General features: G+C 74.0%; 209 protein-coding genes, 6 tRNA genes, 2 pseudogenes and 1 riboswitch (2 of these 218 cut by a window edge). Of the genes and pseudogenes, 94 read left to right on the top strand and 123 right to left on the bottom strand.

The features are described from left to right. The 6 genes from ACQFYA_RS03945 to ACQFYA_RS03920 all read right to left on the bottom strand — a co-directional run. A protein-coding gene (locus ACQFYA_RS03945; RefSeq protein WP_499121713.1) for a DUF2971 domain-containing protein crosses the window boundary here: on the bottom strand, positions 1-672 show its 5' portion. 753 nt of this gene lie to the left of the window's left edge; 672 of the gene's 1,425 nt are visible here — the first part of the coding sequence; the start codon lies at positions 670-672; its stop codon lies off the left edge, out of view. A 127-nt stretch (positions 673-799) separates the two neighbouring features. Then, the gene (locus ACQFYA_RS03940) at positions 800-1,402 is read right to left on the bottom strand and encodes a metallophosphoesterase (protein ID WP_499121712.1); all 603 of its coding nucleotides are present in this window, start codon (positions 1,400-1,402) and stop codon (positions 800-802) included. After that, complete coding sequence (locus ACQFYA_RS03935; protein ID WP_499121710.1) at positions 1,399-2,124, bottom strand: nucleotidyltransferase domain-containing protein; 726 nt, start codon at positions 2,122-2,124, stop codon at positions 1,399-1,401. Before ACQFYA_RS03935 ends, ACQFYA_RS03940 begins: the two co-directional genes overlap by 4 nt. A gap of 109 nt (positions 2,125-2,233) precedes the next feature. Then, positions 2,234-3,613, bottom strand: coding sequence for a tetratricopeptide repeat protein (locus ACQFYA_RS03930; RefSeq protein WP_499121708.1), 1,380 nt, complete (start codon positions 3,611-3,613; stop codon positions 2,234-2,236). Between the two features lie 345 nt (positions 3,614-3,958). Next, positions 3,959-4,618 carry an HAD family hydrolase gene (locus ACQFYA_RS03925; protein WP_499121707.1) on the bottom strand — a complete coding sequence of 220 codons (660 nt, stop codon included), beginning with the start codon at positions 4,616-4,618 and terminating at the stop codon, positions 3,959-3,961. Further along, positions 4,615-5,460 carry a GntR family transcriptional regulator gene (locus ACQFYA_RS03920; protein WP_499121706.1) on the bottom strand — a complete coding sequence of 282 codons (846 nt, stop codon included), beginning with the start codon at positions 5,458-5,460 and terminating at the stop codon, positions 4,615-4,617. The genes ACQFYA_RS03925 and ACQFYA_RS03920 overlap by 4 nt, the downstream gene beginning before the upstream one ends. A 137-nt stretch (positions 5,461-5,597) precedes the next feature. Between ACQFYA_RS03920 and ACQFYA_RS03915 the strand changes: the two genes are divergently transcribed. From ACQFYA_RS03915 to ACQFYA_RS03890, 6 genes are read left to right on the top strand one after another with little or no spacing between them, the layout of a single operon-like run. Next, positions 5,598-6,044 (top strand): plasmid replication, integration and excision activator, encoded by a 447-nt coding sequence (locus ACQFYA_RS03915; RefSeq protein ID WP_499121704.1) that lies wholly within the window; start codon positions 5,598-5,600, stop codon positions 6,042-6,044. Continuing rightward, the gene (locus ACQFYA_RS03910; protein ID WP_499121703.1) at positions 6,044-6,412 is read left to right on the top strand and encodes a hypothetical protein; all 369 of its coding nucleotides are present in this window, start codon (positions 6,044-6,046) and stop codon (positions 6,410-6,412) included. The genes ACQFYA_RS03915 and ACQFYA_RS03910 overlap by 1 nt, the downstream gene beginning before the upstream one ends. Next, positions 6,412-7,914 carry an FtsK/SpoIIIE domain-containing protein gene (locus ACQFYA_RS03905; protein ID WP_499127421.1) on the top strand — a complete coding sequence of 501 codons (1,503 nt, stop codon included), beginning with the start codon at positions 6,412-6,414 and terminating at the stop codon, positions 7,912-7,914. Before ACQFYA_RS03910 ends, ACQFYA_RS03905 begins: the two co-directional genes overlap by 1 nt. Further along, complete coding sequence (locus ACQFYA_RS03900) at positions 7,914-9,446, top strand: replication initiator (protein ID WP_499121702.1); 1,533 nt, start codon at positions 7,914-7,916, stop codon at positions 9,444-9,446. The genes ACQFYA_RS03905 and ACQFYA_RS03900 overlap by 1 nt, the downstream gene beginning before the upstream one ends. A gap of 43 nt (positions 9,447-9,489) precedes the next feature. Next, positions 9,490-9,663, top strand: coding sequence for a helix-turn-helix transcriptional regulator (locus ACQFYA_RS03895; RefSeq protein ID WP_499121700.1), 174 nt, complete (start codon positions 9,490-9,492; stop codon positions 9,661-9,663). After that, on the top strand, positions 9,660-10,769 hold the full coding sequence (locus ACQFYA_RS03890; protein WP_499121698.1) for a tyrosine-type recombinase/integrase: 1,110 nt from the start codon (positions 9,660-9,662) through the stop codon (positions 10,767-10,769). Before ACQFYA_RS03895 ends, ACQFYA_RS03890 begins: the two co-directional genes overlap by 4 nt. A 60-nt stretch (positions 10,770-10,829) precedes the next feature. Here ACQFYA_RS03890 and ACQFYA_RS03885 read toward each other — a convergent pair. Then, positions 10,830-10,905 (bottom strand) — tRNA-Thr (locus tag ACQFYA_RS03885). A 201-nt stretch (positions 10,906-11,106) separates the two neighbouring features. On the opposite strand from ACQFYA_RS03885, the gene ACQFYA_RS03880 reads away from it, so the two are divergent. After that, a complete protein-coding gene (locus tag ACQFYA_RS03880) occupies positions 11,107-12,003 on the top strand; it encodes a PrsW family glutamic-type intramembrane protease (protein WP_499121697.1) in 897 nt (298 codons plus the stop codon). Positions 12,004-12,090: 87 nt separating this feature from the next. Here the strand turns inward: ACQFYA_RS03880 and ACQFYA_RS03875 are convergent, their stop codons facing one another. The 5 genes from ACQFYA_RS03875 to tmk all read right to left on the bottom strand — a co-directional run bounded on the left by ACQFYA_RS03875 (position 12,091) and on the right by tmk (position 17,927). After that, positions 12,091-13,686 (bottom strand): alpha/beta hydrolase, encoded by a 1,596-nt coding sequence (locus tag ACQFYA_RS03875; protein ID WP_499121696.1) that lies wholly within the window; start codon positions 13,684-13,686, stop codon positions 12,091-12,093. Positions 13,687-13,727: 41 nt separating this feature from the next. Further along, positions 13,728-14,291, bottom strand: coding sequence for a hypothetical protein (locus ACQFYA_RS03870; protein WP_499121695.1), 564 nt, complete (start codon positions 14,289-14,291; stop codon positions 13,728-13,730). Next, positions 14,288-15,973: an enoyl-CoA hydratase-related protein gene (locus tag ACQFYA_RS03865; protein ID WP_499121694.1), complete on the bottom strand. Its 1,686-nt coding sequence runs from the start codon at positions 15,971-15,973 to the stop codon at positions 14,288-14,290. The genes ACQFYA_RS03870 and ACQFYA_RS03865 overlap by 4 nt, the downstream gene beginning before the upstream one ends. A gap of 110 nt (positions 15,974-16,083) precedes the next feature. Further along, positions 16,084-17,235, bottom strand: a complete 1,152-nt coding sequence (locus ACQFYA_RS03860) for a DNA polymerase III subunit delta' (RefSeq protein WP_499121692.1) — start codon at positions 17,233-17,235, stop codon at positions 16,084-16,086. Continuing rightward, the gene (gene tmk, locus ACQFYA_RS03855; protein WP_499121691.1) at positions 17,232-17,927 is read right to left on the bottom strand and encodes a dTMP kinase; all 696 of its coding nucleotides are present in this window, start codon (positions 17,925-17,927) and stop codon (positions 17,232-17,234) included. The genes ACQFYA_RS03860 and tmk overlap by 4 nt, the downstream gene beginning before the upstream one ends. Before the next feature lie 104 nt (positions 17,928-18,031). Between tmk and ACQFYA_RS03850 the strand changes: the two genes are divergently transcribed. Continuing rightward, positions 18,032-18,430, top strand: coding sequence for a pyridoxamine 5'-phosphate oxidase family protein (locus ACQFYA_RS03850; RefSeq protein ID WP_499121690.1), 399 nt, complete (start codon positions 18,032-18,034; stop codon positions 18,428-18,430). A gap of 49 nt (positions 18,431-18,479) precedes the next feature. Here the strand turns inward: ACQFYA_RS03850 and ACQFYA_RS03845 are convergent, their stop codons facing one another. Continuing rightward, positions 18,480-19,544 carry a Gfo/Idh/MocA family protein gene (locus tag ACQFYA_RS03845; protein ID WP_499121689.1) on the bottom strand — a complete coding sequence of 355 codons (1,065 nt, stop codon included), beginning with the start codon at positions 19,542-19,544 and terminating at the stop codon, positions 18,480-18,482. A 4-nt stretch (positions 19,545-19,548) separates the two neighbouring features. Continuing rightward, positions 19,549-20,037 carry a MarR family winged helix-turn-helix transcriptional regulator gene (locus ACQFYA_RS03840; RefSeq protein WP_499121687.1) on the bottom strand — a complete coding sequence of 163 codons (489 nt, stop codon included), beginning with the start codon at positions 20,035-20,037 and terminating at the stop codon, positions 19,549-19,551. A 76-nt stretch (positions 20,038-20,113) separates the two neighbouring features. On the opposite strand from ACQFYA_RS03840, the gene ACQFYA_RS03835 reads away from it, so the two are divergent. Next, on the top strand, positions 20,114-20,329 hold the full coding sequence (locus tag ACQFYA_RS03835; RefSeq protein ID WP_499121685.1) for a hypothetical protein: 216 nt from the start codon (positions 20,114-20,116) through the stop codon (positions 20,327-20,329). Positions 20,330-20,412: 83 nt separating this feature from the next. On the opposite strand, the gene topA is transcribed toward ACQFYA_RS03835, so the two are convergent. Both topA and ACQFYA_RS03825 read right to left on the bottom strand, forming a co-directional pair. Then, positions 20,413-23,163: a type I DNA topoisomerase gene (gene topA / locus ACQFYA_RS03830; protein ID WP_499121684.1), complete on the bottom strand. Its 2,751-nt coding sequence runs from the start codon at positions 23,161-23,163 to the stop codon at positions 20,413-20,415. 113 nt (positions 23,164-23,276) lie between these two features. After that, positions 23,277-24,260 carry a phosphatase PAP2 family protein gene (locus tag ACQFYA_RS03825; RefSeq protein WP_499121682.1) on the bottom strand — a complete coding sequence of 328 codons (984 nt, stop codon included), beginning with the start codon at positions 24,258-24,260 and terminating at the stop codon, positions 23,277-23,279. Positions 24,261-24,598: 338 nt separating this feature from the next. On the opposite strand from ACQFYA_RS03825, the gene ACQFYA_RS03820 reads away from it, so the two are divergent. Beyond that, entirely contained in the window at positions 24,599-25,246 is a 648-nt protein-coding gene (locus ACQFYA_RS03820; RefSeq protein WP_499121681.1) for a TetR/AcrR family transcriptional regulator, read from the top strand. A 174-nt stretch (positions 25,247-25,420) separates the two neighbouring features. On the opposite strand, the gene ACQFYA_RS03815 is transcribed toward ACQFYA_RS03820, so the two are convergent. Continuing rightward, a complete protein-coding gene (locus ACQFYA_RS03815; protein WP_499121680.1) occupies positions 25,421-26,563 on the bottom strand; it encodes a S1 family peptidase in 1,143 nt (380 codons plus the stop codon). Positions 26,564-26,690: 127 nt separating this feature from the next. Between ACQFYA_RS03815 and ACQFYA_RS03810 the strand changes: the two genes are divergently transcribed. Beyond that, a complete protein-coding gene (locus tag ACQFYA_RS03810; protein WP_499121678.1) occupies positions 26,691-28,115 on the top strand; it encodes a TrkH family potassium uptake protein in 1,425 nt (474 codons plus the stop codon). A 117-nt stretch (positions 28,116-28,232) separates the two neighbouring features. Here the strand turns inward: ACQFYA_RS03810 and ACQFYA_RS03805 are convergent, their stop codons facing one another. From ACQFYA_RS03805 to ACQFYA_RS03790, 4 genes are all read right to left on the bottom strand, one after another. Continuing rightward, positions 28,233-28,769: a hypothetical protein gene (locus ACQFYA_RS03805; protein ID WP_499121677.1), complete on the bottom strand. Its 537-nt coding sequence runs from the start codon at positions 28,767-28,769 to the stop codon at positions 28,233-28,235. A gap of 73 nt (positions 28,770-28,842) precedes the next feature. Next, a complete protein-coding gene (locus tag ACQFYA_RS03800) occupies positions 28,843-30,453 on the bottom strand; it encodes a DUF7059 domain-containing protein (RefSeq protein WP_499121676.1) in 1,611 nt (536 codons plus the stop codon). After that, positions 30,450-31,034 (bottom strand): hypothetical protein, encoded by a 585-nt coding sequence (locus tag ACQFYA_RS03795; RefSeq protein WP_499121674.1) that lies wholly within the window; start codon positions 31,032-31,034, stop codon positions 30,450-30,452. Before ACQFYA_RS03795 ends, ACQFYA_RS03800 begins: the two co-directional genes overlap by 4 nt. A 62-nt stretch (positions 31,035-31,096) precedes the next feature. Next, positions 31,097-31,663 (bottom strand): hypothetical protein, encoded by a 567-nt coding sequence (locus tag ACQFYA_RS03790; protein ID WP_499121673.1) that lies wholly within the window; start codon positions 31,661-31,663, stop codon positions 31,097-31,099. Positions 31,664-31,762: 99 nt separating this feature from the next. Here ACQFYA_RS03790 and ACQFYA_RS03785 point away from each other — a divergent pair, with 99 nt between their 5' ends. Further along, the gene (locus ACQFYA_RS03785) at positions 31,763-32,305 is read left to right on the top strand and encodes a DinB family protein (RefSeq protein WP_499121671.1); all 543 of its coding nucleotides are present in this window, start codon (positions 31,763-31,765) and stop codon (positions 32,303-32,305) included. 93 nt (positions 32,306-32,398) lie between these two features. Next, the gene (locus ACQFYA_RS03780; RefSeq protein WP_499121669.1) at positions 32,399-33,265 is read left to right on the top strand and encodes a hypothetical protein; all 867 of its coding nucleotides are present in this window, start codon (positions 32,399-32,401) and stop codon (positions 33,263-33,265) included. Between the two features lie 9 nt (positions 33,266-33,274). Here the strand turns inward: ACQFYA_RS03780 and ACQFYA_RS03775 are convergent, their stop codons facing one another. Together ACQFYA_RS03775 and ACQFYA_RS03770 are read right to left on the bottom strand one after the other, a co-directional pair. Then, positions 33,275-35,944, bottom strand: a complete 2,670-nt coding sequence (locus tag ACQFYA_RS03775; RefSeq protein ID WP_499121668.1) for a M14 family zinc carboxypeptidase — start codon at positions 35,942-35,944, stop codon at positions 33,275-33,277. A gap of 143 nt (positions 35,945-36,087) precedes the next feature. Continuing rightward, positions 36,088-36,465, bottom strand: a complete 378-nt coding sequence (locus ACQFYA_RS03770) for an MmcQ/YjbR family DNA-binding protein (RefSeq protein WP_499121667.1) — start codon at positions 36,463-36,465, stop codon at positions 36,088-36,090. An 80-nt stretch (positions 36,466-36,545) separates the two neighbouring features. Between ACQFYA_RS03770 and ACQFYA_RS03765 the strand changes: the two genes are divergently transcribed. Next, positions 36,546-37,124 (top strand): DinB family protein, encoded by a 579-nt coding sequence (locus tag ACQFYA_RS03765; protein WP_499121665.1) that lies wholly within the window; start codon positions 36,546-36,548, stop codon positions 37,122-37,124. 108 nt (positions 37,125-37,232) lie between these two features. Here ACQFYA_RS03765 and ACQFYA_RS03760 read toward each other — a convergent pair whose 3' ends face one another. Continuing rightward, complete coding sequence (locus tag ACQFYA_RS03760) at positions 37,233-39,521, bottom strand: sodium-translocating pyrophosphatase (protein WP_499121664.1); 2,289 nt, start codon at positions 39,519-39,521, stop codon at positions 37,233-37,235. A gap of 211 nt (positions 39,522-39,732) precedes the next feature. Here ACQFYA_RS03760 and ACQFYA_RS03755 point away from each other — a divergent pair, with 211 nt between their 5' ends. The 3 genes from ACQFYA_RS03755 to ACQFYA_RS03745 are packed head-to-tail and all read left to right on the top strand — an operon-like array spanning position 39,733 to position 43,158. After that, positions 39,733-40,344, top strand: coding sequence for an RNA polymerase sigma factor (locus tag ACQFYA_RS03755; protein ID WP_499121663.1), 612 nt, complete (start codon positions 39,733-39,735; stop codon positions 40,342-40,344). After that, positions 40,341-41,804, top strand: a complete 1,464-nt coding sequence (locus ACQFYA_RS03750; RefSeq protein ID WP_499121661.1) for a hypothetical protein — start codon at positions 40,341-40,343, stop codon at positions 41,802-41,804. Before ACQFYA_RS03755 ends, ACQFYA_RS03750 begins: the two co-directional genes overlap by 4 nt. A 58-nt stretch (positions 41,805-41,862) precedes the next feature. Then, complete coding sequence (locus tag ACQFYA_RS03745; RefSeq protein ID WP_499121660.1) at positions 41,863-43,158, top strand: M18 family aminopeptidase; 1,296 nt, start codon at positions 41,863-41,865, stop codon at positions 43,156-43,158. A 72-nt stretch (positions 43,159-43,230) separates the two neighbouring features. Here the strand turns inward: ACQFYA_RS03745 and ACQFYA_RS03740 are convergent, their stop codons facing one another. Beyond that, on the bottom strand, positions 43,231-44,025 hold the full coding sequence (locus tag ACQFYA_RS03740; RefSeq protein WP_499121659.1) for a transglycosylase family protein: 795 nt from the start codon (positions 44,023-44,025) through the stop codon (positions 43,231-43,233). 226 nt (positions 44,026-44,251) lie between these two features. Between ACQFYA_RS03740 and ACQFYA_RS03735 the strand changes: the two genes are divergently transcribed. Beyond that, complete coding sequence (locus tag ACQFYA_RS03735) at positions 44,252-46,798, top strand: DEAD/DEAH box helicase (RefSeq protein ID WP_499121658.1); 2,547 nt, start codon at positions 44,252-44,254, stop codon at positions 46,796-46,798. Then, a complete protein-coding gene (locus ACQFYA_RS03730) occupies positions 46,795-47,664 on the top strand; it encodes an HpcH/HpaI aldolase/citrate lyase family protein (protein ID WP_499121656.1) in 870 nt (289 codons plus the stop codon). Before ACQFYA_RS03735 ends, ACQFYA_RS03730 begins: the two co-directional genes overlap by 4 nt. Positions 47,665-47,705: 41 nt before the next feature. Here ACQFYA_RS03730 and ACQFYA_RS03725 read toward each other — a convergent pair whose 3' ends face one another. The 9 genes from ACQFYA_RS03725 to ACQFYA_RS03685 all read right to left on the bottom strand — a co-directional run bounded on the left by ACQFYA_RS03725 (position 47,706) and on the right by ACQFYA_RS03685 (position 54,286). Continuing rightward, positions 47,706-48,146: an Rv3654c family TadE-like protein gene (locus ACQFYA_RS03725; RefSeq protein ID WP_499121655.1), complete on the bottom strand. Its 441-nt coding sequence runs from the start codon at positions 48,144-48,146 to the stop codon at positions 47,706-47,708. Then, positions 48,143-48,559 (bottom strand): TadE family type IV pilus minor pilin, encoded by a 417-nt coding sequence (locus ACQFYA_RS03720; protein WP_499121654.1) that lies wholly within the window; start codon positions 48,557-48,559, stop codon positions 48,143-48,145. Before ACQFYA_RS03720 ends, ACQFYA_RS03725 begins: the two co-directional genes overlap by 4 nt. Beyond that, entirely contained in the window at positions 48,559-48,822 is a 264-nt protein-coding gene (locus ACQFYA_RS03715; protein WP_499121653.1) for a DUF4244 domain-containing protein, read from the bottom strand. Before ACQFYA_RS03715 ends, ACQFYA_RS03720 begins: the two co-directional genes overlap by 1 nt. A 110-nt stretch (positions 48,823-48,932) precedes the next feature. Next, positions 48,933-49,562, bottom strand: a complete 630-nt coding sequence (locus ACQFYA_RS03710; RefSeq protein ID WP_499121652.1) for a type II secretion system F family protein — start codon at positions 49,560-49,562, stop codon at positions 48,933-48,935. Continuing rightward, positions 49,559-50,227 carry a hypothetical protein gene (locus ACQFYA_RS03705; RefSeq protein ID WP_499121651.1) on the bottom strand — a complete coding sequence of 223 codons (669 nt, stop codon included), beginning with the start codon at positions 50,225-50,227 and terminating at the stop codon, positions 49,559-49,561. The genes ACQFYA_RS03710 and ACQFYA_RS03705 overlap by 4 nt, the downstream gene beginning before the upstream one ends. Then, positions 50,224-51,366, bottom strand: coding sequence for a TadA family conjugal transfer-associated ATPase (locus ACQFYA_RS03700; protein ID WP_499127418.1), 1,143 nt, complete (start codon positions 51,364-51,366; stop codon positions 50,224-50,226). The genes ACQFYA_RS03705 and ACQFYA_RS03700 overlap by 4 nt, the downstream gene beginning before the upstream one ends. A gap of 77 nt (positions 51,367-51,443) precedes the next feature. Further along, entirely contained in the window at positions 51,444-52,271 is an 828-nt protein-coding gene (locus ACQFYA_RS03695; RefSeq protein ID WP_499121650.1) for a P-loop NTPase, read from the bottom strand. Between the two features lie 90 nt (positions 52,272-52,361). Then, positions 52,362-53,666 carry an MFS transporter gene (locus ACQFYA_RS03690; protein WP_499121649.1) on the bottom strand — a complete coding sequence of 435 codons (1,305 nt, stop codon included), beginning with the start codon at positions 53,664-53,666 and terminating at the stop codon, positions 52,362-52,364. Beyond that, positions 53,663-54,286, bottom strand: a complete 624-nt coding sequence (locus tag ACQFYA_RS03685) for a winged helix-turn-helix domain-containing protein (RefSeq protein ID WP_499121648.1) — start codon at positions 54,284-54,286, stop codon at positions 53,663-53,665. Before ACQFYA_RS03685 ends, ACQFYA_RS03690 begins: the two co-directional genes overlap by 4 nt. Before the next feature lie 93 nt (positions 54,287-54,379). Between ACQFYA_RS03685 and ACQFYA_RS03680 the strand changes: the two genes are divergently transcribed. Next, on the top strand, positions 54,380-55,231 hold the full coding sequence (locus ACQFYA_RS03680; RefSeq protein WP_499121646.1) for an HAD family hydrolase: 852 nt from the start codon (positions 54,380-54,382) through the stop codon (positions 55,229-55,231). 221 nt (positions 55,232-55,452) lie between these two features. On the opposite strand, the gene ACQFYA_RS03675 is transcribed toward ACQFYA_RS03680, so the two are convergent. Next, positions 55,453-56,022: a GNAT family N-acetyltransferase gene (locus tag ACQFYA_RS03675; RefSeq protein ID WP_499121645.1), complete on the bottom strand. Its 570-nt coding sequence runs from the start codon at positions 56,020-56,022 to the stop codon at positions 55,453-55,455. On the opposite strand from ACQFYA_RS03675, the gene ACQFYA_RS03670 reads away from it, so the two are divergent. From ACQFYA_RS03670 to ACQFYA_RS03650, 5 genes are all read left to right on the top strand, one after another. Next, positions 56,021-56,143 (top strand): hypothetical protein, encoded by a 123-nt coding sequence (locus tag ACQFYA_RS03670; protein ID WP_499121643.1) that lies wholly within the window; start codon positions 56,021-56,023, stop codon positions 56,141-56,143. The genes ACQFYA_RS03675 and ACQFYA_RS03670 overlap by 2 nt on opposite strands. Positions 56,144-56,268: 125 nt before the next feature. After that, entirely contained in the window at positions 56,269-58,284 is a 2,016-nt protein-coding gene (gene acs / locus ACQFYA_RS03665) for an acetate--CoA ligase (RefSeq protein WP_499121642.1), read from the top strand. A gap of 164 nt (positions 58,285-58,448) precedes the next feature. Continuing rightward, entirely contained in the window at positions 58,449-59,414 is a 966-nt protein-coding gene (gene mshD / locus ACQFYA_RS03660) for a mycothiol synthase (protein WP_499121640.1), read from the top strand. A 103-nt stretch (positions 59,415-59,517) separates the two neighbouring features. Beyond that, positions 59,518-61,899 carry an RNA degradosome polyphosphate kinase gene (locus ACQFYA_RS03655; RefSeq protein WP_499121639.1) on the top strand — a complete coding sequence of 794 codons (2,382 nt, stop codon included), beginning with the start codon at positions 59,518-59,520 and terminating at the stop codon, positions 61,897-61,899. 68 nt (positions 61,900-61,967) lie between these two features. Next, on the top strand, positions 61,968-62,939 hold the full coding sequence (locus ACQFYA_RS03650) for an NUDIX hydrolase (RefSeq protein ID WP_499121638.1): 972 nt from the start codon (positions 61,968-61,970) through the stop codon (positions 62,937-62,939). 30 nt (positions 62,940-62,969) lie between these two features. On the opposite strand, the gene ACQFYA_RS03645 is transcribed toward ACQFYA_RS03650, so the two are convergent. The 3 genes from ACQFYA_RS03645 to ACQFYA_RS03635 all read right to left on the bottom strand — a co-directional run bounded on the left by ACQFYA_RS03645 (position 62,970) and on the right by ACQFYA_RS03635 (position 65,471). Continuing rightward, positions 62,970-63,974 carry an inorganic phosphate transporter gene (locus ACQFYA_RS03645; protein WP_499121637.1) on the bottom strand — a complete coding sequence of 335 codons (1,005 nt, stop codon included), beginning with the start codon at positions 63,972-63,974 and terminating at the stop codon, positions 62,970-62,972. A 2-nt stretch (positions 63,975-63,976) separates the two neighbouring features. Further along, the gene (locus ACQFYA_RS03640; protein WP_499121636.1) at positions 63,977-64,597 is read right to left on the bottom strand and encodes a DUF47 domain-containing protein; all 621 of its coding nucleotides are present in this window, start codon (positions 64,595-64,597) and stop codon (positions 63,977-63,979) included. Between the two features lie 274 nt (positions 64,598-64,871). Further along, on the bottom strand, positions 64,872-65,471 hold the full coding sequence (locus tag ACQFYA_RS03635) for a hypothetical protein (RefSeq protein WP_499127416.1): 600 nt from the start codon (positions 65,469-65,471) through the stop codon (positions 64,872-64,874). A gap of 171 nt (positions 65,472-65,642) precedes the next feature. On the opposite strand from ACQFYA_RS03635, the gene ACQFYA_RS03630 reads away from it, so the two are divergent. The 4 genes from ACQFYA_RS03630 (at position 65,643) to ACQFYA_RS03615 (ending at position 69,975) form a co-directional block, all read left to right on the top strand. Then, entirely contained in the window at positions 65,643-67,082 is a 1,440-nt protein-coding gene (locus tag ACQFYA_RS03630; RefSeq protein ID WP_499121634.1) for a sugar porter family MFS transporter, read from the top strand. 195 nt (positions 67,083-67,277) lie between these two features. After that, positions 67,278-67,754: a MarR family winged helix-turn-helix transcriptional regulator gene (locus ACQFYA_RS03625; RefSeq protein ID WP_499121633.1), complete on the top strand. Its 477-nt coding sequence runs from the start codon at positions 67,278-67,280 to the stop codon at positions 67,752-67,754. Then, positions 67,751-69,376 (top strand): MDR family MFS transporter, encoded by a 1,626-nt coding sequence (locus tag ACQFYA_RS03620; RefSeq protein ID WP_499121632.1) that lies wholly within the window; start codon positions 67,751-67,753, stop codon positions 69,374-69,376. Before ACQFYA_RS03625 ends, ACQFYA_RS03620 begins: the two co-directional genes overlap by 4 nt. A gap of 113 nt (positions 69,377-69,489) precedes the next feature. Further along, on the top strand, positions 69,490-69,975 hold the full coding sequence (locus ACQFYA_RS03615; protein ID WP_499121631.1) for a MarR family winged helix-turn-helix transcriptional regulator: 486 nt from the start codon (positions 69,490-69,492) through the stop codon (positions 69,973-69,975). Positions 69,976-70,056: 81 nt separating this feature from the next. Here ACQFYA_RS03615 and ACQFYA_RS03610 read toward each other — a convergent pair whose 3' ends face one another. From ACQFYA_RS03610 to ACQFYA_RS03600, 3 genes are all read right to left on the bottom strand, one after another. Beyond that, on the bottom strand, positions 70,057-70,797 hold the full coding sequence (locus tag ACQFYA_RS03610) for a tyrosine-protein phosphatase (RefSeq protein WP_499121629.1): 741 nt from the start codon (positions 70,795-70,797) through the stop codon (positions 70,057-70,059). A 19-nt stretch (positions 70,798-70,816) separates the two neighbouring features. Further along, positions 70,817-71,221 (bottom strand): peptide-methionine (R)-S-oxide reductase MsrB, encoded by a 405-nt coding sequence (gene msrB / locus ACQFYA_RS03605; RefSeq protein WP_499121628.1) that lies wholly within the window; start codon positions 71,219-71,221, stop codon positions 70,817-70,819. Between the two features lie 63 nt (positions 71,222-71,284). Next, a complete protein-coding gene (locus tag ACQFYA_RS03600) occupies positions 71,285-72,745 on the bottom strand; it encodes a DEAD/DEAH box helicase (protein ID WP_499121627.1) in 1,461 nt (486 codons plus the stop codon). Between the two features lie 239 nt (positions 72,746-72,984). Between ACQFYA_RS03600 and ACQFYA_RS03595 the strand changes: the two genes are divergently transcribed. Beyond that, positions 72,985-73,737, top strand: coding sequence for a M50 family metallopeptidase (locus ACQFYA_RS03595; protein WP_499121625.1), 753 nt, complete (start codon positions 72,985-72,987; stop codon positions 73,735-73,737). 14 nt (positions 73,738-73,751) lie between these two features. Here the strand turns inward: ACQFYA_RS03595 and ACQFYA_RS03590 are convergent, their stop codons facing one another. Beyond that, positions 73,752-74,579, bottom strand: a complete 828-nt coding sequence (locus ACQFYA_RS03590) for a DUF1206 domain-containing protein (protein ID WP_499121624.1) — start codon at positions 74,577-74,579, stop codon at positions 73,752-73,754. A 188-nt stretch (positions 74,580-74,767) separates the two neighbouring features. Continuing rightward, entirely contained in the window at positions 74,768-75,052 is a 285-nt protein-coding gene (locus tag ACQFYA_RS03585; RefSeq protein WP_499121623.1) for a Fe-S cluster assembly protein HesB, read from the bottom strand. Positions 75,053-75,300: 248 nt separating this feature from the next. On the opposite strand from ACQFYA_RS03585, the gene ACQFYA_RS03580 reads away from it, so the two are divergent. Beyond that, a tRNA-Lys gene (locus ACQFYA_RS03580) sits at positions 75,301-75,373 on the top strand. A 52-nt stretch (positions 75,374-75,425) separates the two neighbouring features. Here the strand turns inward: ACQFYA_RS03580 and ACQFYA_RS03575 are convergent. Further along, positions 75,426-76,574 carry a DUF4241 domain-containing protein gene (locus ACQFYA_RS03575; RefSeq protein WP_499121622.1) on the bottom strand — a complete coding sequence of 383 codons (1,149 nt, stop codon included), beginning with the start codon at positions 76,572-76,574 and terminating at the stop codon, positions 75,426-75,428. A gap of 196 nt (positions 76,575-76,770) precedes the next feature. Further along, positions 76,771-77,214 carry a hypothetical protein gene (locus ACQFYA_RS03570; RefSeq protein WP_499121621.1) on the bottom strand — a complete coding sequence of 148 codons (444 nt, stop codon included), beginning with the start codon at positions 77,212-77,214 and terminating at the stop codon, positions 76,771-76,773. 775 nt (positions 77,215-77,989) lie between these two features. Here ACQFYA_RS03570 and ACQFYA_RS03565 point away from each other — a divergent pair. Further along, positions 77,990-78,724 carry a glycerophosphodiester phosphodiesterase gene (locus ACQFYA_RS03565; RefSeq protein WP_499127414.1) on the top strand — a complete coding sequence of 245 codons (735 nt, stop codon included), beginning with the start codon at positions 77,990-77,992 and terminating at the stop codon, positions 78,722-78,724. Between the two features lie 18 nt (positions 78,725-78,742). On the opposite strand, the gene ACQFYA_RS03560 is transcribed toward ACQFYA_RS03565, so the two are convergent. Continuing rightward, a complete protein-coding gene (locus ACQFYA_RS03560; protein WP_499121620.1) occupies positions 78,743-79,318 on the bottom strand; it encodes an antibiotic biosynthesis monooxygenase in 576 nt (191 codons plus the stop codon). A 284-nt stretch (positions 79,319-79,602) separates the two neighbouring features. Between ACQFYA_RS03560 and ACQFYA_RS03555 the strand changes: the two genes are divergently transcribed. Next, complete coding sequence (locus ACQFYA_RS03555) at positions 79,603-80,787, top strand: M15 family metallopeptidase (protein WP_499121619.1); 1,185 nt, start codon at positions 79,603-79,605, stop codon at positions 80,785-80,787. A gap of 69 nt (positions 80,788-80,856) precedes the next feature. Here the strand turns inward: ACQFYA_RS03555 and ACQFYA_RS03550 are convergent, their stop codons facing one another. Beyond that, positions 80,857-81,219 carry a metallopeptidase family protein gene (locus ACQFYA_RS03550; RefSeq protein ID WP_499121618.1) on the bottom strand — a complete coding sequence of 121 codons (363 nt, stop codon included), beginning with the start codon at positions 81,217-81,219 and terminating at the stop codon, positions 80,857-80,859. A gap of 58 nt (positions 81,220-81,277) precedes the next feature. Between ACQFYA_RS03550 and ACQFYA_RS03545 the strand changes: the two genes are divergently transcribed. The 5 genes from ACQFYA_RS03545 (at position 81,278) to ACQFYA_RS03525 (ending at position 82,588) form a co-directional block, all read left to right on the top strand. Then, positions 81,278-81,350: transfer RNA gene (locus tag ACQFYA_RS03545), tRNA-Glu, on the top strand. Between the two features lie 148 nt (positions 81,351-81,498). Beyond that, positions 81,499-81,572, top strand: a tRNA-Asp gene (locus tag ACQFYA_RS03540). A 50-nt stretch (positions 81,573-81,622) separates the two neighbouring features. Further along, positions 81,623-81,695 (top strand) — tRNA-Phe (locus tag ACQFYA_RS03535). A 162-nt stretch (positions 81,696-81,857) separates the two neighbouring features. Next, positions 81,858-82,274 carry a phage holin family protein gene (locus tag ACQFYA_RS03530; protein WP_499121617.1) on the top strand — a complete coding sequence of 139 codons (417 nt, stop codon included), beginning with the start codon at positions 81,858-81,860 and terminating at the stop codon, positions 82,272-82,274. Next, the gene (locus ACQFYA_RS03525) at positions 82,271-82,588 is read left to right on the top strand and encodes a DUF3618 domain-containing protein (protein ID WP_499121616.1); all 318 of its coding nucleotides are present in this window, start codon (positions 82,271-82,273) and stop codon (positions 82,586-82,588) included. The genes ACQFYA_RS03530 and ACQFYA_RS03525 overlap by 4 nt, the downstream gene beginning before the upstream one ends. A gap of 20 nt (positions 82,589-82,608) precedes the next feature. On the opposite strand, the gene ACQFYA_RS03520 is transcribed toward ACQFYA_RS03525, so the two are convergent. Beyond that, complete coding sequence (locus ACQFYA_RS03520; RefSeq protein ID WP_416342820.1) at positions 82,609-82,818, bottom strand: BldC family transcriptional regulator; 210 nt, start codon at positions 82,816-82,818, stop codon at positions 82,609-82,611. Positions 82,819-83,216: 398 nt separating this feature from the next. Between ACQFYA_RS03520 and ACQFYA_RS03515 the strand changes: the two genes are divergently transcribed. After that, positions 83,217-83,420 (top strand): DUF3073 domain-containing protein, encoded by a 204-nt coding sequence (locus ACQFYA_RS03515; protein ID WP_499121615.1) that lies wholly within the window; start codon positions 83,217-83,219, stop codon positions 83,418-83,420. Between the two features lie 123 nt (positions 83,421-83,543). Here the strand turns inward: ACQFYA_RS03515 and purM are convergent, their stop codons facing one another. The 11 genes from purM to ACQFYA_RS03460 form a co-directional block, all read right to left on the bottom strand. After that, positions 83,544-84,650: a phosphoribosylformylglycinamidine cyclo-ligase gene (purM, locus tag ACQFYA_RS03510; RefSeq protein WP_499121614.1), complete on the bottom strand. Its 1,107-nt coding sequence runs from the start codon at positions 84,648-84,650 to the stop codon at positions 83,544-83,546. Positions 84,651-84,739: 89 nt separating this feature from the next. Beyond that, positions 84,740-86,287 carry an amidophosphoribosyltransferase gene (gene purF, locus ACQFYA_RS03505; protein WP_499121612.1) on the bottom strand — a complete coding sequence of 516 codons (1,548 nt, stop codon included), beginning with the start codon at positions 86,285-86,287 and terminating at the stop codon, positions 84,740-84,742. Between the two features lie 34 nt (positions 86,288-86,321). Then, the gene (locus tag ACQFYA_RS03500) at positions 86,322-86,762 is read right to left on the bottom strand and encodes a hypothetical protein (protein ID WP_499121611.1); all 441 of its coding nucleotides are present in this window, start codon (positions 86,760-86,762) and stop codon (positions 86,322-86,324) included. Between the two features lie 97 nt (positions 86,763-86,859). Then, positions 86,860-89,670: an ExeM/NucH family extracellular endonuclease gene (locus ACQFYA_RS03495; protein ID WP_499121610.1), complete on the bottom strand. Its 2,811-nt coding sequence runs from the start codon at positions 89,668-89,670 to the stop codon at positions 86,860-86,862. A 276-nt stretch (positions 89,671-89,946) separates the two neighbouring features. Beyond that, a complete protein-coding gene (locus ACQFYA_RS03490) occupies positions 89,947-90,321 on the bottom strand; it encodes a sterol carrier family protein (RefSeq protein ID WP_499121609.1) in 375 nt (124 codons plus the stop codon). A 236-nt stretch (positions 90,322-90,557) separates the two neighbouring features. Then, positions 90,558-91,382 (bottom strand): ATP-binding cassette domain-containing protein, encoded by an 825-nt coding sequence (locus ACQFYA_RS03485; RefSeq protein WP_499121608.1) that lies wholly within the window; start codon positions 91,380-91,382, stop codon positions 90,558-90,560. Further along, positions 91,379-92,296: an ABC transporter ATP-binding protein gene (locus ACQFYA_RS03480; RefSeq protein WP_499121607.1), complete on the bottom strand. Its 918-nt coding sequence runs from the start codon at positions 92,294-92,296 to the stop codon at positions 91,379-91,381. The genes ACQFYA_RS03485 and ACQFYA_RS03480 overlap by 4 nt, the downstream gene beginning before the upstream one ends. After that, positions 92,293-93,297 carry an ABC transporter permease gene (locus ACQFYA_RS03475; RefSeq protein ID WP_499121605.1) on the bottom strand — a complete coding sequence of 335 codons (1,005 nt, stop codon included), beginning with the start codon at positions 93,295-93,297 and terminating at the stop codon, positions 92,293-92,295. The genes ACQFYA_RS03480 and ACQFYA_RS03475 overlap by 4 nt, the downstream gene beginning before the upstream one ends. Then, the gene (locus tag ACQFYA_RS03470; RefSeq protein ID WP_499121604.1) at positions 93,290-94,282 is read right to left on the bottom strand and encodes an ABC transporter permease; all 993 of its coding nucleotides are present in this window, start codon (positions 94,280-94,282) and stop codon (positions 93,290-93,292) included. Before ACQFYA_RS03470 ends, ACQFYA_RS03475 begins: the two co-directional genes overlap by 8 nt. 158 nt (positions 94,283-94,440) lie before the next feature. After that, a complete protein-coding gene (locus tag ACQFYA_RS03465; RefSeq protein ID WP_499121602.1) occupies positions 94,441-96,186 on the bottom strand; it encodes an ABC transporter substrate-binding protein in 1,746 nt (581 codons plus the stop codon). A gap of 316 nt (positions 96,187-96,502) precedes the next feature. After that, positions 96,503-98,002: an RNB domain-containing ribonuclease gene (locus ACQFYA_RS03460; RefSeq protein ID WP_499121601.1), complete on the bottom strand. Its 1,500-nt coding sequence runs from the start codon at positions 98,000-98,002 to the stop codon at positions 96,503-96,505. A gap of 157 nt (positions 98,003-98,159) precedes the next feature. Between ACQFYA_RS03460 and ACQFYA_RS03455 the strand changes: the two genes are divergently transcribed. Then, positions 98,160-100,391: an NADP-dependent isocitrate dehydrogenase gene (locus ACQFYA_RS03455; RefSeq protein ID WP_499121600.1), complete on the top strand. Its 2,232-nt coding sequence runs from the start codon at positions 98,160-98,162 to the stop codon at positions 100,389-100,391. A gap of 134 nt (positions 100,392-100,525) precedes the next feature. Here ACQFYA_RS03455 and ACQFYA_RS03450 read toward each other — a convergent pair whose 3' ends face one another. After that, positions 100,526-100,921 carry a hypothetical protein gene (locus ACQFYA_RS03450; RefSeq protein ID WP_499121599.1) on the bottom strand — a complete coding sequence of 132 codons (396 nt, stop codon included), beginning with the start codon at positions 100,919-100,921 and terminating at the stop codon, positions 100,526-100,528. Between the two features lie 66 nt (positions 100,922-100,987). Between ACQFYA_RS03450 and ACQFYA_RS03445 the strand changes: the two genes are divergently transcribed. Together ACQFYA_RS03445 and ACQFYA_RS03440 are read left to right on the top strand one after the other, a co-directional pair. Continuing rightward, the gene (locus ACQFYA_RS03445) at positions 100,988-101,923 is read left to right on the top strand and encodes a CE1 family esterase (protein WP_499121598.1); all 936 of its coding nucleotides are present in this window, start codon (positions 100,988-100,990) and stop codon (positions 101,921-101,923) included. Between the two features lie 202 nt (positions 101,924-102,125). Further along, a complete protein-coding gene (locus ACQFYA_RS03440; RefSeq protein ID WP_499121597.1) occupies positions 102,126-102,611 on the top strand; it encodes a Dps family protein in 486 nt (161 codons plus the stop codon). Between the two features lie 28 nt (positions 102,612-102,639). Here the strand turns inward: ACQFYA_RS03440 and ACQFYA_RS03435 are convergent, their stop codons facing one another. From ACQFYA_RS03435 to purL, 3 genes are all read right to left on the bottom strand, one after another. Beyond that, on the bottom strand, positions 102,640-102,918 hold the full coding sequence (locus ACQFYA_RS03435; protein WP_499121596.1) for a DUF6191 domain-containing protein: 279 nt from the start codon (positions 102,916-102,918) through the stop codon (positions 102,640-102,642). Between the two features lie 22 nt (positions 102,919-102,940). Continuing rightward, complete coding sequence (gene gdhA / locus ACQFYA_RS03430; protein ID WP_499121595.1) at positions 102,941-104,278, bottom strand: NADP-specific glutamate dehydrogenase; 1,338 nt, start codon at positions 104,276-104,278, stop codon at positions 102,941-102,943. A 194-nt stretch (positions 104,279-104,472) separates the two neighbouring features. Next, entirely contained in the window at positions 104,473-106,824 is a 2,352-nt protein-coding gene (purL, locus tag ACQFYA_RS03425) for a phosphoribosylformylglycinamidine synthase subunit PurL (RefSeq protein ID WP_499121593.1), read from the bottom strand. 182 nt (positions 106,825-107,006) lie between these two features. Between purL and ACQFYA_RS03420 the strand changes: the two genes are divergently transcribed. Then, positions 107,007-107,399, top strand: coding sequence for a DUF2568 domain-containing protein (locus tag ACQFYA_RS03420; RefSeq protein ID WP_499121591.1), 393 nt, complete (start codon positions 107,007-107,009; stop codon positions 107,397-107,399). A gap of 31 nt (positions 107,400-107,430) precedes the next feature. Continuing rightward, positions 107,431-107,949 (top strand): putative immunity protein, encoded by a 519-nt coding sequence (locus tag ACQFYA_RS03415; protein ID WP_499121589.1) that lies wholly within the window; start codon positions 107,431-107,433, stop codon positions 107,947-107,949. 17 nt (positions 107,950-107,966) lie between these two features. Here the strand turns inward: ACQFYA_RS03415 and ACQFYA_RS03410 are convergent, their stop codons facing one another. From ACQFYA_RS03410 to ACQFYA_RS03395, 4 genes are all read right to left on the bottom strand, one after another. After that, a complete protein-coding gene (locus ACQFYA_RS03410) occupies positions 107,967-108,902 on the bottom strand; it encodes a carbohydrate ABC transporter permease (RefSeq protein ID WP_499121587.1) in 936 nt (311 codons plus the stop codon). Position 108,903: 1 nt separating this feature from the next. Then, entirely contained in the window at positions 108,904-109,860 is a 957-nt protein-coding gene (locus ACQFYA_RS03405; RefSeq protein WP_499121586.1) for a carbohydrate ABC transporter permease, read from the bottom strand. Next, positions 109,857-111,182, bottom strand: coding sequence for an ABC transporter substrate-binding protein (locus ACQFYA_RS03400; RefSeq protein ID WP_499121584.1), 1,326 nt, complete (start codon positions 111,180-111,182; stop codon positions 109,857-109,859). Before ACQFYA_RS03400 ends, ACQFYA_RS03405 begins: the two co-directional genes overlap by 4 nt. A gap of 113 nt (positions 111,183-111,295) precedes the next feature. Then, a complete protein-coding gene (locus ACQFYA_RS03395; RefSeq protein WP_499121583.1) occupies positions 111,296-113,218 on the bottom strand; it encodes a glycoside hydrolase family 127 protein in 1,923 nt (640 codons plus the stop codon). Positions 113,219-113,376: 158 nt separating this feature from the next. Here ACQFYA_RS03395 and ACQFYA_RS03390 point away from each other — a divergent pair, with 158 nt between their 5' ends. Then, positions 113,377-114,399: a LacI family DNA-binding transcriptional regulator gene (locus ACQFYA_RS03390; protein ID WP_499121581.1), complete on the top strand. Its 1,023-nt coding sequence runs from the start codon at positions 113,377-113,379 to the stop codon at positions 114,397-114,399. A gap of 9 nt (positions 114,400-114,408) precedes the next feature. Here ACQFYA_RS03390 and ACQFYA_RS03385 read toward each other — a convergent pair whose 3' ends face one another. Then, positions 114,409-114,942, bottom strand: coding sequence for a hypothetical protein (locus ACQFYA_RS03385; protein WP_499121579.1), 534 nt, complete (start codon positions 114,940-114,942; stop codon positions 114,409-114,411). 267 nt (positions 114,943-115,209) lie between these two features. On the opposite strand from ACQFYA_RS03385, the gene ACQFYA_RS03380 reads away from it, so the two are divergent. Both ACQFYA_RS03380 and ACQFYA_RS03375 read left to right on the top strand, forming a co-directional pair. Beyond that, positions 115,210-115,722, top strand: coding sequence for a hypothetical protein (locus ACQFYA_RS03380; RefSeq protein ID WP_499121577.1), 513 nt, complete (start codon positions 115,210-115,212; stop codon positions 115,720-115,722). 98 nt (positions 115,723-115,820) lie between these two features. Continuing rightward, positions 115,821-116,153: a hypothetical protein gene (locus ACQFYA_RS03375; RefSeq protein ID WP_499121576.1), complete on the top strand. Its 333-nt coding sequence runs from the start codon at positions 115,821-115,823 to the stop codon at positions 116,151-116,153. A gap of 118 nt (positions 116,154-116,271) precedes the next feature. Here the strand turns inward: ACQFYA_RS03375 and ACQFYA_RS03370 are convergent, their stop codons facing one another. Next, positions 116,272-118,392, bottom strand: coding sequence for an acyl-CoA dehydrogenase family protein (locus tag ACQFYA_RS03370; protein ID WP_499121575.1), 2,121 nt, complete (start codon positions 118,390-118,392; stop codon positions 116,272-116,274). After that, complete coding sequence (locus ACQFYA_RS03365) at positions 118,389-119,105, bottom strand: TetR/AcrR family transcriptional regulator (protein WP_499121573.1); 717 nt, start codon at positions 119,103-119,105, stop codon at positions 118,389-118,391. The genes ACQFYA_RS03370 and ACQFYA_RS03365 overlap by 4 nt, the downstream gene beginning before the upstream one ends. An 88-nt stretch (positions 119,106-119,193) precedes the next feature. Here ACQFYA_RS03365 and ACQFYA_RS03360 point away from each other — a divergent pair, with 88 nt between their 5' ends. From ACQFYA_RS03360 to ACQFYA_RS03345, 4 genes are all read left to right on the top strand, one after another. Next, the gene (locus ACQFYA_RS03360; RefSeq protein WP_499121572.1) at positions 119,194-120,579 is read left to right on the top strand and encodes an acetyl-CoA C-acetyltransferase; all 1,386 of its coding nucleotides are present in this window, start codon (positions 119,194-119,196) and stop codon (positions 120,577-120,579) included. A gap of 11 nt (positions 120,580-120,590) precedes the next feature. Next, positions 120,591-121,934, top strand: a complete 1,344-nt coding sequence (locus tag ACQFYA_RS03355; protein WP_499121571.1) for a 3-oxoacyl-ACP reductase — start codon at positions 120,591-120,593, stop codon at positions 121,932-121,934. After that, positions 121,931-122,956: a MaoC family dehydratase gene (locus tag ACQFYA_RS03350; RefSeq protein ID WP_499121570.1), complete on the top strand. Its 1,026-nt coding sequence runs from the start codon at positions 121,931-121,933 to the stop codon at positions 122,954-122,956. The genes ACQFYA_RS03355 and ACQFYA_RS03350 overlap by 4 nt, the downstream gene beginning before the upstream one ends. A 119-nt stretch (positions 122,957-123,075) precedes the next feature. After that, positions 123,076-123,996, top strand: coding sequence for an LLM class flavin-dependent oxidoreductase (locus ACQFYA_RS03345; RefSeq protein WP_499121569.1), 921 nt, complete (start codon positions 123,076-123,078; stop codon positions 123,994-123,996). Positions 123,997-124,009: 13 nt separating this feature from the next. On the opposite strand, the gene ACQFYA_RS03340 is transcribed toward ACQFYA_RS03345, so the two are convergent. From ACQFYA_RS03340 to ACQFYA_RS03300, 9 genes are all read right to left on the bottom strand, one after another. After that, complete coding sequence (locus ACQFYA_RS03340) at positions 124,010-126,136, bottom strand: CocE/NonD family hydrolase (RefSeq protein WP_499121568.1); 2,127 nt, start codon at positions 126,134-126,136, stop codon at positions 124,010-124,012. Positions 126,137-126,164: 28 nt separating this feature from the next. Beyond that, positions 126,165-127,667 (bottom strand): peptide MFS transporter, encoded by a 1,503-nt coding sequence (locus ACQFYA_RS03335; RefSeq protein WP_499121566.1) that lies wholly within the window; start codon positions 127,665-127,667, stop codon positions 126,165-126,167. 132 nt (positions 127,668-127,799) lie between these two features. Beyond that, on the bottom strand, positions 127,800-128,387 hold the full coding sequence (locus ACQFYA_RS03330) for a GNAT family N-acetyltransferase (protein WP_499121565.1): 588 nt from the start codon (positions 128,385-128,387) through the stop codon (positions 127,800-127,802). Positions 128,388-128,488: 101 nt separating this feature from the next. Then, positions 128,489-130,513: an NHL repeat-containing protein gene (locus ACQFYA_RS03325; RefSeq protein WP_499121564.1), complete on the bottom strand. Its 2,025-nt coding sequence runs from the start codon at positions 130,511-130,513 to the stop codon at positions 128,489-128,491. Positions 130,514-130,570: 57 nt separating this feature from the next. Continuing rightward, complete coding sequence (locus ACQFYA_RS03320) at positions 130,571-131,575, bottom strand: hydroxyacid dehydrogenase (RefSeq protein WP_499121563.1); 1,005 nt, start codon at positions 131,573-131,575, stop codon at positions 130,571-130,573. Continuing rightward, the gene (locus ACQFYA_RS03315; RefSeq protein ID WP_499121562.1) at positions 131,572-132,492 is read right to left on the bottom strand and encodes a carbohydrate ABC transporter permease; all 921 of its coding nucleotides are present in this window, start codon (positions 132,490-132,492) and stop codon (positions 131,572-131,574) included. Before ACQFYA_RS03315 ends, ACQFYA_RS03320 begins: the two co-directional genes overlap by 4 nt. Next, positions 132,489-133,421, bottom strand: a complete 933-nt coding sequence (locus tag ACQFYA_RS03310) for a carbohydrate ABC transporter permease (protein ID WP_499121560.1) — start codon at positions 133,419-133,421, stop codon at positions 132,489-132,491. Before ACQFYA_RS03310 ends, ACQFYA_RS03315 begins: the two co-directional genes overlap by 4 nt. A 59-nt stretch (positions 133,422-133,480) precedes the next feature. Then, positions 133,481-134,773 (bottom strand): ABC transporter substrate-binding protein, encoded by a 1,293-nt coding sequence (locus ACQFYA_RS03305; protein WP_499121558.1) that lies wholly within the window; start codon positions 134,771-134,773, stop codon positions 133,481-133,483. 97 nt (positions 134,774-134,870) lie between these two features. After that, complete coding sequence (locus tag ACQFYA_RS03300; RefSeq protein WP_499121557.1) at positions 134,871-135,962, bottom strand: LacI family DNA-binding transcriptional regulator; 1,092 nt, start codon at positions 135,960-135,962, stop codon at positions 134,871-134,873. Between the two features lie 146 nt (positions 135,963-136,108). Between ACQFYA_RS03300 and ACQFYA_RS03295 the strand changes: the two genes are divergently transcribed. Beyond that, entirely contained in the window at positions 136,109-137,584 is a 1,476-nt protein-coding gene (locus tag ACQFYA_RS03295; protein WP_499121556.1) for an amidase, read from the top strand. 98 nt (positions 137,585-137,682) lie between these two features. Then, positions 137,683-137,856, top strand: coding sequence for a CsbD family protein (locus tag ACQFYA_RS03290; protein WP_499121555.1), 174 nt, complete (start codon positions 137,683-137,685; stop codon positions 137,854-137,856). An 85-nt stretch (positions 137,857-137,941) separates the two neighbouring features. Here ACQFYA_RS03290 and ACQFYA_RS03285 read toward each other — a convergent pair whose 3' ends face one another. Together ACQFYA_RS03285 and ACQFYA_RS03280 are read right to left on the bottom strand one after the other, a co-directional pair. After that, the gene (locus tag ACQFYA_RS03285; RefSeq protein WP_499121553.1) at positions 137,942-139,381 is read right to left on the bottom strand and encodes an aminotransferase class V-fold PLP-dependent enzyme; all 1,440 of its coding nucleotides are present in this window, start codon (positions 139,379-139,381) and stop codon (positions 137,942-137,944) included. Between the two features lie 34 nt (positions 139,382-139,415). After that, positions 139,416-139,532, bottom strand: a riboswitch (SAM riboswitch). 363 nt (positions 139,533-139,895) lie between these two features. After that, positions 139,896-140,072 (bottom strand): hypothetical protein, encoded by a 177-nt coding sequence (locus ACQFYA_RS03280; RefSeq protein ID WP_499121551.1) that lies wholly within the window; start codon positions 140,070-140,072, stop codon positions 139,896-139,898. Positions 140,073-140,344: 272 nt separating this feature from the next. Between ACQFYA_RS03280 and ACQFYA_RS03275 the strand changes: the two genes are divergently transcribed. The 5 genes from ACQFYA_RS03275 (at position 140,345) to ACQFYA_RS03255 (ending at position 143,625) form a co-directional block, all read left to right on the top strand. Then, complete coding sequence (locus ACQFYA_RS03275) at positions 140,345-140,818, top strand: rhodanese-like domain-containing protein (RefSeq protein WP_499121549.1); 474 nt, start codon at positions 140,345-140,347, stop codon at positions 140,816-140,818. A gap of 53 nt (positions 140,819-140,871) precedes the next feature. Beyond that, on the top strand, positions 140,872-142,098 hold the full coding sequence (locus tag ACQFYA_RS03270; RefSeq protein WP_499127411.1) for an O-succinylhomoserine sulfhydrylase: 1,227 nt from the start codon (positions 140,872-140,874) through the stop codon (positions 142,096-142,098). A gap of 53 nt (positions 142,099-142,151) precedes the next feature. Then, positions 142,152-142,424 (top strand): type II toxin-antitoxin system Phd/YefM family antitoxin, encoded by a 273-nt coding sequence (locus tag ACQFYA_RS03265; RefSeq protein ID WP_499121548.1) that lies wholly within the window; start codon positions 142,152-142,154, stop codon positions 142,422-142,424. Further along, entirely contained in the window at positions 142,421-142,813 is a 393-nt protein-coding gene (locus ACQFYA_RS03260) for a PIN domain-containing protein (RefSeq protein WP_499121546.1), read from the top strand. The genes ACQFYA_RS03265 and ACQFYA_RS03260 overlap by 4 nt, the downstream gene beginning before the upstream one ends. Positions 142,814-142,896: 83 nt before the next feature. After that, positions 142,897-143,625, top strand: coding sequence for a class I SAM-dependent methyltransferase (locus tag ACQFYA_RS03255; RefSeq protein WP_499121545.1), 729 nt, complete (start codon positions 142,897-142,899; stop codon positions 143,623-143,625). A gap of 7 nt (positions 143,626-143,632) precedes the next feature. On the opposite strand, the gene ACQFYA_RS03250 is transcribed toward ACQFYA_RS03255, so the two are convergent. Further along, entirely contained in the window at positions 143,633-144,649 is a 1,017-nt protein-coding gene (locus ACQFYA_RS03250) for an NADP-dependent oxidoreductase (protein ID WP_499121544.1), read from the bottom strand. A 46-nt stretch (positions 144,650-144,695) separates the two neighbouring features. Next, complete coding sequence (locus tag ACQFYA_RS03245; RefSeq protein ID WP_499121543.1) at positions 144,696-145,082, bottom strand: DUF1304 domain-containing protein; 387 nt, start codon at positions 145,080-145,082, stop codon at positions 144,696-144,698. 99 nt (positions 145,083-145,181) lie between these two features. On the opposite strand from ACQFYA_RS03245, the gene ACQFYA_RS03240 reads away from it, so the two are divergent. Both ACQFYA_RS03240 and ACQFYA_RS03235 read left to right on the top strand, forming a co-directional pair. Further along, a complete protein-coding gene (locus ACQFYA_RS03240; protein WP_499121542.1) occupies positions 145,182-145,766 on the top strand; it encodes a TetR/AcrR family transcriptional regulator in 585 nt (194 codons plus the stop codon). 9 nt (positions 145,767-145,775) lie between these two features. Then, positions 145,776-146,231, top strand: a complete 456-nt coding sequence (locus ACQFYA_RS03235; RefSeq protein WP_499121541.1) for a hypothetical protein — start codon at positions 145,776-145,778, stop codon at positions 146,229-146,231. Positions 146,232-146,244: 13 nt separating this feature from the next. Here the strand turns inward: ACQFYA_RS03235 and ACQFYA_RS03230 are convergent, their stop codons facing one another. The 6 genes from ACQFYA_RS03230 to ACQFYA_RS03205 form a co-directional block, all read right to left on the bottom strand. Further along, positions 146,245-146,904 (bottom strand): response regulator transcription factor, encoded by a 660-nt coding sequence (locus tag ACQFYA_RS03230; RefSeq protein WP_499121540.1) that lies wholly within the window; start codon positions 146,902-146,904, stop codon positions 146,245-146,247. Continuing rightward, complete coding sequence (locus tag ACQFYA_RS03225; RefSeq protein WP_499121538.1) at positions 146,901-148,223, bottom strand: sensor histidine kinase; 1,323 nt, start codon at positions 148,221-148,223, stop codon at positions 146,901-146,903. The genes ACQFYA_RS03230 and ACQFYA_RS03225 overlap by 4 nt, the downstream gene beginning before the upstream one ends. Positions 148,224-148,333: 110 nt before the next feature. Further along, a complete protein-coding gene (locus ACQFYA_RS03220) occupies positions 148,334-149,257 on the bottom strand; it encodes a hypothetical protein (RefSeq protein WP_499121537.1) in 924 nt (307 codons plus the stop codon). Further along, entirely contained in the window at positions 149,257-149,970 is a 714-nt protein-coding gene (locus ACQFYA_RS03215) for an ABC transporter ATP-binding protein (protein ID WP_499121535.1), read from the bottom strand. Before ACQFYA_RS03215 ends, ACQFYA_RS03220 begins: the two co-directional genes overlap by 1 nt. Positions 149,971-150,138: 168 nt before the next feature. Beyond that, entirely contained in the window at positions 150,139-150,846 is a 708-nt protein-coding gene (locus ACQFYA_RS03210; protein WP_499121534.1) for a hypothetical protein, read from the bottom strand. 58 nt (positions 150,847-150,904) lie between these two features. Further along, positions 150,905-151,621: a helix-turn-helix domain-containing protein gene (locus ACQFYA_RS03205; protein ID WP_499121533.1), complete on the bottom strand. Its 717-nt coding sequence runs from the start codon at positions 151,619-151,621 to the stop codon at positions 150,905-150,907. 86 nt (positions 151,622-151,707) lie between these two features. Here ACQFYA_RS03205 and recC point away from each other — a divergent pair, with 86 nt between their 5' ends. From recC to ACQFYA_RS03170, 7 genes are all read left to right on the top strand, one after another. Continuing rightward, on the top strand, positions 151,708-155,166 hold the full coding sequence (recC, locus tag ACQFYA_RS03200; protein ID WP_499121531.1) for an exodeoxyribonuclease V subunit gamma: 3,459 nt from the start codon (positions 151,708-151,710) through the stop codon (positions 155,164-155,166). Continuing rightward, positions 155,163-158,702, top strand: coding sequence for a UvrD-helicase domain-containing protein (locus ACQFYA_RS03195; protein ID WP_499121530.1), 3,540 nt, complete (start codon positions 155,163-155,165; stop codon positions 158,700-158,702). The genes recC and ACQFYA_RS03195 overlap by 4 nt, the downstream gene beginning before the upstream one ends. Continuing rightward, positions 158,699-160,732, top strand: coding sequence for an exodeoxyribonuclease V subunit alpha (recD, locus tag ACQFYA_RS03190; RefSeq protein ID WP_499121529.1), 2,034 nt, complete (start codon positions 158,699-158,701; stop codon positions 160,730-160,732). The genes ACQFYA_RS03195 and recD overlap by 4 nt, the downstream gene beginning before the upstream one ends. Positions 160,733-160,855: 123 nt before the next feature. After that, positions 160,856-161,929, top strand: coding sequence for an LLM class flavin-dependent oxidoreductase (locus ACQFYA_RS03185; RefSeq protein WP_499121527.1), 1,074 nt, complete (start codon positions 160,856-160,858; stop codon positions 161,927-161,929). Positions 161,930-162,033: 104 nt separating this feature from the next. Further along, positions 162,034-162,792 (top strand): MBL fold metallo-hydrolase, encoded by a 759-nt coding sequence (locus tag ACQFYA_RS03180; RefSeq protein ID WP_499121526.1) that lies wholly within the window; start codon positions 162,034-162,036, stop codon positions 162,790-162,792. 104 nt (positions 162,793-162,896) lie between these two features. Further along, positions 162,897-163,808, top strand: a complete 912-nt coding sequence (locus ACQFYA_RS03175) for an LLM class flavin-dependent oxidoreductase (protein ID WP_499121524.1) — start codon at positions 162,897-162,899, stop codon at positions 163,806-163,808. Between the two features lie 58 nt (positions 163,809-163,866). Continuing rightward, on the top strand, positions 163,867-164,253 hold the full coding sequence (locus ACQFYA_RS03170) for a GNAT family N-acetyltransferase (RefSeq protein ID WP_499121523.1): 387 nt from the start codon (positions 163,867-163,869) through the stop codon (positions 164,251-164,253). Between the two features lie 64 nt (positions 164,254-164,317). Here the strand turns inward: ACQFYA_RS03170 and ACQFYA_RS03165 are convergent, their stop codons facing one another. From ACQFYA_RS03165 to purS, 3 genes are read right to left on the bottom strand one after another with little or no spacing between them, the layout of a single operon-like run. Continuing rightward, positions 164,318-164,842: a GNAT family N-acetyltransferase gene (locus tag ACQFYA_RS03165; protein ID WP_499121522.1), complete on the bottom strand. Its 525-nt coding sequence runs from the start codon at positions 164,840-164,842 to the stop codon at positions 164,318-164,320. Further along, complete coding sequence (gene purQ, locus ACQFYA_RS03160) at positions 164,839-165,558, bottom strand: phosphoribosylformylglycinamidine synthase subunit PurQ (RefSeq protein WP_499121520.1); 720 nt, start codon at positions 165,556-165,558, stop codon at positions 164,839-164,841. The genes ACQFYA_RS03165 and purQ overlap by 4 nt, the downstream gene beginning before the upstream one ends. Beyond that, positions 165,558-165,845 carry a phosphoribosylformylglycinamidine synthase subunit PurS gene (gene purS, locus ACQFYA_RS03155; protein WP_380325477.1) on the bottom strand — a complete coding sequence of 96 codons (288 nt, stop codon included), beginning with the start codon at positions 165,843-165,845 and terminating at the stop codon, positions 165,558-165,560. Before purS ends, purQ begins: the two co-directional genes overlap by 1 nt. A gap of 234 nt (positions 165,846-166,079) precedes the next feature. Between purS and ACQFYA_RS03150 the strand changes: the two genes are divergently transcribed. The 3 genes from ACQFYA_RS03150 (at position 166,080) to ACQFYA_RS03140 (ending at position 171,211) form a co-directional block, all read left to right on the top strand. Beyond that, positions 166,080-166,931: a DUF4190 domain-containing protein gene (locus ACQFYA_RS03150; RefSeq protein WP_499121519.1), complete on the top strand. Its 852-nt coding sequence runs from the start codon at positions 166,080-166,082 to the stop codon at positions 166,929-166,931. A gap of 190 nt (positions 166,932-167,121) precedes the next feature. Continuing rightward, positions 167,122-170,835, top strand: coding sequence for a S8 family serine peptidase (locus ACQFYA_RS03145; RefSeq protein ID WP_499121518.1), 3,714 nt, complete (start codon positions 167,122-167,124; stop codon positions 170,833-170,835). Next, positions 170,771-171,211 (top strand): hypothetical protein, encoded by a 441-nt coding sequence (locus ACQFYA_RS03140; protein WP_499121516.1) that lies wholly within the window; start codon positions 170,771-170,773, stop codon positions 171,209-171,211. The genes ACQFYA_RS03145 and ACQFYA_RS03140 overlap by 65 nt, the downstream gene beginning before the upstream one ends. Before the next feature lie 45 nt (positions 171,212-171,256). Here ACQFYA_RS03140 and ACQFYA_RS03135 read toward each other — a convergent pair whose 3' ends face one another. Together ACQFYA_RS03135 and ACQFYA_RS03130 are read right to left on the bottom strand one after the other, a co-directional pair. Further along, a complete protein-coding gene (locus tag ACQFYA_RS03135) occupies positions 171,257-171,781 on the bottom strand; it encodes a helix-turn-helix transcriptional regulator (RefSeq protein WP_499121515.1) in 525 nt (174 codons plus the stop codon). A 495-nt stretch (positions 171,782-172,276) separates the two neighbouring features. Continuing rightward, the gene (locus ACQFYA_RS03130; RefSeq protein WP_499121514.1) at positions 172,277-173,248 is read right to left on the bottom strand and encodes a phosphoribosylaminoimidazolesuccinocarboxamide synthase; all 972 of its coding nucleotides are present in this window, start codon (positions 173,246-173,248) and stop codon (positions 172,277-172,279) included. 103 nt (positions 173,249-173,351) lie between these two features. Here ACQFYA_RS03130 and ACQFYA_RS03125 point away from each other — a divergent pair, with 103 nt between their 5' ends. The 3 genes from ACQFYA_RS03125 (at position 173,352) to ACQFYA_RS03115 (ending at position 175,408) form a co-directional block, all read left to right on the top strand. Next, positions 173,352-173,780 carry a MerR family transcriptional regulator gene (locus ACQFYA_RS03125; protein WP_499121512.1) on the top strand — a complete coding sequence of 143 codons (429 nt, stop codon included), beginning with the start codon at positions 173,352-173,354 and terminating at the stop codon, positions 173,778-173,780. Continuing rightward, positions 173,777-174,196: a carboxymuconolactone decarboxylase family protein gene (locus ACQFYA_RS03120; protein ID WP_499121511.1), complete on the top strand. Its 420-nt coding sequence runs from the start codon at positions 173,777-173,779 to the stop codon at positions 174,194-174,196. Before ACQFYA_RS03125 ends, ACQFYA_RS03120 begins: the two co-directional genes overlap by 4 nt. A 405-nt stretch (positions 174,197-174,601) precedes the next feature. Then, positions 174,602-175,408, top strand: a complete 807-nt coding sequence (locus ACQFYA_RS03115; RefSeq protein ID WP_499121510.1) for a tyrosine-protein phosphatase — start codon at positions 174,602-174,604, stop codon at positions 175,406-175,408. 85 nt (positions 175,409-175,493) lie between these two features. Here the strand turns inward: ACQFYA_RS03115 and purD are convergent. The 5 genes and pseudogenes from purD to ACQFYA_RS03090 form a co-directional block, all read right to left on the bottom strand. After that, a pseudogene (gene purD / locus ACQFYA_RS03110) lies at positions 175,494-176,797 on the bottom strand (phosphoribosylamine--glycine ligase). Further along, the gene (locus ACQFYA_RS03105; RefSeq protein WP_499121509.1) at positions 176,794-177,192 is read right to left on the bottom strand and encodes a hypothetical protein; all 399 of its coding nucleotides are present in this window, start codon (positions 177,190-177,192) and stop codon (positions 176,794-176,796) included. Before ACQFYA_RS03105 ends, purD begins: the two are co-directional and overlap by 4 nt. Positions 177,193-177,346: 154 nt before the next feature. Further along, the gene (locus ACQFYA_RS03100; protein ID WP_499121508.1) at positions 177,347-178,075 is read right to left on the bottom strand and encodes a transporter substrate-binding domain-containing protein; all 729 of its coding nucleotides are present in this window, start codon (positions 178,073-178,075) and stop codon (positions 177,347-177,349) included. 1 nt (position 178,076) lies between these two features. Continuing rightward, the gene (locus ACQFYA_RS03095) at positions 178,077-179,369 is read right to left on the bottom strand and encodes an adenylosuccinate synthase (protein ID WP_499121506.1); all 1,293 of its coding nucleotides are present in this window, start codon (positions 179,367-179,369) and stop codon (positions 178,077-178,079) included. A gap of 148 nt (positions 179,370-179,517) precedes the next feature. Next, entirely contained in the window at positions 179,518-179,880 is a 363-nt protein-coding gene (locus tag ACQFYA_RS03090) for an STAS domain-containing protein (protein WP_499121505.1), read from the bottom strand. Between the two features lie 77 nt (positions 179,881-179,957). Between ACQFYA_RS03090 and ACQFYA_RS03085 the strand changes: the two genes are divergently transcribed. Then, positions 179,958-180,407 (top strand): DUF3151 domain-containing protein, encoded by a 450-nt coding sequence (locus tag ACQFYA_RS03085; protein WP_499121503.1) that lies wholly within the window; start codon positions 179,958-179,960, stop codon positions 180,405-180,407. 194 nt (positions 180,408-180,601) lie between these two features. On the opposite strand, the gene ACQFYA_RS03080 is transcribed toward ACQFYA_RS03085, so the two are convergent. The 3 genes and pseudogenes from ACQFYA_RS03080 to ACQFYA_RS03070 all read right to left on the bottom strand — a co-directional run bounded on the left by ACQFYA_RS03080 (position 180,602) and on the right by ACQFYA_RS03070 (position 182,682). Then, positions 180,602-180,766, bottom strand: coding sequence for an ATP-binding protein (locus ACQFYA_RS03080; RefSeq protein WP_499127638.1), 165 nt, complete (start codon positions 180,764-180,766; stop codon positions 180,602-180,604). A gap of 308 nt (positions 180,767-181,074) precedes the next feature. After that, positions 181,075-181,682: pseudogene (locus ACQFYA_RS03075) on the bottom strand (PP2C family protein-serine/threonine phosphatase); the annotation flags it as partial. A 412-nt stretch (positions 181,683-182,094) separates the two neighbouring features. After that, on the bottom strand, positions 182,095-182,682 hold the full coding sequence (locus tag ACQFYA_RS03070; RefSeq protein WP_499121502.1) for a PAS domain-containing protein: 588 nt from the start codon (positions 182,680-182,682) through the stop codon (positions 182,095-182,097). Between the two features lie 221 nt (positions 182,683-182,903). Between ACQFYA_RS03070 and ACQFYA_RS03065 the strand changes: the two genes are divergently transcribed. Continuing rightward, complete coding sequence (locus tag ACQFYA_RS03065) at positions 182,904-183,323, top strand: STAS domain-containing protein (protein ID WP_499121501.1); 420 nt, start codon at positions 182,904-182,906, stop codon at positions 183,321-183,323. A 105-nt stretch (positions 183,324-183,428) separates the two neighbouring features. Here the strand turns inward: ACQFYA_RS03065 and fbaA are convergent, their stop codons facing one another. After that, the gene (gene fbaA, locus ACQFYA_RS03060; protein ID WP_499121499.1) at positions 183,429-184,448 is read right to left on the bottom strand and encodes a class II fructose-bisphosphate aldolase; all 1,020 of its coding nucleotides are present in this window, start codon (positions 184,446-184,448) and stop codon (positions 183,429-183,431) included. 106 nt (positions 184,449-184,554) lie between these two features. Then, entirely contained in the window at positions 184,555-185,289 is a 735-nt protein-coding gene (locus ACQFYA_RS03055; protein WP_499121498.1) for a TrmH family RNA methyltransferase, read from the bottom strand. Between the two features lie 89 nt (positions 185,290-185,378). On the opposite strand from ACQFYA_RS03055, the gene ACQFYA_RS03050 reads away from it, so the two are divergent. Both ACQFYA_RS03050 and ACQFYA_RS03045 read left to right on the top strand, forming a co-directional pair. Further along, positions 185,379-186,119 carry an HAD-IIA family hydrolase gene (locus tag ACQFYA_RS03050; RefSeq protein WP_499127409.1) on the top strand — a complete coding sequence of 247 codons (741 nt, stop codon included), beginning with the start codon at positions 185,379-185,381 and terminating at the stop codon, positions 186,117-186,119. Further along, on the top strand, positions 186,112-186,396 hold the full coding sequence (locus ACQFYA_RS03045; protein ID WP_499121497.1) for a hypothetical protein: 285 nt from the start codon (positions 186,112-186,114) through the stop codon (positions 186,394-186,396). The genes ACQFYA_RS03050 and ACQFYA_RS03045 overlap by 8 nt, the downstream gene beginning before the upstream one ends. Positions 186,397-186,419: 23 nt before the next feature. On the opposite strand, the gene pyrE is transcribed toward ACQFYA_RS03045, so the two are convergent. The 4 genes from pyrE to ACQFYA_RS03025 form a co-directional block, all read right to left on the bottom strand. Next, complete coding sequence (gene pyrE / locus ACQFYA_RS03040) at positions 186,420-187,007, bottom strand: orotate phosphoribosyltransferase (RefSeq protein ID WP_499121495.1); 588 nt, start codon at positions 187,005-187,007, stop codon at positions 186,420-186,422. Between the two features lie 56 nt (positions 187,008-187,063). Further along, positions 187,064-187,837 (bottom strand): SDR family NAD(P)-dependent oxidoreductase, encoded by a 774-nt coding sequence (locus ACQFYA_RS03035; protein WP_499121494.1) that lies wholly within the window; start codon positions 187,835-187,837, stop codon positions 187,064-187,066. A gap of 197 nt (positions 187,838-188,034) precedes the next feature. After that, complete coding sequence (locus ACQFYA_RS03030; RefSeq protein WP_499121493.1) at positions 188,035-188,220, bottom strand: hypothetical protein; 186 nt, start codon at positions 188,218-188,220, stop codon at positions 188,035-188,037. Further along, positions 188,217-189,056 carry a hypothetical protein gene (locus tag ACQFYA_RS03025; protein WP_499121492.1) on the bottom strand — a complete coding sequence of 280 codons (840 nt, stop codon included), beginning with the start codon at positions 189,054-189,056 and terminating at the stop codon, positions 188,217-188,219. Before ACQFYA_RS03025 ends, ACQFYA_RS03030 begins: the two co-directional genes overlap by 4 nt. Before the next feature lie 235 nt (positions 189,057-189,291). On the opposite strand from ACQFYA_RS03025, the gene ACQFYA_RS03020 reads away from it, so the two are divergent. The 3 genes from ACQFYA_RS03020 (at position 189,292) to ACQFYA_RS03010 (ending at position 192,165) form a co-directional block, all read left to right on the top strand. Beyond that, complete coding sequence (locus tag ACQFYA_RS03020; RefSeq protein WP_499121490.1) at positions 189,292-190,164, top strand: exodeoxyribonuclease III; 873 nt, start codon at positions 189,292-189,294, stop codon at positions 190,162-190,164. Positions 190,165-190,184: 20 nt separating this feature from the next. Continuing rightward, positions 190,185-190,886, top strand: a complete 702-nt coding sequence (locus ACQFYA_RS03015) for a septum formation family protein (RefSeq protein WP_499121488.1) — start codon at positions 190,185-190,187, stop codon at positions 190,884-190,886. A gap of 430 nt (positions 190,887-191,316) precedes the next feature. Beyond that, positions 191,317-192,165: a C40 family peptidase gene (locus tag ACQFYA_RS03010; protein WP_499121486.1), complete on the top strand. Its 849-nt coding sequence runs from the start codon at positions 191,317-191,319 to the stop codon at positions 192,163-192,165. 34 nt (positions 192,166-192,199) lie between these two features. Here the strand turns inward: ACQFYA_RS03010 and clpB are convergent, their stop codons facing one another. After that, a complete protein-coding gene (gene clpB, locus ACQFYA_RS03005) occupies positions 192,200-194,839 on the bottom strand; it encodes an ATP-dependent chaperone ClpB (RefSeq protein ID WP_499121484.1) in 2,640 nt (879 codons plus the stop codon). A 148-nt stretch (positions 194,840-194,987) separates the two neighbouring features. On the opposite strand from clpB, the gene ACQFYA_RS03000 reads away from it, so the two are divergent. From ACQFYA_RS03000 to ACQFYA_RS02985, 4 genes are all read left to right on the top strand, one after another. Further along, complete coding sequence (locus tag ACQFYA_RS03000) at positions 194,988-196,106, top strand: LppM family (lipo)protein (RefSeq protein WP_499121482.1); 1,119 nt, start codon at positions 194,988-194,990, stop codon at positions 196,104-196,106. Between the two features lie 10 nt (positions 196,107-196,116). Continuing rightward, positions 196,117-197,121 carry an alpha/beta hydrolase gene (locus ACQFYA_RS02995; protein ID WP_499121481.1) on the top strand — a complete coding sequence of 335 codons (1,005 nt, stop codon included), beginning with the start codon at positions 196,117-196,119 and terminating at the stop codon, positions 197,119-197,121. A 96-nt stretch (positions 197,122-197,217) separates the two neighbouring features. After that, complete coding sequence (locus ACQFYA_RS02990; RefSeq protein ID WP_499121480.1) at positions 197,218-198,858, top strand: AlkA N-terminal domain-containing protein; 1,641 nt, start codon at positions 197,218-197,220, stop codon at positions 198,856-198,858. A gap of 69 nt (positions 198,859-198,927) precedes the next feature. Continuing rightward, complete coding sequence (locus ACQFYA_RS02985; protein WP_499121479.1) at positions 198,928-199,473, top strand: methylated-DNA--[protein]-cysteine S-methyltransferase; 546 nt, start codon at positions 198,928-198,930, stop codon at positions 199,471-199,473. Positions 199,474-199,645: 172 nt separating this feature from the next. On the opposite strand, the gene ACQFYA_RS02980 is transcribed toward ACQFYA_RS02985, so the two are convergent. From ACQFYA_RS02980 to dcd, 9 genes are all read right to left on the bottom strand, one after another. After that, a complete protein-coding gene (locus ACQFYA_RS02980) occupies positions 199,646-200,698 on the bottom strand; it encodes a cation diffusion facilitator family transporter (RefSeq protein WP_499121478.1) in 1,053 nt (350 codons plus the stop codon). Between the two features lie 23 nt (positions 200,699-200,721). Next, positions 200,722-201,078, bottom strand: a complete 357-nt coding sequence (gene mnhG, locus ACQFYA_RS02975; RefSeq protein WP_499121477.1) for a monovalent cation/H(+) antiporter subunit G — start codon at positions 201,076-201,078, stop codon at positions 200,722-200,724. Then, a complete protein-coding gene (locus ACQFYA_RS02970) occupies positions 201,075-201,464 on the bottom strand; it encodes an MrpF/PhaF family protein (RefSeq protein WP_499121476.1) in 390 nt (129 codons plus the stop codon). Before ACQFYA_RS02970 ends, mnhG begins: the two co-directional genes overlap by 4 nt. Then, entirely contained in the window at positions 201,461-202,069 is a 609-nt protein-coding gene (locus ACQFYA_RS02965) for a Na+/H+ antiporter subunit E (RefSeq protein ID WP_499121475.1), read from the bottom strand. The genes ACQFYA_RS02970 and ACQFYA_RS02965 overlap by 4 nt, the downstream gene beginning before the upstream one ends. Then, the gene (locus tag ACQFYA_RS02960) at positions 202,066-203,664 is read right to left on the bottom strand and encodes a Na+/H+ antiporter subunit D (RefSeq protein WP_499121474.1); all 1,599 of its coding nucleotides are present in this window, start codon (positions 203,662-203,664) and stop codon (positions 202,066-202,068) included. The genes ACQFYA_RS02965 and ACQFYA_RS02960 overlap by 4 nt, the downstream gene beginning before the upstream one ends. Then, positions 203,661-204,197, bottom strand: coding sequence for a Na(+)/H(+) antiporter subunit C (locus ACQFYA_RS02955; RefSeq protein WP_499121473.1), 537 nt, complete (start codon positions 204,195-204,197; stop codon positions 203,661-203,663). Before ACQFYA_RS02955 ends, ACQFYA_RS02960 begins: the two co-directional genes overlap by 4 nt. Continuing rightward, positions 204,194-207,199, bottom strand: coding sequence for a Na+/H+ antiporter subunit A (locus tag ACQFYA_RS02950; RefSeq protein ID WP_499121472.1), 3,006 nt, complete (start codon positions 207,197-207,199; stop codon positions 204,194-204,196). The genes ACQFYA_RS02955 and ACQFYA_RS02950 overlap by 4 nt, the downstream gene beginning before the upstream one ends. Positions 207,200-207,337: 138 nt before the next feature. Beyond that, positions 207,338-208,456, bottom strand: coding sequence for a hypothetical protein (locus ACQFYA_RS02945; protein WP_499121470.1), 1,119 nt, complete (start codon positions 208,454-208,456; stop codon positions 207,338-207,340). A 140-nt stretch (positions 208,457-208,596) separates the two neighbouring features. Continuing rightward, positions 208,597-209,172 carry a dCTP deaminase gene (dcd, locus tag ACQFYA_RS02940; RefSeq protein ID WP_499121468.1) on the bottom strand — a complete coding sequence of 192 codons (576 nt, stop codon included), beginning with the start codon at positions 209,170-209,172 and terminating at the stop codon, positions 208,597-208,599. A gap of 563 nt (positions 209,173-209,735) precedes the next feature. Between dcd and ACQFYA_RS02935 the strand changes: the two genes are divergently transcribed. The 7 genes from ACQFYA_RS02935 to ACQFYA_RS02905 all read left to right on the top strand — a co-directional run bounded on the left by ACQFYA_RS02935 (position 209,736) and on the right by ACQFYA_RS02905 (position 214,718). Next, positions 209,736-209,939 carry a cold-shock protein gene (locus tag ACQFYA_RS02935; RefSeq protein WP_430568289.1) on the top strand — a complete coding sequence of 68 codons (204 nt, stop codon included), beginning with the start codon at positions 209,736-209,738 and terminating at the stop codon, positions 209,937-209,939. A 127-nt stretch (positions 209,940-210,066) separates the two neighbouring features. Next, a tRNA-Gly gene (locus tag ACQFYA_RS02930) sits at positions 210,067-210,140 on the top strand. Positions 210,141-210,212: 72 nt separating this feature from the next. Then, positions 210,213-211,229, top strand: coding sequence for a glycosyltransferase family 2 protein (locus tag ACQFYA_RS02925; RefSeq protein ID WP_499121467.1), 1,017 nt, complete (start codon positions 210,213-210,215; stop codon positions 211,227-211,229). Then, positions 211,219-212,172, top strand: coding sequence for an NAD-dependent epimerase/dehydratase family protein (locus tag ACQFYA_RS02920; RefSeq protein ID WP_499121465.1), 954 nt, complete (start codon positions 211,219-211,221; stop codon positions 212,170-212,172). The genes ACQFYA_RS02925 and ACQFYA_RS02920 overlap by 11 nt, the downstream gene beginning before the upstream one ends. Before the next feature lie 8 nt (positions 212,173-212,180). Beyond that, complete coding sequence (locus ACQFYA_RS02915; RefSeq protein WP_499121464.1) at positions 212,181-212,702, top strand: hypothetical protein; 522 nt, start codon at positions 212,181-212,183, stop codon at positions 212,700-212,702. Then, the gene (locus ACQFYA_RS02910; protein WP_499121463.1) at positions 212,699-214,177 is read left to right on the top strand and encodes a hypothetical protein; all 1,479 of its coding nucleotides are present in this window, start codon (positions 212,699-212,701) and stop codon (positions 214,175-214,177) included. The genes ACQFYA_RS02915 and ACQFYA_RS02910 overlap by 4 nt, the downstream gene beginning before the upstream one ends. Positions 214,178-214,193: 16 nt before the next feature. Then, positions 214,194-214,718: a GtrA family protein gene (locus ACQFYA_RS02905; protein ID WP_499121462.1), complete on the top strand. Its 525-nt coding sequence runs from the start codon at positions 214,194-214,196 to the stop codon at positions 214,716-214,718. Here ACQFYA_RS02905 and ACQFYA_RS02900 read toward each other — a convergent pair. After that, positions 214,680-215,417: a class I SAM-dependent methyltransferase gene (locus ACQFYA_RS02900; RefSeq protein WP_499121460.1), complete on the bottom strand. Its 738-nt coding sequence runs from the start codon at positions 215,415-215,417 to the stop codon at positions 214,680-214,682. The genes ACQFYA_RS02905 and ACQFYA_RS02900 overlap by 39 nt on opposite strands. Positions 215,418-215,577: 160 nt before the next feature. On the opposite strand from ACQFYA_RS02900, the gene ACQFYA_RS02895 reads away from it, so the two are divergent. Next, positions 215,578-216,552, top strand: a complete 975-nt coding sequence (locus ACQFYA_RS02895) for an MBL fold metallo-hydrolase (RefSeq protein ID WP_499121459.1) — start codon at positions 215,578-215,580, stop codon at positions 216,550-216,552. Here the strand turns inward: ACQFYA_RS02895 and ACQFYA_RS02890 are convergent. Next, on the bottom strand, positions 216,525-217,499 hold the full coding sequence (locus tag ACQFYA_RS02890; protein ID WP_499121457.1) for a serine hydrolase: 975 nt from the start codon (positions 217,497-217,499) through the stop codon (positions 216,525-216,527). The two genes, ACQFYA_RS02895 and ACQFYA_RS02890, sit on opposite strands and share 28 nt — an antisense overlap. Beyond that, positions 217,496-218,380: a LysR family transcriptional regulator gene (locus ACQFYA_RS02885; RefSeq protein WP_499121456.1), complete on the bottom strand. Its 885-nt coding sequence runs from the start codon at positions 218,378-218,380 to the stop codon at positions 217,496-217,498. Before ACQFYA_RS02885 ends, ACQFYA_RS02890 begins: the two co-directional genes overlap by 4 nt. Positions 218,381-218,471: 91 nt before the next feature. Here ACQFYA_RS02885 and ACQFYA_RS02880 point away from each other — a divergent pair, with 91 nt between their 5' ends. Both ACQFYA_RS02880 and ACQFYA_RS02875 read left to right on the top strand, forming a co-directional pair. After that, complete coding sequence (locus ACQFYA_RS02880; RefSeq protein ID WP_499121454.1) at positions 218,472-218,942, top strand: nitroreductase family deazaflavin-dependent oxidoreductase; 471 nt, start codon at positions 218,472-218,474, stop codon at positions 218,940-218,942. Between the two features lie 135 nt (positions 218,943-219,077). Next, entirely contained in the window at positions 219,078-220,499 is a 1,422-nt protein-coding gene (locus tag ACQFYA_RS02875; RefSeq protein WP_499121452.1) for a hypothetical protein, read from the top strand. A gap of 44 nt (positions 220,500-220,543) precedes the next feature. Here the strand turns inward: ACQFYA_RS02875 and ACQFYA_RS02870 are convergent, their stop codons facing one another. Beyond that, a complete protein-coding gene (locus ACQFYA_RS02870; protein WP_499121451.1) occupies positions 220,544-221,599 on the bottom strand; it encodes a pirin family protein in 1,056 nt (351 codons plus the stop codon). Between the two features lie 845 nt (positions 221,600-222,444). Further along, positions 222,445-222,641 carry the final stretch of a hypothetical protein gene (locus ACQFYA_RS02865; protein ID WP_499121450.1) on the bottom strand. Its footprint extends 802 nt past the window's final position, so the window shows 197 of its 999 coding nt (coding positions 803-999); the start codon falls outside the window, past its right edge; it ends in the stop codon at positions 222,445-222,447.

Raw genomic sequence — 222,641 nt, 5'->3', positions numbered from 1 at the left:
TACTCTTCGAAGCGACCGATTTAGTGGCACATATATAGGCTCGCCGCAAGAGTTGAGCGCTATGGCGCGAAATTCGTTCTCATAGGACCAGCATTTGTCCTTTTGAAAGAAGGCTCCGATCGAATTATGTACAGCATGCGAGAACATGCGGTCCAATGAGGGCGCATGCGCTCCCCGCACCGGCAAGTTGGGGACCCCAATCCGGTTGTCGTCGGAGCCCACATATACAATATCCCCGACGATGGAAATCGCCGAGTCCGCCGTAGCACTCGCGAAATCTTCGATAAACAAGTCCCTGTCAATCTCCAGGCAGACGCCCGCGTGCCGATCGGCAAAATGAGCCCACATTGCGGCGTGCGCCCATCCTCGATCCCCCTCGTGATCCCACTGTCGTGCGGGAAACAAAGGCTCGTAGCTGTTCGCAAAACAAAGGATATGAGCATTGTCGCGAATCATGCTGCGGAAGGCATCATGGTTATCCATCCAACCTTCGATCGCTTCGTCAGCGATCGCACCCGTGAATCCCAGATTGATGGACAGTTTCTCGCGCGGGTCGATCGATCTTACGATGCTCGACAGCCGAAGTCGCCCATAGGGCAGTATCAAATTCAGGAAGGTCGCAGCAGAAGTATAGTGATAGATAGAGCCGTCGAACCTCTTCCCAACCTTCACTTCAACTCCCATTCACCTCGTGGCCAATATCTTTTACCTGAATAGGGACGGACTCACCCGAGCCGGGGCCAGGCTTCCGGGAATGAACTCCCCCGAACGCACAAGCACGCGCCCCGGACGAGACATATCAGGTGATCATCTCGCCCGCATCGTCAACCTGAATATACCGTCGCGAAGGCCAGAGAAACGCAGTCAGCCGCCCATTCGGCGATCCGCAGCCGGTGTCCACTTCCGCCGACGTGCTGGACACTCGGGGAACATCTCCGACGTTGACGTGGGCCGATACTCGGAAGCGGGAATCGGCGCCACCAGGCTTATGAGCCGCGACAACTTGCTTGCTTGCATAAACGGCCGGCATTTCCGCCAGGAAGCGAACGTGCTCAGTCGGAACTGAGGCCCGCAAATCTGCATAGACATCAGCACTTACGGGCCCACCTACATAAGCCCGCACCGTCGGAGCACCCGACATACGTAACAGCGGTCTAACGTCACCGGTGTCCATACAATCGAGAAAGGCTGACTCGTGGTTCCCGCGCAGCGGAATTAGTCTTGCCGCACCCTCGAAACGCAATAAGTACTCAATTACAGCTGGGCCGTCTGGCCCTTTGTTGATATAGTCTCCGAGTAGAACAACAGAGGCGAGCTCAAGCTCTTCGAGACTCTCCATCAATGATCTGAGTGCCGTTAGGTTGCCGTGAACGTCGCCCACGAACGCTGTCTCATCTTTCATAGAAGCACCTTGCTAACCTCAGTGTAGTCTGATTCAGAATTTGATCCACCCAAAGCTAAGAGGGCCATCGCCACGAGTTCGTTACTCGAACCCCACTCGTTTACAATTAAGGCTTCAAGAGAGCCATGAGGATTTGCCGGTATAGGGCCCAGAATATCGGCAAGTTTCGAACAGCATTCTTCAAGTTCTGAACGTGAAGCCTCACCAATCGGTCGAGACGCAAGGAGTGACTCCAGGGCCGGATCACCATGCCGCTCGGCGATCTCGCGCACCGAGAAACAGGGAGCGCCCTCGGCGATTGCCTGGGCATAGAGGCAGCTACGGAGCAGATACCTCGCCTCCCGAAGTAGGCCGGGTAGATACTTCGGGAGGTCCCGATCTAGTGACCCGAGAACTTGAGAGAAGTACAGGGCGCGACGCATCAAGCGCGCGGCGTCCACATTGCCCATCCCACCAACGCATGCGGCAAGAGTGCCTGCCGGATCCCACAGAATATGCGCGTCACGCGCGAGATGCGCGCCGAAAAGAGAGGCAATACCAGTCCTCAATTGGTCCTCAGTGTAGAAACTCAATGCGACTTCGCCGTCATGGATCGTCGGCCGCGCCGTCTGAACCAGAGCCAGGAGATCGAGGTCCGATCCAGGGACGTGATCGCCCCGCGCGCGGCTTCCGTAAATAAGCAAGCCGTCGATGTCCTCGGACAGAGTCGCTACCGCACGCATGGTCGTCGGCTCTGGGACGCCAAGGGACCGAAGTCTTTCAGTTACCACTCTCAGCAATTTCGGAATCCAATCGTGAGTGTATGAGTAGGCGATGCACGGTGCCCTATGGTCACTTGTCGCGCGCCGACAGAACGGTTAGGACTTCGGGCGGGTCCGCGACGCCCATTTCTTCATTCATTGCCAGGCTCTTGCGTGCATGCGCCTTCGACTCTTCGTCAAATCCGCCTCTGGCGAGAGCCTGCGACAGCAGGTTCTCAGCCATCGCCGATCCATAGTCGTTTCCAAACTGTGCGTTCAAAGCGGCAGACTTTCGAGCCCACCCAATCGAGGATTGCGCATCGTCCTCGCGGATCGACATCTGGGCCTGGAGAAGATACACGTTGGCATGAAGGGCGCTTGGGGGCAACGGTCGAATTTGTTCCAAAGCAGTCCGGGCATGCTCGGCGGCGCTTTGCATTTCACCCCTCGCGACATCATTTCGCGCCAGGTTCACATGCGACTGCGCGACCCCCTGACGATCGCCCACCGACGTTCGAATTTCGAGTGCTTCAAGGAAGCGCTCGTTAGCTTCGTCAAGTTCATTCAACTTCTGATGCGACAAGCCAAGATCGTCCAGAATTCTGCACCGAACGCGTCGCGTATAGTCGTCGTCCCGGTAGAGAAGTTCTAGGGCCTGCGCTCGACGCTGTTTCGCTTCAAAATACTTCTTTTCACGATGGAGGAGGTAAGCCTCAAAAGCGTACGCTTCAGCGATAGACGGCGTATTTAGGTCCACGGCACTGGTCGTGAGTTCAATAACTGCGCTTTGTGCCAACTCGCGCGCGTCTTTAATTCGTCCTTGACGAGCCAGGATCCTTCCGTAGGCGATCTTCTCTGGCGGCCCACCTTTCCGGACCGCTTCCTGCATCGCCTCTGCGCCAAGTTCTGCATGACCATACTCGAAGAGCATCTCACCACGGCGCCGCAATCGGTCTGCGCCGAGAATGTCACGACCGGACCGTGGTACAAGGTCAATACTTCTCGGTTCCTTACGCGTCCGAGCCGCCCACCCTCGAAGTCGTTCGATGAGCTTCGTTCGAAAATCTCGAAGGTCAGAGACGCTCTCGTAGAAGAGCGCATTCTTTACTTGGACCTGACGTTTAAGTTCCTCAACCTCGCTGCTCGGGTCGTCCGCATCGATAAATGCGAGCCAAACGTCGCGCATGGGGTGCGCGTCCCGCCCAAGGCCCAACAGTGCCGTGAACAACTCCTCCTCAGTACCCGACGTAAATCCAACCGGGCCGCCAGGGTTGCTCCCCCAGTTCTTCTTGAAGATGCAGATGAGGAAGTCGGAACCGTCGATCAACTCGTTGATTGCTTCTTGTGGTCTCTGGGCCGTTCCTCGCACAATGTCCCACCCGACCAGTTCAAATTGTGGGTCGGTCTCGGCTGTAAGTTCTGCATTGACTAGGTCCACACAGTTGCGCGCGGTGACGCGCTCATCAGGCACGTCACCAGGCGACGCTATAAACACCCGGAGCTTAGACGGTGGGTTCACGACGCCAGACTACCGCGACGCCACCCGCTGCCGCATGGGTGCCGCGGCGCGCCGCGTAATGGACCTGCCGAAGGCGGTGCCGTAGCGGGACGGCAGGAGACCCGCGTGTGAAGAGGCTTGCCGATTGATACCTCAGGCCGGTCACTCGTGATGCGTTGGAGCTGATCCAGCGTCGCGTGGCGAGGGCTCGTTGTGAGTGTCGCACTGCCGAACCGAGGACCGCTCGGACACCTCTGGAATTTGTTACCCTGCCAGTTCGAGGTTTTGTGCGCCACCGATCTGACCTTGGCTATTCACTCAGTGGAGATTGCTAATCTCCTTCGTGGTCGCGTCGGCTAGCGCGCGGGCAAGTTCTTGACCGCGGCGAGGGTTCTTTGCGAAGCCGAGCGATCGGACACCCGCGGCGTGCGCAACTTCTACATCGGTCACCGAGTCACCGATAAGCACGACATCGGCGGGCTCGGCTTGAGCGATCCGGAGAGCCTGGTTGACCATGTAGGTGTTGGGTTTCATGAGTTCCGGTTGCTGCGCAGTGCGCCCGACGATGTCTCGGATGAGCCGCGTGAGATCGAAACGATCGAGGTAGGTCCGTACCGCGCTGGCCGCGTTGTTCGTGACGATGACGACGGGCACACCAGCGCGGTCGAGTGCCGCGATCAGCTCGTGTGCGCCCGCGGTTGGCTGCGACGTTCGGGCGGCTTCGACCTCTGCCTCGATGCATACGGCCTCGACGTCCGTCAACGCGTCGGGGGCGTGGGTGCCGGTCCAGCGGATGACCGCGAGGTGGTCGGAGGTGTCGCGAAGCTCCTCCGGGTCGATGCCGTGGCGGGCGAGTGCTCCGCGTGCTGCATCAGCGGCCTGCTTGTTGAGCGGGGCGGGCATCAGTGGCGTGACAGGTCCGTCGAAGTCGAGCAGGACGGCACGTGCGGACCAGAGCAGGGTTCGGGCGTCAGTCACTTGGTGTCCTCAACGGCGATGGTGTTCCAGACGCTGTCGAACCAGGCGCGGGTCTCGACGACGAACTGTGTGTCGACAGCCTCGATGTCGCCGTCGTCGGTCCAGTGGAACAGCACGGTGTCCTTGCCCATCGGGTCGTAGATGGACACCTGGCGGCCCGAGGTCCGCACGTCGTGCTTGACGACCGGGTAGTAGCCGAAGAAGGCGTCGGCACCGTTGATGACGTACGCCTTGAACATCGGGGCGGCGGCGAACCGTCGGGTCTCGACCGTGGCGTCGGGGACCAGGCCGAGGTCTGCGAGCTCCTGCACGGCATCGGTGACGCCACCGATGTAGCGGGTGCTCAGGTCGGCCATGCGAGACCGAGCAGCGGCGGAGTCGCGCTCGATGCCGTCGACGGACACGGGCAGCGCGAGGGGCTGGGTCATGTCGGAGACCAGGATGCGGATGCGGATCGACTTCGGTGTGAGCCGGCCCGCGCGGATCTTGTCGAGGGGTTCGGCGATCGCGCCATGCAGGGTCTCGGCGGTATAGCCGAGGAAGTCGATGCTGACCTCGTCGGCATCGAACGCCTTCTCGATGTGCGGCCGCAGGCCGACGGGCTTCTCTGTACGTTCGCGCGCGAAGACGCCGCTTCCCTGGCGGGAGACGACGAGCGATTCGTCCTTGAGGACGCGCAGCGCCTGCTGGATCGTCATCCGCGAGACGCCGTAGCGCTCAGCCAGCTCGTTCTGACTGGGCAGCTTGTCCCCCGGCTCGATCCTGCGCGTGAGGATCGCAGCGCGGAGCGCCGTCGCCACCTGGAGGTAGGGCGGTCGCGGGTCGTCCGGGTCGAGACTCATGCGTTCACCCTAGGCGCCTTGTCCAACCAAGTCAGCCAACATGGCTGGGTCGTTGACATGACTAGCCAAGCCGTGCATCCTGAGTGAGTCAGATCACATGACTAGGCAACCTAGTCACGAGATGCAGGGAGCTAGACATGGCAATCGCCAAGCGTTTCCCCGTCGCTCACGCGATGGTCTTCCCGAACGGGGCGTTCCTGCGCGGTTTCGTCGAGCCGGTCGCGGATTTCCAGGCCGAGCAGCGCCCGGACGGGTCGCGCCCGCAGCAGCGGGACAAGGAGACCGGGCTGCCGCTGTGGCAGTGCACGGTCATCGACGCCGATGACGACGCGAACCGCAAGGACATCGGTGTGAGCGTGAAGTTCGCGGCCGAGGTGCAGCCGGTGCCGCCGAAGAACACCTCTTCCCTGCCGTGGACGCCGGTGGAGTTCACCGGTCTGACGGCGCTGCCGTGGATCGACGACAACGGCAATCGGCCGCGCATCGCCTGGTCCCTGCGAGCAACCGGGATCGTCGCTCCCGGGCAGGGCCGGACGGACGCGAAGCCGCCGGAGTCCAAGCCCGAGTCCAAGGCGGCGGCCTGATGTCCGCGCCCGTCAGCGGCGGGCTCGCTCCTGCGGAGTTGCTACAAGTCGCTGGGGACCTGATCGAGTGGGTCGGCGGCCGGGTGGCCTACCTCGCGCTCGGGCGCACGACCGTGAGCGTCCATGTCGACTGCCAGGCGGATGCCGAGCACCTGGCCCGGCTGCTGTCGCTGGGCGAGGTGACGGACTACCCGCCCGAGGAGCATGCCCGCGGGTTCACGGTGTGGTCTTCGATGCCGGGGGTCGAGCCGCGGTTCGCGGTGCACTACGGGGGCGACCTGGTCTGTCCGGTGCGCGCGTTCCCGCCGACCGAGCCGTGGTGGCACGACCTCGAGGCCGGGTTCGACGACGGGGTGGAGGCGGCGTGATGGACGCGCTCGGCACGGCGTGGGCCGTCATCCGGACGGTCGCCGGGGCGGTGTGGCACCTGGTGTGGTGGACGCTGCGGTCCTGGCGGCTGCTGCTGGCCTGCGTCGTGCTGGGCAACGTCCTGCTCATCCTCGACCACGAGGTGGCCGGCCAGACAGTGCTCTGGTGCGTCCCCGCGTTCTCGACGCTGCGCGCGGTCTGGTCCGCGGTCCACCCGCTGACCTACGAGACCGTGCTCGGCGGACCGATCCGCCGTCGCGGATGGCGTCGCCATCTGCGCAAGCACTGGCCGAAGATCGCCGACCGCTGCGGCCTGACCCTCACGACCGACGACGCCCGCGTCATCCCCCGCCTGCGACGGGTCCGCACGGACGGCAACGCCCTCACCTTCCAGGTCCGGGCCCGGGTCGGGCACACCGTGGACGACCTCACGAACGCTGCCGAGGCCATCGCGACCTCGATGGGTGCCGAGGCCGTCGAGACTCGCCGACTCGGCGCCGGCTGGCTCGAGCTCTCACTGACGATGCGCGAGCTGCTGCACGTGCCGACCCTGCCCACCATCCCCGAGACCATCGAGACCAGTGCGGTCATCCTCGGGCGCACCGCGGACGGGTCACCGTGGCGCCTGAACCTGGCGGCCCGGCACACCCTCGTCGTCGGGCGTTCCGGCTCGGGTAAGGGGTCGATCTTCTGGGGCATCGCCGGGAACCTCGCCCCGGCCGCTCACGCCGGGATGGCGCGGCTATGGGGTGTCGACCTCAAGGGTGGTGTCGAGGTCGCGGTCGGGTCTCCGATGTTCTCTCGCGTCGCGATGAACGAGGCCGACGCGGTCCGGCTCCTGCGGGACCTGCACCGCGTGATCGTCGACCGGCAGAGCGTCATGCGTGGCCTGTCGCGCACGTTCACCCCGACGCCGGGCGACCCGGTGCACGTGCTGATGATCGACGAGCTCGCCGTCCTGACCGCGTACGCGTCCAAGGACGTCGTGAACGAGGCCGCCAACCTGTTGAAGCTGATCCTGACCCAGGGGCGCGCGTTCGGGGTCATGGTCGTGGCGTTCGTGCAGGACCCGCGCAAGGAGACCGTGGGCATGCGCGATCTGTTTACGCAGACCATCGCGCTGCGCCTCGCGTCGGCCTCGGAGACGCGCATGGTGCTCGGAGACGGCATGGCCACCCTCGCGCCGGCCCACCACGTCCCGGCCACGATGCCGGGCGCCGGCTACTTGGTCGGGGACGACGGCCAAGTGGAGCGGGTGCGGGCGGACTACTGGGCCGATGACTTCATCCGGATGGTCGCCGCCACCTTCCCCGCGCCGCCTGCGCCGCCGCTGCCCACGGAAGCCGAAACGGACTCACCTGTGGGCGATGCCGTCCCCGCTGAGGCTCCGGGCGAGACCGTCGAGACGGCGCCGCGTCCCCGTCCGCGCACGCCGCGAAAGCGCAGCCCTCGTAAGACGACCACCGCCGCGTCCACCGAGCCGGGTGCCGAGGTCGCCTGATGGACACGGCCACGGCGACGGAAGAGGGCTTCTGGGGGCACTCCCCCGAGGTTCCCCTCGACCTGGCCGACCTGACCGGCGCGCAAGCCGCGGGCATCCTTGGACGGCTGGCCGATCGGTCGATGCCCGCCCTGTCCGAGACCGTGGCGCGGGTCGGCAACTGCTCGCACCCCGTGCGGCTGGTCGGACGTTCCGACACTGTCGATACGCGCACCGGGGAGATCGTCGAGACGTTCCGGTCCGCCGACCAGCCGCTCGGGATGCTCTACAAGCCGTGTGGCAACCGGCGCGAGGACGTCTGCCCGGCCTGCTCGCGCATCTACGCCCGCGACACCTTCGAGCTCATCTCCACCGGCACCCGCGGCGGCAAGGGCGTCCCCGACACGGTGGCGGCGAACCCGCTGCTGTTCGTCACCCTCACCGCGCCCTCGTTCGGGCCGGTGCACTCGGTGCGCGACGGCAAGCAACCCTGCCGACCCCGCGCCGGGACGACCGTCTGCGAGCACGGCAGGCGGCTCACCTGCTGGGCCCGCCACGATCCCGCCGACGCCGAGGTCGGTGCGCCGCTGTGCCCGGACTGCTACGACACCGACACGGCGGCGGTGTGGCAGTGGTTCGCGCCCGAGCTGTGGCGGCGTTTCACGATCACCCTGCGTCGCCATCTCGCCGCCGCGCTCGACGTCACCGCTTCCGCGCTGCGGGACCACCTGCGCCTCGAATACGCCAAGGTCGCCGAGTTCCAGGCCCGCGGCCTCGTGCACTTCCATGCGCTGATCCGCCTCGACGGCCCTGACGGCCCCGGCACCCCGTCACCGATCCCCGGCGCCGCACTGGCCGACGTCGTCCGCGACGCCGCGGCCGCCGTGCACTACACCGCCGACCCGGTCGACTCCGGCGACGTGACCCGGCTGCTGCGGTTCGGGGCACAGACAGACGTGCGCGTCGTGCGGGAGTCCAGCGTCACGGACCGGGCGGTGACTGCCGAGCAGGTCGCCGGCTACCTGGCGAAGTACTCCACCAAGGCGGCCGGCCTCGACCCCGCTCGCCCGCGCCCGCACCTGGCCGCGCTGACCGCGGCATGCCGCGACCTGGCCGCCCGAGCGCTGGTCGGCTGCGACTTCGGCTGCGGCGAGCGAGCAACGAACCGGCATCCGGCGCTGTGTGGGGACTGCCAAGCCAGCCCGTACGCGCTGCTCGGGCACTGGGCCCCGATGCTCGGCTTCCGCGGGCACTTCTCCACCAAGTCCCGCCGCTACTCCGTCACCCTCGGCGCGCTGCGCCGCGCCCGCCGCCGCTTCCAACGCCTCACCGCCGACGCCCGGCGCAACGGGCAGCCGCTCGACACCCGCGACCTCGAAGCCCGGCTCATGGCCGACGACGAGGCCGAGACCACCCTCGTCGTCGGCTCCTGGACCTACGAAGGCACCGGCTGGCCCCGCGCGGGCGACAAGGCGCTGGCCGATGCCGCCGCGTCCCGCGCCCGCGAGTATGCGAGGTGGCGAGCAGACCAGCGCACCGACCGCCCGGCGTGACAGCGCCCGGCCACACACGCAAGAGACCACGTGGGGAGGAACCATGGACGAGTACCTGACGACCGAGGAAGTGGCGACGTGGCTCAAGGTCGCGCCGTCGACGGTATGCCGGTGGCGGCTGGCCGGGAAGGGGCCGCGGGTCACGTGGCTCTCGCCGTCGCTGCCGCGGTACCGGAAGGCCGATCTGCTGGCCTGGCTGCAGAGGTCGGCGGCATGACGGTCCGCAAGACGCCGGGCGGCCGGTTCCGGGCCCAGCTCAAGAGCGGTCGCGAGTTCGTCACGTCGCGGACGTTCGGCACCAAGCGCGAGGCCGATGCCTGGCTTCGTCGGGAGCGTGCCGCGCTGGACGGCGGGTACGACCCGCGCGCGGGAAAGGAGCGCACGAACCTGGTGCTGAAACGCTGGCTCGCGGTCCGGGAGCGGACGGTGGCGCCGACGACGTACTACGCCGACAAGAACATGGTCCGGATCATGCCGACGAGCATGCGGAACGTGCACCTGTCGGCCATCACCGAGCGGGAGGTGGCGCGGTCGTTCGAGCTGCTGCTGTCCCAGGGCCTCGCGGAGTCGTCGGTGGTGCGCTTCCGCGCGAGCCTGTCGGCGTTCTACGCCTGGTGCCTGCGCGAGAAGCTGGTGAGCAGCAACCCGGTGATCGGCGTCCGGGTCCCGAAGGGGTCGGCCGAGGTCGACGAGATGGATCCGTTCACCGAGGACGAGCTCGAAGCGGCGTACCTGGTCTGGAAGGCCAAGGACCCACGGATCGCAGACGTCCTGCTGGTGATGGGGTGGACGGGCCTGCGCTGGGGCGAGATGCGCGCCATGCAAGTCTCGTCGTTCCTCGAGGTGCCGACGCCGGCGCTGATGGTGCGGCGCAACCAGCCCGAGCGGTACGCGGTGAAGTCGACCAAGGGCCGGCGCACGCGTCGGGTGCCGGTGGCGAACCGGGTGCTGCCCATCGTCCGCGAGTTCGCGGCGGGCAAGTCGTCGCGCGACCTGCTGTTCACGACGTCGGGCGGCGCGCAGTTCTGGCGGACCCAGACGCTGCGGGCCCTCGACTGGTCGGTCAAGGACGCGGCGGGCCAGGACGTCGGGACCGGTCGGGGGCGGCGTCTGCACGATCTTCGGCACACCGCGGCGTGCCTGTGGCTGGCGCGTGGCGTGGACCCGGGGACGGTCCAGGCGTGGTGCGGGCACGAGTCGATCGCGACCACGAACCTCTACGTCCACTTCCTGGGGACGGGGGCCGATCGGGCCGGCCTGGAGAGGCTGAATCAGGGCCCGGGGAGCGCGGGGGGTGCGCAAGATGGCCAAAGGGGTGCCTGAGACGCAGAAAACCCCCGCCGACTCCGGACTGTTCGTCCAGGTCAGCAGGGGTTTCCTTGCTGGAGCCGCCTATCGGAATCGAACCGATGACCTATTCATTACGAGTGAATCGCTCTACCGACTGAGCTAAGGCGGCGGGCCGTCACCCGGCGTGCTGCCGGATCAACGAGCGCGCCCACAGTACCTGACGTGCGGGGCGGTCTCCAAAACCGGCGCCGGCCGCCCGGTGCCGCTTCCGCGCGACAGCGCGCCCCGACCTGCCCATACTCGTGCAAAGCACCCCGCGGCCCGGCGCGCACCTGCGCCAGGACCCTGCCGAACCGCCTGGAGGACGACGATGCACCCCACCCCCGCGCCGCAGGTCACGACCGTGCCGACCGGTCGAGGCTGGTGGTGGAAGACGCTGGTCCTCGGCGTCCTGCTGTGGGCCGTGACGGCGGCGGTGACGTTCGGCACGCAGAACTCGAACCTCATCCCGACGGTCATCCTGCTCGGCAGCTTCCTCGTGCCGTTCAGCGTGGTGCTGTTCGTCGTCGAGAAGGCGCACGGCTCGATCGACATCCTGCTACTGCTCGGGGCGTTCTTCTTCGGCGGCATCTTCGGCGTGCTGGGCGCGTCGATCCTGGAGTCGCACCTCTCGCCGTCGCTGTGGATCTACGTGGGCGTCGGCGCGATCGAGGAGCTCGTCAAGATCGTCGTGTTCCTCGTGGTCGGGGCGCGGGTCGCCGAGAAGACGGGGCTCAAGGGCGCGCTGCTCGGCGCGACCGTCGGCGCCGGGTTCGCCGCGTTCGAGTCCGCGGGCTACGCGTTCAACGCGAGCCTCACCCGCCTGGGCCAGATCGACCTGAACGCCCTGCTGCAGACGGAGGCCGTGCGCGGCCTGCTCACCCCCGTCGGGCACGTGCTGTGGACGGCCATCCTGGGCGCAGCGATCTTCGGCGCCGCGTCGGCGGCCGGGAAGTACCGGTTCACCGGCGGCGTGCTGCTCGCCTACCTGGCCGTCGTCGCCCTGCACGCGGCGTGGGACTCCATGGGCTTCATCTCCGCCTACCTGGCGATCAAGCTCACCGGCGGCGTGCACTACGAGCTCGCCTACGGGCAGCTGCTGCCGGTCGCCTCCGACAACGCCTCCACCTGGTCCACGGTGTTCTACGTGCTCGGGCTCGCCGTCATCTCCGTGCTGGGCGTGCTCGCCCTGCGGCACTGGTCCCGGGCGCGGCGCATCGCTGGGTGAGGACGACGCTGGTCTCGACAGGCTCGACCGGCGACGTTGGTCTCGACAGGCTCGACCGGCGACGTTGGTCTCGACCGGCGACGCCGATCAGCAGGTCGTGCCCGCCTTCGGCACGTCCCCGTCCACGAGGTAGGACTCGACGGCGTCCGCCACGCACGCGCGCGACGGGGAGTACGCGGTGTGCCCCTCGCCCTGGTAGGTGAGGAGCACCCCGGAGTCGAGCGTCTTCGCCAGGCCCTGCGCCCACACGTACGGGGTGGCCGGGTCGTTGGTGGTGCCGACGACGACGATGGGCGGCGCGCCCTTCGCGTGCAGGTCGAACTCCTTCTCGGCCACCGGGGCCGGCCAGTCGGTGCACGACGTGCCCCCGTAGGCGAAGAACGTGCCGACCGTGGGGGCCGCCTTCTCGATCTCCGCCGCCTCGGCGCGCATCTCGCCGAGGTCGGAGGTGCCGCGGTCGTCGAGGCACCCGATGGCGCGGAAGGCCTCGGTGGAGTTGGTCGAGAAGCTGCCGTCCGCGTTCCGGTCGTTGTAGGTGTCGGCGAGGTAGAGCAGCGTGTCGCCCGTCCCACTGTTGATCGCCTCGTCCAGGGCCTGCGTGAGCACCGGCCAGTTCGCCTGGTTGTACAGCGTGATGGCGATGCCGTAGAAGGCGAGGTTCCGGGTGACGGGCCGGTCGGTGTCCGAGGTCGGGATCGGCCGCTCGTACGCCGAGTCCAGGAGGGCGCGGATCTGCTTCATCCCGGCGTCCACCGACCCGGTGAGCGGGCAGCCGCCGCCGGCCTGGCAATCCGCCACGTACGCGCGCAGGGCGTTCTCGAAGCCGACGGCCTGCCCCTTCGAGATCTCGTCGGCCGACAGGCTCGTGTCGATGGCGCCGTCGAGCACCAGGCGGCCCGCCCGCTCCGGGAAGAGCCCCGCGTAGGTGGCGCCGAGCTGGGTGCCGTAGGAGAAGCCCAGGTAGTTCAGCTGGTCGTCGCCCAGCACGGCGCGCAGCATGTCCATGTCCCGCGCGGCGCTCTGCGTGTCGACCTCGCCGACCAGGTCGCCGGAGTTCTCCGCGCAGGCCTCGCCCATGGCCCGCGCCTCGGCGGCCATCGCCTCGACGCCCTCGTCGGTGCTGGTGTCGAAGTCCTTGGCCAGCGACTCGTCCTTGCGGGCGTCGTCGAAGCACTTCACGGCCGTGGAGTCCTGCACGCCGCGCGGGTCGAACCCGACGATGTCGAACGCGTCGTGCAGCCGCTTGCCGAAGACCGGGTCCGCCCCCGTGGCGTCGCTGCGCACGAAGTCGACCCCGGACGCCCCCGGGCCGCCCGGGTTCACCAGCAGCGACCCCTCGGGGTCCTTGCCGTCGGCGGGGTTGCGGACCAGCGCCAGCTCGATGCTGCCCGCGTCCGGGTCCTGCCACGACATCGGCGCGGACGCCGTCGCGCACTCGAAGCCGTCCTTGCAGTCCTTCCACTCGAGCGCCTGCCCGTAGTACTCCCCGAAGCCCTCGGGCGCCTGCTCGGCCGCCGGCCCCGTGGTGGCCCCCACGGGCGACTGCTCCTTGTCGGGGGCGGTGCACCCGGCGAGCAGCAGGGCGCCGGCGACGAGCGTGGCGGCGATGCCGTGGGCGGTGCCGAGCGGCGAGCGGCGGGAGGTCGTGCGGCGGGCGGTCGGGCGGCGCTCGTCGGAATTCACCCGCCCAACCTACCGTCGCCGGACCGGGGCCCTCGACGCCGTCAGCCGGCGGCGGTGACCCAGCCCACCGGGCCGGTCTCGCCGGCGGCGGCGCGAGGCGCCACCTCGACCGTGCCGAGGTCGCCGAGGCGCACCGTCACGGGCGCGCCGGCGTCGGCGTCCGACGGGACGGCGACCGCGCTGGTCGTCGGGGTGTAGTCCATGGTGCACGGGCCCGGGTCGGGCTCGACCATGCCGACGTCCAGCGCCTCCTGGCCGTCGGCCCACCCCGCCTCGGCCTCGGCGAGGCGGGGGCAGGTGCTCGACCCGTACGTCACGACGAGCAGCACGCCGGGCGTGGGCGACCAGGCCGCCCCCGCCGGGCTGTCGAACGTGCCCTCCGCGCCCTCGGGCAGCCCGCGCACGTGCTCGCCCGGGGCCGGGGCGCCGGTCACCTCGCCCGACGGCGAGGGCGAGGCGGACGGTGACGCGGGCGGCGTCGACGGGCCCGACGACGCGCCACCGGACGGCTCGCCGGACGCGCACGCGGTCACCAGCAGCGCGAGGGATCCCGCGACGCCCGCCAGCACGAGGCCGCGGAGCGCGCGGAACGCCGGGGTCGTCATCCGGCGACCGTCTCGCGGACGTCCGCGAACCGCAACCGCTCCGGCGTCACCTGCGGCGCGGCCTTGCGCAGGAAGTCGCGGCGCTTGGCCGCGAACCCGCGCCGGTCGTCGAAGAGGTCGCGCGCCATCTCCGCCAGCTCGATGGTCCGGTAGTACGACAGCGGGCGGCGCGGTGCCCGCACGCGGGCGGCGGCGAGCGCCTCCGCCCGGCCCTCCGGCGTCGTCAGCTCCGCGGCCCGGTCGGCCAGCCAGGCGGCGAACCGCTCCGGGTCGCGCGGCCCGACGCCGTCCACGAGGCCCACCGTGGCCGCCTCCGCGACGGACACCGGCAGCTTGTCGCTCAGCAGCCGGTCGGCGTCGATCTCCCCGAGCCGGGCCGCGACCGTCCACGTGTGCAGCTCGGAGCCGAAGATGCCCATGTCGTAGTAGGGGTTGAGCACCACGCCGTCGCGCGCGAGGACGACGTCGGCGCACAGCCCGGCCATCACGCCGCCCGCGCCGGCGTTCGCGGTGAACGCGGCCACGGTGAGCTGGTCGGCGGACGCGATCGCCTCGCACAGGTCGTCGATGGCCCGGATGTTGGCCCACGCCTCGGCCGCCGGGTCGGGCGACGCCTCGATCGCGCCGAGGTGGATGCCGTTCGAGAACGCGTGCTCGGTGCCGCGCACCACGAGCACCGTCGTGTCCTCCGTCAGGGCCCTCTCGACGGCGGTCGTGAGCCGGCGGCACTGCTCCGTGTGCATCGCGCCGCTGTACGACCGGAACGTCAGGTAGCCGACGTCGCCGACCCGCTCGTAGGCCGACTCCGCGAGCGCGGCGGGCGCCGGGTGGAACGCGACGCCCGAGACGTCGAGCACCCATGCGGCGGGCAGCTTGGTGCCGCGCTTCTCGGCGAGGGTCGCGGCGTAGCCCACCCACAGGGTGCCGTCGCCGGTCGCCAGGGCCACGGCGTCGTCGTCCCGGCCCACCACGGTGCCGGGCGCGGCGTCGGGGTCGATCACCTCCGCGGTCGCGACGGCGTCGAACAGGCACACCCGCTCGCCCCGCACCGTCGCGGGGGCGCCGGGCGCGCCGTCGGCCGCGGCGACCGTGCGCGCCAGCTCCGCGGCGGGGCGCGCGAGGTCGAGCTCGAAGGCGGCCCGGCGCAGCAGCGGCAGCTCGCCCGTGCCCGGCACCTCGTGCACCAGCTGGTCGGCCGGCACCGGCGGCTCGCCCGCGGCGACCTTGCGCAGCACCTCCTCGACGCACGCCAGCGCGGCGTCCGCGACGAGCCCGTTGTACAGGGCGCTCTTGGCGACCGGCGGCGTCGGCAGCGCGAACGTCGACGTCGCCCACACGGGGCCGGCGTCCATCTCCTCCACCGTGGACAGGGCCGTGACGCCCCACCGCTCGCGGCCGTCGAGGATCGCGTGGTCCAGCGACGACGGGCCGCGGTCCCCGACCGGGCCGGGGTGCACGACGACGGTGGTCCAGCGCCGCCACACGTCCTCGGGCACGCGGTGCTTGAGGAAGGGAGCCAGGACGAGGTCCGGACCGATCTCCTCGACGCGGGCCGTCAGGTCCTCCGGGGTCGCGAAGGTGGGCGCCAGCTCCACGCCGACGTCGTGCCCCCGGTCCGCCAGATGGCCCCACACGCGCTGCGTGAGCCCGTTGAACGCCGAGACGAGCAGCAGGATCCTCATGCCAACCCCCAGTCAGGTCACGGGGGCCACCGTGGCCCCCGCCGCGGAACACCTCACCGCATGAAGGGGTGATCAGGCAACTGTCGTCCCGGATACCTCGCGCCTCGGGCTCAGCCCTGCGGGCGCAGCGCGACCGTCATGGCCTCCAGCGCCAGCAGCGGCGCCACGTTGCCCTCGAGCCGCTCGCGCGCGGTGCCGATCGCGTCCATCCGGCGGATCGTCTGCTCCGGCGTCGAGTCGGCGGCGAGCGCCCGCACGGTCCCGTCGTGCTCGGCGTTCACCAGGTCCACCGTCGCCCCGAGCTGCACCACGAGCACGTCCCGGTACAGGGACAGCAGGTCCACCATCGACCGGTCGAGGACGTCGCGCTGGCGCCGCGTCGCGCGACGCTTCTGGTCGTCCTCGAGCTGCTTGAGCTGCGAGCGCAGGCGCGGCGGCAGCGTGTCGCCGTCCTGCACGCCGAGCGCGCGCAGCAGCTCCGCCTTCTCGACGGCGTCCCGCTCCGCGGTGGCCGCGACGGCCTCGGCCTTGGCCACGTCCACCAGCTCCCCGGCGGCGAGCACGGCATCGCCCACGCCCCGGATGCGGCGCGCGACCTCGAGCACCGCGTCGCGGCGCTCGCGCGCGTCGGTGTCGCGGGCGAGGCGGCGCGCCAGCCCGACGTGCGACTGGGCGGCCCGGGCCGCGACGAGGGCGACGTCCGGGTCGATCCCGTCGCGGCGCACGAGCAGGTCGGCGACGTCCCGGGCGGGCGGCACCCGCAGCACGACGCCGCGGCAGCGCGAGCGGATGGTGGGCAGCACGTCCTGCGCGCTCGGGGCGCACAGCACCCACACCGTGTGCGGCGGGGGCTCCTCGATGGCCTTGAGCAGCACGTTCGTGGTGCGCTCGGCCATCCGGTCGGCGTCCTCGACGACGATCACCCGGAAGCGGCCCGACGACGGCGTGCGCGCGGCCGTCATGATGAGGTCGCGCACCTCGTCGATGGTGATGACCACCTTGTCCGTGGCGACGACGGTGAGGTCGGGGTGGGTGCCGGCCAGCGTGGTCGTGCAGGCGTGACACCGCCCGCAGCCGCCGGTCTCGCCGTCGGAGCCGGTGCACTGCAGCGCGGCCGCGAAGGCGCGCGCCGCGACCGAGCGGCCGGAGCCGGGCGGACCGGTGAGCAGCCAGGCGTGCGTCATCGCGGCCGGGTGGGTCGCGGCGCGCCGCAGCAGCGCCACCGCGTCCGGCTGGCCGACGACGTCGTCCCACACGCTCATGCGCGCCCCTCCCCGTCCGGAGTCCGAGCCTGTCGGAACCTGGTCTCGACAGGCTCGACCAGCGCGGGCGTGAGGTCCAGGCGGGCCGCCAGGTCGACCCGCACCTGGGCCTGCACGTCGTCCAGCGGCGCGGACGCGTCCACGACCATCCAGCGGACGGGGTCGGCGGCGGCGCGGCGCAGGAACGTCTCGCGGGTGCGGCGGTGGAACTCGTCCCCGGCCCGCTCGAGCCGGTCCGGCGCGCCGGACAGGCGGGCGGCGCCGACGACGGGGTCGAGGTCGAGGAGCACGGTGACGTCCGGCATGAGGTCGCCCGTGGCCCACCGGGACAGGCTCTCGACCTCCTCCTCGGAGAGCTCGCGGCCACCGGCCTGGTAGGCCACCGAGGAGTCGATGTAGCGGTCCGTGACCACCACCGCGCCGCGCACGAGCGCCGGCCGCACGACCGTCGCGACGTGGTGGGCGCGGTCCGCGGCGTACAGCAGCGCCTCGGTGCGCGGGTCCATGTCGCCGCCGTGCAGCACCTCCCGGCGCAGGGTGGCGCCCAGGTCGGTGCCGCCCGGCTCGCGCGTCACGACGACCTCGCGGCCGGTGACCTCGCGCAGCCACTCCCCGAGCAGGCGCACGTGCGTGGACTTGCCGACGCCGTCGCCGCCCTCGAACGAGACGAAGTACCCGGGTGTGCTGCTCACTCCGGACACCCTAGCCGTGACCACCCCCACGCTCCCCCGGCGGGCGGCCCCGCCCGGGCGGCGTCACGATGGGAGGGACACCGCACGTCACCCCTGGAGGTCGCATGCCCACCGCGCCGGTCACCCTGCTCACCGAGGACGCCTCCTGGGAGTTCCTCCGCACCCGGTCGGTCGGGCGCCTGGCGACCGCCGTCGGCGGCGAGGCGGAGATCTTCCCGGTGAGCTTCGCCGTCGGCGACGGCGTCCTGTACTTCCGCACCCGGCCCGGCACCAAGCTCGTGGAGCTCACGGTGAACTCGCGCGTCGCGTTCGAGGCCGACGAGTGGGGCGAGACCGTCGCGACGAGCGTGGTGATGAAGGGCACCGCCCGCATCCTCGAGACGGACGCCGAGCTGGCCGCCGCCCGCGCCACCGGCCTCGTGAGCTTCCAGGACGACGACAAGGACGTGTGGGTCAGCATCACGCCCACCGAGCTCAGCGGCCGGCGGCTCGAGCGCGACTGAACCTGTCGGGACCAGGTTTCGACAGGCTCAACCGGCGGTTTCGACAGGCTCAACCAGCGGCGGGGTACACGACCCCCGCCTGGCGGCGCACCTCGTCGAGGGTGTCCATGACCTCGAGCGTGCCGTCCCACGACATGCGCGGGCTCTGGGTCTCCCCCGCCGCGACCCGGCGCGCGACCTCGGCGGCCTGGTACTGCTTGCCCTCGCCGCGGAACCCGTCGTAGGCCCAGGTGGCGCCGTCGTGCCGCTCGACGGTGAACGACGTCGGGGCGTAGAACGTGCGGGCCACCTCGATGCGGCCCTCGGTGCCGGAGATCACGGCCGTGTTGGCGGTGCGAGCCCAGAGCGTCGTCGACAGCGTGGCCTGGACGCCCTCCGGGTACGCGAGCACCATGCCGATCTGCCCGTCCACGCCCGTCTCGGTGAGGGCGCCGACGGCGGTGACCGACGCGGGCGCGCCGAGCAGGTCGTGCGCGAAGGAGACCGGGTAGACGCCGAGGTCCAGCAGCGCGCCGCCCGCCAGGCCGGGGGCGTACAGCCGGTGCTCGGGGTCGAAGGGGAACTGCTGGCCGTGGTCGGCGACGACGCTGACCACGCGGCCGATCTCGCCGCGCGCGAGCACGCCGCGCAGCGCCGCCACGTGCGGCAGGAAGCGCGTCCACATCGCCTCCATGACGAAGACGCCGGCGTCGCGGGCGGCGTCGAGCACCTCGCGGGCCTGCGCGGCGTCCTGGGTGAACGCCTTCTCGACGAGCACGTGCTTGCCGGCGCGGACCGCGAGCAGCGCGTGCTCGTGGTGGTGGGAGTGCGGCGTCGCGACGTACACGACGTCGACCTCCGGGTCGGAGACCAGCGCGGCGTAGTCGCCGTGCGACCGCGCGCCGGGCGCGTGCGCCGCGGCGAACGCCTCGGCCTTGGCCACGTCGCGCGACCCGACGGCCACGACGCTCGAGGCCGTGTGCTCCCGGACGCCGTCCGAGAACGAGCCGGCGATGTTGCCGGCGCCCAGCACGCCCCAGCGCACGGCGGGCGCGGTCCGCGGGTCGGGCACCGTGCCCAGGAGGTCGTCGGTGGTGAGTCCGGGCGCGTACGAGGCGGGCGTGACGTCGGTCATGACCTCACCGTAGTGGGGCGGGCTCCTCGGCGGTCGGCGCGCCCGGGGCGAGCGCGGCCGCGACCACCCGGTCGGCGACGTCGCGCACCCGCTCGAGCTCGGCGAGGCTCAGGCCGCTCGCCGCGACCACCGCGGCGGGCACCTTCTCCGCCTCGGCCCGCAGGGCGCGGCCGGCGTCGGTGAGGTGCAGCTCGACGACGCGCGCGTCGCCGCTGCCGCGCCGGCGCTCGAGCATGCCCTGCCGCTCCAGCCGCTTGAGCAGCGGCGACAGCGTGCCCGGGTCGAGCAGCAGGCGGGCGGACAGGCCCGTGACCGTCGTGGTGGCGCCGGCCCGGTCGTCCTGCCACAGGCCGAGCATCACGAGGTACTGCGGGTGCGTGAGGCCCAGCGGCTCGAGGATCGGGCGGTAGATCGACACCATCGCGCGGGCGGCCGCCGAGAGCGAGAAGCACACCTGGGCCTCGAGGCGCAGGGGGTCGGCGGGCAGGTCCATGCGCCCAGCCTACGATTCCCGGATATGGTTGGCGCACCAATAGTTGGCCCACCAAGGATTGCAGCGAGGAGTTCCCATGGCACGGCGCGCGCGACGCGAGGACGACGACCGGACCTGGGGGATGAAGGCCACCGAGTTCTTCCTGCCCTTCTTCGGGCCGGCCTCGATCCGGAAGACCCCGCCGATCCCCCCGACGGCGGAGGACATCGCCCGGGACGCCCAGCTGCGGCACACGCTGCAACGCGTCACCCGCGCCGACGGGCACGTGTACCTCGTGGAGCGCGACACCTGACGCCCCCGAACGCTGGTTGAGCCTGTCGAAATCGGGTTTCGGCAGGCTCAACCAGCGGTTCGACAGGCTCAACCGACGGCGGGCTACTTCTTGGTGGCCGTCTTCCGGGTGGTCGTCTTCTTGGCGGGCGCCTTGGCCGTCGTGGTGCGGCGCTTCTTCGCCGGGCCGGCCGCGCGCTTCTCGGCGAGCAGCTCGATCGCGCGCTCCGGCGTGATGCTCTCCGGCGTGACGTCGCGCGGCAGGGTCCGGTTCGTCTCGCCGTCGGTCACGTACGCGCCGAAGCGGCCGTCCTTGACGACGATCGGCTTGCCGCTGGTCGGGTCGTCGCCCAGCTCGCGCAGCGGCGGGGTGGCGGCGCGGGCGCCGCGCCCCCGCTTGGGCTCCGCGTAGATCTTCAGCGCCTCGTCCAGCGTGATCGTGAAGAGCTGCTCCTCCGACGCGATCGTGCGCGAGTCCGTGCCCTTCTTGAGGTACGGCCCGTAGCGCCCGTTCTGCGCGGTGATCTCGTCGCCCGACTCCGGGTCGGTGCCCACGACGCGCGGCAGCGACAGCAGCTTCAGCGCGTCGTCCAGGGTCACCGTCTCCAGCGACATGTCCTTGAACAGCGACGCCGTGCGCGGCTTCGGCTGCGCGGCCTTCGCCCTCTTCTGCGCCGCCGCCGACAGGCTCGTGTCGATCTCCGGCAGGTCCAGCACCTCGGTGACGAACGGCCCGTAACGGCCCGACTTCGCGATGATCGGGTGGCCCGACTCCGGGTCGGTGCCGAGCTGCTTGCCGTCGTCGGCGCCCGCGGCCAGCAGCTCGCGCGCCATGGCCACGGTGAGCTCGTCGGGGGCGACGTCCTCCGGGATCGACGCGCGCGGCGGGTTCTGCCCCTCCGCCACCTCGGCGCCCAGGTCCTCGACGTACGGGCCGTACCGGCCGACGCGCACCCGGATGCCCTCGCCGATCTCCACCGAGTTGATCGCCACGGGGTCGATCTCGCCCAGGTTCTCGACCAGCGCGTGCAGGCCCCAGCCGGTGCTCTCGCCCGAGCCGTCGCCGAAGTAGAACCGCGTCAGCCAGGCCACGCGGTCCCGGCTGCCCGACGCGATCTGGTCGAGGTCGGCCTCCATCTCGGCCGTGAAGTCGTAGTCCACCAGCCAGCGGAAGTGCTCCTCGAGCAGCCGCACGACGGCGAACGCCAGCCACGTCGGCACCATCGCCTGGCCCTTGGTGCGCACGTAGCCGCGGTCCTGGATGGTCGAGATGGTCGCCGCGTACGTGGACGGGCGGCCGATGCCGAGCTCCTCCAGGGCCTTGACCAGCGACGCCTCCGTGTACCGGGCCGGCGGCGAGGTCGAGTGCCCGTCGGCCACGAGGTCGTCGCCGCGCAGCGGGTCGTCCTCCGCCATGCGCGGCAGGCGCGCCTCCTTCGCGGAGGCGTCCGCGCCCTCCGCGACGTCCGTCCCCTCCTCGTACGCGGCGAGGAAGCCGCGGAAGGTGATGACCGTGCCGGACGCCGAGAAGACGGCGTCGCGGCCCGCGAGCTCGCCCGCCGCGCCGGCCAGCGCGGCCACGACGCGCACCGACGCCGTCGAGCCCTTGGCGTCGGCCATCTGCGAGGCGACGGTGCGCTTCCAGATCAGCTCGTACAGCTTGAACTGGTCGCCGGAGATCTCGCGCGCGACCTGCGCGGGGGTGCGGAACGAGTCGCCGGCGGGGCGGATCGCCTCGTGCGCCTCCTGCGCGCCCTTGTTCTTCGGGGCGTACAGCCGGGGCGCGCCCGGCACGTACTCGGGGCCGTACAGCTCGGCCGCCTGGCGCCGGGCCGCGTCCGTCGCCTCCGAGGACAGCGACGGCGAGTCGGTCCGCATGTACGTGATGTAGCCGTTCTCGTACAGCGCCTGCGCGGTGCGCATCGTCTGCCGCGAGCTCATGCGGAGCTTGCGGCTCGCCTCCTGCTGCAGCGTCGAGGTGGTGAACGGCGCCGCGGGCTTGCGCGAGTACGGCTTGGTCTCGAGCGAGCGGACCGTGAACGACGCGTCCGCCAGGCCGGCGACGACGGCGTTCGCCGACGCCTCGTCGAGCTGCACCACCCCGGTGCGCACCTTGAGGCGGCCGCGGTCGTCGAAGTCGCGGCCCGCGGCCACGCGGTCCGCGCCGAGGCCGGTGAGGCGGGCGCGGAACGCCTGCCCGGCGTCGTCGCCCGTCGTCGGGGCGAACTGCCCCGTCACGTCCCAGTAGTCCGCGGAGACGAACGCCATCCGCTCGCGCTCGCGCTCCACGACGAGCCGCGTCGCGACGGACTGCACGCGGCCCGCGGACAGGCCCTGGCGCACCTTGCGCCACAGCACCGGCGACACCTCGTAGCCGTAGAGGCGGTCGAGGATGCGGCGGGTCTCCTGCGCGTCGACGAGGTCGGTGTCGAGCTCGCGGGTGTTCTCCAGGGCCCGCAGGATCGCCTCGCGGGTGATCTCGTGGAACACCATCCGCTTGACCGGCACCTTGGGCTTGAGCTCCTGGATGAGGTGCCAGGCGATGGCCTCGCCCTCGCGGTCCTCATCGGTGGCGAGGAAGAGCTCGTCGGCCTCCTTGAGCGCCTTCTTCAGCTCGCGGACCTTCTGCTTCTTGTCCGCGTGCACCTCGTAGTAGGGGTCGAACCCGTTGTCGACGTCCACGGCGAACTTGCCGTACGGGCCCTTCTTCATGTCCGCGGGCAGGTCACGCGGCTGCGGCAGGTCGCGGATGTGCCCGACGCTCGCCTCGACCTCGAAGTCGTCTCCGAGGTAGCCCTGGATCTTGCGAGCCTTGGTGGGCGACTCGACGATCACGAGCTTGCGTGGCTGGGGCATCCGTTCCTGCTTTCCCTGTTGCTGCGGCGGTGCTGGCAGTGGCCGGCCGACCGGTCATGTCACGGTACGACATCCGCTCGTCACTTCCCCGACACGGGCCGTCGGGCGGCACTCTACCGAGGGGCGAGGCGAGGCTGCGCGGTGAGCTGCCGCAGCACGAGCAGGACGGCGAACACCGCGCCCGTCACCGCGAGCACCCCGACCGCCCCCGCCGCGTACGCGGTGAGGTCCGGCGACAGCGGCACCGGGTCGCCCTGCGTGACGAGCCCGACGAGCGTGGCGCCGGAGGCGAGGCCGCCGGCCAGCGACGCGAGCAGCAGCAGCCCCGCGACGACGTACGACCCCGGTGCCGCGTACGACGCGCCCGGCTTGCGCAGCACGTCCGTGGACGACGCCGGCGTGAACGCGCACACCGCGGCACCCCACGCGAGGACGACGAGCAGCGCGGCGACGACGTCCGACGGGCGGTGCCACTGCCCCACCAGCGTCGAGACCCCGGTCGCGCCGGTGTAGGCGGCGCCGAGCAGCGCGACCACGGGTCGCCAGGCGCGCGGCGTGACGAGCAGCAGCGCCACCGACACCGACGCGGCCACCGTCGTGTGCCCGCTGGGGAGCGTGTTGGGTCCCGTCCAGCCGGCGAGCAGCTCGGGCCGGTCGAGGACCCAGTGCTTGAGCACCTGGGTGGTGACGTTGGCGCCGCCCACGAGCACGGCGACCTGCAGGGCGAGCACCCAGCGCCGTCGTGCCGCGGCGACCAGCACCGCCACGCCCACGCCCGCGACGACGAACGCCACGGACACGACGTCGAGCACCGGCTCCGCGACCTGCCACAGCCGGCCCTGGCCGTGCGTCGCGCCGAGGAACGCCAGCTCGTCCACCCGCTGGCCGGCCGCCGTCCCGACGAAGAACCGCCAGGTCAGCCAGACCCCGACCGCGGCGAGCAGCGCCGCGACCGCCGCGACGACGCGCGGCGCCGTGCGGACCTGCGGGGTGGGCCGCTCCCCGCGCCAGGCGCCGACCGGCAGGATCGGCGCGCCGACGCCCGACGTCCCCTGCGACGGGGTCGGCGGTGGCAGCGGGCGCGTCTCGGTGAGCACGGGATCACGCTACCGACTCGGTGTGGTGGAAACGTACGCGGACCGTGGGGACCTCTCCCCGCTCCCGCACACCTGTCGGCCCGCTCCGACCTGCCTTCCAGCACGCGGCGCTCGACCGACGCGAGCCACACCTCGCGGCGGATCCGCTCGTCCACGCGGGCGGCCTTCTCCTCGATGCTCAGGTCGGCGCCCAGCGCGTCGATCGTCGAGCCCGACGCCTCGTGCCCGGCAGGGGCTCCGCCCGGAGCCGAGACGCGCGCGACGGCGTCGGCCGAGCCAGTGGAGTACTGGCTGCTGACGAGAACTTGTGCAGACGAAGGTCAAAGTACGGTGACGCCATGGCAGACGGCAGCCCCCCGCGACGGACCCGCCCCTCGAAGGCCGAGCGGCGCGAGGAGATCCTCGGCGCGGCCACCCGCGTCTTCGGCTCGAAGGGCTACCACGCGGGGTCGCTGGTGGACGTCGCCGAGCAGGTGGGGATCACGCACGCCGGCGTGCTGCACCACTTCGGCAGCAAGGACAAGCTGCTCTGGGCGGTGCTCGAGTACCGCGACCGGGTGGACGTCGAGCACATCGAGGGGCAGCACATCCCCGGCGGGCTCGACCTGTTCCGGCACCTCATGACCACGGCGCGGATGAACGCCGAGCGGCGCGGCATCGTGCAGGCCTACGCGGTCCTCACGGGCGAGTCCGTGACCGACGGCCACCCCGCCGCCACGTGGGTCACCGAGCGCTTCGCGGTGCTGCGCCAGGAGATCGCCACGGCCCTGCGGCAGGTGGCGCAGGAGCGCGGCGTCGAGCTCGACGACCGTCGCGCCCGCCGCGCCGCGAGCGCCGTCATCGGCGTCATGGACGGCCTCCAGGTGCAGTGGCTGCTCGGCCCCGACGCCGTCGACCTCGCCGAGGACACCGCGTTCGCGATCGAGGCCGTCCTCGCCGCCGCGCTCGCGGGCCCGGACGCCCCGCGCACCGTCCCCGCGAGGTAGTTCAAGAGCCCGCGAGGTAGTTCAGAATTCCGCGAGGTAGTTCGAAAAACCGCGAGGTAGTTCGAGTCTCGGCGAGGTAGTTCACCTCCGCCCCAGGTGAACTACCTCGCCGTTTTTCGAACTACCTCGCGGAATTCTGAACTACCTCGCGGGGAGCTGGACTACCTCGCGGGGTCAGCCGGTCACCAGGGTGAGGCCGTAGGCGTCGAGGATCTCGCCCACCGGCTGGAAGTACGTGGTGCCGCCGGACGTGCAGTCCCCCGACCCGCCGGACGTGACACCCTGCGCCTGGTCGCCCGCGAGCAGCGAACCGCCGGAGTCGCCCGGCTCCGCGCACACGTCGGTCTGGATCAGCCCGTCGACCGTGCCCTCGGCGTACGAGACGGACACGCCGAGCGCCTCGACCGTGCCGCAGTGCCAGCCGGACGTGGACCCGGAGCGGCACAGCTGGGCGCCCACCGGCGCGGGGGTGGCGCCCGCCACCGCGACCTGGCCGCCGGACCAGTCGTTCACGGCGCCGACCGGTGTGCTGCCGACGCCCACCTGGACGTACGCGTAGTCGTCGCCCGGGAAGCTCGACCCCGCGAACGCGCCCGTCGGCGTCGACGTCGCGTCCCCCGCAGAGCCGCAGTGGCCCGCGGTCACGAAGCCGCCGGTCACGGCGAACCCGACCGAGCACCGCGCGGCCCGGTTGATGAGGTACGCGTTGCCGCCGACCACGTCGTCGAGCACGCGCGGGCGCTGGGCCGTCGTCTCGACGGTGACGGCGGCGCTCGGCACGTCCGCGTCGTCCAGCACGTCGGACAGCCCGCCCCTCGTCGCGGCGGCCGACCTGGCCAGCGTCTCCACCACCAGGGTGTTGTCGCGGACGTCCACGCGCCAGCCGGTGACGCCGCGCCCGGCGGAGTCGCCCAGGTCGGCGGCCCACCCCTCCAGCTGGTCCAGCGAGTAGCGGGCGTCGACCGCCCGGGCGCCCGCGGCGCGCACCGCGGCGGCGCCGGCGCCACCCGCGGTGGCCACGAACAGGCGGTCGCGCTCGGGGTCGAGCCAGGCGCCGGCGAAATCGTCGCCGAGCGCGTCCCGCAGCCGCTCCTGCGCCGCCGCGGCGTCGTCCTGGAAGTCGAGGCGCTGCACGGCGCGGTCGTGCGGCACGCCGAGGTCGTCCTGCAGGGCCTGCAGGAGGCCGGCCGGATATCGGTCCGCGCCCGCCACGTCGTCGTCGGGGGACGGGCCCGCGGCCTGCGCCGTCGCCGCGGTCGCCGCGAGGGTGAGCCCGGTGGCCGTGGCGGCCAGCGTCCTGAAGGTCGTGCGTCTCATCGGAGCTTTCCTTCCGTCAGGGGCCGGACGGTTGCCCGACGCACGTCACGCTACGAGGGTGACCATCGCACGGCCAGGGCGCGTCCAGGACACGGAAGAGCCGTCCCGGGTGCCACACTGGGCGTTCGTGCCCCCGCTCCCGTGGACCCGGCCCCGTCGCCCGCCGGTGACCGCCCCCGCCTCGACCGTCGGCCTCCGGCGCCGCCCGGCCCAGGTGGTCACCCTCGCGTTCCTCGCGACCATCGCCGCGGGCACGGCCCTGCTGAGCCTGCCCGTCAGCGCGACGGGCCGGAACGCCAGCTTCGTCGAGGCCCTGTTCACCGCCACGTCCGCCACATGCGTGACGGGCCTGGCCGTGGTGGACACCGAGACGTTCTGGACGCCGTTCGGGCAGGTCGTGATCCTGCTCCTCATCCAGGTGGGCGGGTTCGGAGTCATGACCCTCGCCTCGCTGCTCGGCCTGCTGCTCACCCGGCGCCTCGGGCTGGGCACCCGCCTGGTGGCCACGGAGTCCACGCGCTCGGTCGGCCTGGGCGACGTGCGCCGCGTGCTGCTCGGGGTGCTGCGCTTCACCGTGGTCACCGAGCTGGTCGTGGCCGTGCTGCTGACCGCCCGCCTCGCGACCGCCTACGACGAGTCCCTCGGCCACGCCGCATGGTCCGGGCTGTTCCACGCGGTCTCGGCGTTCAACAACGCCGGGTTCTCGATCTACAGCCAGAGCCTGGTGCCGTTCGTCGCCGACCCGTGGGTCTGCCTCCCGATCTGCGCCGCGATCATCGTGGGCGGGATCGGGTTTCCCGTGCTGCTGGAGCTGTGGCGGCTGCACCGCACGCGCCGCACCGAGGGCGGCCCCAGCGACCTGCGGCGGCTCTCGCGGTGGAGCGTGCACACGCGCCTCACCGTGCTGCTCACCGCCGTGCTGCTGGCGGTGGGCACCGTGTTCTTCCTCGCCGCCGAGTGGCGCAACCCCGGTACCTTCGGCCCGCTCGACCCGCCGGCCAAGGTGCTGGCGGCGTTCACGCAGGCCGTCATGCCCCGCACCGCCGGCTTCAACTCCGTGGACGTCTCGCAGCTCAACAACGGCACGTGGTTCTTCACCGACATGCTCATGTTCGTGGGCGCCGGGTCCGGCGGCACCGCCGGCGGCATCAAGGTCACCACGTTCGCGGTGCTCGCCGTCGCCATCTGGGCCGAGCTGCGCGGCGACCCCGACGCCACCGTCTTCGACCGGAGGCTGACGCCCGGCACCCAGCGCCAGGCCCTCACCGTGGCGCTCGTCGGCGTCGCCGCCGTCGTGCTGCCCACCCTGGCGATCACCCTCTCCACCAGCCTGTTCACCCTCGACCAGGTGCTGTACGAGGTGGTCTCCGCCTTCAGCACGACCGGCCTGTCCACCGGCATCACCGCGGACATGCAGCCCTGGCACCAGCTCGTGCTCGTCGCGCTGATGTTCCTGGGCAGGCTCGGCCCCATCACGCTCGGCACAGGCCTCGCGATGCGCGACCGGCAGCGGCGGTACCGGCGGCCCGAGGCCGCGGTCGTCATCGGCTGACGGCCCGCCCGGGCGAGCCGGCGACACCGCCGGACCGGACGCAGCGAGCCCCGCCGAGCGGGGCTCGGCGGGGCTCGACGGTGCTCGACGTCAGGGCTCGACGTCAGGTCGGTCGGGTCAGCAGTGGGTGCCGGCGTAGGTGCCGACGGCCTGGGCGGCGTCCTGGAACTCCTGGCCGGTCATCGCGGTCATGGCGTCGTTGATCTTGGTCATCGCGTCGGCGTCGGTGGGGTTCTCGACCGCCGTGCTGAGACCGTCCGTCGCGGTGCGGAAGGACGTCGTGAGGGTCTCCCAGTCGTCCGCGATCTCGGCCGGCGGCTCGCTGACGCCCTCGAGCGTGGTGGTGAGCTCCTCGAGCGTGTCGAGGGTGGGCTGCAGGTCGGACGGGTCGACGTCGCTCATCGCGGACGACGCGTCGGTGAGGGCCTGCACGGCGCCGCAGACGTCGTCGCCCGCCGCCTCGTCGGCCGGCGACTCCTCGGCCGGGGTCTCCTCGGCGGGAGTCTCGTCGGCCGTCTGCTCCTCGGCAGCGGTGCCCGCGTCCGTCGAGCCGGCGTCGGGGTCGCCCGAGCCGCTGCACGCGGCCAGGCCCAGGGCGATCAGGGCGCTCGCGGCCACGGCGGTGGCACGGGTCATGGTCTGTCGGTTGCGCATGGGGACCATGGTGACGGACCCGCGTCGCACACGCTCCCCCGCCCCACGGGGAGACCTCCCCGTGTGGCGGGCGTCACGCCGGGCGCAGGAACCCGTCGCGCACCAGCCCGCGCACGGCGGGCAGCAGCTCGGCGCCCAGGTCGTCCGCCGGGACGTCGAGCAACGCGCCCAGCGCCCCGACGATCTGCCCGACCGCCAGCTCGCCGTCGCACACCCCGACGAACGCCGCGAGCCCGGTCGAGGCGTGCACGCCGCGGCCCAGCCCGTCGCCCTGCCGGATCACGACGACGTTCGGGTCCGCCTGGCCGGGGGTGTGGAACCGCTCCTCGCTGACGTCGTCGGCCACCACGAGGTGCGCGTCCGCCAGCGCTGCGTCGTCGCGCGCCTCGAGCCAGTCGTGCGCCGCCAGCGACGCCGCCAGGTGCGCGCCCAGCGGCTGGTGCACGGTGCCCGTGTGCTCCTCGAGCCTCCGCAGCGTCGAGCGCGCGCCGTCGGACGGGCGGCGCAGCGTGACGACGCCGAAGCCGACCCCCTCCACGTCGCGGGAGGCGAAGTCGTCGAGCCACGCCCCGTACGCCGCGGCCCAGGCGGCGGGCTCCCGCTCCCTCGTGGTGCCGCCGTCGCGGATCCAGGTCTCGGCGTACTCGGCCGGGTCGAGCACCTCGCGCTGGATCACCCAGCCGTCGAGGCCGGACGCGTCGAGCCACGCGCCCACCCGCTCCGTCCACGGCTCCCCGCGGCGGTGCTCCCAGTTGCCGAGCAGCTGCGCGACGCCGCCCGGGGCGAGCACCTGCGCGACGTCGCGCACCAGGTCGCGCACGAGGTCGTCGCCCGACCGCCCGCCGTCGCGGTACTCGTAGTCCCCCAGCGCCTGCGCGACGGCCGCGCCGGCCGCCCCCGAGTGCGGGGTGATGACGAACGGCGGGTTCGACACCACGAGGTCGAAGCAGTCGTCGGCCACCGGCTCGAGCATCGAGCCCTGCCGCAGCTCGACGTCGACGCGCCGGTCCGAGGGCGGCGCGTTGAGGGCGAGGTTGAACCGCGCGAACCCGAGGGCGCGGCGCGACAGGTCCGTGCCCACCACCCGGCGGGCGTGCCGGGCCGCGTGCAGCGCCTGGATGCCGCAACCGGTGCCGAGGTCGAGCACGCGGTCCACCGGCGTGCGCACCGTGACCTGCGCCAGCGTCGCGGACGCGCCGCCCGCGCCCAGCACGTGGTCCGGCGCGAGGCGGCCGCCCGTGGCCAGCTCCGAGAGGTCGCTCGACAGCCACCACGACGCCTCGCCCCCGGCGTCGACCGCCGCGTACGGGCGCAGGTCGACAACGGCGCGCACCGCGTCGTCGGCGCCCTCGCCCGCGGCGTCCACCAGCCCCAGACGGTGGGCGCCGGAGGTGCCGAGCCCCGGCAGCGCGCGGTCCAGGTCCGACCGCGGGACGGTGTCGCCGAGCAGGAACAGGCGGGCGAGCGCCGCCCGCGGCTCGTGCGCCGGCGCCGCCTCGGCGAGCGCCCGCCGGGCGGGCACGGTCTGCTCGCGGTGCAGCGCGGCGGACGCCACGTCGCCCAGCGCCTCGCCCACCCCGTCCACCGTGTACCCGGCGGAGTCGAGGCCGGCGCGCAGGGCGTCGACGAGCGGCGCCGCGCCTCCCGCGGCCCCGGGGACGGGGGTGGACGCGACGGTCGTCATCGGCCCGAGCAGGACGTCGAGAGGAACCCGGTGATGTCCTTGGCGGCCGTGGTCGCCTCCGCCGTGTCGTCCGCGGTGATCGCGTCCGACATCGCGGAGCTCACGGCGTTCGCGTCGTCCTCGTCGACGTCGTCGAACGCGCTCACCGCGCTGCCCAGGTAGTCGGACATGGTGCCCCAGGCGGTCGCGATGTCGGCGGGCGGCTCCGCCTCCGCCATCGCGTGGTCCGCGGTGCGGAAGCTCTGCACCAGCGCGCGCGGGTGCTCGGGGCTGAGGTCGACGAGCGCACGGTTGGTCGACGACCAGGCCACCTGCAGCTCGGCGCACTGCTCCGCGTCCGCGGCGGGCTTCTCGGCGTCGCCCGAGCCCGCGCTCGGGGACGGGGTGGCCGCCTTCGACCGGGACGGCTGGCCCTCGACGCCCATGCTCAGGTCGCCCGGGACGGACACCGCGGGCGCGGGCTCCGCCACGGGCTCCGCGCCGTCGCCGCCCTGGCCGCACCCGGCGAGCCCGGCCCCCGCGACGAGCATCCCCACGACGACGACCGGGAGCTGGCGGGACAGGAGGCGGGCTCGGCGCATCCCCCTATGGTGAACCACCGCTCGCGCGCGTGGAAATCCGCGCCGCGCGCCGCGCGCCCGGCTCAGCCCGCGGGCGGGTCGGAGGACTCGGCGTCGGTGCCGTCGTCGGAGGCGCCGCAGCCGTCCTTGAGGAACGTCGTGATCCGATTCGAGGCCTGCGTCATCGCGGAGGTGTCCAGGTCGGCCAGGGTCTCGGCCACCGTCGACGCCGTGTCGGCCTCGTCGGCGTCCTCGATCTCGTCGGCGACCGTGCCGACGTACGACCCCACCGTCTGCCAGTCCTCCGCGACGGCCGCCGGCGGGTGCACCTCGGCGAGCGCGTCGCGCGCCCCGACGAACCCGCGGCGCAGCGTGGCCGGGTCGTCCACCGACATCCCGAGCTGCAGCGTCGCGGACCGCGACCACGCGGCCTGCACCACCGTGCACGGGTCGGCGGGCCCTACGGTGCCGTCCCCCTCGGCGGTCGCGTCCGACCCGGCGCCGAGGCCGGAGGCGAACCCGGCGCCGAGGCCGGTCAGCAGCGCGACCGCCCCGGCGGCGGCCAGCGTCGAACGACGACGCCACGCCCCCGGCACCGGGCCCATCACGCCGCGGCGCCGCGCAGGAGCTCGTGTCCGGCTGGCCCTCATGCTCGCGAAGGCTACCGGCAGCGCCTGTGCGGCCGGAACGTCGCCGCAGGTGGGCCGGGGCCGCTTGACCCGCGGCGGGCGTTCGGACAGATTACGCGCGTGACCTCTACCACGCCCGGCCTGTGGGTGCATCCCGAGAACGACCCTCGAGCGACGGGCGTCGACCCGGTCGGCGAGAAGGAGACCCTCTGGGAGTACCTCTGTCGGTACCGCATGACGCTCGTCATGAAGTGCGAGGGGCTCGACCCGTCCCAGCTGGCGCGCCGCTCCGTGCCGCCGTCCACGCTGTCGCTGCTCGGGCTGGTGCGGCACCTCGCGAACGTCGAGCACCACTGGTTCCGACGGGTGCTGCAGGGCAGCGCCGACCGCGGCCCGTTCGAGCTGCCCGGCTACCCCGACGTGGACTTCGACGGCGCCCTGCCCGACCACACGTGCGTGGCCGAGGCCTGGGACGCCTGGCACCGGTCCGTCGAGGCGGCCGACGACTGGTTCGCCGGCGAGGACATGAACCGCGAGGTGCCGTACGACGGCGGCACCGTCGAGGCGCGGGACGTGCTGCTGCACGTGCTCGAGGAGTACGCACGCCACATGGGGCACGTGGACCTGCTGCGCGAGTGCGTCGACGGTCGCACCGGCCTCTGACCGCCAGGGCGTCGGCCCCGTCGCCCGGTGAGCCGCCCGATGAGCAGCCCGGTGAGCCGCAAGGCGGCCGCGACGACGCGTAGCGTGCCCACCATGCGGAGCTTCCTCAGCGGCGTGCTGGTCCTCCTCGCCGTCGTCGCGGCGGTGGTCACGATGCCCGCCCGGTACGCGGAGGGCACGCTGCTCGACACGGACGCCTACGTGCGGGCGACGGCGCCGCTCGCCGCGGAGATCACCACCCAGGACGCGGTCGCCGAGGCGCTCACCGACACGGTGACGAGCCAGGTCGACTCGGGTCTGCTCGCCGCCGCGGTGCGTCCCCTGGTCGGGGAGGCGGCCGACGCCTTCGTCCGCTCGGACTCGTTCGCCCCCGTGTGGGCGGAGGCGAACCGCCAGGGGCACGCCGCCGCGGTGGACGTGCTGCGCGACGAGAGCGACACGGTGGACGCGGCCGACGGCGTGGTGACGCTGCCGCTCGACCCGTTCCTGGAGGGGATCGGGCAGTCGCTGCGCGACCGGGGCGTGCCCGTCCCGGAGGGCTTCGCGACGACGGGGCAGACGATCGTGCTCTACGCGTCGGACGACCTGTCGACCGCACAGACGGCGGTCGGGCTGGTCGACCGGTGGACGCCGTGGGCGCTGCCGGTCACCGTCGTCCTCGCCGCGCTGGCCGTCGTCGTCGCGCGGCCCGGGCGCCGACTGTGGACCGCCGCCGTCGTCGGCGGCCTGGTCGCGGCGGCGATGCTCCTGCTCCTGCTGCTGCTCCCGGAGGCCGTGCAGGCGGGCTTCGCCGGGCTCGACGTCGGGGCGTCGGGGCGGCAGGTGCTGGACGACGCCGTCGACGCCCTGCTCGTGCCGCTGCGCACCCAGCTCTGGTGGGCGTTCGGCGTCTGCGCCGCGGTGGGGGTCGGTGCCGCGGTCGCCGGGGTGGTGGTGCGGCGGCGCCGCACCACCACCTGACCGACGGGGTCAGTCGCCGGAGGTCGCCCAGAAGAGGGCCTGCGCGGCCTGGCCGAGCCCGCCCTTGGGGTGGGTGCGGAAGAACACCGCCGTGCCGAAGACGACGGCGCGCGCCCCCGACTCCGTCTCGCCGGAGACGACGGACGCCTGCCCCGCGGACGCGGCCGGCCCGTCCGCCCCCGAGCCCGTGGGGACCCAGTGCCCGGCGAGGAAGGGCTGCTCGGCGTCGTAGGTCTGCTCCACCGTGGTGCCCTCCCCGAGGCCGGTGAACCACGTCGCCGGGTAGACGAACGCGTGGTCCTGCTCGTGCGGCGCGAGGATCGAGCCGTCCGGGGTGGTGACGTCGACGATGCCGTTGCCGGAGCGGTTGCCGGTCACCGCCTCGCCCTCGACCAGCCCGTACGTCTCCGCCACGGCGAACGCCGCGGCGGTGCGACCGACGACGGACCCGCCGTCGTCCACCCAGTCCTGCACCGCCGACCGGCCCGCGCTGCCGGCGGGCAGGGTCAGCGCCGAGCCGACCCACAGCACGTCGGCGTCCTCGAGCCCCGTCGTCCCCGTCGCCGCGCCCGCCTCGATGCCGGCCGCCGTCACGCGGACCAGGTCGTCGAAGCCCAGCTCGGTCAGGGACAGCAGGTCGTCCTGGTTGCCGGCGTACGCGACCGTGAGGTCGTCCAGCTCGGGGGCGTCGCGCAGCTCACGCAGGTCGCGCCAGGTGGCCGTCTCGAACGGGACGTCGTGCTCCTTCGCCACGTCGCGCGCCGCCCGCAGGCCCTTCGGCCCGACGACGGCGCGGCCGTCGTCCAGCCACCACACGGGGGCGTCCGCCTCGAGCAGCGCGTTGAGCGCCCGGTAGTCCTCGACGCCGGCGACGTCGAACGCGACGTACGCGGCGAGGCGCGGGACCCCGCCGTCGGACGGCTCGCCGCGCAGCGGCTTCACCGCCCCGACCGGCCGGTCGGTGGTCGACCCGACCTTCTCGACCGTCGCGCCCCACAGCGACGACAGGCTCCACGCGGAGATGTCGTACATCGACGGGACCTTGGCGGAGATGTCGGTGCCGAGGTCGAGGAGCGCGTTCGCCAGACCGCGCAGCGGCTGGTGCAGGTCGACGACGAACGAGCCCTTCGGGTAGGTGGTGCCGTCCACGCGGGTGCTGCGAGTCAGCGTGCCGACCTCGACGCCGTGGAACAGGAGCTGGTCCACCAGCGCCTCGGCGTCCGCGGCCGACCGCTGCCCGTCGCCGACGGGGATCACGTAGGCGCGCGGCAGGTCTACCGGGTCCTGGTCGTCGACCACGTCCCAGTGCTGCTTCCACTCGTCGGGCCCCGGCACGGCGGCGACGTCGTCGACGGTCAGCGCGTCCTTCGCCTCCCCCGCCACCCCGCGCCGGAACGACTCGACCTGGTCGGCCAGCATCGCGTCGTCATGCCCGGCCAGGTAGTCGATCATCGAGGTCATGGTCCGCTTCGCCACCGCCGTGTTGATCACGGCGTCCTCGGGCGTCGTCGTCGGGCCGGTGCGGCCCTTCGGCAGCTCGACGGTGCTCGTCGTGGCGCCGTGGAACGCCGCGTACTGCGCGGTGAAGACCGGCGGGTAGTCGTCCCAGCCGGACGGGGTGTCGCGGTAGGGGATCTTGATGAAGCCGGTGTTCTCGTCGACGGCGTCGTCCGTGGCCGGGTCGTAGTACGTGTTCCCGGGGATCTCGGCCGCGACCACGTCGTCCTCCACCTGCCGCGCGATCGCGTAGCCGTGCGGGATGAACAGGTCGTACTCGTAGTTCTGCCCGTGCGGCGGGCCGCACGGCTCCACCTGCAGCACCCCGGTGTAGCCGTGGAAGTCCGCCGCGTAGAGCGGCTGCAGCGCCTGCGCGGTCGAGACGAACGACCGCGACTCCGGCGTCGCCCCGGTGATCATGTCGCGGTTGGCGTCGAGGCTCAGGCTCGTGGCCCGCTGCCCGATCGTGCGGCCGTCGGGGTTCAGCGTCAGCGAGAAGTAGAACCGGTGGTCCTCGAGGAGCGCGGCGGTGGCCCGGTCGTCGGAGGTCGCCAGGTCCTCGACGACCTGCATCGCGGCGTCCGTGCCCTCCCACTCGTTGCCGTGGATGTTCGCGCTGATCCACAGCGGCGTCTTGTAGTCCCGCGCGAGCCGACGGTCGCGGGCGGCGTCGCCGGGATCCGTGCGGATCTCGTCCCGCCACGCCGTCTGCTGCGCCGTCTCCCGGCGGGACTCCGGCGCGGTGACGGTCACGAGGTACAGGTCGCGGCCGGCCGTGGAGCGCCCCACGACCTGCGTCGAGACGCGGTCGCTCGACGCCATGAGCGCCGTCAGCCGCGGGGCGATCTCGTCGTAGCCGATGGTGCCGTTGAGGTCGGTGGCGTCGTCGTCGGCCGGCGGGTACACGGTCAGGTCGGGCTGGAACGGGTACGCGCGGGGCATGTCGATCGCGCCGCTCGTGCCGCTCGTGTTGTTCGTGCCGTTCGCCGTACCGCTGCCGGGCCCGGACCGCTGCGCGGTGCGCGCCAGCTCGGCGAACGACGTGGCGCCCACCGCCCCGGCGTCCCGCTCGGGGCCGCGTCCCGGCCGGTCGCGGCGGTCGTCGGCGGTGGCCGTGGCGGTGAGGGTCGTCGCCACGAGGGTGGCGGTGGCGAGCACCGCGACGGTGCGTGGGAGCTTCATGGATCTCCTTCTCCTCGTCGTCGGCGTGGACTCCGTCGTCCCGCCCGGGGCCCGGCGTCGACGCGCCGCCCCGGCCCCAGCATGGCGTGCGGCGACCCGCTCGGCACGGCCGGAAACACGACGTTCACAGGGCGACGGCGGGCTCACGACCCGCCGGGTGCGCCGTCGAGCCGCGCGACGAGGCGCGCGGGCGCGACCTGCCGGTACGCGTCCGCGACGATCCGCCCCATCTCGTCCCAGTCGACGTCGAGGTCGAGGCGGACGCCCAGCCACCCGCGCACGCCGACGTACGGCGGCCGGAAGAACCGCTCCGGCTCGCGCTCGACCTGCTCCTCGAGCACCCCGGGACCCGCGGCGCACCACACGGCCAGCGGTCCCCCGTGGTGGTGGTCGGAGTACATGACGAACGACCGCCCCGCGAACCAGGTGGGCTCGCCGTGGCTCAGCCGTTCGGTGGCCTCGGGCAGCGCGAGGCACAGCGCGCGCACGCGCTCCAGCGGGTCGACGTCGTCGTCGGGCACGTCGTGACGCTAGCCCACGGCCACCGGGCCCGCCTCAAATCATCTTGTCCCCGCGCCGCGCGCGGGGTCGGATGTCCGTCATGACAGACCCCGTGACCACATCCGAGGCCCGGCGGTTCCCCGACCTGTGGGTGGACCCCGACCAGGACCCCCGTCAACAGTGGGCAGACCCGGTCGGCGAGCTGCAGACCCACTGGTCCTACCTGCGGTCCTACCGCGCCACCATCGCGATGAAGTGCGAGGGGCTCGACGCCGAGCAGATGGCGCGCCGCTCCGTGCCGCCGTCCACCCTGTCCCTGCTGGGGTTGGTGCGGCACCTGGCGAAGGTGGAGCACTCCTGGTCCCGGCGGGTGCTGCAGGGCCAGATGGACCTGCCGAAGCTCTACGTCGCCGACGGCGGCCCGGACTGGGACTTCGACGGCGCCGTCGCGGACCCGGAGGTCGTCGCGGAGGCGTGGACCACCTGGCGGCGCGAGACCGCGGCCGCCGACGCCTGGCTCGCGACGCAGACGGACGCGGACATGGGGCGCGACGTGCCGTTCGACGGCACCAGCTCGACCGTGCGCGACATCCTCGAGCACCTCGTCGAGGAGTACGCGCGCCACGCCGGGCACGCGGACCTGCTGCGCGAGTGCATCGACGGCCGCACCGGCCAGTAAGCCCTCGCCGAGAGAGAGAACCCCGAGTCGCGAGATAGAGAAGCTCGGACAGGACCGCACGCGGGTGCGGTCCTGTCCGAGCTTCTCTATCTCGCGACTCGGGGTTCTCTATCTCGCGGGGACGCTCGCGGTCTCGTCGGCCTGCTCGCGGTCGACGCGGGCGGCCCGCAGGCGGGACATGATGACCGCCCCGAAGGCGACCGCCGCCGCGGCGACCGCGATGGAGATCCGCAGCGCCTGGTTCGCGTCGGCAGGCACGCTCAGCATCACCACGGCGGGCGCGATGAGCACGGACACCAGGTTCATCACCTTGATGAGCGGGTTGATCGCCGGGCCGGCGGTGTCCTTGAACGGGTCGCCCACGGTGTCGCCGATGACGGTGGCCGCGTGCGCGTCGGACCCCTTGCCGCCGAAGGCGCCGTCCTCGACGATCTTCTTCGCGTTGTCCCACGCGCCGCCGGAGTTGGCGAGGAACACGGCCATCAGCACGCCGGCGCCGATCGCGCCGGCGAGGAAGCCCGCGAGCGGGCCGACGCCGAGGCCGAAGCCGACGGCGATGGGCGCGAACGCCGCGAGCAGGCCGGGGGTGGCGAGCTCGCGCAGGGAGTCGCGGGTGCAGATGTCGACGACCTTGCCGTACTCGGGACGCTCGTCGAAGGTCATGATGCCGGGGTGCTCGCGGAACTGGCGGCGCACCTCGAAGACGATCGCGCCGGCGGCGCGGGTCACGGCGTCGATCGCGAGACCGGAGAACAGGAACACCGTCGCGGCGCCGAGGATGACGCCCACGAGGGTGACGGGCGAGATGATCTCGAAGCTGAGCATCGCGGGCACCAGGCCGGCGCCGATCTCCTGGACCTCGCCCACGGCGCCCGCCACGGCGTCCGCGTAGGAGCCGAAGAGCGCGGTGGCCGCGAGCACGGCCGTCGCGATCGCGATGCCCTTGGTGATGGCCTTGGTGGTGTTCCCGACCGCGTCCAGGTCGGTGAGGATCTGCGCGGCCTCCTCGTCGACCTCGCCCGACATCTCCGCGATGCCCTGGGCGTTGTCGCTCACCGGCCCGAAGGTGTCCATCGCGACGATCACGCCCACGGTGGTGAGCAGGCCGCAGCCGGCCAGGGCCACGAGGAACAGCGAGAGCCAGATCGATCCGCCCGCGAGCAGGAAGACCCCGCAGATCGCGGCGGCGATCACGCCCGCCGTGTACACGGCGGACTCGAAGCCCACGCCGATGCCGGACAGCACCACGGTGGCCGCGCCGGTGCGCGACGTGGCCGCGACGTGCAGCGTCGGCTTCGACGTCGTGCCCGTGAAGTACCCCGTGATCCACAGGATGATGCCCGCGAGGACGACCCCGATGACGACGGCGAGCGAGGCGACGACCCGCGGGTCGGAGGTGACGTCGCCGAGTTCGGCGGTGCCGGACAGCTCGGAGAACGACGACGGCAGGTAGACGAACGCGGCGACGGCGGCCAGCAGCGCACCGACGACGGCGGAGATGTAGAAGCCGCGGTTGATCGCGGCGAGACCGTTCTCGTTGCCCCGCACCCGGGTCACGAGCACGCCGAGCAGCGCGACGAACGCGCCGATCGCCGTGACGATCAGCGGGAAGACGAGACCCTGCTCCCCCATCACGGCCTTGCCGAGGATGAGCGCCGCGACGAGCGTGACGGCGTACGACTCGAAGAGGTCGGCGGCCATGCCGGCGCAGTCGCCGACGTTGTCGCCCACGTTGTCGGCGATGGTGGCGGCGTTGCGCGGGTCGTCCTCCGGGATGCCCTGCTCGACCTTGCCCACCAGGTCGGCGCCGACGTCGGCGGCCTTGGTGAAGATGCCGCCGCCCACGCGCATGAACATGGCGAGCAGCGCCGCGCCGAAGCCGAAGCCCTCCAGCACGGCGGGCGCGTCGGTCCGGTAGACGAGGACGACGAGGGCGGCCCCCAGGAGGCCCAGCCCCACCACGGACATGCCCACCACGCCGCCGGTGCGGAACGCGATCCGCGCGCCTTGGGCGCGCCCGTCGGGTCGCGTCGCGGCCGCCGCCACGCGGACGTTGGCCCGCACGGCGAGCCACATGCCGAGGTAGCCGATCGCGGCGGAGAACCCGGCGCCGACGAGGAACGCGATCGACCGCCCGACCCGCACCCCGCCGTCCCCCGGCAGGAGGAACAGGAGCGCGAAGACCACGACCGCGAAGAGCGCGAGGGTGCGGAACTGCCGGCTGAGATAGGCCGAGGCGCCCTCCTGCACGCCCTGGGCGATCTCCTGCATGCCCGGGGTGCCCTCGGGGGCGGCGAGCACCTGTCTGCGCAGGGCGCCCGCGCACACCAGGGCGGCCAGTCCGATCACCCCGATCACGGCGACGATCACGACGCTGCTGGACCCGAACGTGAGCATCCGTCCTCCTTGACGCGCTTCCCTCGACCCGGCGGGGACGGCGGTGACCGCCCGTCGGTAAGGTCCCGCCATCGCCGTTGACGGCGGGATGCCCGGGAGTCTACCCATATGTGACGGCCGTCACGAACCACGGGGAGATCGGCCCCGTCCCGACCCAACGGTTCGTCCCTCCCGACCGTCTGAGTGGGTGAGGACGGCACGGGAGGGGACCATGAGTCGCTGGGAGGACGAGCTCGCGGAGCTCGCACGGGCACGAGGACGTGCCCTGGTGGGTTACGCGTACGTGCTGTGCGGGGACCAGCGGCTCGCGGAGGACCTGGTGCAGGACGCGCTGGTCAAGGTGTTCGCGCGGCTGCGCCGCGGCGGCACGGACCGGCCGGGCGTGCACCCGCTGGACGGCGGCGGGACGAGCGAGGCGTACGTGCGGCGCGCGATCCTCACGCTCTTCCTCGACGAGCACCGGCGGAGGAAGAGGTGGGCCGCGGCGCGTCCCCTCGTCGCGACCGCCGACCGGGTCCGCGGCGCGGCGTCCGGGGCGACGGCGCGGGCGGACGTCGCGGCGGCGCTCGGGCGCCTCGCCCCCCGCGAGCGGGCGTGCGTCGTGCTGCGCTACCTCGAGGACCTCACCGTGCCGCAGGTGGCCGAGCAGCTCGGCCTCGCGCAGGGCACGGTCAAGCGCTACCTGGCGGACGCCACGGCGACGCTGCGCGACGTGCTGCACGTCCCCGACGACGGGGCCGCCGCGCCGCGCGCGACCACCCCGACGGGGGTCACCGGAGCGGCGACGGGCCGCACGACGGCGGAGCGGAGGGCCGCACGATGAGCACCCACGACGGTCGCAACCACGCGCGGGACGGCTGGACGGACGCCCGCACCGACGAGACGCTGCGCCGCGAGCTGGACGCGCTGGCGGGGCTCGGCGCCGCGTCCTCCGGGCTGGACGACGGAGCGCTGGGGTCGGTGCGACGCCGCGTCCGGCGACGGCGCACGGTCAAGCAGGCCGGGATCGGCGCGACGACGCTCGCCGTCGCCGCCGGGCTGGTGCTGGGCGGCGCCGCGCTGATGCCCGACGCCCCGCAGCCGCTGCCCGGGCCGGCGAACAGCCCGACACCGACCCCGACGAGCTCGCCGTCGCCGTCCTCGCCGGCCGCGGGCTCCCGCGCGGTCGACGTCATCCAGCCCGGGCACCAGCCCGGCTGGCTCGAGGGGACGGAGCTCAGGTGCGGCATGCCGGCGGACGACGTGCCCACCCCCGGCAGCCCGGCCGCCGGGGGCGGGCAGGGCATCACGATCGGCGCCGTCGGAGATGACCCGCACCTCGGCGGCCCCGCCTCGGACGACGCCCCGGCGACGCTGCGCCTGGCCACCCGCACCGTCGTGGGCGAGAACCCGCCCGACGACGCCGTGCTCATCGGCCCCAGCCTGTTGTGGGAGCAGTACGGCACGGTGGTCGACCTCGGCATCGACATGACGGAGGACCCGGTCGAGGTGCGCCCGGGGGACCTGGACCGGACCGCCGAGGACTCCACGCTCACGACCTGCGCCCCGGACGGCGTGGCCGAGGGCACGACCGCCTACGCGACCTCCCTCCCCGACGGCGAGTACCGCGTCGCGACGTTCGAGGTCGTGTGGTCGAAGGACTTCACCGAGCACGCCCTGGTCGTCGGGCCGTGGCGGCACGTCCGGCTGGACCAGGACGGGGCGACGCTCCTCTCCCCGGGCTCGGAAGCCGGTGCGTCGGGCGACGGCGCATGCTCCGCGGCCGGGCTCGATCTTCCCGACCACGACTGGACCGAGCTGCCCGGCCCCGTGCACGACACCGCGAGGACGATGCTCGACGCCGCTCTGGCGTGCGACGACGAGGCGCTCATCGCGCTCGCCGAGGCGTCGGACCGGATCGACGAGAACTGGGGCGGGAAGTCCCCGCGGGAGCTCTTCGAGCTGCCTGCCGCCGAGGAGGACGAGGACGTGTACGCGATCCTCGCGCGGCTGCTGTCCGGCACGCGCCCCTGCACGATGTACGGCGGCCAGGGCCTCGGGGGCGGCACGGACGAGGGCGTCGGTTGGTGGGCGTACGGCTGGCCCCTCATGGGCCCCGGGGGGTGCCCGGCGACCGCCGACGACTGGCAGGCCGCGGTCGACGCCGGCGCCGTCACGGCCCACGAGGCGCAGGTGATGCAGGAGCCGGACTCGGACGGCTACGAGGGGTGGCGGTTCGTCATCAGCGACACGGGCGCGTGGCAGCAGCTCGTCGACGGCTACGAGGGGCCGCCGCGCGGGTGACCGTCGAGCCGGGGCCTCCCACGCGGGATGCCGGGACCCGCGTGGCAGGATGACGGCCATGCCCGACGTCGTTCCCGCAGCCGCCCGCGCCCACACCGAGGACCTCGGCGCCTTCGTGACCGCCTCGCCGTCCTCGTTCCACGCCGCCGAGGAGGTGGCGCGCCGCGCGGAGGCGGCCGGGTTCGCCCGCCTCGAGGAGACCGCCGCGTGGGACGTCGTGCCCGGGGGGCGCTACGTCGTCGTCCGCGACGGCTCGGCGATCGCGTTCGCGGTGCCGCCGTCGGCCGGGCCGACCACGCCGTTCACGATCCTGGGGACGCACACCGACTCGACGGGGTTCAAGCTCAAGCCGAGGCCCACGACCGGGCGCGACGGCTGGGTGCAGGCGGGCGTCGAGGTGTACGGCGGGCCGCTGCTCAACTCCTGGCTCGACCGCGAGGTGGAGCTCGCCGGGCGGCTGGTGACGTCCGACGGCGTGGAGCACCTGGTGCGCACCGGCCCGATCGCGCGCATCCCGCAGCTCGCCATCCACCTGGACCGCTCGGCCAACGACGGCCTCACGCTCGACAAGCAGCGGCACACCCAGCCCGTCGTCGGGCTCGGCGACGTGTCGCAGGCCGACGTGCTGGCCGAGCTCGCCGCCGCCGCAGGCGACGGCGTCCCCGCCGCGCAGGTGCTCGGCTACGACGTCGTGCTCGCCGAGACGCAGGCGCCGCGCGCGTTCGGCATCGGCGCCGCGCTGTGGGCGTCGCCCCGCCTGGACAACCAGCTCTCGACGCACGCGGCGATCACGGCGCTGCTCGGCGTCGCGCCCGAGGACCTCGCCGGGATCGGCGTCGTGGCGGCGTTCGACCACGAGGAGATCGGGTCGGGTTCGCGCTCGGGTGCCGCGGGGCCGTTCCTGGAGGACGTGCTGCGGCGGGTCTCCGCCGGCCTGGGCGCGTCGGAGGACGAGCGGGCGCGCGCCTTCGCGGCGTCGCTGTGCGTCTCGTCCGACGTCGGGCACGCGGTGCACCCGAACTACCCGGAGCGGCACGACCCGGCCAACCACCCGCACGCGGGCGAGGGGCCGATCCTCAAGATCAACGCGAACCAGCGCTATGCGACGGACGCGCACGGGGCCGCGCGCTGGCAGGCCGCGTGCGCGGCGGCCGGGGTGCCGAGCCAGGAGTTCGTCTCGAACAACACGGTGCCCTGCGGGTCCACCACCGGCCCGATCACCGCCACCCGCCTCGGCATCCGCGTGGTCGACGTCGGCGCCGCGATCCTGTCGATGCACTCCGCGCGGGAGCTCACCGCGGTCGTCGACCCCTGGTACCTCTCGCGGGCCATGCAGGCCGTCCTCGCCGGCTGACGAAGCTCGCCGGTCGAGCCCGTCGACGCTGCTGCCCGGGTCTCGACAGGCTCGACAGGCTCGACAGGCGGTTCAGCGCAGGCCGAGCTTGCGGGTGCAGTGCGGCCACTGCCCCCAGCCGGCACGGTCCTGCAGGATCTGCGCCCGCTTGGTCTGCTCCGCCGCGCTGTGGCGGTGCGGCAGGCCCTTGCCGCCGACGGCCCGCCACGTGCGGCCCGTGAACTGGTACATCCCGTAGAACCCGTTGCCGGTGTTGGTCCGCGGGTTGCCGCCCGACTCGCAGCGCGCGAGCTTGCCCCACACGTTGCGCGTCGTGATGCGGCTGGTCGAGATCCAGCCGGTCTTCCCGCCGGGCACGCGCACCTTGACGCGGTTGGAGTCGCGCCCGGTGGTCCGCGCCAGCACCGTCGTCCTGGTGCCCAGGTGGACCCTCTTGACGACCTTCGAGCCCGAGCCGATGTCCTTGGTGAGCGCGACCCGCTTGGTGGTGTACCGCGTGCCGGAGACGTCCTTCAGCTTGACCGGGGTGACGGCGTTCTTGGACACCCACCCGGTCGTGCCGGCAGGGGTGCGGACCTTGAGGCGGTACGTGCCGCGGGCGAGGACGCGCAACCGGGTGCCGTCGTCGGGGCGGGCGACCTTGCGGGACCTGCTGGACTGCGTCTTGGTCATCGGCGCCTTGTTCCACTTGACCCAGCGGACGCCGCCGCTCGAGGCGGCGGTGCGCACGGGCGCTGACGCGACGGCGGTGGAGGTGGCTCCGGCGGCGGGGGCTGCGGTGGCCGCGGCGGGCACCACCATGGCGGAGGTGACGAGCGCGCCGGCGACTGCGGCCACGACGGAGCGACGGGCGGTGGATCGAGGCATGCGTACCAGGGAACGATGTCACGATCGGATAACAAAGCCAGATCGAGGATGCTCACACGTTCTTCACCGAAACGGGGTGCCATTCCGGTTCAAAATCCGATACGGCACCCGTTTGCCACGGATGTCCTCTTGGCGGACATGCCCGACCTGTTCCCGCCTCCTCGACGTCCGCTGCCGCGCCACGGGGCCCGACGGGACGCGCGGCGGGCGGTGCGAGACTGTCGCCGTGCCCGCCGCCCCCGCCTCCGCACCCGAGCAGCACCCGCTGCTGGACGTGCTGACCGCGCACGGCGCACGGGCCGACCGCCTCACCCACGTGCGCACGTTCCCCGCCCGGGCGGGAGCCACCGCGGACTGGCCCGGCTGGGCCGACCCGACGGTGGTCGACGGCTACCGCGCCCTCGGCGTCGAGCGGCCGTGGGCGCACCAGGTCGCCGCCGCCGACGCCGCGTGGCACGGGCGGCACGTGGCGCTGGCGACGTCGACCGGCTCGGGCAAGTCGCTCGCGTTCTGGCTGCCCGCGCTCACGGCCGTGCGGGGGCCCGAGCCCGCCACCGTGCTGTACCTGTCCCCCACGAAGGCGCTGGCGGCCGACCAGCTCGCGGGGCTCGAGCGGCTGGTCGCGGCGATGCCCGGCGGCGCCCCGCGCCCGCGGGTGGCGACCTGCGACGGCGACACCCCGACCGACGAGCGCCGGTGGGTGACCGAGCACGCCGACGTCGTGCTCACCAACCCCGACTTCCTGCACTTCTCCCTGCTGCCCGGCCACCGCCGCTGGGCGCGCCTGCTGCGGGGGCTGCGGTACGTGGTCGTGGACGAGGGGCACGCGTACCGGGGCGTCTTCGGCGCCCACGTGTCGCTGGTGCTGCGGCGGCTCACCCGGCTGGCCGCCCACTACCGCCCGTCCGACCGGCTCGCGCCGTCGGGCACCCCCGCGAGCCCGGCCGCGGGCACCGGGCCCGTGTTCGTGGTGGCCAGCGCGACGACGGCGGAGCCGGCCGCGAGCACCGCGCGGCTGGTGGGGGTGGCGCCCGAGGAGGTCGAGGAGGTCACGGAGGACGCCTCGCCCGCGGGCCGCCGCACGTTCGCGCTGTGGCAGCCGCCGGAGGTGGCCGGCTTCGAGCGCTCGCGCGCCGTCGCGGGCGAGGCGCCGTCGCACGACGACGACCCGTGGGCCCTGCCCGACCCGCTCGACGCGACGCACACCGAGCAGGAGGGGGAGGCGGTGCTCACGACGCGCGGGGCCGCTGCCCACCCCCGCCGGTCGGCGACCGCCGAGACGGCGGACCTGCTGGCCGACCTCACCGCGCACGGCGCCCGCACGCTCGCGTTCACGCGGTCGCGGCGGGGTGCCGAGTCGGTGGCGCAGCAGACGCGCGACCACCTGCGACCGGTCGCGGCCGAGCTGGGCGCGCGCGTGGCGAGCTATCGCGGCGGCTACCTGCCGGAGGAGCGCCGGGACCTGGAGCAGGCGCTGCGCACGGGCGAGCTCCGCGCCCTGGCCACCACGAACGCGCTCGAGCTCGGCGTCGACATCTCCGGGCTGGACGCCGTGCTCGTGGCCGGCTGGCCCGGCACCCGGGTGTCCCTCTGGCAGCAGGCCGGCCGCGCGGGCCGGGCCGGGGCGGAGGGCCTGGTCGCGTTCGTCGCCCGCGAGGACCCCCTCGACACCTACCTCGTGACCCACCCGGAGGCGGTCTTCGACGCCGGCCTCGAGGCCACCGTCTTCGACCCCGCCAACCCGCACGTGCTCGCCCCGCAGCTCTGCGCCGCGGCGCAGGAGGTGCCGCTGCGCGCCGAGGACCTCGCGGCCTTCGGCGACCCGCGCGCCGTGCGCGAGGTGCTCGACGTCCTGGTCGCGCGCGGCGCCCTGCGACGGCGGCCGTCGGGCTGGTACTGGACCCACGCGCAGCCCGCGTCGGGCATGGCGGACCTGCGCGGCACCGGCGGGCGCCCCGTGCGGGTGGTCGAGGCGACGACGGGCCGGCTGCTCGGCACGGTGGACGCCGGGTCGGCCGACGGGCAGGTGCACGACGGCGCGGTGTACGTGCACCAGGGCGCGACGTTCGTCGTGGACCACCTGGACCTCGCCGATCACGTGGCGCTCGTGGTGCGCAAGGACGTGGAGCACGGCACCTGGTCGCGCGAGGTGATGGAGATCGCGATCGACGAGGCGGGGCACCGCCCCGTCGAGGAGCGCGCGTGGGGCCCGGTGCGCTGGGGGCTCGGCCCGGTGGAGGTCACGAGCCAGGTGGTGAGCTTCCAGCGCCGCCGCCTGCCCGACATGCAGGTGCTCGGCACGGAGCCGCTCGACCTGCCGTCGCGGACGCTCGCCACGACCGCCGTCTGGTGGTCCGTGCCGGACTTCGTGCTGCGGGCGGCGGGCGTCTCCCCGGAGGAGACGCCGGGCGCCCTGCACGCGGCGGAGCACGCGTCGATCGGGCTGCTGCCGCTGCTCGCGACCTGCGACCGCTGGGACCTGGGCGGGGTGTCCACCGAGGTGCACCCCGACACCGGCGAGGCCACCGTCTTCGTGTACGACGCGTACCCCGGCGGCGCCGGCTTCGCCGAGCGCGGGTACGAGCTGGGCGCCCGCTGGCTGCGGGCGACCCGCGACGCCATCGCCTCCTGCACGTGCGCGGACGGCTGCCCGGCGTGCGTCCAGTCGCCCAAGTGCGGCAGCGACAACGCGCCCCTCGACAAGTCCGCGGCCGTGCGCTTGTTGGATGCCGTGCTGAGCCACGCGCCGGCGGAACCTACCATCGTGAGGTGACTATCGAGATCGACCTCGCCGAACGACGCCGTTCCCGCGAGGACACGCGCGTCGACCCCGCCAACTCCCGCTCGTGGCTGCTCCTGTCGGCGCTGCGCGACGACACCTTCGACGCCGCCCAGCTCTCCCGCGCCGACCAGGTGATCCTCGACTGCGAGGACGCGGTCGACGACAGCCGCAAGGACGAGGCGCGCCAGAAGGTGCTCGACTGGTTCGCCCAGGGCGGCCGCGCCTGGGTGCGGATCAACGAGCGCGGGTCGCAGGCCTGGGCCGACGACGTCCGTGCCCTGTGGGACTCCCAGGGCCTGTGCGGCGTCATGCTCGCCAAGACCGAGTCGCCCGACCAGGTGATCGACACCGCCCAGCGCCTCGGCGGCAGCGTGCCGGTGATCCCGCTGGTCGAGTCCGCGCTGGGCATCGAGGACGCCGTGAGCATCGCGCGCGCCCCGGGGGCGTTCCGCCTGGCGTTCGGGTCCGGCGACTACCGTCGTGACACGGGCACCGCCAACGAGTCGCTCGCGATGGCGTACCCGCGCTCGCGCCTCGTCACCGCGAGCCGCATCGGCGGGCTCCCCGGCCCGATCGACGGCCCCACCGTCGGCACCAGCCACGCGCTGCTGCGCGAGCAGTCCGCCGACGGCGTGTCCCTCGGCCTCACCGGCAAGCTCTGCCTGGACCTCGAGACGCCGGCCGTGATCAACGAGTCCTTCAGCCCGTCCAGCGCGGACGTCGCGTGGGCCGTCGACTTCCTCGCCGACTTCGAGGCCTCCGGCTCCGTGATCCGCGACGGCTCCGACAAGCCTCGCCTGGCCCGCGCCCGCAAGATCAGCGAGCGCGCCGCGCTGTTCCACGTCAACCCCTCCTGACGGAACACCTCCGCGGGCACCGGGCCCGGCCGGGCCGCGCCTCACGGGCCCGGCTCCGGCCCGGCGTCCGGATCGACGTCCGGATCGACGTCCGGGCCGACGTCCTGCCGGGGCCCGGCCCGCGCCCCGGCGGTCGCGTCGCCGAGCCACCCCGCCCACGGCCCCACGTCCGGGCCGAGGGCGGCCCGCGAGGCCCGCACGCCGACGGCGCCGCCACCCTCCGGGACGCACGTCACCACCTCGGCGCCGTTGCGGCGCACCGCCTCGGCCGCCGTCGCGCAGGGGTCGGCGCCCTGCCGCCACGCGGTGGCGCCGGCGAGGGCGCCGAGGTCCGCCGCGGCCTGCGCCGAGCCCCGCGCACGTTGAGCGGACCCCAGCGCGCCGACGGCGAGCGCGAGCAGCACGACCACCGCGGCCAGCGCCAGCACGACGACGGTCCCGGCGCCGCGTTCCCCGGCCCCGCCGGAGGCGCTCTCAGTCACGGCTCGACCCACGCGGTCGCGTCCCCCGACGCCCGCAAGGGCGCGCCGGAGAACCATCCGCCCACGACCGGCCGCGTGACCGTCACGCGCACCCAGGTGTCGTCGCGGGTGACGCTCACCTCGGCGTCGTCGCCGCCGACCTGCGCGACGGCCTGCCGAGCCGCCGCGTCGTCCTCCCCGATCGCGTACATGCGTGCGCCGGCCCGGGCCGCGTCCAGGGCACGCATCTGTGCCGTGGACGCGGCCGCGAGGCTGAGCACCGCGACCAGCAGGAGCACCACCACGGGCAGCCCGACCGCCAGCTCGGCCGTGACCGCGCCGCGCTGGCCGTCGACCCGACGCCCGTCCGACCGCCTCCCCGCCGGCCGGGGCCGGCCGGCGAGCGCGGTCCTGCGGTTGCGGTGCCCAGCCATCAGACCGACAGCGCCGAGCTGATGATGTTCTCCAGCAGCCCTCGCACGGTGTCGCTCTTCAGCACCGCGATGAGCAGGCCGGCGAACCCGACCGCCGCCACCGTGGCGACGGCGTACTCCGCGGTCGCGAGCCCGGCCTCGGGGTCCGGCCGGTCCGGCCGGCACGGCGCGCCCGGTGTGCGGTCCTCGCCCTCGCCGACTGCTCCCACACGGACGGCGTTCGCGCCGCCCGCGGCCTCGTGTCCCTCGATGTCGTTCCTCATGTCTCCTCCGTGTTCCCTGGGGTGACCGGCGTCGGCCGGTCGTGACGCGCCCTCCCGGTCGGGCGGGCGCGGGTGACCCGGGTGATCCCCGGGCCGTCGTGGGCCGGGGGTCACCCGGACAGCAGGTCGACACCGAGCGCGAGCAGCACCGGCACCAGGCCGACCAGCACGAACGCCGGCAGGAAGCAGGCACCGAGCGGCAGCACCAGGCGTACGGCCAGCCGGGCCGCGGCCGTGCTGGCTGCGGACCGGCGTGCACGCAGCAGCTCCTCCCCCGCCGCTCGCAGCGCGCCGGACGGGGACGCGCCGTCGGTCCACGCCCCGCGCAGCGACCGGTGCACCGGCCCGAGCCGGTCGGGCGCGCGGCGCCACGCGCCGTCCCAGTCCGCGCCGAGGCGCAGGGCGTCTGCCGCGGCGCGCAGGGCAGCGCCGTCGGCGGACACCCCGACGGCCGGGCCTGCGGCCGAGTCCACGGCAGCGCCCGTCGCCTCCAGCGCGCGCGGCACGCCGGCGCCAGCCCGCAGCGCCGCGCCCACCAGCTCGAGCATCACAGGCACGTCCACCGGGTCGCCGCCCGGCCCCCCGGTGGGAGCCATCGGGCGACGGTCGCTCGCGAGGAGCGAAGCCCGCCGGCCGGCAACCGCTCGCGCCGACCACCACGGCAGGACCCCGAGCAGCGCCGCCGCACCGACCACCCACGCGGCGGCGGCAGGCGTCACGACGCCGATCGCCGCGCTCATGCCGCCTCCGTCCCCGCCGTGCGCGCCGCCGCGACGAGCCGGCCGGTCCACGCCCGTCCGGCCGCGAGCAGCAGCAGCCCGAGGCAGACCGCGGCCGTGCCCGCGCCGCCGTCGAGCGCGGTCCCGAGCGGGTCCGCGCCCAGCAGCCAGCCGAGCAGCGCGCCGAGCAGCGGGAGCCACATCAGCACCCGGGCCGTGGCGCGCGGCCCGGCCAGGGACGCCTCACGCTCCGCGCGTGCCTCGGCCTCGGCGACCAGCGCGCCGGACACCGCGTCGAGCACCGCCGCGAGCGGCGCCCCCACGTCGCCCGCCAGCGCCGCCGCCGCGACCACCGACCTGGCGTGCCCGACGCCCCCGACCACCGGGGCGAGCGCGGCGACGTCCGGCACCCCGGTGGGATCCACCGGCACCCCGAGGGCCCGCGACCACGCGGCCGCGGGGGGCGCACCCGCGCGCAGCAGGGCGACGACCTGCGCGACGGCCACCCGCACCGCCTCCGACCCGCCGGCGGCCTCTCGCCCCCGGCCCGTGAGCCGGACCGTGCCGATCCGCCGCCGCACGACGCCCCCACGCACGAGGGCGGCCGCGCTCCGCCCGCCCCGGCCCAGCGCCACCCAGACGCCGAGCGCCACCCACCCACCAGCGACCCACGCATCGCCCGTCACGACGCCCACCGCCCGACCAGCTCGTCCCACGCGCCGTCGGGCCGGGCCTCGGCCCCCGGCTCCCAGGCGGCGGCGCGGCGGACGGTGAGCCGCCCGTCGCGTCCCCGGTCGACCAGCCCGATCTCCGCGAGGTGGCGCCGCCCGCCCCGGCGCCGCAGGTGCAGCACGACGTCCAGGGCGGCCGCGGCCTGCGCGGCCACGGCGTCGCGCGGCATCCCGGCGAGGGCGGCGAGCGCCTCGAGCCGCGCGGGCACGTGCTCGACCGCGTTGGCGTGCACGGTGGCCATCCCGCCGTCGTGCCCGGTGTTCATCGCGAGCAGCAGCTCCCGCACCTCGGCCCCGCGGCACTCGCCGACCACGATCCGGTCGGGCCGCATCCGCAGCGCCCCGCGCACCAGGTCGGTGAGCGTCACCTCGCCGACCCCCTCGACGTTGGGGCGCCGCGCGGCGAGCGACACCACGTGCCCGTGCTGCGGCGCGAGCTCGCGCGCCTCCTCGACCACGAGCACGCGCTCGTCGGGCGGCACGAGGGAGAGCAGGGCGGCGAGCAGCGTGGTCTTCCCGGTGCCGGTGCCACCGGTGACCAGCAGGTTCGCCCGCCCGGCCACCAGTCCGTGCAGCACGCCCTCCCACGGCCCGGGCAGGCCGCCGCCGGCCGCCAGGGTCGCGACGGAGTGCGTCGCCTGGCGCAGCACCCGCAGCGCGATCACCGCGCCCACGGCCGCGACGGGCTCGACCACCGCGTGCAGGCGGGTGCCGTCGGGCATGCGGGCGTCGACCGTCGGCGCGGCGTCGTCCAGGCGCTGCCCGGCGACGGCGGCCATCCGCACGGCGAGCGCGCGCACGGCGTCGGGGGTCCCGAGGTCGAGGTCCGTGCGCTGCAGCCCGTCGCCGCGGTCGACCCACACGTCGTGCGGGCCGTTGACGAGCACGTCGGTGACGTCCGGCGCGTCCAGGAGCCGCTGCAGCGGGCCCGCGCCGGTGAGCTCGGCCCGTGCCGCGCGGGCGAGGTCGGTCAGCGCGTCCGACCCGAAGACGCGCCCGGTGGCGCGCAGCGCGTCGCGCACGGTGGCGTCGTCCAGCGCCGTCCCGGCGGCTCCCACCCGGGCGCGCACGTCGTCCAGGAGCGCCGGGTCCACCAGGCCCCGATCCACCAGGCCCCGGTCCACCAGGCCCCGATCCGCCAGGCCCCGGCGCACCGCCGCCGGCCCGGCCGTCACGACGCACCCGCCAGCGCGCCGAGGAGCGTGGCCACGGCGCGTCCGAGCGGTGAGCGCCGTCCGACGGCCGGCCCGTCGCCCCGGTCCACGGCGGCCGCCAGCCGCGGGTCCCACCGGGGCGCCGCCCGCACCCGCAGCCCGAGAGCGTCCTCGAGCGCCACCGCGTCGATGCGGCCCGGGGCCGGCCGGCGGGCGACGAGCCACGGCTCCGGCACGCCCAGGTCGGCCAGGTCGGCACGCGCGGCGAGCGCCCCCGCGACCCCGCGCGCGGTGCACGGGGTCACCAGCAGCACCACGTCCGCCGCGGCGACGAGCATGCGCGCGGCCGCCGTCCAGGAGCCGGGGCGGGGCAGGTCGAGAACCACCGTCTCGCCGCCGCGCAGCAGGCCCGTGCACACGTCGACGACCACGGCGTCGTCGGGCCGCGCGGGCCGCAGGCGGGCGCCGGAGAGCACCGGGACGGAGCGCCAGCGCGGCAGCGCGGCGACCAGGCCGACCCCGTCGACGTCGCCGCGGGCGGCGACGAGCTCGGGCCACCGCGCGCCGGGCTCGTCCTCGATGCCGAGCAGCACGTCGGCGCCGGGCCCGGGGAGGTCGAGGTCGACGAGCACACCGCCCTCGCCCGACCGGCGCAGCCCGTGCGCGAGCGCCGCCGCGAGCGTGCTGACCCCGGCCCCGCCGCACGCGCCGACGACGGCGACCGTCCGACGCGTGCGGCCGGGCGCCCGCGGCGCACGGCCGGCGGGGAGCCAGGGGGCGGAGCCGTCGTCGGCCGAGAGGACCGCCGCCGGGCGGGTCAGGGTGCGGGTGGGTGCGTCGTCCATGCGCCCAGGCTGGGCCGCCGGGCCGGGCCGCCGCGGCCGCCGGTCGCGATCTGTGGACGGCCGTCCCCTGGGGGCGGCGTCCGGGCGGCGTCAGGCCGCGGCCGCGTCCTCGACGGCCTCGACGGCCTGCCGCGACCGCTGCCGCTCGGCGCGCAGCGCCGGAAGGAAGCAGAGGACGCCGAGCACGCTGAACCCCCCGCCGAGCATCATCGCGAGCGGCGTGGACCAGACCTGCGCCACCCAGCCCAGCGCCGGGGACGCGGCGGCGTACGCCGCGAACGCCATCATCGATGCCATGGACAGCACCGTGGAGCGGTTCTCCCGGCTGGCCTCGCGATGGAGCAGCGCGTTGTAGCCCGGCCCGGAGCTGCCGTGCAGGCCGTAGGTGACGAGGTAGGCGACCACCAGCATCACGGGGCCGCCGGCGAGGCCCATCCACACGGCGCCGAGGCCGTTGAGGACGCGGGCCGCCATCGCCGTGCGGGCCACCCCGAACCGCCGGGAGGTGACGCCGCACAGCGCAGCCCCGAGGGCGAACGCCCCCCACCCGATCGACGCCACCGGTCCCATGACCGCCCCCGCCTGTGCCTCCCCGCCGAGCAGCTCGGCCAGGCGCACGGGCTGCAGGGACTCGAAGACCACCATCGCCGTCGAGGTGAAGAGCTCGACGAGGAGCAGCCCGCGCAGCACCCGGTTGTCCCTGGCGAGCCGCAGACCGGAGGCGATCGCCGCCGGCGCCTGGCGCGCCGAGCTCGCGACCGAGCGCAGCGCCACCTCCCACCGGCGCCCGGCCCGCGTCCCGACGGGTGCGACCACCCGTTCGCGGGCCTCGCGCACCATGACGACGACCATCACGAGGTGCACGACGGCGAGCACGCAGTAGGTGGCGTACGGGAGCGCCAGAGCCGACCACGCCGGGAACGGGTGCCACCAGACGAGCCCGCCGGAGACGAGGGCACCGAGCGCGATCGACGCGCCGAGCACGGTGCCCTGGTGCGCCAGGGTGCGGTCGACGTCGGCCCCCGGGTGCTCGGCGTGCACGGCGTCGACGAACCACGCCTCGAGCGGGCCGGAGTCGAGCGCACGGAACATCCCCATGAGCGCGGCCGCGAGCGCGAACGACCAGACCTCCTGCGCCAGCAGGAACGTCGTGGCCGCCAGTACCTGCACGACGGCCGAGGCGACCAGCATCGGGCGCCGCCCGACGGCGTCGGCGGTGCCTCCGGTCGGGAGCTCGAGCGCGAACACCACGAGCCCGGTGACCGTCGCGAGGGTGAGTGTCTGCCCCACCGTGAGGCCTCGCTCGATCGGGATCAGGGTGGTCACCGTCACGACCAGCCCGACGGGGAACCACCGGGTCACGGTGAGCAGGAGGAAGACCTTCTGCGGGCTCATGACCCGTCCTCGTCCCCGGTGTCGTCCGCGGCACCGGGGACGTCGTCGGCGTCGAGGGGGAACGAGAACCGGAACAGGTGCAGGCGCCGCGCCCGGGGGTCGCCGGTGCCGATGCGCAGGTACTTGTTGACGACGGCCTCGAGCTCGTCCTCCATCGCCTTCGCCTGCTCGGGCGTGACCTCCACCCAGGTGTCGGTCATCCCGGAGACGTCCTTCCACTCCCTCGGCCAGCTCCCCTCGACGTCGAGCCAGTGGGAGTAGTTGACGTCGAACTGCCGGTGGTAGTCGCGCACCAGCCAGCCGAGCGCCGTCTGCGCGTCCTCGTCCCCGCCGAAGTCCGGGTCGCTCCACCCGTGGCTCTCGGTGGCGGCCTGCCAGAGGCGCTCCTTGCCGCGCCCGTCGCCCGTGTCCCGCACGAGGCCGACCGACTCCATCTTGCGCAGGTGATAGCTGGTGGCGCCGGTGTTGGTGGACAGCTCGGCCGCGAGCGCCGTGGCCGACGCCGGGCCGGTGCGGCGCAGCGCGCCGAGCAACCGCGAGCGCAGCGGGTGCGCGAGCACCTTGGCGGCGTCGGCGGTGAGCTCGAGGTGGGTGTACGGGCGCTCCGGCGTCGGGTCCATGCGTGCACAGTAACTCTGCACAACTCTTGTGCACAAGAGTTGTGCACGAATACCCGATCCATCCGACGCCCCCGCCCGGCTAGGCTCTGGCCCGTGACCGACCAGGGACGGGGTCCGGATCGAGGCCCGCGCGAGACGTCACCGCCCGTGGCGGCGACCCCGCGGGCGCGCGCGGCCGCGTTCTTCGACCTGGACAAGACGATCATCGCCACGAGCTCGTCGGCGGCCTTCTCCAAGCCGTTCTACGCCGGCGGCCTCATCACGCGCGGCGACGTCCTGCGCAGCGCGTACGCGCACCTCCTCTTCTACGCCGGCAACGCCGACGCCGACCAGACGGAGCGGATGCGCAAGCACCTGTCCGAGCTCGCCACCGGCTGGGAGGTGAGCAAGGTGCAGCAGATCGTCGCCGAGACGGTGCACGAGCTCATCGACCCCTACGTCTACGCCGAGGCCGTCGACCTCATCGCCGAGCACCACGAGCTCGGGCACGACGTCGTCATCGTGTCCGCGTCCGGGACGGAGCTCGTCGAGCCGATCGCCACCGTGCTCGGCGCCGACCACGTCATCGCGACGCGGATGGCGGTCGAGGAAGGGCGCTACACCGGGGACATCGAGTTCTACGCGTACGGCGAGCAGAAGGCGGAGGCCGTGCTGCGGCTCGCCGCCGAGCGCGGGTACGACCTCGACCGCAGCTACGCCTACTCCGACTCCGTCACCGACGCGCCGATGCTGCGCGCCGTCGGGCACGGCTTCGCCGTCAACCCCGACAAGACGTTGCGCCGCGTCGCCGCGGAGAGCGGCTGGGGCGTGCTCACCTTCTCCCGCCCCGTGGCCCTGCGCTCCGCCCTCCGGCCGCCCGCCGTGGCCCTCGCGGCGGGGGGCGTCGCGGCCGCCGGGATCGCCGCCTGGCTGCTCCGCCGCTGGTGGACGAGGCGCCGCGCCTGACCGCTTGCGCTCCTCGACCGGGTGACGTTCCATGGAAGGACGACAGCCGGACGCAGGACCCACGCACAGGAAGTCCACGGTTGAGGACCCACTCGGCGGGAACGACCCCGCTCAGTGATCGGATTCGCGCCTGCTACCCGCGTCCGGGCTGGCGAGCACGGCGCTCGGCCGACATTTCGCCGGGCGCCGTCCTCGTGCCCGCCACGCCCTCGGACCACCCCTCAGGTCGCGCGCCACTGCTCCGCGAGGATGCCGTAGGTGTAGCCGTCGACCCAGCCCAGCTCGGCGTGCCACGAGTCCTGGACGCCGTGCTGCTCGCGCCGCATGCCGAGCTTCTCCATGACGCGCCACGACGCCGTGTTGGCGGCGAAGCACCCCGCGGTGACCCGGTGCAGCCCCAGGCCGGTGAACGCGACGTCGAGGAGCGCGCCCGCGACGGCGGTCGCGAACCCGCGGCCCGCGTACGCCGGGTCGATCAGGTAGCCGAGCGAGCCCTCGGCGCCACGCCAGACGTCGCCCTGGTGCTGCCCCATCGCGTCCTGCACCCACAGCGATCCCGTGCCGACGACGACGCCGTCCAGGTCGGCGACGACCGAGTGGTCGGCCGGGTCGTCCGCCCGCGCGTGCCACGACTCGTGGAACGTGCCCGGGTCCACCTCCGTGCGCAGCAGCCACCGTGTGACGTCGGGATGGTTGCGCCAGGTCAGCACCTGGTCCAGGTCCTCGCCCGTCGGCGGGCGGAGGACCAGCGGGCCGGCCTGCTGCGGCCAGGTCACGGGCGGTGTCGTCATGCCCGACGTCTACCAGCCCCTGTCCACCGTGACCCAGGGCTTTTTCGTCCGCACCGCGCGCGCCGCCCGCGCCGCCGGGCCGGTTTTGCGAGGAGTGCCGCCGAACCGCGGGACGGCGTGACCCCGGTCACGCGCGAGGTCTAGACTCCCGACGGCGGGCCCCGCGGGGTCTCGTCGTCCCCCGGGCGCGACGCCTCGCGTCCCGACGGGGGCCGCACCAGCGACGATGCGCAACCGGAGGTAAGCGTGCCAGAGAACGAGACCACCGCCCCCAGCCTCGAGAACCTGCTGCACGAGACGCGAGCGTTCCCGCCCAGCTCAGCGTTCGCGGCGCAGGCGAACGCGCAGGCGTCCCTGTACGAGGAGGCGACGGCCGACCGGCTCGGGTTCTGGGCCGCGCAGGCGCGGGAGCTCGTCAGCTGGTCCACGCCCTTCACCCAGACGCTCGACTGGTCCGAGGCGCCCGTCGCGAAGTGGTTCGCCGACGGGAAGCTCAACGCCGCGTACAACGCGGTGGACCGGCACGTCGAGGCGGGGCTCGGCGACCGGGTCGCCCTCCACTTCGAGGGCGAGCCCGGCGACACCCGCACCGTCACCTACGCGGACCTGCAGCGCGAGGTCTCCCGCGCCGCGAACGCGCTCACGGCGCTCGGCGTCACGAAGGGCGACCGCGTCGTGATCTACCTGCCGATGCTCGTGGAGTCGGTCGTCGCGATGCTCGCCTGCGCCCGCATCGGCGCGCCGCACTCGGTCGTCTTCGGCGGCTTCTCCGCCGACGCGCTGCGCAGCCGCATCGCCGACGCCGAGGCGAAGCTCGTCATCACGGCCGACGGCGGCTACCGCCGCGGCGCGCCGTCCGCGCTCAAGCCCGCCGTCGACGAGGCGATCGCCCCCAAGGACGGCGAGCCCGCGACCACCGTCCAGCACGTGCTCGTCGTGCGCCGCACCGAGCAGGACGTGGAGTGGACCGAGGGCCGGGACGTCTGGTGGCACGACGCCCTCGCGGACGCCGACACGTTCCACGAGCCCGTCGCGGTGGACGCCGAGCACCCGCTGTTCATCCTGTACACGTCGGGCACCACGGGGAAGCCGAAGGGCATCCTGCACACCACCGGCGGCTACCTCACCCAGGCCGCGTACACGCACAAGAACGTCTTCGACCTCAAGGCCGAGTCCGACGTGTACTGGTGCACCGCCGACATCGGCTGGGTCACCGGGCACACGTACGTCGTGTACGGGCCGCTGACCAACGGCGCCACCCAGGTGCTGTACGAGGGCACCCCCGACACCCCGCACCGCGGCCGCTGGTGGGAGCTGGTCGAGAAGTACCAGGTCTCGATCCTCTACACCGCGCCCACCGCCATCCGCACCTGCATGAAGTGGGGCGAGGACATCCCCGCGGGCTTCGACCTGTCGAGCCTGCGCGTGCTCGGCTCCGTGGGCGAGCCCATCAACCCCGAGGCGTGGATGTGGTACCGCCGCGTCATCGGCGGCGACACCGCGCCCATCGTCGACACCTGGTGGCAGACCGAGACCGGCGCCATCATGATCAGCCCGCTGCCCGGCGTCACCGCCACCAAGCCCGGCTCGGCGCAGGTGGCACTGCCCGGCATCGTGGCCGACGTCGTGGACGACGAGGCGCACTCGGTCCCCGACGGCGGCGGCGGGTACCTGGTGCTCTCCGAGCCGTGGCCGTCCATGCTGCGCGGCATCTGGGGCGACCTCCAGCGCTTCAAGGACACCTACTGGTCGCGGTTCCAGGACCTGTACTTCGCCGGCGACGGCGCCAAGAAGGACGAGGACGGCGACATCTGGCTGCTGGGCCGCGTGGACGACGTCATGAACGTCTCCGGCCACCGGCTGTCCACGACGGAGATCGAGTCCGCGCTCGTCTCGCACGACGTCGTGGCCGAGGCCGCCGTCGTCGGCGCCAACGACGAGACCACCGGCCAGGCGGTCGTCGCGTTCGTCATCCTGCGGGGCGAGCACGCCGACCGCGGCGCGACCCCCGAGGGCGCCGCCGAGGTGCAGGAGGAGCTGCGCGCGCACGTCGCCAAGGAGATCGGCCCGATCGCCAAGCCGCGCCGCATCCTCGTCGTGCCGGAGCTGCCCAAGACGCGGTCCGGCAAGATCATGCGCCGCCTGCTGCGCGACGTCGCCGAGAACCGGACGGTGGGCGACGCGACCACGCTCGCCGACTCGTCGGTGATGGACCTCATCTCCGCGGGCCTGGCCTCGAACAAGCCCGGCAGCGAGGACTGACGGGGCCGCTCGTCCCGCACCGCCGAGGGCGGCCGCCTCCACCCGGGGGCGGCCGCCCTCGGCCTGTCGCCCGGCCGCGCGGTAGTTCGAACCGCCGCGAGGTAGTTCGAACCCCCGCGAGGTAGTTCGAAGGTCCGCGAGATAGTTCGGGCGAGAATGGGGCCGTGGCCACCTCGTACCCCCTGACCTTCGGACCCCTCGACGACTCCGCCCAGGAGGCCGTGCGCGCGCTCGCCGCCGCGGCGGCGGAGCACGACGGCGTCGCGCCGCTGTCGGAGCAGCCCCTGCTGCGCCTCGGCGCCGACACCGACTGGCTGACGCACGTCCTCGCGCACGACGCCGCCGGCACGACGGTCGGCTACGCGCAGGTGGACCGCGGCGGCGACGACGCGAGCGCGGAGCTCGTGGTGCACCCGGAGCACCGCCGGCACGGCGTGGGGAGCCTGCTGCTCCGCACGGTAGAGCGCGACGCGCGGCTGCCGATGTTCTCGGGCGCGCCGGGTCAGCGCGGCAAGGCGCTGCGGGTGTGGGCGCACGGCGACCTGCCCGCCGCCCGCGAGCTCGCCGCCGCGCGCGGCTACGAGGTCGCGCGGGAGCTCCTGGTGCTGGCGCGGCCGCTGGGGCCGGACGACGCGGAGCGCGACCTGCCGGACCTGCCCGGCCTCGCCCTGCGCACGGTGCGGCCGGGTGCCGACGACGAGGCGTGGGTGCGGCTGAACGCGCGGGCGTTCGCCGGCCACCCCGAGCAGGGCCGGCTCACGACCGACGACCTGCGCGACCGGCAGCGGGAGCCCTGGTTCGACGCCGAGGGCTTCTTCCTGGTCGAGCCCGCCGGCGACGGGGCGGACGGCGAGCCGCTCGGGTACCTGTGGACGAAGGTCGAGCCGGGCCAGGACGACGGCGCGCGCGAGGGTGAGATCTACGCCGTCGGGGTCTCGCCCGACGCGCAGGGCCACGGCCTGGGCCGGGCGCTCACCGCGGTCGCGCTGCGCCACCTGGCGCGCGTCGGCTGCGACCGTGCGGTGCTGTACGTGGACGGCGACAACGCGGCCGCGCTGGCCACGTACGCGGGCGCGGGCTTCGAGCGGGCGGCGGCGGACGTGCAGTACGCGCGGCCGGCGGGTTCGTAGCCCGGGGCACGCGGCTCGTCGCGGCGGGCGTTCGACAGGCCCACGGCAGGCCAGGTGTCCACCGCGCACCTTCGTCACCCGTCGTTCACCCAACGGTGCCACGATGGGGGGCATGACAGCGTCGCGCCCCCGATCGCCCCGGCCCCGCGACGGTCGCGGCCGGTTCTCCCCCGCCGCACCGGACGCGGCCGTCGCCGCGGCCGAGGTGACGGACAGCCGTCCACGGTCCACCGCCGTCGCGCCGTCGCGCCCTCTGGACCCGCAGCTCGCGGCCCACATCGCGGAGCACATCGCGGAGGAGCCGGGCGACGGCGAGGCCGCCGCGCCGGTCGAGCTCGAGCCGCTGCCCGACGACCGGTTCGCGGAGCGCGAGCTCAGCTGGCTGGCCTTCAACGAGCGCGTGCTGGAGCTCGCCGAGGACACCACGATGCCGCTGCTGGAGCGGGCGCGGTTCCTCGCCATCTTCGCGTCCAACCTGGACGAGTTCTTCATGGTGCGGGTGGCGGGACTGAAGCGCCGCATCGCCACGGGCATCGCGGTCACGACGGCCTCGGGCATGAGCCCGCGGCAGGTGCTGGCGGCGATCGGCGAGGGCGCGCACCGCCTCATGACGCGGCACGCGGAGGTGTTCCGGGGGGACGTGCAGCCGGCGCTCGACGCCGAGGGCATCACGATCGTGCACTGGGACGAGCTCGAGGTGCGCGAGCAGGAGCGGCTGCACAAGTTCTTCCGCAAGCAGATCTTCCCCGTGCTGACGCCGCTGGCGGTGGACCCGGCGCACCCGTTCCCGTACATCTCGGGGCTGTCCCTCAACCTGGCGGTCGTCGTCGCGAACCCGCTGACGGGCAAGGAGCACTTCGCCCGCGTCAAGGTGCCGCCGCTGCTGCCGCGCTTCATCGCGGTGGACGACCGAGGCCGCCCGTCCGCGCCCACGCCCACGCAGGGCGGTGGCACCCAGCGGGCGTTCGTGCCCCTGGAGGAGGTCATCGCTCAGCACCTCGACCACCTGTTCCCGGGCATGGAGGTGCGGGAGAGCCACACGTTCCGCGTCACGCGCAACGAGGACGTCGAGGTCGAGGAGGACGACGCCGAGAACCTCCTGCAGGCGATGGAGAAGGAGCTGCTGCGCCGCCGCTTCGGCCCTCCGGTGCGGCTCGAGCTCGCGCACGGCATCTCCCCGCGCATCCGGGACCTGCTGGTCCGCGAGCTCGGGGTGGCCGAGGAGGAGGTGTACGAGCTGCCGGCCCCGCTCGACCTCATCGGGCTGAACGTCATCGCGGACATCGAGCGCTCCTCGCTGCACTACCCGCCGTTCGTCCCGACCACGCACCGTCAGCTCGCGGAGGTGGAGTCCGCCACCGCCCGCGACGTGTTCGGCGCGATCCGGGAGCGCGACGTCCTGCTGCACCACCCGTACGACTCGTTCTCCACCTCGGTCCAGACGTTCCTCGAGCAGGCCGCGGCCGACCCCGCGGTGCTGGCGATCAAGCAGACGCTGTACCGCACGTCGGGCGACTCGCCCATCGTCGACGCGCTCATCGACGCGGCGGAGGCCGGCAAGCAGGTGCTCGCGCTCGTCGAGATCAAGGCGCGCTTCGACGAGCAGGCCAACATCTCCTGGGCGCGCAAGCTCGAGGAGGCGGGCGTGCACGTGGTGTACGGGATCGTCGGCCTCAAGACCCACAGCAAGCTCTCGCTCGTCGTGCGCCAGGAGTCGGACGGGCTGCGCCGCTACTGCCACATCGGCACCGGCAACTACCACCCGAAGACGGCACGCCTGTACACCGACCACGGGCTGCTGACCTGCGACCGCGACGTCGGCCAGGACCTCACGCGCCTGTTCAACCAGCTCTCCGGCTACGCCCCGCAGTCGCGGTTCCACCGCCTGCTGGTGGCGCCGCGCACGGTGCGCTCGGGCCTGATCGAGCGGATCGAGCGCGAGGCCGACGCGGCCCGGGCCGGCCACGAGGCGTGGGTGCGCATCAAGGTGAACTCGGCGGTGGACGAGGCCACGATCGACGCGCTCTACCGCGCCTCGCAGGCGGGGGTGCGCGTGGACCTCGTGGTGCGCGGCATCTGCGCGCTGCGCCCGGGCGTGCCGGGGCTGAGCGAGAACATCCGCGTCCGCTCCATCCTCGGCCGCTTCCTGGAGCACTCCCGGATCTTCGCGTTCGCCAACGCGGCGGGCCCCGCCATCGGCGAGGGCCCGGAGACGGGGCCCGAGGTCTACATCGGCTCCGCGGACCTCATGCACCGCAACCTGGACCGCCGCGTCGAGGCGCTCGTGCGGATCTCCGACGAGGGCCAGGTCGCGGAGCTGCTCGAGCTCATGGACCGCTCGATGTCGGACCGCACGTCCACCTGGCACCTGCAGCCCGACGACACGTGGGTGCGGCACGGCGTCGGCCCCGAGGGCGAGCCGCTGGAGGACCTGCAGGCCAGCCTCGTCGACCGGCACCGCCGCCGGCCCGAGCGAGCTCGGTGAGGGCGCAGGTGCGACTGGCGGCAGGCGCGACGGCGGCTCCCCTCGTGGACAGGCTGGGCGCGACGTCCATGGAGCACGCCCCGGTGATCGAGTCGGCGGGCTGCCTCGTGTGGCGCGAGCGCGAGGGGCGCCTGCAGGTGCAGCTGGTGCACCGTCCCCGCTACGACGACTGGTCGTGGCCCAAGGGCAAGCTCCAGCCGGGCGAGGCGCTGAGCTCCGCGGCGGCCCGCGAGACCGCGGAGGAGACCGGCAAGCCCGTCGTCCTCGGCGTCCCGTTGCCAGGCCTGCAGTACCTCACCCCCGAGGGCCGCGTGAAGCGGGTGCACTACTGGGCGGCACGACGTGCGTCGCGCACCGACGACGCGTCCGCGCTGGCGGCGCGGTTCCCCGTGCAGCCGCCCTCGAGCGACGAGGTGGACAAGAAGGCGTGGCTCGACGTCGACGACGCGGCGCCGCGGCTGACCCGGGCGGCCGACCGCGGCCCGCTCGACGCGCTCGTCGAGGCGCACGAACAGGGCAGGCTCGCGACCCACGCCGTCGTCATCGTGCGGCACGGGAAGGCCGTGACCCGGGGCGCCTGGCACGGCGGGGAGCAGGACCGCCCCCTGACCCCGACGGGCCACGCCCAGGGCGCGGCGCTCGTGCCGGCCCTCGCGGCGTACGGGGTGACGTCGGTGCTGTCGAGCCGCTGGGAGCGGTGCGCGGCGACGATCGAGCCCTACGTGCGGGCGTCGCGGGCGCGTCCGGAGCTCAGCGACCAGCTCGGCGAGGCGGAGCACGAGCGCTCCCCCTCCCGGGTCGCGGCCACCGTGCGCGACCTGCTCGTGTCGGGGCGGTCGTCGGTGCTGTGCACCCACCGGCCGGTGCTCCCGACCGTGCTGGACGTGCTGGGCCAGCACTCCCGCCGCGCCGTCGCGAACGTGCTGCCCTCGCGCGACCCGTTCCTCGAGCCCGGCGACATGCTCGTCGCCCACGTCGCCGCCACCGGCAAGGGGCCGCGCGTCGTCGCCGTCGAGAAGGTCACCCCGCCCGTCTACTGACCGGCCGGGACCGGGACCCGCTGGAGCGGGTCAGGTGAATACCGGGTGCAGCAGCCAGGTCGCCAGGGCGGCCACGAGCGCGGCCGCGGGCATGGTCAGCACCCAGGCGATCCCGATGTTCTTGGCCACGCCCCAGCGCACGGCCGACAGCCGCCGGGTGGCACCGACGCCCATGATCGCGGACGTGATGGTGTGCGTCGTCGAGACGGGGGCGTGCAGCACGAAGGCGTTGGCGTACAGCACCAGCGCGGACACGGACTCGGCGACGAAGCCGCGCGCCGGGTCGAGCTCGATGATGCGGCGGCCCAGCGTGCGCATGATCCGCCAGCCGCCGGACGCGGTGCCGAGGGAGATCGCGCCGGCCGCGGCGAGCTTGACCCACAGCGGGATGCCGGCGTCCGGGTCGGCCCAGCCGACCGTCAGGAGCGCCATGAAGATGACGCCCATCGTCTTCTGCGCGTCCTGCAGGCCGTGCCCCAGGGCCATCGCGGCGGCGGACGCCGTCTGGGCCAGGCGGAACCGGCGGGTCACCCGCGACGGGGAGGCGTTCCGGAAGATCCACAGCACGCCGACCATCACGACGTACGCGCCGACGAAGCCGATGGCCGGGGAGAAGATCATCGGCAGCACGACCTTGTCGATGATCGACTGGCCGTAGATGGGCAGCCCCGCCGCGAGCCCGGCGCCCACGAGCCCGCCGATGAGCGAGTGCGTGGAGGACGACGGCAGCCCGAACCACCACGTGATGAGGTTCCACACGATGGCGCCGACCAGCGCGCACACGACCACTGTGAGGGCGGTGTGGTTGGACGCGTCCTGCAGGTCCACGATCGACGTCGCGATGGTCTCGGCCACCTCGGTGCCGAGCAGCGCGCCGACGAAGTTCATCACGGCCGCCATCAGCAGCGCGATGCGGGGCGTGAGCGCCCGCGTCGAGACCGACGTGGCGATCGCGTTGGCCGCGTCGTGGAAGCCGTTGGTGTAGTCGAAGCCGAGCGCGAGCGCGACAACGAGAACGACCAGCGCCACCTCCACGGTCAGGACTCCTTGAGGGCGATGGTCTCGACCATGTTCGCGACCCGCTCGAAGGCGTCGGCGCCTTCCTCGAGCATGTCGACGATCTCCTTGAGCTTCATGAGCAGGATCGGGTCGGTGAGCTCGTCGAAGAGCTGCGCGATGAGCTCGCGGTGCAGCTTGTCGCCCTGGTTCTCCAGGCGGTTGATCTCGACCCAGTAGTCGGAGAGCTGGTCCATCGAGCGCAGGCGGGGCATGGCCTCCGCGGTGAGCTCGGCGCAGCGCTGCAGCACCTGCACCTGCTCCGACACCCCCAGGGGCAGCTCGTCGACCTTGTACAGGACGATGAGGTCCCCGGCCTCCTCCATGGCGTCCATGCAGTCGTCGAGGGCGGAGGCCAGGCCGTAGATGTCGTCCCGGTCGAACGGGGTGACGAACGTCTGGTTGAGGCGCCGCATGATCGAGTGCGTGGCGTCGTCGGCGACGTGCTCCGCCTCCGAGAGCCGGCGAGCGATCCCGTCCCTCTCCTGCCGTGACGCCCCGAGCAGCTCGGCCAGGAGCGAGGCCCCGGTCACGTTGTGCTTCGCGAGCGTCGCCAGCATGTCGAAGTAGGTCGTGTCGCGCGGTGTCAGGCGCAGGCGCACGTGTGGCTCCTGGGTGTCGAGGTCGCTGAGACGTTACTCAGACTAGAGGTGGCCATCATGGCGCGACCAGTTGAACATGCGCTGAACGATCACATGCTCGGACTGGGATCTGCCCTGGTGGTGAGCGACGCCGGACCGGGAGCGCCTCTCGGCGCGTGGCCGCTCGTAGCGGCTGAAGATGGAGCCCGGGGCTACCGCGGCCCGACGTCGCCCGAACATCGTAAGCCCGTGGGTCCGTGGGCTCCGAACATGCAGGTCAGCGGGCGTGGATCGGTCAGTCGAGCGTCCCCGAGCGCCAGCTCCCCGCGGCCCGCTCCAGCTCCTCGGCCGTGCGCACGAGGTCGGCCGCGCCGCGGGTCATGCGGGTGGCGCCGTCGGGATCGGCCACCTCGCGCGCGTCGGCGTCGAAGGCGGCCCCCGTCGCGAGGATCCGGCAGAACGACGCGGCCCGCTCGAGCGCCACGGCCAGGTCCCCCGCGTAGACGCCGGACAGGACGTCGTCGACGAGCGCCCGCAGGTCCTCGGGCCCGGGCGGGCGCGGCACGCCGGCCACGGCCTCGTGCACGGGCGCCGCGTCCACGCCGAGGCGGTAGCGCAGCCCCACCGTGCGGGGGTCGCGCCGCACCCACTCGCGCAGCACGTACAGCCGCCACAGGGCGCCGGGCAGCGAGGCGGGCGCGGCGTCGGACCACAGCGCGGCGACGACGTCGAGCCCTTCCCGCTCGACGAGGCGCACGAGCCGGTCCACGACGTCAGGGTCCTCGGCCGCCCGCGCCCGGTGCACGACGGCGCGCGCTGTGGTGTGCGCCACCTCGTCGCGCAGGGCGGGGTCGAGGGCGCCGGGGATCTGCTCCGCGGTCTGGGGGTCGAGCATGGCGGGCCGGCGAGGCCGGCGCGGCTCCGGGATGTCGCTCACGGGTACAGTCTCCCGCGGTCCGCGTCCGGGCAGGCACCCGACGGGGCCCCGCCCCTCGTGACCCGCGCTCCCCGAGCCGAGACACGATCGCGGACCTAGCATCGAAGCAATCCCGGACTTAGGAGACTCATGTCCACCCCCACAGCAGGTCAGGCGGGCGCCCACAACGCCCACCGGAAGGCCACGGCACTCGCGATCGCCGCGGCGGTCGGAGGGTTCCTCTTCGGTTTCGACTCGTCGGTCATCAACGGCGCCGTCGACGCGATCGAGGGGCAGTTCGACCTCAACTCCACCGTGACGGGCCTCGTGGTCGCGATCGCCCTGCTCGGCTGCGCGCTCGGCGCATGGTCCGGCGGCAAGCTGGCCGACCGGTGGGGCCGTACGCACGTGATGGTGCTCGGCGCCGTCCTCTTCTTCGTCTCGTCGATCCTGTCGGCGATCGCGTGGAGCGCCTGGGACCTCGCCCTCTGGCGCTTCATGGCGGGCGTCGGCATCGGCATCGCGTCGGTCATCGCCCCCGCCTACATCGCGGAGATCGCGCCGGCCGTCATGCGCGGCCGGCTGGGGTCCCTGCAGCAGCTCGCGATCACGGTCGGTATCTTTGCGGCCCTGCTGTCCGACCAGGTCCTGGCGACCGCCGCCGGCGGAGCGGCGAACGAGCTCTGGTTCGGCTGGGCGGCCTGGCGCTGGATGTTCCTCGTCGCCGTGGTCCCCGCGGCGGTGTACGGGATCCTCGCGCTACGCATGCCGGAGTCGCCGCGCTACCTCGTCACCAAGGGGCGCGACGAGGACGCCCGGAAGGTGCTGTCGTCGGTGCTCGGCCCCGACGAGGACGTGCACGAGCGCGTCTCCGAGATCCACCGGTCGATCGCCGTCGACGAGAAGAACGCCGAGCTGGGCAGCCTCAAGGGCGACCGGTTCGGCCTCAAGCCCATCGTGTGGGTCGGCATCGTCATGGCGATCTTCCAGCAGTTCGTCGGGATCAACGTGATCTTCTACTACTCGACGACGCTGTGGCAGGCCGTGGGCTTCGACGAGTCGCAGGCGTTCCTGGTCTCGACGATCACGTCGGTGACCAACGTGGCGGTGACCTTCATCGCGATCGCGCTCATCGACAAGGTGGGCCGACGCCCGCTGCTCCTCATCGGCTCCGCCGGGATGGCCGTGACCCTGGGGCTCATGGCGATCGCGTTCACGCAGGCCACCGGGAGCGGTGACAGCCTCAGCATCGCCGCCCCGTGGAGCGGCGTCGCGCTGGTGTCGGCCAACGCCTTCGTCGTCTTCTTCGGCGCCACCTGGGGCCCGCTCATGTGGGTGCTGCTGGGCGAGATGTTCCCCAACCGCATCCGCGCCGCGGCGCTCGGTGTGGGCGCGGCCGCGAACTGGATCGCGAACTTCGCGATCACGCTGACGTTCCCGCCGATGCTGGACACGTTCGGCCCCGCGATCCCCTACCTGATGTACGCGATCTTCGCGGTGCTCTCGTTCTTCTTCGTGCTGGGCAAGATCCCCGAGACGAAGGGCGTCGAGCTCGAGGACATGGCGGGCGAGGCGTACAAGCGCGCCTGACGGCACCCCTCCCGCCCCACGACGGCCCGCGACGTCCCCGACGTCGCGGGCCGTCGTCATGTCCGCGACCAGGACACTTGCTTGCTGCAAGCACCGGGCGTATGTTTGCTCTCTGCAATCAGTCGGCCCGCTCCGGGTCGCACCGCTCCGGCCGTCCCGGCCCCGAGCACCCCCTCTTCCTGCAAAGGCCCTGCCATGCCCGCACCCCGCACCGAGGCCCGTGAGCTCGTGGAGACGCTCGAGGAGCTCTCCCGCGCCCAGCGCGAGGCCGCCATGCGCGTCGCGCGCGACCTGGACCTCCCGCGCGCCGGGCTCGGCGCCCTGCACATGCTCACGCGGTGCGGGCGCGTGCAGCTCACGGACGTCGCCGCCAAGCTCCGCGTCGACGTGTCCGTCGCGAGCCGCCAGGTCAGCGCCCTCGTCGACGCCGGCCTCGTGCGACGCACGGTGGACGACGACGACCGGCGCGCCCGGACGCTCGAGCTGACGGACGACGGCCGCGAGTTCGCGGAGGCGTCCTTCCGCCGCATCGACGACCTCGTCTCCGAGGCCTTCGCCGACTGGTCGGACGAGGACCTCGCCGACGCCACCTCCCGGATCCGCAGCGTCGCGGCCGCACTCACCTCCACCCACGACCGCGCCACGGCGCCAGAGGAGATCCCCGCCCGATGAGTCAGTCCCCCAGTCCGGCACCCCTGGCGCCGGCGCTCCCCGCCACGGCGGCCCCGGCGATGAACCGCCGCGAGGTGCTCGAGGCCCTCTCGGGCATCCTCCTCGGCGTCTTCGTCTCGCTGCTGGCCACCACCATCGTCTCGACCTCGCTGCCCAGGATCGTCAGCGAGCTCGGCGGCTCCCAGCACTCGTACACCTGGGTCGTCACGGCCATGCTGCTGACGATGACGATCTCGACCCCGCTGTGGGGCAAGCTCGCCGACCTGACGAACCGCAAGGTCCTCATGCAGGTCGCCCTCGCCATCACGGTGATCTCCGCCGCCGCGGCCGGCCTCTCGCAGAGCATCGAGATGCTCATCGGCTTCCGCGCCCTGCAGGGCATCGGCGCCGGCGGCCTCACCGCCCTCGCGACCGTGCTGATGGCCGACATCATCAGCCCCCGCGAGCGCGGCAAGTACATGGGCCTCATGGGCGGCGTCATGGCCGTCGCGCAGATCGGTGGCCCGCTGCTCGGTGGCGTCCTCACCGACTCGATCGGCTGGCGCTGGACCTTCTTCGTCGGCGTCCCGTTCGCGATCGCCGCGTTCATCGTGCTGCAGAAGACCCTGCACCTGCCCGCCATGGCGAAGCGCGTCGTGAAGATCGACTACGCGGGCGCCGTGCTCATCGCCGTCGCCGTCGCGCTGCTGCTGCTGTGGGTCACCTTCGCGGGTGACCAGTTCGCGTGGGCCTCGTGGCAGACCGCCGCGATGGTCGGCGGCGCCGTCCTGGCCCTGGTGGCCGTCGGCTTCGTCGAGCGCGCCGCCGCCGAGCCGATCATCCCGCTGCACCTGTTCAAGAACCGCACCTTCGTGCTCGCGGTCATCGGCTCCGCCTCGGTGGGCGTCGCGATGTTCGGCACCGCCGTGTTCCTCAGCCAGTACTTCCAGCTGGCCCGGGGCAAGACGCCGACCGAGTCCGGCCTGCTCACCATCCCGATGGTCGTCGGCACGATGCTCGCCGGCGTCGTCCTCGGCCGCATCATCTCGAACACCGGACGGTACAAGGCGATCATGGTGGGCGGCGCCGTCGTGCTGTCCGCCTCGCTGTTCGGCCTGTCCACCATCGAGGTGGACACGAGCTTCGTCCTCATCTCCGTGTACCTGTTCGGCCTGGGCATCTCCGTGGGCGCCCTGATGCAGAACCTCGTGCTCGCCACGCAGAACACGCTGGACGTGCACGAGATGGGCTCCGGCACCTCCGGCGTCGCGTTCTTCCGCTCGCTGGGCGGCGCGATCGGCGTCTCGGCCCTCGGCGCGGTCATGGCCGCCCAGGTCAAGTCGGACCTCGTCTCCGGCCTCGCCAAGCTCGGCGTCCCCGCGGACGCCCTCGGATCCGGGACGGGCGCCGTGCCCGACCTGTCGGCGGTGCCCGGCCCCGTGGCCGAGGTCATCGCGTCGGCCTACTCGGACGGCATCACGACGATCTTCCTGTACGCCGTGCCGATGGCCGTGATCTCGCTCATCGCCGTGCTGTTCATGAAGGAGATCCCGCTGGGCCACCGGTCCGGCATCGAGCAGGTGCTCGACGAGGAGAAGAGCGCCGAGCCGACCGTCTCCGCGCCCGTCTCCGAGCGGGCCTGACACCTGCGGAACACCCGGACGGGGCCGATTTCACCCGCTCAGGCCCCGTCCGGGCGCAACTTCCCCCGCTGACGGCACTCCCGTTTGCCCCGGCGAAGCCTCATGATGGGCGCATGCACGACGCAGCCGCTCAGCCCTTGCCCGACCCGGCCACCGACCCGTTCGGGGCTCTCGAACGCGAGATCCGGGTCCTGATCCGTCGCGCCCAGTCGTCGGCGGCGCAGACCGCCCGCCGGGTGCATCCCGAGCTCGAGGCGTCGGCGTACCCGATCCTCGCGCACATCGACTCCCACCCGGGGATCCGCGGCTCCGACCTCGCCGCCCACTTCGGCGTCGGGCGGGCCACCGTGTCCCGCCAGCTGAGCCGGCTGGTGGCTCTGGGCCTCGTGCACCGCGAGGTGGACCCGGAGGACACGCGCGGCCAGCGGATCACGCTGACCGCCGACGGCGCCCAGCGGTTCGCCCGCGCGCGCGACCGCCGCATCGACATGTACAAGGACGCGTTCGGCGAGTGGGACGAGGCCGACGTCTCCCAGCTCGCGACGCTGCTGCACCGCTACTCCGAGGACTTCGTGCGGTGGCGGGACGCGCGCTCCTGACCAGCGTCGCCGGTCGAGCCTGTCGCCGGTCGAGCCTGTCGAGACCTCGTCCCGACAGGCTCGACGCATGTTCCGGGCCGGTCAGTCGGCGAGGAGGCGGGATCGCAGGGCGTCGAGCGTCCCGGCGTCCCCGCCGTGCGCGAGGAACCAGCCCCGCGCCCCGCCGTCGTCCTCGGCGAACCGGTCCAGCACCGTCTCGATCGCCCACCCGGGCGCCGTCACGAGCTCCGGGGGCAGCCTCGCCAGGAGGTGCGCGTCCGGCACGGCGAGGTTCGCGGTGACCGCGGCGCGCGCCAGCACCTGCGCCATGTGCGGGCCCGTCCGCTCGTAGTCCGCGACGATCGCCTCCCGCTCCACCCCCAGCAGGGCCAGCACGAGGGCGACGGTGACGCCCGTGCGGTCCTTGCCGGCGGTGCAGTGCACGAGGACGGGGGCGGCGTCGGTCGCGATCAGCCGCACCGCCTCGACCAGGTGCCCCGCGCCCGGCTCGTCGAGCATCTGCAGGTAGAGGTCGCCCAGGCCGGGGATCGCGGCGGGCGCGCCCGCCCCCTCCATCGCCGTGCCGCCCAGCACGGGCAGCGGCACCACCTGCGCGACGGGCGCCAGGGGGTGGGACTCGCCGCTCTCGCCCGGGTCGCGCAGGTCGAGCACCATGCGGGGCGGCCAGGCGACGCCGTCCGGGTCCCGGTCGCCGGAGCGGGGGGCGTCGGAGCGCAGCAACGCCCCGGGCCTGAGGCCCGGGGCGGCCGTCGCGACGTCGCGCAGGTTGACGAGGTGGTCGGGCACGTGGTCCGACGTGCGGTCGGACGTGAGGTCGGTCACGTGCCCGACCCTAGCCGCGTCAGCCCTCCGCGGGCTCGAACGTGAGGCTGAGCGAGTTCATGCAGAACCGGTCGCCGGTGGGCGTCTGGGGCGCGTCGTCGAAGACGTGCCCCAGGTGCGACCCGCAGCGCGCGCAGCGCACCTCGGTGCGGACCATGCCGTGCGTCCTGTCCTCGAGCAGCTCCACGCTGTCGCCGGCCAGCGGCGTGTAGAACGACGGCCAGCCGCAGTGCGAGTCGAACTTGGTCTCGCTGCGGAACAGCTCGTGGCTGCAGGCGCGACAGCGGTAGACGCCGACGCGCTTCTCGTCGAGCAGCTCGCCGGTCCAGGGTCGTTCGGTGCCCGCCTGCCGCAGCACCGTGAACTCCTGCGGGGAGAGCTCCACCTGCCACTGCTCGTCGGACTTGGTGACTTCGTACGTCATCTGACACCTCCGTCGTGCACAACCCGGTCGGGGCCGTGGCTGTTCCGGCCGTCGTCGAGCGGCTCAGGCCGCGGGCGAGCCGCCCTGGCCCCGACCGCGACCGCCACGGCGGCGGCGACGGCGCGCCGGGGCGGAGCCGTCCGCGCGGACGGCCTGCGGTGCGCTCCCGCCGGACGCCGCCGGACGGGCCTGGGTGCGCTGGCCCTGGCCACCGCCCTGCGGGCGACCGCCCTGGCCGCCCTGCGAGCGTCCGCCCTGCGACCGGCCGCCCTGGGGCTGGCCGGAGCCCTTGCGGCGCTGCGGCGCCTGAGCCACCGGGGCCGGGGGCGCGACGTAGGCGGCGACCTCGCCCACCAGCGCGGAGACGGTCGCGTCGCCCGGAGCCACCGGCTGCGGGCGGGCGTCGATCTTCGCCTTGCGGGTGAGGTCGCGGACGTCGCCGCGCTGCTCGGGGAGCATCACGGTGACGACGTCGCCGCCGGAGCCGGCGCGGGCCGTGCGGCCCGAGCGGTGCAGGTACGCCTTGTGCTCGGCGGGCGGGTCCACGTGCACCACGAGCTCGACGTCGTCCACGTGGATGCCGCGCGCCGCGATGTCGGTGGCGACCAGCACCTTGACGTCCCCGGAGGAGAACGCGGCGAGGTTCCGCTCGCGCGCGCCCTGCCCGAGGTTGCCGTGCAGGTCGACGGCGGGCACGCCCGCGCCGGTGAGCTGCTTGGCGAGCTTCTTGGCCTGGTGCTTGGTGCGCGTGAACAGCACGCGGCGGCCGGTCCCGGAGGCGAGCGCGTGCACCACGTCCTTCTTCGCGTCCGCGTCGGCGACCGCGAGGATGTGGTGGGTCATCTGCGGCGGCGGGGCCGCGGCCTCGTCGACCGAGTGCGTGACCGGGTTCTTGAGGTACCGCTTGACGAGGACGTCGACGCCGTTGTCCAGCGTGGCGGAGAACAGCAGGCGCTGCCCCTCGCGCGGCGTGCGGTCCATGATCCGCTTCACGCCGGGCAGGAAGCCGAGGTCGGCCATGTGGTCGGCCTCGTCGAGCACGGTGATCTCGACCTCGTCGAGCGAGAGGTGCTTCTGGCCGAGCAGGTCCTCGAGCCGGCCGGGGCAGGCGATGAGGACGTCGACGCCGGCGTTGAGGGCCGTCACCTGGCGCGACTGGGCGACGCCGCCGAAGACGGTCGTCGTGACGAGACCGAGGGTCTTCGCCAGCGGCTCCATGGTCGCGTTGATCTGGTTGGCGAGCTCGCGCGTCGGGCAGAGCACGAGGGCGCGCGGGCGGCCGGGGCGGCGGCGCGGGCGGCCGGCGGCCGCGGCCTGCGCGGCGGACGTCGCGAGGCGCGTCACGACGGGCAGCGAGAACGCGAGGGTCTTGCCCGAACCGGTGCGGCCGCGGCCGAGCACGTCGGTGCCGGCGAGGGTGTCGTTCAGCGACGCCGTCTGGATGGGGAACGGGGTGGTGATGCCCTGGTCCGTCAGCTCACGGACGACAGGGGCGGGCAGGCCGAAGTCGGCAAAGGTAGTCAAGAAAGAGGGCCTCTCGGGCTGGGACGTCGGAGACGTCGATGGTCGGGGTCCGCCGCACGTAATCCGGGGGGATCTCCACGACGCGGGGCGCGCGGACGCGCAGCCACCTCCAGCATTGTCGCACGTCCGGGGGCGTCACCCCAGGGTCTCGGACGCGGCGTACGTCACCCGGGCCACGTGCCGGGGCGAGCGCGGGGCGGGCGCGCGCGTCCGGCCCGTCCCCAGGTGGTCGTGGTGGAATGACCGCCGTGGACGACTTCCTCACGACCGCCGGCGACGTGCTGACGCAGATCTGGACGGCCGCCACCACGCCCGTGCCGCCTCCGGCACAGCCGGTGGTGCTGGCCGCGGGCCTCGCCGCGCTCGCCGTCGTGCTCGTGACCCCGGTGTGGCGGGTCGCGCGGCACGTCGTGACGATCGCGCACGAGGGCGCGCACGCCGTCGCCGCCATGCTCACAGGCCGACGGCTGGACGGGATCCGGCTCCACTCGGACACGTCGGGGCTCACGGTCTCCGCCGGGCGCCCCCGGGGCTTCGGCATGATCGTCACCGCGTTCGCCGGCTACGTGGGCCCGGGCCTCACGGGCCTGGGCGCCGCCTGGCTGCTGCGGCACGGCTACGCCGTCGGCCTGCTGTGGCTGCTGGTGCTGCTGCTCGCCCTGCTGCTGCTCAAGATCCGCAACTGGTTCGGCCTGTGGTCCATTCTCGTGAGCGGTGCCGGGCTCGTCGCGGTCTCCTGGTGGCTGGACCCCGCGGCGCAGTCCGCCGTCGCGTACGCCGTGACCTGGTTCCTGCTGATCGGGTCGGTGCGGCCGGTGCTCGAGCTCCAGGCGCAGCGCGCCCGCGGCCGCGCGCGGCGGTCGGACGCCGACCAGCTCGCGGCGCTGACCCGCACCGCCGGCATCCTGTGGGTGGTGGTCTTCCTGCTCGTCACGGTCGGCTGCCTGCTGCTCGGCGCGACCTGGATCGTGGGGCCGGTCGTCCCCGCCTGAGCGCGGGCCGCCGGTCAGAGCCGCGCGTACCGCGCCCGGGCGAACGAGTACACGCCGTACGCGGCGATGCCGATCCCGACCACCACGAGCAGCACGGCGCCGTACGGCTGGTCGCGGATGGTCCGCAGGGCGTCGTCGAGGCCACCCGCCTTCTCGGGGTCCGACGTCCAGGCCGCGGCGACGAACAGCCCGCCGAGCACGCCGAGCGCGACGCCCTTGGCGGCGTACCCCACCTGGCCGGAGCGGACGACGGCCTGGCCGACTGCGCCGCCACCCGTGCCGCGGAGGTCCTCGAGGAACGTCTTGCGCCATCCCTTGACGACGTGGAAGACGCCGACGCCGACGATGACGAGCCCCACCGCCGCGACGAGCCACCGCCCGGCCGGGGCCGCCATGAGGTCGGCCGTGAGCCCCTCCTCCTTGCTGTCCCCGCCGCCGGAGCCGCCCTGGGCGTAGCGGGCGGCGGTGGCGGCGAGCACGGCGTAGAGGACGGCCTTCGCGCCGGCCTTGCCGCGCGACGCCGCCTGCTTGGCGGTGTCCGACCCGGGCACGCCGAGGATCGCCTCGGCGAGCTGCCACAGGGCCAGCGCCCCGAAGCCGACGGTGACGGACCACAGCAGGACGGCGCCCCCGGGGGTGCTCGCCAGCTGCTGGAACACGCCGGCCTGGTCGGCGCCCCCCGCGGGCGCGGAGCCGAAGGCCAGCCGGACGGCGAGGTATCCCAGGAGCAGGTGCACCACGCCGGACGCTGCATAGCCCGACCGGGCGAGCATCTGGAGCGCTTTGCTGCGGCGGGCGTTCCGGGCGGCGCGCCCGGCGGAACGGGCGGGGGTGGACGACACAGAAGACCTCCAGGGGCTGCGGACGGCGGGCGGCGCGACGACCGTGTCGCCGTCGACCCCTGGAGCGCGGCGCCCCGGGGCTCTTGAGTATGGCGGACCGAGGCGGGCCCCGGAGACGAACGACGGCCGGCCGTGGGACGGATCCCACGACCGGCCGTCGATGACGCCGGGAGCCTCCTGCTGCGCGCTCAGTCCTGCGGCGTGAGCACGAAGCCCGGCCCCTGGGCGGCCGGGTCGGTGTCGAGCGTCAGGGTCTCGAGCGCGGGCGCTGCCTCCGCCTCGACGAAGACATGCGTGGCGCCGCCCTCGTCGACCACCTGGTCGTCGGGCTGGGGCGCGGGGACGAGCGCGAGCTCGAAGTTGCCGGGCTGGCCGGCGGACTGCGCGATCCGCAGCCCACCCTCGTCGGGCACCCCGGCCTGCTGGGCGAGATCCTCGACTGCGGTACGGGCGGTGTCGGTCACGGTGAGCATGGACGCTCCTCTCGTCGGTCCTTGCGAACCCCTCCACCGAAACAGCATGAGGGGTCCGGGCGCAACGCTGAGACGCGATCGGGACGAGATCTCCCGGTGGGTGAGACCTCAGGTGACAGCCCGACCACGGCACGGATAGGTTGCCCCCCGTGACCGGATCGTGACTTCTCGGCGGTCCGAGGCGCGGTCCCCACGCTCCCGCGTACGCTGTCCCGCAGCCGACGACCAGCCCTCGGGCGGCCGGCGGCGGGCCTCTAGCTCAACTGGCAGAGCAGCGGACTTTTAATCCGCGGGTTCAGGGTTCGAGCCCCTGGGGGCCCACTCCTTCGCAGGTCGGACCGCGTGCGGATGGACACCGCGACGGGTGGCCGGATCACGGGCCCGCGGTGAACTCGTCGGGGCCCTCGAGGACGAGCATGTCCGCGACGACGGCGACGACGTCTCCGTCGTCGCCCCGGCCGACCCAGACCGGGTAGCCGCCGTCGCCATCACCGCTCGGGAACAGGATCATGGCGTCGTCACCGACGCTCGCGCTGAGGTCCAGGCGCGCGGCGGCGGCGTCGAGGGCCGCCCCGGCCAGGGAGTCCACGGCCGCGGCGTCGGCGAAGGACGCAGTGCCGGAGTCGACGCCGAAGTCGTCGTACTCGCCGTCGCCGAGCTCGACAAGCTCCTGCCCCTCGCGTCGCGCCATCTCCCACGTCACAGCGGGTTCCTGGCCGACGGTGAGCCGCGCGCCGACCACCGTCTCGCCGGTGTCGTGACGGGCCGCCACGGCGAGCGTGACCGGATAGGTGCCGGGCGGGACCGGGACCTCGATCGTCAGCTCGGCAGCGGCGTCCGGGGGGTAGGTCGGGTCCATGACCTTGAGCCGACCCGACGGAACCTTGACCCGTCCCGCCTCGTGCACCCTGATGGTTGCTTCGCCGGCGCCGGTGCGGACCCGCGCACCCGGGTCGAACATCCGGTCGATGTCACCCGGAGCGAGCGGACCGGGCGGAGTCCACGGTGCGCCGTGGACGACCGGAACACCGGGATCCTGCCGGCCGGGCACGATCGGAGCCGCCAGCCCGACGAGGTCCAGCACGTCGTCCCAGCGCCCGGGCTCGGGCAGGCCCGTCGCCGGACGCACGGCCCGGCCCGCCTGCTGCAGGCTGCCGCCGTCGGCTCGCTCGCTCTCGTCCCAGCACGTCCCGTCCGGACCGTAGGTGATCACGCGGCGTGCGACCTGATCGCTCGGGGACCACGCTTCGTGCTCGCGAAGCGCCAGACCGTCGTCGATCGCCCGCAGGTCGAGGCGCACGCTCGACCGGCCCTCGTCGTCCAGGGCGAGCAGCTCGAGACGGCGCGCCGACCACGCCGTGCGGATCACGACCCCGGGGTCGGCGCCGTCGTGCAGAACCGCGACGTACGGATCTCCCGCCGCGTCGCGCTCTCGGGCGGCCGCCGGCGTGATCGGTTCCACGAGGCCCGAGTCCCAGCCGAGGCCGTAGCTGACCTCCCACGACTCCGGCGGCGAGCCCACGTCCGGCGGGTCGGGGCACCGCCCTCCTGGCGGTGGGTCCGGCGGGCCGAACCCGTACGGCGATCCGAGGGGACTCCCGCCCACCGGCAGGGCCACCGCGACGGCCGCGACGGCCGCGAGCGCGACACAGCCGACCAGATACCAGGAAGTACGGCGCACGGGCGCAACCTACCGGCACTCGGGGACGCGGCTGCCGTCATGGTTCCCGAGGTGTGAGGGCGTCGGACCACCACTCGACGTACCGGCCTCGCTCTCGCGCGTCGGCGCTGAACGCGGGCCCGGCGTGTTCACGGAACGGCAACCAGTACGCCGGCGAGCTGACCAGGAAGTCGGTCACCCGAAGGCTGACCGCCTCCTGGAGGTAGGACCTGCCTGAATCGACCGCCGCCTCGAGGACGCGTGCCACCCGAGCGAGCAGGTCGGCATTCCTGGGCGCGCTCTTCAATGCCGGTTCGAGCACGCCGTCGACAAGGACGATCGACGCGTATGAGTAGGACCCCACGCGACCGTTCTGAGGCATCCCGAGATCCGCGGCGAGCTCGAACTCGTCGCGCTCGAGCTCTTTCATCAGGTCTCGGGCCTCGGGCAGCTGGTTCCAGATCAGCCCTCGAAAGAACTCGTCGTCGTCGACGTCTCTCATCCGCACGTCCTTGTCACCCCATCCCGGAACCCTCCGCAGACCTCGCCACCTACGCCTGGTCGCGTGACTCCATCCAGTAGACCGTGTCGGCGACGAGGAGGTCCAGGTGGACTCCCAGGCGCACCGCCGCGACGGATGGCAAAGGTGACCGGGTGCCTGACGCACTCACGTTTCTGCCCCGCATGGCTGACCACCGGTCCGATGCCTGATCCCTGGGGTACGTTCCCTGGCTGTGCATCCTCGGACGTACTGGCGTGACCTGGGCATCTACGCCAAGGGGGCTCTCGCCTGAGTCGAGCCATCCGGCGTACGTGGCCGTCGCCCCCGAGTCGTTCTACTCGGCGACAAGCGAGGACGCTTCGGCAACCACAACGGCCACGACATCCTGGGGGTTCTCGAGAACTGCACGTCACACCGGCGGTGCGGCGTGCAGGGTGGCAAGCCGTCACCGGCTGCAGAGGTCACCGACGTCGTGCGGGTTCTGTCGCGAGCACCGTCAACGAGCTGAGGTGTGCGTCTGTCGGTCGAGTCCACGTTCAGCGCTGCCGCGACGGCGACCCGGTCCTGGCGTCGAACGGGAGCGCCCTGCAGGGACGACGACAGCCGGCCACCTCGGCATACCATCGACACAGGCCAGTCCAGCAACCCGCACACGCGACACGCGGCCGATCCGGCACGGTTCTCCGCGAGTTGCGGGTCCGATCCCCACGGTGCCCACCCGTCACCGTCGCCCCGAAGGACCTCAGCCCCCCCCCCCCCCCCGGCCCCCGCCGTCATCGCCCACCGCGGCGCCTCCGCCGACGCGCCGCAGAACACCCTCTCCGCCTTCGACGCCGCGGCCCGCGCGGGAGCGCGGATGATCGAGATCGACGTGCACCTCAGCGCCGACGGCGTCCCGATGGTGATCCACGACGGCACGGTGGACGCCACGACCGACGGCACGGGCGAGGTCCGCGGGTTCACCCGGGCCGGGCTGCAGTCGCTCGACGCGGGCGGCTGGTTCGCGCCGGAGTTCGCCGGCCAACGCATCCCGACCCTGGCCGAGGTGCTCGAGCTCGTCGCGACGCGCCCGGGCCTCGACGTGCTGTGCGAGTACAAGGGCCGGTGGACCGCCGACGACGTCGCCGTGACGATGCAGGTGGTGGCAGAGGCCGGCCTTGAGGACCGGCTGATGGTGCAGGGGTTCGACCCCGTCACCGTCGCCGCGCTGCGCGACGTCGCCCCGCAGGTGCCGCGATCCCTGCTGGTCGAGCACCCGCGCGACGACCTGGCCGAGCTCCTCGGCGAGCTCGGCGCCGCCGCCGTCAGCCCGGGCGCCGCCCTGATCGCCGACGACCCGGCGCTCGTGCCTGCCGCCCATGCCGCCGGCCTGCAGGTGTTCGGGTGGACTGCCAACGACGAGCCCGCCTGGGAGCTCCTGCGGGATGCCGGCGTGGACGGCATCATCACCGACCACCCGGCGCGGCTGCGGGAGTGGCTCGACGGGGCGCCCGTACCGTCCGCCCGCTGAGGCTGCCGCCGGCCCGGCTCAGCGTCGCGGCGCGTGCAGCCAGCCGGACAGCCGGCCGGTCACCCAGGGCAGCACCCAGAACGACATGATCGGCGTGAGCACCAGGGTCGTGGCGAGCACCCGCGGCACCACGTGCAGATCGCCGAACGACGGCACGAGCCACCCGACCAGCGCCGTGAAGGCCAGGTTCACGGGGAAGAAGCCGAGCCAGATGGCCACCGACTGCTTCCAGCGGGGCGGTGCCGCGAGCAGGGGCGGTCCGGCCGGCTCGTCCTGCCGCAGCGGGGCGTCGAACCAGCCCTCGATGCCGGTGCGCTTCTCCACGCGCCGCTCCTCGACGAGCCCCTCGCCGGCCGCGAGCCACCGGCGGCGCTCCTCCGAGCCCTCCCAGGCATCGAGCCGCGCGGCGTCGGCGAACCGGTAGAGCATGATCCAGTCGGCGGCGCCCTCGGCGGCGCGGATCCAGCCGGAGCCGAGGAAGCCGTCCCAGCGGTTCGCGAGGCGGACGCCGGACTGCACCCAGGCGGTCACCTCGGGGACGCGGTCCTGGCTGACGACACGGTGGACCGCGACGGTCACGGGTGCGGAGCTCATCCGAGCATCCTGAGGCGCGGCGGGCGGGCACGTCGAGGCGGCGGGCGGCGCGGGACGGCCCGTCCCAGCATCCGGATCCGGGCCGACGGCGGCCGGCCGATCGCCCCGGGATGTCCCGTCCTTCACATCTCGTCCCCGCGCCCCGCACGGGATTCGTGTCGTCTGGTTCCCTCGTCGGCCCGGAGCACCCGTCGGGACGGTTGAAGATGGAAGGAGCTCCCGACCGGTGTGAGCTCCCGACAGGTTCGAGCTCCCGAACTCCCGACCCCCGAGGACCTTCCCACGTGACCGAGCACGCCTCTGCGCCCCTGCCCCGGCGCCGCGACATCCACCACCCCGACCGCACCCCGCGCCCCGCCCGCGCCGCCCAGCCCCGGCCGCGGCGCCGCGCCGCGCGCGCCGGCGTCCCCGTGGCGCTCACCGTGATGGCACTGACGACCGGCGTGGCGACCGGGCTCACCCAGGCCTCCGGGGAGCCCGCCGCCGCGGCGGCGACCACACCCGAGGCGAGCTCCGTGGGCGCGATCGGCACCGGCGCCTTCGGCGCGACGGACGCGACCACGGCCGCGACCGCGATCGCGCGCCCCGCCCTCGCCGGTGCGGCGTCCGCGACGGCGGGCGCCGTCGGCTCGAGCGACTCCTCCGCGGCCGCCGACAAGACGACCACGAAGGACGCGGCCTCCGCGCCGTCCGGCGACGAGGCGCTCTCGGCCGCGCAGGCGGTCCTCGCCCGCGCCGACCAGGTGGCGTCCGAGTCGCGGGCGGTCCCGCGCGACCAGCGCCGGTCCGTGGCGAAGAGCGCGGCGACGCTGCGCGACCTCGTCGCCGACCGGACCGGCACGGAGGCGGCGTCCCGCTCCGCCGAGCGCACCTCCCTGGACGTGCGTGCCACGGATGCGGCGGACATCGCCAAGGCCACGGACTCGCTCACCGCGGTGCTCGACACGACGAAGACCAGCGCGGTCAGCATCGAGCCCGCCCCCGCGACGCCTGCCGAGATCCTCAGCACCCAGGCCGCGAAGGCCCGCAAGGCGGCGGCTGCGCTCAAGCAGCACGCCGACGACACCGAGGGCTACGAGAACGGGCGCATCCCCTCCGCGGACCTCGCCGAGCTGTCGTTCGCGAAGGGCGAGACGCTCCGCGCCGACGCGGCCGAGCAGCTCGAACGGCTCGACGCCGCGTACCGGGCCCGCTTCGGCACGCACCTGGAGGTCCGCGACTCCTACCGCTCCTACGAGTCGCAGGTGTCCGTCAAGGCGAGCCGCGGCTACTTCGCCGCCGTGCCGGGGTACTCGGACCACGGCTGGGGCATCGCCGTCGACCTCAACGACGGGGTGGAGGAGTACGGCAGCGCCCAGCACCAGTGGCTCGTCGAGAACGCCGGGAAGTTCGGCTGGCACAACCCCGACTGGGCCCAGGCCGACGGCCGCAAGCCCGAGGCATGGCACTGGGAGTACAGCCCGCTCTGAGCGGCACGCGCCGCACCGCACGACGACGCCCGGGACCGATCGGTCCCGGGCGTCGTCGTCTCGTCACACCTAAGCCCAGCCGAGGTCGTGCAGCCGCTCGTCGTCGATGCCGAAGTGGTGGGCGATCTCGTGCACCACAGTGATCGCGACCTCCTCGACCACGTCCTCACGCGTGTCGCAAATCGCGAGGGTCGGGTTGCGGTAGACGGTGATCCGGTCCGGCAGCGACCCGGCGGCCCAGTGCAGGTCGCGCTCCGTGAGCGGCACGCCCTCGTACAGCCCGAGGAGCTCGGGGTCGTCCGCGGGGGCGTCGTCCTCCACGAGCACGACGACGTTGTCCATCATCGCGGCCAGGTCGGCCGGCACCTCGTCGAGGCCGTCACGGACCGCGTCCTCGAACTCCTCGCGCGTCATCTCCACCACGGGTCCCATCCTCGCCCACCCGCGGGCGCCGGCCGTCTGCGACGCCTGGGTATGCTTGCCCGGTCCAGCCCCCATCGTCTAGCGGCCTAGGACCCCGCCCTTTCACGGCGGTAGCACGGGTTCGAATCCCGTTGGGGGTACGTCCGCGGGGTGTCGGCGACGTCCGACGGCCCGCGAAACGGGGCGTTCTTGCTGGTCAGGATCCGATTTCAAGATCCCGGCGAGCATGGGGTACGCTTCTTCTCGGCTCGAAACGAGCTTCCAGGTGCGGAGACTTCTCCTCACCATGGCCCTGTAGCGCAGTTGGTTAGCGCGCCGCCCTGTCACGGCGGAGGTCGCGGGTTCAAGTCCCGTCAGGGTCGCGCATGATGCGCCCGGTTCGTCGGCAACGGCGCCCGGGCGTTCGTGTCACGGCTCTGTAGCTCAGTTGGTAGAGCGTTCGACTGAAAATCGAAAGGTCACCGGATCGACGCCGGTCGGAGCCACAGCAGAGACCCCCGCGCCCCAGGCGCGGGGGTTTCGTCGTTCCAGGGCGTGCCGCGCGCGACCCGACCCGCCTTCGTGCACCGTAGGAATTGCCTGGACCAGCAGGGACGGGTTGAGTGGGACCCCACGGACGATCACATCTCGCAGGATCGGAGCAGCCGATGACGGACTGGGACGACGGACGCACGCCGCCCGCCGAGCAGCCACCCTCCATGGGTCGGCTCGTGGAGCAGCTGTCGGAACAGGCCACGCGGCTCGTGCGCGCGGAGGTCGCGCTCGCCAAGGCCGAGATCACGGAGAAGGCGAAGCGGTCCGGCATCGGGGTCGGGCTGATCGGCTTCGCCCTCGTCGTCGTGCTGTACGCGGTGGGCGTGCTCATCTGGGCCGGGATCACCGGGCTCGCGGAGGCGTGGCCCCTGTGGCTCTCGGCGCTGGTCGTGGGCGTGGCTCTGCTGCTGGTGGCGGGCGTCGCGGCGGCGATCGCCGTCGGTCAGCTCAAGAAGGCGGCCCGCCGGCCCGAGACGATCGACCGGGTCAAGGAAGACGTCGAGACGCTGAAGAAGGGGGTCCGCCGGTGACCGAGCCCACGACGCCCCAGGACCGCGTCCCGCCCCCCACCGCGCGGGAGCTGCAGGACGAGGTGACCCGTACCCGCGCCGAGCTGACCGAGACCCTCGACCAGCTCGCGACGCGACTGTCGCCGTCCTACCAGGCGAACCAGCTCGCGAGGGCGACGAAGCAGGCGGCGAGCGACGCCGGCGCGTTCGTCACGGGCGGCGGCCTGCCCGACGGCCAGCCCCGACGCAAGCGCAACGCGCAGGTGCTGCTCGGTGCGGCCGCAGCGGGCCTGGCGCTCGTCGTGATCGTCGTCGTCCGCGCCCGGCGCCGCTGAGGGCTCCCGCCCGGACACCGCTACTTGTTGTCCGGCGTCGCCTCCTCGGAGGCGGCGCCGAGCAGCGCGCGCACCTCCGACTCCTTGTAACGACGGTGCCCCCCGAGGGTGCGGATCGACGAGAGCTTCCCCGCCTTGGCCCAGCGGGTCACGGTCTTCGGATCGACGCGGAACAGACTGGCCACCTCGGCAGGCGTCAGCAGAACCTCGGAGTCTCCGTGGAGCGACATCCCCTGCACCTCCTGGTGCGTGACCGGCCCGGGCGGCGCCCGGTGTGCTACACGGTCTCGCTCATCCATTGTGGGCAGAAAGCGGGATTGAGGCGACTTGGGAGCCGGATGAAATCGTCCGGATCGTACGGGCATGGCCCGAGACGTGCCGTGCGTCCCGTTCTGACTGGCTCCGGGCCCGGCACGGACCGTCACGCGCACCTTTCGGTCTCGTGACCTGAGACACCATCGCACGGACGTCACCCCCTCCGACGTCGATCGATGCGACCGGCACGCGCCGCGGAGTGGAGGGAATGGCACGCGAGCATGTACCGTTGGGATCTGAACAGACTACTAACGCACGGGGCCGCCGTCTGGGACGTCGCCTGCCCCGCTCCTACGTTGAGGGGGTCTCAGCCATGGGCCGCGGCCGTCAGAAGGCAAAGCAGACTAAGGTCGCTCGCGAGCTGAAGTACTACAGCCCCGAGACGAACTACCACGCGCTCGAGCAAGAGCTCAAGGGCAGCGAGGGCAGTCGAACCGATGTCGCCACGGAGGATCGTTTCTCCGCCGACGACGAGGAGTACGACAACCGATACAACACCTGGGGCGACGAGCGTTGAGTCGCCGGTGCAGCGTCCCGTCCTGAACCACGGGATCCTGCACCGCGTGCGAAGGGCCGGACGGCAGCAGCCGTCCGGCCCTTCGTCCGTGCGGGGGAGAATCCCCTCCCCCGCGACGCCCTGTCAGCGGTAGTCGCCGACCATCCGCACCGCGCCACCGTGCACGCCCTTGGTCCCGGCGACCAGGTCCTCGGCCGGGGCGGCGGGGTCCAGGTCCGCCACGGAGCCCAGCACCCAGGCGGGCACCCCGCGGGCGGCCAGCGTCGCCAGCGCGGCGTCCACGCCCTCGGCGCCGACGACCGCCACCATGCCGACGCCCAGGTTGAGGGTGTTCTCAAGGTCGCCCCGCGGCACCGAGCCGAGGTCGCGGACCGTCCGGAAGACGGCCGGCACCTCCCACGAACCGCGGTCCACGGTGGCGACGGTGCCGGCGGGGAGCACGCGCGCGAGGTTCGCCGCGAGGCCGCCGCCCGTCACGTGGGTGACCGCGTGCACCTGCGCGGCCGGGTCCTGCGCGAGGGCGAGCACGTCGCGCGCGTACACGCGGGTCGGCTCCAGCAGCTCCTCGCCCAGGGTGCGGCCGAACTCCTCGACGTGGCGGTCCAGCGCCCAGCCCGCGTGCCGCACGACCGCGCGCACCAGCGAGTAGCCGTTGGAGTGCAGGCCGCTGGAGCCCATGGCCACCAGCACGTCGCCGGCGCGCACGCGCTCCGGGCCGAGCACGGCGTCGGCCTCGACGATGCCCGTCGCGGCGCCCGCGACGTCGTACTCGTGCGGCTCCAGGAGTCCCGGGTGCTCGGCCGTCTCGCCGCCGACGAGGGCCGTGCCGGCCACCTCGCAGGCCTGGGCGATGCCGCGCACGATGTCGGCGACGCGCTCCGGGACCACCTTGCCCGTGGCGATGTAGTCGGTCATGAACAGCGGCTCGGCGCCGACCACGACGATGTCGTCGACGACCATGCCGACGAGGTCGAAGCCGATCGTGTCGTGCTTGTCGAGCGCCTGCGCGATCGCGACCTTGGTGCCGACGCCGTCCGTCGAGGTCGCGAGCAGCGGCTGGCGGTACTCGCGGATCGCGGAGAGGTCGAAGAGCCCGGCGAACCCGCCCACCCCGCCGAGGACGGCGGGGCCGTGCGTGCGGCGCACCGCGTCCTTCATCAGTTCGACGGCCTTGTCGCCGGCCTCGGTGTCGACGCCGGCCGCGGCATAGGTCAGGGGTTCGTTCGTCACTGTGGCTCCCAGGCCGGTGGTTGAGCTTGTCGAAACCACCATCGGTCGTCGGACGGCGGCTTCGACAGGCTCGGCCACCGGGGATCTGGTCAGGGGTGGTCGAGTGCGTTCGACGCGCCGGCACCGACGGTCACCTGGCGGAGCCCGTCCTCGGGGGCGCCGAGCGGCAGCTCCGCCTGCTCCAGGAGGTGCTTGCCGAGCTGGTCGGCGGTCGGCAGCTCGATCGGGTACTTGCCCGTGAAGCAGGCCGCGCACAGCTGGGAGGACGGCTGCTCCGTGGCGGCGATCATGCCCTCGACGGAGATGTAGCCGAGCGAGTCCGCACCGAGGGACTGGCCGATCTCCGCCGGGCTCAGCCCGTTCGCGATGAGCTCGGCGCGCGACGCGAAGTCGATGCCGTAGAAGCACGGCCACTTGACCGGCGGGGACGAGATGCGCACGTGCACCTCGGCCGCCCCCGCCTCGCGGAGCATGCGGATCAGCGCCCGCTGCGTGTTCCCGCGCACGATCGAGTCGTCGACGACGACGAGGCGCTTGCCGCGGATGACCTCGCGGAGCGGGTTGAGCTTGAGCCGGATGCCGAGCTGGCGCAGCGTGTCGGACGGCTGGATGAACGTGCGGCCCACGTAGGCGTTCTTGGTGAGGCCCTGGCCGAACGGGATGCCCGACTCGGCGGCATAGCCGACGGCGGCCGGCGTGCCGGACTCCGGCGTCGGGATGACGAGGTCCGCGTCGACCGGGTGCTCGCGGGCGAGCGTGCGGCCCATCTCGACGCGCGACGCGTGCACGGAGCGGCCGTTGATCGTGTTGTCCGGGCGGGCGAGGTACACGTACTCGAAGACGCAGCCCGCACGCTCCGGCTCGGCGAACTTGTCCGAGCGCAGCCCGTCGGCGTCGATCGTGATGAGCTCGCCCGGCTCGACGTCGCGGACGTACGACGCGCCGACGATGTCGAGAGCCGGCGTCTCGGAGGCGACCACCCAGCCGCGCTGCAGGCGGCCCAGGACCAGCGGGCGCACGCCCTGCGGGTCGCGCGCGGCGTAGAGCGTGCCCTCGTCCATGAAGACGAGCGAGAACGCCCCGCGCAGCTGCGGCAGCACCTCGAGCGCCGTCTGCGCGAGCGTGTGGTCGGCGTCCCCGGCGAGCAGGGCCGTGATGAGCGCGGTGTCGGTGGTGTTGCCGCGCGCGAGCTCGCCGCGGCGCTGCGCGCCGTAGCGCTCGGCCACGAGGTTCACGAGCTCAGCGGAGTTGGTGAGGTTGCCGTTGTGCCCGAGGGCGACGGTGCCGCCCGCGGTCGCGCCGAGCGTGGGCTGGGCGTTCTCCCAGGTCACGCCACCGGTGGTGGAGTACCGGCAGTGGCCGACGGCGAGGTGGCCGGTGAGGGCGTCGAGCGCCGTCTCGTCGAAGACCTGGGACACGAGGCCCATGTCCTTGTAGACGAGGATCTGCTCGCCGTTGCTGGTGGCGATGCCGGCGGACTCCTGTCCGCGGTGCTGCAGGGCGTAGAGACCGAAGTAGGCGAGCTTGGCGACCTCCTCGCCGGGGGCCCAGACCCCGAAGACGCCGCAGGCGTCCTGGGGTCCCTTCTCGCCGGGCATGAGGTCGTGGGTCAGGCGGCCGTCAGGGCGCAAGGGCATGCCTCAAGTATCACACAGCGGCCCTGGCGGACCGTCAGCGGCGACGGAGGCTGCGCCGGTCGGCGATCACGGCGAGCAGGCCCGCGACGCCCAGGCCCAGCGCGATCCCGCCGAGCACCGTGACCGACACGTAGACGCCCGGCTTCATCAGGGTCTCCGCCGAACCGGAGACGTCGATGAGCCACGTCGAGAAGATCAGGCCGACGACGGCGCCGACCAGCGCGCCCACCCAGAGGAAGACGGTGACCTTGGGGGCGCGGCGGACCCGGTCGGGGTCGACCAGCAGCGCGACCTCCTGCGGCTCCTCCGAGGCCGGGGCGTCGCCCTCCGGCGTGCTGTCGGTCTCGGCGCCCGCCGCCGGGGCGGCGTCGGCGTCCGGCGCGGCGTCGGCGGGGACGCGGTCGGCCTCGTGGGGCGCCTGCTCGGGCGTCGCCGGGCGGTCGTCCGCGGGGCCGTCGGGGGTGGAGCTGCTCACCCCACGAGCCTAAGCCACCCCGTCCGGGCCGGAGACACCGCCGGTCGAGCCTGTCGGGACCACGCCGCGGCGGTCCGGACAGGCTCGGCCCGGCACGTCAGGCGGCGCCCAGGTCCCGCCACGGACCCCACGGCGTCGCGCCGGGCTCGTCGTGCCGGGAGTACCAGCGCGCCTCCCAGCGGTGACCGTCGTGCACGACCACGTCCCCCTTGCCGTACACCCAGGTGCCGGTCCAGGCGGGGAAGGTCCCCGCGGACGTGACGACGGGCGCCCCGACCTCGGCCCACGGCCCGTAGGCCGACGCCCCGGGCCGGTCGCCGCGCGACCACCAGAGCGCCTCGAACAGGCCGCCCTCGAAGGCGACCCGGTCGCCCTTCGTGTAGGTGGCGCTCGCCGTCCACGCGGGGGCCGTCGGCGCGAGGTCGAGACCGACGAGCAGCGGGTCGTGGTCGGACGACCGGAACGGCGTCTCGTCGTACAGGATCGTGGCGTTGTAGTTGTACCGGCTGTACTCGTTCGCCACCGGCTCGTACGCGTTGACGTTCCAGATGTCGGTGCCGGTCACCCGGTCGACGAGGCCCGGCGACGCGAGCGCGTGGTCGAGCGAGCCGACCGCGCCGTCGAACGCGTAGCTGTACTCGCCGGTGGTGGGGCCCAGGTCGGTGTACCCCGCGTCGGTCAGGACCACCACCGGGTCCTCCTGCTCGTACGAGTTGAGGTCGCCGAGCAGCAGCACGGCGTCGGTGCCCGCGTCCTCCGCCACGTCGTCGGCGAAGCCGACCAGCGCGGTCGCCTGCCGCACGCGGGACTCGTTGGACGCGCCCTGGCCGTCGCCGGTGTCCGCGTCGCCGGGCCACGGGCCGGCCGACCCCTTGGACTTGAAGTGGTTGGTGATCACCACCACGTCGTCCCCCGGGTCGGCCGCCACCCCGCCGGCCGGCTGGAACACCTGCGCGAGCGGCTGGCGCGCGTTGCCGAACGCCTCCGGGTCGTCGAGGATCCGCGACTCCCCCACCGGCTCGGCCGCGGCCGTCCGGTAGACGAACGCGGTGCGGATCACGTCCTCGCCGGCCGGCAGCGTGCCGGGCGACGCGACGTACGCCCACGTGCCCGCGCCGTCGTGCGCGTTCAGCGCGTCCACGAGGTCGGAGAGCGCCTGGTCGCGGTCCTTGCCGAACGCCGCGGAGTTCTCGATCTCCTCGAGCCCGACGACGTCGGCCCCGAGGGCGGAGATCGCCGCGACGATCTTGGTCGCCTGGCGCTCCAGGTCCTCGGCCTCGGCCGCGCCGCGGGCGTCGCAGCCGTCGCGGACGGTGACCGGGTCGCCGGCGCGGTCGGTGTAGTACCGGCAGCCGGTGAGCTGGTCGCCGGTGGTGGTGAAGTAGTTGAGCACGTTGAACGTGCCCACCTGCAGCGTGCCGCCCACGTCCTGCGGCGACGCCTCACGCGTGTCCTCGAACGTGGCGGGCTGCACGTCCTGGGCGACGTCCGGCGTGAGCCGGTGCTGCGGCTGCAGCCCCCAGGCGTCGTAGCGGTGGTCGAGGACGACGGGCCGCGTGAACGTGACGGCCGCGCCGACCCGGACCGGGTCGCCGCCGGTCAGCCACGGCAGCGGCTGGGACGAGTTCGCGGCCGACCCGTAGTTCGTCGACGCGCCGTCGTCCAGCAGCACGGCGCGGGCCGCGTTGTCCTCGGCCTGCTCCTTCGCCTCGGGCGACCCCGGGCGGCCGACCGACGTCGGCTGGACCAGCGGGGAACCGCCGGCCGCCAGCCCGATCGTGCCGTAGAAGTTCGTGTCGTAGTTGTCCGTGACGGTGAAGTCGCCCTGCGGGGCCAGGAGCATGCCCTCCAGCGCCTCCCGGTCGGCGTCGGTCCCGGGCCACGCCGTGGCCAGCGGCTCGACCGCGCCGGGCTCGTCGAGCGGGTTCCAGGCGTCGGCGGTGACCTCCGTCAGGCCCTCGTGCTCCCTGACCTCGCCCGTGACCTCGACGTGGTCGCCGACCTCGAGCTCGGCCGCCGCGGCGCGGGAGTAGACGAAGACGGCGTCGGAGGCGCCCGGCGTCGCGTCGTCGGCGGGGTCGCCGCCGGTGCCGGCCGTCTGCAGGTAGAGCCCGTCGAAACCGCCGGTGGGGAAGGTGGCGGTGACCACGCCCGTGGTCGTCACCGCCTTCCCGACCAGCGGCGAGGACGCGCCGGTGCCCTGGATCTCCGCGATCGTCGCGTCCTCGGCCGGGCCCGGGTCCGTGCCCGGGTCGGTGCCGCTCGCCGTCGGCGTGGGCGTCCCCGTGGCGAAGTCCGCGGCGTTGTCAGCGGTGTGGGCGTGGTCCCGGCGCGCGACCGACGTCGGGTTCGTCGTGGCGGGGGCGGGGCCGGAGCCGGCCCAGGCGTTGGCCGTGGGGCCCCAGCCGACGAGGTCGACGACGTCCTCGGCCTGGGCGCAGTCGGCGCCGGCGCAGGAGAGCCGGCCCGTCGAGCGGACCAGCGCGACCTTGGCGCCCGTGCCGGACATCGCGATCGTGCCCGTGACGTCGGGGGCGGGCAGCGCGGGCAGCGCGGTGTTCGCGCCGAGCGCCTCGCCGACGAGGAACGACCCGCCCGCGGGGACCTCGCCGGACAGGTTCGTCTGCGCCCCGTTGGCCCAGGCCCCGGTCGCCGACGCGTACTGCACCGACCAGCCGTCGAGCGACACCGGCTGGTCCGTCGGGTTGTACAGCTCGACGAAGTCCTGGTTCAACGCGGCGCCGCTGTTGCCGCCGCCGCCGTACACCTCGTCGATGACGATGGGGGCGTCGGGCGACACGGCGGCCGACGCCGGAGCCGCAAGGGCGGCGCCGACGGGGAGGACGAGCGCGGCCGCGGTGGCGGCCGCGAGCGGTCCTCGTGGGCGGGCGGGACGGGTGCGGGTCACGGTGGCTCCTTCGCGGCGGGACGTACGGGTGGCGTCACCTCAGCAGACCCGTGTGAACCACGGTTGAACCCCAGGTCACCGGACGTCGTCGTCCGCTGGCCGGCGCGCGACTGCCCGGTGCCGCCGAACGTAGCGGACCGAGCCGACGGCCGCTATCGCACGCCGCACGAACGACCTCGCGCGCTCCCGGGCCACCTCTGGACTACCTCGGCGCGACCCGAACTACCTCGCGGGACTTCGAACTACCTCGGCGAGATCTGGACTACCTCGGCGCGGTCAGGGGCGAGGGCGGGCGGCCTGCAGCGGCAGCAGCGCGGACAGGTCGGCGCGCTCGCCGGAGGCGCTCACCCGCCCGGACGCCAGGGCCTCGTCCCAGCCCAGGCGCCCCGTGGCGAGGCCGAGCCAGGTCTCCACGTCGGTCTCCACCACGTTGGGCGGCGTCCCCCGCGTGTGCCGCGGGCCGGCCACGGCCTGCACCGCCCCGGCGGGCGGCACCCGCACCTCCACGGAGTTCCCCGGCGCGACGTCGGCCAGCTCTTCCAGCGTGAACCGCACCGCGGTGGTCGTCACCGGCCGGGCGGTGTCCCCGCCCAGCCACGCGGCCACGGCGGCGCGCCCCGCCGCAGGGTCGGTCCGTCGTCGAGCAGGCACGGCAGCACCTTAAGCCCCACCGCCACCAGGCCGGTGCCCGTGGTCTCGACACGCTCGACCGACAGAACGAGCGGCTTCCGACGAGGCGCGCAAGACGACGGCCGGGCGCGGGTCGGCGGCCTCTTCGCGCGGACGTATCCCTCCCGAAGTGGAGGGCGCCCTGGCGCCCGTGAACGCGTCCGCGCAAAGAGGCCGCCGACCCGCGCGACCGCTACCGCAAACCGAAGAAGCAGGACCTACGAAGCGAGCTCCGCCCGGACCTCCTCGCGCAGCACCCCGTGACGAGACGGCTCGGGAGCGGCGGCCAGCAGCGTCTTCGTGTAGTCGTGCTGCGGGTTCAGGATGACCTCGTCGGACGGCCCCCGCTCCACGATGTCGCCCCGGTACATGACGATGATCTCGTCACTGAAGTGCCGCGCGGTGGCGAGGTCGTGGGTGATGTACAGGACGCCGAGGTTCTCCTCGCGCTGCAGCCGGGCCAGCAGGTTGAGCACCCCGAGCCGGATGGACACGTCGAGCATGGACACGGGCTCGTCGGCGACGAGGAACCGCGCGCCGGGGGCCAGCGCCCGGGCGATGGCGACGCGCTGCCGCTGCCCGCCGGACATCTCGTGGGGCCGCTTGGCCGCGTACACCTCGGCCGGGGTGAGGTTCACCCGCTCGAGCAGCGCGTGCACGGCCCCTTCCATCGCATCACCGGCCGCGATGCCGTGGATCTTCAGCGGGCGCTCCAGGTGGTGCGCCACCGTGTGGTACGGGTTGAGCGACGCGAACGGGTCCTGGAAGACCATCTGCACCTGGTGCCGGTAGCCCGCCAGCGCGCGGCCGCGGCGGCCGATCGGGGCGCCGTCGAGCAGGATCTCGCCCGACGTCGGGGTCTCGAGCTGGGAGATCGTCCTCGCGACGGTGGACTTGCCGGACCCGGACTCGCCGACGAGGGCGATGGTCCGGCCGGGCTCCAGCGTGAACGACACGTCGTTCACGGCGCGCAGGGTGCTGCTGTGCAGACCGCTGCGGACCTTGAACTCCTTGACGAGGTTGCGGACCTCGAGGCTGCTCATGACGCCTCCCCTGCGACGTCCTGGGAGACGCCGGTGCGGACGAACGAGCCACGGTCGCCCGTGAGGCTCGGGAACGAGTTCAGCAGCTGCCGGGTGTACGGGTGCTGGGCCCGCGCGTAGATCGACTCGGACGTGTCGAGCTCGACGATCTCGCCGGCGCGCATGACGGCGATGCGGTCGCTGATCTCGAGCAGCAGCGGCAGGTCGTGGGTGATGAAGACGACGGCGAAGTTGAACCGCTCCCGCAGCCGCATGATCTCGCGCAGGATGCCGCGCTGGACGACGACGTCGAGCGCCGTCGTGGGCTCGTCCATGATCATGACCTGCGGGTTGAGCGCCATCGCCATGGCGATCATCACGCGCTGGCGCATGCCGCCGGAGAGCTCGTGCGCGAAGCTGTCGAGGCGCCCGGGGTCGACCCCGACGAGCTCGAGCAGCTCGGCCGACCGCGCGGCGCGCTCCTGCTTGCCCATCTGCGGCCGGTGGGTGGTCAGGACGTCGCCGAGCTGCTTGCGCACACTGATCACCGGGTTGAGCGAGTTCATCGCCCCCTGGAACACCATGGACACCTTGTCCCAGCGGAACGCCCGCAGCGAGTCGCCGGTGAGGCCGACGACGTCGATGTCGGTGCCGTTCGCGTCGTGGAACGTCACCTCGCCGGAGCGGAGGATCGCCGGCGGCTTGAGCAGCCGGTTGAGCCCGTACGCGAGGGTCGTCTTGCCGCAGCCGGACTCGCCGGCGAGGCCGAGGATCTCGCCGCGGTGCAGGGTGAGGGACACGTCGTGCACGGCGCGGACGGGCGGGTCCACCTCGTACTCGATGCTCACGTGCGAGGCGGTGAGGACGGGCTCGAGCCCGCCGACGTGCTCGGCGTGCGTCGCGGAGGACAGCGGGCCGGTGGTGGTGGCCGTCATGCGTCGACCCTCTCCTTGTGGACGGCGGGCTGGGCCGCCGCGCCGCGACCGAGCTTGTCCTTGCCGGACCGGCGTGCCTCGCGGACGCGCTTGGCGGCCGCGGGCGCGAGGCGCAGCTTCGGGTTGACGATCTCGTCGATGGCGAAGTTGATCAGGGAGAGCCCGGTGCCGAAGAGGGCGATCATCAGGCCCGGCGGCACGAACCACCACCAGGCCCCGCGGGTCAGCGCCCCGCCGCCCTGCGCCTCGTTGAGCATCGTGCCCCAGGTGATCGCGCCGTTCGGGCCGAGGCCGAGGTAGGACAGGCCCGCCTCGCCGAGGATCGAGAGGACGATCGCGAAGAGGAACTGCGCCGCGAGCAGGGGCAGCAGGTTCGGCAGCACCTCGACGAGGATGATGCGCGGCGTCCTCTCGCCGGCCACGCGGGCCGCGGAGACGTAGTCGCGCACGCGCAGCGACCGGGCCTGGGACCGCAGCACGACGGCCGCCCCCGCCCAGCCGGTGATCCCGAGGATCAGCGCGACGAGCATGGTGCTGCGCACCTGGAGGTAGCTGGCGATGACGATCATCAGCGGCAGGCCGGGGATGACGATCATGATGTTGGTGACCAGCGACAGGACCTCGTCGGTCCAGCCCCGCATGTACCCGGCGACGACGCCGAACAGCAGCGCCAGCACGATCGCGATGAGGCCAGCGGTGACGCCGATGACGAGCGAGCCACGGGCGCCCTCGGCGAGCTGGGCGAGGACGTCGTAGCCGAGCCCGGTGGTGCCGAGCCAGTGGCCGGGCTGCGGGGGCAGCATCGCGTCGTTGCCGGAGCTGCGCGGGTCCTGCGTGACCCACGGCCCGACGATCGCGAAGAGGAGGATCGCGCCGACCAGGACCAGGCCGGCGATCAGCTTCCCCGACCTCGAGGGCAGCATCTGCCGGACGCCCGAGCGGACAGGCTTCGACGGGGCCGTCTCCGGCGCCTTCTGCGGTGCGGTCTGCAGGTCAGTCATGGTGCCGCGTCCTCGGGTCGATGAAGCCGTAGATGAGGTCCATGAGGAACAGCGCCGCCAGGACCGCGAGGGTGATCACGAGGAACACGCCCTGCATCAGGGCGTAGTCGTTGTTGCGCACCGCGGTGATCATGAGCTTGCCGACGCCGGGGTACGTGAAGACCTGCTCCATGACGAGGGAGCCGGCGACGACGAACCCGAGGGACACCCCGAAGCCCGCCACGGAGGGCAGGGACGCGTTGCGCACCGCGTAGGTCATGAAGACGCGGCGCGGGCGCAGCCCCTTGGCCTCGGCCGTCGTGACGTAGTCCTCCGACAGCGTCGAGACCATCATGTTGCGCATCCCGAGCAGCCAGCCGCCCACGGACGAGATCACGATCGTCACGGCCGGGAGGAACGCGTGGTAGATCACGGAGCCGACGAAGGCCCAGCTCCACTCGGGGCCGTTGAAGTGGAAGACGTCGTAGGCGCCGATGATCGGGAACCACTGGAGGCTCACGGCGAACACGAAGATGAGCACGAGGGCCACCCAGAAGTAGGGCAGCGACTGCAGCATCGTGGTGCTGGGGACGAGGCTGTCCACCCACGTGCCGCGCTTCCAGCCGGCGAAGGCGCCGAGCCCGATGCCGAGCACGAACGAGATGACCGTGGCGGTGCCGACGAGGCCGAGGGTCCACGGCAGGGCGTCACCGATGAGCTGGGTGACCGGCGCCGGGAAGTTCGTGACGGACACCCCCAGGTCGCCGCGCAGCAGGTTGCCCCAGTAGGTGACGTACTGCTCCCACAGGGTCTGGTCCTCGGCGGCCCCGAGCAGGAGCCGGATGCTGTTCTCCGTGCCCGCCGGGATGCCGCCGGCGCGCTGCAGCTTGGCCATGAGGATGGAGAACGGGTCGCCCGGCAGCAGGCGCGGGATGAGGAAGTTGAGCGAGATCGCCGCCCAGAGCGTGATCGCGTAGAAGGCGATCCGCCTCAGGTAGAACTTCATGGGGTCGGGCCGCCCTTCGGTGTCCGGGGCATGCGGCTCCTCCTCGAGTCGTGGTGCTGGTCGCGCGCGGCGCGGGCCTCGCGGGTGCGAGCGCGTGTGCGTCGGGACGGGCGACCGGCGGGCCGTGGGGCCCGCCGGTCACCCGTCGCTACGGCGTGCTACTCGGCGCCGCCGAGCTTGCCGAGGATGACGCCCGAGGACGGGCCCTGCCACGACGGCGGGAACATGTACATGTCCTCCTCCGTCGGCCAGCCCGTGAACTTCGTCGTGTTGTAGAAGGTCTGCGTCCCGTTCACCACGATCGGGATGTACGGCAGGTCCTCGACGATGTGCTCCTGGACGGTGGCGTAGGCCTCCTTCTTGGCGGCCTCGTCGTTGGTCTCGGAGGCGGCCTGGACGGCGGCGTTCACGTCGTCGTTGTCGTACCGCGAGATGTTCCACTCGCCGGGCTCGAGGGCGGTGCCCACCTTCTGGGTGTAGTCGCCGGTGAACCACTCGCGGTAGATCTGGAACGGGTCGGCCAGCGAGGTGCCGACGACGCCGCCCATGATCAGCTCGAACTCGCCGGACACGCGGGCGTCCGCGAACTCGTTCCAGGAGATGGTCGACGCGGTGACCTTGAGGCCCGCGGCCTTGGCCTGCTCCTCGATGAGCTTGGCGGCGTTGTTGAAGTCCGACCAGCCGTCCACCGAGGTGAGGGTGAGGTCGATCGGCGTGCCGTCCTTGCCGTAGAAGCCGTCGGCGTCCTTGGTGTAGCCGGCCTCCTCGAGGATCTTCCCGGCGGCCGCGGCGTCCGCGGTCTGCGGGGACTCCTTCGGCATGCCGTCGGCGATCCACTTGTCGTCGCGGCCGAGCAGCGCGTACGTCGGCGAGATCGGCTTCGCGAGGCCGACGAACGCCTTCTCGGTGATCGCGCCGCGGTCGATCGCGACGTTGAGCGCCTGGCGCACGGCGACGTCCGTCTGCGCGCCCTCGCAGCCGAGGTCGGTGTTGGCGCAGGTGTAGAGCACCACCGGGTCGACGGGGGTGTTGACGTACCCGAAGCCGCCCGTGGACGTGACGCGGTCGGGGTCCGGCACGAACATGGTGGTCCAGTCGATCTCGCCGGTGGTGAGCAGGTCCTCGGCGGACTGGTTGGCGTCGATGCCGACGTACCGCAGCGCGGCCACCTTCGGCTCGCCGCCCCAGTAGGTCGGGTTCGCCTTCGCGGTGTACGCGGCGTTGGACGCGGTGTCGAGCACGTACGGGCCGGTGCCGACGGGGGCCTCGGCGTTGTCCCAGGCCACGAGCCCCTCGAGGGCGTTGCCCTCGGCGTCCTCGCCCGAGTCGGCCTCGTGCTCGGAGAACACGTGCTCCGGCACGATGTAGGTGCTTCCGAGGACGGCGAACTCGTTCGCGTACGCGGGCTCGGCGAACGAGAACACGACGGTCGACTCGTCCTGCGCGACGGCGTCCTTCAGGTACGCAGGCTTGGCCGTGCCGTTGGTGAAGGAGTAGACGACGTCGTCCGCGGTGAACGGCTCGCCGTCGTTCCACGTCACGTCCGGACGGATCGTCACCGACAGCTCGGTGCCGTCCTCGTTCCACTCGAAGGACTCGGCCAGCATCGGCGTCGGGTCCACGTCCTCGAGCTTGTTGTAGGCGAACAGCGTCTCGTAGATGCCGCCGTTGGCGAGGTGCAGCACGCCCACCGAGTAGGGGTTGAAGTTGGGGGTGATCGGCGTCTGGGAACCTGCCCAGATCACCAGCTCCTGGTCCGTGGCGGTGCCCTCGGCCGCGGGGGCGCCGGTGCTGTCGCCGCCGTCGTCTCCTGCGGCACCGGAGCACCCGGCGGCCAGGAGGGTCACGCTCGTGAGCGCGGCGGCCGCCATCAGCCAGCGACCTCGCGTCGTCCGTCGGTTCATCGTGGGTCCTTCCGGTCGGCGGCGCGTCATCACGCCGCGGTGGTCACCGCACTGTCCGTAGGGAAGGGACCTTAACGAATAGGTGCGGGGGCGCCGCTAGACCTTGAATCGTTATAAGGCAGGAGTGTTATCAAACCGTCATCTGAGCTCTCGGCCGACGGCAGGACGCACTCCGACGGGCAGCACGAGATCGATGCGGCCGCGGTCCGGCGTCAGGTGGGCGCGACCGCCGACGACCCCGAACCCGGACCTTCGAGAACGGGACCGGTCGCGGCAAGGGCGCCGGTGGCGCGAGGGATCGCGTGCCGGAAGGCGGTCAGGGCAGGGTGAAGCGCACCGTGCGCTCGGGCACGGACGCCTCGGCCAGCGTGGCCCGGACGCGCTCGCCGAGCGGCAGGTCGTCGCCCTCCAGCCGGGCCCGGACGGCCGGCTCGCGCAGCATCACCTCGCCGCGGCGGGCGGCGCCGTCCCCGTCGTCCCTGCTCTCGCGCACGTCGACGACGACGCCGTCGAACTCCTCGCCCTCGCGCCCGGCGAGCAGCGCCGCCTCGACGATGTCGACGCTGCCCCGCTCGAAGGCGCCGGCCGTGCGGGACGCCGCCGCCATCGTCTCCGGCAGGCCGGGCAGGGCCTCCGCCACCCAGGCGGGCACGTCCCGGCCCCCGGCGTGCGCGAGGCACACCTCGGTCGCGTAGCGGTCCGCGAGCCGGCGCAGCGGTGCCGTGACGTGCGCGTACTCGGCAGCGATCGCGGCGTGCCGGGCGTCGGCCGGGAGCGTGACGGGCGCCCCGCCGTCGGGGCCGGGGACGCCGAACGCCAGGTAGCCGGCCCCGCGGAACAGCGTCGTCGCCTCGGAGAGGAACGCCGCGTGCGCGGGCCGCCGCGACTCGAGGGTCGGGACGAGCTGCGCGTACGAGGCGTCCTCGCTCCACTCGATGCCGAGCGCGGCGGCCGTGCGGCGCAGGCGCGCGACGTCGCGGTCGTCGGCCGGCGGCAGCGTGCGCAGCAGGCCGACGCCGGCCTCGCGCATCATCGCGGCCGCGGCGATCCCGGTGAGAAGGGAGATCTGCGCGTTCCAGCCCTCCACCGGCAGCGTGCGGCGCAGCTCCAGCGTGAAGGTCCCGTCGCGCTCCGGCACGATCTCCTGCTCGGGCACCTCCAGCGACACCCCGCCGCGGTCGCGCTCGCGCGCCTGCCGCAGGCGCCCGACGTCGGCCAGCAGCGACAGCGAGTCCGACGCGGACCCGGCGTCGAGCTGGGCCTGCGCCTCCCCGTAGGTGAGGCGGGCGCGCGACCGCACGGTCGCGCGGGTGACGGAGCTGCTCGTGATCTCGCCGTCGGCGTCCAGGCCGATCGTCCACAGGACGGCGGGCCGGTCCTCGTCGGGCAGCAGGCTCGCGGCCCCTTCCGACAGGACGGTCGGGTGCAGGGGCGTGCGCACGTCCGGGCCGTACACCGTGGTCCCCCGCCGGTGCGTCTCGGAGTCGAGCGCGCCACCCGGCCGGACGAACGCGGCGACGTCCGCGATGGCGTACCGCACGATGTACCCGCGGCCCGACGAGGCGACGTGCACCGCCTGGTCGAGGTCCATGGAGCCCGGCGGGTCGATGGTGACGAGCTCGACGTCACGACGGTCCTGCCGCGCCTTGGCGCCGTCGACCGGCGCCGTGCCGCCGCCCTCGGCGGATTCCTCGGCCTCCTCGCGGACGGCGGTGGGGAACATCGCGGGCAGGCCGACCTCGGCACGAAGTGCGGCGAGGGCGTCCGCGACCTCGACCGGCCCGGCGAGAGCGAGATGGAGCTGACGCGTCGGCACGGCTCGACCGTAACGGCGCGCCGTCCGGAACGCGCGGCGAGCAGCCCGCCCGCGGGTATGGCGTGCGTCGCGTTTTCGACAGGCTCCGCCGCGGCCAGATATCTTGATGTCAAACAATCGCTCGTCCATCACAGCCCTGCCTAGGGAGCATCGCCGCATGACCACCGAGTCCCGGCCCGAGGCCGCCACGATCATCTACACGCACACCGACGAGGCGCCGCTGCTCGCGACCTACTCGTTCCTCCCGATCGTCGAGGCGTACGCCGCCCAGGCCGGGGTCCGGCTCGAGACGCGCGACATCTCCCTGGCCGGGCGAATCCTCGCCCTCTTCCCGGAGCGGCTGACCGACGACCAGCGGGTGGCCGACGACCTCGGCGAGCTGGGCGCGCTGGCCACCACCCCCGAGGCCAACATCATCAAGCTGCCGAACATCTCGGCCTCCGTGCCGCAGCTCAAGGCCGCGATCATCGAGCTGCAGGGCCAGGGCTACGACATCCCGGACTACCCGGAGGACCCGCAGACCGACGCCGCCAAGGACGTGCGCGCCCGGTACGACAAGGTCAAGGGCTCCGCGGTCAACCCGGTGCTGCGCGAGGGCAACTCGGACCGCCGCGCCCCCTCCTCGGTGAAGAACTACGCCAAGGCGCACCCGCACCGCATGGGCGCCTGGTCGGCCGACTCGAAGACGAACGTCGCGACGATGGGCTCCGGCGACTTCTTCTCCCACGAGAAGTCGGTCGTGATCCCCGCCGCCGACACGCTGACCATCCGCCTGGTCACCTCCGCGGGCACCACGGTGCTCAAGGACGGGCTGAAGGTCGAGGAGGGCGAGGTCGTCGACGCGACGTTCATGTCCGTCGCCGCGCTGAACACCTTCCTCGCCGAGCAGGTCGCCCGCGCCAAGGCCGAGGGCGTGCTGTTCTCCGCCCACCTCAAGGCCACGATGATGAAGGTCTCCGACCCGATCATCTTCGGCCACGTGGTGCAGGCCTTCTTCCCCTCGCTGTTCGAGAAGTACGGCGACCAGCTCAAGGCCGCGGGCGTCTCCCCCAACGACGGCCTCGGCGGGCTGCTCGCCACCGTCGACGCGCTGCCCGACGGCGCGGAGATCCGTGCGGCCGTCGAGCAGGGCCTGGCCGACGGCCCGGCGCTCGCCATGGTCGACTCCGACCGCGGCATCACCAACCTGCACGTGCCGTCCGACGTCATCATCGACGCGTCGATGCCCGCGATGATCCGCGGCGGCGGCCACATGTGGGGCCCCGACGGCAAGGAGCACGACACGCTCGCCGTCATCCCCGACTCGTCGTACGCCGGCGTGTACCAGACCGTCATCGACGACTGCCGCGCGAACGGCGCCCTCGACCCGGCCACGATGGGCTCCGTGCCCAACGTGGGCCTCATGGCCAAGAAGGCCGAGGAGTACGGCTCGCACGACAAGACGTTCGAGGTCCCGGCCGACGGCACCGTCGAGGTCGTGAACGCGGCCGGCGACGTGCTGCTCAGCCACGACGTGCAGGCCGGCGACGTGTGGCGCGCCTGCACCACCAAGGACGTCGCCATCCGCGACTGGGTCAAGCTCGCCGTCAACCGCGCCCGCGCCACCGGCTCCCCCGCCGTGTTCTGGCTCGACGCGCAGCGCGCCCACGACGCGCAGCTCATCGGCAAGGTGGAGCAGTACCTGGGCGACCACGACACCGACGGCCTCGACATCCACGTCATGGCGCCGGCCGAGGCGACGGCGTTCTCGCTCGCGCGGATCCGCCAGGGCCTGGACACCATCTCGGTGACCGGCAACGTGCTGCGCGACTACAACACGGACCTGTTCCCCATCCTCGAGCTGGGCACGTCCGCCAAGATGCTGTCCGTCGTGCCGCTGATGAACGGCGGCGGCCTCTTCGAGACCGGCGCCGGCGGCTCGGCCCCGAAGCACGTGCAGCAGCTCCTCGCGGAGAACTACCTGCGCTGGGACTCCCTCGGCGAGTTCTTCGCGCTCGCCGCGTCGTTCGAGCACCTGGCCACCGTCACCGACAACGCGCGCGCCCAGGTGCTCGCGGACACGCTGGACCGCGCCACGGGCACGTTCCTCGACCAGGACAAGTCCCCGACGCGCCGTGTCGGCGGCATCGACAACCGCGGCTCGCACTTCTACCTCGCCCTGTACTGGGCGCAGGAGCTCGCCGCGCAGTCGGACGACGCCGAGCTGGCCGCCGCCTTCGGCCCGCTGGCCGCGTCGCTCGCCGAGCAGGAGCAGACGATCGTCGACGAGCTCGTCGGCGTGCAGGGCTCGCCCGCCGACGTCGGCGGCTACTACCGCCCCGACGCCGCCAAGGCCGCCGCGGTGATGCGCCCGTCCGCCACGTTCAACACGGCGCTCGAGGCCCTCTGACGCCGAGGTAGAGCGCACGGAACGCCGAGATAGAGAAGGCGAACCCGCGAGATAGAGAAGCCCGGACGGGCCGCAGCCAGCGCGGCCCGTCCGGGCTTCTCTATCTCGCGGGTTCGCCTTCTCTATCTCGGCAGCTACCAGGACCAGCCGCGGGAGCTGAGCTCCAGCTCCTCGCGCATCCGCTCCGCGGACTCGGCACGCTCCCCCGCGCGCATCGGCAGGTCGACGACGCTCAGCCCGGCGAGGCGGCAGGCCTCGCGCAGCAGGGCGTCGTACGCCCCCTGGGCGGCGCGGGCGTGGTGGGCGCGCGCGAACACCAGAGGGTCGTCGTCGATGGCGCGCAGCTCGCGCGCCAGCTCGCCCAGCCGCACCTGGACCATGAGCGTCACCAACGGGTCGCCGACGGCCCGGCGACGACGGCGGCGCCGCGAGACCGCTCTCCGGTGGTCGTCCGAGCACAGCCAGGACCGGACGGCGACCGTCGCGACCAGCGCGAGCGTCACCACCGCGAGCGTCAGCTGCACCGTCATCGGAGCACCTCCACCGGTCCGTTTTCAGCCTAGGCCCACGGCGTCCCGTACGCGAGAATCTGCGGCATGCCCGTCTCCCGCCGGATCCGGTCGGCCGCCGTCGCCCTCGCGATCCTGCTCGCGGCCGCGTGCGGGTCGCCCGCGTCGCCGCCCACCGCGGAGCCGGCGCTCGTGCTCGCGGCCGCGGAGGCTCCCCCCGCGGGAGCGCGGGGCGTCATGGAGATCGGCGGACGGCCGGTGGACCTCGGGGTCCCCCCGGCCGCCGACCCGGACGAGCCGGTGCCGCTGCTGGTCCTCCTGCACGGGTTCGGCTCCGACCCCGCCCGCGTCGACGCCCAGCTGGGGCTCCGCGAGGAGGCCGCGGCGCGCGGCGTGCTGTACGCCGTCCCCGAGGGCACCCTGGACGCCGACGGGCGGCGGTTCTGGAACGCGAGCGACGCCTGCTGCGGGCGCGACCGGGCCGACGTCGACGACTCCGACTACCTGGCCCTGGTGATCCGCACGCTCGCCGCGACCTACGCCGTCGACCCCGCCCGCGTCGCGGTCGTCGGGTACTCCAACGGCGGCTTCATGGCGTACCGAACGGCCTGCGACCACGCCGACCTCGTCTCGGTCGTGGTCTCGCTCGCCGGCGCGATGCCGGCCGCCGACGACGCCTGCCGCCCCTCCGGGCCGGTGACCGTCGTCCAGGCGCACGGCACCGCCGACGATGTCATCGGCGCCGCCGGCGGGCGCCGGGACGGGCACACCTACCCGTCGGCCGCCGAGTCCGCGTCCGCCTGGGCGAGGATCGACGGCTGCGCCGCCGGGCCGGCCGTCGCCCCGCGGTCGCGCGACCTCTGGACGACGTCCCCCGGCGCGGAGACCACCGTCACGACCTGGTCCGGCTGCACGCCGGGCTCGGGCGTCGAGCTGTGGTCGATCGCGGGAGCGGGCCACGCCCCGGAGCCGGGCGGCGGCTTCGCGGACGCGGTGCTCGACGCCGTCACCGGCGCCGGCTGAGCCGGCCCCGCACGGCCCGGCCCGGCGCAGCCTCGGGGACCGGCCCCGGACCGAAGGCCTGCCTGTCCTTGCTGGCAGACCTGCCGATCGGTCCCTAGTCTGGAATGGTTCAAGAGAACGGGTCGTTCGTCAGGACGACACGACGAGCACGCGGGTGACCCGCCCTAGGTTCCGGACGGATCCCCGAGGAAGCGAGCGCACCATGACCGCACCCACGATGAAGCGCCACACCCCCCGCGCCGAGGCGTCCGACACGCTCCGCGCCCACCTGCAGCGGGTCCTCGTCGCGCTGGTCGACCTGCACGTCCAGGGCAAGCAGGCCCACTGGAACGTGACCGGCCGCGGTTTCCGCGACCTGCACCTCCAGCTCGACGAGCTGGTCGACGTCGCGCGCGAGCACAGCGACACCGTCGCCGAGCGCCTCCGGGCGCTGCAGGCGGTGCCGGACGGCCGCACGGAGACCGTCGCCACCACGACCGACCTGTCGCCCTACCCCGCCGGCATCGTGTCCGTCGAGGACACGGTCGAGGCGATCGTCGAGCGGGTCGCGCAGACCGTCGAGGTCGCGCGCGAGGTGCACGGCGACGTCGACGCGGAGGACCCGACCACCGCCGACCTGCTGCACGAGATCATCACCGACCTCGAGAAGCAGGCCTGGATGATCTCCTCGGAGAACACCGAGGTCTGATCGACCCCGGGCCAGGGCCGGCAGGCCCTCACGACGACGGCGCGACCCCACCCGGGGCCGCGCCGTCGTCGTCCGTCCGCGCCTCGGGCGGCGCGGTGTCCGCCGCGGGAAGGTAGGCGATCCCCGCGTCGAGGTCGACGCCGAACGGCGCGCCCTCCGCCGGGGTCTGCACGATGTCGAGCCGCTGGCGCTCCCGCTCCGCCGTCACGTGGGCGCGGCTGGGCTGGAAGATCTCGGCCAGCTCGCCGAGCATCCCCGAGCCCGCGCTCTCGCCGCCGTCGCGCGGCACCACCGGCAGCCATCGCATGGCGCCAGCGTAGGCCTCGCCCTCAGACGACGCCGAAGGCGATCATCGCGTCGGCCACGTGGGTGAAGCCTGTGATGTTGGCGCCGGCCACGTAGTCGCCGGGGGCGTCGTACGCGTCGGCGGTGGCGAGGCAGCGGTCGTGGATGCCGGTCATGATCTCGGCGAGCCGCGCCTCGGTGTGCTCGAAGCTCCACGAGTCGCGCGACGCGTTCTGCTGCATCTCCAGCGCCGACGTCGCCACGCCGCCCGCGTTCGCGGCCTTGCCCGGCCCGAACAGCACGCCGGCCTCGCGCAGGAGCGCCACCGCCGCCGGGGTGGTGGGCATGTTGGCGCCCTCGGCCACCGCGCGCACGCCGTTCGCGACGAGCTGCTTCGCGTCCGTCTCGGTGAGCTCGTTCTGCGTGGCGCACGGGAGGGCGACGTCGGTGGGCACGTCCCAGATGCTGCCGTCGGTCACCAGGCGCGCACCGGGGCGGCGCTGCACGTAGTCCGCGACGCGGCCGCGCTCGACCTCCTTGACCTCCTTGAGCAGGTCGAGGTCGATGCCGGCCTCGTCGACCACGTAGCCCGAGGAGTCGGAGAAGGTCACGACCCGCCCGCCGAGCTGCTGGGCCTTCTCGGCCGCGTAGATCGCCACGTTGCCCGAGCCCGACACCGAGACGCTCCGCCCGTCGAGGCTCTCGCCGCGCGTGCCGAGCATGCTCTGCGCGAAGAGCACCGCGCCGTAGCCGGTGGCCTCGCGGCGCACGAGCGACCCGCCCCAGGTGAGGCCCTTGCCGGTGAGCACGCCCGACTCGTAACGGTTGGTGATCCGCTTGTACTGCCCGAAGAGGTAGCCGATCTCGCGGGCGCCCACGCCGATGTCGCCGGCGGGCACGTCCGTGTACTCGCCGATGTGCCGGTAGAGCTCCGTCATGAAGGACTGGCAGAACCGCATGATCTCGCCGTCCGAGCGGCCGCGGGGGTCGAAGTCGGAGCCACCCTTGCCGCCGCCGATCGGCAGGCCGGTGAGGGCGTTCTTGAAGATCTGCTCGAAGCCGAGGAACTTCACGATCCCGAGGTACACCGAGGGGTGGAAGCGCAGGCCGCCCTTGTACGGGCCGAGGGCCGAGTTGTACTCGACGCGGAAGCCGCGGTTGATCCGCACGCGGCCTGTGTCGTCCACCCACGGCACCCGGAAGATGATCTGCCGCTCGGGCTCGCAGATGCGCTCGAGGACGGCCGCCTCCACGTACTGCGGGTTCTTGCGCAGCACCGGGCCGAGCGACTCGAAGACCTCCCGCACGGCCTGGTGGAACTCCACCTCGCCGGGGTTGCGGCGCAGCACCTCGGCGAACACGGGCTGCAGACGGTCTTCCATGGAGCTCCTCCCGGTGGTGGAGCGCGACCGCGGGGCCCGGAGGCGGCACGGGACACGCACGACCCTCGCACTGTAGCCGAGCCGCGAGACGCCGTCTCAGGCCGCGAGACCCGGAGCTCCCGCCCGGCCTTCGAGCACGCGATCTCTCGCGCCATCCGACCCGATGGCGCGAGAGATCGCGTGCTCGAAGGGGGTCAGCCGAAGATGCGCGGCAGCGTGCCCTCGTGCGCCTCGCGGGCCTCGTCCAGCGGCAGCGTGAAGGTCTCGCCGTCGAAGCCGCCGGCCACGGTCAGCCCGGTGCCGCCCGTGTGCCCGAGGCGCAGCACCGGGACGCCGGCGGCCTCGGCCACCGCGACCAGCTCCGACTCGTGCTCCAGGTCGACGGCCACCAGGGCGCGCGCGGTGGACTCGCTGAACAGCGCGGCGAACGGCGAGACGCCGTCGCGGCCGGTCACGCCGTCGAGCGCGACGTCCGCGCCGACGCCGTAGCGCAGCGACGCCTCGACCAGCGCCTGCGCGAGCCCGCCCTCGGACAGGTCGTGCGCGGCGGCGACGAGGCCCTGCTCGCGGGCCGCGACCAGCGCGGACGCCAGCGCCTTCTCCGCGGCCAGGTCCACGCGCGGCGGCAGGCCGCCGAGGTGCCCGTGCTCGACGTCGGCCCAGGCGGAGCCGTCGAGCTCGTCGGCCGTGCGGCCGAGCAGCAGGATCGACAGGCCCTCGGCCCGCCAGCCGGACGGCACCGCGGTGCGCACGTCGTCGATCACGCCGAGGACGCCGACCACGGGCGTCGGGTGGATCGACGAGTCGACCTGGCCGGGCTCGCCCGTGCCGTTGTACAGCGACACGTTGCCGCCGGTGACCGGGACGCCGAGCTCCTGGCAGGCGTCGGCCAGGCCCTCGATCGCCTCGACGAGCTGCCACATCGAGTCCGGGTGCTCGGGCGAGCCGAAGTTGAGGCAGTCCGTCACGGCGAGCGGCGTCGCGCCGGCCGTGGCGACGTTGCGGTACGCCTCCGCGAGGGCGAGCTGCGCGCCCGTGCGGGGGTCGAGCTTGCCGTAGCGGCCGTTCGCGTCGGTCGCGAGGGCGACGCCGAGCCCGGTGCTCTCGTCGATGCGCACCACGCCGCCGTCGTCGGGCTGGGCGAGCGCGGTGTTGCCCTGCACGAAGCGGTCGTACTGGTTCGTGACCCACGCCTTGGAGGCGAGGTTGGGCGACGCGAGCAGGCGCAGCGCGGTGGCGCGCAGCTCGTCGGCCGACGTCGGGCGCGCGAGACCGGCGGCCACGGTGGTGTCGGCCTGCAGGCCGTCCTGCCAGGCCGGGCGGGCGTACGGGCGCTCGTAGACCGGGCCCTCGTGCGCGACGGTCTTCGGGTCCACGTCCACGATCCGCTGCCCGTGGTGGTCGATCGTGAGGCGGCCGGAGCCGTTGACCTCGCCGATGACGGCGGTCTCGACGTCCCACTTGCCGGTGATCGCGAGGAACTCCTCGAGCTTCTCGGGCGTGACCACCGCCATCATGCGCTCCTGCGACTCCGACATGAGGATCTCGCCGGCGTTGAGCGAGGGGTCGCGCAGCAGCACGTCGTCGAGCCAGACGTGCATGCCGCCGTCGCCGTTGGAGGCCAGCTCGCTCGTGGCGCAGGAGATGCCCGCGGCCCCGAGGTCCTGGATGCCCTCCACCACGCGGGCGGCGTAGAGCTCCAGGCAGCACTCGATGAGCACCTTCTCCATGAAGGGGTCGCCCACCTGCACGCTCGGCCGCTTCGCCGGGACGCCGTCCTCGAACGTCTCCGAGGCGAGGATGGAGGCGCCGCCGATGCCGTCGCCGCCGGTGCGGGCGCCGAACAGGATGACCTTGTTGCCGGTGCCGGACGCGTTGGCGAGGTGGATGTCCTCGTGCCGCAGCACGCCCAGGCACAGCGCGTTGACGAGCGGGTTGCCCTGGTAGGAGCCGTCGAAGACGAGCTCGCCACCGATGTTGGGCAGCCCCAGGCTGTTGCCGTAGCCGCCGACGCCGCTCACGACGCCGTGCACCACGCGAGCGGTGTCCGGGTGGTCGACGGCGCCGAAGCGGAGCTGGTCCATGACGGCCACGGGGCGCGCGCCCATCGAGATGATGTCGCGCACGATGCCGCCGACGCCGGTGGCCGCGCCCTGGTAGGGCTCGACGAACGACGGGTGGTTGTGCGACTCGACCTTGAACGTCACGGCCCAGCCGTCGCCGACGTCGACGACGCCGGCGTTCTCGCCGATGCCGACGAGCAGGTGCTCCTTCATGGCGTCCGTGACCCGGTCGCCGAACTTCTTCAGGTGCACCTTGGACGACTTGTACGAGCAGTGCTCGGACCACATCACGGAGTACATGGCCAGCTCGGCGGCCGTGGGGCGGCGCCCCAGGAGGTCGCGGATGCGCTGGTACTCGTCCGGCTTGAGCCCGAGCTCCGCGAACGGCTGGGCCTCGTCGGGCGAGGACGCGGCGCGCTCGACGGTGTCGAGCTGCGGGCGGGGGGCGGACACGGCTTCAGCGCGGTCGGCAGCGGCGGTCATCAACTTCCCTCGGGTCGCGCGAGTACTGCAGAGCTCTGGGCTCGGACCGGGTGATCACCGCACCGCGGGGTGCCGGCATCCGGCGTCGGTCCGTGCGGGGGCGCCTCGCGGCGCGCCGTCAGTCTACCGGCGCCTGGCACCGCCCCCGACGGCGGGTCCCCGGCGCCGCTAGGGTGCGCGGCATGACCGCTCCCGCGCGGAACGACCCGACCCGTCCCACTCCCCCCGGCGCCGTCGGCCCGGCCGACCTCCTCGCGTTCCTGTGCGAGCTCGCCCTGCTCGCGCTGCTGGCCGTCGCCGGCTGGCGGCTCGGCTCCGGGACCGGGGGCGGCGCGGCGGGCGTGGTGGCCGGCCTCGTCCTGCTGCTCGCGCTGCCGGCGGTGGCCGTGACGGTCTGGGGCCGCTGGCTGGCACGCACCACCGCCCACCGTCTGCCCCAGCCGTGGCGGCTCACCGTGCAGGTCGTCCTGTTCGCCGCCGCCGGCGCGCTCGCCGCGGCCGCGGGCCTGCCCTGGTGGGGGCTCGGCGTGACGGCCGTCGGCGTCGTCGCCTTCGTGCTGACGCGGCGGGCGTGAGCACCTCCGGCACGACGGGCAGGATGGGGTGATGCCGATCCTGCCGACCGACCGCGACCCCCGGCTGATCACGGTGCGCCGGGGCGGCACGCTCACCGACGCCCACCACCAGATGCTGGCCACCTGGGCCGTGGCCTGCGCGGAACACGTGCTGCCCCTCTTCGAGCGCGAGCGCCCCGACGACCCGCGCCCGCGCGACGCCCTCGGCGTGGCGCGCGGCTGGGTCCGCGGCGAGGTGCCGATGCGCGAGGCGCACCGCACGGCCTTCGTCGCGAACGCCGCCGGCAAGGGCCTGCCCGACCCGGCGCGGTTCGCCGCCCTCGCGGCCGGGCAGGCGGTGGCGGTTGCCCACGTCGCCGCGCACGACCTCGGCGCCGCCGCCTACGCGATCCGGGCCGCGAGCGCCGCGGCCCCGGAGGCCGGGCGGGAGGCCGCCCGGCTCCGGGAGCGCGACTGGCAGCGCGAGCGGGTGCCCGCCGAGCTGCTCGACCTGGTCCTCGAGGACCAGCGCCACCGCAGCGCGATCTGCTGGGACGTCTTCGACGACTGAGCCCGGGGCCCGGGCCGTCAGCCCTTGACCGCCCCCGACGCGAGCCCTGCCACGTAGTACCGCTGCAGGGCCACGTAGAGCACGACGCACGGGATCATCGCGACCACGGACCCGGCGGCCAGGAGCCCGAAGTCCACCTGCCCGTACGCACCCTGCTGCAGGTTCACGAGCGAGACGGGCAGCGTGTACAGGGACGAGTCGGTGAGGAACGTCAGCGCGCCGAGGAACTCGGTCCACGAGGCGAGGAACGCGTACAGCGCGGCGGTCGCCGCCCCGGGCAGCACGAGCGGCCGCAGCACCGAGAGGATCATGCGGAACGTCCCCGCCCCGTCGACGTGCGCGGAGTCCTCGATCTCGCCGGGCACCGACTCGAACGCGTTGCGCATGACGAACACGCAGAACGGCAGGTTGACCGTGACGTAGAAGAGGACGAGGCCGAGCAGGCTGTCGGTGAGCCGCATCGCGTTCATCTGCAGGTACAGCGGGGTGAGGATCGCCTGGAACGGCACCATGAGCGTCACCAGGACCAGCCCGAACAGCAGGCCCCGGCCACGGAAGCCGAACTTGGCGAACCCGTAGCCGGCGAGCGTCGCGAGCACGGCCGTGAGCACCGCCGTCGAGAGGGACACGACGACCGAGTTCACGATGCCGCGCCAGATCGCCGGCTGGTCGAGGATCAGCTGGAAGTTGCCCCACGACAGGTCGAGGAAGCGACCGTCGGGCGCGGCGACGACGACGTCGCCGGGCTGGCCGGCCCGGACGAGCGCGAGGAGCAGCGGCACCACGAAGACGAGCGCGGCGAGCGTGCCGCCCACGGCGTACAGCGTGCGGCGCACGCGGGTGTCGCGCTCGGGGCCGGACGCCGGCCGGGCGCCGCCGGAGGAGGAGCCGCGGGGCGCCGTGGCGCTCGCCGCCGCTGCGGTGGTGTCCACGATGCTTGCCGTGCCCGCCATGTCAGCTCCTCTCCCGCAGCAGCCAGAACTGCGCCGCGGTGACCAGTCCGGTGATGACGACCAGGACGAGCGACATCGCCGTCGCCGCCCCCAGCTGCAGCTGCACGAACGCCCGTCGGTAGATCGCCATCACGACGGTGGTGGTGTCGGAACCGGGGCCGCCCTGGGTCAGGATGTAGAACTGCGTGAACGCCAGCAGCGACCCGATGACCGACAGCACGACGGTCATGGCGATGGTGCGCCGCAGCATGGGGACCGTGATCGTGCGCTCCCGGACCCACCAGGACGCGCCGTCCAGCTCGGCCGACTCGTAGACCTCGCGCGGGATGCCCTGCATCCCGGACATGAGCAGCACCATCGTGAGGCCCGAGACGGCCCAGATCACCATGACGCACAGGAGCCCCGTGGCGAGCGGGCCGTCGACCAGCCACGCCGTCGTGCCGTCGGTGATCCCGAGCGTCTTGAGGACGACGTTGACCATGCCGCTGTTCGGCTGCGCCTCGAGAAGCATGAGGAAGCTGAGCGTCGTGAGGCCGATGACGTACGGGACGAAGAAGATCGTGCGCAGCAGGGTGGCGCCGCGCCGGTTCGACCGGACGACCACGGCCAGCGCGTAGCCGAGCGCGAGGATCGGCAGCGTGACGATCGCCGTGTACAGCAGCGTGTACCCGACGGCCCGCCAGAACGTGGGGTCGGTGAGCACCGACGCGTAGTTCTCCAGGCCGATGAACCGCCACGGCCCGATCAGCGGGAGGTTCGTGAACGAGATCCCCACGGCGGAGACGAGCGGCACGAGCACGAACACCACGACGAACGCGACGGCCGGAGCGACGAGCAGCAGGCCGGTGCGGGCGGGGTGCGTGAGGGTGCCGTGGCGGCGGCGGGCGGGGCGACGGGCGCCGTCCGGGCGCGCCCGGCCCGCGGCGGGGCCGGTCTGTGCGACGGCAGGGGCGCTCATGCCTGGGCCTGCCGCAGGATGCGGTCGTACGTGGTCTGGGCCTCGTCCATGGCGGCATCGCCCTCCCCGTCGAAGACGGCCCGGCGGAACATCCGCAGCCAGGGCCCGTCCTGCTGGTTGTAGATGAGGTTGTAGGCGAGCGTGGTGGGGGCGTACCCGGAGTCGAGCGACGTCAGCGTCGGCACGACGAGCGGGTGCGCGGCGTCGAACTGGGGCGTCACGACGTCGGAGCGGATCGGCGAGTAGAACCCGTCGGGCATCCGGGACTGCTGCTCGAGGGCGACGGCGAACCGGATGAGCTCGGTGGCCGCCTCCGGGTTCTTCCCGCCCTCGGGCATGCACAGGTTGTCGCCGCCGTCGAAGAAGGCGCGGCCGCCGTCCGGACCGGGCAGCAGCACCACGCGGCTGCGCTCCAGCAGCTCGGGCGACGCGTTGGGCGCCACCACGCCGTACCCGGCGGGGAACATCCCGAGCCGCCCGGCGACGTAGTCGGCCGACCACCGCGACGCGTCGTCGGAGAAGCAGCCGGAGGGCACCAGCTTCTCCTCCCACAGGGTGCGCTCGAGGTCGAGGGTGCGGCGCAGGGCGTCGTTGCCCGCGACGTTCCCCCGCTGGTCGCCCACCTCGCCCTCGATGAGGTCGGTGCCCGTGGCCCACACGTGCGGCTGCACCGTGAACCCGAGCGCGCCGGACGCGTTGCCCGGGAACGACCAGCCGTACGTGTCGTCGTCGAGCGCGGAGATCGCGCGCGCGGCCTCGAGGATCCCGTCGAACGACGCCGTGTGCTCGTCGACGTCCAGCCCCGCCCGGTCGAACAGCTCCGTGTTGCAGAACAGCACGGAGAAGTCGCCCAGGAACGGGACCCCGTAGTTCCGGCCGTCCTTGGTGGCGAGGGCCAGGTGGCCGGGGCTGAGGGTGTCGCCGAGGGCGAGGTCCTCGACCAGCGGCGTGAGGTCGGTGAACACGTCGCGGAACGCGAACATCGTCGAGTAGATGTCGTCGATGTCGATGACGTCGGGCACCCGTCCGCCGCGGATCGCGGTGGCGACCTTGGTGACGTACTGGCCGTTCTGGATCGGCGTGAGGTCGACGCGGATGCGGTCCTGCGCCGCGTGGAACGCGTCCACGACCGCCTGCACGCCGTTGACCGTGTCCGAGCGGCACCACATCTCGACCGTCCCGTGCGCGCCGTCGCCGAACCCGGCGGCGCCGACGTCGACGGCGGTGACGTCGCGCGCGCAGCCGGCCAGCCCCACGCCCGTGGCGGCGGCCGCGCCGCCCGCGCCGAGCAGCGCGAGCAGCTGCCGTCTGGTGAGCTCCATCGCTCTCCTCCTCCGCGCCCGTGCGGGCGCCCCGTCTCCGGCCCCCGGGCGTCGGTGCCCGCGGGGTGCCGCGGGGCGCCCGCTGCCGGGCGCCCCGCGCGAGGTGCTGCCGGTCAGGCCACCGGGACCCAGACCCGCATGGCCTGGGGGCCGCGGTTGGCCCACAGGTGGTACGGGACCGCCCGCAGCGTGACGCTGCCGGAGACCTCCGGTGCCGGCGCCGACGCCGGCCGGTACGGGCCGTCGCCGTCGGCGCCCTCGGGGCGGCCCTGCACCGTGCCGGCGGCCGTCACGACGACCACCCCGCCGAGCAGGTCGGGCCGCTCCTCCTCGCCGAGCGGGCCGGCGACGTCGATCCGCACGTCGTCCACGACGGCGCCCGGGTCCTGGTCCTCCTGCTCGAGGGCGTACACGAGCGGCCCGCGCTCGATCGCGACGCAGCCGCGCACGTCGTCGACGCGCGGGTCGGCCGCCGTCAGTCGCGGCGCGACCGGCAGCTCGAGGACGACGGTGTCGCCCGCCGCGAGCGCCCGGCCCACGGTGGCGTACCCGCCGGCCGCGACCGGCGCGCCGTCGAGCGTGCCGCCCTGCGCCCACCCCGGCACGCGCAGCGCGAGGCCGGCGCCGGCGGGCGCCTCCTCGACGTGCAGCGTCACGCGGCCGTCGTGCGGGTAGTGCGTCTCGACGCGCACGCGCAGCGTGCCCGCGGGCAGGTCGGCCACGATCGCGCCGGGCGCGTACTGGTGCACCTGGAGCGCGTCGTCGGTGACCGTCGCGAGGTAGCCCTCCAGGCTGGAGAGCGTGCGCATGATGTTCGGCGGGCAGCACGCGCAGCCGAACCACGGGCGGCGGCCCGCGGCGGGGTTGCGCTCCTCCTCGGCGTGCGCGCCGGTGCGCAGCTGCAGCGGGTTGACGTAGAAGTACTCGGTGCCGCCCAGCGAGAGCCCGGCGAGGAAGCCGTTGAGGAGCATGCGCTCGATCTGGTCGGCGTAGCGCGCGTCGCCGGTCGCGAGCAGCAGGCGCCAGGCCCACTGCACGCCGCCGATGGCCGCGCAGGTCTCCGCGTAGGCGCGGTCGTTCGGCAGCTCGTGCGGGTCGCCGAACGACTCGCCGTCCCAGCGGGAGCCGAGCCCGCCGGTGAGGTACTGCTTGCCGTCGACCATCGCCGCGTACTGCCGCTCCAGCGCGGCGAGCAGCTCGCGGTCGCCGGTCTCCACGGCGACGTCGGTGGCGCCCGCGCCCAGGTAGACGGCGCGGACGGCGTGCCCCTCGACGGTGGTGGCCTCGCGGACCCGCACGCGGTCGGAGAAGTACGTGGGCTGCTTGTCGTGACCCGCGATGATCCCGGTGCCGCGGGCCTCGACGAACCAGCGCGCCAGGTCGAGGTAGGCCTGCGTCCCCGTCTCGCGGTAGAGCTCGACGAGGGCCGTCTCCACGACGGGGTGGCCGTCCACCTCGCGCAGCTGCCCCTCACCGTCGCCGAACGTCTCGACGAGGTGGTCGGCGAGCCGGACGGCGACGTCGAGCAGGTCGCGCCGCCCGGTGGCGCGCACCTGCGCGACGGCCGCCTGGATGAGGTGGCCCGCGCAGTAGTGCTCGTGGCTCCAGGGCAGGTCGGAGTACCGCGGGACGCCGCGCAGCTGCGGCACGGAGTCGAGGTAGCCGTCGGCGGCCTGCGCGCCGGCGACGGCGCGCGTGACCTCGAGGATGTCGGCCAGCAACGCCTCGTCGGGCTCCCGGCCGTACTCCCAGGCCGCCGCCTCGAGCCACTTGTGCACGTCGGAGTCGGCGAAGATCGGGCCGGTCGCCTCGCCCTCGGCGAGGCCCGCGGCGAGCTCGAGGTTGCGGAGGTTCCCGTACTCGCGCAGGTGGCCCAGGCCCTCGGGCACGGAGGCCTCGCGGTTCACGCGGAGGCGGTGGCCCCACAGCCCGCCGTCGAGGGTCGCGCTGCCGGGCGCCAGCGGACGCAGGGCCGCGATCGCCGCCGCGGTGGGCTCGGCCGGCCCGCGGTCGGTCCGGAACGTCGTCGTCGTCATGCACCTCTCCCTTGAGGAAGGAAACTAGGAATCCGTTTTCCTTACCGTAGGGAGCGTCGCCGAAGCCGTCAACCACCAATTCGACAGGCGGAATCGCGTACCATCGACCCAGCCGCCCGCCGTTCGGCGGAACGACAGGAAAACTTCGAGGAGGTCTCATGGCGGAGGCTCCGGGCGTCGTGCGGATCACCGACGTGGCCGCGCTGGCAGGGGTGTCCCCCAGCACCGTCTCGAAAGCCCTGAACGACACGGGCTCCCTGCGCCCCACGACACGCGCGCGGGTCCGGGAGGCGGCGGAGCGGCTGGGGTTCGTCCCCGACGCCCAGGCGCGCTCGCTGTCGGCGCGCCGCAGCTTCACCGTCGGCCTGCTCAGCACGGACTCCGCCGGGCGCTTCTCGTTGCCCGTGGTGCTCGGCGCCGAGAACGCCCTTGTCGGCGGGCAGATCTCCGCGCTGCTCGCCACGGCCCGGCACGACCCGGTGCGCGAGCAGCACCACGTGCGCAGCCTGGTCGCCCGCCGCGTGGACGGCATCATCGTCACCGGCCGCACCACCGACCCGCGCCCGCCGATCCAGGTGCCGATGCCCGTGGTCTACGCGTACTCGCCGTCGCAGGACCCGCAGGACGCGTCCGTCGTGCCGGACGACGCCGCCGGGATGTCCGCCGTCGCCGCGCACCTGCTCTCGCTCGGCCGGCGCCGGGTCGCGTACGTCGGCGGGCGCGGCGACCAGGCCGCGTCGACCCTGCGCCACGGGGCGCTGACGACGGCGCTCGCGGGGCACGGGCACGAGCTCGTGGGCGAGCCGCTGTTCGGCGAGTGGTCGGAGCGCTGGGGCCGGCTCGCCGTCGACCTCGTGCTCGGCGACCACCGCCCCGGCGACCCGCTCCCCGTCGACGCGATCGCCTTCGCGTCCGACCAGCTCGCCCGCGGCGGCTGCGACCGGCTGCGCGACCGCGGCGTGCGCGTGCCCGAGGACGTGGCCGTCACGGGGTACGACGACTGGGACGTCATGGCGCTCGCCAGCCGCCCCCCGCTCACCACCGTGGACCCGCAGCTCGACCGGCTCGGCCAGCGCGCCGCGGAGCTGCTGCTCGCCGCCATCGACGGGCGCCCCGCGCAGGGCCCGGAGCTCTCGCCGCCCCGGCTCGTCGTGCGCGGCTCCACGACCGGCGACGCCTGACCTCCCGGGTCAGGCCTCCTTGGCGGCCGAGGGGTCGAGGGCGGTGACCGCCGCGGCGAGCGCCCCCAGGACCACGCCCACCCGCGTGTGCGGGAGGCGGAGCCCGCGCTCGCGCCACCGCTCGCCCCGCCGGTAGGCCCACTTCTCCCCCGCGACCGCGACGGTCGCGACGAGCGCGACCACGCCCGCCGCCGCGGCGCCGACGACCACGGGGTCCGGCACCGGGTCCGCGCCGTCGGGGTCCGCGAGGAGCACGTTGTCCTCGTCCTCGGCGCCGGCGTCGCCCTGCCCGTCACGCTCCTCCGCCGCGCGGAGGTCGCGGAGCTCGTCCCGCACGCCGCGGACGCCGTCGACGGCGGCGCGCCCCTCCGAGGTCGCGGCGAGGCCGAGCGCGAGACCGCCGGCCAGCACCCCCGCCTTCGCGAGCGCACGAGCCCAGCGCGGCTCCACGACGTCCGGCACGGCGTACCAGGCGAGGGTCGTGAGGCCGGTGATCGCGATGCTGCGGGCGTCGACCCGCCTGCTCTCGGTCGGGGTCTCCATGGTCAACCTCCGGGGTCGGGGGCACGGTCGTCCGGGCGGCGACGAGGTCGTCGCGCCGCCCGAGGGTCAACGGGCGGCGCACGGGCGGAGTTCCGTCGGCCGCGGCCCACGGGATCGCCACCAGCGAAGATGGCCTTTTCTTGACCTCCGCGACCCGATCCTTGACCGGAGGGCCGCGCAGGTGACGATTCTCCGTGAGCCGCACCACGCTCGCCCCCGGGCCGCCCGGGGGTTTTGTCGATTACCACAAGGTGGTTTGATGCGCACGTGGAACTCCTTCGAACCTTCGCACCCGGCGCGTTCGCGTACGGGCTCGCGTCCTGGTCGTGGCTGGGGGTCCACGGCAAGACGCCCCGCTTCACGACCGTCTTCGGCGACGTCTTCCTCGAGTCCCTCGAGGGCTGGTGGTTCCTCGACACGATCGAGGGGTCGCTCGAGCTCCGCTGGACCACGGCCGTCGAGATGTACACCGAGCTCGACTCCCCCGACGGCCGCGCCGACCTCCTGCTCGAGGACCTCTGCCGCGAGGTGGTCGAGTCCGGCCCGCTGCCCCGGCCGGACGAGGTCCTCGCCTTCTCCCCGCACCCCGCCCTGGGCGGCAGGCTCCACGTGGACCACGTGACGCCCGTCCGGGCCGAGCTCGCTCTGCGGCTCACCGGGGAGATGCACCACCAGCTCCGGGCGGCCTACGACGCGTCCCCGTCACCGCTCCTGCTCGGGCACGTCGACGACCCCCGCCCGGCGCCGGCGTGGGAACCGGGGGCTGCGGGCCGACCGTGACGCACCTGTGACCTGCACGGTCCGCCCACCGGATGCACGACCGCCGGTCGTGTCGTCTCCTGGAGAGGCACGGATGAGGCGGACCGTGGGAGGTAGGCATGAGACGGGTGCTCGTCGTCGGGCTCGTCGTCGGGGTCGTGGACGGGGCGCTGCTCGGCGCGTCGGCAGCGCTCGGCTGGGCATGGGTGGCATGGGCCGCCCTCGTGGTGGGGCTCGCGGGCGCCGCCCTGGTGGCGCTGGCCGTCCCGCCGCCGCGCGTCGCACGTCCCGCCACCGTGACCCTCGGGCTGCCGCTGCGCGACGAGCAGGCGGCCGAGGACGCGATCCCCGTCCCGGCCGCGGCCCCCGGCCAGGTCGGGCTCCCGCCGGCCGTCGTCGAGGAGTACCCGCAGCAGGTGCGCGCGGGCGAGCCCACGCCCGCCGTGGCCTGACCTCCCGCCGAGATAGAGAAGGCGAACCCGCGAGACAGAGAAGTCCGGACGCGACCGCACTGGCTGCGGCCCCGTCCGGACTTCTCTATCTCGCGGGTTCGCCTTCTCTATCTCGGCGTCAGGAGCGCCGCTTCTTCTTCAGCGCCTTCTCGCTGACCGGCGCGGAGCCGTCGGCACGCTGCTGCGCGTAGTACGCCCGCGCCTCGTCCTGCCGCTCCGCCTCGACGCCCGACGCGATGACGGCCCGCAGGTGGTCGGGCCCGTAGCCCCACGCGTCCACGAGGTCGACGGCGTGGGGGCGCAGGCGCTCCAGCAGGCGGTCGACGTACGACGTGACGGTGCGCGCGCGCTGCACGGACAGCCGCCCGTGGATCAGGTACCAGGCGAGGTTGCGCTCGATGAGCGTGAGCCCGAAGACGTCCCGCACCCAGGTCATGACACGGCGGGTGCCCGGGTCCTCGACCTGCTCGAGCGCCTCGGTGAACGCCGACCAGCGCAGCAGGTCCGCGTGCGCCCGCGCCGCCTCGACGAGCTGCACCTGGTTCTCGTCGAAGATCCGCGCCGCCGTCGCCGGGTCGGCCTTCTGCGCGGGGCGCAGCCCCATCGCGACCTCCTCGACGAGCGTCGCGACGCGGTCGGCGAGCAGCTCGCGCTGGGTCTCGGCGTCGCGCAGGTGGCCGGCGGCCCGGCGCGGGTCGCCGGCGTCCGCGAGGGCCTGCCCCGCACGGCGCAGGCCGGTGCGGTGCAGGGCGGCGTCGGCGGCCCGGTCGACGACGAACCGGGCGATGCCTGCGGGCGTCGACGTCGCGCCCTTGAGCGCCTTCGCGTAGTCGCCCACGAGGCGCTTCGCCACGAGCTGCAGCAGCACCGTGTTGTCGCCCTCGAACGTGGCGTACACGTCCATGTCGTGGTGCAGGCTCGTGATCCGGTTCTCCGTGATGAACCCGGCGCCGCCGCACGCGACGCGGCACTCCTGCAGGGTCTCGAGCACGAACGTGGTCGACGTCGCCTTGAGCGCCGCCGCCATCGTCTCGAGGTCCTCGCGGTTCTCGGGGGTGTCCTTCTCGCCGGAGAACACGTCGTCGAACAGGTCGAGCAGGTGGTCGTGCGCGAAGTGCGTCGCGTACGTCTCGGCGATCCGCGGGAAGAGGCGACGGCGGTGCGTCGCGTAGTCGAGCAGCACGGTCTCCTCGACGGGCGACGACGACGTGAACTGCCGGCGCTCGGCGCCGTACTTCACCGCGATGGCGAGGCCCAGCTTGGACGCCGTCGACGCGGCGCCGTCGAGCGACACGCGGCCCTGCACCAGCGAGCCGAGCATCGTGAAGAAGCGGCGCCCGGGGCTGTCGATCGACGACGAGTACGTGCCGTCGGCGGCCACCGACCCGTAGCGGGCCAGCAGGTCCGTGCGCGGGACGCGCACGTGGTCGAAGGCGAGGCGCCCGTTGTCGACGCCGCGCAGGCCGCCCTTGAGCCCGTCGTCGTGCCCGCTGATCCCGGGCAGGAACTCCATGGTCTCCGGGTCGCGGACCGGCACGTAGAAGCAGTGCACGCCGTGGTTGACGCCGTTCGTGATCAGCTGCGCGAACACGGTGGCCGCCGTGGCGTGCACCGCCGCGTTGCCGAGGAACTCCTTCCATGCCGCGCGGAACGGCGTGTGGAGGACGAACTCCTCGGTCTCCGGGTCGTAGGTGGCCGTCGTGCCCACGGCCGCCACGTCGGAGCCGTGCCCGATCTCCGTCATCGCGAACGCGCCCGGCACCGTCAGGTCCATCGCGCCGGGCAGGAGGCGGTCCTGCTGCTCCGGCGTGCCCAGGTGCAGGATCGCCGAGGAGAACAGGCCCCACTGCACGCCCGCCTTGATCTGCAGCGACGGGTCCGCCACGACGAGCTCCTCGAAGCCCGCCAGGTTGGCGCCCGGCGAGTCCCCGCCACCCAGGCGCTCCGGGAACGCCAGCCATACCTGGTGCTTCTCGTCCGCGGTGGCGAGCAGGCGCATCTGCCCGAGCACGCGCTCGCGGTGCGCGTCCATCGAGAGCGACTCGTCCTTCCAGAAAGTCGGGTCGGTCGAGCGCTCGCGGGCGTGACGGCGCCACTCCGGCCACCGGCCGAGCAGCTGCTCGGACAGGCCGGCGACGTCGACGCGCGGGGTCGCCTTGGCTGCGTGGCCTGCGTGGCCCGCGTGGGCGGGCGTGCCGGCGGCGTGCGTCGTCGCGGGACGGTCGGACGTCGTGGTCATCGGTTCTCCTGCGGTTGTGCGGGCTGGGGGGTCGGGGAGGGCGCCAGCGGCGGGTCGCCCTCGTGGTGGAGGACGCCGACGGGGCCGGTCCAGAGCCAGAGCGTCACCTGCTCGGTGAGCTCCTCCCGGGTGAGCCGGTCGGCGCCGTCGTGACCGAGCCACCACTCGCCGGCGCCGCGCACGAAGCCGACGGCTCCGGCGGCCCACGCGGCCGCGAGCGCCGGGGGCACCTGGACGGCGCGGGCGAAGGGCTCGGCCACCAGCTCGATGACGGAGTCGAGGTAGGCGCCCAGCGCCTCGACCTGCCCGGTCCCGGCGGCGGCCGGCGCGGGCTCGTTGCCGCCGATGGCGGTGCGCGTCACGAACCAGTAGACGTTGGGCGAGTGCTCGATCATCTCGAGGTAGACGCGGACCATCGCGCGCAGCGCGGCGTGGGGCGTCGGCGCGGCCTCGGCCGCCTCCCGGAGGGCGTCGTGCATCGTCGCGACGACGTGCGCGGCCACGGCGAGGCGCAGGCCCGCCTTGTCCTCGAAGTACCGGTAGACGATCGACTTGGACGTGCCCGCCTCGCCCGCGATCTCGTCCATCGAGACCCCGGGCCCTCCGCGGTGCACGGCCTTGCGCGCGGCGTTGACGAGCTGCGCCCGCCGCGCGGCACGATGGTCGTCCCACCGGGTCGACCGACCGTCGAGCTGCTGACCTGCGGCCGTCATCGGCCGCACCTGGTGACTGGTCTCACGGGACTGAGAGTATCAGGTACTGTGAGTCCTACCTGACCGACGGAGTGAAGGATCTATCGCTGTGGCCACACGCAAGCCGTCCGACGGCTCCTCGAGGAGCACGTCCCGGAGCACCGCCCGCGCCGCGACCCCGTCCGCCCCCGCGGGCGTGCGCGACGCCGTGATCGTGGGCGGCAACCGCATCCCGTTCTCCCGAGCCGGCAAGAAGTACGCCGACGCCTCCAACCAGGAGATGTTCACCGCCGCGCTCGAGGGCCTCGTCGCCCGCTTCGGGCTGCAGGGCGAGCGCATCGGGGAGGTCGTGGGCGGCGCCGTCCTCAAGCACTCGCGCGACTTCAACCTCGTGCGCGAGTCCGTGCTCGGCTCGTCGCTGTCCCCCCAGACCGCCGCCTTCGACCTCCAGCAGGCGTGCGCCACCGGGCTCGAGGCCGCCATCACCGTGGGGAACAAGATCCGCCTGGGCCAGATCGACTCCGGCATCGCCGGCGGCACCGACACGGTCTCCGACGCCCCCGTCGCCGTGAGCGAGGGGCTGCGCCGCGCGCTGCTCGACGCCTCGCACGCCAAGACCGTCCAGGCCCGCCTCAAGGCCTTCGCGAAGATCCGGCCCGCCGACCTCAAGCCGCTCACCCCCGCGACCGACGAGCCCCGCACCGGCCTGTCGATGGGCGAGCACCAGGCGATCACGACCGCGCGCTGGGGCATCTCCCGCGCCGCGCAGGACGAGGTCGCGCTCGCGAGCCACCAGCACCTCGCCGCCGCGTGGGACGCCGGGTTCTTCGACGACCTGGTCACGCCGTTCCGGGGCCTGGTCCGCGACGACAACCTGCGCGCCGACACCTCGATCGAGAAGCTCGCGAGCCTCAAGCCGGTGTTCGGCCGCGGCCTCGCCGAGCCGGCCGAGCCCACGATGACGGCCGGCAACTCCACGCCGCTGACCGACGGCGCGTCCACCGTGCTGCTCTCGTCCGCCGCGTGGGCCGCGGAGCGTGACCTGCCGGTGCTGGCGCGGCTCGTCGACGCGGAGACGGCGGCGGTCGACTTCGTGCACGGCCACGACGGCCTGCTCATGGCGCCGGTGCATGCCGTGCCGCGGCTGCTCGCCCGCAACGGCCTCGCCCTCGGCGACTTCGACTTCGTCGAGATCCACGAGGCGTTCGCGTCCACCGTCCTCACGACGCTCGCCGCGTGGGAGGACGCCGACTACTGCAAGGCCGAGCTCGGCCTCGAGGCGCCGCTCGGCAGCATCGACCGCGACCGCCTCAACGTGAACGGTTCCTCGCTCGCCGCGGGCCACCCGTTCGCCGCGACCGGCGGGCGCATCCTCGCCACGGCTGCCAAGCTCGTCGCGACGAAGGCGGCCGAGACCGGCACGCCGGCCCGCGCCCTCATCTCCGTCTGCGCCGCGGGCGGCCTCGGCGCCACCGCCATCGTCGAGTCCGTCTGAGAGGGAGCCCGATGACCGACTCCTACACCAAGGCCGTCAACTCCGGCTTCACCAAGACCCTCGCCAAGAAGCTGGGCCTCCCCCGCCCCGCCGTCCTGCGCCGCTTCCGCGCCGGCGACCCGCTGACCGTCGGGCCGGTGCTCGTCGTCTCCGACGCCGCGTCCACCGGCGACGCGGACACGCTCGCCAAGGAGCTGCTCGGCTGGGGCCTCGACGTGCGGCGCGAGCCCACCGACGACGCCCGCTGGGGCGCCGTCCTCCTCGTGCTCACGCAGGCCGCGCGCCCCACCGACGTCTCCGGGGCCGTCCTCGCCGTCGGGTCGGTGCTGCGCCGGCTCGCCACGAACGGCCGCGTCGTCACCGTCTCGCGGGAGGCCGCCGCCGGCGACGCCCCGGCGCTCGCCGCGGTGCGGAACGGCGTGGACGGCTTCCTGCGCTCGCTCGGCAAGGAGCTGCGCGCCGGCGCCACCGCCAACGGGATCGTCCTCACCGACGACGCCCCCGTCGACGGCACCTCCACGCTCGCCACGCTGCGGTTCTTCCTCTCCGCCCGCTCGGCGTACGTGGACGGGCAGCTGCTGCCGGTCGGGCCGGCGGACACCGACCTGCCCGCCGACTGGGACCGGCCGCTCGCCGGACAGGTCGCCGTCGTCACCGGCGCGGCGCGGGGCATCGGCGCCGCCATCGCGAGGACGCTCGCCCGCGACGGCGCCACCGTCGTCTGCGTGGACGTCCCCGCCGCCGGCGAGGGCCTGGCCCGCACCGCGAACGCCGTGGGCGGCACCGCCCTGCAGCTCGACGTCACGGCCGAGGACGCCGGCCGCCGCATCCTCGAGCACGCCCGGTCGCGCCACGGCCGGCTCGACGTGCTCGTGCACAACGCCGGGATCCTGCGCGACAAGCTGCTGGCCAACATGAAGCCCGCGCAGTGGGACCCCGTCGTGGCGGTCAACGTCGAGGCGCAGCTGCGGATCAACGACCAGCTGCTGGAGGCCGGCGTCGACGGGCTGCGGATCGTGTCCCTCGCGTCGACGTCCGGCATCGCCGGCAACAAGGGCCAGACCAACTACGGCTTCACCAAGGCGGGCGTCATCGGGCACACCCGGGCCACCGCCCCGCTCGTGGGCGCGCGCGGCGGCACCGCCAACGCCGTCGCGCCGGGCTTCATCGAGACCGAGATGACGGCCTCGATCCCGTTCGCCACCCGCGAGGTGGCCCGCCGGCTCAACTCGCTGCAGCAGGGCGGCCAGCCGGTCGACGTCGCCGAGGCGATCGTCTTCCTGTGCTCGCCGGCGTCCGCCGGCGTGAACGGCCAGGTGCTGCGCGTGTGCGGGCAGAACCTGGTGGGCCGGTGACGGCCGCCGCGCCGGCCACGAGCTCCGGCGACCCGCTGCGGGTCGAGACGCTCCCGACGCTGCCCGGCCTCGGCGGCCTGTACGCGCGCGGCGCCGCCGCGTCCGGACGCATCGCCGCCGGCCGGGCGATGCCCGGGCTGCCCGTCATCGGCCAGGCCCGTACCGGCGAGGGGGACGGCGAGGCCGCGCCCCTCACGCTCCCCGACGTCGCGTACCACGTCACCGGTGTGCCGACGGCGGAGCTCGCCCACCACCTGCACGACTACCAGCGGCTGCTGCACGAGCCCGTGACCGACGTGCTGCCCGCGGGCTACCTGCACGTGCTCGCCTTCCCGCTGGCGACGGCGGTCATGGTGCGCGGCGACTTCCCCCTGCCGCTGCTGGGCATGGTGCACCTGGCGAACGAGGTCGAGGTGCGCGGGCCCGTGCGCCTCGGCGACGTCCTGGCGGTGCGCGCCTGGGCCGAGAACCTGCGCCCCCACAAGCGGGGGGTGCAGGTGGACCTCGTGGCCGAGGTGCGCTCGCAGGCCGACCCCGCCGCCCCCGTGTGGCGGGGCACCTCGACCTACCTCGCCAAGGGCTTCCACCTGCCCTGGTCGGAGGAGTCGGACGCCGCGGTGACCGAGCCCACGGACGACGACGAGGACCGCGCGCCCGCGGGCACGTGGACGCCCCCGCTGCCCACCGCCCGCTGGGCGCTCGGGCCCGGCACCGGCCGCGCGTACGGCGCCGTCTCGGGCGACCGGAACCCGATCCACCTGTCCGCCCTGTCCGCCAAGGCGTTCGGGTTCCCCCGCGCCATCGCGCACGGCATGTACACGGCCGCCCGGGCGCTGGCCGACGTCGGCAACGCGCGCGGCGACGCCTACCGCTGGACGGTCGAGTTCGCGTCCCCGGTGCTGCTGCCCGGCACGGTCGACGTGGCGGTGACCCGCGACGCCGACGGCACCGGGTTCGCGTACGTGGGCTGGAACGGCGGCCGCGGCCGTCAGCACTTCCGGGGCACCGTCACCCCGCTCTGACCCGCGGGTCGGCCTGTCGGGCCCGGTCTCGACAAGCTCGACCAGCGGGCGGGGCCCGCCGCCGCTGACCTCCCCCCCGTGACGAGGTCGTTCGGCGCGGGGTGCGGCAGGATCGGCGCATGACCACCCTCGGCTGCATCCTCGCGCCCTACGGCAACCCGCCCTCGCGGTTCGTCCCGTTCGCCCGTACCGCCGAGGCCGCCGGCCTCGACGAGGTGTGGCTGTGGGAGGACTGCTTCCTCGAGTCCGGCCCCGCCGCGGCCGCGGCGATGCTGAGCGCCACCGAACGCCTGCGCGTCGGGATCGGCGTCATGCCGCTGCCGCTGCGCAACGTGGCGCTCACGGCGATGGAGACCGCGACGATCGACGGCATGTTCCCCGGCCGGTTCGTGCCCGGCGTCGGGCACGGCGTGCAGGACTGGATGGGGCAGGTCGGCGTCCGGGTGGCCTCGCCGCTGACGCTGATGCGCGAGCAGGTCACCGCCCTGCGGGCGCTGCTCGCGGGCGAGCGCGTCACGACCTCCGGCCGCTACGTCACGCTCGACGACGTCGCCCTGGACTGGCCGCCCGCGGTCGCCCCGCCCGTCGTCGCGGCGGCGAAGGGACCGAAGACGTTACGCCTGGTCGGGGAGATCGCCCAGGGCGTCGTCATCGACGGCGACTCCGGCGTCTCCGGGGCGCGGCAGGCGATCGCCCTGCTGGACGAGGGCCGCGCGGCGGCCGGGCTCCCGCCGGTCGCCGAGTCCGGGCCGGACAGCGAGCACCCGTTCCGGGCGGTCGCCTTCGCGCAGACCGCCACCGGCGAGGGCGCGGCGGACCGGCTGCGTCGGTCCCTCGCGCGGTGGGACGTCGACGCCACCTCCGAGGAGGCGCTCGCCGACCACGCCACCTGGGGCTCCGCGGAGGAGGTCGCCGACGGCCTGCGCCGCTTCGCCGCGCTCGGCGTGTCGACGGTCGTCGCGCAGCCGACCCTCGACGACCCCGACCTCGACGGGTTCGCGGCGTTCCTCGGCCAGGAGGTCGCGCCGCTGCTGCGGTAGCGCGACCCCGCCGTCAGCCCGCGGTGCGGGGGATCGTGCGCGTCCACCGGCGCTCGAAGACGACCTCGTCGCCGTCGCGCGCCACGACCTCGTTCTCCGTGAAGAAGTTCTCGGCGTCGCAGGTGATCTCCGAGCGGGTGCGGATGCTCGCGTCCCACCCGCCGGTCATCCCCTCCGGCAGCGGCGCGCCCGGCGCGCGGCGCAGCCGGACCGTCCAGTCCGAGCGGGTGCGGGCGCTGGTCGCGTCCGGCCCGATCCAGTACCGCTCCAGCGCGTCCTCGGTGAACTCCAGGCCGTCGGGGTAGGTGCGCGTGCCGCCGTAGCGCGGGTCGACCTCGAGGAGCCAGCGCCCCTCCGCCACATCCCGCACCACGCGCCGCTCGGGGCGCGCACCGGCGCCCTCCCCGAAGACGACGCCCAGCGGGGGCGCCTGCTCCGGCTCGTCGAACTCGACCGGCGGGTGCGACGACGCGCGGTCGTGCACCGGCAGCTCGACGGCGCCGTCCCCGACCGCGACGCCTAGCACGGCGTCGCCCGGCTGGGGCCAGACCCAGGGCCAGTACGCGGAGGAGACCGCGAGCCGCAGCCGGTGCCCCGGCGCCAGCGCGTACCCGGTGCCCGTGAGCTCGAACGACACCTCCTCCGTGGCGCCCGGCGTCCACGCGACGGCGCGGTCCCGGCCGCGCCGCGCCGACAGGTTGAGCACGCCGCGCGTGACGAGCGTCGACGAGCCGTCCGGTCCGACGTCGCACAGCCGCGCCACGACCTGCCCCTTCGCGGCCGAGCAGGTGAGCCGCAGCCGCACGCGGGCGCGGCCGAGGATCTCCAGCGGCGCGGTCAGCGGCGCCGAGTCGAAGCAGAGCGACCGTCCGTCCTCCTCCCGCTGGTCGGGCGGCAGGTCGGCGTCGTTCCCGAAGGGGAAGAAGCGCCCGGCGTCGACCCCGGTGTGCGACGGCGAGTCCACCAGCCACGACGTCGGCACGGGGTGCCCGCCCGCCAAAGCCTCGATGGTCGGCGCCGTCGTCCGCAACGCGCCCTCGGGCCGGTCGTCGGGCTCGTCGCCGGGCTGGTCGCCGACGAGCGGGAGCTCGCGCGCGAAGACGTGCGGCGACGGCCACGACGGCTCCCCCACCCAGCGGCCCGGCAGCTCGTCGTAGACGGTGGCCGGCGGCACGGACTCGCTGATCCACGCCCGCAGCGGCGGGTCGTCCAGGACGCCGCGGTCGGCGCCCTTGAGCCAGTGGTCCCACCAGCGCAGCGTCTCCTGGAGGAAGCCGATGGCCGGGCCGGGCGGCAGGCCGCGGTCGGGGTACTGGTGCGACCACGGCCCGAGGAGCCCGCGCACCGGGGCGCGGAGCGTGCCCGCGTCGCCGGCGGCCGCCAGCCGCAGCACCGTGTCGCGGTAGGGGTCGTTCCAGCCGCCCACGGCGAGGACCGCCGCGTCGATCGTCGAGTAGTCCTCGATGACGCTGCCGTGCCGCCAGTAGTCGTCGCGCGTCTGGTGGTCGAGCCAGGTGTGGATGAACGGCTCGGTGTGCTCGAGCCGGTCGACCCACTGCTCGCGCCAGCCCTCTCCGACGTACGCCGGGTCCGGCGGCCGCGAGCAGAACGCGAGCATCGTGCCCGCCCAGGCGTGCATGTCGACGGCCAGGACGGAGCCGCCCGTGAAGTGCACGTCGTTGTCGTAGCGGTCGTCCGTGGAGCAGACGGTGACGATCGCCTTGAGCGGCGCGGGGGCGAGCGCCGCGATCTGCAGGGAGTTGAACCCGCCCCACGAGATGCCGAACATGCCCACCGACCCGTCGCACCAGTCCTGGGCCGCCAGCCACTCCACGACGGCCACGCCGTCCGCGAGCTCCGTCGGCGAGTACTCGTCGTCCTGGTGCCCGTCGGAGTTGCCGCTGCCGCGGATGTCGACGCGGACCGACGCGTAGCCGTGCCCGGCGTAGTACGGGTGACGCTGCGCGTCGCGCGGGGCCGTCCAGTCGGACAGCCGGTAGGGCAGGTACTCCAGGATCGCCGGGACGGGCGTCGGGTCGACGGGCCGCCAGACGCGGGCGGCGAGCCGGGTACCGTCCGCCAGCGGGATCCAGTGGTCCTCGACGCGGGTCTCGTGGGGCAGGTCGGTGACGTATCGCATGGTGTCCTCCGGGAGGGGCACGCGGGGCTCAGTGGACGGGGTGCATCGTGCGCTTCATCCAGGGCGACAGTGCGAGCACGACGACGGCGACGACGAACGGGACGGCGCCGTTGACCGCGAAGTACACGCCCTCGGGGACCTCGCCGTAGAACCGGACCGTCTGCGCCTGGATGCCGTTGGCCAGCGCGATGGACAGGAACCAGACCGCCATCGACTGGCTGGAGAAGGCGGCCGGGGCGAGCTTGGTCGTGGCGGACAGGCCGGTGGTCTGCAGCAGCACGTCGCCCAGGCCGAGCAGGAGCAGCGAGACGAGCATCCACCAGACGGCGATCTGCCAGTCGCCGGACTGCCCGCTCACGGCCGGGACGAGGATCAGGTAGGACAGGCCGCCGAGCAGCGCGCCGAACGCGACCTTCTTCGAGGCGTGCGGCTGCCGCGGCCCGAGCCAGGTCCACAGCGCGGCGACGAGCGGGGCGACCAGCACCTCGGCCGCGCCGAGGTAGGAGCTGAACCAGGAGGAGGGCACGTCCCAGCCGAAGATCGTGCGGTCCACGTGGTCCTCGGCCAGCAGGATGAGCACCGAGTACGCCTGGAACAGCACGAAGTTGAACGCGACCGACGCGATCCACAGCACGAGGAACGGGCGCAGCCGGCCACGCTCCTCCCCCGTCACGCGCGGGCTGCGGAACATCACGGTGAAGTAGACGATCGGCGCGACCATCGCGATCACGGTGAGGGCGTCGACGACGCCGTCGACGCTGAGCCGCCCCACGAGGGCGAGCACGACGAGGATCACGACCACGGCGGCCGCCGAGCCGCCGAGGATCCAGCGCGTGCGGCGCGCGGCGTCGGGCGGCAGCGCCGCCTCCGCCCCGCGGCCGTAGCCCGGGATGCCGCGCCGGCCCACGACGTACTGGATCAGCCCCGCCGTCATGCCGATCGCGGCGGCGGAGAAGCCCCAGTGCCAGCCGACCTCCGCGCCCAGCCACCCGGTGACGAGCGGCCCGAAGAAGGCGCCCACGTTGATGCCCATGTAGTAGAGCGCGAACCCGGCGTCGCGCCGCTCGTCGTCCGTCGAGTAGAGCTTGCCGACGAGCGTCGACACGTTGGGCTTGAGCAGACCCGTGCCGAGGCTGATGAGCACCAGGCCGACCCAGGTGGAGACCTCCACCGGGATCGCCATCGTGTAGTGGCCCGCGGCGATGAGGATGCCGCCCCACAGCACGCTCCGGTAGGAGCCGAGCACGCGGTCCGCGATCCAGCCGCCGCCCACGGACACCAGGTAGACCATCGTGCCGTAGCCGGCCGCGATCGATGCCGCGTTGCCGGGCTCCATCGCGAGCCCGTCGTCGGCGACCGACGCGGTGAAGTACAGGACGAGGATGGCCTGCATCCCGAGGAACGAGAACCGCTCCCAGACCTCGAGGCTGAACAGCGTGGCCAGGCCGCGCGGGTGGCCGAAGAACGACCGGTCGTCGTGCTGCTCGCGCTCCGGTGTCGGTCCGACGGCGGCGGCGTCCTCGGTGGTCACAGGCTCTCCAGTGCTCGAGGACAGGTCGTGGCGGCGAGCCGCCACGCCGCGCCCGGCCCTGGCCGGGCGTCGACCTACCTGTCGTCCTCCAGCCAGGGTCTCACCGCCCGGCCCGCGGGACCCGTCGAGCCATCAGTCCGCCGCGAGCCGGCGCTCCAGACCGTCGCGCACGCCCGGCCACTCGTCGTCGACGATCGAGAAGTACGCGGTGTCACCCACCGTCCCGTCGGCGGCGACGCGGTGCTTGCGCAGCACGCCCTCGGGCGTCGCCCCGAGCCGCTGGATGGCCGCGCACGACCGGGCGTTCCGGGAGTCGGCGCGCAGCGCGACGCGGCGCAGCCCCCACTCCTCGAACGCGTGCCGCAGCAGGAGCAGCTTGCACGCCGGGTTGGTGGTGCCGCCCCACCAGTCGCGCCCGTAGAAGGTCGTGCCGATCTCCACCCGGCCGGGCCCGCGCGCCAGGTCGTAGAAGCGGGTGGACCCGCGCACGGTTCCCTCGCCGCCCGTGCCGTCGTCGCCCACGACGGCGAACGCCATCGTGCCGGGCGTGGCGACGCCGGCGTCGATCCACCCCTCGAGGTCGGCGACCGAGGCGGGGGCGGGCGAGGTCATGCCGAACCACAGGTCGGCGTCGACGAGGGGGAACAGCGCCGCGGCGTGCTGCGGGCCGAGGGGCTCCAGGCGCACGCCGTGGCCGGCGAGGACGAGGTCGTGGGTCACGCGCCCATCCTCGCCGACCATGCACCTGCGCTCGTTCTCGCGCCGCATTCCGGGCAGAAGTGCATGGTCGGCGCGGCCGACGGCGGCGGACGTGCGTGCCGTCAGCGACGCGGGTGGTCGTCGACCCGCACCAGGTTCCGGCCGCGCAGGGTGTAGATCCGGCCGTCCTCGTCCACGTTGAGGTGCGACCCGCTGTACCAGCCGCCGGCGGTCTCCGCCATCACGACCGTCGCCGCGAACGACCGCGGGTCGAACCGGAACAGGGTGGTGTCGGAGACGGCGTACACGACGCCCCGGTTGGCGACCATCGCCGCGAACCCCGGGACGAGCGGCTTGTGGCTCGCCGTGTGGACCACCGTGCGCCGGGCGCGGTCCACGACGACGAGCGTGCCGCCGATGGTGAGCGCATACAGGTGGCGGCCCTGCACGGCCAGGGCGGCGATGCCCTTGGGCTGCCCCGTCTCGACCCGCCAGTGCTCGATACCCGCCACCGGGTCCCACGCGACGACGGTGCCGCGCGGGCCCGTCTTCTGGGCGTTGTCGCCGCCGAGGTAGGCGACGCCGTCCGCGGTCGCCACAGCCCGCACCAGCTGGATGTCGTCGATCGGGTTCGTCACGATCGACGACCCGCCCGTGCGAGGGTCGTACGTCCAGAGCGACCCGCCGCCCTCGGTGTCCGACTGCACGCCGACCAGCAGCAGCCGGTTGACGTCGTCCCACGCCGTGTCGAGCGGGCGGTTCTGCTCCGACGAGAAGGTGGCGACCTGCGCCGGGCCGTCGCCGCCGCGGGGGTCGTAGGACCAGATCCCCTGGGAGTTGTACTGGCCCGTGTACAGCACGCCGTCGACGACGTCGGCGTCCTTCGCCTCCCCCGGCACGCGGAAGTTCACGACCTCGCCGGTCGCGACGGAGTGCCGGGCGATCACGCCGTTGCCGCCGACGTACACGTAGCCCGCGCCGGCGGCGATGCCCATGCACGTCTGCGCGGAGACCGGCGCGCCGGCCTCCGCGAGGTCGGTCGCCGTCCACTCCCGGGTCGCCAGGTCGATCTCCGCCACGAAGCCGAAGGCCGACGTGACGTGGAGCCTGCCGTCCCGCAGGTCCACGCCCCAGATCTCCCCGAGCTCCAGGGTGCCGAGGTCGAGCTGCTCGATCGCGCCGTCCGCCGCGCGGACGAGGATGCCGGTCTCGTTGGCGAAGTAGAGGACGTCGCCGTCGGCCGCGAAGTTCTTCGCCGTCTTCCCGATCGAGGTCGTGACCGTGGCCGACGCCGGGTCCGACAGGTCGATCAGCGCGACCTTCGAGCTGGCGGTCGACGCGGCGGTCGAGGCGACGAGCCGGTCGCCGACGACGGCCAGGTCGCGGATGCTCGGGTCGACGGTCAGCTCGTCGGGCGCGATCTGGCCGAACGTCCCGGACACACGGTCGTACGCCACGAGAGACGCGCGGCTCGTGCCGCCGCCACCGCCGAAGGTGGTGCCGGCACCGACGTAGACGGTCTCGTCGGTCGCGGCGACCGCCCGCGCGAGCGTGGAGGCCGCGTCGGGGACGCCGAGGGAGGTCACCTCGCGCGTCGCGGGGTCGTACTGCCACAGCTCCGGCGGGGTGGGGCTCCCGCCGCCGACGGCGAACACGGTGCCGTCGGGAGCCACCGCCACGGCCCGCACGTCGCGGTCGCCGATCCGGCCGAGCTCCTCCGCGGGGCCGTCGGGTGCCGTCAGGTCCCAGCGGTAGAGATTCGCCTCGGGGCCGTCGGTCTTCTTGAGCATCCCGAAGTACAGGTACCGCCCCGTCGGGTCCCCGGCCAGCGCCTGGATGGCGTACCCGGTCGCCACCGTCGTCGTCGCCGTCACGGTGCGCGTCGGCACGTGGAACGCGACCACCCCCGCCGGCTCGACGTTGCGCGTGCCGATGTACACCGTGTCGCCGACCAGCTCGGCGCTCATCAGCGCGAACTGCTCCACGGCGGGGCCGAGGTCGACGACCGTCGGCCCGGCGGGGCGCGCCGCGGAGAGCCCGAGCGCGCCGGCGGGGCTCCCCGCGACGGCCGTCGCGACCGCGGCCAGGACGCCGACGCCGCCGGCCTGGAGGACCACCCGTCGGGAGGGCGTGGGGTGCGTGGTCATCTGAACTCCTTCGTTCGTCAGCGGATGATGCGGGCCCCCGGACGACGGGTCCGAGGGTCAGGCCGTGATCGCCATCTGGTCGGCCTGGATCTCGTGCACGAGCGGGCGCCCGTGCACGAGGCGCTGCAGCTCCTCGAGGACGACGGCCGCGAGCCGCCCGAGCTCGACGCCGAGCGACCCGGCGATGTGCGGGGTCAGCAGCGCGTGGTCGTGGGCGTACAAGGGGTGGTCGTGGTCGAGCACCCACGGGGTGGTGACGTCGAGGATCGCGAACAGGTCCCCGGCCACGACCCTCGCCGTCAGTGCCTCCTGTTCCACGATCTCGCCGCGCGCGGTGTTCACGAGGGTGGACCCGGCACGCATCAGCCCGATGCCCCGCGCGTCGATCAGGTGCCGCGTCGAGGGCAGGGACGGGGCGTGCACCGAGACGACGTCCGACGTGGACAGCAGCTCGTCGAGCCCGAGCCGCGCGACGCCGAGCGCGGCCGCGTCCGCGTCCGTCAGGTAGGGGTCGTAGGCGACGACCTCGAGCTCGTACGGCCGCAGCAGCTCGACGACCTTGCGCCCGATCTTCGACGCGCCCACGATGCCGACCCGCTGGCCGAAGTTCCCCAGGCCCGGGAAGGCCCGCTCGACGTCGAACTCCCGCCGGGACGCCTGGTAGCGGGCAGCGATCGGCAGCACCTTCTTGTTGGCGAGGACGATCATCGCGACCGTGTACTCGGCGACCGGCACGGCGTTCGCCTCGGCCGCGGAGCTGACCCGGACGCCCCGGCGCAGCACCTCGTCCGCGACGTAGGGCTTCACGGTGCCGGCGGCGTGCAGCACGGCCCGCATCCGGGGCGCGGCGTCGAGCACGGCCGCGTCGACGAACGGGGCGCCCCAGCCCGTGACGAGCACCTCCACGTCGGCCAGCACCCGGCGCGCCTCGGGGGACTCGAGCTCGGTGAGGAACCCGCGGACGTCGGCGACCTCCTCGAACTGCGCGGTCCGCGCCGGGGGGAAGACCCGCTCGCGCGCCTCGGGGGCCATCGCGAACGCGACCGCGACCCGCGCGCTCACTTGACGCTCCCCGCCGCCAGGCCGGCCCGCCAGAAGCGCTGCAGCAGCACGAAGGCGACCACCAGCGGCACGATCGACAGGAACGACCCGGCGATCACGAGCGGCGAGTACTCCGGGTTCTGCTGCACCTGGCTCTGCCAGAGGAAGATGCCCACGCTCGTCGGGAAGAGGCTGCGGTCCTGCAGCATGATCAGCGGCAGCATGAAGTTGTTCCAGATCGCGACGAACTGGAACAGCGCGATCGTCACGAACCCCGGCACGAGCATCGGCAGCCCGACGCTCAGGAAGCTGCGCACGGGCCCCGCGCCGTCGACCCGCGCGGCCTCGAGCACCGCGTCCGGCAGGTAGCCGGAGCTGAACACGCGCGCCAGGTACACGCTGAACGGGTTGCAGAACGCGGGGATCAGCACCGCCCACATCGTGTTCGTCAGGCCGACCGACGCGGCGAGCAGATAGAGCGGGATCACGGTGGCGGTGTTCGGGATGAGCACCCCGACCAGCACCGTGCTGTAGAGGAAGCCCTTGCCGCGGAACGCGAGCTTGTCGAAGGCGTACCCCGCCAGGAGGGAGATGAAGGCGGCCACCAGGGCGCCCGCGCCCGCGTACACGATGCTGTTGCCGAGCCAGCGGAGGAAGATCCCGCCGTCCTCGGCGAGCAGCCGCTGGAGGTTCGCGACGAACGACCCGCCGGGGGTGAAGACGCTCGCGCCGTAGAGCGTCGACGCGTCCTTGGTGGTGGCGAAGACGAGCCAGAGCAGCGGCAGCACCATGTAGGCCGCGCCCACGACCAGGATCCCGTTCGTGCCGAGGGTCGCACCGACGCGGCGCCGCGGCCGGCGGACCTGGTGGCGGCCGGACGGCCGGGCGACGGCGGGGTCGGCGTGGATGCGCGGCGGCGCCGCGACGGTCGCACTCATCGCGTGCTTCCCTTCGAGGTGAGGTGGCTGACCACCCAGGACAGGGCGCCGGCGAGGAGCGCGAGGATGATCGACGCGGCCGCCGCCTGGGGAAGGTTGTTGCGGTTGAACGCCGCGTCGTAGGCCCACATGTTCGGGACCCAGGTGCTCGTGACCGCGGTCGTCGCGGTGGAGAGGATCTTGGGCTCGGTGAAGAGCTGCAGGGACCCGATGATCGTGAACAGCAGCGCGACCCCGAGCGCGGGCCCGATGAGGGGCGCCTTGATCGCGAGGGCGGCGCGGATCTCCCCGGCCCCGTCGACACGCGCCGCCTCGAGCACCTCGCGCGGCACGGCCTGCAGGGCCGTGAACAGGATGATGACGTTGTAGCCCGCCCACTCCCACACGGCGACGTTCACCATCGACGGCAGCACCATGTGCACCGACAGGAAGTCGACCTGGATCCCTCCGGACGCGAGCGCGGAGACGATCGGGCTCACGCCGGGCGTGTAGAGGTAGGCCCAGATCAGGGCCGCGATGACGCCCGGGACGGCGTGCGGCAGGAACAGCAGGACCTGGAACAGCCGTCGCGCCTTCGCCACGGCCGCGTCGAGCAGGAGCGCGAGCGCGAGGGCGACGCACAGCAGCGTCGGGACGTAGAGCACGCAGTAGAGCGCGAGCCGCCCGAAGCCGGCGACGAACGTCTCGCTCGCGAGGACGTCGGCGTAGTTGCCGAGCCCGACGAAGACCTTCTCGGCGCCGCCGAACCCGAGCCCGCTGCGCCGCTCGGCGAACAGGCTCAGGCCGATCGCGTAGATCACGGGCGCGATCATGGCCACGAGGAAGACCAGGAAGAACGGGGTCAGGAAGAGTGCGGCGGTGCGGCCCCCGGTGCCCCGGGTCGGCCGGCGTCGCAGGCGCTGCGGCGGGTCGTCGACGCGCACGGTCATGGTGGTGCCTTTCGATGAGTGGGTGCCGGCGCGGCCGCGCCGCGCCGGCACCGGCCGGCCTACTCGGTGACGTCGAGCCCGAGCTGCTCGAGCCCGTCGACGGTCGCGCCCTGCGTCTTCTCGAGCGCGGCCCCGAGCGTCGGCGCGCCGGTCACCGCGTCGACCAGCGCCGTGTTGGTGATGTCGTAGTCCGGGCCCCAGGCCCAGCCGGGCGCGACCTGCGCGGACGCCTCGTCGAAGACCTGATAGATGTCGTTCCCGAAGTAGCCCGTGGGCGCCACCTTCTCGGCGACCTCGTTCAGGCCGGGGTAGGCGAGGTAGGCCGTGCCGACGTCGCCGCGCGCCTCGACGGCGGCCGGGTCGGTGGTGAGGAACTCGAGGAACGCCGCGGCCGCGGCCGGGTTCTCGGAGTTCTTCGTGACGGCGAAGCTCGTGCCGCCGCTGAGGGCGCCGGACGGCTTCCCGTCCCAGGACGGCGGCACCGCCGCGACCCACTTGCCCTTCTGCCCCGCAGCCTCGGTGCGGGTCATCAGGCCCGACGCGCTCCAGGAGCCGCCCACCCAGCCGTTCACGACGCCCTCGTTGAGGTCCGCGTTCCACTCGTCGCTGAACCCGACCTGCTCCTTGACGAGGTCCTCGTCGACGAGCTTCTGCCAGTAGTCGGCGACCTTCGTGCTGGCCTCGTCGTCGATCGAGACCTTCCAGTGGTCGCCGTCCACGCCGAACCAGCTCGCGCCCGCCTGCCACGCCAGCGGCGCGAGCGGGGGCTCGTTCGTGAAGAAGCTCGTGAGGTAGGCGTCGGGGTCCGCCTTGCGCACGGCACGCGCCGCGGCCTCGAACTCGTCCCACGTCGTCGGGACGTCGACGCCCGCGGCGTCGAGGACGTCCTGGCGGTACCACATGACCAGCGGCGGCGCGTCGTAGGGCATGCCGTAGGTCTCGTCGCCGAAGGTGACGAGGCCGCGCACCTGGTCGGAGTACTCGTCCAGCGTCGCCGCGGGGACCAGGTCGTCGACGGGGACGACCTGACCGGAGGCGGCGAAGCCGGGGAGCCGGTAGTACTCGACGCCGACTACGTCGGGGCCGGTCCCCGAGTCGATCGCCGCGGAGAGCTTGGTGTAGCCGCCGTTGGCTCCGTTCGGGATCTCCTCGAAGTCGACGGTGATGTCGTCCTGGCTCTCGTTGAACGCGGCGGCGACGTCGGCCATGCCGCTCAGCGACGACCAGAAGGTGACCTCACCGGTGGGCTCGGAGGCCGCGGGCGTGGCCGCGGAGCCGGACGTGCAGCCGGCCAGCAGGGCGCCGGCGGCGAGGAAGGCGGCCGCGGTGAGCGGAGCGCGACGCAGGCTCATGGGATTCTCCTTTGAACGTGAAGCGAGCTGTCGCCACTGAACCCGAGCCGGGCCTCACCACACAAGCAGAAGGAGACATTCGAACATCACCGCACATCTACGGGGCAGTTCGGGTGGACTCCCGCTCGACGAGGGTCGGCAGCAGCATCATCCGCACGACTGCACGGCTGGCCCGCTCCGCCTGCCGGAGATGGTCGACGCACAGGCGCAGCGCGGCATACCCGAGGTCGTGCTTGGGCGGGGCCACCGCGGTGAGCGGCACGGCCGCGAGGGCCGAGAACTCGTCGTCGTAGGCGACGAGCGCGAAGTCCTCCGGGATCCGGATGCCGCGCTCCGTCGCGAGGTCCGCGAGCGCCATCGAGTCCACGTCGCCCAGCACCAGCGCCGCGGTCACCTCCCGCTCCACGCAGACGTCGAGGAACCGCTCGATCTCCTCGATCGTCACGTCCTCGCCGACCCCCGGCGCGGGCAGCACCCGCTGGAGCGCGTGCTCCTGCAGGCCCAGGCGCGTCATCGTGCTCTCGTACCCCTCGCCGAGCGGCTCGGTGGTCGGCGTCTCGCGCGCGGCGAGGGCGATGCGACGGTGCCCGAGCCCGGCGAGGTGGCGGACCGCGAGCTCGGCGCCGTAGGCGTGGTCGCTGCGCACCCACTCGAGCCGTCCCGCGCCACGCTCGTCGACGCCCCGCTCGACGACCACGACCGGGATCGTCGCCCCGGTCAGCAGCGCATGCAGGTCCGAGCCCTCCACCAGGCTGCCGCGCGGCGTGATCATGAGCGCGTCGACCCCGCCGGCGATCATGCGCTCGGCCTGGCGCAGCTCCTCGCGCTCGGAGTAGTTCGTCGTGCCGAGGACGAGCCGGCAGTTCAGCTCCCGGGCCGCGTCGCTCGCCCCCCGGATCACCTGCGGGTAGTAGTAGCTCGCCGAGGGCGCGATCATGCCGATCGTGGCGACCGGACGCTCCTGCCGGCGGCCGGCCCGGTCGGTCGCCCGCTCCTGCTGCCGGGCCACGGCGCTCGAGACCGCCCCGCCGTGCACCCGCACGAGCAGGCCGCGGGACTCCAGCTCGGCCAGGTCGCGCCGCAGGGTCATCTCGGACACGCGCAGCCGCGGCGACAGCGCGGCGATCCGGAGCGAGCCCCGCAGCTCGAGCTCCCGCAGGATGGCGTCGTGCCGGGCGGCAGCGACCATGACGACCTCCGCATGTGTGGTTCTGTGCGTTTCCGAATATCGCACAGTCAACCACAGCGCGCGGTAGGGCGTCCGCGGCCCACCGCGCCCGCAGCGAGGCCGCCGGCGTGCCACGGTCACCGGCGGAGGTGGGTACCGTGCGGAGCATGGACGCCCTGCACGAGCTGACCGCCGTCCGCCTCCGCGACCTCCTGCGGTCGGGCGAGCTCACCCCCACCGAGGTGGCCGAGCACTTCCTGGCCCGCATCGAGCGCGCCAACCCGGCGCTGGGTGCGTTCGTCTCGGTCACCCCGGAGGCCGCCCGCGAGCGTGCGGCGGGCCTCGAGCGCGACGGCGCGCAGGGCCGGGCGCCCCTGTGGGGGCTCCCCGGCGCCGACAAGGACCTGTGGATGCGGGCGGGCGTGCCGGCCGGCCTCGGCTCGCGCGCCTTCGCCGGGGACGACGCCGTCGTGCCGCCCGTGAGCGACGAGATCGTCGAGGTGCTCGACGCGGCCGGCGTTGTGAGCCTCGGCCGCACGACGGCTCCCGAGCTCGGCTTCCCCGCGTACACCGAGCCGCTCGCGGGGCCCGTCGCGCGCAACCCGTGGGACCCGGGGCTGGGCGCCGGCGGGTCGAGCGGCGGCGCGGCCGTGGCCGTCGCGGCCGGCCTGCTGCCGTGCGCGCCCGGGTCGGACGGCGGCGGGTCGGTGCGCATCCCGGCGGCCGCCTGCGGGGTGGTGGGACTCAAGCCCAGCCGGGGCCTCGTCCCGGCGGGCTCGGGACAGGAGTCCCTGGGCGGGCTGGTGGTGAACGGCCCGCTCGCGCGCACGACCGAGGACACCGCGCTGCTGCTCGAGGGCATGCTCACATGGACGCCCGACGGCCGGGTGGCGCACCCCCTGACGCTGCGCGCGCCGTCAAACCGCGCCGGGGACTACCTGGCCGCGGCCCGTCGCGGGGAGGTGGCCGGCAGCGGCGGCGAGGACGTGCGGGGCCGGTTCCGGGTGGCCGTCACGACCGACTCCGCGTGGGACGACTTCTACGCGATCACGACGTCCGACGCCGCACGCGCCGCCCTCGACGCCGGGGTCCGCGAGCTCGCCGGGCTCGGGCACGAGCTCGAGGACCTCGCCCTCGAGCCGGACCCGGCCTACGGCCCCGCGTTCCGCACCCTGTGGATGGCCGGCGCGTCGGCGGTGCCCCTCGACGACCCCGCACGCCTCGACCGGCTCGAGCCGCTCACCCGCTGGTTGATCGGCCGTGGCCGGCAGGTGCCCGCGCGCGAGCTCGCGCAGGCCCTGCGGGCGCTCACCGGGTTCGAGCGCCGGCTCGTGGCGCAGGTGTCGCGGTTCGACGCCGTCGTGACCCCGGCCCTGGCGATGACGCCGAGGCCGCTCGGCTGGTTCGACCCCGAGGACCCGGAGCGCAACTTCGAGCAGCAGTGCCAGTACACGCCGTGGACGTCGATGCTCAACGTGGCCGGTCTGCCCGCGATCACGGTGCCGACCCGACCGACCGACGACGGCCTCCCCATGGGGGTCCAGCTGATCGGCCGCCCCGGCGGGGAGGCGACGCTGCTCGCGCTCGCCGCGCAGCTCGAGGACCGGCTGCGCTGGGCGGACCGGCACCCGCCGGTCTGGTGAGCGGGCGCAGGCCCGCCGGCCGGGACGCCCAGGTGCGAGACCGCGCCCCGGCGCCTACCGTCGGTTCTCGAGGTCGTTCGACGACGGAAGGAGCCCCGATGGGACTGGGAGACAAGGCCAAGCACCTCGCGGAAGAGGGCGAGGGCAAGGTCAAAGAGGCTACGGGCAAGCTCACCGACGACGAGAAGAAAGAGGCCGAGGGCAAGGCCCAGCAGGCCAGCGCGAACCTCAAGCAGGCGGGGGACGACGCCAAGGACGCATTCAAGAAGTAACCCGCTCACGACGACGGGGCGCCACCGCACGGTGGCGCCCCGTCGTCTTGTCCGGGCCTGTGTCCGGGCCGCGAGGGCCGCGGCGTCAGAGGTCGTCGGGCAGGCAGCCGAAGGCCTCGTCGGCGCCCAGCGCGGCCGTGGCGAGCAGGCCCTCCAGCCCCGAGCCGGCGGGCACCGGGCGCGGGTCGTCGACGACGACCCACAGGCCGTCCACCACGTCGTAGCGCGCCTGCGGCCCCTCGTCGACCAGCGACCGGACGGCGGCGACGAGCCGCTCGACCTCCTCGCCCGCGGTGCCGAGGCCCACCGACGCGCGCACGGCGCCGGCGTCGAACCCGAGGCGCCCGAGCAGCGGGTGCGCGCAGAACCGCCCGTCGCGCACGCCGATCCCGTGCTCGGCCGACAGGTACGCGGCGACCAGGCCCGGGTCGTAGCCGGAGACGGTGAAGGTCACGACGCCCACCGGGTCGACGGCGTCGTCCCAGACGTGCACGACCTCCACCCGGTCCAGCGCGCCGAGGCCGTCCACGAGCCGGCGCCGCAGCGCGTCCTCGTGCTCGCCGGCGACCTGCGGGTCGAGGGCGGCGAGCTCGTCGCACGCGGCCGCGAGCGCCACCGCGCCGATGACGTTGGGCGACCCGGCCTCGTGCCGCGCCGGCCCCTCGTGCCACTCGGTGCGCGTCGTGCGCACGCGGCGCACGGCGCCGCCGCCCGCGAGGTACGGCGTGCCGACGTCGAGCCAGTCGCGGCGGCCGACCAGCGCGCCGGCGCCGAACGGCGCGTACGTCTTGTGGCCGGAGAACGCGACGTAGTCGACGCCGGTCTCGGCCAGGGAGAAGCGGCGGTGCGGCACCAGCTGCGCGCCGTCGAGCACGACCCGCGCGCCCGCGCCGTGCGCCGCGGCGACGACGTCCGCCACGGGCAGCGCCTCGCCCGTGACGTTGGACGCGCCGGTCAGTGCGAGGAGCGCGTAGGGGCGGCCGTGGGCGACCCCGGCGGCCAGCTCGCCCTCGATCTCCGCCAGCGTCGCGGAGACGGACGGGCCGCCCGTCACCACCGTCGCGTCGGTGACGCGCTGCCAGGGCAGCAGGTTGGCGTGGTGCTCGATGTCGAGCACGAGCACGCGGCCCGGCTCGCCCGTCACCGGGTCGGCGGGCACGCAGCCCGCGAGCAGGTTGAGCGAGTCGGTGGTGTTCCGGGTGACGATCGTCAGGTCGTCGTCCCGGGCCCCGACGAACGACCCGATGGTGCGGCGGGCCGTCTCGTACAGGGCGGTCGAGACCTGCGAGAGGTAGCCGGCGCCGCGGTGCACGCTGGCGTACAGCGGCAGCACGCGCGTGACGCGGTCGGCCACGGCCTGCAGGGCGGGGGCCGAGGCCGCGACGTCGAGGTTGGCGTACGGCACCTGGCGGCCGTCGACCAGTGGTACGAGCGTGTCGCCGCCGACGACGGGCAGCACGGGCGCGACGTCGTGCACCGGGGCGGCGAGAGGCGCCGGGGCGGGCGCGGTGGTGAGCGTGGTCATGCGTGGTCCTCCTCGGTCGTGCCGGGGAGGTGCCTCCCCGCGCTTGCCCGCGCGCCGGACGGCGCGGGGCCAGGTCGTCACCCGGGGCACCCCGCCGCGAGAGGAGGGTTGCCGGCCAGCGAGCCGGGGCTTGTCGCTGGCGCTCTTGACCTGTGACCATCGTCCGGAGGAGGTCCGGCGGTGTCAAGCGGCGAGCCGCGCCCTCTTGACATGTGGGACGGCGCGCCCCCGAAGGGCGCTCGCACGGAGCGCCCGACCGTTCCTGCGGTCATTGCAGCGGGTACTGCCCAGGGTGGTAGCGCGGGTCGATGGGACGCTCCTCGGGCGGCAGGTACCGGTGCGGCTCCTGCGGCCTCCGGTCGCGGCGCCGTCGGAACCATCCTCGGATCCTCGTGAAGAACGACATGGCGACCTCCCGACCGTCGAGGTTCGCTCCCCATGATCCGCGGCCGGTGCGCCGCTCGCACTCCTCGGCGACCGGACGAGGTGCGAACAGACGACGGGCCCGCCGAGGTCAGAAGCCGCTGGCCCCGCCGCCGTCGCGCCAGCCGAGCGCGTTGTCCGCGCCCTGGGCGTACGGGGCCTCGTGGGGGCGTCCGCCCTCACGGGGCGGCGGCAGGTCGCGGGGGCGCTCCAGCGGCTCCTGGCGCTCCCGCCGGAACCAGCGCCTGAGGGTGTCGAGAAGCGCCATGGTCGACCTCCGTCGTCGTGAACCCGTGCCGATTACTTGGCGGAGACTTTACCCTCGGCCGCGGGTGGCCGCCCGGGAGGACGCCCTCGTTCGCTGCGCGAGACGGGGTGACCAGCACGCGGACGGCGGGCGTACGATCGCCACGACCATCCCGAGCGGCCGAGTGACGTGGCACGTCGACGCCGCAGCAACCCGCGGGCCGGTCGCCGCCCTCGTGGCGGCGGCGCGGCACGGACGAGGGTGCTACCGCCACGACCGATGGGAGGACTGCGATGAGCACCCAGATCGAACCCCGCCCCGCCGAGGGCTACGCCGGGGACCTCACGCCGCAGCAGGCCTGGGACCTGCTGGCTGGCGACCCCGAGTCCGTCCTCGTGGACGTGCGCACCGAGGGCGAGTGGCGTGCCGTCGGCGTGCCCGACACCGCGCAGGCAGGCAAGCGCCCCGTCTTCGTCGAGTGGGTCAAGGCGGGCGGGCGCCCGAACGCCGGCTTCCTCGCCGAGCTCGCCGCCGCGGGCGTGACCGCCGAGCGTCCGATCGTCTTCCTGTGCCGCTCCGGCCAGCGGTCGATCGGCGCGGCCCGCCTCGCCACGTCGTCCGGCCTCGGCCCGGCGTACAACGTGCTCGAAGGCTTCGAGGGTGGCCCCGGCTTCGACGGCGCCCGCGACCGCGAGGGCTGGAAGGTCCGCGGGCTCCCCTGGGGCGAGTACTCCGCCGAGGGCGTGACCACGGAGTCCCGCGCGTGAGCGGCGCGCACCCGAACCAGGACATCCCCACCGGGCCGGCCGCCGACGACGTCGTGCACGGCGGGTCGGGCCGGGGCCCGCTGCCCGCGACCGCGCGCCCCGCGACGCTCGCCGTGCGCGGCGGCCACCGGCGCACGGACTTCCAGGAGACCTCGGAGGCGCTGTTCCTCACACAGGGCTACGTCTACGACACCGCCGCCGACGCCGAGGCCTCGTTCTCCGGCGACCTGTCGCGCTTCGTGTACTCGCGGTACGGCAACCCGACGGTGCACACGTTCGAGGAGCGCCTGCGCCTGCTCGAGGGCGCCGAGGCCTGCTACGCGACGGCGTCCGGCATGTCGGCCGTCTTCACGACGCTCGCGGCCCTGGTGTCCAGCGGCTCGCGCATCGTCAGCGCGCGCGCCCTGTTCGGCTCCACGAACGTCATCTACGAGGAGATCCTCGCCAAGTGGGGCGTGCAGGTCGACTACGTGGACGGCCACGTCACCTCCCAGTGGGAGGACGCCCTGGCCACCCCGGCCGACGTCGTCTTCTTCGAGTCGCCGTCGAACCCCATGCAGGACCTCGTCGACGTGCGGCGCGTCGCGGAGCTCGGCCACGCGGCCGGGGCCGTGGTCGTCGTCGACAACGTCTTCGCGACGCCGATCCTCCAGAAGCCCCTCGAGCTCGGCGCCGACGTCGTCGTGTACTCGGCCACCAAGCACATCGACGGCCAGGGGCGGGTGCTCGGCGGGGCGATCCTCGGCACCCGCGAGTTCCTCGAGGGGCCCGTGCAGACGTTCATCCGCAACACGGGCCCGTCGCTCTCGGCGTTCAACGCCTGGGTGCTGCTCAAGGGCCTGGAGACGCTCGACGTCCGCGTCCGCGCGCAGAACGCCGCGGCGCTGCAGGTGGCCGAGGCTCTCGAGGGCTTCGCGGAGATCGCCGCCGTGCGCTACCCGTTCCTGACGTCGCACCCGCAGCACGAGCTGGCGCGTTCCCAGCAGTCCGGGGGCGGCACGGTCGTGACGTTCGACCTCGCCGTGCCCGAGGGCACGGAGCCGGAGGAGGCGAAGAAGCGGACGTTCGCGTTCCTCGACGCCCTGCAGATCGTCGACATCTCCAACAACCTCGGCGACGCGAAGTCGATCATCACGCACCCCGCCACCACGACGCACCGCAAGCTCGGCCCCGAGGGCCGCGCCAAGGTGGGCATCGCGGAGACGACGGTGCGCCTGTCGGTCGGGCTCGAGGACCCGCGGGACATCATCGAGGACGTCGAGCAGGCCCTGCGCGCCTGACTGCGACCGAGCCGGGTGTAGACGCACGTCTACACCCGGCCTAGCATGACGGCATGCAGACCGTCGGCACCCGCGAGCTCAAGCAGAACCCTGCTGCGGCGATCCAGCGCGTCCTGGAGTCCGGGGAGAGCGTGGAGATCACCGCCTACGGACACCCGACCGGGGTCGTCCTCGCCCCGGAGGGCACGGTTCCCGCCCGCTGGGTGCCCGGGGCGGCCCTCGCCGACCTGACCCCGCTCGACCCGGCCGAGGCCGAACGATGGCACGCCGACTCCGAGCCGGAGCCCACCGACGATATCCGCGATCCCTGGGGCGGTCGTGCATGATCCTCCTCGACACAAACGTCCTCATCGATCTGGACCGATACCGCTTCGACACCGGCGAGGCCTACGGGGCGAGCATCCTCTCCCGTGCAGAGCTCGAGTTCGGCGTACAGGTCGCGCCCTCGGCCGAGTCCATGGCGGTCCGCGCCCGCCGGCTCACCGAGCTCGACGACCGTTTTCGCTGGATCGAGTTCGATGTCGCGTGCACCCGCTCGTACGGCATCGTCGCCGCAGGGGCACGTGCGACCGGCGCCCGGGCGCGCAGCAAGGACGCGCTGATCGTCGCGCAGGCACATCGGCACGGCGCGGCCGTCATGACCGCGAACCTGAACGACTTCCGTCCGTTCGACCACCTCGTCCAGGTGCTCCCCCCGGCTCCGCGCACCACCTGACCGCGCCCGGCATGCGAGCCTGCGCGTCAGGCAGCCGGTATTTTCGTTGGGTCCCCGAGCCGGGCGGCGCCTACGGTCGCGACATGCCCGACGCGATCTTCGCCGACCCCACGCTCGCCCGGCTGTACGACCCGCTCGACCCGGACCGCAGCGACCTCGACGCCTACCTCGCGCTCGCCCGCGAGCTCGGTGCCCGCAGCGTGCTCGACGTCGGCTGCGGCACCGGCTCCTTCGGGGTGCTGCTGGCAGGCGAGGGCCTCGACGTCGTCGGCGTGGACCCGGCGGCCGCCTCGCTCGACGTCGCGCGCGGCAAGCCGGGCGCCGGGACGGTGCGCTGGCTGCACGGCGACGCGACCACGCTCCCGCCGCTGCAGGTGGACCTCGCCACGATGACGGGCAACGTGGCGCAGGTCTTCCTCGCCGACGACGACTGGGCGGCGACGCTCGGGGGCGTCCGCGCGGCACTGGCGCCGGGCGGGCACCTGGCCTTCGAGACCCGCGACCCGGCGCGCCGGGCATGGGAGGGCTGGACGCGCGAGCGGACGTACGCGCGGACCGACGTGCCCGGGTTCGGCGCCGTCGAGACCTGGACCGACGTCACGGACGTGTCCGGGCCGTTCGTGACCTTCCACGGCACGATCGTCCTGCCGGACGGCCGCGTGCTGCACTCCGACTCCACGCTGCGGTTCCGCGAGCACGACGAGGTCGAGGCGTCGCTCGAGGCGGCCGGGTACGTCGTCGAACAGGTGCGCGACGCCCCGGACCGCCCCGGGCTGGAGTGGGTCTTCGTCGCCCGCGCCGGGCGGGCGTGACCGCCGCTCAGACGGCCGTGCGGACGACCATCTTCCCGGTGTTGGCGCCGCGCATCATGTCGACGAACGCCTGCGGGGCGTTCTCGATGCCGTCGACGACGGTCTCGTCGTAGGCGATCTTCCCGTCGGCGAACCAGCCGGTCATGAGCTCGCGGAACTCCGCGCCGTGGTGGAGGTAGCCGCCGAGCGTGAAGCCCTGGAGCTTGAGACCGCGCGTGATGAGGTTCGCCATGTTGTCGGGGCCGGACACCCGGTCGGTGGTGTTGTACGCGGCGATCGCGCCGCAGAGCGCGACCCGGCCGCCGTCGTTCATCACGTCGAGCGCCGCGGTGAGGTGGTCGCCGCCGACGTTGTCGAAGAAGACGTCGACGCCGCCCGGCACCAGGGCCGGGAGCTGCTCGCGGACGGGTGCGTCCTTGTAGTTGAGCGCGGCGTCGTAGCCGTACTTCGAGGTGAGCAGCTCGACCTTCTCGGCCGACCCGGCGGAGCCGACGACGCGCGAGGCGCCGAGCAGCCGCGCGATCTGGCCGACCGCGGTGCCGACGGCGCCCGCGGCGCCGGAGACGAAGACGGTGTCGCCCTCCTTGATGCCGGCGATCGCGGTGAGCCCGACGTAGGCGGTGAGGCCGGTCATGCCGAGCATGCCCAGGTGCAGCGACAGCGGGACCCCGGGGATCTCCGGCAGCACCTGGAAGCCGCGCGCATCCTCCTGCACGACGTCACGCCAGCCGTACTGGTGCGACACGACGGCGCCCACGGGCACGTCGTCGGACGCGGACTCGAGCACGCGGCCGACCGCGCCGCCGGTCATGGTCTCGCCGAGCGCGAAGGGCGGCACGTAGCTCTTGACGTCGTTCATCCGGCCCCGCATGTACGGGTCGACGGAGACGAACTCGTTGGCCACGCGGACCTGCCCGGGCTCCAGGTCGCCGTAGGTGACCTCGACGGTGCGGAAGTCCTCGGGGGCGGGCCAGCCGGTGGGGCGGGCGGCGAGCTGGATCTGGGTGGAGACGATCGAGGACATGCGGGTGGTGCCTTCTTCCGGTGGGTGGTGACGGGCGGCGCTCCGGTCAGAGCGCGAGGCCCACGACGAGCGCGACGACGGCGAGCAGCGGCACGGCTCCCTGCGTGAGGGCGGCGGCGCGCTTGTCGTGCGAGGACAGGAACAGGACGAGCGCCGCGGCGAGCATGCTGCCCGTGCCGGCGAGGACGAGGGCCGCGCCGGCCCCGGTGCTTCCCGCGACGACGAGCACGATGCCGACCGCGGTCACGACGGCGAGGAACAGGTTGTAGAAGCCCTGGTTGAAGGCCAGCTCGCGCGTCGCAGCGGCCTCCTGCTCGGTGGTGCCGAACGTGGCCCGCGCCCGGGGCGTGGTCCATGCGAGCGACTCGAGCCAGAAGATGTACACGTGGAGCGCCGCGGCGACCCCGGCCAGGACCAGTCCCGTGGCGACCATCGATGCCCCCTGCTGCCTGCCCGGCCGTCGCCGGGTCGATTCTGTAACGGTCGGTCCACTGTATATACTGCAACGACCGTTACACAACTTGGAGGCACGATGGGCAGGGCGCAGGGGTTCGAGACCGGGCACGCGGTCCGCGCCGCCCGCGAGGTGTTCTGGCGCGACGGCTACGCGGAGGCGTCCGTCCCCGCGCTCGAGCGGGCCACCGGGCTGAACCGGTCGAGCATCTACCACGCCTTCGGCTCCAAGCGCGGCCTCTTCGACGCCGCCGTGCAGAGCTACCTCGACGAGGTCGTCCGGCCCCGTCTGCGCCCTCTCGTCGCCGACGACGTGGCCCCCGACGCGCTCGTCGCCTACCTCTCCGGGCTGCGCGCCGCGCTCGCCCGCACCGACGAGATCCAGGGCACCTCCGGCTGCCTGCTCGTCAACACGTCGAGCTCGCCCATCGCCCGCGACGACGCCGTCCGGCAGACCGTGGCCGACTACCGCGCCGAGCTGCACGACGCCCTCGCGCGCGGGATCGCCGCCATGCTCCCGGGCGCCGGCGCCGCGGAGGGCGACCGGCTGGCCGACGTCTGCACGGCCCTCGTGATCAGCGCGTTCACCCTCGTACGGGTGGACCCGCCCAGCGCCCTGCACTGCCTGGACACCGCCGTCGCGCTGCTGGACGACGCGCGATAGCGTCCTACCATGTCGGCCCAGGCAGTCCCCGCGCCCCCTCGACGACGGCGACGCGTCGGGTGGTGGGTGACCGTCGCCGTCGTCGCCGTGGTCGCCGTGACCGGGGTGGTGCAGATCTTCCCGCTGCCCCGGACCGCAGACGTGGCTGCCCCGCCCGCGGACGCCACGGCCGAGGAGGTCGTGCGCGCGTACCTGACCGCCGTCGACGCCCACGACTGCAATACCGCGCAGGAGCTGACCACGCCCTCGTTCGCCCCGACCACCGAGAGCATGTGCCACGACGCCGCGAGCCTGGAGGTCACCGACCTCGAGACGGTCGGGACCGGAGCCGTGCACGCCGGGTTCGACGTCGACTGGCGATTCTTCGCCGACGACGGCTCCATCCCCGAGGGCGGGTTCGGGTGGACGTACTACCTCACCCGTGACTCGGACGGGTGGCGCATCGAGGACGCCGGCAACGGCTGACCTGGACGCGCCGTCAAGCGCCCGGGACGGCCAGCCCGGAGTCGTACGCCCACACCACGAGCTGCACACGGTCGCGCGCGCCGGTCTTGGTCATGATGCGGCTCAGGTGCGACTTCACGGTGCTGGGCTCGAGGAACAGGGCCGCGGCGATCTCCGCGTTGGACGACCCGCGGCACAGCAGGGCGACGATCTCCCGCTCGCGCGCGGTGAGCAGGCCCGCGGCGGCCTCGTCCGGCGCCACCGGGCCGCGGCGGCGCGCGAACTCGTCGATGACGCGCCGCGTGAGCGTCTGGTCCACGAGGCCGTCGCCGGCCGCGACGCGGCGGACGGCGTCGACCAGCACGTCGGGCTCGGCGTCCTTGAGCAGGAAGCCGGACGCGCCCGCCTCGAGGGCGCCGAACACGTAGTCGTCGAGGTCGAACGTGCTCACCACGAGCACGGGGACCGGGTCGGCGGCGTCCGGCCCGGCCAGCTCGCGGGTCGCGGTGATGCCGTCGCCGCCGGGCATGCGCACGTCCATGCACACGACGTCGGGCCGCTCGCGCCGCGCCACCCGCACGGCGTCCGCCCCGTTCGACGCCTCCCCCACGACCTCGAGACCCTCGCTCTCGAGGATCACGGTGAACCCGGCGCGCACCACCGCCTGGTCGTCCACCAGGACGACGCGCGTCATCGGACCCGCCGCCCCTCGGGTTCGCCGACGGCCACCGCGGCCTCCGGCCGGGGCACCGTGAGCCGCACCAGCCAGCCGCCCGCCGACGTGCGCCGCGCGGCAAGCCGGCCGCCCACGAGCTCCGCCCGCTCCGTCATGCCGATGACGCCGTGGCCCGCGCCTGACGGGCCGCCGGCGTCCGGCGTCGTCGGGTCGCCGCGGCCGTTGCGCACGACGACCTCCAGCGTGTCCTCGTCGTACGCCGTCTCGACGTCGACCTGGCTGCCGGGGGCGTGCCGCCGCGCGTTGGCGAGCGACTCCTGCAGCACCCGGTACACCGTGAGCTGCACCGTGGGCGGCAGCTCGAACGGCTCGCCGCGGCGCGTCTCCTGCACCCGGGTGCCGGCGCTGCGGGCGTCGTCGAGCAGCGCCGGGACGTCCGCGAGGGTGGGCTGCGGGGCCGACGGCGCGTCCTCCTCGCGCTCCGCGGAGTCGCGCAGGATGCCGACCACGAGGCGCAGGTTCTCGAGGGTCTCGCGCCCCTGCGCGCGGATCCACCGCAGCGACTCCCGCGCGCGCTCCGGGTCGCCGTCCACGAGCCGCTCCGCGGCGGCCGCCTGCACGACGATCCCCGACAGGTGGTGCGCCGCGACGTCGTGCAGCTCGCGGGCCATGCGGCCCCGCTCGGCGAGGACGGCCTGCGCCGCGAGCGCCTCGCGCTCACGCTCCGCCTGCGCCACGCGGGCCCGCAGCTGCGCCAGGAGCTCGCGGCGGGTGCCGACGTACGCGCCGACGAGGACCGCGCCGAGGTAGGTGATCAGCGCGGACACCAGGCCGCCCCAGAGCTGCGTGCCGACCGACACGCCGAGCTCGGCCGCCGACGCCGGCCCGCCGAGGACGTACCCGAGCAGCACCTGCACGACGGCGGTCGCGGTCGCGGCCCCGACGGCCGGGCGGCGCGGGGCGTAGACCCCGAGGGAGTAGGCGGCGATCAGCCCCGCCGGCGCCTGGAAGCTCACGTACGCCGGCAGGAGCGGGGCGAGCGCGAGCTGGCCCAGCAGCGTCAGCGCCAGGCACAGGACCGGCCAGCGGCGGCGCAGCGTCAGGGCCATCGCCTGCCCGGCGAGCACCACGCACGCCGCGACCGTCGCGCCGGTGCTCATCACGCCGAGCGACGGGCCCGCGCCGAACGCCTCGCCGAGGCCCGACGGCACCAGCCGCAGCAGCACGAGGAACAGCGTCACCGACAGCGCGGCGACCACGGCGCCGAGCAGCGCGTCCCGGCCCGTGGCCGTCCGGACGCCCAGGGCGTCGAGCCGCCGTCGCAGCGCGTCGAGCACAGGTCCTCCGTCGATGTCGTGCGTGATGTGGGGTGCAGCGTTCCGGGGCGGTGACCGCCCGGCACACGGTACGTCGTCCGTGCGCCGGGCCGGTCGCGTGTCCGGGCAGGTCAGGCGAGGTCGCGGCGCCGGAACGTCGCGCCCGCGGCGACGAGCAGGACGGCGGCCCAGGCGAGCAGTCCGGCCAGCGCCGCCGCGGCGCCGACGCCCGCCCCGGCGTCCGACGTCGCGCCGAACAGCTGGGCCGCGCCGTGCCCCGCCGACGCGAGGGAGCCGAGGGTGATCGGCAACCACGACGTCGCCGTCGTCGCGCCCCCGGTGAGGACGAGCGCGGCGGCCTGCACCATCGGTTCCACGAGGGCCAGCGCCACGACCACGACGACGGCCGCGACCTGCCCCCGCACGAGGGTACCGACGGCGAGGCCCAGCCACGAGAGCAGGACCATGACCGCGAGCCCGCGGGCCCAGACCCCCAGCGCCTCGCCCGGGCCGAGGGCCAGGCCCGCGCCCGACGTCGTCGCGACGGCGAGGACCAGGCCGACCGCCGTCACCACGGCCAGGGCCGCACCCGTGACGAGCGCCGCCGTCGCCGTCGCGCCCGCCTTGCCCGCCAGGATCCGCAGCCTGTCCGGGACCGCGAGCGCGGTGGGCACGATGCCGCCCGTGCGGAAGTCGGTGGTGGCCGCGAGCGCCCCGAGCAGCAACATGCACAGCGCGGTGGTGCCGCTCGAGCCGGACCCGGCCGGACCGTTGCCCAGGAGGTCGAGCAGCGCGCGCTGGGCCCCGGCGGTGCCGAGGTCCGTGGCCGCGGCGAGGCCGGACAGGAGCTCCGTGGCGTCGCCCGGGGACATCTGCACCCCGACGTGGAACCCGGCGTCGGACCCCGACCCGGCGCCCAGCGCCTCCAGGGTGCGCAGCGTGCGCGGCAGCACGAGGGTGAGGACCTGCGTGAGCACCATGCCGGCGACGGCGACGGCCGCGACGACCCACGGCGTCCGGGTGGTGCGCAGCTTGAGCAGCTCGGCGCGGAACATCAGCGCACTCCTTCGGTGGCGGCGGTGAGGTCGAGGTACACGTCCTCGAGGCTCCGGTCGGTGACGAGCTCGTCCAGCGGCCCGGCGGCCACGACGCGCCCCTGGCCGACGACGACGAGGTCGTCGGCGACCTGCGCCACCTCGGCGAGCACGTGGCTGGCCAGCAGCACCGTGCCGCCGTCGTCGGCGAACGCGCGCAGCAGCTCCCGCAGCCAGCGCATCCCGGCGGGGTCGAGGCCGTTGGCGGGCTCGTCGAGCACGAGCACCTCCGGACGGCCCAGCAGCGCGGCGGCGATGCCGAGGCGCTGCCGCATGCCGAGCGAGTAGGTGCGCACGCGGCGGTCCGCGGCGGGGACCATGCCGACGGCGGCGAGCGCCTCGTCCACCCGTCGGGCGGACAGGCGGGACGCCGCGGCGAGCACCCGCAGGTGGTCGCGTCCCGTGCGCCCCGGGTGCAGGCCGCCCGCGTCCAGCAGCGCCCCGACGACCTGCGCCGGGCGCGGCAGGTCCGCGTAGCGGCGGTCGTCGAACGTCGCGGTGCCCGCGTCCGCGCGGGCCAGCCCGAGCAGCACGTGCAGCGTCGTGCTCTTGCCCGCGCCGTTGGGGCCCAGCAGCCCCACGACGCGGCCCGGCGCCGCCGTGAAGCTCACATCGTGCACGGCCTCGAAGCCGCGGTAGGACTTGTGCAGCCCTTCGATCCGGATGGTCGTCATCCGTCCCCTCCCTCGTCCTGCCGGCGGTCGTGCGCCGGTGGTCCGAGCCTCCCGGGGACGGGGCGGCCGGGTCTTGAGGCGGAGGTCGGAACCTGCGTTGCGCCTTCCGGCGGACGAATCAGGCGTGCGAACGAACGTTGTCCCGCAACCGTCGGGACCGTCGCGGCGTCACGCCGCAAGGATGCGGAGCGCTGCTTGGCCGTCTCTGCGAGCTCCCGCGGGGATCGCGTTCCAGCATCTCGAGCCGTCGGGGAGATTACGCACCAAGGTCTCGACGCGCCGACGGTCCGACCCGGTGAACTGCTCCCGCGCGTCGAACGGATCGGTCAGGCAGCACAGCAGGGCAGCGGCGTCCTGGAGGTGACGTTCAGGGTCGCGGGAGTCCGTGCGGAACGCGGCGGCCTTGAGCACGAGCGCGCCGAAGACGTTCGGCACGCTGACGGTCGTCGCGCGCCCTTCGACGATCGACAGGCCGGCGTTCACGGTCCGGCGCAGCGCTTGGGTCCCGCCCTCGATGGCGACCATGTCTCGGCCACGCAGCTTCTCCACGACCCGAGGCGCCGCATGGTCGGCGACCAGCACATCGACGACGTCGGGGCTGCTGGTGATCAGGTCGACCGTGGCTGCACCGCGGACGAAACGGTGGGCAGTACGTTCGCGCGGGTCGACCGACGCCAGCATCTCGTAGCCCACGGACTCGAGGGCTCGAGCAGCGTCCGAGGGCAGTCCGCGCGTGGTCTCGACGTGGAGCACGACGTCCACGTCGTTGGTCGGACGCACGACGTCCAACCCCCGGTGGACCGTGTGCAGCTGGGCCATCAGTCCGCCGACGAGCGTCCAGGACGTATGAGGGAGCACCGCCTCGATCTCGGCCACGTTCGGCCACGGCGTGCCCCAGCCACCGGGCGGGCTGCGGACGGCGATGGTGGCACGGTCAGCCATGGAGGCGCCCCAACGCGGCGCCGATGGCGTCGAGGCCGGCCCGCCGCTCGCGTGTGTCCAGCGATTCGGCCAGGTCGAGCCCTGCGAGCACGACACCGGACGCCGCCAGCTCGCGAACGGTATCCATCGGGAAGGTGGTGACCCGTACCGTGAGCTGGCCGGCGTCGTCCGGGACCAGCCCGTAACGACGGACGAGCATCGCAAGTCCGTCGGCGTCGGCATAGCCGTCGACCCGCGTGGACCCGGCGAGCCCGAGGCCGGGGCCGACAGCGGCGGTATCGACCAGCGCGTCTCGTACACGCTCGGTCACCGAGGAGTGCCCCGCGAACTGCTTCACCCGGGCGCGCTCCCGGGCGCGGGCGATGAGCTCGGCGGCCGTCACGGACCGCAACGCCGATCTGAGCCTCGAGCGTTGCGTCGCACCCAACCAGGTGGCATCGACGCCGGCGAGAATCGCGACCGCGCCCCACGCGGTCGGCTGCGACCACGGACGGGTGCGGGTCGACCCACGGACGGCGAGGAAGCGATCGATGGACTCGGACTCGATCACTCCCCGTGCCGGCGCCGTGAGCTCACCCTGGGCGACCAGGTTCTGCACCTGGCGGGCCGAGACCCCCAGCCGCTCGGCCGCCTCGCGGACCGCAACCAAAGACATGACAGACAGTTTCGCCATAGCGAAGTCATCGGTCAACACCTGCGCGATCCTCATGGAGCGGCAGCCCCGTCCTTCGCCCGCGCCATGCACCTGTGGACGTGCGCGTGTCCGTGTCGGCGCGGGCCCGTAACCTGGCCGACGTGCTGCACGTCCACCGGTCCGAGCGCTCCGACGCGCTCGTCGCGCCCCTCGCCGACGTGCTCGCCGAGCCGCCGGACGACCCGTTCACCCCCGACGTCGTCGCCGTGCCCACGCGCGGCATCGAACGCTGGCTGGCGCAGCGGCTGTCGCACCGGCTGGGGGTCGGGACCGGCGCCGGCGGCTCGTCCGGCGCCGGCGTCTGCGCCAACGTGGACTTCTCGTCGCCGTCGCGGCTGGTCGCGTCCGCGCTGACGGCGGTGACCGGCGTCGAGCCGGACGACGACCCGTGGCGCCGCGCCCGGCTCGTGTGGCCCGTGCTGGAGACGGTCGACGCGTCCCTCGACGAGGCGTGGGCGGCACCGCTCGCGCGCTACGTCGGCGAGGCCGGGGACGAGGTGCGGCGCTCGCGCCGGCTCTCCCTCGCGCAGCGCGTGGCCGAGCTGTTCGCGGCGTACGCGCAGCAGCGGCCGGGCCTGCTCGCCCGCTGGCTGGACGGCGCGGACGAGGACGGCGCGGGCGCGCCCGTCCCCGACGACCTGGCGTGGCAGCCGCGCCTGTGGCGGCGGGTCCGCGAGCTCGTGGACGCGCCCGGCCCGGCCGAGGTGCTGGCGGAGGCGGTCGCCGCGCTGCGCGCCGACCCGGGCGCCGTCGACCTGCCCGCGCGCCTGTCCGTCTTCGGCCCCACCCGCCTGCCCGAGGACCAGCGGCAGGTGCTGGGCGCGCTCGCGCTGCACCGCGACGTCCACCTCTGGCTGCCGCACCCCTCCCCCGCGCTGTGGGACTCGGTCGCCGCGCTCGTGGCCGACCCTTCGACCGGCTCAGGGGGGACCGGCGTCGTCGGTCCGCGCCGGGACGACCTGCCCCCGGCCGCCCGGCACGCGCTGCTCGCGTCCACCGCGCGCGACTCGGTGGAGCTCCAGCTGCGGCTGTCGGGCGCGCTCGACGCCTCGGACGCCGAGGTGCCGGAGGTCGCCGTGACCCGCCACACCGCGCCGGCCCCGCCGGCCACGCTGCTCGGCGCCCTGCAGGGCGCGCTGCGCGCCGACGATCCGGACGCCCCCGCACGCACGCTGGACCCGGCCGACCGGAGCGTGCAGGTGCACGCGTGCCACGGCCGCGCCCGCCAGGTCGAGGTGCTGCGCGAGGTGCTCACCGGGATGTTCGCCGCCGACCCCACGCTGGAGCCGCGCGACGTCATCGTGCTGTGCCCCGACGTCGAGTCGTTCGCGCCGCTGGTGACGGCGACCTTCGGCGCGGCGCCCGACGGCGTCACGCAGGTGCACCCCGGCCAGCGGCTGCGGGTCAGCCTGGCCGACCGAGGGCCCGGCGTGATCAACCCCGTGCTCGGCGTGCTGGCGACCCTGCTGCGGCTGGCCGACGGCCGCGTCACGGCGTCGGAGGTGCTCGACCTCGCCACGACCGAGCCCGTGCGCCGCCGCTTCCGCCTGTCCGACGACGACCTCGACCGGTGGCGCGACTGGGCCGTCGAGGTGGGCGTGCGCTGGGGCGAGGACGGGTCGCGGCGCGCCCGCTTCGGCATCGACCCGCGCGTGCGGCAGGGCACCTGGGACGCGGCCCTGGACCGGGTGCTGCTCGGCGTCGCGATGGCCGAGGAGGACTCCCGGTTCGTGGGTCCCGCGCTGCCCCTGGACGACGTCGGGTCCACCGACGTGGACGTGGCCGGCCGGTTCGCGGAGCTCGTGTCGCGGCTGACGGGCCTGCTCGCCGACCTGGACGGCACGCACCCGCTGGAGCACTGGCTCGACGCCCTCGACCGCGCCGTCACGCTGCTCACCGACCCGGCACCGGACGACGCCTGGCAGTCCGTGCAGGCCCGCCGGGTGCTGGGCGACGTCCGGGCGGCGGGCGCGGGGCGCCCGGCCGCGACCGCGGGAGGCGGGCTGCGCCTGGAGGACGTGCGCGCCCTGCTCGCCGACCGGCTGGCCGGCCGCCCCACGCGGGCGGGCTTCCGCACCGGCGCGCTCACCGTGTGCTCGCTGGAGCCGATGCGCGCCGTCCCGCACCGGGTGGTCTGCCTGCTCGGCATGGAGGACGGCGCGTTCCCCCGCTCCGCCACGCCCGACGGCGACGACCTCCTGGCCCGTGGCGCCTGCCTGGGCGAGCGGGACCGGCGCAGCGAGGACCGGCAGATCTTCCTCGACGCGCTCACCGCGGCGCGCGAGCACCTCGTGGTCCTGCACTCCGGCGCCGACGAGCGCACCGGCGCCGACCGGCCGCCCGCGGTGCCCGTCGCGGAGCTGCTGGACGCGCTCGACCGGCTCGGCACCACCGCCGACGGCGGGCCCGCGCGGCGGCAGGTCGTCGTGCGGCACCCGCTGCAGGTGGTGGGCGAGCGCAACTTCGAGGCCGGCGCGCTGGGTGCCCCCGGCCCGTTCAGCTTCGACACCAGCGCCTTCCAGGGCGCCCTCGTGGGCCGCTCGGAGCGCGTCGAGCCGGGGCTCCTCGTCCCGGAGCCGCTCGCCCTCGACGCCCCGGCGCCCCCGGAGGTCGACCTCGACGACCTCGTCGCGATGCTCGAGCACCCGGTGCGCTGGTTCCTGCGGACCACGCTCGACGTGCGCATCGCGCAGGACGAGGACGAGGTGGACGACCGCCTCCCGCTGACGATGCCGCCGCTGGCCGCCTGGGGCGCCGGCGACCGCATCCTCACCGCCGTGCTCGGCGGCACCGAGCCGGGCCGCGCCTTCCAGGCGGAGTGGCGCCGCGGCCAGGCGCCGCCGCGCGAGCTCGGCCGCACCGCGCTGCGCGACGTCGTCGAGCGCGTGCAGCCCGTCGAGGTGCTGGCGCGCCAGGTGCGCGCCGACCACGACGCGCGGGCCGTCGACGTGGCCGCCGTCCTGCCGTCCGGCGTGCTCGTCACCGGGACCGTGCCCGGCGTGCACGGCGGCCGGGTGGTGCGCGCGGAGTACTCGAAGCTGGGGCCGAAGCACCGGCTGCGCGCCTGGGTGCAGACGCTCGCGCTCGCGGCGTCCGGCGGCGACGCCGGCCTGCCCGAGGGCGAACGGTGGCACGCGGGCACGGTGGGCCGGGCGCCGGGTCGCGGCGCCCGGGCGGCCTGGAGCCTGCTGCAGTCCCCCGACGCGGCGGACGCCGCCCGGCTGCTCGACGACCTCGTGGCGCTGCGCGCCGCGGCCACCCGCGCGCCGCTGCCCCTGCCGCCCGACGCGTCGCACGCGTACGCCGTCTCGCGCGCGGGCGGCGCGGGCGACCCGGGGCAGGCGACGAGCGAGGCACGGTTCACCTGGACCGGCGGCTTCGAGAAGGCCGACCCGTACCACCTGCTGGTGTGGGGCGACGGGGCGTCGTTCGACGCGATCGCCGGCGTCCCCGACGACGACGACCGGCGCCGGTTCCCCGACGAGCCCTCGCGGCTGGGCGCGCTCGCCCGGCGCGTGTGGGACCCGTTGCTGGCGCACGAGCAGAAGGGCACGTCATGACGGCGGGAAGCACGGCGGGCCTCGGCACCGACGCGACGGGCGGCCTCGCCGGCGCACCGGACCGGCCGGTCTTCGACGTCTGCGGGCCGCTGCCGGAGGGCACCACGGTGCTGGAGGCGAGCGCCGGCACCGGCAAGACGTTCACCATCGCGGCGCTCGCCACCCGGTTCGTCGCCGAGGGCCGCGCCGAGCTCCGGGAGCTGATGCTCGTCACGTTCGGCCGGGCCGCCACGTCCGAGCTGCGCGACCGCGTGCGCGAGCGCCTCGTGAGCGCCGAGCGTGCCCTGCGCGGCCCGGACCCGGCGTCCCACCCGGACCCGGTGGTGGCGCTGCTCGCCGACGTCGACCCTGCGGAGCTGGACCGCCGCCGCGCCCGGCTCACGGCGGCGCTGTCGCAGCTGGACGCCGCGACGATCACCACCACGCACGGGTTCTGCCAGCAGATGCTGACGTCGCTGGGCATCGCGGCCGACGTCGACCCCGCCGCCACGTTCGTCGCCGACGTCGCCGACCTGGTCCGCGAGGTGTCCGACGACCTGTACGTGCGCCGCTTCGCCGGCGAGGCGCACCCCGCCCTCACCCCGCCCATGGCGGCCGACCTCGGCCGCGCGGCGGTGAGCGACCACCAGGCCGTCGTCGAGCCCGCCGAGTCGGGCGGCGGCGGGCCGTCCACGCCGGGCGCGCTGCGCCAGGCGGTCGCGCTCGAGACCCGCACCGAGACGCTGCGCCGCAAGCGCGCGCAGCACCTCATGGACTACGACGACCTGCTGGTCATGCTGCGCGACGCGCTCGCCGACCCGGTGCACGGCCCGACGGCGGCCCAGCGGGTGCGGTCCCGGTTCCGGGTGGTCATGGTCGACGAGTTCCAGGACACCGACCCTGTGCAGTGGGAGATCCTGCGCACGGCGTTCCACGGCCACCGCACGCTGGTGCTCATCGGCGACCCCAAGCAGGCGATCTACGCCTTCCGCGGCGCCGACGTGGTCGCGTACCTCGACGCGCAGCAGGACGCGACCGCCGTCGCGACGCTCGGCACCAGCTGGCGCAGCGACGAGCCGCTGCTGCGCGCCCTGGACACCGTGCTGGGCGGGGCGGCCCTCGGCGACGAGCGGATCGTCGTACGGCCGGTGGACGCGGCGCACCGCGGGTCCCGGTTCGACGGCGGCGCGCCGCTGCGGCTGCGGCAGGTGACGCGCGCGGCGCTCGGCCTGTCCCCCGGCGAGACGCCGCCGGTGGGCCCCCCGCGCCAGCTCGTCGCCGCGGACGTCGCGGCGGACATCGCCGCGCGCCTCGGCCGCGACCGGCTGCTGGACGCCTCGCTGGTCGAGCCCGTCGAGACCCCGACGAGCGGCGGCCGGCGGCCCCTCGAGCCGCGCGACGTCGCGGTCCTGACCCGCACGAACGCGCAGGCCGAGGCCGTCCGCTCGGCGCTCGTCGCGCGCGGCGTGCCCGCCGTCGTCTCCGGGTTGTCGAGCGTGTTCGCCACGCCGTCGGCCCGCGACTGGCTCACGCTGCTCGCCGCGCTGGAGCAGCCGGGGGCGCACGGGCGGGCGGCGGCGCTGGCGCTCACGCCGTTCGTCGGCTGGGACGCCGGGCGGCTCGCGACGGCGGACGACGCCGCGCACGACGCCCTCGCCGACACGGTGCGGCGGTGGTCGCGGCTGCTGTGGTCGCGCGGGGTCGCGGCACTGCAGGAGGCCGTGACGCGCGAGGGGCTGGCCGAGCGGCTGCTGACCACCAGCACCGGCGAGCGGCGCCTCACCGACCTGCGGCACGTGGGCGAGGTGCTGCACGTCGCGGCCGTGACGGAGGGCCTGGGCGCCTCCGCGCTCACGGCCTGGCTGCGGCGCCGCATCCGCGAGGCCGCGCAGGACTACGACGAGGAGCGCAGCCGGCGCCTCGAGACGGACGCGGCGGCGGTGCAGGTCGTCACGGTGCACGCCAGCAAGGGTCTCGAGTTCGGCGTCGTGTACGTGCCGTTCGCGTGGGACCGGTACGAGCCGCGGCAGCCGGACGTGCTGCGCTTCCACGCCGGCGACGGCCAGCGCATCCTGCACGTGGGCGGGCCCGGCTCGTTCGGGTACGACGCCGCCCTGGAGCGGCACCGCCGGGAGGACGGCGGCGAGGACCTGCGCCTCCTCTACGTGGCGCTGACCCGCGCCCGCCACCAGGTCGTCGCGCACTGGGCGCCGTCCAAGGCGAACTCCGCGAAGGGCGGCCTGACGCGCGTCGTGCTGGGCGAGCGCACGCTCGGCGGCGAGCCCGCGCCGCACGCCTCCCAGCAGGCGATGCGCGACGACACCGTCCGGGGCGCGCTCGGCGCGCTCGCCGACCGGTCCGGCGGCACGATCGCCGCCGAGGAGGTGCCCGCCACCCCGTCCACCGAGCGCTGGCGGCCGCCCGCCGAGGAGGAGCCGGCGCTCGACGTGGCGCACCTGGACCGGCTGCCGGACCAGTCGTGGCGGCGCGCGTCGTACTCCGCGCTCACCGCCGCCGCGCACACCGGGCGGCCGGGCGGCCTCGGGGCGCCGACGGCCACGCCCCCCGGGGCCGGGGCCGGCGGGGTCGAGTCCGAGCCCGAGGGCGGCGGCCTCCAGGACGAGCCGGCGGAGGCCGCGCCGACCGCGGTCCGGCCGGGCGAACCCGGCGACGGAGCCGCCGCCGACGCACCCGGCGCCGACCTGCCGTCCCCCATGTCGGGGCTGCCCGCGGGCACGGGCTTCGGCACCCTCGTGCACGAGGTGCTGGAGTACGCCGACACGGCGGCGCCCGACCTCGACGCCGAGCTGCTCGCCCGCTGCGCCGCCGCCGCGACCACCCGGGTGCCCGGCACCGACCCGGGCGAGCTGGCCGCCGCGCTGGGCGTCGTCGCGCGCACGCCCCTCGGGCCGCTCGCCGCGGGGCGCACCCTCGCGGACGTCACGCCCCGCGACCGGCTCGCCGAGCTCGAGTTCGAGCTGCCCCTCGCCGGGGGCGACGGGGACTCCGGCGCCACCTCCGAGGGGGCGACCCTGGCCGGGATCGCCGCGGTCCTGGGCCGGTTCCTCGGCGACGACGACGCGTTCGCCGCCTACCCCGCGGCCCTGGCCGAGCTCGCGCAGGCCGACCCCTCGGCGCGGCCGCTGCGCGGCTACCTCACCGGGTCGATCGACATGGTGCTGCGCGTCCCCGGCGACGACGGCGCGCCGCGCTTCCTCGTCGTCGACTACAAGACGAACCGACTCGGCGCGTTCGACACCCCGCTCACCGCGTACGACTACCGGCCCGAGGCCACGGTGGACGCGATGCTGCACGCGCACTACCCGCTGCAGCTCGTGCTCTACCTCGTGGCCCTGCACCGGTACCTGACCTGGCGTCTGCCCGGCTACGACCCGGACGTGCACCTCGGCGGCGGGCTGTACCTGTTCGTGCGCGGCATGTGCGGCCCGGCCACGCCCGTCGGGCCCGACGGGGCGCCGCACGGCGTCGTGTCGTGGGTGCCGCCGCGCGGGCTGGTGCCCGCGCTGTCCGCGCTGCTCGACGGAGGCGACGCATGACCGACACCGCTCCCTCGCCGGTCGAGCCCGTCGAGAACTGGGTTTCGACAGGCTCGACCACCGAGGGCGACGTGCGCCACGCCGCCGCGGCGCCCGGCATGCTGCGGGAGTTCAACGCCGCCGGCCTGGTCGCCGCGACCGACGTGCACGTCGCGACCCGGCTGGGCCGCCTCACCGGCGAGGAGGACGCGACGGTGCTGCTCGCCGTCGCGCTCGCGGTCCGCGCGCTGCGCGGCGGGTCGGTGTGCGTGCGCCTGGACGACCCCGACGAGCTCGCCGCCCTCGCGCTCCCCGAGGACGCGGACCGCGGCGACTCCCCGGCCGACGGCGCCGCTGCGGTCGCGCCCCCGCCGTGGCCCGAGCACGCGGCCTGGGTGCGCGCGATCGAGGCGAGCCCGCTCGTGACCGTCGGCGCGGGCGAGCCGGTGGACCGCCCCGCCCGCTGGGTGGGCGGCCGCCTCTACCTCGACCGCTACTGGCGCGACGAGCTCACCGTCCGACGCCTGGTCGACGCCCGCCTGCAGGCGCCCCCGGTCGAGCCCCCGGGCGTCGACCGTCTCGACGCCGCCCTCGCCCGGCTGTTCCCCGCCGCGGGCGACGTCCGCCAGCGGCTCGCCGCCGCGCACGCCGCCGGGCGCCGCCTCACGGTGCTCACCGGCGGCCCGGGCACCGGCAAGACCACGACCGTCGCGCGGCTGCGCGCCGTGCTGCAGGACGTGGCGGGCGACGAGCAGGTCGAGGGGCAGGGGGACGGGGCGGGCACCGACGCACCCGGCCTGCGGGTCGCGCTCGCGGCGCCCACCGGCAAGGCGGCGGCCCGGCTGCAGGAGGCGGTGCGCGACGTCGTCGGCGCGCTGCCGCCCGAGGACCGGGCCCGCACGGGTCGGCCCGAGGCCACGACGGTGCACCGGCTGCTCGGCTACCGCAGCGCCACCCGGTTCCGGCACCACGCGGGCCACCACCTGCCGCACGACGTGGTCGTCGTGGACGAGACCTCGATGGTGCCCCTGTCGCTGATGGCGCGGCTGCTCGAGGCGCTGCGGCCGGACGCCCGGCTGGTGCTCGTGGGCGACCCCGACCAGCTCGCCTCGGTCGAGGCCGGCGCCGTCCTGGGCGACCTCGTCGCGCGCCCGCCGGTCGTCGAGCACCTGGGCGAGCACGTCACCACGGCCCCGTCGGCCGAGCCCACGGCCCCGTCGGTCGAGCCTGTCGAGACCACGGCCCTGGCCAACGGCGTCGTGCGCCTGGTGACCGTGCACCGTCAGGGCTCCGACTCGGCGATCCTGCCGCTCGCCGCCGCCATCCGGGAGGGCGACGCGGACGCCGTCCTCGACGTCCTCCGCGCGGGCTCGGGGGGCGTCGAGCTCGTCGAGGCCGACACCGAGCGCCTGGACGAGCAGGCCGTGCGTGGCCTGCACGACGACGCGGTCGACGCCGGCCGACGGCTCGTCGCCGCCGCGCGGACGGGCGACGCGGCGGGCGCGCTGGAGGCCCTGTCCGCGCACCGCGTCATGGTGGCCCACCGGCGCGGCCCGGTCGGCGTGGCGCGCTGGGCGGCGCAGGTCGAGGCCTGGGTGGAGGAGGCGACGGCCGACGGCACCGTGCCACCGACCGTCCCCGGGTCGCCGTGGGTCGTGGGCCGGCCGCTGCTGGTCACCAGCAACGACGCCGACGTCGGTCTGTACAACGGCGACACGGGCGTGCTCGTCGCCGACGGGGACCCGGCGACCGGCGCGGTGGTGGCCGCGTTCGGCGACCCCCGCGCCCCGCTGCGCGTGCGCACCCACCGGCTGCCGCCCGTCGAGACGGTGCACGCCATGACCGTGCACCGCGCGCAGGGCAGCCAGTTCCGCCGCGTCTCCCTGGTGCTGCCTCCGCCGTCGTCGCCCCTGCTCACCCGCGAGCTGCTGTACACGGCCGTCACCCGCGCGCAGGAGTTCGTGCGCGTCGTCGGCACCGCCGACGCCGTGCGGGCCGCCGTCGCGCACCCCGTCCGCCGCGCGAGCGGGCTCCGCGAACCGCTCCCCTGACCCGCGCCACGTTGTGGGTACGGAGATGGCGAGAATCTCCGTCCAAGTTCTCGCCATCTTCGTACCCACAACGTCAGGGACCTCACGGAATAGGCACCCCGCCCGCGGAGGTTGCTCTGGTCGATGAACTCCGACGCCCCCACCCCCGCGCCCACCTCTCCCCGGCTGTCCGTGCTGGACCTCGTGCCGGTCCGCACCGGTCAGTCCAGCCCTCAGGCGCTGGCCGCGTCGCTCGCGCTGGTGCGCCGCGCGGACGAGCTGGGCTTCGAGCGCTACTGGTTCGCCGAGCACCACAACATGCCGGCCGTGGCGGCGTCGACGCCGCCCGTCATGATCGCGGCGGCGGCCGCCGCCACGGATCGCATCCGGGTGGGCTCGGGCGGCGTGATGCTGCCGAACCACGCGCCGCTCGTCGTGGCGGAGCAGTTCGCCGCGCTGGAGGCGCTCGCCCCCGGCCGTGTCGACCTCGGCCTCGGCCGCGCGCCCGGGTCCGACCCGGTGGTCACCGCGCTGCTGCGCCAGTCCGGCCCGACGTCGGACGTCGAGCGGTTCCCGCAGCACGTGCGCGACATCCTGGCGCTCATGAGCCCGGACGGCGCCTCGCTGCGCCTCGGCGACGGCAACCTCTACGACGTGCACGCCACCCCCGCCGCCGACGGCACCCCGACCGTGTGGCTGCTCGGCTCGAGCGACTACTCGGCCCGTCTCGCGGCCGAGCTCGGCCTGCCGTACGTGTTCGCCAACCACTTCTCCGGAGCAGGCGTCGACCAGGTGCTCGCCCTGTACCGCGACGGCTACCGCCCCAGCCCCGCCCACCCCGAGCCGCAGACGTTCCTCACCGCGAACGTCGTCGTCGCGCCCACCGCCGTCGAGGCGCACGAGCGCGCGCTGCCCCAGCTGCGGTCGATGGCGCGGCTCCGCACGGGCAAGCCGATGGGCCGCGCCGAGACGGTCGAGCAGGCGGCCGCCGAGCCGCTGGACCCGATGGCGGAGCAGATCGTCGCGGACATGCGCTCCCGCTGGGTGGTCGGCGAGCCGCACCAGGCCGCCGCACAGCTCCGCGACCTCGCGACGCGGCACGGCGTGGACGAGGTGATGGTCGTGCCCGTCGCCGGCTCCTACGAGGCCGAGCCGCTCGACGCGACGCCTGGCCGCGTCCGGACCCTCGAGCTGCTCGCCGAGGCGCTCGCAGCCTGACGCCGGCAACACTCGGATCGGCAGGACGTCCCCGATTCGGCAATCATGAGTGCCGATCCGAGGACGTCCTGCCGAATCGACCCGCGCACGAGAGCGAGCCACCCATGCCCCAGGTCACCGTCGTCCGCGCCGACAACCCCGGCCCGATGACGCTCGACGGCACGCGCTCGTACGTGCTGCGCGCGCCCGGGTCGTCGTCGTGCGTGGTCGTGGACCCGGGCCCGGCCGACGAGGAGCACCTGGCCACGCTCGCCGAGGCCGGGCCGGTGGAGCTGGTGCTGGTCACGCACCGGCACGCCGACCACACGGCGGGGTCCGCGCGGCTGCGCGAGCTCACCGGTGCACCCGTGCGCGCGGCCGACCCGGCGCACTGCCACGGCGGCGCGCCGCTGCGCGACGGCGAGCGGATCGACGCGGCCGGCCTGCGGGTCGACGTCCTCGCCACGCCGGGACACACCGCGGACTCCGTGTCGTTCGTCGTGACGGAGCCGGACGCCGAGGCCGTGGTCCTGACGGGCGACACGGTGCTCGGCCGCGGCACCACGGTCATCGCGGAGCCCGACGGGTCGTTGCGCGACTACCTCGCCAGCCTCGACGCGCTGGAGCGGGTGGGCGACGGGCGGGTCGGCCTGCCGGCGCACGGCCCCGCCCTCGACGACCTGGGCGACGCGGTGCGCTCCTACCGCGCCCACCGGCTGGAGCGGCTGGCGCAGGTGCGTGACGCGCTGGCCGCGCTCGGCCCGGCGGCGGACGCCGACGCCGTCGTCGCGCACGTCTACGCGGACGTGGACCCGTCCGTGCGGGGCGCCGCGCGGCAGTCGGTGGTCGCCCAGCTCGCCTACCTGCGCGACGAGCCCGCCTGAGCCACGCCGGCCACGGCATCCACGGCATCCACGGCCGACCCGACGGGCAGGACGGGCCGGACGACGGCTGAGCGGATGTCGGTGTCCCGCGGCACGATGGCGTGATGACGGTCACGCCTGCCCCGCCCCCGGAAGCCCGCCCCGCCGTCCGCCTCGGCGTCGCCTTCGTGCCGACGATGCCCCCGGAGTCGCTGCGGTCCCTCGCCACGGCGGTCGAGGCCGCCGGCCTGGACGACCTGTGGGTGTGGGAGGACTGCTTCAAGCAGAGCGGCGTGGCCTCCGCGGCGGCGGCGCTCGCCTGGACGGAGCGGATCCGCGTGGGGATCGGCCTCATGCCGGCGCCGCTGCGCAGCACCGCCGTGACGGCGATGGAGATCGCCACCGTCGCGCGGATGTTCCCCGGCCGGTTCGTGCCCGCGGTGGGGCACGGCGTCCAGGAGTGGATGGGCCGGTCCGGGGTGCGGGTGGATTCCCCGCTCACCCTGCTGCGCGAGCACACCGAGGCGCTGCGCGGCCTGCTCGCGGGCAAGGAGGTCACGACCTCCGGGCGCTACGTCCAGCTCGACGGCATCCGGCTCGACTGGCCCGCGCCCGACGTCCCGCTCGTGCTCGGCGGCGTGGGGCCCCGCTCGATCGCCCTCGCGGGCGAGCTCGGCGACGGCCTGATCCTCGCCAACGCGCTGACACCCGACGACGTGCGCGCGGCCGCCGCGGCAGCCACGGCCGCCGCCGGCTCCGCGGGGTGGCCCGTGCCCGAGGTGTACGCCACGCTCATCGCCGCGACGGGTCCGGGCGCCCAGGAGCGCCTCGACGCCGAGCTGCCCCTGTGGGGCGCGGAGCCGGGGCGCGGCATCGGCGCCGCCGGCGACGCCCGAGCGATCGCCGACGCCGTACTCCGGCTCGCGGCCGCGGGAGCCGGCTCGGTCGCGGTGCAGCCCACGGCCGACGAGCCCGACCTGGCCGGCTTCGTCGAGCTGCTCGGCCGCGAGGTGCGGCCCCTGCTCGACCACGCGTGACCCTGCGTCGTCGGACGCACCCACCGTCCCACCCGTCGAAGAGATCGAGGAGCAGAGCATGAGCTGGAAGATCGAGCTGATCCACGTGCCCGTGAGCGACGTGGACCGGGCCAAGGAGTTCTACGAGCGGGTCGGCTTCCACGCCGACCACGACCAGCAGGTCAACGACGAGCTGCGGTTCGTGCAGATGACGCCGCCCGGCTCCGCGTGCTCCATCGCGTTCGGCACCGGCCTGGGCGGCACGCTCGCGCCGGGGCAGCAGGACACGATCCAGGTGGTCGTGCCGGACGCCGACGAGGCGCTGGCGCAGCTGCGCGGCGTGGGCGTCGAGGCGCAGGGCGTGGACGAGCAGGCCTGGGGACGGTTCGTCACGTTCGCCGACCCCGACGGCAACTCGTGGACGCTGCAGCAGCTGCCGGCGTGGTCCGCCGGCGCCGCTGGTTGAGCCTGTCGAGCTCGCTGGTCGAGCCTGTCGAGACCCGGTCTCGACAGGCTCCACCGTCAGGAGGTCAGAGCCGCTTGCCGTAGCAGCGCTGCTCCTCGAACTCCGCGTGGTCGCCGAACTTCTCGACCGGCTCGTAGCCGATCGCCTCGTACAGGCCGATCGCCTCGGGCTGCGCCGTGCCGGTCTCGAGCACGAAGCGGCGGAAGCCGACCTGGCGTGCGGCGCGCTCCAGCTCGGCCATGATCCGCCGGGCGACGCCCTGCCCGCGGTGCTCCGGGTCCACGTACACGCGCTTGACCTCGCCCGTCGCCGCGGGGTGCGTGGTGCCGCGGTCCCGTCGGTCGTCGGTGCCGGAGACGTCGCGCACGGCCGCGGTGCCGACCGGCTCCCCGCCGAGGCGGGCGACGAGCGTGACGACGATGCTGCGCGGGTCGATCGCGGGCGCCGGGTCGTCGCCGTAGCGCGTCGCCATCTCGGCCTCCTGCGCCGCGCGCAGGGCGGCGGCCGCCGCGTCGTCCCACTCGACGGCGTCGACGACCAGGTCCTCGGGCCCGGCGGAGGCGTCCCGGACCGCGGTGGTGGCGGTCATGCCCGGACGAGCGACGCCAGCACCGACGTGAAGAAGCCGAGGCCGTCGGTGCCGGAGCGCGGGCCGGCCTGCCCGTCGGGGCCGAACCCGGCCTCGACCGCGTGCTCGGGGTGCGGCATGAGGCCGACCACGTTGCCGCGCGCGTTGGAGATGCCCGCGATGTCACGACGCGAGCCGTTCGGGTTCCAGCCCTGGTAGCGGAACACGACCCGACCCTCCCCCTCGAGCTCGTCGAGCGTGCGGTCGTCGGCGACGAACTGCCCGTCCTGGTTCTTCAGCGGGATGGTGATGTGCTGGCCGGGCTCGTACCGGTTGGTCCACGCCGTGGCGGTGCTCTCGACCGACAGCACCTGCTCGCGGCACACGAAGTGCAGGTGGTCGTTCTTCACCATGGAGCCGGGCAGCAGGTGCGCCTCGGTCAGCACCTGGAAGCCGTTGCAGATGCCGAGCACCGGCATGCCGCCCTTCGCGGCGTCCACGAGGGAGTCCATCGCGGGCGCGAAGCGCGAGATCGCGCCGGCGCGCAGGTAGTCGCCGTACGAGAAACCGCCGGGCAGGACGACGGCGTCCACGCCGCGCAGGTCGCCGTCGGCGTGCCAGAGCGACACGGGCTCGCCGCCTGCGAGGCGCACCGCGCGGGCGGCGTCGCGGTCATCCAGCGTGCCGGGGAACGTGATGACGCCGATCCGCGCCGACGCGAGGGTGCCGGCGGTCATCAGGCGACGCCCTCGGAGGTGATCGTCCCGGCGGCGTCGGTCGCGGCGTCCGCGACCCGCACGACGTCCTCGATGACCGGGTTCGACAGCAGCGTCTCCGCAGCCTGCTGGGCGGCGGCGAGCACCTCGGGGGTCACCTCGCCGTCCACCTCGAGCTCGAACCGCTTCCCCTGGCGCACCCCGCTGAACTGGGTGAAGCCGAGGCGGGGCAGGGCCCCGACGACGGCCTTGCCCTGGGGGTCCAGGATCTCGGGCTTCGGCATGACCTCGACGACGACGCGTCCCACGGGTGCTCCTTGGATCGTGACCGGGTAGTCAGACGGCCGCCGCTCCGGGATCCCGGCACGCGCGGCGCCCCGAGGGGGCGCGCATGACGAGCGGGAGCACGACGGCGGGATTCCGCGACGATTCTACCCACGGCGCGCTAGCCTTCGGACGCCGCGCGACGTCGCCGGACGCCGGCACCCCGGCCCCCGCGTCATCCGGCCTCGTCCCACGACCGCACTCCCTGCAGAGGAAGCATGTCCGCACCCACCCCTCCGCCCGCGGGCGGCAGCGCTCCCGACCCCTTCGCCGCCCCGGACCCCGGCGCCTCCTCGCAGGCCGACCCGGCGAGCCCGTTCGGCGGCCCCACGCCGTACGACCAGCAGCCGACCCCCTACGGCCAGCCGACGCCTTACGGCCAGCCGACGCCCTACGGCCCGCAGACGCCCTACGGCCAGCCCGCGCCGTACGGGCAGCCCGCCGCACCCGGCACCGACGGGTTCTCGATCATCGCCCTGGTCACGGGGATCCTCTGGCTCAGCCCGTTCGCGATCGGCTTCGGCATCGCGGGCCTGCGCCGCACGAGGCGCACGGGGCGCTCCGGCCGCGGCCTGGCGATCGCCGGCATCGTGCTCGGCGCGCTGGGGCTGCTGGGCTGGCTGCTCGTCATCGGGCTGATCGCCCTCGCCGTGAACAGCGACGACTTCCAGGACGGCTTCCAGCAGGGCTTCGACGACGCGTACTCGGAGCAGACCGGGGCGAACCTGCAGCTGGGTGACTGCTTCGAGCTGCCTGCGGACGCCACCGACCTCAGCGGCGTCGTCGCCGAGGACTGCGCCTCGCCGCACGGCGCCGAGCTGGTGGGCGTCGACGAGCTCACGGACGCCACCTTCCCCGGGGACGACGCCGTCGTGTCGACCGCGGAGGGCTTCTGCTACGAGCAGTTCGCCGACTACGTCGGCACCGACTACGACTCGTCCGGCCTGGACATGGTCTACCTCTACCCCACCCAGGCGTCGTGGACGCTCGGCGACCGGCGCCTCATGTGCTGGGCGCAGAACCCGGACGGCTCGCCCCTCGAGGGCAGCGTCCAGGGCTCGGGCCTGTAGCCCGGCCGAGCAGCTCATCGAGCAGCTCATCGAGCAGCTCACCGAGCAGCTCACCGAGCAGCTCGGCCGCAGGGCACGGCGGGCGGCTGGCGACATCGCGCCACGGCGCGTTCTCGCCACCGCCCGCGGCCCCCGGACGCCCGGGCGGGTGCCACTCTGGACCCGCCTGACGACTCTCCGGGGACCCACCATGCATCGTGCTCCACGCGCCTCACAGCGGCTCGCCGCCGCGTCCTGCCTCGCCGCGCTCACGCTGGGCGGTGTCGCCGCGGCGCCCGCCGCGCTCGCCGCGCCCGCGCCGGACGGCGCCGAGGAGCTGCTCGCGTCGCTGGACGACGACCAGCTCGCCGTCCTCGACCGCCTCTCGACCCTCCAGGTCAGCGGGCTCCAGGACTTCGACGACGACGTCCTCGGGGACGCGGACGACGTCGACGTCATCGTGTCCCTCACCCAGCCCCCGGCGGCCACCGCGCAGCTGCTCGCCGCGACGCAGGGCCAGACCCTGACGGCCGACGCCGCGCAGGAGGCCGTCGAGGAGTCCCAGGAGTCGTTCGACGACGCGCTCGCCGACGCCTTCCCGACGACGTCGCGCGACGCCCGGGAGGCCGCGCCGACGGTCGACGAGACGTACACCGAGGCGTTCAACGGCGTGAGCATGACCGTCCCCGGCACGGAGCTCGAGGCGCTCGCGGACGTCGGGGGTCGCCGCCGTCTGGCCGGACGAGGAGGTGCACGCCGCCTCGACCGCCGTCGCCACGGGAACCACCCCGCGACGGCCGCCACGACCGCCGAGGACGAGGACGACCAGGCGGCCATCGCCGCCGGGCTGGCGCGCCTGCACGACGCGGGCGTCACCGGCGAGGGCACCACCGTCGGCGTCATCGACACGGGGATCGACTACCGCCACCCGGACCTCGCCGCTGTGTACGCGGGCGGCCGGGACCTGGTCGACGGCGACGACGACCCGATGGAGACGACGTACGCCGACTGGCAGGCCACCAACCGGCCCGAGACGTCCAACGGGTCCACGTACTACACGGAGCACGGCACCCACGTGGCCGGCATCATCGCCGGCCAGGGCGACGCCGCGACCGAGCGGGCCGCGCACGGCGTGGCCCCCGGCGCGAAGATCCGCGCCTACCGCGTGCTCGGCCCGTACGGCAGCGGCGCCACGTCTGCCGTCCTCGCCGGCATGGACGCCGCGCTGCAGGACGACGTCGACGTGGTGAACATGTCGCTCGGCGCCGCGTCGAACGACGCCATGAGCCCGCAGGCCCTCGCCGCCGACCACATGGTGCTGTCGGGGATCACGACCGTCATCGCCGCCGGCAACAGCGGGCCCGCCGCGTCCACGCTCGGTACCCCGGGCGCCGCGGCCCTGCCGATCACCGTCGGCGCCAACGACACCCCGATGGAGCTCGACCGCTACACGGCCGCCGTCGGGGACACCACGGCCGAGGCACGCCTGCTCGCCCGCTCCTACGCCGACGTCGACGACGCGATCGACGGCGACCACGGCCTGGTCGCCGTCGGCCTCGGCCGGTCCGCCGACTACTCCGGCAAGGACGTGGCCGGGAAGGTCGCCGTGGTCCAGCGCGGCACGATCACGCTCAACGAGAAGATCGAGCGCGCGGCGGACAAGGGCGCCGTCGCCGTCCTGCTCGTCAACAACGTCGCGGAGGAGGGGCACGTCCCGAACTACCTGGGCGAGAGCACCGGCTTCGTCCCGACGTTCTCCCTGACCGCCGCCGACGGCGCCGCGGTCGCCGCCGCCCTGACGGCGGACCCCGCCGCGACCGCCGCGTTCGCCCCGGACGGCACGTTCACGCTCGGCGGCGACCAGCTCGCGTCGTTCAGCTCGCGCGGACCCGTCTACGGCACGGGCACCATCAAGCCCGAGATCACCGCGCCCGGCGTGAGCGTCATGTCCTCGGTCCCGGCCGACGTCGTCGACCCCGCGGGGCACGACTACTCGATCGCCTACGCGCGCCTCAGCGGCACCTCGATGGCCACCCCGTACGTGGCCGGCGTGGCCGCCCTGCTGCTGCAGGACGACCCGCGCCGGACGCCGTCCGACGTCAAGGTCGCGCTGATGAACACGGCCGCCCCGCTCGAGGGCTCCGACGACGTCTTCGGCGTCGGCGCCGGTCAGGTGGACCCGTGGGCCGCCGTGCACGCCTCGGTGTCGGCCAGGGTGAGCGCCGAGACGGAGCAGGTGGACGCCGCCGGCGAGTCGTCGGCGCTGCGGTACGAGACCGGGGCCGTCGACTTCGGCACCCTGCCCGCGGGGAAGCGCGTCGCGGAGCAGGCGACCGTCACCGTGCGGGGCGACCTGCGGGGCAGCACCCGGTACGCCGTGTCGGTCACCACGACGGGCCCGGACGCGGACCAGCGGGACGTGCGGCTCTCCGCTCCGGACTCGGTGACCGTCGCGGGGCGCGGGAAGGCCTCCGTCCGGCTCTCCCTCACCGCGCCGGCGTCCGCCGCGGCCGGCTCGTACCAGGGGGTGGTCACGCTCACGCCGCGCGACCGGGACCTGCCGACGCTGCGCCTGCCCTACGGGGTCCGGCTCGCGACGACCGGCCTGGCCGAGCTGACGATGCCCAAGGCCGTGCTCTCCACGCACCAGGGCACCGGCGACGGGCTCGCGGCCGGCGGCCAGGGCCAGTTCGCCTTCCGCATGGCCGGACAGCTCACCGAGCTGCGCATCTTCCTCTCCGACCTTCAGGGCAACGAGGTCGGCTACGTCGGCACCCTGAGCACCGTCGGGCTGTCGGACGACGTGCTCTACGGGGCGTCGTTCACCGGCAGCTACTTCCCGCTCACGGGCGACCGGCGCAACCCGGTCTCGCCCCGGGCGCGCTGGGCCGCCGAGGGCGGCTACCGGTTCACCGTCGTCGGGGTGGACGCCTACGGCACCACCTTCACCAAGAGCGAGCCGATCTACGTCGACACCACGGCGCCGACGTACACCGACGAGTTCGGCGCCTTCGACCCGGCCGTGCCGACCGTGGTCGAGCGGCCCGCCGACGCCACGACCTACCCGCTGGACGGGGTGCTGCACGACGCGTCGGTGCCCGCGATCCGGGCGGCGGGGATCGACGTCGACCAGAGCGACAACAAGCTGCAGTGGTCGGCGTACAGCCCGGTCGCTCCCGAGATCACCACGATGGCCGACACGCAGGGCGACGTGCACGCCACGTACACCTTCCCCAAGGGCCCGGCCGTGTCCAACCTGTTCATGTGGCCGGCCGACGGGGCGGGCAACTGGGCCGACCGGCGCAAGGTGAACTTCATCAAGGAGGGCGTCCCCTACGTGGTGGGCGCCGCCGACACCGCCAAGGCCGCACCCGGCGACGTGGTGACCTACACGCTCACCGCGCACGACCTGAAGAGCTGGGGCTCGTTCCAGACGCAGATCCGGTACGACTCGAAACTGGTCAAGGTGCTGTCCGTCGAGGCGACCGACTCGCTCGGCGAGCACGACCCGACGCCCGTCGAGGTGACCACCACGGACGCCGGCTCGGGGGCGTGGAAGCTCACCACGGCGTCGTTCGACGTCGGCGACGCCGCCGGCCTCACGGCCGACGCGATGCCCCTGCTCACCGTGTCCTACGAGGTGCTCGACGCTGCCGGCTGGTCGCTGGAGAACGGCCTGGCCACCGGCACGACGAAGTTCTCGGACGTGGACGGCGTGAGCACGTCGCTCAGCAGTTCTACGGTGCGGTCGCGCGGCTCAACCCGCACTCGCTCGTCAGCGGCCGCGTGGCCCCCAGGCGATGCTGAACGACGCGTCCGCGTTCGACTCCGGCGTCGACTACACCACCGCGGGGGCGGCCGTGACGCTCACCGCGCCGGACGGCACCGTGCGGACCACCGAGGTCGACTCGACCTCCCGGTATGACTTCGGCCCCATGCCGCTCACGGACGAGGCGTACCGCCTGGAGGTCCGCGTGCCGGGCCACTTCTCCTGGTCCGGCGACGTCGCCGCCGGCGCCACGACGAAGGGCGGGCAGGTCGTCAGCACGGTGCCCGCGCTCCTGGCCGGCGACGTGAACGCCGACGACGTCATCGACGTGCGGGATGCGATCGCGATCCTCGGCGCGCAGGGGACGGCGGACCCGGCAGCCGACCTGGACCGCTCCGGCTCGGTCGACCGGGCGGACCTGGCCTGGGTGCGGACCAACTACCTCGCCCAGAACTCGGCGTCCGACCGGATCACCACGCCGGTCACGTCGTACCGCGGCACCACCCTGGAGGACGTCGAGGACCGCATGTGACACCGCACGGGTCGAGCTGACCCGGGCTCCAGGACACGGCCGAGGTCACACCCAGTCGTTGCGCAGGGCGTGCCAGCCCAGCTGCATCCGGGTGCTGACCTCGGCCGTGTCCATGAGGGCCCGCAGCCGGCGCTGCACGGTGCGCGGCGAGCTGCCGAGCTGGCTCGCCATCGCCGCGTCGGTGAGGCCGGACATCATGAGCTGCAGCAGCTGGCGGTCGTCGCGGCTCAGGCCGTCGCCCTCGCGCAGGTAGGGGCGCGAGCGGCGCCAGGTCGAGTCGAAGAGCTCGGTCGCGAGGCGGACGAGGGGGCCGCGCAGCACCAGGGACGCGGTCGCGTCGAGCTGCATCATCGCGATCTCCCGGTCGGCGATCGCGAGCTTGACCAGCGGGTGGTCGACCACCCGGACCCGGTGGCCCGACGCCACCCGCTCGTCCAGGGCGCGCACCGCCGCGGTCTCCTTGAGGAACGCCGCGTCGACGACGACGCGGTAGCTGTGGCCCGCGGTGCGGTCGTCCTCCGTGATGGCCTCCTCCACGGAGGTGACGGTGTTGAACCCCGACTGGAACACGTCGACGGTGCGGAGCGCGCGCTCCTCGAGCTCGCCGATGCGCCGCGCCTGGGCCGCGCCCCCGACACGACCTCGACGAGCTCGCTGCCCCGCAGCGGCACCGCGGCCCGGGACAGGTCGGCCAGCTCCGCCAGCTCGAGCTCGGCCCGCGCGAGGTCGGCGCGCAGCCGGGCGACCGAGCCGCCGAGCGCCGCGTGCGGCGGCACCACGGCCCAGCGCTCCGCGGCCCCCGGGTCCGGCACGTCCCAGTCGTCGGGGTCGGGGTCCGGGGCGACGAGGCCCGAGTCCGCCATCGCCACCAGCGTCCGGCGCGCCGCCGCCACGCTCGTGGACGTCGCGTCGGCCACCTCCTGCGTGGTCGCGCGCGCCACCCGGAGCAGGTAGCGGTAGACGGGGTCCTGCGGGCCGGCGAGGGGCAGCGACGGTGCGCCGCTCGTGGGTGAGGACATGGCACACAGTGTGCGCCCCGCGTGTTTCGTGCGGCGGGGCGAACGCTCAGGTCAGGGACGTGCCCGTCAGCCGCTGGTACGCCTCGAGGTAGCGGTCGCGGGTGCGCTCGACGACGTCGGCCGGCAGCTCGGGCGCCGGGGCGTCGGACGACCGGTCCCAGCCGGACTCCGGCGAGGTGAGCCAGTCGCGCACGAACTGCTTGTCGAAGCTCGGCTGGGCGTGGCCCGGCTCCCACGCGTCGGCGGGCCAGAACCGCGACGAGTCGGGCGTGAGCACCTCGTCGCCCAGCACCGTGGCTCCCGTCGCCGGGTCGACGCCGAACTCGAGCTTGGTGTCCGCAAGGATCACGCCGCGCTCGCGCGCGACCTGCTCGGCCCGGGAGTAGACCGCGAGGGTGAGGTCGCGCAGCCGCGCGGCGGCGTCGTCGCCGATCCGGCGGGCGACCTCCTCGAACGCACGTTTCTCGTCGTGCTCGCCCACCTCGGCCTTGGTGGCGGGCGTGAAGATCGCCTCCGGCAGGCGGGAGCCGTCGACCAGGCCCGCGGGCAGCGCGATGCCGGTGACCTCGCCCGAGGCCCGGTACTCCGCGAGGCCGGAGCCGGTGAGGTAGCCGCGCGCCACGCACTCGACCGGGAACATCTCGAGGCGGCGGCAGATCATCGCGCGGCCCGCGACGACGTCGGGCACGAGGCCGTCGCCCGGCTCGGCGCTCGCCTCCGTCGAGACGACGTGGTTCGGCACGAGGTCGGCGAGCTGGTCGAACCACCAGAGGCTGAGCTGCGTGAGCACCACGCCCTTGTCCGGGATGCCCGGGGTGAGCGTGTGGTCGTAGGCCGACACCCGGTCGGACGCGACGACGAGGACGACGTCGCCCAGCGGGTGCACCCCGCCCAGGGCCGGCAGGTCGGGCTCGTACAGGTCGCGGACCTTGCCCGAGTAGACGTGCCGCCATCCCGGCAGGTCGAGCGGTCCCCCGGCGAAGGCGTCGGGCTGGTCGGCGTCGCGCGTCTCGGTCACGGCGCCCAGTGTCCCATCCGTGCGCGGCGGCGTGTCGCCCTCGTCCGGTGTGGCACCGCGGCGCCCTTGACCTGGAGCGCACTCCAAGTTCTAGGGTCGTGCCATGCGCGACGCCGACCCCGTTCCCGAGCACGAGCACGAGCACGAGCACGGCATCACGATCGCCCAGGTCGCGGACCGGACCGGGCTCACCCCCGACACGCTCCGCTACTACGAGCGCGCGGGCCTCATCGAGCGGGTGGGGCGCAGCACCGGCAACCAGCGCCGGTACTCGGCGGCCGACCTCGTGTGGCTGGAGTTCCTCCTGCGACTGCGCGAGACCGGAATGCCGATCAGCGGCATGCAGCGGTACGCCCGGCTGCGGGCCGAGGGCGACGCCACCCTGGGCGAGCGGCTCGCCCTGCTGCGCGAGCACCGCGACGACCTCGCCGCCCGCATCCGCCGGCTCCGCGACCACGAGGACGCGCTGGACGACAAGATCACCCACTACGAAGGGCTGCTCTCCACGCAGCCCGGGACGGACCACGCATGAGCACCAGCACCACCGCCGAGACCCGCCAGGAGCGCTTCGACCGGGGCATGGAGGTGCTCTCCCGCGTCGACGGCGAGGGCGGCCGCCGGGTGATCGACTCGCTCGCCGACGTCAGCCCGGAGCTGGGCCACCAGGTGGTCGCGTGGGCGTTCGGGGAGGTCTACGACCGACCGGGCCTGCCGCCGCGCGACCGCCAGCTCGTGACGCTCGGCATGCTGACCGCCCTCGGCGGGTGCGAGCCGCAGCTGGAGGTGCACGTCAACGCGGCGCTGAACGTGGGGCTCACGCCCGCCGAGATCGTGGAGGCCCTGCTCCACTCCGCGGTCTACTGCGGGATGCCGAAGGCGCTCAACGCCACGTTCGTCGCCAAGAAGGTCTTCGCCGAGCGCGGCCTGCTCCCCGTCGACGCCCCCTGACCGCGGGCGCTCCCCCGGCGCGACGAGAGTTCACCGCCCGCCTCACCGGACAACCCTGTCCGTTCACCGGGGTTCGTGTGCGGCGTCCACCGTGCACCTCATGAATCGCCTCACCCGCTGTGTCGCCACGTCCGTGCTGGTCGCCGGGCTCGCCGCCGCCCCCGTCGCCGCATCCGTCGCGGCGCCTCACACCACCGCCGCCACGACCGGCCGCCACGCCGTCGCCGCCCACGGCGCCATCCCGTTCACCGCCGCGACGGTCACCGCCCAGGACGACGGCTCGTTCACCGTCACCTGGTCCGCCCCCGCGGCGCCGGCGACGTCCGCCTCTACACCGGCACGTCCCGGGACCGCATCGACACCCGCCACGTCGTCGCGCGCGGCGACAGCTCCGGCACGGTCACGGTGCGCGGCCTGCAGGACGCCGACCGCCGCTGGTTCCGCCTGGTGCCGGAGCGCGGGCAGGGCCTCACCCTCGCCGACCGCCTCGTGCAGCTCGACGGCACCGTGAACCTTCGCGACATGGGCGGCTACCGCACCGTCACCGGCGAGTGGGTCGCGATGGGCGAGGCCTACCGGTCCGACGCGCTCGACAGGCTGAGCGAGGACGACCTCGACGCCCTCGAGGGCCTCGACGTGCGCACCGTCGTCGACCTGCGCACCGCGTCCGAGCGCACCACCGCGCCCGACCGCGTGCCCGAGGGCGCCCGCTACGAGGTGGCGGACGTGATCGGCGGCGGTGGCGCGACCGTCCCCGACCTCTCCACGCCCGAGGCGGCGGCCCAGATGATGGTCGACGGCGAGCGCTCCATGGTGTCCAGCGACACCGGCCGCGCGGCCTACGAGACGCTGTTCGACGCCGTCGACGACGAGGGCGCCGTCCTCTTCCACTGCACCGCGGGCAAGGACCGCACCGGGTGGGCGGCCGCCGCGCTGCTCACGACCGCGGGCGTGCCGCGCGACGTCGTCGAGGACGACTACCTGCTGAGCAACGACTACCGCGCCGAGGCGAACGCCGCCGCACTGGCCTCGATGCCGGCGGAGCAGGCCGCGATCTACAAGCCACTCATGGACGTGCGGCCGGAGTACCTGGCCGCGGGCTTCGACGAGGTCCGCGACGAGTACCGCTCGTTCGCCGGCTACCTGCGGCGCGGCCTCGACCTGAGCCCGCGCGAGATCCGCGACGTCCGCGACGAGCTGCTGGTCGGCTGACGCTCACGCCCGGTTCGGCAGTTCGGCCTCGATTCGGCAGTCAGGACTGCCGAATCGAGGCCGAGCTGCCGAACCGACTGCGGCGTCAGGGGACGGCGACCTCGCCGCGCTCGGCCTTGAGGGCGATGTCGCTGCGGTGGTGCGAGCCGTCCAGCCCGATCTCGGCGATCCCGGCGTAGGACGCCGCCCGCGCGGCGGCCAGGTCCGTGCCCCGGCCCACGACGGACAGCACGCGCCCGCCGGCGGACACCAGCGTGCCGTCGTCCAGCGCGGTGCCGCCGCGTGCAGCACGTGCACGCCATCCAGCGCCTCGGCGTCGGCGATGCCGGTGATCGGGTCGCCCTTGCGCGGCGACTCGGGGTAGCCCTGCGACGCGACGACGACGTTCACCACGGCCTCGTCGGACCAGCGCAGCGGCGCGATGTCCGCCAGCGCGCCCGTGGCGGCGGCGAGCAGCACCCCTGACAGCGGGGTGCGCAGCCGCGCGAGGACGGCCTGGATCTCCGGGTCGCCGAAGCGGGCGTTGAACTCCACGACGCGGGTGCCGCGGCTGGTCAGCGCCAGCCCCACGTACAGCACGCCGGAGAACGGGGCGCCGCGGCGGGCCATCTCGTCCACCGTGGGCTGCGCGATGCGGTCGACCACCTCGGAGACCAGGTCGGCCGGGGCCCAGTCGAGCGGGGTGTAGGCGCCCATGCCGCCGGTGTTGGGGCCGGCATCGTCGTCGCCCACCCGCTTGAAGTCCTGGGCCGGCACCATCGGTACGACGGTGGCGCCGTCGCAGAGGCAGAACAGCGAGACCTCGGGGCCGTCGAGGTACTCCTCGACCACCACGCGACCATCGTCGCCGCGGGCGTCGAGCGCCTCGCGGGCGTGGGCCAGGGCGGCGTCGCGGTCCGACGTCACGACGACGCCCTTGCCGGCGGCCAGCCCGTCGTCCTTGACGACGTAGGGGGCGCCGAACGCGTCGAGCGCGTCGGCGACCTGCTCGACGGTGGTGCACACGTGCGCCATCGCGGTCGGCACGCTCGCGGCGGCCATGACGTCCTTCGCGAACGCCTTCGAGCCCTCGAGGCGGGCGGCCTCGGCGGACGGCCCGAAGCAGGGGACCCCGGCCTCGCGGACGGCGTCGGCGACCCCGGCGACCAGCGGCGCCTCGGGGCCGACGACCACCAGGTCGACGCCGAGCGAGCGCGCCAGGGCGGCGACGGCGCGGCCGTCCTCCGGGTCCACGGGGTGCAGCGCGGCCTGTGCGGCCATGCCCGGGTTGCCGGGAGCGGCGTGCAGCTCGTGCGCCGACCCGGGCGCGCCGTCAGCGGCGGCCTCGGACGCGAGGGCGTGGACGATGGCGTGCTCGCGGGCACCGGTCCCGACGACGAGGATCTTCACGGGCGACCAGTGTAGAAGGCCCTGCGACCGGGAGCCACGAGCGACGCCGCATCAGGTGCGTCGGGTGAACCATCTCCGCCGGGCTGTGGTCTCCCCGCACGTTCGGGCCGGAGCTGCTCGAGCTGGGGGTCATAGCAGATCAGGTCGTGCTGCTCGGCGAGGTTCGCGGCGAACTCCGATGCCTCCTCGCAGCGGCTCCACACCATGGAGAAGTAGATCGCGTCCCCCCAGGCGTTGCCGATGAGTGGGCCGTCGGCCCAGGGTGAGTCGTCGTTCTCGTCCTCGGTGATGTCCGGCCAGCGTGCGAGGAGCGCGTCGACGTACGCCCGGATCTGCGGTGCGGGTTCCCGCTCCTCGTCCGCCGCCTCCATCTGATCCATGAGCCGCTCGAACATCCTGGACGCGGCCTTCGCCGACGCCGGTCGCGCACCCACCCACACTGCCAAGTCGTAGGACATCCCGCCATGATGGCCTGACCGACGGACAGAGCCGCCGTCGCACGGCCGTGGCACCGCTGGTTGAGCCTGTCGACACCTGGTTTCGACAGGCTCAACCAGCGGAGGGGACGGTGGCGTCCTGGCCGGAGCGTCCGAGCGACGCCGCGACGAAGCCGTCCGCCGTCAGCGCGGCGACGACGTCGCGCAGCCAGGCGACCGCGGCCGGGTCGCGGTCGCGGCCGGTGGCGACGGCCTGGCGGATCTCGGTGAACCGCGGCTCGACGACGCGCAACCCCGGGTGGGCGGCCACGTACCGCGTCAGCGGCTGCCGGATCCCGGCCGCCACCTCCAGCCCGTGCTCCTCGAACGCCACGGTCCCGTCGGCGCCCCGCACCACCTCCGCGTGCTCCAGGCTGCGGGTGAGGAACAGGTCGTAGGCCGAGCCCTCCTTGACGCCCACCCGCACGCCGGGCCGGTCGACGTCGGCGGCCGTCCGCACCGGCGAGCCCTCTTGGACGGCGAACACGCCCTCGATCCGCACGTACGGGTCGGTGAACGCGACCTGCTCGGCCCGCTCCGGCTCCGCGGCGAGGAAGCCGACGTCGACCCGGCCCTCCGCGACGGCCGCGAACGACAGCCGCGCCGCGTCGACGCACTCCAGCCGCACGGGGACGCCGAGCCGGCGCGCGACCTCCCGCGCCAGGTCCACCGTGACGCCCGAGGGCGCCTCCGGCGTGCCCTGCGCCAGCACGGGGTTGCCGAGGTTGATCACGGCGTGCAGCACCCCCTGCGGGGCGAGCGCGGCGACGACCTCCTCGGGCACCTGCGCGGGAGCCGTCACGTCAACGCGCGTGGATCAGGTCGTGCACCGGGATGATCTCGTCGCGGCGCGGGCCGACGCCGACCGCGGAGATGCGGCAGCCGGAGAGCTCCTCGAGCCGGGCGAGGTACGCCTGCGCGTTCGCGGGCAGGTCCTCGATGGTGCGGGCGCCGGAGATGTCCTCCCACCACCCGGGCATCTCCTCGTAGATCGGCGTCGCGTGGTGGAACGCCGACTGGTCGTCGGGCATCTCGTCGTACCGGGTGCCGTCCACGTCGTAGGCGACGCAGACCGGCACCTTCTCCAGGCCGGTGAGCACGTCCAGCTTGGTGACCACGAGGTCGGTGAGCCCGTTGATGCGCGCCGCGTAGCGGGCGATGACGGAGTCGTACCAGCCGCAGCGGCGCGCGCGGCCGGTGGTGACGCCGTACTCGCCGCCGGTCTTCAGCAGGTACTCGCCCATGTCGTCGAACAGCTCGGTGGGGAACGGGCCCTCGCCCACGCGCGTCGTGTACGCCTTGATGACGCCGATCACGGAGTCGACGCGGGTGGGCCCGATGCCCGAGCCCGTCACCGCACCGCCGGCGGTGGCGCTGGACGACGTGACGAACGGGTACGTGCCGTGGTCGATGTCGAGCATGGTCGCCTGACCGGCCTCGAACAGGACGTTCTTGCCGGCGTCGAGCGCCTGGTTGAGCACCAGCGGCGTGTTCGCGACCATCGGGCGCAGCCGCTCCGCGTGCGCCAGCAGCTCGTCGACCGTCTCGTCGATCTCGACGGCGCGGCGGTTGTAGACCTTGACCAGCAGGTGGTTCTTCTGGTCGAGGGAGCCCTCGACCTTCTCCCGCAGGATCTTCGGGTCGAACAGGTCCGCGATGCGGATGCCGACGCGGTTGATCTTGTCCGCGTACGCCGGCCCGATGCCGCGGCCGGTGGTGCCGATGCGGCGCTTGCCGAGGAAGCGCTCGGTCACCTTGTCGAGCGTCCGGTGGTACCCGGCGATGACGTGCGCCTGGCTCGAGACCAGCAGGCGGGAGACGTCCACGCCGCGCGCGATCAGGTCGTCCAGCTCCTCGAACAGCACGTCGATGTCCACGACGACACCGTTGCCGATCACGGGGACGACGCCGGGCGACAGGATGCCCGACGGCAGCAGGTGCAGCGCGTACTTCTCGTCGCCGATGACGACGGTGTGACCCGCGTTGTTCCCGCCGTTGAACTTCACGACGTAGTCGACCCGGGACCCGAGCAGGTCCGTGGCCTTCCCCTTGCCCTCATCGCCCCACTGGGCACCGACGAGCACCACGGCTGGCATGAAATCTCCTCGCGTCGACGAGGCCCGGCATGTCACCCACGTCATCTGAGCAGGCAGGCTTTCTCGGCCGGGCCGCGCCCGAGTTTACCCGCCCGTGAACCGAACGCCGGTTGCGCCTGCCCCAACCCTCAGCAGGGTCTCGACAGGCTCAACCAGCGGGGTGGTGCGAGGCGGGGGCCGACGGCGCCGGGGCGGACTCGCACCGGTGGTCGCGATCGATCCGGAACAGGTCGAGCGCCCCGCACACCTCGAGGACGAACAGGTCGCGCTCGTCCGCGCCCCGCAGCACCGTGGCGCCGCCGCGCTTGCGCCCGGCGTCGGCGAGGGAGATGAGGAACGCGGCGCCCGTGGAGTCCATGAACGTCACGCGGCACATGTCGATCACCAGCAGCTGCCGCCGCAGCCCGACCACGCGCGTGGCGATCTCCGGAAACTGGTCGCGCTCGGCGAGGTCGAGGTCTCCGGCGATCACGAGCGTCGTCGTCGTCGATGACGTCGCGATCTCGATCATGGTGCCGAGCGTACCCGCGGAATGCCGCGCACGGCGTTCGAGGCGCCGCTCTCGCGCCCGGGTCCAGAATGGTCCCCATGACCTCTCCCGTGGACGACCTGCTCGCCGGCCCTCCCCCGACCCGTCTGCCCGACGACCACCCCCAGGTGCGCGACGGCCTGGACGCCGGCGAGGACCCGGCGCAGCTCGCCGCGGACCACCCGGCGTCGTCCCTGGCCTGGGCCGTGCTGGCCGAGCTCACCCTGGACGGGTCGGGCACCGCGCCGAGCGCCGCCCGCTCGGTGACCGCCTACGCCTACGCCCGCACCGGCTACCACCGCGGCCTCGACGCGCTGCGCCGTGCGGGCTGGCGCGGCCAGGGCCCGATCCCGGCCGACCACGAGCCGAACCAGGGCTTCCTCCGCGCCCTCGCCGCGCTCGCCACGGCCGCCGGCCAGATCGGCGAGACCGCCGAGGCCGACCGGTGCGAGCAGTTCCTGCGCGACTCCGGCACCTCCGGCGACGAGGTCCGCGCGCTCGCCGGTTGAGCGTGTCACCTCCCGCCGGTTGAGCTTGTCGAAACCCCGTCGCCCCCGCCGGTTGAGCTTGTCGAAACCCCGTTCGTGGTCTCGACACGCTCGACCGACGAGGACGTGGTCGCGACACGCTCGACCCACGAGGACGAGGTCTCGACAGGCTCGACCGACGAGGACCTGGTCTCGACAAGCTCGACCGATCGGCCTCAGGCGACGTCGGGCGCGTGCAGCTTGGCCCACACCAGCTTGCCGGACCCGGCGGGCCGCCACCCCCAGTCGGCCAGCCGCTCGACGATCTGCATCCCGAACCCGCCGACACGGTTGGGGTGGCCGTCCGTGGTGACGGGCGGGGCGGGGTTGGAGTCCTCCACCTCGATGCGCAGGCCGTCGCCGGTTCGAAGAGCCGGAGCGCGATGTTGCCCCAGCCGTGCAGCACGCCGTTGGCGACGAGCTCCGACACGACGAGCTCGGCGGACGCCGACTCCGGCAGCCCCCACGCCTGACAGGTGCGCAGCACGGCGTGCCGCGCACGGCCGATGGACGCGGGCTCGCTGGGCAGCAGCCAGCGCCGTGAGCGCGGGCTGAGGGGCTGCACCTGGGCGTCGGCGACGGGGTCGGGCACGCGCACGACGACGAGCGCGACGTCGTCCTCGGGGGCGTCGGCGAGCCGGGAGAGCAGCTCCTCCCCCACGCCCGCGGCGTCGCGGGCGGTGATGCGGGCGGAGGTCTCGATCAGGGCGTCGAGGCCGACCTTGAGCGACCGGTCGCGGCGCTCGATGAGTCCGTCGGTGTAGAAGAGCAGCACGTCGCCGCGGCGCAGCTCGGTCTGCCCCGTGGTGCGCGGCCGGGATCCGAAGCCGATCAGCGACCCCGCGCCCCCGCGAGCTGGGTGACCTTCCCGTCCCGCAGCAGCAGGGGCGGCAGGTGGCCGGCCCGCGTGTACTGCACGGTCCAGGCGTCGCCGTCCTGCTGGTGCTTCAGCGTGGCGTAGACCATCGACGCCGAGCGCGGGATGCGCATGCCCGTGACGAGCTGGTCGACCCGGTCCACGACGATCCCCGGCGTGGCGAGCTCGAACGCGTACGACCGCACGACGGACCGCAGCTGCCCCATCGCGGCCGCGGCCTCGACGTCGTGCCCGACGACGTCGCCCACCACGAGCCCGACGGTGCCGTCGTTGATCTGCAGCACGTCGTACCAGTCGCCGCCCACCTGGGCGTGCTCGGCGTTCGGCGCGTAGTACGTCCACACGTCGAGGCCCGAGACGTCGGCCTGCTCGGGCAGCATCGCGCGCTGCAGCGCCTCGGCGAGCCGGTGCTCGCGTGCGTAGAGGCGCGCGTTGTCGATCGCGGTGCCGGCCCGCCGCGCGACGACCTCGATCACCGTGTGCACGTGCTGCGGCTCGGACGGGGCGGGGCGGGACTCCTCGGTGACGGTGCCGTCGGCGGCCACGCCGACGCCGTGCCAGGTGGCGAGCAGGCCGAGCACGCGGCGGCGCCCGGCCACGGCGTGCACGACGACGGCGCGCGGCAGGGCCCCGGTCTCCTCGACCACGCGGCGCAGCAGGTCCCGGCGCAGCCACCCGGACGCGGAGTGTGCCGGGAACCGGGCGTCCAGGCGCAGCATGACCGGGCCCTCGACGACGCCCTCGAGCAGGTCCTGGACCTCGTCGCGGATCGGCTCGTGCTGGTCGCGGCCGTCATGCGTCCCGTGCGCCTCGGCCCCGTCGCCCTCGGGGGTCGGGCACATAGCGGGCGTGCCGGCGCCCGCGGCCGCTCGGGGGCGAGGCGACGTCCACGCCGTCGGCGAAGAGGAGCCCGTCGTCGTTGACGTAGAAGCCGGCCCACGGCACGAGCGAGCGCAGCAGGTCGGCGATGTCGCGCAGGGCGTACGGGTACTCGAGGTCGCCGAGCAGCTCGGTGGTCTGCGCGATGAGGTCGAGGTCGGCCCGCTCGCGGCGCTCGACCTCGAGGGAGGCGAGCTGGGCGGCCTGCCGTTCCACGTGCGTCGAGACGTCGGTGGCGGTGCCGAACCACCGGTTCGCCGGGCCGTCGGCGTCCGGCACGGGGGTCATCGTGATCTGCCACCACGTGGCGACGTCGTCGGGGCGGCGGCCGCGCAGCATGCGCGTCGTGGGGTGTCCGGTGCGCAGGTCGCGCTGGCTGCGCTCGCGCTCGGTGTCGTCGGCCACGAGCTCCAGCAGCGGGTGCTTCCCGAGGACGGCGAGGTCCGACACGCCGATGCCGGTCTCGCGGGCGAAGGCGTCGTTGACCCACAGCACGGGCATGCCGTCGTCCCACGCCCCCGTGACGAAGGCCGGGATGACGGCGTGGGCGAGCGCGACGTCGAGAAATCCCCGGGAAGGGGCGGCACAGGACCGGATGATTCGGTCATAATGCCTCCACTGCCGAGATTCCCCGCCCTGGTTGGGTTCTTGCTGGTCATTCAACCGTAGATTGGTGTCCGCCGAGACTCGAGGTGAACGCCCCCGCGCGTGGAAGGAGCACCGTGCACGACGGATCGAACTCGACCCCACGTGACCTGCGGCGTGCGGACGTAAGGGAAGCAGACGCGGCGCCCGAGCTGGGCGACCCCGCGAGCGTGCACGTCATCGTCGGCGCGTCCCGCGCCCGTGTCGTGCTGTCCGGTGAGATCGACGCCGACATCGGCGCCGAGCTCGGTGAGGCGATCTCCGACGCCGAGGGCTCCGGCCTCCCGGTCGAGATCGACGCCCACCACGTCACCTTCATGGACTCGTCCGGCGTGGCGTTCCTCGCCCGTCTCGCGTCCCGCAGCCCGCACCGCGTGCGGGTGCTGCGCGCCCCGCCCACCGTGCGCTTCCTCCTCGAGGTCACCCGCATCGGCGAGCTGCTCGAGATCGTCGACGTCGACCCGGGCTTCGACCTGGAGACACCAGCGCCGAGGTAGTTCGCAACTCGCCGAGGTAGTTCGAAGGGGCGGTCCGCACCATGTGCGGGCCGCCCTTCGAACTACCTCGGCGAGTTGCGAACTACCTCGGCGAGAGGTGTGAGGTCACATCTTGTGGCCGGCGGACCGCAGCTGCTGCGCGGCCTCGACGATGCGCGCGGCCATGCCGCCCTCGGCCAGCTTGCCCCAGGCGCGCGGGTCGTAGGCCTTCTTGTTGCCGACCTCGCCGTCGATCTTCAGGACGCCGTCGTAGTTCTTGAACATGTGCTCGACGACCGGGCGCGTGAACGCGTACTGCGTGTCCGTGTCGATGTTCATCTTGATGACGCCGTTGTCGACCGCCTCGGCGATCTCCTCGGCCGTGGAGCCCGAACCGCCGTGGAACACGAGGTCGAACGGGTTCTCCTTGCCGATCTCGTCGCCGACGGCCTTCTGGATGTCCGCGAGGATCGACGGGCGCAGCTTGACGGCGCCCGGCTTGTACACGCCGTGCACGTTGCCGAAGGTGAGGGCCGTCAGGTAGCGGCCCTTCTCGCCGGCGCCCAGCGCCTTGACCGTGGCCAGGCCGTCCTCGGCCGTGGTGTAGAGCTTGTCGTTGATCGCGGCCTCGTGGCCGTCCTCCTCGCCACCGACGACGCCGACCTCGATCTCGAGGATGGTGCGCGCGGCCTGCGACAGCTCGAGGAGCTCCGCGGCGATCACGAGGTTCTCGTCCAGAGGGATGTCCGAGCCGTCGAACATGTGCGACTGGAAGGTCGGGTTCTTGCCGGCCTTGACCTGCTCCGCCTCGAGGGCGAGCAGCGGGCGCACCCAGGAGTCGAGGTTCTTCTTGACGCAGTGGTCGGTGTGGATCGCGATGTTCACCGAGTAGTTCTTCGCGACCTCGGTCGCGTAGGCCGCGAGGGCCAGCGAGCCGACGACACGGTCCTTGATCGTCGAGCCCGACGCGTACTCGCCACCGCCCACGGAGACCTGGATGATGCCGTCCGACTCGGCCTCGGCGAAGCCCTGGAGCGCGGCGGTGACGGTCTGCGACGACGTGATGTTGACGGCGGGGTAGGCGAACTTGCCGGCCTTCGCCCGGTCGATCATCTCGGCGTAGACCTCGGGGGTTGCGATAGGCATCTGCGGTACTCCAATGACGGGGCGTACGAGGATGCAGCGGGATGCTTCGTCGCGACGGGCGCCGACCCGCATGCAACCGGATTTTCTCACGTCCGGGTCGGCTGAGTCACATGCCGTCGGCTCCGTGAGACGGAGGCTCCTGTGCGGAGAGCCATCGGGACGCCCAGGCGTGCATCGCGATCGCGCCCGCGGCACCCGCGTTGAGGGACCGGGTGGACCCGTGCTGGGCGATGTGCACGACGTCCGCGCACACCTCCTGCGCCTCCGGCGTCAGGCCCGTGGACTCCTGCCCGAACAGCAGCACGCACCGGGCGGGCAGCGCGTAGCCCTCCAGCGGCACCGACCCCGGCACGTTGTCGACCCCGACGACGGGCAGGCCCGCTCCGCCGTCCGCCGACGCCGCCCAGCCCGCGAGCGCCGCCGCGTCCGGGTGGTGGTGGGTGTGCAGGTACCGGTCGGTCACCATGGCGCCGCGCCGGTTCCACCGGCGCCGCCCCACGATGTGCACGCCGGCCGCGTTGAACGCGTTGGCGGTGCGCACCACCGAGCCGATGTTGAGGTCGTGCGCCCAGTTCTCGATGGCGACGTGCAGCTGCCGGTCGGCGGGACGGCGCGCGTCGAGGTCGGCGCGGATCGCCTCGACGGTCCAGTAGCGGTACCGGTCGACGACGTTGCGCGCGTCGCCCTCGGCCAGCGCGTCGGCGTCGTAGCGCGGGTCCAGGTCGCCGTCGGGGGTGCGCGGCCAGGCCGCCGGGCCGCCGGGCCAGGGGCCCACGCCGACCTCGCGCGCGTCGTCCGCGCCGGCCCGCACAGGCCCGCCCACCACCGCGATCGTCGTCATGGGCCCCATCCTGTCGGACGCAGACCGCGGGCTCGCGCACTAGGGTGAGCGACGTGAGCGAACGACGGATCGAGTGCTGGCTGACCGACATGGACGGCGTGCTCGTGCACGAGGGCCAGGCGATCCCCGGGGCGCCGGAGTTCGTGCGCGCGCTGCGCGAGGCGGAGCGGCCGTTCCTGGTCCTCACGAACAACTCGATCTTCACGCCGCGCGACCTGCGTGCCCGCCTGGCGACGTCGGGCATCGACGTCCCGGAGGAGGCGATCTGGACGTCGGCGCTCGCCACGGCCCAGTTCCTCACCGACCAGATCCCGAACGGGTCGGCGTACGTGATCGGCGAGGCCGGGCTCACGACCGCCCTCTACGAGGGGGGCTACACCCTCACCGAGTCGAACCCGGACTACGTGGTGCTCGGCGAGACCCGCACGTACTCGTTCACGGCCATCACCAAGGCGATCCGCCTCGTGCGCGACGGTGCCCGGTTCATCGCCACGAACCCCGACACCACGGGCCCGTCGGCCGAGGGCCCGCTCCCCGCCACCGGCGCGGTCGCGGCGATGATCCAGGCGGCCACCGGGCGGTCCCCGTACTACGTGGGCAAGCCGAACCCGATGATGTTCCGCTCCGCGCTCAACCGGATCGACGCCCACTCCGAGGTCACCGCGATGATCGGCGACCGCATGGACACCGACGTCGTCGCCGGCATCGAGGCCGGCCTCGAGACGTTCCTCGTGATGACCGGCTCGACGACCTCCGCCGAGGTGGACACCTACCCGTTCCGCCCGTCGCACGTCGTGGACTCCATCGCGGACCTGATCGGCCGTGTCTGACGCGCAGCAGGACCGCGACGTGCCCTCGCCGGACCGGCGACGACGCGGTAGGTGGCTCGCGGTCGCGGGGATCGTCGTGGGGGCGGCCCTGCTCGTCTGGGTGCTGGCCCGCCCGACGGGCTACGCGGAGTTCGGCTGGTTCGCGCCCGACCCGCCCCCGCGAGCGATCCTGACGGTCTCGACGACGTCGCCGGACCTCGTCCTGGCGGCCCTCGCCGGCGGACCGCTGCTCGTGGGCCTCGGGGTGGGCTACCTCGTCGGTCGCAGGCGCGACTGACCCGCCTTCGCGCGGCCCGCGACTCAGTCGGTGAGCCCGAGGTCCGACAGGTCGTAGAGGTAGTGGTAGGGCACGCCGAGCGCCTCGATCTTCTCGCCGGCGCCGGTGGCGCGGTCGACGATCGTCGCGCAGCCGAGCACCTCGGCCCCGGCGGCGCGCAGCGCCTCGATGGCCGTGATGGGCGACCCGCCGGTCGTGGTCGTGTCCTCGAGGACGACGACCTTGCGGCCCGCGACCTCGGGCCCCTCGATCTGGCGCTGCATGCCGTGCGCCTTGGCCGCCTTGCGGACGACGAACGCGTCGAGGTCCTGCCCGCGCGACGCTGCGGCGTGCAGCAGCGCGTCCGCGATCGGGTCCGCGCCGAGCGTGAGCCCGCCGACGGCGTCGACCTCCGCGGTGCCGAGGCCGACCTCCTCGAGGTGGTCGAGCAGCACGTGGCCCACCAGCGGGGCGGCGCGGTGGTGCAGCGTGATGCGGCGCAGGTCGACGTAGTAGTCGGCCTCCTTGCCGGAGGACAGCGTCACCTTGCCGTGCACGACGGCGAGCTCGGTGATGAGGTCCCGCAGCTGTTCGCGGGGCGTCGGTCCGAAGGCGGGGTCGGTGGTCGTCACGGGCACCAGGGTACGGGCCCGGACCCGCCGTCACGACGGCGGGTCAGCCGTACGTGTCAGCGGTACTTGCCGACGGCGCGCACGGCGGCGCGCGGCGCGAGGCGCAGCAGGGCCGACGCCGCCTTGTACCGGACGGAGGGGGTGGAGATGACGAGGCCACGGCGCACGTCGGCCAGCGCCTCCGCGACCACCCGCGGCGCGTCCAGCCACCCGATGTCAGGGACCGAGGTCATGTCGACGCCGGCCCGGTCGTGGAACTCGGTGTGCACGAAGCCGGGGCACAGCACGGTGGCGGTGACGGCGGTGCCCTTGAGCTCGACGGCGAGCCCCTCGGTGAACGACCGCACGTACGCCTTGGCCGCCGCGTACGTGCCCCCGGCGGTGAGCGCGGCCACGGACGCCACGTTGAGGATCGCTCCCCGGTCGCGCGACGTCATCTGCCCGGCCGCGGCGTGCGAGAGCACCAGCACGGCGCGGACCATGACGTCCAGGGCCTTGAGCTCGACGCCGAGGTCGCCGTCCACGAACCGCTGCGCGGTCGCGAAGCCGGCGTTGTTGACGAGCAGCCCCACCGGGCGCCGGTCGTCGCCCTCCTCCGCGCCGGTGACGGCGAGCCGGGCGGCGACGCGGTCCAGGTCCTCGGGGACCGCGAGGTCCGCGGCCAGCACCTCCACCCGCACGCCCGCGGCGGCGCGCACCTGGGTGGCGAGCTGCTCCAGACGCTCGCCGTCACGCGCGACGACGACGACGTCGTGTCGCGCGGTGGCGAGCTGCCAGACGAACTCCAGACCGAGGCCGGCGGTGGCGCCGGTGACGAGCGCGGTACCCATGGGGGCAGCCTAGAGCGTCCGGGCCGAGCACCTGACCCTCACGCGACGTCGGGCTCCACGCCGCCGCGTCACCGGCGTCGTGGCTGCGCGACGTGATCGACGCGAATGCCCGCGCCCACGACGTCGACCCGGAGACCGCGACCTGGGAGTGAGACGCGGGCTCCGGGCGTCGGCGGTGGGCCGTCGCGACGGAGGTGTCAGCGCCCCCCGCCGTGGCCGTGCCCGTGGCCATGGCCGTGGCCGTGGCCGTGGCCGAGCTGGACGGTCCACACCTCGCCGTCGAGCGTGACGACGTATGCCTTGTCGCGGACGATCTCGACCGACGTCGGACGGTCGAGGCCGACCGCCACGGCGCGCAGGGTGCCGTCCCGGCCGACCTTCATGAGCTGGCCGGTGTCCGGGTCGGCCGGCGACCCCTCGGGGTTGCCCGGCGTGAACATGCCCTGCGCGAGCGCGTACAGCCCGCCGCGGCCCTTCTCGACGTCGACGAGCAGCCGACCCCGCCCGAGGCGACCTCGTGCACGCCTGACCGTCCGGGCCGGAACGCCACGACCTTCCCGTCCTGCGGCAGGTGCGGGACCGGGCCCGCCTGGGCGACGAGGACGGTGCGGCCGGCCTTCTCGAGGCCGGTCGGGACGACGTTGCCGAGGGTGAGGACCTCCGTGATCGCCCCGCGGGGCGTCACGCGCAGCACGCGGTTGTGGTGGCCGTCCGTGACGAGGAAGGCGCCGCGGTACGTCTCGAGCGCGAACTGCACGCCCGACGGCACGAAGAAGTCGGTCTCGGGCGGGTGCTCGACGGACCAGGCGCCGATGTCGGCGACGGGCGTGACGGACCCGCCACGACCGACGCGGTAGAGGCCGGAGACCTCAGGGTCGGCGAGGGTCACGAGGACGTAGGCGGTGCGGCCGAGGAACGCGACGTCGAGCGCCCCGCCCGGAGTTTCCGGGGTCTGTTCCGGCAGGCCGGACGCGAAGGTCGAGACCTGGCCGGTCCGGCGGTCGATCCGGGAGACCTCCCCCGACTGCGGTTCGGTCACGTAGAGCGCCCCGTCGGGGCCGACGGTGCTGCCGCCCCCGCCGGACAGCCCGGTCGCCAGCAGGGACTGGTGGGCGTGCGCGGGGCCGGGACGTGGTGAGGTCGCGACGGCGGCGGTCGCCGCGGTGGTCGCGAGGAGCGCGGACAGGACGATGGCGGTGATGCGGCGTGGGGTGTGCACGGGGACCCTCCCGTGGGTGCGTCGTTGCACGGTGTACGGGTCGGGCTCGGCGCGGACGACGGCATCGACCCGGCCGGGTCGGGAGTGGTGTGGCGATGCCCCCTCGTCGATCGACTCTACGCTCGCGCCGGACCCAGGTCACCGACCCGTGCGGCGAGCAAGCGTCCGGGGTCCCGCGGGACGGCCTGGGGACGGCGGCGCCGCGCCTCCGTCGCCCGCCGGTAGCCTGGCGCCCGTGCGCCTCGCCACCTGGAACGTCAACTCCGCCCGTGCCCGCGTCGACCGCGTCATCGCCTTCCTGGAGCGCTCGCAGACGGACGTGCTCGCGATCCAGGAGACCAAGTGCCGCGACGAGCAGTTCCCCGTCGCCGCGTTCGAGGCGGCGGGGTACGAGGTGGCGCACGTCGGTCACTCCGCCTGGAACGGCGTCGCCATCGCGTCGCGGGTGGGGATCGCGGACGTCGAGACGTCGTTCCCGGGCCAGCCCGGCTTCGCCAAGCCCGCGGCGCCGCGCACCGACGACGACGCCCCGGCGGAGGCACCGGCCCCCGAGCCGGCCACCCTGCTCGACGTCCCCGCGCCCGTCGAGGCGCGCGCCCTCGGCGCCACCTGCGGCGGCGTGCGGGTGTGGTCGCTGTACGTGCCGCACGGCCGGGCGGTCGACGACCCGCACTACGCCTACAAGCTCGCGTGGCTGGGCGCGCTGCACGACGCGGCCTCCGGGTGGCTCGCCGACGACCCCGAGGCGCAGGTCGCGCTGGTCGGCGACTGGAACGTCATCCCGCTCGACACGGACGTCTACGACCCGGCCGCGTTCGCCGGGCACACGCACGTCACGCCCGCCGAGCGGGCCGCGTTCTCGGCGTTCGCCGACGCCGGGTACACCGAGGTGACGCGCGAGCACCTGCCGGCCGAGCACACCTACACGTACTGGGACTACCAGCAGCTCGCCTTCCCCCGGAACAAGGGCCTGCGGATCGACTTCGCGTACGCCTCCCCCGCCGTGCGGCGGCGGGTGTCGGGCGTCGTCATCGACCGGGACGAGCGCAAGGGCAAGGGCGCCAGCGACCACGTCCCGGTGATCCTCGACCTCACCGACCCCGCCTGACGGCGACCGAGGAGCACGTCGTGACCCAGGACCCGCCCCACCCGGACCCGGCGCCGGAGCCGGCGCCCGAGACCGCGCCCGCGCCGCCGGGGCCGACGTTCGCCTCCCCCACGCCTTCGGGCGTCCTGCCCGCCGAGGGACTGGCGGACCTGGACCTGCCGGACCCGCCGTCGGCGGGCGGCGCCGACGCCGCGTCGCCGCGAGCGGGCCGCAGCTCCTCCGGCCGGCCCGCGGACGCCGGCCGGTCGCGGCGGGTCGCCGCGACCGCGGCCGCGGCGGTCGTGGCCCTCGCCGTCGTCGGCGGGGCGGTCGCGATCGGCGTCACGACGGCGCACGACCGGGCCTGGTCCCCGCTGCCCGCCGCCGTGACCGGCGCCCGCGACGCGAACGCGGTGCAGCTCGTGCTCGGCTCGTGCCTGCGCGACCTGCCCTCCGGCGACGTCGGCCGCCTCACCGTGGTGCCCTGCACGGACGAGCACGCCGGCCAGGTGGTCGGCCGCACGGACTCGGCGAAGGGCGCCGTCTGGCCGGGGCACGACGCGCTCGTGCGCCGCGCGTCCGCCGTGTGCGGGCCGGAACAGCTCGGGGCTTCGGGGCGCGACGTCGAGGGCGTGGAGTTCGTCGTGCTGACCCCGTCCGAGGACGGCTGGTCGGAGGGCGACCGCGCCGGGCTGTGCGTCGCCGTGACCGACGACCCGGGGACGCTCGACCTGCTCGGCTGACGCCACGGCGGCCCCGGACCGGCGTGTCCACCCCGGGGCGGATTTCTACAGTGACCTTTGTCACACGCAGCGCGCCTGAATGGCGCCCGGTTCGCACAGGGATGCCCCGACTCGTCCTGGGGGGACACCGGCCGACGGTCGCCCCGGCGACACGCAGGCACCGTTACCTGAGCGTGACCTGGCGGGGTCCGCAGGGTTAGCGTCCCTCGACCGCTCCTGCACCAGGTGTCGGTCGACCGGGACGCAGCCGAGTGCTGCCGGCGTCCCGGTGCCACGAAACTCACGGCAGCAGCGGGAGACCCACTTCCGGCCGGCCGCCCGGACGCACCTTTCCGGACGCTCCCGGCCTTGGGGTTCAGCCACCTCTGGTGGCGGGCCAACGATCTCGGCCTCACCCGACAGCTCATCTCGCAGGCTGGAGGTCACGCCCATGCCTACGTCCCACGACCCCGCGCGCCCTGGCGCCGCCGCCGTCGCGGCCCCCCGCCCCCGGCGCGCACTCGTCGCCCTCGGCCTCGCCACGGCGCTCACCGCCGGCGGCATCGTCGCCACCGCGCCCCAGTCCTCCGCCGCGACCGGCACCGCCGCCGCGAGCGTCGGCACCGTGGCCGTCCACACGGCCAAGGCCAAGATCAAGCCCCGCACCGTCTTCACGGCGTCGAAGCACACGATGGTGAAGAACTCCGGCCGGCACCGCCCCGCCTTCACGATGAAGGCGACGCACGCCGGCAAGGCGATCGCCGGCCGCGCCAAGCTCGTCATGAACGGCAAGATCGTCTCGACCCACAAGCTGCACGGCGGCAAGACGACGTTCAAGCCCGTCTGGGGTCAGTACAAGACCGGCAAGAACAAGGTCCGCATCGCCGTCTACCCGGCGTCGAGCAACCTCGCCAACAAGTCGTCGCGCACCACCGGCGTCACCGCGAAGAAGCCGGGCTCGCCCGTCGTCGCCATCGCGAAGACGAAGGTCGGCGCGCGCTACGTGTCCGGCGCCACCGGGCCGTCGTCGTTCGACTGCTCGGGCTTCACGACCTACGTGTACAAGAAGGCGATCGGCAAGTCGATGCCGCGCACCTCCTCGGCCCAGAAGAACGTGGGCAAGCGCGTCTCGCGCGCCAACGCCAAGCCCGGCGACCTGATCTGGTCCCCCGGTCACGTGGCCATCTACATCGGCAACGGCAAGCAGATCGACGCCGGCAACCCGCGCGTGGGCGTCGTCAAGCGCCACATCTGGCAGTCCAACCCGACGTTCATCCGGGTCAGCAGCAAGGCCGTCTGACCTCACCTCGCCGAAGGGCCTCTCTATCTCGGCATCACGGGAGCTGCCGCGTCACCGCCAGACCCGACGAGTCGGGGTCGAGGTCGACGACGACGGTGTCGCCGTCGGACACGGCGCCCGCGAGCAGCTCCTTGGCGAGCCGGTCGCCGATCTCGCGCTGCACCAGCCGGCGCAGCGGCCGCGCCCCGTACGCGGGGTCGAAGCCCTCGAGCGCCAGCCACTCGCGCGCGGCGGGCGTGACGTCCACCGTGATGCGACGGTCGGCGAGCCGCTGGGCGAACGCCGCGACCTGCAGGTCGACGATCTCGCCGAGCTCCTCGACGCTCAGCGCGTCGAAGACCACGACGTCGTCGAGCCGGTTGAGGAACTCCGGCTTGAACGACGCGCGCACGGCCGCCAGCACGGCCTCGCGGCGGGCGTCGTCGTCCAGGCCCGGGTCCACGAGGAACTGCGAGCCCAGGTTCGACGTCAGCACGAGGATGACGTTGCGGAAGTCGACCGTGCGGCCCTGGCCGTCGGTGAGGCGGCCGTCGTCGAGCACCTGCAGCAGGATGTCGAAGACCTCCGGGTGCGCCTTCTCGACCTCGTCCAGCAGGACGACGGAGTACGGGCGTCGCCGCACGGCCTCGGTGAGCTGCCCGCCCTCCTCGTAGCCGACGTAGCCCGGAGGAGCGCCGACCAGCCGGGACACCGTGTGCTTCTCGGAGTACTCGGACATGTCGATGCGCACCATGGCGCGCTCGTCGTCGAAGAGGAAGTCGGCGAGCGACTTGGCCAGCTCCGTCTTGCCGACGCCGGTCGGGCCGAGGAACAGGAACGACCCGGTGGGCCGGTCGGGGTCGGCCACGCCCGCCCGCGAGCGCCGCACGGCGTCGGAGACGGCGCGCACCGCGGCGGCCTGGCCGATGAGCCGCTCGCCGAGCACGTCCTCCATGTGCAGCAGCTTCTCCGACTCGCCCTGCAGCATGCGCCCGGCGGGGATGCCCGTCCAGGCGGAGACCACCTCGGCGATCTCGTCGGCGCCCACCTTGTCGGCGATCATCGGCCCCTCGCTGGTCGAACCCGTCGAGACCCCGTCGGAGGTTTCGACGAGCTCGACCGACGACGCGGCCTCGGCCCGCTCCGCGTCCGCGAGCTCGCGCTCCACCTGCGGGATCTCGCCGTACAGCAGGCGCGCGGCGGCCTCGAGGTCGCCCTCGCGCTGCAGCCGGTCGGACTCGGTGCGCAGCTCGTCGATGCGCGCGCGCAGGTCGCCGACCCGGTTGTGGCCGGCCTTCTCCGACTCCCAGCGGGCCGTGAGCGCGGCGAGCTGCTCGCGGGTGTCCGCGAGGTCGGCGCGCAGCCGCTCCAGCCGCTCCTTCGACGCGGCGTCATCGGACTCCTTGAGCACGACCTCCTCCATCTCGAGGCGCGTGACGACGCGCTGCAGCTCGTCGATCTCGATGGGCGAGGAGTCCATCTCCATGCGCAGGCGCGACGCCGCCTCGTCGACCAGGTCGATCGCCTTGTCGGGGAGCTGGCGGCCGGTGATGTACCGGTCGGACAGCGCGGCGGCGGCGACCAGCGCGGAGTCCGCGATCGTCACCTTGTGGTGCGCCTCGTACCGCTCCTTGAGCCCGCGCAGGATGGCGACCGTGTCCGCCACGGACGGCTCGCCGACGAACACCTGCTGGAAGCGGCGCTCGAGGGCCGGGTCCTTCTCGATGTGCTCCCGGTACTCGTCGAGGGTCGTGGCGCCGACGAGGCGCAGCTCGCCGCGGGCGAGCATCGGCTTGAGCATGTTGCCCGCGTCCATCGCGCCCTCGCCGCCGGCGCCCGCGCCGACGACGGTGTGCAGCTCGTCGATGAAGGTGACGACCTCGCCGTCCGAGGCGGTGATCTCCTCGAGCACGGCCTTGAGCCGCTCCTCGAACTCGCCGCGGTACTTGGCGCCCGCGACCATGCCGGCCAGGTCGAGCGCGACGAGGCGCTTGCCCTGCAGCGACGTGGGGACGTCGCCCGCGACGATGCGCTGGGCCAGTCCCTCGACGACGGCGGTCTTGCCGACGCCGGGCTCGCCGATGAGCACGGGGTTGTTCTTGGTGCGGCGGCTCAGCACCTGCACGACGCGGCGGATCTCGGAGTCGCGGCCGATGACGGGGTCGAGCTTGCCGTCCCGCGCGCGCTGAGTGAGGTCAGTGCCGTACTGCTCGAGCGCCTTGTACGTGCCCTCGGGGTTGGGGGTGGTGACCCGCGAGGAGCCGCGCACGGCGGGCAGCGCGGCGCGCAGGGCGTCCGCGGTGGCGCCGGCCTCCGTCAGCGCCTGCGCGGCGGGCGACTGCCCCGCGGCCAGGCCGATGAGCAGGTGCTCGGTCGAGACGTACTCGTCGCCCAGCCCCTCGGCCTCCTTGCCCGCGTTCTCCAGCACGGCGCTCATCGCGCGCGAGGGCGACGGCTGGGCGACGGCACTGCCGCTGACCTGCGGCAGGGCGACGAGGGCGGCGCGGGCGCGCTGGCCGATCTGCTGCGCGCCGGCACCGACGGCGTCGAGCAGGCCGACGGCGACTCCGCCGGTCTGCTGGAGCAGCGCCTGCAGCAGGTGCACCGGCTCGAGCTGCGGGTTGCCCGCAGCCGACGCCGACTGGACGGCGTCGCCGAGCGCCTGCTGCGACATGGTCGTGAGCTTGATGTCCATGGAACCTCCGGGATGACACGGGACGACGTCTGCTGAGGGAACGTCGCCAAAGTTGAGTCTATTCCGCTCAACTTTGATGGCAAGACGGGGTGTGCGCCCAGGTGACGGCCCGGTGGCTGGTGGCTCCCGCCTGCGGGATGCTGGGTCGGTGACCACTCCAGCCCGCGGCCCCCGTCGCCGCCTCCGCACCGCGATCGCGGCGACGCTCGCCGCCGTCGGCCTCCTCGTCCTCGCCGGGTGCTTGAGGTTGGACATGGACATGACGGTGTCCGAGGACGACACCGTCTCGGGCACGATGATCGCGGCATTCTCCAACCAGCTCGCGGAGACCTTGGGCATGGAACCCGGCGAGCTCTGGGACCAGGCCGGCGGCGAGCTCGGGCTGGACCTGCCCGAGGGTGCCACGCAGGAGCCGTACTCGGACGACGAGTACACCGGCACACGGATCACGTTCACAGACACCCCAATCGAGGACGTCGGGGGCAACGGTGCCGCCGACGTGTCCATCACCCGCGACGGCGACGAGTACGTGGTGGACGGCACGGTGGACCTCTCCGAGGGCGCCGACCAGCTCGAGCAGCTGCCGCAGAACGTGCAGGACGCCTTCGACGTGCAGCTCTCCATCACGTTCCCCGGCGCGGTCAGCGACGTCTCCGACTCCGGGCAGGTCGACGGCACCACGGTCACCTGGACGCCGGCGATCGGCGAGAACACCGAGATCCACGCGCGCGGCGCCGCCGAGGAGGGCGCCGGCGGGTTCCCGTGGTGGATCGTCGGGCTCGTGGTCGGCCTGATCGTCATCGGGCTCGTCGTCTGGTTCGTCGTACGGAACAACCGCCGGTCGGCCACGGCCACCGGCACCACGACCGGGGACACCGCGCTCGCCGCCGGCGCCGCGCCCGGTGCGGTGCCCGCCCCCGGCGCCGGCCCGACGCCGGAGGAGCAGGTCTTCGGCGCGCCGCCCGCCGCGGCGCCGCCGACGGAGCCGACGACCGGCCCCGTCGCCGAGCCGTACGAGCCCGAGCGCGCGCCCGACGCCGCCCCGACGACGGGCGCGACCACCGGCCCCGTCGCCGAGCCGCTGGAGCCCGGGCGTCCCGGCGAGGAGGACACCGTCCGCGAGCCCGCCGTCGAGCCCGGCGTCGAGCCCGGCACGGAGTCGCCGGTCACCGAGGAGCCCGTCGTGGATGAACCCCTCACCGACGAGCCCGGCACCGACGAGCCCGGCACCGAGCGCCGCCCGACCGACCCGCCGCAGGGTGCCTGACGCACCGGCCGTGCCACGCCCCGACGCCGGGGCGTGGCGCGAGGACGTGCTCGGGCCGGAGTTCCAGGCGCGCACGCTCGACCTGCCCGGCGCCGCGGAGGCCGTGCTGGTGCGGCACGTCCCGTCCACGCCGGGGCCGTCAGCGCCGGGGTCGCCAGCGCCGGGGTCGTCCATGTCCCGGCCGGCGCGCACGGCCGTGCTGTCCGTGCACGGCTTCGTGGACTACTTCTTCCACCCCCACGTCGCGCGCGCGTTCGCCGCGCGCGGGATCGCGTTCTACGCGGTGGACCTGCGCGGCCACGGTCGGGCGCTGCCCGCGCACACGACCGCCGGCCGCGACCCCAACCTCGTGGACGACCTGGCGCTGTACGCCCAGGACCTCGACGCCGCGGCCGCCGTCGTACGGGCGGCGGGGCACGAGCGACTGGTCGTGCTGGGGCACTCGACGGGCGGCCTGGTCGCGCCGCTGTGGGCGAACGCCCGCCCCGGCCGGGCGGACGCGCTGGTGCTCAACAGCCCGTGGCTCGAGCTCAACGAGAGCTGGCTCATGCGTGGCCCGGCGACGTGGGCGATCGACGTCGTCGGACGGTTCGCGCCGCGGTTCGTCGTGGGGTCGGTGAGCGAGCACTACGGCGCGGCGCTGCACCGCGAGACGGGCGGCGAGTGGGACTTCGACCTCGCCTGGAAGCCGCACGCCGGTTTCCCCGCGCGCGCCGGCTGGCTACGGTCGGTACGGCGCGCGCACCACCGGGTGGCGCGCGGGCTGGACCTCACGATCCCGGTCCTGGTGCTCGCGTCCGACCGGTCCGGGCCCGCGCGGTCCTGGCACCCGGACCTGGTCACGACCGACTCCGTGCTCGACGTCGTGCACATCCGCGAGCGCGCGCCCCGCCTCGGCGGCGACGTCACGGTCCGCACGATCTCGGGCGGCGCCCACGACCTCGCGCTGTCCCCGCAGCCCGCGCGCGACGCCTACCTCACCACCGTCCTCGACTGGATCCAGGCCCTCCACTAGCCCGGCCCTGTGCCGAACAGGCACCTCGGCGGGACGCTCACGGCCGTGTCCGATTCCCGCTAGCACCGGGGCAGTGGCGCGCGTGAGGATGGGGGCATGACGACGACAGCCCGGCCCGACGCCCCGGCCCCCGGCGCGGCGGACACCCGGGTCTTCACGGAGCGGTACCGCGCCATCGAGGCCCGCGACACCCGGTTCGACGGGCAGTTCTTCACGGCCGTGCGGTCCACCGGCATCTACTGCCGGCCGTCGTGCCCGGCGCGCACGCCGAAGCCGGAGAACGTGACGTTCTACCTGACGTCGGCGGCGGCGCACGAGGCCGGGTACCGGGCCTGCAAGCGCTGCCTCCCCGAGGCGGCGCCCGGCACGCCCGCGTGGGACCTGCGCCACGACCTCGCCGGGCGGGCGATGCGACTCATCGCGGACGGCGTCGTCGACCGGGAGGGCACGGACGGGCTCGCCGCCCGCCTCGGGTACAGCGCGCGGCACGTGCACCGGCTGCTCACCGCGGAGCTCGGCGCCGGGCCGCTCGCACTCGCCCGCGCGCAGCGGGCGCAGACCGCGCGCAGCCTCGTCGTCGGTACGGACCTGCCACTGGCGGACGTCGCGTTCGCCGCGGGCTTCGGCTCGATCCGCCAGTTCAACGACACCGTGGTCGAGGTGTTCGCCACGACGCCGAGCGACCTGCGCGCCCGTGCCCGCCGCCGCTCCGCCCCCGCCTTCCAGCACGCGATCCCCCGCGCCGTCGGCCCGGACGGCGCGACGGATCGCATGCTCGAAGGCGACGGGGCGGCGGACGTCGCGCGCGTGCGCCTCGACCTCGAGCTGCCGGTGCGGGAGCCGTTCGACTCCCGCGGCGTCGTGGCGTTCCTCGCCGCGCGCGCCGTCGACGGGGTGGAGGTCGCGGACCTGGACGGCGACGACGCGCGGTACGCCCGCACGCTGTACCTCCCCCACGGCCCGGGCGCCGCAGAGGTCGTGGCGGGCCCGGGCGTCGGGCCGGGGCGCGTCGCGGTGCGTCTGGAGCTCGCGGCCGCGGCCGACGTCTCGGTCGCCGTCACGCGCCTGCGTCGACTGCTCGACCTCGACGCCGACCCCGCGGCCGTCGACACGACGCTCGCCGGCGACCCCGCGCTCGCGCCCCTCGTCACGCGCACCCCCGGCCTGCGCGTGCCCGGCACCGTGGACCCGCACGAGATCGTGGTCCGCGCCATCGTCGGGCAGCAGATCAGCGTCGCGGCCGCGCGCACGCACCTCAGCCGGCTCGCCGCCGGTGCGGGCGCCCCGTACGCCTCGGCCGTGCCCGGCCTCACCCGCCTGTTCCCGACACCCGCGCAGGTTGCGGCCTCCGCCGCGGACCATCTGCGCCTGCCCACCCGGTCGCTGGCGACGGTCGTCGACACGGCCCGGGCGCTCGACGACGGCTCGCTCGCCGTCGGGGTCGGCGACGACGGCGAGGAGTTGCGCGCCGCCCTGGTCGCCCGGCGCGGCATCGGCCCGTGGACCGCCGCGTACGTGGCGATGCGCGTGCTGCGCGACCCCGACGCCTGGCTCGACGGCGACGTCGCCCTCCTCGCGGGCGCGGCCGCGGCCGGCGTCGACCACGGCCTGCCCGCCGACGCCCCCCGCGCCGCCCGGTCGCGCGCCCTCGCCGCCCGCGCCGAGCGCTGGGCGCCCTGGCGCTCGTACGCCGCCATGCACCTGTGGCGCGCCGCCCTCCCGCCGACCATGCGGTAGCGCCCGTTCTCCGACGACTTTCCGAGCCGAGCTGCATGTTCGGCACCCCGCCTGGACCCGGAGGTTTCGATGACCACGCTCACGACCACCACGACGACCACCGCCCGCACCGCCACCGTGACGACCCCGGACGGCCCGTTCACCGTCGTCGTCGACCCGGACGGCACCGTCCTCGCCTCCGGCTGGACGACCGACGCCCACGCCCTCGTCGGCCTCACGCACCCGGACGTGCGGCCCGCCGGGACGACGCCCGTGCCGGACGACGACCCCGCCGTCGCGCCCGCCGTCGCGGCGGTGCACGCCTACTACGCGGGCGACGTGCACGCGATCGACGCCGTGCCCGTCCGCCAGGTCTCGGGCCCGTACCGCGCCCACGCCTGGGACGTGCTGCGGACGGTCGAGGCAGGCGACCCCGTCACCTACACCCGCTACGCGGAGCTCTCCGGCCGGCCCGCCGCCGTCCGCGCCGCGGCGGGTGCCTGCGCCATGAACGCCGCCGCCCTCTTCGTGCCCTGCCATCGCGTGCTGCGCACGGACGGCAGCCTCGGCGGCTTCCGGTACGGCCTCGACGTCAAGCGCAGCCTCCTCGCGCACGAGGCGCGCCACGCCGGGTGAGGGGGGCGACGTCCTCGCCGGTGGTTTCGACAGGCTCAACCAGCGGCCGGGTGGTTTCGACAGGCTCAACCAGCGGCCGGGTGGTTTCGACAGGCTCAACCCGCGGACGGGTGGTTGCGACCGGCTCAACCAGCGGACGGGTGGTTTCGACAGGCTCAACCGGCCAATGCCTTCAGAGCGACGGCTCCTCCGGCGTCGACACGGTGAACACGGCGCCCGCGATCACGGGCACCTGGGTGGCAGCGCGCTCGAGGTCGTCCAGCCGCCGCGCGACGGACGACTCGGGCTCGTTGCCGCTGAGGTCCACGCTGGCCACGAGGTACAGCGACCGCGGGCCGACGTACTCGAGCCGCAGGTAGGTCACCCGCTCCACCTGCGGCAGGCTCGCGAGGTGCGCGAGCACGGCCCCGCGCGTCTCGGGCCGGGCGGCCTCGCCGACGAGGAACCGGCGGTTGCGGTCGACGAGGACGAGCGAGACGACGGCGAGGACGAGGCCGACGACGATCGACCCGAGGGCGTCCGGCACGGGCGAGCCGGTGAGCTGGTGGGCCAGCACGCCGGCGAACGCGACGACGAGGCCGACCAGGGCGGCGGCGTCCTCCGCGAAGACGGCGCGCAGGGTGGGGTCGGAGGTGACGAGCACGTGGTGCAGCACGTCGTGCTCGGCCTTCTTCGCCTCGGCGCGCGCCTGCCGGGTGGCCTGGAGGAACGACCCGCCCTCGAGCAGGAACGCGAGGCCGAGCACGGCGTAGGCGATGCCGAAGTCGCTGGCCGGCTCGGGGTGCACGAGCTCCTGGATGCCGTGCGTGATGGACACGCCGGCGCCGACGGCGAACAGGCCGATCGCGGCGAACATCGACCAGACGTAGGCCTCGCGGCCGAAGCCGAGGGGGTGCAGCGGGTCGGCGGGTCGGCGGGAGCGCCGGTCCGCGACGAGCAGGAAGATCTCGTTGCCGGTGTCGGCCCAGGAGTGCACGGCCTCCGCGAGCATCGACGCGGACCCGGTGAGCACGGCGGCCGCGGACTTCGCGACGGCCACGAACGCGTTCGCGGCGAACGCGATGACGACGGTGACCGTGCTCTCGCCGCCGCCCTGGGTGTCCTGCACGACGCGCGGGCTGACGCCGGGCTGCGGCGGGGCGGCCCCCGGCTCGGGCTCTGCCGGGTGCGCGAGGGCGTCGAACGGGTCGGACGGAGCGGACGGGTCGGGCGCGGCGGGGGGCATGCGCCCGGTCTACCAGCCGACGGTCAGTCGGGCTCGCCGAACTCGTTGGGTCGCAGGTCGTCGGGGTCGACCTTGCCCGTGCGGAACCCGGCGCGGCCCACCATGTGCGCGGCGACCGGCGACGTCACGAGCTGGAAGGCGACGACCAGCACGAGCATCGCGACGGCCGACCAGCTGCGCACCCGCAGCGCGAGCGCGACCAGCATGAGGATGAGCCCCAGCACCTGCGGCTTGGTGACGGTGTGCATGCGCGCGAGCAGGGACGGGAACCGCAGGAGTCCCACGCCGGCGGCGAGCGTGAGGAAGGCGCCGGCGAGGAGGCACACGGCGGCGACGGCGTCCGCGACGGTCGTCCACAGCCCCGGGTCGACGTGGGTCATCGCTCCGCACCTCCCTCGTCCTCGGCCTCGGCGCCACGGGGGCCGTCGCGCTGCTCGCCGCGCGGCACGTCGGTGGCGCGCGCCTGTGCGGCGACCTCCTCGGGGGTGCGCACGCGGCCCTCGTCCTCGGGCTCCTTCGCGGCGAACCGCGCCATCGTCACGGAGCCGACGAAGCCGACCATGGACAGCGCGACGAGGATGGGGATGGTCTCGGTGCGGCGCGACCAGACGGCCTCGACGGCGATGGCGCCCACGAGGGTGATGGTCAGGGTGTCGAGGGCGACGGCGCGGTCGAGCATCGACGGCCCCCGCTCGACCCGGACCAGCGCGAGCAGCGCGGCGACGGCCACGAGCGCTGCGGCCGCGATCACGGCGACGAGCATCATGCGTCGTCCCTCCCCTGCGTGGTGGCCTCGAGGGCCGGGGCGCCGGGCGCGAGCCCGCACCGGGCCAGCACGACGTCGCTGGCGAAGGCCCGCAGCACACGCTCCTCGAGGGCGAGCGTGTGCCGGCGCACGGCCTCGGGGCCGCCGGAGCCGTCGATGTCGAGCACGTGCAGGTAGACGACGCCCGTGCTGCGGCGGGCCTCGACGACCAGCGACCCCGGGACCAGCGACGACATCACGGCGGTGATGGTCAGGTAGGCGTCCTCGGGGTTGCGCAGCCGCACGGCCACGATGGCGCCGTGCGGCGTCGGGCCGGGGCGGAGGGCGGCCCACGCCACCTGGAACGACGCGACGAACAGGTCGGCGACGAACCGGCCCGCGAGGACGGCGGCGCGCCCCGGGCGCACGGTGCCGTGCATCGTGATGGGCGGCAGCGGGAACAGGATGACCACGACGACGCCGATGAGGGCGCCCGCGAGGACGTTGGCCCAGGACAGGTCCCCCCACAGCATCACCCAGACGAGGGTGAGCAGCACGAGGGCGTGCCACTGGGAGCCCAGCCGGCGCAGCAGGCGGGCGGGTCGGCGGCGCGGGTGCAGGCTCACCGGCCGCCACCCCCGTCGCCGTCGTCGGAGCTCACGACGGACTCGCCCTGGCCGCGGTCCGACCCGCCGGGGAAGACGGCGTCGACGTACGTGTATCCGTCCATGGAGGCGGTCGCGGCGCGCTCGGCGTAGCCGTACAGCGGCCCGGCCGCGACGGTCAGGAGCAGGCCGAACGCGACGAGCGCGCCGGTGGGAAGCACCATCCCGCGCGGGAGCGGCACGTCCGACTCGATCTCCTCCGACGGCGCCTGCCAGAACGCCTTGTTCCACGCCTTCACCACCGCGTACAGGGTGAGCAGGGACGTCACGACCGACCCGACGACGAGCACCCACGCCAGCCCCGTGCCGACGCGCGCGCCCTCGGTGAGCAGGCCCACCTTGCCCAGGAACCCGGACAGCGGCGGGATGCCCGCCAGGGTCAGCGCGGGCACGAAGAACAGCACGGCGAGCCCGGGCGCGAGCTTCGCGAGGCCGCCGAGCCGGTCGAGCGACGTGGACCCGCCCCGCCACTCGACGAGCCCCACCACGAGGAACAGGGCCGTCTGGACGGAGATGTGGTGCACCACGTAGTAGATGGCCGCGGCGGTGCCCGCCTCGGTGGCGAGCGCGATGCCGAAGATCATGTAGCCGATGTGGCTGACCAGGGTGAACGAGAGCAGACGTTTGACGTCGTTCTGCGCCACGGCGCCCAGGATCCCGATCACCATGGTGAGCAGGGCGAGCACCATGAGCACCTGGTCCACGGTGGGGTTGTCCGGGAAGATCAGGGTCTGCGTGCGCAGGATCGAGTACACGCCCACCTTGGTGAGCAGGCCTGCGAACACGGCGGTGACCGGCGCGGGCGCCGTCGGGTACGAGTCGGGCAGCCACGCGGACAGCGGGAAGATCGCGGCCTTGATGCCGAACGCGAGCAGCAGCAGGAGCTGCAGCGCGGTGCGCACCGTGGGGTCGATCTCGGGCAGCCGCTCCGCGAGCTGCGCCATGTTCACCGTGCCGGTGGCGCCGTAGATCAGCGCGATGGCCGTGAGGAACAGCAGCGACGACATCAGCGTCACGATGATGTACACGGACCCCGCACGGATGCGCTCGCCCGTGCCACCCAGGGTGAGGAGCACCGCCGACGAGGCGAGCAGGATCTCGAACCCCACGTAGAGGTTGAACAGGTCGCCGGTGAGGAACGCGTTCGCCACGCCGGCGGCCAGGATGAGGAACGTCGGGTGGAAGATCGCGACGGGGATCATGTCGCCGCGCGTCGTGCCCGGCTCGTCCTCCCCCTCGGGCACGCCCTGCCCCAGGGAGTAGAGGAGCACGCACAGCAGCATCACGAACGAGACGGTGAGCATCACCGCGGAGACGCGGTCGGCGACCAGGTCGATGCCGACGGGCGCCGCCCAGCTGCCGATCTCCACCACGATCGGCCCGGAGTCCGCCGCGAACAGCAGGCCCACGGAGGCCGCGAGCGCGGCGGCGAGCGCGGTGGCGCTGATGATGCGCTGCACGCGGGCGTACCGGTGCAGGGCGAGCGTCAGCCCCGCCGCGAACAGCGGCAGCATGACCGGCAGCGGCACGAGCGTCTCGGCGGACCAGAGGTTCACGGGCGCTCCTCGGGGTCCGGGCGGTGGTCGTGCGTGCGGTCGTGCTGGCCGTTGCCGTCGCTGCTGTCGTCGACGTCGTCGTAGACGTCGGCGGCCTCCTCGTCGAGCGTCCGGTCCGGCTCGGTGTCGTCCGCGTCCTCGAACGCGGGGGCGTTGAGCGCCGCGTGCCGGGCGACGCGGCGGTCCTCGACGTCGTCCGCCACCTCGTCGTGCCCGTGCAGCTGCCACGACCGGTAGGCCATGGCCAGCACGAACGCGGTGAGGGCCAGCGTGATGACGATCGAGGTGAGCACCATCGCCTGGGCGAGCGGGTCGCTCATCCGCACGCCCTCGGGCGCGTTGCCGACGATGGGCGAGGCGCCGGAGCGTCCGCCCATGACCAGCAGCATGAGGTTGACGCCGTTGCCGATGAGCACGAAGCCGAGAAGCACGCGGGTGAGCGGCCGCTCCAGCAGCAGGTACACGCCGGTGGCGAACAGGACGCCGATCGCCAGGACGAGGACGGCCGAGGGGGTGTTCTCGAGGACGGTCATCGGGCGGCCTCCTCGTGGTGCGGGTCGGGGCGCAGGTCGGGGCGCGGGTCGCGGCGATCGTCGGGCGCGCGCACCACGGTGACGACGATGCGCGCCGGCCGCGGGTCCTGCCGGTCGATCTCCGCCCCGAGCGTGCGCAGCAGGTCGAGCACGAGCCCGACCACGACGAGCATCACGCCGATGTCGAAGAAGAGCGACGTCACGAGGTGCACGTCGCCGAGGACGGGCACGTGGTACCAGTGCAGGATCGTGCTCTGCAGCGCCTCCTGGCCCGCGACGAGGGTCGCGAGGCCCACGCCGGCGGAGAGGAACAGGCCCGTGCCCAGCAGCACGCCGGGGTTCACCCGCGCGGCCTCGCCGAGCTCGTACCCGCCGCCCGCGAGGTAGCGCACGGCGAACGCGATCCCCACCACGAGCCCGGCCGCGAAGCCGCCGCCGGGCGCGTTGTGCCCGCTGAACAGCAGGAACAGGGCGAACACGATCATGGCGTGGAAGATCACGCGGGTGATGACCTCGAACATCACGGAGCGGCGCTCGGGCGCCATCGTGCCGCCCGCGGCGAGCCACACCCGGCGCGTGTGCTGGTCGGACTGGCTGACGTCGTCCGTCACCCTCGACAGCCGCAGCACCTCGCCGCTGCGCTGCCGCAGGAAGATGAGCGACGCGACGCCCGTCGCGGCGACGAGCAGCACGGAGATCTCGCCCACGGTGTCCCAGGCGCGGATGTCGACCAGCGTCACGTTGACGACGTTCTTGCCGCCGCCCCACTCGACCGCCTCGTCGGGGAAGAGGGCGCTGATCGGGTCGGCGACGCGCGCCAGGGGCGCGGCGATCGTGAACGCCATCATCACCAGACCGCTCACGACGCCCAGCGCGAGACGCACCCAGCGGCTGGCCGCGAGCGGCCGGTCGGTGAAGTACGGCGGCATGCGCCGCAGCACCAGCACCATGATGACCAGCGTGATCGTCTCGCACAGCACCTGGGTGAGCGCGAGGTCGGGGGCGCCGTGCAGCATGAACAGGGTCGCGTTCGCGTACCCGGCGACGCCCACGAGCACCACGGCCTTGAGGCGGCGGCGCGCCCGCGCGGCCAGCACGCAGGAGATCACGATGATCGCGACGACGACGGCGTCCGCCGGGCGGTCCCAGGGCACGACCTCGAACGCGGGGGTGCCGCGCACCAGGCCGGAGGCGATCACCGTGCCGGGGGCGACGGCGAGCACGACGAGGATCATGCCGAGGTAGACGGGCAGCGAGCCGCGCTGGGTGGCGGCGGTGACGTCGGCCGCGAGGTCGTCCAGGCGGCGCATGGTGCGCCGGTAGACGACGTCGGCGCCGCGCGGTGACCACAGGGCGGCCTGCGCCCGCTCCACCCGGGCCCGCTGCCAGAAGAGCGCGAGGCCGGTGAGCAGCACCAGCACGGTGAGCCCCAGGACGGGGGTGAAGCCGCCCCACAGCACCAGGTGGCCGGGCTCCCCGTCGGGGTACTGCGCGGCGTACGGGGCGAGCAGGCGCTCGCCCGTCGCGGGCACGAGGGCGACGGCCAGGCCGCCCGCCGCGAGCACGAGCGGCGGGGCGACGAGCAGCCAGGGCTGGCGCCGCACGGGCGTGGCCGGGGCCGGCTCGGCCGCGGTGTCCCGGCCCAGGTTCTCGGTGCACGTGACGCCCGCCGCCGCGGCCTCCGCGCCGGGGCGGCGCTTCGTGCCGAACGCGCCCCACGCGAACCGCAGGCCGTAGCCGACCGTCAGGGCGGAGCCGACGAGCACCGCGCCCAGCGCGATCGCCTCGAGGGCGCCGGCGCCGTGCGTGACGTCGTGCCACAGCCCCTCGAGCGCGGCCTCCTTCGCCACGTACCCGGCGAACGGCGGGAAGCCGATCATCGACGCGGTCGCGAGCACGCCCGCCACCGTGGTGAACGGCATGGTGCGCCACAGGCCGGAGAGCTTGCGCAGGTCACGGGTCCCGGTCGCGACGTCGATGCCGCCGACCACGAGGAACAGTGCCGCCTTGAACATGGCGTGGGCGCCGAGCAGCGCGAGCCCGGCGAGCGCCAGCGCCTGGTTGCCGAGCCCGAGGAGCAGCACGATCAGGCCGAGCTGGGAGACCGTGCCGAACGCGAGCACCAGCTTGAGGTCGTGCTGGCGCAGTGCCTGATAGCCGCCCAGCAGCAGCGTGCCGCCGCCCAGGACCAGCACCAGCCACTGCCACACGGGCAGGTCCGCGAACGCGGGGGCGAACCGGGCGACGAGGTAGACGCCCGCCTTCACCATCGCCGCCGCGTGCAGGTACGCGGACACCGGCGTCGGCGCGGCCATCGCCGCGGGCAGCCAGAAGTGGAACGGGATGAGCGCCGACTTCGTCGCCGCGCCGGCGAGGAGGCACACTGCCGCGCACGTCACCGCCGTGCCCGACGGCGGGTCCGCGACCAGCTCGGAGACCCGCCAGGTGTCGCCCGTGACGCCGAGGATGATGAGCCCGACGAGCATGGCGAGCCCGCCCGCCGTCGTGATGATGATCGCCTGCATCGCCGCGCGCCGGGACGCCTTGCGGTCGGCGTAGTGGCCGATGAGCAGGTAGGAGAAGACGGTGGTGAGCTCCCAGAACACGAACAGGAGCAGCAGGTCGTCGGCCACGACCAGCCCGACCATCGCGGCGGCGAACGCCGTGAGCACGGCCGCGAACCGCCCGAGGCCGAACGCGTCCCGCGCGAAGTAGGCCGAGCAGTACAGCAGCACGAGCGCCCCGACGCCGCCGACGACGAGCAGCATGAACCACGCGAGCGTGTCGAGCTGCAGGGTGATCGACAGGTGCAGGCCGGGCACCCACGGGACCGAGGTGGTGGGGAAGTCGCCGGCCGTCACGCGCGGCGTCATCGCGACCGCGTAGCCCGCCGCCGACGCCGGCCCGAGGGCCAGCACCCAGAACCCTCGCCTGCCAAGCCACGCCACCAGAGCCGGCGCCGCGAGGGCCAGCAGGAAGGTGAAGAGCAGCACTGGGAGCACAGCACTCCGTCCGGTCGAGGGGCGGGGCGATGGCTTTACCTTACCGGCAACGACCGATGGCCCGGCCGTGGGGAGATGACACGGCCCTGTGATCTGGGCCGCGCTCGGTCGCCACCCGGCGACGGCGCGGCCGGCGGGTCAGAGGTCCTCGGGCGCGAGCAGGAAGTCTGCCTCGTCGGCGATCTCCCCGCCGACGGCGGCGTGGATCGCCACGGCCATCTTCCCCACGAGGTCGGCCGCTCGTCGCCGGGCGACGACGTGCGCCGGCTGCGGGAACTCCTGGTTCGCCTCGTACAGGTCCGGCGCGTCCCAGCGCACGTGGTAGCAGATGGCACCCTTCGCGGCCCACGGGAGCTCGCGCACCAGCAGCGGCAGGGTCTCCTCCCCGATCACCTCGACGGTGATGGAGCCGTCGAGGCCGAGGTCGCTCGTCAGGCCGTAGGAGTCGAGCACCATCGGCGCCTGCAGGGCGTCGATGTCGATGTCGTCGGCGCGCGCATGGATCGCCTTGCGCAGCTCGGGGTCGAGGGGCTCCCCCGGGTACAGGGGGCGGTCGGCGATGCCCTGGGGCGGGCCCTGGTACGGCCGGCCCTCGGTGGCGAGCACGACGCGCGGGTGCACGGCCTGCAGCACGCGGTGCGCGGCCTGCGGGTCCAGCCAGATGTCGGAGTACACCGTGAGGTCCACGGCCGTGCCCGGGTCGGGGGTCAGCACCACGCCCGCGCCGGCCGCGCGGCGACCGCCGTCGGCCTCGTCCCACGTGCCCGCGACGTCGAGCCGCACCGACCCGCCCAGGCGGCGCGCCGCCTGCACGAGCCACTGGACGACGCGCTCCTCCTCGCGGTTCGGCAGCGCCGCCGGGAACGCGCGGGCGACGCCGTCCCGGTCGCCGCCGAAGCGGGTCGCGTCGTCCCAGCGCTCCCGCGGGCACACGACGTCGAACACCAGCTCCGTGCCGGACGGCAGCCCGGCGTCGACGCGCTTGCCGGACGGCGCGTACGGGCCCGAGACGGAGCTGTGCCGCGACAGCCGCAGCACGCCCGGCTCCCCCGGGTTCGCCATCCGGCCCACCGGGACGTCCGCGCCGGGCAGGTTCGCCGGGACGACGTCCCAGCGCGTGCCGACGAAGCGCGACATGGCCAGCACCTCGATCTCGTCGACCTCGACGTCCGAGGGCACCCCGAGCAGGTGGCGCGCCTGGTGCCCCTGCGCCGAGACCGGCGGCAACGGGGGCAGGGCCGGCTGGTTCTGGGCCATCTGACGAAGTTCCTTCCGGGACCTGGGCGCGCCGCGCCCCGCACCGGTGCCGGCGCGGCGGGACCGAGCGTAGCGACGTCGCGACCCGTCGTGTGACCGGCCGCCGGACGTGCCCGCCGCCCCGGGGTCCGCCCGCCCGCTCAGACGTCGCTCCGATGGAAGGACTGCCACGACCGGCTCGCCGTCGGGCCGCGTTGCCCCTGGTAGCGCGACCCGTACGCGTCGGAGCCGTACGGGTGCTCGGCCGGCGAGGACAGCCGGAAGAAGCACATCTGGCCGATCTTCATGCCCGGCCACAGCGTGATCGGCAGCGTCGCGACGTTGCTCAGCTCGAGCGTCACGTGCCCCGAGAACCCGGGGTCGATGAACCCGGCCGTGCTGTGCGTGAGCAGCCCGAGGCGCCCGAGGGACGACTTGCCCTCCAGCCGCGCGGCGACGTCGTCAGGCAGGGTCACGGCCTCGAACGTGGATCCGAGCACGAACTCGCCGGGGTGCAGCACGAACGGCTCGTCCGGGGCCACCTCGACGAGACGCGTGAGCTCCGGCTGCTCCTGCGACGGGTCGATGAACGGGTACTTGTGGTTGTCGAACAGCCGGAAGTACCGGTCGAGGCGGACGTCGATGCTGGAGGGCTGGAGCATCGACGCCTCGTACGGGTCGAGAACGACCCGCCCGGCGTCGAGCTCGGCCCGGATGTCACGGTCGGAGAGCAGCACGGGGCAACGGTAACCGGCACGCCGCGGGCGCGTGCCCCGACGGTGCCGGACGGGACGCGGACGAACCTCGTGTACCCTGGATGTTGCGCACGCCGCGGGGATGGATCCTGCGGCACCCTTCGGTACCTACGCATCGAAGCCAGGTCCGGCGCACGCGACAGCCCCGCTGTCCACCGACGATCTCCGCCCACAGTGCGCGGAGCGAGAGCAGAGAGCATCACTTCTTCCACCATCGAACGGCCCCTGTCCGCCCCTGCGGCGACGGGCGCAGCTGACCCGGCCCCCGTGTGGCGCCGCGCCGACGACGACCTGTGGGTCGCGACGGTCGACGGCGAGTACGGCGGCATGATCACCAGACTTCCCGACGGGTTCCACGTCCACGACCGCTACACGCGGCCGGTCGCCGTCGCCCCCACCCTTGCCGAGGCGACGAGGCTCCACGCCCCGTCCCGCCGCGGCACCGCGCGCGCTCGCCGAGCCCGCGCCCACACCGTCCGCACCCGGCTGGGTGCGACGACCGGACCTGTGTTCGCGGGTCCGTCGCACAAACGAGAGAAGACACCATGACCACCGGAACTGTGAAGTGGTTCAACGAGGAGAAGGGGTTCGGCTTCATCGCCCCCTCCGACGGCACCGCCGACGTGTTCGCGCACTACAGCGCGATCGTCGCGGACGGCTTCCGCTCCCTCAACGAGGGCCAGCAGGTCGAGTTCGAGGTCACGCAGGGCCCCAAGGGCTCGCAGGCCTCGAACATCCGCCCGCTCTGACGCCTGCGCCTGCACGCCGCGCACGCGGCGTGCAGGCGGCCGGCTAGTCCTGGGACACCTGCCCGGTTCGAAGCACTCCGCCGGGTTGGGTATGATCGGGGCGCGCACACCGTCATGGTGCTGCTGCGCGGGTGTAGTTCAATGGTAGAACTTCAGCTTCCCAAGCTGATAGCGCGGGTTCGATTCCCGTCACCCGCTCCACGAAGTATCGGCGCGACGAGCGACGGCGAGATGCCTCGCCACCAGGACCCCCACGCCCTAGAGTGATGGCCCATGGGGGATGCCACCCGACAAGGCGCCGACCAGGAGCACACGCTCTCGGTCATCATCCCTGTCTACCGGGGCGAGCGGCACCTGCCCGGCCTCGTCGAGGAGCTCTCCCCCCTCACCGAGCCGCAGCGCACCCTGGCCGGGCACCCGTACCGCGTGACCGAGGTGATCCTCGTCAACGACTGCGGCCCGGACGACTCCGCCCGGGTGATGCGCGACCTCGCGGCGGAGCTCCCCTGGGTCCGGGCGGTCTGGCTCAGCCGGAACTTCGGTCAGCACGCCGCGACCATCGCCGGCCTCGCGAGCTCGTCGGGCGACTGGGTCGTGACGATGGACGAGGACGGGCAGCACGACCCGGCGGAGATCGGTGCGCTCCTCGACACGGCGCTGCGGGAACGGTCGGCGCTCGTCTACGCGTCGCCGCGGAACGCGACCCCGCACACCGCGTTCCGCAACACGACCTCACGGGCTGCCAAGCTGCTCATCAACATGCTCTCGGGCGGGGACGCCGACGCGACGAAGTTCCACAGCTTCCGTCTCGTCCTCGGCGAGATCGGACGAAGCGTGGCGGCCTATGCCGGCCAGGGGGTCTATCTCGACGTGGCGCTGAGCTGGGTCGCCGACCGGGTGACCACCTGCCCGGTGACGATGCGTTCGGAGGGCGTCCGCGTCTCCGGCTACTCCCTGCGCACCCTCGTCTCCCACTTCTGGCGGATGGTCATGACGAGCGGCACCCGCGGTCTGCGGGTCGTCAGCCTGATCGGCGCCACGTTCGCGACCTTCGGCCTCGCCCTCGCCGTGGTGCTGGCCGTCGACCGGCTCGCGGGCGGCAACGTCCCCGAGGGGTGGACCTCGACCGTCGTCATCGTCCTGCTGTGCTCGGGCATCATCCTGTACGCCCTCGGCATCGTCGCCGAGTACATCGGGGTCGCGGTCAACATGGCGATGGGCAAGCCCCCGTACCTCATCATGAGCGACCCCCACGCCGGGCCGCTCGGCAGGAGCGGCCGTGGCACGTGACGGGCGCGTGACCTGGGTGGTCGGCGGCGGCGGCCTGCTGGGCAGGCAGCTCGTCGCCTGTGCGACGACGGCGGGACGCGCCGTGCACGTCAGCACGGTGCCCTGGCACGACCCCGCCGCCAGCGTGTCGGTCCTCGCCCGCGACGCCGAGCGGCTGCTGGGCGCGTTCGGGTCCGTCGACCTCCTCTGGGCCGCCGGCGCCGGCGTCGTCGCGACCGGCCAGGACGCTCTCGACCGTGAGGTGTCCGTCCTCGACGCCCTCGTCGACGAGCTGCTCGCCGCGTGCGCGCGGCACCCCGTGACGACGGTCCGCATGTTCCTGGCCTCGTCCGCGGGCGGGGTCTACTCGGGGTCGACGGGCCTGCCCTTCACCGAGACCACGCCGCCGTCGTCGCTGTCGCCGTACGGCACGGCGAAGCTCGCCGCCGAGTCGGCGGTGCGACGCCTGACGGGCGGCGGTGCCACCGTCCTGGTCGGGCGGATCGCCAACCTGTACGGGCCCGGCCAGAACCTGGCGAAGCCGCAGGGCCTGATCACCCAGCTCTGCCGTGCCGAGGTCCAGCGCTCTCCCCTGCTGATCTACGTGTCCCTCGACACCGCCCGGGACTACGTCTACGTCCGCGACGCCGCGCGCATGGTGCTGGCCGGGATGGACCGGCTCGCCGACGTCGGACCCGGCACGACCGTCGTCAAGATCCTCGCCTCGCAGTCCGCGGTGACCCTCGCGACGATCATCGGCGAGCTCTCCCGCATCACCAAGCGGCGTGCACCCGTCGTGCTGGGCACGTCACCGAGCACCCCGTTCCAGACCCGCGACCTCCGCTTCCGGTCGACCGTGTGGCCCGAGGTCGACAGGCTCGCCACCACCACCCTGGCGAGCGGCATCGGGGCCACGTTCGCGGACGTCGCCTGGTCGTTGCGCCGCCCGAGAGACCGTCGATGACGCGCGGCGTGCGACGTCCGCTCCTCCGCGCCGGCGCCCTGGCCGCCGGCGCGGCGGCCGTCCTCGGGACGTCGGCGTGCGCCGACCTGTCGGCGGGCTACCAGGGGCCCCCGGCGCTCGTCCCGCCGCTCGCCGGTCCGTGCTGGCCGCTGCCCGACGGCGTCACCATCGACGCCGGGTACCAGGTCATGCAGCAGTACGTCGTGGGGGACCGCTGGGTGCTCGTCGCCCAGTGGGACCGGCTGAGCCAGGACGGCTTCACGGCGAGCCTCACCGACAGCCTGGTCGACGGCGGCTTCACCGCGCTGGCCCCCGAGGCCGGCTGGCACCGCTTCGAGGCTCCCGGCTACGGCGCCGTGGCGTTCGACGTCACGCCGCTCGACGACGCCTCGCCCGAGACCCTGGTGCAGGGCACCTTCCGGCTGGACCTCCCGCGGGAGGCCGCTCGCCCCCGGCAGACGGCGGGCTGCACGCCGATCGACAAGGTCGAGCCTCCGGCCGAGGACGCGACGGCAGGGTCCGCATCGTGACCGGCACCGCGGCAGACCTCGGCAGGACCGAGACGCCTCCGCCCGAGACGCGGCGGCGCCGGCCCGCCCTGCCCCTGGTCGTCGTCGGCACCCTGGTCCTCCTGAACCTGGGGCTCCGGGTCGTCATGGCGCACAAGGCGCTGCCGGCCCCGCTCGCCGGCGACGAGGTCGCCTACACCACCGGAGCCCGCGTCCTCGCCGACGCCGTCCGGGCCCTGCTGCAGGGCGACGCTCTGCCGACCGACGAGCTCCAGGCGAGCCTCGTCGGCAACGGATGGTTCATGCCCGGGATGTTCCTGCTGCTCACCCCGCTCTTCCTCCTGGACCCCACGGCCGGCGACCCCGCCGTCCGCCTCTACCTCGGCATCCTCTCGACCGTCGCCTTCCTCGCGATCGTCGCGGTCGTCGCCAGGACGGTCGGGCTCCGCACGGCAGCGGTGCTGCTGGTGGTGCCCGGCCTCATCCCGATGTGGGCCCTGTTCGGCTTCAGCGCGTGGGGCGACGCCTGGGCCGGCCTCGTGATCCTCGCGACCGTTCCCCTGCTCGTCGTCATGTGGCGCCGCCTCGACGCGGACGGCGTGATCCGCTTCCGCGACGCGGCCCTGCTCGGGCTCGCGCTGGTCGTCGCCCTGTACCTGCGCTCCAGCGCGCTCCCGCTGGTCGCGGCGGTCCTCGTCCTGCTGGTCGTGATGGCCCTCCTGCGGACACGCGGCCGGGCGCTCGCCCGCTCGCTCGCCGCGTGCGCCGTGGCCGTGGCCGTCGTCGTGGCGCTGCTGGCGCCGTGGTCCGCGATCATGAGCCGCACCTTCGGCGAACGAGTGACGACGACCACCACCATGTCCCTGTCCGTCGCCTACGCCTTCGGCGACCGCGACGAGCTCTGCTTCGGCCCCTGCCCCGAGGGGAACATCTGGACGAACATGGCACGCTACGCGAGGGCGGTGGGCGAGCAGACCGGGGTGAACCCCCTCGAGGTGCGGCGGCAGATGCGCGACTACGCGATGCGGGACGTCACCCCGTCGGGATACGCCGCCGGGGTGCTCGACGACTTCACGCGGTACGCCTTCTCCCCCGCCTCGTACGACCACGTGTTCCGGCCGGCGTCGGACGGGACGGAGAAGACTCCCGCGACGGGCGCGGACCGGCTGAGCATCGCCCTGACGCACTGGACCTACTTCGTCGCCCTCGGGGTCGCCGCGGTCGCGATCGTGGCCGCGAGACGCGTGCGGACGGACGCCCAGGTCATGGTGATCGCCGCCTCCGGCATGCTCGCGCTGCTCATGTCCCAGCCGTTCGTCCACGTCTCCAGCGGGCGCTACTGGCCGGTCTTCGCCCCGCTGCTCGGGATCGCGATCGCCGGCCTCCTGGCGCCCGCCGACCCCTCGAGGTCGAGCACCGCGCTCCGCCGCACCCAGGTGGCCCTCGCCGTCGGGTGGGTCGTGGTGGTCGGCGCCCTGTTCCTCCTGGCCGGCTGACGCGCACGGAGACCCGATGACGACGACCCCGCCCGTGACCGGCCCTCCCTGGTGGCACAGGATCCCCTGGTGGCACAGGATCGTGGCGCTCCTCCGCCGGCGGGAGTCGGCATACCTCGCCGTCGGCGCGATCAACACCCTGGTGGGCCTGCTCGCGTTCGCGGGGCTGGAGCGGCTCCTCGGCGACACGATCGGCTACCTCGGCGCGCTCGTGCTGGCCTACGCGGTGGGCATCGCGGTCGGCTTCACCCTGCACCGCCGCTTCGTTTTCAAGGTGCGGGGCGGCGTCTGGTTGGACCTCGTCCGGTTCGTGGGCGTGCAGCTCGGCGCGCTCGCCGTCAACGCCGCGCTGCTCCCGGCCTTCGTCGAGCTCGCGCACCTCCCCGTGCTCCCGGCGCAGGTGCTGGCCCTGGCCATCACGGTGGTCGCCAGCTACTTCGCCCACCTGTACTTCTCGTTCCGGCGTCCCGCCGGGGCCCCCGCGCGCGAGCAGGACCCGGGATCAGGACAGGGGCTTGCGGGCGGCGACGACGACCGATGACCCGAACGGCAGGTCGCGTCGCGCCAGGACCCGGTCGTCGACGGTCCCGAGCGCGGCGAGGACCCGGTCGACCACGGGGGACGTCCGCGGGAGCCGGACGATGTCCGCGGCGCCCCCGTCGTCCCGCCGGACCAGGCCGCGCACGCGCCGCGCGAGCCGTTCGACGACGAAGGCCGGGAACGTCGCGGCGAACGCGTAGGTCGCGCGGACGACCTCGAACCCGCCGTCCTCCAGCGCCGACACGGCGCGCCCGCGCGTGTAGCGCCGGACGTGCCCGTTCTGGACGTCGAAGTCGCTCCAGAGCCACTGGTAGGCGGGCACGGTCATGAGGAAGTACCCGCCGGGCCGGAGGACGCGCCGGACCTCGGCGAGGACGGCGTCCTCGGGGTCGCAGTGCTCGACGACGTCGAAGGCGCCGACGAGGTCGAACGCGGCGTCCGCGAAGGGGAGCCCCGTCGCCGACCCGCACACCCCCGAGCCGGGCGCGAGGCCGCGAGGGTCGATGTCCAGGGTGACGTGGTGGCTCGTCCCGCGCAGCCACCCCACGCTGGGCCCGTCCGCGCTCCCCACGTCCAGGACGTCGGCCGCGCCGTCGGCGTACGCACCCAGCACCGTGCCGAGCAGGCGCGCGCGGGTGCGGTACCACCAGTAGTCGGAGCGGTCGAGGGACGCGGAGCCACCGTTCGCCGACGGTTTCACAGGCACGAACGTACCCGCGCGGCGCGCGATCGGCCGGACGGATGTGCACGACCAGGCCGATCGCTCATGCGACCACGGCATGAATCCCTCGCTCGTCGGCTTGGTCCGCATCGGTCTCCGACTGGCACGGTCGTGCTCTCGACGACCAGAGGAGACGACCATGGGCCACCCCGTCCGCCGCCGGACCCTGCTCGCCGCGGCCGGCACCGCCGCAGCGGGAGCACTGACCGGAGCTCCCCCCGCGCTCGCCGCCCGTCCGGCGCCGGCCGCGGGAGCGACCGGGTTCGCCTCGTTCCGCTGGCTGGGCGTGGCGGGCTGGCAGATTCGCACCCCGCGCTCGCACCTGCTGGTGGACCCCTACCTGACCCGCTTCGACACCGGCCTGGCGAGAGGCAGGTTCATGCCGACCACCGGGCTCACCGTGGACCCCACGGCGGTCGACGCCGCCCTCGGGCCGGCGGACGGGACGGGCCGGGTCACGGCCACCCTGGTCACCCACACCCACTGGGACCACTTCGGCGACGTCCCGCACATCGCCGCCACCCGGGGCGGCACGGTGTTCACGACCCTCACCGGCTACCACCTCGCACAGTCCCTGGATGTGCCCCCCGCGCAGCTCGCGGTGCTCCGGGGCGGGGAGGAGATCGTCGTCGGCGACCTGGTCGTCCGTGCGGTCCGCTCGCTGCACAGCCGCTCCACCAACGGCGGCGTGCTGTTCCCCGGTGTGCGCCCGACGGTGCCGACGCCTCCCGCGACCGTCGCCGACCTTCCGGAGGGCGACACCCTCGCGTACCTCCTCCGGGCGCCCTCCGGCCGCAGCGTGCTGCTCCTGGGCGCCAGCGACTTCGACGACGTGTCGTTGCGGGGGCTGCGGCCCGACGCGGTCGCCGTGCCGGTGCCCGCCAACGACGTCACCCACGACTACGCCGCCCGGCTCATGGAGGCCCTGGGCGGGCCGGCGCTGGTCGTCCCCGTGCACTGGGACCACTTCGAGGCTCCGCCGACCGACCCGCCCACGGTCCAGGACGACAGCACCGCCAGGCAGCTGCGCGCGACCGTGCGCGCGGTACGCCTCGCCTCGCCACGCACCCGCGTCGTCATGCCGGACTACCGGAGGCCGCTCGACCTCCTCTGACCTGTCGCGCCACCACCCGCGGCGGAGGGCGCGGTGCGGCGCACCAGGTCGTGCAGCCGGCGCGCGGCGCGCCCGAGGGCGATCTCCGCGGCCGGCTGCGCGCCCGCCGGCACGCCGGAGCGGCTGAGGACCACGACGACGATCCGGCCACCGTCCGCGTGCTCGACGACGCCCGCCTCGTGCCGCAGGTTGAGCACCGTGCCCGTCTTGGACGACCAGGTGGACGAGTCACGGTCGAACTCCGGCGCCAGGCGCTGCCGGTGCACGTTGGCAGCGAGCAGCTCGCGCATCCGGGAGGACACCTCGGGGTCCAGCCGGGCCGCGTCCCAGATGGCGGCGAGGAGGTCGGCGAGCACGCGTGCCGAGGAGGTCGTCGTCACCGAGACGTCGAGCCAGCGGATGACGCTCCCGCCGTTCGCGGTGGTGGCCATCGCTGCGAAGGCGTGCCCCAGTCCGGGGTGCCGGTGCTCCAGCGCCTCGACCGGGGTGTCGCCCAGCTCGCCCAGACCGTGCCGGATCTCGATGACCGGCACCCCGAGCTCCCGCAGCACGCGTCCGACGTCGACGGGCGGGGTGAGCTCGAGCAGGGCGTCGCACGCGCTGCTGTCGCTCAGCGAGACGGCGAGGTAGACGAGGTCCTCCAGCGCCACCGACGCCGGGTGCCGGAACCGCGTGGTCCCCGGCGGCCCGGCGGTGGCGACACGCCCCGGCTCGACCGTCACCGGCGCCGTGGCGTCGAGCTCGCCACGGCGGACGCGTTCGAGCGTCGCCAGCGCCACCGGGATCTTCACGAGGGAGGCGACGGGCAGGTCGAGGTGCGGGTCGATCCCGATCTCGTGCCCGGAGTCGAGGTCGCGGACGAGGATCCCGACCGTCAGCCCGGCGTCGGCGAGCTCGTTCCGCACCCGCCGGACCTCCTCGGCCACCGACCCGCCTGTCCCTGTCACGGCACGATCTCCGCAGCGCCCAGGGCGAGAGCCACGGCCGCGGCCAGGGCCTCCACGACGGCGGCCGCCGAGGCGGGATCGCCCACCCGCAGCTCCACGCGATAGGTGCGGGCGAGCTCGATCCCGCCCAGCGGCGTCCAGGAGAGACCCAGCTCGCGCGCCTGCGCGGGCGTGCACAGCAGCACGTCCGCGCTGGTCGTCACGGCCGCGAGCGCCGGGACGAGCGTCGCCACCCGCACCTGCGCCGGGAGGCACCCCGCGGCGACGGCGTGCCGCACCAGCGAGTCCCCGACGAGGGCGTTGTCGTCCTCGGGGGTGACCCACACCCGCCGCGCGGGGGCGACGTCGCCGCGCCGTGGCGAGAGCTCGTCGAGGTACGTCCGCGGCCCGCCCTCCGGGCCGCAGCCGCCCAGCCCGAGCGGCGCGGTCCACCGTGGCGCGCCGGTCGTGGCGACGACGAGCGCGGCGTCGGCGAGCGAGTCCCGCACCAGCTCTGCGCGACGGGCCGGGGCGGCGGGGACCGCCCGCAGCAGGATCCCCGCCTGCTGAGCGTCCCCGATCAGGGTGGCCGTGGCCGTCGGCGACAGGTCCTCGGGGATCGCCAGCCGCACGGGTGCGTCCTCCCGCGCCGCCGCCGTCGCCCTCAGGTCGTCCGCCGCCTCGACGACCCGTTGCGCGGCGGGCAGCAGTCGCCGCCCCAGCGCGGTCGGGAAGACCTCGCGCGTCGTGCGGTCGAACAGGCTCCCGCCCAGGTGCGCCTCGAGAGCCGCGACCCGGCGGCTGACCACCGGCTGGGGCACACCGATCACCGACGCTGCCCCGGTGAAGCTGCGGCGCTCGCTCACCGCGACGAACGCGCGACAGCCGTTCTCGATGTCCACGCGGGCGATTATGCCCACCGCCGGCCGTGCGGCCGGCGCGAGGTGGACCTCCACCCGCCGACTCCGCGCGACGTGCCCTAGCGTGCCGGACATGAGTCTCGCGTCGCGCCTGCTGCACACCCGGTGGTTCGTCCGCGCCCCGATCGGCCTGTTCCGTGCCGGTCTCGGCTTCCTCGCCGGCGGGCGGCTGCTGATGATGCAGCACCGCGGGCGCAGCAGCGGGCAGCGGCGGTACGTCGTGCTCGAGGTCGTGGCCCGGCCGGCGCCGGACCGTGCGGTCGTGGTCGCGGGGCTCGGCCCGCGGTCGCAGTGGTTCCGCAACGTGCAGGCCGACCCGCGCGTGCTCGTCACGGTCGGCGCCCGGCGCGACGTCCGCGCGCGGGCGGTCGTGCTGGCGCCCGACGACGGCGCCGCCGTGCTGCGCGGCTACACCGACGCGCACCCCGGCCCGTGGGCGCGGCTGCGGCCCGTCCTCGCCGAGTGGGCCGAGCCCCTCGCGCGCGAGCAGGGCGAGCCCGACTGGCTGCGCGTGGTGCCGGTGGTCGAGCTGCGGCTCGGCTGAGTGCCCCGGGAAATTCACCCGCCCGGCGCCGCACGTCACCCGCCGACGGCGCGCGGCGCCCCCGTGGCGCGCCTACGCTGCTGGCATCGTTTCGCGCCCTCCTGGCGCGGCACGGCCGGAGCCCCAGGGGGAAGCATGCAGGCTCGCGCGATCACCGTCGCACTCCTCGTCACCGCGACGCTGCTGGCGGAGCCGCTCGCCGCGGTCGGCGCACCCGCGGCGTCCGGCGTGCCGACCAACGCGGCGTCGAGCGTGTCGACCAGCGCCGCGTCCGGCCGGACCACGGTCGACGACGCGCGGGCCGGCACCGCCCCCGACGACGAGACGCTGGACGACACCGTGCGCTGGCAGTCCGCCGTCACGGGCGCGCCCGGCCAGGCCCGCACCCTCCGCGCCCAGACCGACCGCAGCGTGCACCGGGTGGACGTCGCCGTCGCGACGCCGCACTGGATGTCGAAGAACCGGGCCGCGCAGCTGGTGCGCAACGCCGACGTCGACGCGCTGCTGTCGAAGGTGTCGGCGTACTGGTCGCGGCAGTCGGGCGCCCGGATCCGCTTCGTGCGCGCGTCGGGCATCGAGCGGGTCGACACGGGCGACGGGTCCTGCACGACGACGAACCGCATCCTGAGCCAGGTCAAGAGCGGCGGGCGCGCGCACTACGGCACCGGCTGGTTCACGTCGCGAACGAAGGGGCCGGGCACGCGCGAGCACCTCGTGGTCCTGTTCCCCTACCTGCGGGGCGACCGCCCCGGCGGGCCGCGGGAGGGCGAGACGTGCGGCGGCACGCTCGGCCTCGGGTCGCTGCCGAGCAAGGCGAGCCGCGACAACCCGGGCGGCTGGTCGTTCTCGCTGTTCGGCGGCCCGGACGGCGAGACACGCAGCTCGCGCTTCACGCACGCCCAGTACGCGACGGCGGTGTCGACGCTGGCGCACGAGCTCGGCCACAACATGGGGCTGGAGCACTCCGGGGTGGGCTGGTGCACCGGCGGCGTCCCCGACCGCGCGTTCACCTCGTCGCGGTGCGGCGCCGTCGAGGGCCTGGACCCGATGGACCTCATGGGGGCGGACTTCGCCGCGGTCGGCACTGCGCCGCTGTCGGGGGCGCAGCGCAAGCGGCTGGGCGTGCTCCCGGCGGCCGACGTCGTGACCGTCACGAAGAAGGGCGGCGCCCGCACCGTGCGGCTCGACGCCCGGCACCGCAGCACCAGCCGGCCGACGCTGCTGCGCGCCGTCGACCCGAGGACGGGGCAGTACTACTACGTGGAGTTCCGCCGCCCGTCGGGCGCGCGCTACCCGTACCTCGGCGGGATGCCGTGGCGGGCGGCGAGCGACTACACGGTCGCGTACGGGGTCACGGTGAGCAGGCTCGGCCGGAAGGGCTCGACCTGGGCGTACCCCGGCGAGCACCTCGTCGTGCCGATGGGCAAGGAGTCGCGCCGGCACTCGAACCTGAGCAAGGGCTCGTCGTTCACCACCCGCTCGGGCGCCCTGCGGCTCACGGTGCGGTCCGCGGCCGACGGCGTGGCGACCGTGCGCGTGACGTTCCCTCGCACCTGACCTGACCTGACCTGACCTGACGTGACGCCGCCCGGCGGGTCCCGTCAGCGGCGGGTGCGCGGGCGCAGCCGCACGTCGGGCAGGGCGGGTGCGCGCAGCGGCCCGCTCCCGTACCCGTGCACCTGCCCGAACCGCCGCCCGGCGGCGCCGTCGGCGTAGCGCGTGGCCGTTCCCTCGCCGGGCTCCCCGGAGCCGGTCGACGGGTCGTCGGCCACCTGCGCCATCCAGTCGGCGCGCGCCCGCGCGACGTCCTCGTGCGTGCGGCCCACGAAGTTCCACCACATGACGACGTCCTCGGCGAAGGGCTCGCCGCCGAGGAGGACGGCGCGCACGGGCGTGGCGCCCGCCGTCACGACCAGCCGGTCCCGGCCCGGCGCGAGGTAGCCCAGCCCGGCCGGCGGCACCGGCTCGGCCTCGAGGGTCGCGTCCCCCGCGTCCACGAGCAGCGCGTGCTCGAACGTCGGGTCCGTGCCCAGCGCGACGCTCGCCCCCGCGGGCAGGTCCAGCTGGGCGCCGACGAGCGGCGTGTACATGCGGGCCGGCGAGGCGAGCCGCTCCCCCGCGACCTCCAGCTCGCCCATGAACACCTGCACCCGCGCGCCGTCCGCCGTCGCGACGGGCAGGTCGCCGTGGTGCTCGAAGTGCGGCGCGGTCGCGCGGTCGGCCTCCGGCAGCACCGTCCACAGCTGCACGCCGTGCAGCGTCGGCGGGCGGCCCTCGGCCGGCGACTCCTCGGAGTGGGAGATGCCGACGCCCGCCGTCATGAGGTTGAGCTCCCCCGGGCGCACCGTCTGCAGCGAGCCCACCGAGTCGCGGTGCAGGATCTCCCCGGCGAACAGCCACGAGACGGTCTGCAGGCCGATGTGCGGGTGCGGCGGCACCTGCATGCCGAGGGACCGGGAGACGTCGTCGGGGCCGTAGTGGTCGCAGAAGCACCAGGCGCCCACCAGTGAGCGCTGCCGCTGCGGGATGGTGCGCCGCACGGTCATGGCGCGCGGGCCGCCGAGCGGGACGTCCCGGGCGGTGAGCAGCTCGACGCCGGCCGGCCGTCCGCCGGCGGTGCACGTGCGTTCGGTGGGGCGCGTCTCGAGGTTGCTCATGGGCCGAGCGTAGGACGCGGCGCCGGACCGGACGTCAGACCTGCCGCGGAGCGGGTGCCGGGACGCAGGAGATGCCGAGGCCCCCCGGGGCGGCCGGGGGGCCTCGGAGATGACCGCGTCCCCCTGATCGAAGGTTCCGGTGACCAGGGGTGCCGTGGCGACGTCACGACCCCGACCGCTCGCCGGGTCCCTTCGAGGCCTGGTGCGTCGTCGCCTCTCACGAACCCGTTCTCCACGAACAGCCGGACGCGGGTGGTCTTCCGGCCCCGTACGGACACCTGTGTCGTCACCCACAACCCGCACCGCGGTACGGGAAGGCCCGTCGTTCTCCGGTCGACCGTGTCCCGTGGAGGGGGCGCACGACGAAGCTTGTCAGCGGTGTCGAGGCCCGATCTCCGCAAGACCGGTACGCACGTTTCTAGACCTGCAACCGGTGCGGTGCAAGGGGTGTGGAGCAGGTTCTCGGCCCCGGCTCTCTGGCCACAGGTTCGTCCACAGGGTGACCCGCGGATTCCCCACACCACCCACAGCCCTGTGGAAGAAATCTGTGGACGACGCGCCAGGCCCGACACGCGCCGGCCGGACGACGCAGGGTCCGGCACCGTCCGGACGCTCGCGGCCCCCGCGCGGGCGAGACCGCCGGAAACCGCGGAATCACGCGGATCCCGGCGGCAACTGGGACGTCACGGTGGCGGTGCCCGGGGGCGCGGCCGCGCCCCCGGCCACCGTTCCACCCTGGAACGTCGCAGGTGAGAGGCAGCGGTGGGCGACCGGCCGACGCCCGGGGCAACCTTGTGGACGGCGGCTGTGGACAATCTTGTGGACGACGCCCTCCCGGGCCCGGCTCACACCCAGGCGCGGGCCCCTGGCGTCTGGGCCTCCCGGCGTAGGCCCAGCTCGCGGGCCCCTACGACGAACCCCGCGTCGTCGGCCACCACGCCGCCCGCCCGGCCCTGCAGCAGCGCCGCGACCCGCGCGAGGAGCGCCCGCGCCCGGGCACGCGCGATGACGTGCACCCCGGACGGCGTCTCGACCTGCAGCT

The organism is Promicromonospora sp. Marseille-Q5078 (assembly GCF_050315395.1).
Lineage (GTDB): Bacteria > Actinomycetota > Actinomycetes > Actinomycetales > Cellulomonadaceae > Isoptericola.
The sequence above is the reverse complement of the archived record's forward strand: the minus strand, read 5'-3'. Positions and strand labels throughout refer to the sequence as shown.

What these genes read in the sequence shown, in the direction of transcription:
- ACQFYA_RS03845 (WP_499121689.1), bottom strand. Translation starts at nt 19,544, where the DNA reads ATGACCGACGTCACGCCCGCCTCGTACGCGCCCGGACTCACCACCGAC.
- ACQFYA_RS03395 (WP_499121583.1), bottom strand. Translation starts at nt 113,218, where the DNA reads ATGACGACGACGACGTTCCGGACCGACCGCGGGCCGGCCGAGCCCACC.
- ACQFYA_RS03585 (WP_499121623.1), bottom strand. Translation starts at nt 75,052, where the DNA reads ATGCTCACCGTGACCGACACCGCCCGTACCGCAGTCGAGGATCTCGCC.
- ACQFYA_RS03220 (WP_499121537.1), bottom strand. Translation starts at nt 149,257, where the DNA reads ATGTTCCGCGCCGAGCTGCTCAAGCTGCGCACCACCCGGACGCCGTGG.
- ACQFYA_RS03295 (WP_499121556.1), top strand. Translation starts at nt 136,109, where the DNA reads ATGGACGCCCTGCACGAGCTGACCGCCGTCCGCCTCCGCGACCTCCTG.
- ACQFYA_RS03865 (WP_499121694.1), bottom strand. Translation starts at nt 15,973, where the DNA reads ATGAGGATCCTGCTGCTCGTCTCGGCGTTCAACGGGCTCACGCAGCGC.
- ACQFYA_RS03905 (WP_499127421.1), top strand. Translation starts at nt 6,412, where the DNA reads ATGGACGCGCTCGGCACGGCGTGGGCCGTCATCCGGACGGTCGCCGGG.
- ACQFYA_RS03405 (WP_499121586.1), bottom strand. Translation starts at nt 109,860, where the DNA reads ATGAGCGCCCCTGCCGTCGCACAGACCGGCCCCGCCGCGGGCCGGGCG.
- ACQFYA_RS03105 (WP_499121509.1), bottom strand. Translation starts at nt 177,192, where the DNA reads ATGTTCGAGCGGCTCATGGATCAGATGGAGGCGGCGGACGAGGAGCGG.
- ACQFYA_RS03625 (WP_499121633.1), top strand. Translation starts at nt 67,278, where the DNA reads ATGCCCGCACCCCGCACCGAGGCCCGTGAGCTCGTGGAGACGCTCGAG.
- ACQFYA_RS03800 (WP_499121676.1), bottom strand. Translation starts at nt 30,453, where the DNA reads ATGACGACCGTCGCGTCCACCCCCGTCCCCGGGGCCGCGGGAGGCGCG.
- ACQFYA_RS03840 (WP_499121687.1), bottom strand. Translation starts at nt 20,037, where the DNA reads ATGGACCTGCCCGCCGACCCCCTGCGCCTCGAGGCCCAGGTGTGCTTC.
- ACQFYA_RS03235 (WP_499121541.1), top strand. Translation starts at nt 145,776, where the DNA reads ATGTCGGCCCAGGCAGTCCCCGCGCCCCCTCGACGACGGCGACGCGTC.
- ACQFYA_RS03475 (WP_499121605.1), bottom strand. Translation starts at nt 93,297, where the DNA reads ATGACTGACCTGCAGACCGCACCGCAGAAGGCGCCGGAGACGGCCCCG.
- ACQFYA_RS03630 (WP_499121634.1), top strand. Translation starts at nt 65,643, where the DNA reads ATGTCCACCCCCACAGCAGGTCAGGCGGGCGCCCACAACGCCCACCGG.
- ACQFYA_RS03920 (WP_499121706.1), bottom strand. Translation starts at nt 5,460, where the DNA reads ATGAGTCTCGACCCGGACGACCCGCGACCGCCCTACCTCCAGGTGGCG.
- ACQFYA_RS03365 (WP_499121573.1), bottom strand. Translation starts at nt 119,105, where the DNA reads ATGACGGCCGCAGGTCAGCAGCTCGACGGTCGGTCGACCCGGTGGGAC.
- ACQFYA_RS03755 (WP_499121663.1), top strand. Translation starts at nt 39,733, where the DNA reads ATGAGTCGCTGGGAGGACGAGCTCGCGGAGCTCGCACGGGCACGAGGA.
- ACQFYA_RS02905 (WP_499121462.1), top strand. Translation starts at nt 214,194, where the DNA reads ATGACGACGACCCCGCCCGTGACCGGCCCTCCCTGGTGGCACAGGATC.
- ACQFYA_RS03180 (WP_499121526.1), top strand. Translation starts at nt 162,034, where the DNA reads ATGCCCCAGGTCACCGTCGTCCGCGCCGACAACCCCGGCCCGATGACG.
- ACQFYA_RS03895 (WP_499121700.1), top strand. Translation starts at nt 9,490, where the DNA reads ATGGACGAGTACCTGACGACCGAGGAAGTGGCGACGTGGCTCAAGGTC.
- ACQFYA_RS02875 (WP_499121452.1), top strand. Translation starts at nt 219,078, where the DNA reads ATGCAGGCTCGCGCGATCACCGTCGCACTCCTCGTCACCGCGACGCTG.
- ACQFYA_RS03655 (WP_499121639.1), top strand. Translation starts at nt 59,518, where the DNA reads ATGGGGGGCATGACAGCGTCGCGCCCCCGATCGCCCCGGCCCCGCGAC.
- ACQFYA_RS03520 (WP_416342820.1), bottom strand. Translation starts at nt 82,818, where the DNA reads ATGTCGCTCCACGGAGACTCCGAGGTTCTGCTGACGCCTGCCGAGGTG.
- purL (WP_499121593.1), bottom strand. Translation starts at nt 106,824, where the DNA reads ATGACCGCCGCTGCCGACCGCGCTGAAGCCGTGTCCGCCCCCCGCCCG.
- msrB (WP_499121628.1), bottom strand. Translation starts at nt 71,221, where the DNA reads ATGACGTACGAAGTCACCAAGTCCGACGAGCAGTGGCAGGTGGAGCTC.
- ACQFYA_RS03935 (WP_499121710.1), bottom strand. Translation starts at nt 2,124, where the DNA reads ATGCGTGCGGTAGCGACTCTGTCCGAGGACATCGACGGCTTGCTTATT.
- ACQFYA_RS03410 (WP_499121587.1), bottom strand. Translation starts at nt 108,902, where the DNA reads ATGGCGGGCACGGCAAGCATCGTGGACACCACCGCAGCGGCGGCGAGC.
- ACQFYA_RS03010 (WP_499121486.1), top strand. Translation starts at nt 191,317, where the DNA reads ATGCCTACGTCCCACGACCCCGCGCGCCCTGGCGCCGCCGCCGTCGCG.
- ACQFYA_RS03280 (WP_499121551.1), bottom strand. Translation starts at nt 140,072, where the DNA reads ATGGCGCTTCTCGACACCCTCAGGCGCTGGTTCCGGCGGGAGCGCCAG.
- ACQFYA_RS03465 (WP_499121602.1), bottom strand. Translation starts at nt 96,186, where the DNA reads ATGAACCGACGGACGACGCGAGGTCGCTGGCTGATGGCGGCCGCCGCG.
- ACQFYA_RS03310 (WP_499121560.1), bottom strand. Translation starts at nt 133,421, where the DNA reads ATGACCGTGCGCGTCGACGACCCGCCGCAGCGCCTGCGACGCCGGCCG.
- ACQFYA_RS03255 (WP_499121545.1), top strand. Translation starts at nt 142,897, where the DNA reads ATGCCCGACGCGATCTTCGCCGACCCCACGCTCGCCCGGCTGTACGAC.
- ACQFYA_RS03275 (WP_499121549.1), top strand. Translation starts at nt 140,345, where the DNA reads ATGAGCACCCAGATCGAACCCCGCCCCGCCGAGGGCTACGCCGGGGAC.
- ACQFYA_RS03285 (WP_499121553.1), bottom strand. Translation starts at nt 139,381, where the DNA reads ATGACCACGCTCACCACCGCGCCCGCCCCGGCGCCTCTCGCCGCCCCG.
- ACQFYA_RS03455 (WP_499121600.1), top strand. Translation starts at nt 98,160, where the DNA reads ATGACCACCGAGTCCCGGCCCGAGGCCGCCACGATCATCTACACGCAC.
- clpB (WP_499121484.1), bottom strand. Translation starts at nt 194,839, where the DNA reads ATGGACATCAAGCTCACGACCATGTCGCAGCAGGCGCTCGGCGACGCC.
- ACQFYA_RS03720 (WP_499121654.1), bottom strand. Translation starts at nt 48,559, where the DNA reads ATGGCTGGGCACCGCAACCGCAGGACCGCGCTCGCCGGCCGGCCCCGG.
- ACQFYA_RS03175 (WP_499121524.1), top strand. Translation starts at nt 162,897, where the DNA reads ATGACGGTCACGCCTGCCCCGCCCCCGGAAGCCCGCCCCGCCGTCCGC.
- ACQFYA_RS03165 (WP_499121522.1), bottom strand. Translation starts at nt 164,842, where the DNA reads ATGACCGCCACCACCGCGGTCCGGGACGCCTCCGCCGGGCCCGAGGAC.
- ACQFYA_RS03570 (WP_499121621.1), bottom strand. Translation starts at nt 77,214, where the DNA reads ATGAGAGACGTCGACGACGACGAGTTCTTTCGAGGGCTGATCTGGAAC.
- ACQFYA_RS03760 (WP_499121664.1), bottom strand. Translation starts at nt 39,521, where the DNA reads ATGCTCACGTTCGGGTCCAGCAGCGTCGTGATCGTCGCCGTGATCGGG.
- ACQFYA_RS03170 (WP_499121523.1), top strand. Translation starts at nt 163,867, where the DNA reads ATGAGCTGGAAGATCGAGCTGATCCACGTGCCCGTGAGCGACGTGGAC.
- ACQFYA_RS03835 (WP_499121685.1), top strand. Translation starts at nt 20,114, where the DNA reads ATGGCACGGCGCGCGCGACGCGAGGACGACGACCGGACCTGGGGGATG.
- ACQFYA_RS03245 (WP_499121543.1), bottom strand. Translation starts at nt 145,082, where the DNA reads ATGGTCGCCACGGGACTGGTCCTGGCCGGGGTCGCCGCGGCGCTCCAC.
- ACQFYA_RS03215 (WP_499121535.1), bottom strand. Translation starts at nt 149,970, where the DNA reads ATGACGACCATCCGGATCGAAGGGCTGCACAAGTCCTACCGCGGCTTC.
- ACQFYA_RS03685 (WP_499121648.1), bottom strand. Translation starts at nt 54,286, where the DNA reads ATGGACCCGACGCCGGAGCGCCCGTACACCCACCTCGAGCTCACCGCC.
- ACQFYA_RS03195 (WP_499121530.1), top strand. Translation starts at nt 155,163, where the DNA reads ATGACGGCGGGAAGCACGGCGGGCCTCGGCACCGACGCGACGGGCGGC.
- ACQFYA_RS03820 (WP_499121681.1), top strand. Translation starts at nt 24,599, where the DNA reads ATGGCAGACGGCAGCCCCCCGCGACGGACCCGCCCCTCGAAGGCCGAG.
- ACQFYA_RS03150 (WP_499121519.1), top strand. Translation starts at nt 166,080, where the DNA reads ATGTCCGCACCCACCCCTCCGCCCGCGGGCGGCAGCGCTCCCGACCCC.
- ACQFYA_RS03050 (WP_499127409.1), top strand. Translation starts at nt 185,379, where the DNA reads ATGGACGGCGTGCTCGTGCACGAGGGCCAGGCGATCCCCGGGGCGCCG.
- ACQFYA_RS03635 (WP_499127416.1), bottom strand. Translation starts at nt 65,471, where the DNA reads ATGCTCGACCCCCAGACCGCGGAGCAGATCCCCGGCGCCCTCGACCCC.
- ACQFYA_RS03795 (WP_499121674.1), bottom strand. Translation starts at nt 31,034, where the DNA reads ATGCGCCGAGCCCGCCTCCTGTCCCGCCAGCTCCCGGTCGTCGTCGTG.
- ACQFYA_RS02970 (WP_499121476.1), bottom strand. Translation starts at nt 201,464, where the DNA reads ATGATGCTCGTCGCCGTGATCGCGGCCGCAGCGCTCGTGGCCGTCGCC.
- ACQFYA_RS02985 (WP_499121479.1), top strand. Translation starts at nt 198,928, where the DNA reads ATGACCACGCTCACGACCACCACGACGACCACCGCCCGCACCGCCACC.
- ACQFYA_RS02955 (WP_499121473.1), bottom strand. Translation starts at nt 204,197, where the DNA reads ATGACCGTCCTCGAGAACACCCCCTCGGCCGTCCTCGTCCTGGCGATC.
- purQ (WP_499121520.1), bottom strand. Translation starts at nt 165,558, where the DNA reads ATGACCGCCGGCACCCTCGCGTCGGCGCGGATCGGCGTCATCACGTTC.
- ACQFYA_RS03205 (WP_499121533.1), bottom strand. Translation starts at nt 151,621, where the DNA reads ATGAGGATCGCGCAGGTGTTGACCGATGACTTCGCTATGGCGAAACTG.
- ACQFYA_RS03790 (WP_499121673.1), bottom strand. Translation starts at nt 31,663, where the DNA reads ATGAGGGCCAGCCGGACACGAGCTCCTGCGCGGCGCCGCGGCGTGATG.
- ACQFYA_RS03145 (WP_499121518.1), top strand. Translation starts at nt 167,122, where the DNA reads ATGCATCGTGCTCCACGCGCCTCACAGCGGCTCGCCGCCGCGTCCTGC.
- ACQFYA_RS03120 (WP_499121511.1), top strand. Translation starts at nt 173,777, where the DNA reads ATGAGCACCAGCACCACCGCCGAGACCCGCCAGGAGCGCTTCGACCGG.
- ACQFYA_RS03620 (WP_499121632.1), top strand. Translation starts at nt 67,751, where the DNA reads ATGAGTCAGTCCCCCAGTCCGGCACCCCTGGCGCCGGCGCTCCCCGCC.
- ACQFYA_RS03095 (WP_499121506.1), bottom strand. Translation starts at nt 179,369, where the DNA reads ATGCCAGCCGTGGTGCTCGTCGGTGCCCAGTGGGGCGATGAGGGCAAG.
- ACQFYA_RS03480 (WP_499121607.1), bottom strand. Translation starts at nt 92,296, where the DNA reads ATGACGGCCACCACCACCGGCCCGCTGTCCTCCGCGACGCACGCCGAG.
- ACQFYA_RS03440 (WP_499121597.1), top strand. Translation starts at nt 102,126, where the DNA reads ATGACCGCACCCACGATGAAGCGCCACACCCCCCGCGCCGAGGCGTCC.
- ACQFYA_RS03355 (WP_499121571.1), top strand. Translation starts at nt 120,591, where the DNA reads ATGACCGACTCCTACACCAAGGCCGTCAACTCCGGCTTCACCAAGACC.
- ACQFYA_RS03070 (WP_499121502.1), bottom strand. Translation starts at nt 182,682, where the DNA reads ATGCCCGTGCTGTGGGTCAACGACGCCTTCGCCCGCGAGACCGGCATC.
- ACQFYA_RS03900 (WP_499121702.1), top strand. Translation starts at nt 7,914, where the DNA reads ATGGACACGGCCACGGCGACGGAAGAGGGCTTCTGGGGGCACTCCCCC.
- ACQFYA_RS03030 (WP_499121493.1), bottom strand. Translation starts at nt 188,220, where the DNA reads ATGAAGGTCGGCCGGGACGGCACCCTGCGCGCCGTGGCGGTCGGCCTC.
- ACQFYA_RS03390 (WP_499121581.1), top strand. Translation starts at nt 113,377, where the DNA reads ATGGCGGAGGCTCCGGGCGTCGTGCGGATCACCGACGTGGCCGCGCTG.
- ACQFYA_RS02895 (WP_499121459.1), top strand. Translation starts at nt 215,578, where the DNA reads ATGGGCCACCCCGTCCGCCGCCGGACCCTGCTCGCCGCGGCCGGCACC.
- ACQFYA_RS03890 (WP_499121698.1), top strand. Translation starts at nt 9,660, where the DNA reads ATGACGGTCCGCAAGACGCCGGGCGGCCGGTTCCGGGCCCAGCTCAAG.
- ACQFYA_RS02870 (WP_499121451.1), bottom strand. Translation starts at nt 221,599, where the DNA reads ATGAGCAACCTCGAGACGCGCCCCACCGAACGCACGTGCACCGCCGGC.
- ACQFYA_RS02925 (WP_499121467.1), top strand. Translation starts at nt 210,213, where the DNA reads ATGGGGGATGCCACCCGACAAGGCGCCGACCAGGAGCACACGCTCTCG.
- fbaA (WP_499121499.1), bottom strand. Translation starts at nt 184,448, where the DNA reads ATGCCTATCGCAACCCCCGAGGTCTACGCCGAGATGATCGACCGGGCG.
- ACQFYA_RS03450 (WP_499121599.1), bottom strand. Translation starts at nt 100,921, where the DNA reads ATGACGGTGCAGCTGACGCTCGCGGTGGTGACGCTCGCGCTGGTCGCG.
- ACQFYA_RS03400 (WP_499121584.1), bottom strand. Translation starts at nt 111,182, where the DNA reads ATGGAGCTCACCAGACGGCAGCTGCTCGCGCTGCTCGGCGCGGGCGGC.
- ACQFYA_RS03530 (WP_499121617.1), top strand. Translation starts at nt 81,858, where the DNA reads ATGACGGACTGGGACGACGGACGCACGCCGCCCGCCGAGCAGCCACCC.
- ACQFYA_RS03550 (WP_499121618.1), bottom strand. Translation starts at nt 81,219, where the DNA reads ATGGGACCCGTGGTGGAGATGACGCGCGAGGAGTTCGAGGACGCGGTC.
- ACQFYA_RS03090 (WP_499121505.1), bottom strand. Translation starts at nt 179,880, where the DNA reads ATGATCGAGATCGCGACGTCATCGACGACGACGACGCTCGTGATCGCC.
- ACQFYA_RS03315 (WP_499121562.1), bottom strand. Translation starts at nt 132,492, where the DNA reads ATGAGTGCGACCGTCGCGGCGCCGCCGCGCATCCACGCCGACCCCGCC.
- ACQFYA_RS03415 (WP_499121589.1), top strand. Translation starts at nt 107,431, where the DNA reads ATGCCGATCCTGCCGACCGACCGCGACCCCCGGCTGATCACGGTGCGC.
- ACQFYA_RS03515 (WP_499121615.1), top strand. Translation starts at nt 83,217, where the DNA reads ATGGGCCGCGGCCGTCAGAAGGCAAAGCAGACTAAGGTCGCTCGCGAG.
- ACQFYA_RS03615 (WP_499121631.1), top strand. Translation starts at nt 69,490, where the DNA reads ATGCACGACGCAGCCGCTCAGCCCTTGCCCGACCCGGCCACCGACCCG.
- ACQFYA_RS03695 (WP_499121650.1), bottom strand. Translation starts at nt 52,271, where the DNA reads ATGGACGACGCACCCACCCGCACCCTGACCCGCCCGGCGGCGGTCCTC.
- ACQFYA_RS03435 (WP_499121596.1), bottom strand. Translation starts at nt 102,918, where the DNA reads ATGCGATGGCTGCCGGTGGTGCCGCGCGACGGCGGCGAGAGCGCGGGC.
- ACQFYA_RS03300 (WP_499121557.1), bottom strand. Translation starts at nt 135,962, where the DNA reads ATGGTCGCTGCCGCCCGGCACGACGCCATCCTGCGGGAGCTCGAGCTG.
- ACQFYA_RS03470 (WP_499121604.1), bottom strand. Translation starts at nt 94,282, where the DNA reads ATGAAGTTCTACCTGAGGCGGATCGCCTTCTACGCGATCACGCTCTGG.
- ACQFYA_RS03860 (WP_499121692.1), bottom strand. Translation starts at nt 17,235, where the DNA reads ATGAGCGTGTGGGACGACGTCGTCGGCCAGCCGGACGCGGTGGCGCTG.
- ACQFYA_RS03915 (WP_499121704.1), top strand. Translation starts at nt 5,598, where the DNA reads ATGGCAATCGCCAAGCGTTTCCCCGTCGCTCACGCGATGGTCTTCCCG.
- ACQFYA_RS03290 (WP_499121555.1), top strand. Translation starts at nt 137,683, where the DNA reads ATGGGACTGGGAGACAAGGCCAAGCACCTCGCGGAAGAGGGCGAGGGC.
- ACQFYA_RS03910 (WP_499121703.1), top strand. Translation starts at nt 6,044, where the DNA reads ATGTCCGCGCCCGTCAGCGGCGGGCTCGCTCCTGCGGAGTTGCTACAA.
- gdhA (WP_499121595.1), bottom strand. Translation starts at nt 104,278, where the DNA reads ATGGAAGACCGTCTGCAGCCCGTGTTCGCCGAGGTGCTGCGCCGCAAC.
- ACQFYA_RS02935 (WP_430568289.1), top strand. Translation starts at nt 209,736, where the DNA reads ATGACCACCGGAACTGTGAAGTGGTTCAACGAGGAGAAGGGGTTCGGC.
- ACQFYA_RS03230 (WP_499121540.1), bottom strand. Translation starts at nt 146,904, where the DNA reads ATGACGCGCGTCGTCCTGGTGGACGACCAGGCGGTGGTGCGCGCCGGG.
- ACQFYA_RS03485 (WP_499121608.1), bottom strand. Translation starts at nt 91,382, where the DNA reads ATGAGCAGCCTCGAGGTCCGCAACCTCGTCAAGGAGTTCAAGGTCCGC.
- ACQFYA_RS03445 (WP_499121598.1), top strand. Translation starts at nt 100,988, where the DNA reads ATGCCCGTCTCCCGCCGGATCCGGTCGGCCGCCGTCGCCCTCGCGATC.
- ACQFYA_RS03250 (WP_499121544.1), bottom strand. Translation starts at nt 144,649, where the DNA reads ATGTCCTCGATCGTCTCCACCCAGATCCAGCTCGCCGCCCGCCCCACC.
- ACQFYA_RS03675 (WP_499121645.1), bottom strand. Translation starts at nt 56,022, where the DNA reads ATGACGACACCGCCCGTGACCTGGCCGCAGCAGGCCGGCCCGCTGGTC.
- ACQFYA_RS03375 (WP_499121576.1), top strand. Translation starts at nt 115,821, where the DNA reads ATGAGACGGGTGCTCGTCGTCGGGCTCGTCGTCGGGGTCGTGGACGGG.
- ACQFYA_RS03775 (WP_499121668.1), bottom strand. Translation starts at nt 35,944, where the DNA reads ATGAAGCTCCCACGCACCGTCGCGGTGCTCGCCACCGCCACCCTCGTG.
- ACQFYA_RS03345 (WP_499121569.1), top strand. Translation starts at nt 123,076, where the DNA reads ATGACCACCCTCGGCTGCATCCTCGCGCCCTACGGCAACCCGCCCTCG.
- ACQFYA_RS03085 (WP_499121503.1), top strand. Translation starts at nt 179,958, where the DNA reads ATGACCTCTCCCGTGGACGACCTGCTCGCCGGCCCTCCCCCGACCCGT.
- ACQFYA_RS03260 (WP_499121546.1), top strand. Translation starts at nt 142,421, where the DNA reads ATGATCCTCCTCGACACAAACGTCCTCATCGATCTGGACCGATACCGC.
- ACQFYA_RS02945 (WP_499121470.1), bottom strand. Translation starts at nt 208,456, where the DNA reads ATGGCCCAGAACCAGCCGGCCCTGCCCCCGTTGCCGCCGGTCTCGGCG.
- ACQFYA_RS03185 (WP_499121527.1), top strand. Translation starts at nt 160,856, where the DNA reads ATGAACTCCGACGCCCCCACCCCCGCGCCCACCTCTCCCCGGCTGTCC.
- ACQFYA_RS03055 (WP_499121498.1), bottom strand. Translation starts at nt 185,289, where the DNA reads ATGACGACGATCGCGGTGGTGGGCGGGCCTGTGCGGGCCGGCGCGGAC.
- ACQFYA_RS03385 (WP_499121579.1), bottom strand. Translation starts at nt 114,942, where the DNA reads ATGGAGACCCCGACCGAGAGCAGGCGGGTCGACGCCCGCAGCATCGCG.
- ACQFYA_RS03125 (WP_499121512.1), top strand. Translation starts at nt 173,352, where the DNA reads ATGCGCGACGCCGACCCCGTTCCCGAGCACGAGCACGAGCACGAGCAC.
- ACQFYA_RS03240 (WP_499121542.1), top strand. Translation starts at nt 145,182, where the DNA reads ATGGGCAGGGCGCAGGGGTTCGAGACCGGGCACGCGGTCCGCGCCGCC.
- ACQFYA_RS03805 (WP_499121677.1), bottom strand. Translation starts at nt 28,769, where the DNA reads ATGCGCAACCGACAGACCATGACCCGTGCCACCGCCGTGGCCGCGAGC.
- ACQFYA_RS03940 (WP_499121712.1), bottom strand. Translation starts at nt 1,402, where the DNA reads ATGAAAGATGAGACAGCGTTCGTGGGCGACGTTCACGGCAACCTAACG.
- mnhG (WP_499121477.1), bottom strand. Translation starts at nt 201,078, where the DNA reads ATGACCCACGTCGACCCGGGGCTGTGGACGACCGTCGCGGACGCCGTC.
- topA (WP_499121684.1), bottom strand. Translation starts at nt 23,163, where the DNA reads ATGCCCCAGCCACGCAAGCTCGTGATCGTCGAGTCGCCCACCAAGGCT.
- ACQFYA_RS03325 (WP_499121564.1), bottom strand. Translation starts at nt 130,513, where the DNA reads ATGACCACGCACCCCACGCCCTCCCGACGGGTGGTCCTCCAGGCCGGC.
- ACQFYA_RS03560 (WP_499121620.1), bottom strand. Translation starts at nt 79,318, where the DNA reads ATGAGCTCCGCACCCGTGACCGTCGCGGTCCACCGTGTCGTCAGCCAG.
- recD (WP_499121529.1), top strand. Translation starts at nt 158,699, where the DNA reads ATGACCGACACCGCTCCCTCGCCGGTCGAGCCCGTCGAGAACTGGGTT.
- ACQFYA_RS03780 (WP_499121669.1), top strand. Translation starts at nt 32,399, where the DNA reads ATGCGGAGCTTCCTCAGCGGCGTGCTGGTCCTCCTCGCCGTCGTCGCG.
- ACQFYA_RS03870 (WP_499121695.1), bottom strand. Translation starts at nt 14,291, where the DNA reads ATGACGACCCCGGCGTTCCGCGCGCTCCGCGGCCTCGTGCTGGCGGGC.
- ACQFYA_RS03850 (WP_499121690.1), top strand. Translation starts at nt 18,032, where the DNA reads ATGCCCACCGCGCCGGTCACCCTGCTCACCGAGGACGCCTCCTGGGAG.
- ACQFYA_RS03690 (WP_499121649.1), bottom strand. Translation starts at nt 53,666, where the DNA reads ATGAGCCCGCAGAAGGTCTTCCTCCTGCTCACCGTGACCCGGTGGTTC.
- ACQFYA_RS02990 (WP_499121480.1), top strand. Translation starts at nt 197,218, where the DNA reads ATGACGACGACAGCCCGGCCCGACGCCCCGGCCCCCGGCGCGGCGGAC.
- ACQFYA_RS03265 (WP_499121548.1), top strand. Translation starts at nt 142,152, where the DNA reads ATGCAGACCGTCGGCACCCGCGAGCTCAAGCAGAACCCTGCTGCGGCG.
- ACQFYA_RS03595 (WP_499121625.1), top strand. Translation starts at nt 72,985, where the DNA reads ATGACCGCCGTGGACGACTTCCTCACGACCGCCGGCGACGTGCTGACG.
- ACQFYA_RS03650 (WP_499121638.1), top strand. Translation starts at nt 61,968, where the DNA reads ATGGAGCACGCCCCGGTGATCGAGTCGGCGGGCTGCCTCGTGTGGCGC.
- ACQFYA_RS03740 (WP_499121659.1), bottom strand. Translation starts at nt 44,025, where the DNA reads ATGCCTCGATCCACCGCCCGTCGCTCCGTCGTGGCCGCAGTCGCCGGC.
- ACQFYA_RS03765 (WP_499121665.1), top strand. Translation starts at nt 36,546, where the DNA reads ATGACAGACCCCGTGACCACATCCGAGGCCCGGCGGTTCCCCGACCTG.
- ACQFYA_RS02880 (WP_499121454.1), top strand. Translation starts at nt 218,472, where the DNA reads ATGAGTCTCGCGTCGCGCCTGCTGCACACCCGGTGGTTCGTCCGCGCC.
- ACQFYA_RS03370 (WP_499121575.1), bottom strand. Translation starts at nt 118,392, where the DNA reads ATGACCACGACGTCCGACCGTCCCGCGACGACGCACGCCGCCGGCACG.
- ACQFYA_RS03670 (WP_499121643.1), top strand. Translation starts at nt 56,021, where the DNA reads ATGCCCGACGTCTACCAGCCCCTGTCCACCGTGACCCAGGGCTTTTTC.
- purF (WP_499121612.1), bottom strand. Translation starts at nt 86,287, where the DNA reads ATGCCCTTGCGCCCTGACGGCCGCCTGACCCACGACCTCATGCCCGGC.
- ACQFYA_RS03305 (WP_499121558.1), bottom strand. Translation starts at nt 134,773, where the DNA reads ATGAGCCTGCGTCGCGCTCCGCTCACCGCGGCCGCCTTCCTCGCCGCC.
- ACQFYA_RS03035 (WP_499121494.1), bottom strand. Translation starts at nt 187,837, where the DNA reads ATGGGTACCGCGCTCGTCACCGGCGCCACCGCCGGCCTCGGTCTGGAG.
- ACQFYA_RS03340 (WP_499121568.1), bottom strand. Translation starts at nt 126,136, where the DNA reads ATGCGATACGTCACCGACCTGCCCCACGAGACCCGCGTCGAGGACCAC.
- ACQFYA_RS03750 (WP_499121661.1), top strand. Translation starts at nt 40,341, where the DNA reads ATGAGCACCCACGACGGTCGCAACCACGCGCGGGACGGCTGGACGGAC.
- ACQFYA_RS03745 (WP_499121660.1), top strand. Translation starts at nt 41,863, where the DNA reads ATGCCCGACGTCGTTCCCGCAGCCGCCCGCGCCCACACCGAGGACCTC.
- ACQFYA_RS03420 (WP_499121591.1), top strand. Translation starts at nt 107,007, where the DNA reads ATGACCGCTCCCGCGCGGAACGACCCGACCCGTCCCACTCCCCCCGGC.
- ACQFYA_RS03715 (WP_499121653.1), bottom strand. Translation starts at nt 48,822, where the DNA reads ATGAGGAACGACATCGAGGGACACGAGGCCGCGGGCGGCGCGAACGCC.
- ACQFYA_RS03815 (WP_499121680.1), bottom strand. Translation starts at nt 26,563, where the DNA reads ATGAGACGCACGACCTTCAGGACGCTGGCCGCCACGGCCACCGGGCTC.
- ACQFYA_RS02980 (WP_499121478.1), bottom strand. Translation starts at nt 200,698, where the DNA reads ATGCCCCCCGCCGCGCCCGACCCGTCCGCTCCGTCCGACCCGTTCGAC.
- ACQFYA_RS03880 (WP_499121697.1), top strand. Translation starts at nt 11,107, where the DNA reads ATGCACCCCACCCCCGCGCCGCAGGTCACGACCGTGCCGACCGGTCGA.
- ACQFYA_RS03710 (WP_499121652.1), bottom strand. Translation starts at nt 49,562, where the DNA reads ATGAGCGCGGCGATCGGCGTCGTGACGCCTGCCGCCGCCGCGTGGGTG.